This is a genomic window from Nonomuraea aurantiaca (assembly GCF_020215705.1).
GTDB lineage: Bacteria > Actinomycetota > Actinomycetes > Streptosporangiales > Streptosporangiaceae > Nonomuraea > Nonomuraea aurantiaca.
Map to the genome: position 1 here is coordinate 115,344 of NZ_JAIWNB010000012.1, position 200,681 is coordinate 316,024.

Below are 200,681 nucleotides of genomic sequence, written 5' to 3' on the forward strand. Positions count from 1 at the left end.
ACATCGCCGCGGTCGCGGCCGCGGTCCTGCGTGAGTCCGGGCACTCCGGGCGTACGTATGAGCTGACCGGGCCCGCGCTGGTCACCCCGCGCGAGCGGGCGGCGGCGCTGGGGGCGGCGCTCGGTGAGCCGGTGCGGTTCGTGGAGCAGACCCGCGAGGAGGCACGTACGCAGATGCTCCAGGTGATGCCCGAGCCCGTCGTCGAGGGCACGCTCGCCATCCTGGGCGAGCCGACCGCGGCCGAGCAGACCGTCAGCCCCGACGTCCAGCGCGTGCTCGGCCGCGCGCCGCGCACCTTCGCCGACTGGGCCGCGCGCAACCTCCCCGCCTTCCGATGAGCACCGATTCCCACCTTCCGGACCTTCCGGCGGGCACCACTCGCCGCCTTCCGGAGGGCGCTCCGGCGGGCGTGGCGGGTTTCCTCGCCGAGCCGCACGTCGCCACCCTGACCACCCTGCGTCCCGACGGCTCGCCGCATGTGGTCGCGGTGCGCTTCACCTGGGACGACGTAGCGGGGCTGGCCCGCGTCCTGACCGTCGGCAGCACCCGGAAGGCCAGAAACCTCGCCCGGCAGGGCGGCCGTGCGGCGCTCTGCCAGGCGGTGGGGTTCCGGTGGGTGACGCTCGAGGGCGTCGCCACTGTGCACGACGTACCCGATCGGGTGTCCGAGGGCGTCAGGCGCTATGCCGAGCGCTACGGATCGCCGCCACCCCATCCGCCCGGCCGCGTCGTCATCGAGATCGCGGTCGATCGCATCACTCAGCTCAACCTTGGCTAAGGACTGGATCATGGCATTTCTCGACATTCTCGACTCGACCCTGCACTACCGGGAGTCCGGCGCTGGGGCGCCGATCGTCTTCCTGCACGGCAACCCGACCTCGTCCCACCTGTGGCGAGAGGTCATGCCGGCCGTGGGACCCGGCCGGCTCCTGGCCCCCGACCTGATCGGCATGGGCGAGTCGGGCAAACCTGATATCGACTACACCTTCGCCGATCACGCCCGCTATCTGGACGCCTGGTTCGACGCCCTGGACCTCCAGGACGTGGTCCTGGTCGGGCATGACTGGGGTGGCGCCCTGGCCTTCGACTGGGCCACCCGGCACCCAGGTCGGGTGCGCGGCATCGCGTTCACCGAAACCATCGTCAAGCCGATGACCTGGGAGGAGTTCCCCGAGGGCGGCCGCGAGCTGTTCCGGGCGATCAAGACCGAGGGCGTCGGCGAGGCGATGATCCTGGACGACAACGCCTTCCTCGAGCAGGGGCTGCCGGGCACCGTCGCCACACCGATCTCCCAGGGCGACCTTGACGTCTACGGCAAGCCGTACCCGACGCGCGAGAGCAGGCGGCCGCTCTTGCAGTGGCCGCGCGCGATGCCGCTGGGCGGCGAGCCCGCCGACGTCGTGGCCAGGGTCGAGGCGTACGACCGGTGGCTGGCGGCCAGCACGGACGTGCCCAAGCTGCTGCTCACGTTCGCACCCGGGCCGGGAGCGATGATGCACGTGGACATGATCGCGTGGTGCGCGGCCAACATGGCCGCTCTGGAGATCGAACACTCCGAGGAGGTCGCCGGACACCACACGCCGGAGGACCACCCCGTCCTGATCGCCACGGCCATCTCGGCCTGGGCGGACCGGCACGGCCTCCGCTAACGGTGGCGGACGACAACCCGACGCCCCCACCACGCCCCGCCCGACCGAGCCGGAGTGTGTTTCCCTCATGGGCGAGCTTCTCGTGTCGAGATTCATCAGACGAAGGTGGGTGACTAGGGTGCGAGGGCTGGGCGGTGTGCAATCTCGGCTCATGACGGACATTGACCGGATCGATCACTCGGTCCTGTACACCACGGACATGGACACCACCGCCGCCACCTACGAGGCATTGGGCTTCACCCTGAGCCCGCTGTCGATGCACATGGGTTCCCATCGTCCCGGCGGCGAGCGCGAGCCCATGGGCGCCGGTAACCGGTGCGCCCTGTTCGGCGGCAATTACCTGGAACTGCTCGGCCTGTTCGGCGACGGACGCGTCGATCCCTGGCACATTCGCTCGCTGATCGCTCGGTACGAGGGCCTGCACGGCAACTCGTTCGGCTGCGCCGACGCGGCCGTGACCGAGGAGCGGCTGCGCGCGGCCGGGCTGTCCTCCTCGGGCGTCCTGCCCCTGCAGCGCGAGGTGGAGACCCCGGACGGCACCGCGACGGCACGGTTCCAGGCGATCCACCTGGAGAGGGCGCTCACGCCCGAGGGGCTGGTCCACGCCGCCTGCCATCTGACGCCCGAACTCATCCACCAGCCCCGCTACCTGCGCCACGCCAATGGAGCCACCCATCTGGAGAGCGTCCTGCTGGTGGTGGACGACAGTGACCTGGCCGCCACCGTGCAACGGTATGCCCGCATCCTGGATGTGACGCCGGTCGCCGAGGGGCCGCGCCAGGTACTGCGGCTCGCGCTTGGGCAGATGGAGATCATCCCGGTCTCCGGCTTCGCCGAGGTGCTGCCCGGCGAGGACGTTCCGGCCCTGCCGTACATGGCCGGACAGACGGTGGCGGTCGCCGATCTCGCCGCCGCCCGCACACTGGTGGAGGGCAACGGCTTCGCCACGCGGGACCTGCCGGGCGGCGGGTTCTTCGTCGGCGCGGCCCAAGCACGCGGCGCCGCGCTCGCTTTCCGTGAGGTGCGGCCATGAGCCTCACCACCTTGTTCGCCTTCCGTGAGGTGCGGCCATGAGCCTCACCGGCGCGTTCGCCGGCATCCGGTACGGCAGGGCCGATCGGCTGTCGGCGCCGCGGGCCGTACCGGACCTTGATGGCGGGCCTGGAGCGCCGCTGCCGGGGCGGGCCGCGCCGCAGCCGGCCTCCCGCCTGGCGCACGTCATGGGTCCCGACAGCGGGCTCGAGCAGGACGAGGACTGTCTGTCGTTGAACGTCTGGGCTCCGGGCGGCAGCGGGCTTCCCGTCCTGGTGTGGCTGCATGGCGGCGGGTTCACCAGCGGCTCGGGCGGCGAGGCGTGGTACGACGGTGCGCTGCTGGCCCGGCGCGGCGAGATGGTGGTGATCACGGTCACCTATCGGCTGGGCGCTCTGGGCTACCTGTACCGGCCCGGCGGTCAGGCCAACCTCGGGCTGCTCGACCAGATGCTGGCGCTGCGGTGGGTGCGGCAGAACGTCACCCGCTTCGGCGGAGATCCGGATCGCGTGACGTTGGCCGGCCAGTCAGCCGGTGCGATGTCGGCGCTGGCCATGCTGCGCCATCCGGGCTGCGGCGAGCTGTTCCAGCGGGTCATCCTGCAGAGCCTGCCCGCGGGTGTACGCCCCTACGACCTCGAACAGGCCACGTCCATCGCCGATCTCTTCCTCGAACTGCTGGGCGCCGACGTCATGACGGCGCCGACCGCGTCGATCCTGGCCGCCCAGGGCGAGGTCGCCCGGCGCACCGCCAGGCCGGGCGCGGTCACTCCGCCCTTCCAACTGGTCGAGGACCCGGCGCTGACCGACGCTCCCCGGGACATCCCTACATTGATCGGAACCACCCGGGATGAGGCCAGGGCGTTCTTCCCCAGCGCGGCGGAAGAGGCGACCGACCGGCTGTTCCGCCACGGCAGCCTGGAACTGGCGGCGGCCATGACCACCGCCTACGCCTACCAGTTCGACTGGTCTCCCGCCGGTAGCGCGCTCGGGGCCTGCCACTGCGTCGAGTTGCCGTTCGTGTTCGGCGGCCTGCGGGCGTGGCGAGACGCGCCGATGCTGGCCGGGGCCGACCCAGCCGATCTGGGGCGCCTGGTCGAGCAGGTCCAGCGGCCCTGGATCACCTTCATCCACGGCGAGTCACCCGGCTGGCGTCGCTACGACCAGGGCTCGTTCGTGCATCACTTCGCATAGTCGCACCGACCCGTTTGCTGCTGCGGATGATCGGCGCGCTCTCCAACTCGCGGATGCCCGGCAGGGGACCGATCCCGGTCTCCAGGTACTCGTAGAGGGCGGGCACGTCCCGGCAGGCGGCGAACACCAGCAGGTTCGTCGTGCCGGTGGTGGCCGCCACGAAGGCGGCCTCGGGATGCCCGGCCACCGCGTCGGCTGTCCGCCGTAGCGCGGATGGCTCGACGGTCAGCCACAGCATCGCGATCGTGTCGTATCCCAGGAGCAATGGGTCGATGTCCACGTCGAAGAAGACCGCCCCGGCCCGGCGCAGGTACTCCAGCCTGCGCCGGGCCGTCATCTCCGAGGCTCCGATCGCCTTGGCCAGCTCGGCATATCCCGCCCGTCCGTCCTGGGCGAGCACCGCCAGCAGCTGTTCGTCCTCCTCGCTCGACACTACGGCTTCCTCGCACAGGTCGCCCGGCCCGGGGGCCAGCGCCGCGATCTGGCCGGAGGTGAGCGCGTCGGCCCGCCCGTGCCACCCGGTCGGACCGCCGGCGAACACCCGCAACACGCAATGGGCACTGACCCCGGTGACCTGTGGCGTCCGTGGGAGCTGTCCGAGGAGCAGAGCGTCCCGTCGCTGCCGATCCCGCGCCTGGACGACACAGACGATCTGCGTGCCGCCCGAGGTCAGGCTCACCCAGGAGGTGTCGTCCCTGCGCGCCAGCGCATCGGCGATCGCCGTGGCAGCCTCCGGTAGAGCCTGGATCCGCAACACCCACTCCACCCAGCCCAGCCGCTGCGCCACCGGCTGCCCCACCACCCGCAACGCACCGGCCGAACGGAGCCGCCGATACCGCCGGGCCACCGTCTGATCCGACACCTCCAGCACGGCCGCGATCTGCCTGAACGCCGCACGTCCATTGACGTGCAGCGCGTGGACGATCGCTCGATCCAGCTCATCCAGCAAGGGCAACGCCTGGTTCACAGCACGGCGTATTGGTCGTACGCGGCATAAAGCTCAGTCCATTCGTCGTCGATGAGCCGGTGGCCCGGGCGGCATGACCTTACGCGATCCGGGCTGGTCTTGGCCGAGGGCGATCAGGCCGGCTGCGCCCTGGCCCGGAGGGTGAAGTCTGCGCGACACCTCACATTGCGCGGGGCTGCTTCGTCCTACCGGTGAACCGAACGCGAAGGAGCTTACCGACCATGGAACCCGTCAAGGTCGCGATCATTTACTTCAGCGCCACCGGCACCGTGCATGCTACGGGCCGCTGAACACCTTCGCCCGGGGAAGATCGATCTGCGGAAGATCCGCAAGCACTGGGGCGCCATCCTGCGCGTGGTCGCCTCGATCTACACCGGCGAGGTCCGCGCCTACGACGTGGTCACCATGCTGCAGCGCGACGGCCACCCCACAGCGCTGGGGGAGGCCATCGCCGCCTATGGCCGGCATCTTCAAGTCCTTGCAGTGCGCCACGAGGCGCTGTTCTGTTCGGACGGAGGTGAAAGACCACCGGCGCTTTGCCGTCGTAGCGGCGAGGCGAAAGTTGGAGGCAGCCTGATCCGGGGGTCGCCGGGGAGGGTGGGAGCAGCCTCGACAAAGTCGGGTCGGTCCAGGACTGCCGGATGGGCCGGGCCCGGTGAACGAGAGGGGAAGGTATACGCGAGGAACCGGTGTCGTTACGCCTCTTCAATTTGAACCAGCTCCAATCTGGCAGATATGGGCTGGGTGGCGGTGCGCATCCGCTCGGAAGGGCGGAGAACTTCTGGCCGGATATTGCATGTCTGGGCTGGGAGGCCACGGTGAAGGACTACGGCGTAGCCGTGGCGAGGCCGCAGGGGCAGAGCCGGGTGCCTAACCCCACAACCGAACAGCAGTGAACGTGGGAACCGTCCGCGTACGTTCCTCATCCGCCCCTCAGCCAGAGGTGCCGGGTGCGGATAGGCGCGGACGCCTGCCGAAGGCGCGGATGGGACGGAGCCGTCGTAGTACTCGGAGCCGGGGAGAGCCCGGTACAGGGGGAAGGACGGCAGCGTGCCAGTTGAGGAGAAGAGTGCAATGTCCGAAGACGCGCCGGTGAATTCCGGCGCCGTGAGATGGCCGGATCCCGATTCGGCGTATCTTGCGGTACGGAGGATGCAGATCAAGTTACATCGCTGGGCGGGAGAGGACTTCTCCCGCCGCTTCGGCGACCTGTTCAACCTCGTCTACGACCCGGCCTTTCTGGTGCATGCGTGGGAACGTGTCGCATCAAATGCCGGGGCAAGGACGCCGGGGATCGACAGGGTCACGGTGGCCTATATCGAGACCCGGATCGGGGTGGAAGAGTTCCTGGACGGCATTCGCAACGCGCTGAAGTGTGGCGGGTTCGAGCCGGTCGAGGTGCGGCAGGTGATGATTCCCAAGTCGAGCGGCAAACTCCGCAAGCTGGGGATCCCCACGGTCGCCGACCGGGTGGTCCAGGCCAGCCTCAAGGCGGTGCTCGAACCCATCTACGAAGCGGACTTTCTGCCGTCGTCGTATGGGTTTCGTCCCAACCGGCGAGCACACGACGCCATTTCCGAGATCCATTTCCTCGCGTCCAGCCCTCGGAACTATCAGTGGGTACTGGAGGCGGACATCACGGCGTGTTTCGACGAGATCGATCACACGGCGCTGATGAGCCGAGTGCGGGGCCGGATCAAAGACAAGCGGGTGTGTGCCCTGGTGAGGGCGTTCCTCAAGTCCGGGGTCATGACGGCCCTTGGCGAAGCGGACGAGACTGTGGCGGGAACACCCCAGGGCGGGATTCTCTCCCCGCTGCTGGCCAACATCGCCCTGTCAGCGCTGGACGAACATTTCGACCGGCAATGGCGGGAGATGATGAGCACCGACAAGCGGCGGCGTACGCGCAAAAGAAAAGGTCTGGGCAATTGGCGGATCGTCCGCTACGCGGATGATTTCGTTCTGATGGTGTCAGGCGATCGACACTGCGCCGAGGCACTGCGCGAGGAGGTGGCAGGTGTGCTGGCCCCGCTGGGGTTGCGCCTGTCTCCGGAGAAAACCCGTGTCGTTCACGTGGACGATGGCTTCGACTTCCTCGGATTCACCATCCGCAGACAGCGGAAAAGAGGAACGGAGAAGTACTTCGTCTACACCAAACCGTCCAAGAAGGCGATTCAGTCGATCAAGGACAAGGTGAAGACAAAGCTGAACAGGTCAACCCTGCATCTGGACCTGGACAAGCTGTTGATCAGCTTGAACAGGATGATGCAGGGCTGGGCGAACTACTTCAGATATGGGGTGTCGAAACAGGTGTTCCATGCGGTGGACGACCACGCGTGGCATCGCATCGCCAAGTGGATCCACCACAAGCACTCCCGGCTCAGTTGGAGCGAACTGCGTCGCCGGTTCTGCCGACCGGGTACCTGGATAATCGCCCATCACGGTGTCGAGTTCACCGGCGCATCCAGCGTCAAGGTGACCCGCTACCGCTATCGCGGGAGCACCATCCCGACCCCATGGACTTCGAGGCCGGCAGCCACCGCGAGCGGTGGCTGACCAGCGGGAAAGGCACGTGGAGCGCCCGATGCCGAGAGATTGGCACGTCGGGTGCGGCGGGCGGGCCGGGGAAACGGATCAGTCGCGAGGCTGGCACCGCGCCCCGGTCCGACCCGACCATCCTGGCCTTCATCGACACCGACGAGACCTACCGGCGCGACATCAAGCACATTCGCAACCTGCAGCAAGGCCGCCACGACCTGGCCCGCAAGATCTGCCACGGCCGCAAGGGCGAGCTGTACCACCGCTACGAACGGGGTCTTGAAACCAGCTCGGCGTCCTCGCGCTTGTTCTGAATTGCGCGGTTCTGTGGACGACTGTCTACCTTGACGCCGCCGTCCGCCAGCTCAAGGCCCAGGGGTGCCCAGTCCGAGACGAGGACATGGCCCGACTCAGCCCGTTCGTGCGCAAGCACCTCGGCGTGCACGGCGCCTATAACTTCCTCCTGCCGGGTCTGGCCCCCGGCGCCATCCGCGATCTGCGCGACCCCGACGCACCCAACGACGACGAAGAATGAGACCCCCGTGACAGACAACGCGGCCGGCTTCTGGTACTGCGGCGATCTCGCGCAGGGATTGACCTTCGGCGCGGAGGGCGAGGATCGCGCGGCGTTTGTCGGCGTCGACGACGCGGGGGCGGTCCGTGCTGGTCAGGTACGGTGCGCGGTCGAAGAGCACGAGGGCCAGCCCTTGGGGCCTCATTTCTGCATCTCGTAGGTCAGCTTGACGATCTTCGAAAAGGTCTTCACGCCCGCGAGTCTCAGCTTGGCATCCTGCCCCTCCCGGAAAAATTGCTTCCCACTCCCGGCCATAAAGGGGTAAATCGTGAGGTCGATGACATCGATCAGCTGCTCTCGCAGAAGAGCCTCCCCGAACTGGCCGTGGCCGAGAAGCAGCAGGTTTCCCCCGTCTTGCCGTTTGAGGCGGGCCACCTCGGCAACGGCATCGCCCCGAACGATGATCGAGTTGTTCCAATCAGCCCTCTCCAGCGTCGAGCTGAACACGTACTTCGGGATCGTCGTGAGTCGGTCGGCCCACATCGGCTTGTGGTCTGTGCGACCGTCATACAGTTCCGCGAACGCTTCGTAGACGCGGCGCCCGAACAGGATCGCGTCGCAGGCCGACAGCAGACCCAGACCGTCCCGCAGATAGGCCTCATCCTGGTACTCAGCCACTCCCATGCCCACCGGGTCTTCAACGACACCGTCCGCCGAGGTCAGAACGTACTCGATCACTTTCCGCATAGCGCTAACCCTCCTGATTCGGTTACCGCTACCTACGAATGAGAGCCCTCGGACTCATCGCTACTGCTCGAAGAGCGCGAACAGCTTTGGATCCCGGTAGACGAGTAGGTGGGACAGCAGGCCGTCCGCTCCCCCCGTGAGCACATGGAGCGTGTTGGGCTGCACACCGTCGTCGGTGACGTGATAGAGCAGCAGCCCTGGTTGATGATTGGCCGAGATGAGACACGTCTGCCAGCGGGCGCCACGCCGGCGGAAGAGGTCTTCCATGAATGCTCGGTACGGAACCCGGCCGCGCAGCCACTGTCGAACTGGCGGCATCTCGAAGACGACATCCGCTGTTACCAACTGCTCCAGTGCCTCTGCGTCCCCCGCTTCCAAGGCCCGGGCGTACTGCTCGACCAGTGCGGCTTCGATGCCTCGTTGCTCAGGGCGGCCATCAGTTCGCGTCTGTGAGAGACGAGCTCGAGCGCGCTGGAGTGCAGAGTTGATCGCAGGTACCGAGGTGCCGAGTGCGGCGGCAGCGTCGGCCGAGGAGAAACCCAACACCTCACGCAGAATGAAGACCGCACGCTGTTGTGCTGGCAGCGCTTGTAGGAGAGCCGTCAACGCCAACCGGACTTCGCTGCCCCGCACCACCGCATCGCCGGTGCCATCCTCGCCCAACCAGCTTGACGGGGCCGGCTGCAGCCACGGGGTGTCGAACCGAGGGACCAGAGGGGCGCCCATCTCGAATCCGGGATCGCTGAGATCGCGCGGCAGCGTACGGCGGCTCGCGTTCCGAAGTCGATCCACGCAGACATTCCGAGCGATCCGAAATACCCATCCGCTCACGCTCCCTACTTCGGCGTCAAAGTCCCCCCGCGCTCGCCATACCCGCTCAAGCACATCTTGGACGGCGTCTTCAGCATCGAACGGAGAGCCCAACATCTGATAGCAGAACGCCCACAACTCGCGGTAACGCTCGCCGAGGAAGCCATCCAGGACCTCCGTCCATCCCCTGTCCACAGGGCTAGTATTCACTCACCGCAACAAGGCCGACGACCACACTCGGACACTCAGGACTCAGCGACTGAGCCACGAGCCCCAGCTCCGTAGGCGTCAACAAGGTTCTGACCCGCGACAAGGCCCTCCGCTCCCGAACGTGTCCCCGCCAAGCAGTCGATCAAGGGTGTCGGGATTAGAAGGTTTGACGACACCCACGTGAAGGCTGCCGAGAGGGCCAGAAGAACCCGGACAACAGGGAATGAACCACCCCGCACGGGGTGAGCCGAGTCGCCGTGCGCACCGCACTGGCCGACCCGGTGCCCGCCCCAAGGACCCGCTCCCTCAGTCCTGATCGAAAGATGGGCCACCCCCATCCGGACGGTGGACGGCGGTAACTCCGCCCGAGCCCGGCTCGCTATCGCCGTTGGCCGTTCGGTTGCTGGTCAAGGGCCGGCGCTTGTTCGGCATCGTGGCCTCCTGCCTCCAGAGTCCGCCATGGCGTCCTTTCGCTCAAGAGACCGGTGACCTGCCGGTTCAACCAGTAGACGTAGGCGCGTCGCGGCCGCGGTTCAGCTGGCCATGAGCTTGCGGTTGGCCGCGCGGGCGGCGGCCAGGTCCTCCTCGCGCATCGTCGGCGCCGGGCGGCCCACCCTGCAACAGTGGTTGGACGGCGCCAAGCCGGTCCCGGACCCGGACGACCTGGTCGACGCGATCGCCGAGGTGCTGCCCGCCCACGGGCCGCTGGCCGATATGAACGATAGTGAACGCCCCACCTGCGCAGCGGCCAGGTGGCGATGATGCCTATCCCCGCCCGGGAGGGAAGGTTGACATGCATGGACTCACCTCAGGAACGCCTATTCCGGTTAGTGCCTGCGACCTTGGCGAGGATCGCCGCGTGGTGCGCATGCCTGATCGTCATCGGCATCGTGGCCCACTATGTGTTCGACTTCGTGGCGACGATGCGCATCGTGGCCCTGCCGGTAGCGGTCGCCCTGCTGCTGACCGCGCTGCTGTTCCCGCTCACCCGGCAACTGCGCGCCTCGGGCCTGCGGGCGATCTACGCCACCTGGGTCACCATGCTCGTCGCCCTCGCCGTGCTGAGCGGGACCGGCTGGATCATCGGCGTCCGAGCCAACGAGGAGTTCCCCGGCCTGATGACACAGGTCAGGCAGACGGCCAAAACCCTGGAGGACTGGCTCTACACCGGCCCCCTGCATGTGAAGCCCATCCAGCTCAGCGGCTGGGTGGACGAGATCGCCAAGCTGGTCACCGAGCGCCAGCAGCAGATCACCTCGACAGTTCTCGCGGGCACCGTGGTGCTGGTCGAAGTGCTCGCCTCGATCGTGCTCCTGCTGTTCGTGACATTCTTCCTGCTCAAGGACGGTGACCGGATCTGGTCCTGGCTCATCAAGGGATTCGGCCGGATGGCGCCGCGGGTCGACCGGGCCGGACGGACCGCCTGGACCACGCTGTCCCACTACGTGCACGGCACGGTGGCCGTGGCCGCGGTGCACGGCGTGCTCATGGGTCTGGTCCTGGCCATCATGGGAGTGCCGCTCTGGGTGGCACTCGCCGTACTCATCTTCCTGGCCAGCTTCATCCCGATCGTCGGCATCCTCTTCGCCGGCGCAGTGGCGACCCTGGTCACCCTCGGCGCGAAAGGCCCCGTCTACGCGCTGATCTTCATCGGCATCCTGATCGTCGAACAGCAACTGGAAAACCACGTGCTCCAGCCGCTGATCGTCGGCCGGATACTGCACTTCCACCCGCTGGCGATCATCCTCGTGCTGGCCGTCGGCGGCATCCTGGCCGGGATCGCGGGCGCGGTCGTGGCCGTGCCGATCACCGCCATCCTCTACCGGGCCGTGCCCGAACTGTTCAAGGACGACCCCATCCCCCTCCCGGCAGCACCGGCTCCACGACCACCACCGCAGGCCACACCCCGTGGACAGGATCCTACGCAGAAAGACTGACGGCCTCGGCGGCACGCTCGCGGCAGGCGCAGGCGCAGGCGCCGGCGCCCAGGCTGTGGCGGACTCATGCGGAACGAGGCCGGTGCCGTAGCGGTTGGGGGAGTGCGGGTCGCCGGGCCGGTCGGTGAAGGCGTGTTGGCGGCGGTGGACGGCCATCCAGTCGATCGGGTTGCCCTGAAAACTCATTGACCCGGCCACGGCCAGCACGACGCGCAGCCAGGGGCGGGCGGTGAAGGAGCGGTGGATCAGCAGCCGGTGGAAGCCGACCGTCACCCCCAGCCCGGTCACCACGTAGAAGACGGTGGCCAGCAGCAGGTCGGTGAGGCTGACACCGGTTCCCCACGCCAGCCAGAGGCCGGCGGCCAGCGCGATGAACGGCGCGACCACGATGGTGGCGGTCAGTGCCACCTGGGCGAGGCCCGCCCGCTCGCGCATGGCAGGCTGGGGGAACGGCGCGCTGCCGTCATAGCCCGCCTCGGTGAGGTCGTGGGTGATCGGCATGCCGGTCACGCCACGATCGGGAAGCGTCGGTCCAGGCCGGTGATGTGCAGCAGCCGGGCCACGCGCGGCGGAACACCGGTCAGCGCCAGCGTGATGCCCCGTGCCCGGGCACGGCCTTGCACGCCGATCAGCACACCCAACCCGCCGACCCCGCAGAAGGTGACCCGGGACAGGTCCAGCACGAGCGGATCGGTGCTGTAGTTGAGAGTTTTGAGCAGCCGCTGACGCAGCTGAGCGGTGCTGAAGATGTCGATGTCCCCCGACAGGTGCACGAGGGTCGGCGCCGAAGCTGTCGGCGCCGTGGCGGTCGCCCCGCCGAGCAGGGCCGTGTCGATAGCGGTCATGGAAGGTCTCCTATTTGGAGAAGGCGAAGATGGATGAGAGGCCTGTCGGCCGGAGATCGGCCCGCCGCCAAAGCGGGCGGTGCCTGGACCGCTCAATCCGGCCGACAGGTGTACGGGGTTACCTCACGCCGATGTCGGCGTTCGGTCGCCTGCGCCGGTCGCTTCCTGCGCGACGACCGATCCGCCCTCGTTCTCCCAGCGGGCCGGGCTGTCGGCGGTCCCCGCTCGGAACGCGGGATCGGGTGGCAGGCTCGCCAGGGTGAGGATGTCGTCGAGCGCCATGCCGGCGGTGTCTTGGGCGGTGAGCTTGAACGTGGCCTCGGCGGCGCCGGCGGCGGTGCCCGAAGGGATGATCAGCAGGACGATCGGTTCGCCGGCGGCGAAGATGAGAGTGATCACGCGCGGGTCGGTGTGGCGGAACCAGCCGATGCGGACCTGGCGCCCACGCGCCGGGATGCGGCGTGGGATGTTCTGCCACGCATCGCCATGGAGGCCGATGCGGAGCGTGACTCGATCAAGCAGCCGGTCGACGGCGGCGATCAGAGCGGGCAGCTCGGCAGCCGCGTCGCGGGAGGAGGGCCACCAGGCCCCGTCCACCATCGCTCGCCGATTCGGTACCGGGCGCAGACTGAGGCGTAGCGTGGAATTGACCTGAGGGACTGTGGAGGAGGCGGCGCTGAGCGGCGCGGGGTGAGAGAGAAGTGTCGGCGTCATGATCTGCCTGACCCGTCCGAGCCCTGCGAAGAGGGCCGGTGGTGGTTCGCCGGGGGCGACGCAGACCTGAATGCCAACGCTCGGAAGGTCCTCGGTATCTCCATCATACTTCATTACTTCCGGAATTCGGCAATTCCGGAAGTAGACTGAGCGGGTGACTTCCGGAAACACGCCCTCAGAGATCATGCAACCGGTCGGATCAGCTTCCGGAAACACAAGCCGGTCGCGGGCCGTGCCGCTCCCCGCCTCCCACGCCCCCGTCCTGGCCGACTACACCGCCGCGCTCGCGCACGCCCCGCTGGCCGACTCCACCAAGACCAAGTACGTCTCGCGACTGCGCGGCTACCTGGCCTGGCTGGCCGACCCAGCCGACGCCGGCGCCCTGGACGGCGACCCGCTCACCGACCCCATCGCCGCCACCGGCGCCGTGCGCGACTTCCGCCGGCATCTGAAGAACGGCCGCCGGGCCCCCAACACCATCGACACCTACCTGTCGGCCATCGACGACTTCTATGCCCGCCGCGGCCTCGGCAAGCCCCAGGCGCGCCGCGAACGCGACGCGCGCCGCACCGCCCCCCGCGCCCTGGACGCCCGGCGCACCCGCCGCTACGTCCGCCACGTCCAACTCACCGCATCCTCGCGCGACAAGGCCATCGCCCTGCTGCCCTACTACGCCGGCCTGCGCATCTCCGAGGTCGTCGGCCTCGACCTGGCCGACGTCCGCCTCTCAGCCCGCAAGGGCGAACTACGCATCCGCGGAAAAGGCCGCGACGACGGCAAGATCCGTCTGCTGCCCGTCCATGCAGACCTACGCCAGGCCCTGACCGACTGGCTGGAGGCCCGCGCCGGTTGGAAGGGGGCCAGCACTCAGGCCGCGGTGTTCCTCAACCACCGCGGCGGCCGCCTGAGCGACCGCGCCACCCGCGACATCATCACCGGCCTCGGCGACGCCGTTGGCCTTAATGACGACCCCACCGAACCCTTCAGCCCGCACGTCCTGCGCCACACTTTCGCCACGCAGCTCATCCGCGACGGCAAAGACCCCATCCTGGTCGCCGAACTCCTCGGTCACGGCTCACTGGACACCACCCGCCGCTACGCCCTGCCCACCGAAGCCGACAAGGCAGCCGCTCTGGACGCCCTCATCACCGACCATTGACCACCAGCTTCCTACTGGTAGAGACCGTTGATCGGGTGATCTGTATTCGCCTGTGCGGGGAGATCCGTAGTCACTTTGTGTGGTCGCCAGCGGCGTAACGGCTCCAAGGGCTTCCGGCAGCTGCGGCGTGGCGCGTGGTGGCCTGAGGGGTGTAGCCGAGCATCTCGGCAACGACCGGGGCTGGGGCTTGGAGCACGAGTTGGCGCAGGGCAGCTTCCCGGGCGGCGCGCAGGTCTGTCGGGTGCTTTCTCTTCGGCTGTGGATCTCGTTTCCCTCTCGCGGCTGGGCGGCTCTTGCCGGAGGAGGACTCGCCGATTGACGAGTCCTGCTGATGGCCGGGCGTGCGGTGGCCTGTGGTCGGTAGGGTGCCTGCACTGGTGAGCGTGGAGGGGCAGAAGGTTCACCAGATCTCATCAGTGGAAGGTGCCCGATGCCCGGGCATTCAGGATGACCCGCGACGCGTTGTTCGAGACCTCGTGCAGGCCGTCGCGCCGTATGACGAGCGAGAGGCGTCCGATCAGCAGTGGATGCTGGACTGGATCGATGCCGGTCATCCGCTGTTCCGCACGGCCAAGCCGGCCACTCCGCACCGGCATCTAGCGGTTCATGCCGCGCTCTTGGACGAGGCGGAGCGAACCCTGATGCTCGTAGATCACGCGACGGCGAAGGCTTGGCTAACGCAACGATTTGTCGCCAATGACTGTCCCCCCTTGTTCCCCAACCCGTAGTGGCGGGCCTCGGCGAGGGGGGAACACCCCGATGTCGACGCGGATGCAGCCGGGTCCAGCCAGGGAGACCTCGCGGCGACGGATGGCGCGCCGCACTCGATCAGGGCAGGTCGGTCAGTGTGGATAGCACCTCGGAGGCGAAGAGTTGCGCCGGGTCGAACGGCATGCCGGTGAAGTGACCGGCGACCTCCAGGCTGATCACCCCGTGCACCCGGGTCCAAAAGGTCAACGACCGGTGCAACGTCTCGTCGGGATCGTGCGAGAAGGCATCCTGCACGGGGGCGAAGATGCGGCGGGCCAGGTCGGTTGCCTCGGCCGGCGCGGTGTATCCGGGCACTGGTGTCCCGTACAGCAGGAGGTAGCGGTGCCGGTTGTCACGGGCCCATTCGCGGATCACCGTCCCGATGGCGGTCAGCCGGTCGCGCGGGGTGCCACCGGTGACGGTCGTGGCCTCGACACGGTGCGCCAGGTCGCGGTAGGCGGACAGGATCAGCTCGGTCAGCAGGTCGTCGCGGCTGGCGAAGTACCGATACAGCGCTGGCGCGGTGATCCCCATCTGCTTGGCGATTGCCTTGAGCGACAGGCCAGATGCGCCGGCCTCGGCCAGCTGCTTCCAAGCGTGTTCCTGCACTTCAGCCCGGATCTGCTGCCGGTAGCGCTCGCGCGGTCCGGCCAGCGGGTTTACCAGCTGCTGCCTGGCCGTACGGGTCTCGTTCACCATCTGCCCCTCTCCGTCACATTGACGGCAGCTTAGCTTAGTTATATGGTGTAACTATCGTTACTGAGTATCACTTCATCCGGGAGTCACCATGAACAGCTTCCCCGCCGTCGCCCTCACCTCTTTTCTGATCGGTGGCTCCGTTCTTGCCGGCAGCGCTGCGCCCGCCCTGGTCACCGGCACGATCGCCGCCCCTCACCAGTCCGACAGGCACGACGATGCCGGCCGCGCACAGCAGAACAAGCAGCTGATCCACGCCTGGGTTCAGCTCTGGAACGGCGACTACACGCTGGCCAAGCGCATCATCTCCCCCGACGTCCGGGTCCGGGCCGCGCTGCTCGACGGCGGTGACGGCAGCACCGTGAAGGGCCCGGCCGGCATGGTCGACCTGATCGGCCAGATCCGGGCGGCCTTCCCCGACCTGCGCTTCACCGTCGAGGTCGGTCCGATCATCGACGATGACCATGCGGTCGTGCGGTGGGTCGCCAACGGCACCTACGGCGGAGGCTTCCCTGGCGCGACAGCGGCGATCGGCACCAAGGTCCGCTTCACGGGCACCGACACGCTGCGTGTCAGGCGCGGCCTGATCACCGACTACTGGCTCAACGCCGACACCCTGCTGCTCATCACCCAGCTCAAGGTCACACCCGCCTAACTGATCGTTTCGAAATGAGGTTCGGAGGCGGCGCAGGCAGATGAGGCTGCCTACCAGGTCGAGCAGGCCCTGATGGAGATCGGCGCCCAACGGCTACGCGGCCGCGTCGTACGGATTGATGACCAGCGGCGGGTGCTGGTCGAATGGCGCGCCCCGTACGCGGACTGTTCGGCACCCCCAGCCGCTTCGGCAACCCGGCGAGCCAGCTCAGGCAGTTCATCGACACCACCGGCCCGCTGTGGTTTCAGGGCAAGCTCGTGGACAAGGTGTATTCGGCTTTCACCGCCTCCAACACCGCCCACAGCGGACAGGAATCCACCCTCCTGGCACCGGGGAACACCTTCTACCACTGGGGCGGCATCATCGTGCCCCCCGGCTACACCGACCCCATCCAGTTCCAGTCGGGCAATCCCTACGGCACCTCCCACGTGGCCGGCGATGGCCCGCCCAGTGAGGTGATCCTGCAGGCGGCCCGCCATCAGGCCCGCCGCGTCGTCGACACCGCGGCCTCGCTCAAGGCCGGCCGCGCCGCCTGATCCGGCGCGGGATTTGTGAACGGAGGATGCGATGACTTCGAATGATTCCGAGGTCAGGGCGCTCTTGGAGAGTCGAGCCGATGTCTGCCGGACAAAGGACATTGACCGGCTCATGTCACGTTACTCTTCCGACATTGTTTATGACGATGTCGTCCCGCCTCTTCCGTTCGCGGAATCCGATCAGGTCCGCGGCAGCTTTGTGCGGTGGTTCGACGAATACGACGGCCCATCGGCTGGGAAACGCACCACCGCGCCATTGCGACGAGTGGAGAGGTCGCGTTCGCGCACATGCTTCACCTGGACAGCGGAACACGCAAGAACGGACTCCAGAGCGCGATATGGGGACGATCGACAGTTCGCCACCGACGGTCAATCGACAAATGACGTGTCAGCCTGCCGTCCAGGGCCGGAGCTTCTCAGGGTTCCGTACTCCCCAGATGTGCTTGATCCGGTCACCCGAGACCTCGGACGCCATCACCGCCACGGTGACGTCGGCCAGCTGAAGCACCAGACCGGGCTGGCCGTTGACCGTACGCTCCAGGATCGTCAAACCGGGTGCCATGCCGGCGACATCGACGCAGTAGCGGGCGATCCGCTCGCGGCCTTCGATCGGGTGGAGCCCGGCGCTGACGAGGCCGCCGCCGTCAGCGATCGCCGTGGCGTCGGGGTCGAGCAGGCCGATGAGGGCGTCGACGTCCTTGGCCTCCCATGCCTGCTTGAAGTCCCTGACGATGCCGGCCTGCCGCGCCGCCAAAGCCGGAGTCGCGGGCGCCTGGGAGGCACCAAGACGACGGCGGGCCGAGGAGGCCAGCTGGCGACAGGCCGCCGGGCTACGGCCGACGATCTCGGCCACCTCGGCGAAGGAGTAGCGGAAGACGCGCGTGCCGAGCCGAGCAGGTCCAGGCAGATGCGGCTGGCGACCGTCGTCAGCCATCCGCTGGGGGACTCGATGGCTTCCTGCTGCCGCGGGGTCATGGCGTACCAGCGGGTGTAGGTCTCCTGTACGACATCCTCCGCGTCGGCCAGGGAGCCCAGGAGGCGTTAGGCGAGATTGATCAGCTTGCGCCGCTCGCTCATGATCGCGCTCAGGCCCGGATCGAGCCGGCCGCCTCCTGGCTCGGATGGGGTGGTCATGCTGTCGCCGACTTTCCGTTTGTCCCGTGTGCTCTCCCCAGTACGACGAGACAACACCGCGGAATGTGAGGCGGCACGCTAACCGGCGATCTCGACGTTGTGCCGCCGGTCGCGCAGGCGCTGGACGGCCCCGGCCGGCGCCCGCGCGTCCACCACGATGACGTCGAACTTCTCCAGCGGCGCCACCCGGTGCAGCGCCACCCGGTCGAGCTTGGTGTGGTCCACCGCGAGGACGCAGCGCGTGCCCGCGGCCACCATGGCCCGCTTCACCAGGACGATCTCCTGCTCCTGGTGGAAGGCGTGCCGGTCGGAGATCGCCGAGGTGGAGACGATCACCATGTCGGGGTTCATGGCCTGGACGGAGTCGACGCATCCGACGCCCAGGAACGAGTCGTGCGTCGGATGGTATTCGCCGCCCAGCGCCATGAGCCGGATGCCGGGCACGGGGGCGAGCAGCTTGATGGCCTCGAGGAAGTTCGTCACCACGGTCAGGGGGGCCACCTCATGGAGATGGCGGGCGATGGCCAGCGCGGTCGTGGAGTCGTCGATCATGACCGAGCTGCCCGGCTCGATCAGCCCCACCACGTGGCGGGCGATCGCCTCCTTCTCCTCGGTCTGGGCCGTCAGCCGGTAGGCGATGTTGCTCTCGAAGACGCTGGACGCCTGCGCGCTCGCGCCGCCGCGGTATTTACGCACCATCCCCTGGAACTCGAGCTCGTCGAGATCGCGGTGGACGGTCATCACGCTCACACGGAACACCTCCGCGAGCTCGCTCACCGAGGCGGAGCCGTGCCGCATGAGATGCTCCGCCATCGCCTGGCGCCTGACGACTCCCCTGTCCGAGTGCTGACGTGATTTCACCCGCGCCCTCCCGGCCTCGATGACAGAACGATGACAGCGCGATGGCAGCTGTGATGACAGCGCATCGTAGCGTGGCGCGCACCCTTGACACCCCTGCGGAACGGCTCGTAGTCTCCTCGCACCTTCACAACTTCACACGTTTTCACGTTAGATGTAACTCATTAAAACGTTCGCATCCCTCGGGAGCCCCCCAATCCCGTAGACCGAGGAGACAGTGCAATGACCGAACTACGCGACGCCAGGCTGAGCCGCGTTCAGTTCTTCCGCATGATGGGCGGTCTCGCGGTCGCCGCCGCGGCGACCGCGTGTTCGACCAAGCCACAACCCACCGGCTCCACCGGTCAGGGGCAGGCGTCCGCCGTCGAACTGCGGTTCGTCGGCGTGGCCGACCAGAAGGCCCCGATGGACGAGCTGGTGGCGGCCTACAAGCAGGCCAAGCCGGGCGTCACGCTGGCCACTTCGTTCGCGCCGACCGACCAGGTGCAGACCTCGCTGCGTACCCAGCTCGGCGCGGGCAACGCGCCCGACGTGCACGTGGTCTACCCGGGCAGCGGCAGCGCGATGTCGATGGACCAGATCGCCGGGGCCGGGCTGCTGGCCGACCTGTCCGACCAGTCGTGGACGCAGACGATCCCGACCGGTTTCAAGCCCGCCTTCCAGAAGGACGGCAAGACCTACATCTACTCGGCCGGTTCCTCGGTCATCGGCGCGATCTACAACAAGAAGGTGTTCCAGGAGGCGGGCGTGGACGCGCCGCCGACCACCTGGACGGAGTTCCTGGCGGTCTGCGACAAGCTGAAGAAGGCCGGCAAGACGCCGATCGCCCTGGGCGCGCAGACGCCGTGGGTCACCCAGCTCATCACGTACGCCCTCGTCCCCTCGACCGTGTACGCCAAGGACCCCACCTTCGACGACAAGCAGGCGGCGGGGCAGACCAGCTTCGCCAAGTCCGGCTGGCGCGACGCGATGGAGATGTACCTGGAGCTGCAGAAGCGCGGCTTCTTCAACGACAAGCCGAACGGCACCACCTTCGAGCAGCAGATCTCGATGGTGGCCACCGGCAAGGCGGGCATGGCCATCCAGGTGTCCGCGGTGCTGCCGGACTTCCGCAAGTCGGCGGGCAACCCCGACGACCTGTCGATGTTCCCGGTCCCCGGCGCGGACGTGGCGGACCAGGTGTGGATCCCGGCCGGCGTGGTGGTCGGCCTCGGCGCCGCCGCCAAGGGCAAGAACCTGGCCGAGGCCAAGGCGTTCATCGACTTCCTCGGCAAGCAGGAGAACATCAACCGCTGGGCCAAGGCGATCGCGGCCATCCCGCTCACCCAGGACGCCTCCTCCACCATCGACCCCGCCGTGCAGTCGTTCCTGCCGTTCACCAAGGACCGGGCCGTGCCGTTCATGGACCAGCGCTGGCCCAACGCCGAGGTGCAGCCGGTCCACTTCGCCGTGATCCAGGACCTGCTCGCCGGCAAGATCAAGATTGACGACGCGCTGCGGAAGATGGACGAGGCCTACGCCAAATGACCATGACAGCGACGCCCGTCGGACGATCCACCGCCGCGGCCGGCAAGCCGCGGCGGCGGTTCGCCGCGCTCTCGCCCTCGTGGCTGTTCGCGGCGCCCGCCCTGGTGGTGTACGCCGTCGTCGTGCTCTATCCCAGCCTGGCGGGCATGCTGTACGCCTTCACCGACTGGAGCGGGATCGGCGCGGACAAGTCGTTCGTCGGGCTGGCGAACTTCCAGACGCTCCTGCACGACGAGCAGGCCATGGACTCCATCGGCAACACGCTGCTGCTGACCGTGGCGATCGTCGTCGTGCAGAACGCCGTGGGGCTGCTGCTCGCGCTCGGCGTGCACGCCAAGCTGAAGAGCCGGGCGCTGCTGCGGGTGATCTTCTTCGCGCCGGTCGTGGTCAGCCCGGTCATGGTGGCCTTCCTGTGGAAGTACATCTACAACCCCGACCCGTCCGCGGGGCTCAACGGGCTGCTCGGGGTTCAGATCGACTGGCTGGGCGACCCGTCGCTCGCGCTGTGGTCGATCGCGGCCACGGTCGTGTGGCAGTACGCCGGCTACTCGATGGTCATCTTCCTGGCCGGGCTGGAGGGCGTGCCGAAGGAGCTGCACGAGGCGGCGATGATCGACGGCGCGAGCACCCTGCAACGCTTCCGATACGTCACCTGGCCGCTGCTCGCCCCGGCCCTGACGATCAATCTGATGCTCTCCACGATCGGCGGTCTCAAGCTGTTCGACCAGGTCTTCGCGGCGACCAACGGCGGCCCCGGCTACGCCACCGAGACGCTGTCGACCGTGCTGTACAAGCAGGCGTTCGTGTTCGGCAAGTTCGGCTACAGCACCGCGATCGCCCTGGTGCTCGCGCTGTTCGTGGCCGCGGTGTCGCTCGTGCAGGTCTACTACCTGCGCGGCCGGGAGGTGGCCCAGTGAGGCGGACGTTCCTGCTGGAGCTCGTCATGATCGTGGTGGCGGTGGCGTTCCTCTTCCCGGTGTACGCGCTGATCACCCTGTCGCTCAAGGACCCGGCGCAGATCTCGCAGACGCCGCTGGCGCTGCCCGCCCCGCCCACGACGGACAACTTCACCAAGGCCTGGTCGGCGGCCGCGCTCGGCCCGTCCCTGATGAACAGCACCGTGATCACCGCGGTCAGCCTGGTCGCGCTGATCGCCCTCGGCTCCTTCGCCGCCTACTACCTGGCCAGGGCCAAGAGCCATCTGGGCTACGGCCTGTACGTGCTGTTCCTCCTGGGCATCGTGCTGCCCTTCCAGCTCGGGATGATCCCGCTCTACCAGCTGGTGACCGACCTGGGGCTGATCGGCACGCACGCCGGGATGATCCTGTTCTATACAGGGATCCAGTTGCCGTTCACGGTGTTCCTCTACACCGGGTTCATCCGCGCGCTGCCCCGCGAGTACGCCAGCGCCGCCCAGATCGACGGCGCCTCGCATCTGACCGCCTTCACCAGGGTCGTCTTCCCGCTGCTGCGGCCGATCACCGGCACGGTGCTGATCCTCAACGCCGTGTTCATCTGGAACGACTTCTTCACCCCCCTGCTCTACCTGGGCGGCTCGGGGTTCGAGACGGTGCCGGTGAGCGTCTTCGCCTTCGTCGGCCAGTACGTCTCCGACCACGGTCTCGTCTTCGCCGGGCTGGTGCTCGGGGCGCTGCCGATCGTGGTGATCTTCCTCCTCCTGCAGCGCTACGTGATCAAGGGCTTCTCCAGCGGGCTGAAGGGCTGAGGTTCACCCGGAGACCACCTGGCCGCCCTGCACGACGTGGCGGATGTGCTTGGGCTCGGCGAGCACCCCGAGGTCCCGCAGGGGGTCGCCGTCGAGCACGAGCAGGTCCGCCCGCGCGCCCACCGCGAGCGTGCCGATCTCACCGGCCAGCCCGACCAGGTCGGCCGCGTTGACCGTGGCGGCCCGCAGCACGTCGATCGGCTGCTGCACCTCGCCACGCAGCCGGAACTCGTGGTTCTGGTGCCGGTGCATGCCGCCCAGCAGGTCGCTGCCGTAGGCCAGCCGCACGCCCGCGCGGGCGGCGCGCTCCAGCGCCCGGAGCCCGGCGCCGAGCACCTCGTCGACCTTGCGCCAGCTCGACTCCGGCAGGCCGAAGGCCATGCCCTCCTCCTTGAGCGCCCAGTACGTCACGAGCGTGGGCACCAGGTAGGCGTCGTGCCGCAGGAACAGCTCCACACTGCGGTCGTCGAGCAGGTTGCCGTGCTCGATCGAGCGCACCCCCGCCTCCAGGGCGCGGTTGACCGCGCGGGCCGTGTAGGCGTGCGCGGCGACGTAGCGGTTGGCGGCCTCGGCCTCCTCGACGATCGCGCGCAGCTCGTCCATGGAGTACTGGGTCGAGTCGATGCGGTCGGTGGGCGAGGCGACACCGCCGGAGGCCATGACCTTGATGTGGTGGGCGCCCTTGCGCAGCTCGTCGCGCGCGGCGGCGCGCACGGCGTCCACGCCGTCGGCGACCCGGCCGAGCCCGGCGCAGCAGGACTGGTCGGCGCCCCCGTTCTGGCCCCGGCCGCGCTGGTCGCCGTGGCCACCGGTCTGGCTCAGCCCCTTGCCGCAGAACAGCAGCCGCGGCCCGCGGATCAGGCCCTCCTCCTGGGCGTCGCACAGCCCGTAATCGGCCCCGGAGGCGTCGCGGACCGTGGTGAAGCCGCGGTCGAGCATCTGCCCCATCAGGCGGGCGCTGTGCGCGGTGACGTAGGAGGGCGACATGGCGGGCAGGCTGCCCAGGTCGGCGGTCGCGGCGGTGACGTGCACGTGCGCGTCGATCAGCCCGGGCACGACCACACCGCCGGCCACGTCGATCACCCGCGTGCCCGCGGTGCCGACCAGTCCCGGGCCCGCCTCGACGATGCGGCCCTCCTCCAGGCGCAGGTCACCTTCGGCGTAGTCGCCGGTGACCACGTCGAGCACGAGGGCGTTACGCAGCAGCAGACTCACTTGATACCTCTCAGGTTCTCTCGGCGGTTCCGTGTACGGCGGCGCGCAGGGCGGGCACCGCGAGCGGCGCCAGGGACACGGCGACGGCGACCGACTCCTCGTCGTAGCTGCCCTCGGCGTCCAGGATGTTCAGCACCCCGAGCACCTCGTCCCCGTCCATCACGGGCACGTTGACGATGGCCCCGCAGCCCAGGCTCTCGATCAGCTCATGGTCGGCGAACACCTCGCGCACGGCGGCCCGGTCCGGCCCGAAGTACGGCTCCCCCGCCTCGATGCAGCGGGCCAGCCAGCCCCGCGCCACCTCCACAGTCTTCTCCCCGCCGACGGGATAGCGCTCGGGGTGGCTGCTGTGGACGCGTCGCAGCGCCTGCCGGTCGGGAATCCAGGCCAGGACGGTGAACAGCCGCACCCCCAGCGATTCCCGGACCTTGTCCTCCACGTCTTTCAGGTCGGTCATTTCGTCATCTCCCCCGCGGTGTCGGCGGGATCGCCCCGCTCGGTCAGGTCTTCCAGTGACCGTCCGGCCGTCGCCAGGCCGAAGACGATCACGCAGATCACCCCGGCCACCAGCACGGCCGTGGTGAGGCCGAACACGCCGGCGAAGCCCAGGCTCGCGGCCGACAGTCCGATGATCGTGGGCGCGAGAATGCTGCCGACGCGGCCGAACGCGCTGGACAGGCCGGTGCCGGTGGCCCGGATCCAGGTCGGGAACACCTCGGGCGTGTAGGAGTAGACGCCCGCGTACGTTCCGTTGAGGAAGAAGGACAGCACCGCGCCCGCGATCGTGATGGCGACCGGCGAGTCCATCTGGGACAGCCAGAACGCGCTGATCGCCGAGCCCGCGAGGTAGAGCGCGATGGTGTTCTTGCGGTCCAGCCGCTCCGACAGCCAGGCGGCGGAGAAGTAGCCGGGGATCTGCGCCAGATAGATGATGATCGAGAACTCGAAGCTCTTCGTCACCGTGATGCCGCGCCCCACGAGCAGGGTCGGGATCCAGGAGAAGAACCCGTAGTAGGAGAACGTGATCACGAACCAGATCAGCCAGATGACGGCGGTCCGCTTGGCCATGGCCGGGCTCCACAGGAACCGCAGCGCGCTGATCAGGTTCACCTTCGGCGTGACCGTCGCGACCTGGGCGGTGGCGGCGGGCACGGGCGGAAGAGCCTGCCCGGTGGCCCGCTCGACGCGGCGTTCGAGGTCGACGACCACCGCCTCGGCCTCCGCGTGGCGGCCCTGCTGGAGCAGGAAGCGCGGCGATTCGGGCAGTGAGCGGCGCCACCACAGCAGCATCACGATCGGCACCGCGGTGATCAGCTGCGCGACGCGCCAGCCGTCGTCCATCGTGGGGACCACGAAGCGGCCGATCAGCGCGGCCATGACGAAGCCGAAGGAGAAGAACCCGGCCAGCGCGCCGATGAACCAGCCGCGCCGCTTGGCCGGGACGAACTCGGACAGGAACGGCGCGATGATCGCGCTCTCGGCGCCGGCTCCCGCCCCGGCGAGGATCCTGGAGCCCAGGAACGCCTCGTAGTTCGGGGCGAACGCGGCGACCACCGAGAAGACCGCGTAGAACGCCAGCGCGTACATCATGACCTTCTTGCGGCCGATGCGGTCGCCGAGCAGGCCCGCGATGGCCGCCCCGAACAGGAACCCGAACGGGCTCGCGGAGCCGATCAGCCCGAGCTGGCCGTCGTCGAGGCCCCATTCCGCGCGGGCGCTGGGCAGCAGGAAGGCGACCACGGCGGAGTCCATGCCGTCGAAGGTGTAGCCGAGTCCGCCTATGAGCAGAAGGAGATAGTGCGGACGGCTCAGGGGGAGCCGGTCCAGACGGGCCAACAAGGTCATGCCAACGCACCTTCCCAAGGTCACAGCCCTGCAGAACGATTGCCTGGCAACGTATAGTGCAAATCCCACAAGTTGCAATATTCTTTGCACATTCTCCCTGTTGCGAACGCGTAGCATGGCTGCTCGGCCACGGGAGAGGATCAGGTGACAGAGCGCGTCACGGACAGCTTTCAGGACTGGCTGCGCGACCGGGTGCCCGAGCGCGGGCTGCGTCCCAAGGCGGCCGCGCTGCTGGAGGTGCTCCTCTCGCAGCCGCGCCGGGCCTCGTTCGGCGCGGCCGCCGAGCTGGCCCAGCTCGCGGGCGTGAACGTGGCGACCGTGACGCGCACCGCGCAGGCGCTCGGCTTCGCCGGCTGGCCCGCGCTCCAGCAGGAGTTGCGCGCCCGCTACCTGTCCTCGCTAAGTGCGCCCCAGGTGGCGGCCGAGCACAGCGGCGCCGGCTCGCCCAGCTCCCGCTCACTCCGGCGTGACCTGGACAGCCTCGCGCTGCTCAACAGGCGCCTGGACGAGGGCGTGCTGCGCACGATCGCCGAGGCCGTCGCCGCCGCGGGCCGCACGGTGATCGTCGCGGACGGCAGCTACGCGGCGGTCGGCATGGCGCTCGCGCACAACGCCCGGCTGGCCGGCTACCCCGTCGCGGCCGTGACGAGCGGGGACGCCGAGCTGGCCAACTGCGTCGCGGCGATCGGCCCGGGTGACGTGCTGATCGCCATCAGCTTCTGGCGGCTGTACGAGAGCACCGTGCTGGCCGCCAACGAGGCGCGCGCCCGTGGCGTCCGCGTCTTCGCCTTGACCGACGCGGCCAGCCCCGCCCTGGCGAACGCCGCCGAGGAGGTGGTGATGGTCCCGGCCGAGGGGGTGGCCTTCTTCCCGTCGCTGACCGCCGGCATGGCCGTGGCGCAGGCGCTGGTCACGCAGCTGGCCAGCGTGGACCCGGCCCGGACGAGCGCCTCCATCGAGACGGCCGAGGGCATGTGGTCGAAGTTCGGCCTCCTGCACCGGCGCCCCACACCACCCGCCCCTGCCGACCAGCACAGCGACCAACCCGACTGACCGGCTATGCCGCCACGGACTTGCGCGGCAGCAGGAGGAAGGCGCCGAGGTAGAGAACCCCGGCCACGATGAGCAACCCCTTGTAGCCGATCACCAGCGCCAGATACTCCAGGCAGCCGCCCACCATGGCCCCCAGGAGGTTCGCGCCGAAGGACGTCGTGGCGTCCGCCGAGTCCGAGAAGCGCTTGGCGAAGACCACGTTCGCCGCGAAGATCGGCAGGAACGCCACCGTCACCGCCGCGACCGCCCGCAGGGGCAGCGGCAGCGACAGCAGCCACGTGTTGGGCACCAGCCAGGCCAGCAGCAGCCCGCCGAACAGCACCCCGTACATGACCGGCAGTGGCGGGGTGCGGAAGCGGCGGGTGATCTCGACGGCGGCGAGCACCGCGACGAGCACCCCGGCGAACACGATCGCGTTGACCACCCACGTCGTGCCGAACAGCAGCGCGAAGCCCGTCACGCTCTTGGTCTCCAGCAGCAGGAACGCCACCCCGAGCAGGAACAGGTCGGCGTACGGGCGCATCCGCCGGTAGGGCCCGGCGACGACGCGGACGGCGATCAGGCTGACCGCGAGGATCAGGCCGAGCGTGATGAGGTAGAGCGACGGGATGTCGCCGTCCTTCAGGTAGAGGAACGGCCGGTCGTCACCGGTGGGCGGCGGGGTGCCGGCGGCGGCGCCCGGCCACTCCCCCGCGCACCGCTGCGCCGACGCCGTCGCGCCGGCCGTGATCACGGCCTGCTGGCCGGCCGTGCTGACCACGTCGACGCACGGCTTGTGGCCGAACGCGCTCTGCACGGTCGAGGCGAGCCGGTCGACGAGCCAGCTCTCGCGGTAGTAGTTGTACATCGAGAAGGTCCCGGTGGGCTTGAGGTGCGCGCGGGCGGCGCGCATGGCCTCCTCGGTGAACAGGTAGCTCTCCAGCCGCAGCGAGCTGGCCCCCGACACGAGCGTGAGCGAGTCGGGCAGGGCGAACAGGATCAGGTCGTACTTGTCGCCGGTCCGTTCCAGGAAGGCGCGGCCGTCGGTGACGTGGGTGGTCACCCGGGGATCGTCGTAGGGCTTGTCAGGATGCAGGGAACCGCCGAGTTCGCGGAGTTTGGGGTCGATCTCGACGGCGTCGACGTGGGCGGCGCCCTTGGACAGGGCGATCGCCACGTCCGTGCCGCTGCCCGCGCCGACGATGAGCACGCTCTTGGGCGGGGTGCTCGCCCGCTCGTACGGCAGGCCGTACTGGCGCTCCCACTGCAGCCGGGCGGCGGCGGGCACCGCCTGCTGGTGCGGGATGCCGTTCACGGAGATGTCGGTGACGGGCACGCCGAGCTGCTGGAACTGCTTGTAGGTGACCTTGTAGTACGGCGACCAGAACGCCCCGGCGGTCAGCGTCTCGGCCAGCAGCAGCCCCACGACCGCCAGCGACGGCACGGTGACCAGCGCGAGGTAGATCACCCGCGGCCGGGGCACCAGCAGCACCCCGTAGGCGGCGGCCGCGAACAGCCCCCAGAACACCGGCGGCGCGCTCAGGAACGACAGCGCGGTGAAGATCGCGATTCCCGACAGGCTGCCGATCAGGTCGTAGCGGTAGGCCTCCAGGCGGGGCAGCTCGGGGAAGCAGCGCCCGACCAGCTCGGCCGGGCCCATCAGCACGAGCGCCGCCGCGCAGAAGATCACCGGCAGGATCAGCCACGCGGGCGGTCCGGTGGTCTGCAGGCTGGTCCAGTAGAGGACGCCCTCGGTGTTGCGGTCGACGGTGACGGGATAGGTCAGCACGACGAAGACCAGGCCGAACAGGATGACCGGCGAATAGTACGGCTGCCGCCGCGCCCGCCCCACGCGCAGGAACCCGAGGCCGATGCCGAGGAACGAGCCGAGAAGCACGAAATTAGTGAAATAGCTGAGATGCACGATGTTCGATCCGGTCCACCGGATCAGCGCCAGCTCCAGGAAGAGCATGAACCCACTGGCGAGAATGAGCCTCGGCCGCACCGCCAGCCAGTGGTCGCCGTCCTCGCCCGCTGCCGTCTTTTGTGCCTGGAGCGTCATGCCGCCTCACGCTAGTGAACGGACCGGGAACAAGGAAGCCTGACAGCGGGAATGAATATCGTCCCCTTAGTGGCTTTTACGGCATTTCAGCAGGTCAAAGCCCCTGAGATGCGCTGGACACGCCCGAACAGATGAAGGAATCTTGGAAGGTTCATTTCCCTCCGAACATTCCGGTGGTGCCTCATGCGCGTTCTGATCCAGCTGCGCCCCTCCCCCGATCTGGTCGCGGCAGTCGCCGATCCCGGCCAGACCGCCACCACGGCCGACGTCGCGGACGGCCTGCCCGGAGTCGAGCTCGACCACGCCTTCACGCCCGTGCCCCTCCCCCGGCCCGTCCCGCCGCCCGGCGGCGACCCGCTGTCACTCAACCAGCCGCTGGACTTCTCCCTGGCCGCCGAGGACGCCTCGGTGCTGGTCCGCGGCACGATCTCCGACGACGAGCTCCTGACCCGCGTGACCCTCCTGCCCACCCTCCGGCCCGACGTCGTGGGCGTCTACGCCGATCCGGTCGTCGAGTCCTCGCTGACCTGCGGCGGCGACGCGCCGTTCGGCGACTGGCACGACGTCGAACGGCTGCTCAACGTCCCCGGACTGCACGCCGAGGGGCTGGACGGCTCCGGGGTGACCCTGGCCGTGCTCGACACCGGCATCAACGCCGCCCACGTCGCCAGGCAGCTCGGCCGGGGCGTCACGCTCGACGCCCAGCGCAGCTGGAACCCCACGGGCGTCGAGGGCCGGGCGGGCGAGTTCGAGGTCGCCCATGGCACGATGTGCGCCTTCGACACGCTCATCGGCGCGCCGCAGGCGTCGCTGATCGACATCCCGGTGCTGCGCTCCACCCGTCCGGGCGGCTCGGCGCTCGACGGGCTGCTGTCGGACGCCGTGGCCGCGTTCGCGCACCTGCGCATGGTGCTCGAAATGCAGCCCGAGGCGTCGAGGGCGCTGGTGATCAGCAACTCGTGGGGGTCGTTCTCCCCCGAGTGGGATTTCCCCGTCGGCCATCCGGGCAACTACTCGGACAACGCGGCGCATCCGTTCAACCTGATGATCTCCAGTCTCGACAGCGCGGGTGCCGACGTGCTGTTCGCGGCCGGCAACTGCGGGCGCGAGTGCCGCGACGGCCGCTGCGCCTACCCGAACCGGCCGATCACCGGCGCGAACTCGCATCCCAGGGCCCTGTCGATCGGCGGCGTCGACGTGAGCGGCACCCGGGTCGGCTACTCCTCGCAGGGGCCCGGGCGACTGACCGCCCGCAAGCCCGACATCTGCGCCTACACCCATTTCTCCGGGTCCAAGGCGTTCGGCGATGCCGAGCCCGACTCAGGCACCTCGGCCGCGACTCCGGTCGCCGCCGGGCTGGTCGCGGCGATCCGTACGCTCTGGCCCACCTCGCGGCTGCGGCCCGCGCAGTTGCGCGCCCTGCTCCGCCGCACGGGCGAGGACCGCAGCGAGGTCGGCTTCGACTACGACTACGGCTACGGGATCGTCGACACCGCCGGGATCATCGCCGCACTCCAGCGCCGGGCCAGAAGCATGTCCTGACGGGGTGCCGTGGGGGCGGTGACCGCCTCAGGCGTTCTCCTGGTTGAACACCCGCGTCCCGATCGCGACGCTGACCAGGGCGAAGACCACGGTCACCGCCACCCCGACGCCGACCGTGCCGGTGGCGTAGTGTCCGGCGAACAGCTCACGCAGCGCCTCCAGGACATACCGGAACGGGCTGATGTGCGAGAGCGCGTCCAGCCAGCCGGGCGCCATCGACATGGGCAGGAACGCGCCCGACAGCAGGACCAGCGGCAGGACCGCGGTGCTCATCACCGGCGCGAAGAGCTGGTCGTCGAGCGTGAGCGCGACCGCGTACGACAGCGCGGCCAGGCTGAGCCCGAGCACGACCACCAGCACGAGCCCGGCCACCACCCCCGCGGCCGGGGCGCGCAGGCCGAAGGCGTAGCCGACCGCGACCAGCAGCACGGCCTGGATGATGAGCGTCACCGCGTTGTTGAGCACCCGGCCGAGCAGCAGGGCCAGGCGGCTGGCCGGGGTGACGCGCATCCGCTCCAGCACGCCCGAGCGTTTCTCGAAGACCACCCCGAACCCGGCCATACCGGTGCTCATCAGGCCGAGCTGGATGATCAGGCCCGGCACCAGCGTCTCCCAGGTGCCGATCGTGGCGAAGATGGGCCCGAACAGCACGAGGAAGACCAGTGGCTGGATGACGCCGAAGACGATGCCGATCTTCTGCCGCAGCGTGGCGCGCAGGTTGTGACGGAACAGCAGATAGGTCTCGCGCAGCATCAGACGCCCGCCTCCTCGCGCAGGGACCTGCCGGTGATGTCCAGGAACACGTCGTCGAGCGTGCGGCCGCCGGTCTTGAGCTCGGCCGGCGCGCCCTCGGCCACGATGCGGCCGTGGTCGATGATCAGCAGCCGGTCGCACAGGGCGTCGGCCTCGTCGAGGTAGTGCGTGGTCAGGAAGACCGTCACGCCCTGCTCGGCGCGCAGCGCCCGGATGTGGTCCCACAGGTTGGCCCGGCTCTGCGGGTCGAGGCCGGTCGTCGGCTCGTCCAGGAAGAGCAGCACGGGCCGGTGCAGCAGGGCGAACGCGATGTCGAAGCGGCGCCGCTGACCGCCGGACAGGGCGCCTCCTGGCCTGGACTCCAGGCCGGTCAGGTCGAGCCGGGCCAGCACCTCGCGCACCCGGGTCCCGGCCGCCTCGCGGGGCAGACCGTACAGCATGGCCTGGAGTTCGAGCTCCTCCCCGAGCGGGGCGGCCGGGTTGATTCCTCCGCCCTGTGAGACGTAGCCGATGCGGCGGCGCACCTCGCGGGCGTCGCCCAGCAGGTCGTGGCCCGCCACCGTGGCGGTGCCCGACGTGGGCTGGAGCAGCGTGGTCAGCATGCGCATGGTCGTGGTCTTGCCGGCGCCGTTGGGGCCGAGGAAGCCGACGATCTCGCCTGGCTCCACCGATATGTCCACACCCTTGACGGCTTCGACGCCGCCTTTGAAGGTCTTGCGCAGACCTACGGTCTTGATCATTTTCATCGCCTCCAAAAATAGAGTAGCCACAATTTTGGTGCGGCTGCAATATTGGTACCATGGAGGCATGGACGAGGGGCTGCGCGAGCGGAAGAAGCGGGAGACCAGGCAGCGCATCGCCGACGTGGCGATGGGGCTGTTCATGATCCACGGGTTCGACAACGTCACGGTCGCGCAGGTGGCGCGGGCCGCCGACGTGTCGGTCAACACGGTGTTCAACTACTTCGGCACCAAAGAGGACCTGTTCGCCGACCGGCAGGACGAGGTGGTGGACCTGTCGAGCAAGGTGGTGCGCGAGCGGCGGCCCGGCGAGAGCATCGTGGCCGCCTTCCGGCGCGACTTCTTCGACGCGCTCGACACCCGCGAGTGGCGGTACGGGATGGGCGAGGGCGCCGAGGTGTTCGGCCGGATGGTCGAGGAGAGCGCGGCGCTGATCGCCAAAATGCGCGAGGTGGAGCACATCTCGGCCACCAACCTGGCGGCCGTCATCGCCGAGGAGACCGGCGCCGGGCCCGACGACCTCACTCCGCAGCTCGTGGCGGACCAGATCCTGGGCACGACGCGACTGCTGACACGGCACGCGCTACGGCGCAAGATGGCGGGCGAGCAGTGGCCGGAGATCTGGGCGGACGTGCGCACGCAGGCGGCGAGGGCCTTCGACCTGCTGGAGACGGGGATCGGCGGCTATGGCCGCCGATCGCTAGTCGTCGAGCCCGCCGAGGATGGCGGCGCCGCCGAAGACCACCAGCATGATCGCGTAGAGGCCGATCACCGCTAGCATCAGGCAGGTGCTGACGATGCCGCAGATGCGGCCGGCCGACACCATGCCCCTGTTCTCATAGATGTAGCCGCTCTGGTCGATCTCCCGGAGCGCCTTGGTGCCCATCGACCAGGCGAAGGGGCCGATGAACGTACAGACGACCAGGCTCAGGATGCCCAGGACCAGGATCGTCGTGCCGTTGGGGTGCGTCTGCGGCGGTGGACCGTAGTAGGACGGGCCATAGTTGGGATAGGACATCTGCGCTCGCCCCCGTTGTCGTTTAGGCGGTTTGTTATACCACAGGCGCTCCGCCGTCCGCAGTTGACCAAACGCTTGCTAGACTCGCCGCATGCTCCGGGTTCTGAGGCTCTTCCTCCATCGGCTGGCGGCGGCCAAATGGTTCATGAAGGCCGGTCCCAAGTTCATGCCGCAGCTCGACCGGACCGTGCACCGGCTGACCCGGGGACGGCTGCTCAGCAACAATCCGGTCATCCCGACGCTGATCCTGGTCACCACGGGCGCCAAGTCCGGCCAGCCGCGCAGCACGCCGCTCGCCTGCCTGCCCGAGCCCGACGGCACCCTCCTCGTGGTGGGCAGCAACTTCGGCCAGGACCACCACCCGGCGTGGAGCGGCAACCTGATCAAGACGCCCAGGGCCACGGCCAGCTTCCGGGGGAAGGACTTCCCCGTCACCGCCACGCTGCTGACCGGCGCCGAGCGCGAGGCGGCGTGGCCGTGGCTGATCGAGCGGTGGCCGCTGTTCGACCGCTACACGGAGGTGTCCGGGAGGGAGCTGCGGGTCTTCCGCCTGACACCGACTCGGTGATCTCCTGCGTCATCATGGTGGGGCAACTTTTCCCTCTTTAGGAGCCCCTTCCCGTGCGTGAACGCACCCGAGCCTTCGTCGAGCACCAGCGTTTCCAGCGGTTCATCGTCGGCGTCATCCTGCTCAACGCGGCCACCCTCGGCCTCGAGACCGTGCCCGCCGTGGTCGAGAGCTACGGTCACCTGCTGACCGTGGTCGATCATGCGGCGCTCTACATCTTCGTTGCCGAACTGCTCGCGAAGATCTATGTCGAACGCTCACGCTTCCCGCGCGATCCGTGGAACATCTTCGACACCGTGATCGTGGCGATCGCCCTGGCCCCCTTCACGAGCGGCCTGTCGGTGCTGCGGTCCCTGCGCATCCTGCGGGCGCTGCGCCTGCTGTCGGTGGTGCCCAGCCTGCGCCGGGTCGTCTCGGCCCTGCTGCGCGCGATGCCCGGCATGAGCTCGATCGTGCTGCTGCTCTCCCTGGTCCTGTACGTGGCCGCCGTCATGGCCACCAAGTTGTACGGCGACACGGCGCCGCACCGCTTCGGCAGCCTGCCCACCTCGCTGTTCACCCTGTACCAGACGATGACGGGCGACGACTGGGGCAACATCGCCAGGGAGGTGATGAACACCCACCCCACCGCCTGGATCTTCTTCACGATCTTCATCCTGGTCTGCACGTTCGTCGTGCTCAACCTGTTCATGGCGGTCGTGGTGAGCGCCATGGAGGAGGAGTCGGCCGCCGAGCGCGCGGAGCAGGACGACGGCAACGCGGCTTCGCTGCAGATGATCCTGGCCGAGCTGACGGCGCTGCGCAAAGAGGTCACCGAACTGCGCGAAGAGCGGAAGGAGCTCGACTACGAGGTGGCCGCTCGACCAGGCGGAGGCGGGGGCGGGGGCGGCGGCCGCTCGGCTAGGCGGGGACGGCGGTAGGCGCGGCGGGCCGGTAGACCACCCGCCAGAGGGCGACCACCAGCAGCAGCGCCACCACGCTCCACGCCGGCACCAGCCCCGCGATCCCGCCGACCAGCAGCGGCACCACGATCGAGGGGACGGCCCAGCCCCAGATCCACCGGCGCCCGGCGCGGCTGGCCAGACCGAGCACGGCGGAGGCGGCGAAGTAGACGGCCAGGCCCCCGCACAGCACCCACGAGATGCCGCCGTGCAGGTGCTCGGCGGGCGCGGACGCCACCACGCCGAGCCCCGCCGCGGTCGCGGTGATGCCCGCCGTCATGGCGTAGTGCGCGGGCAGCGCGACGTACGGCTTGAGTCCCCGCTCGTGGATCTCGGGCACGGCGCTCAGGCCGTACTGGAGGGTGAGCCACCACAGCGACACGATCAGCCCGAACCCGGCCACGGCGGCCAGGCCGAGCGGCCAGTCCCAGCTGAGCCCGGAAGAGGCGATCACGACCTGCATGACCGCCTCGCCCAGCACGATGATGACGAACAGCCCGAGCCGCTCGCCCAGGTGCGCGGGGTCGAGCACGGCGACCTTCGGCGCCTCCAGGTAGCGCGCCTCCAAGATCCTCCCGCCCCTGGCCGCCCGGCGCAGCTCGCGCGCCCTGAGCCGCTCGGCCTGCGCCGTGACCTCCTTGACCAGCCGCTCCGGCCGGCGGCTCTGCAGGATGGAGAAGGTGAGGTCCAGCGCGATGCCGAGCCCCCACAGGTAGTAGCGCCACTCGCCCTCCACCCCGAGCGAGGCGAACCACGGTGTGAGGCCCGCGCCGAGCTGGGCCGCGGGCCAGGCGGTCATCACCGTGCTGGCCGCCTGGATCGACCGGGAGGCGCTGACCCGGCAGGTGATGTAGGCGGCGATGAACCACTTGTCGTGCGTGCCGACGCCGGGGATGGCGTGGGCGACGTCAGGGGCCGCCGCCGCCATGACGGCGATGCCGAACATCCCGATCAGCATGCTGCGCAGGTGCGTCTTCTCGGCGCGGACGTTGGAGTAGAGCGTCAGGGACGTCCAGATACTCCAGATCGCGTAGTAGAGGATGGCGAACAGCGCCACATCGCCCCACGTCGGGTGCTGCAGGCGGTGCGCCAGCTGGGCGACCGCCACCACCACGACGAGGTCGAAGAACAACTCCAGCCAGCTGGCATGCCGCTCACCCACGCCACTCGCGACTACGGCATCACTCGCGGCTTCCGCGTCACTCGCGGTTCCTGCATCACTCACGGCTACCGAGAATAGAACTCCACGACCAGCTGCTCGTCCACCGGGACGCTGATCTGCTCGCGCTCGGGCCTGCTGACCAGCGTGAACCGCAGCTCGGAATGATCGACGGACAGGTAGGCCGCGATCCGCTCGTCGGCGTGCACGCCCTCGGCGGCGGCCACGAACGGCTGCATCCGGCGCGAGCGCTCCCGCACGCTGATGACCTGGCCGGGCTTGACCAGATAGCTGGGGATGTCCACCTTGCGGCCGTCGACGGCGATGTGGCCGTGGTTGACGTACTGCCTGGCCGCGTAGATCGACGGGGCCAGGCCGGCCCGCAGCACCAGCGAGGCCAGGCGGGTCTCCAGCAGCGTGACCAGCTCGGCGCCCGACGCGCTCGGCTTGCGCACGGCGAGGTCCCAGTAGCGGCGCAGCTGCCGCTCCGACACGTCGTAGTACCAGCGCAACTTCTGCTTCTCCAGCAGCCGCAGCCCGTAGTCGCCGGAGTTGCGGCGGTTGGTCTTGCGGCCGTGCTCGCCCGGCGGGTAGGGGCGCTGCTCGAAGTAGCGGACGGCCTTCTTGGTCAGCGGGACGCCCGCGCGACGTGACAGTCGCACCTTCGGACCGGTGTAGCGCACGTTCACCTCATGTGGTTAGGTAATCCTTACTTAGGTAAGGCTAACCTATAGCTCAGTGAGATCTCAAGGAGGCGCCATGCTCACGATCCCCGAGCGGATCCGCACTCTTGCCGCGTCGGCGAGCGTCGCCCGGCTGTCCGTCGACGGCGCCCCCACGCCCGCCCGCGGCGGGGTCGACGAGCGGGGCCGCCCGGTGCTGCTGGTGCGGCCCGGCGAGGCGCTGCACGGCCTGCGCGACGACGCCGTCGTGGCGGTGAACCTGACCGCCATGCGCCTGCTCGGCCAGGTGACGCACCCCCGCGGGCTGATCGAGGTGCAGGGCTGGGCGCAGGCGGTGCCCGAGAGTGAGGCACGCGCGGCCGCCGTCGCGGTCGCGGCGCACACGGCCGACGAGGCCCTGTTCGAGGCGCTGGAGAGGTACGGCCGGCCGAACGCGCCCCGGCTGCTGCGGCTCGACGTCGGCCAGGTGGTGTACCTGACCGGGCAGGACTCCGGGGTGCTGGACGCCGACGACTACCTCGACGCGGCCCCCGACCCGCTGGCCACCACCGCCGAGCGCGCGCTGGCCCACATCAACGAGTCGCACCGGGCTCAGCTCGCGGGCGGGGTGGCCAAGCAGCTGGGCGGGGACGCCGGGGACGTGTGGCTGTGGGAGCTGGACCGCTACGGGGCGACCGTCCGGGCGGACGAGCAGCTCGTACGCTTCGCGTGGCCGGCCCCCGCGCACACCGCGCTCTGCCTGGAGACCGCGCTGCGCGGCCTGCTGTGCGCGTGCTGACCCTAGGCGCGCCGACCGCGCCGCGCGGCCTGCTGTGCGCGTGCTGACCGTCCTAGGCGTGCCGACCGCCCTGCCGTGAGCGTGCTGACCGTCCAGGGGACCCGCGTCGCGGAACTTGATCACGATTCGCCGGGAGTCACCCGGGACGGGGGGCCGAGTTACTATCATCGACGCCTGTGGACCACACGGAGCGGCGCAGGCGGATTCTGATGGTCGCCGGATTGATGGCCGGTTGTCTGATGCTGGCCACCGCGGCGATCCTCGTCGGCGGCGCCTTCACCGGGACACAGCTCACCATGGCAAGCCTGCCCGAGCGTGGCCACGACCCGGGCCCGGCGCGGCGCGAGCCGGGAATGATCGAATCGAAGCTCGCCCGCTATCGCGTCCCGGTCACGCGTCCGGTCCAGTCCACGCCGCCCCCCGCGGAACCCACGCCCACCCGCCGTGCCAAGAGGACCGCCCCGGCCACCCCTGACGCCACCCGGGCGACCGGCACCCCGCGCCCCCAGGCGAGCCCCACCCGGAGCGCGTCACCGACTCCGTGGCCCGGCCGCACGATCATCGCCACGCCGCAGCCCGCGCTGCCCGAGGCCGCCATGGGCCGCACGCAACCGCTGAGAAGCACCCCCTCGGACCGGAGCACGCCACCGCGCAAGACGAAGAAGCCCTGGCCGAGCCGGCATCCCCACCGGTGAGGGCCTGGCCGCCGCCGACCGTCAGGACGTGACCTTGAGGCGGGTGATCATGCTCTCATCGACCGCGTCCGGCGAGAGCACGTGGTCGAGGACCATGACCGCGCACCCGCTGATGCCCGCTCCGGCGCCCAGCCTGCTGGGCTCGATGCGGAGCCGGCGGGTGGCCAGCGCGGTGGAGCGGCGGTAGACGACCTCGCGGATGCTCGACACCAGCGGCCCGAACGCCTCGGCCACGTCGCCGCCGAGCACCACGACCGACGGGTTGAGGATGTTGACGGCCACGGCCAGGACCTCGCCGATCTGGCGGCCGGCCTCGCGGACGATCGCCATCGTCTCGGCGTCCCCGGCGCGCACCAGCGTGGTCACGTCGGCGATGGTCTTGACGTCCTTGCCCGCGGCCCGCAGGTCGCGCAGCAGCGCGGTGCCGCTGGCGACCGAGTCGACGCAGTCGATGTTGCCGCAGCGGCAGAGCACGCCGCCGCCGTCGCGCACGGGGATGTGGCCGATCTCGCCCGCCGCGCCGAGCGCGCCGCGAAGGATCTTGCCGCCCGCGATCACACCCGCGCCGATCCGGGTGGACACCTTGACGAACATGAGGTCGTCCAGGTCGGGATAGGCGCCCCGGTGCTCGCCGATGGCCAGCAGGTTCACGTCGTTGTCGATGAGTACGGGCACCGGGAAGCGCTCGCGGATCACCGGCGGGATCACCACGCCCGTCCACGAGGCCATCACCCGGGCGCTCTCGGTGCGGCCCTGCGCGAACTCGACCGTGGCGGGCATGCCCATGCCCACGCCCCGCAGCATCGAGCGCGGCCGGTCGCCGAGTAGTTCGTCCCAGGTGTCCATGACGAGCGGCAGCACCACGTCGGGTCCCTGCTCGACGTCGATGGCGAAGTCGCGCCCCTCGAGCTCGCGGCCCGCCAGGTCGCAGACCGCCACCCGCGTACGGCTGGCGCCGAGGGCGGCCACCAGCACCACGCCGCCGACGGCGTTGAACTCCAGGCGGACCGGCGGCCGGCCGCCGGTGGACGGCGCGTCGGCCCGCTCCACGACCAGACCGCGCTCGAGCAGCTCGCCGACCCGCAGTTGCACCGCGGGGCGGGACAGGCCGGTCACCCGGCCCAGATCCGCTCGCGTCACGGCCTCACCGGTGCGGATGAGGCGGAGCACCTCGCCACTCGTGGCGAGCGTCGCGGCGGTACGTCGAGGCATCCGCCAAGTGAATCACAGGAGGTTAGGTAATGAAAAGTCTCGACTTTTTTATCTCAAATAGCAAAACTCTGCTTGTGTAGATACGCAACTCTGGCTAGTGTCCGTTCTGTCCCTGCTTGGTAGATCATCGGAGTTCCCAGCCGTGTCCCCCTCTCCCACCCCCGCCACCGCGTACGCCGCCGACCTCGTGGTCTTCGGCGGCACCGGCGACCTGTCCATGCGCAAGCTGCTCCCGGCGCTCTACCACAGCGACGTGGAGGGCCGGCTCTCGCCCGAGACCCGGATCATCGCCATGTCCCGGGGCGGGCTGACCGACGAGGACTTCCGCGGCAAGGTGGACGCCGAGGTACGGGACCGGGTCCCGGCCGACCTCGGCGCGTGGCAGCGCTTCCTCGGCCGCCTGCACCACGTGTCCGTCGACGTGGGCGGCACGAACCGCTCCGGCTGGAGCGCGCTGGCCACCCTGCTGGGCGGGCACGAGCAGCGCGACCGGGTGTTCTACCTGGCCAGCCCGCCGATGACGTTCGGGCCGTTCTGCCGCGAGCTGGACCAGGCGGGCCTGGTGACGCTGCGCTCGCGGGTGGTGCTGGAGAAGCCGCTCGGCCGTGACCTGGCCAGCGCCCAGCGGATCAACGAGGAGGTCGGCGCCATCTTCGACGAGGCGCAGATCTTCCGCATCGACCACTACCTGGGCAAGGAGACCGTGCAGAACCTGCTCGTGCTCCGCTTCGCCAACGCCTTCCTGGAGCCGATCTGGAACTCCCTCTGGATCGACCACGTGCAGATCACCGCCGCCGAGACCGTGGGCACGCCCGGCCGGCGCGGCTACTACGACCAGGCCGGCGCGCTGCGCGACATGGTGCAGAACCACCTGCTCCAGCTGCTCTGCATGACCGCCATGGAGCCGCCGGCCCGCAACGACCGCGAGGCGATCCGCGACGAGAAGGTGAAGGTGCTCCAGGCGCTGCGGCCCATCACCGGCACCGAGGTCGACCGCTTCACCGTGCGCGGCCAGTACACCGAGGCCGACGGAATGCCCGGTTACCTGGACGAGCCCGCCTCCACCCCGCCCACCGAGGCGTCGCGGCGGGTGGAGACGTTCACCGCGATCCGCGCCGAGGTCAAGAACTGGCGGTGGGCCGGGGTGCCGTTCTACCTGCGTACCGGCAAGCGCCTGCCGCGCCGGGCCTCGGAGATCGTGGTGCAGTTCAAGGACGTGCCGCACTCCATCTACCCCGGCGGCTCGCCGAACCGCCTCGTCCTGCGGCTGCAGCCGGAAGAGGGCATCGAGCTGCACATCATGGCCAAGGAGCCGGGAGCGGGCGAGGTGGCGCTCAAGCCGGTGCCGCTGAGCCTCAGCTTCGGCAAGACGTTCACCGCGCGCGTCCCCGAGGCGTACGAGCGGCTGCTCATGGACGTGCTGGCGGGCAACCCGACGCTGTTCATGCGCCGTGACGAGGTGGCCGCGGCCTGGCAGTGGATCGACCCGATCCTGGCCGCCTGGGAGTCGTCCGCCGAACTGCCCGAGCCCTACCCCGCCGGGTCCACCGGACCGGCGGGCGCCCACGAGCTGCTCGCCCGCAGCGGTCGCGAGTGGCACGAGGAGGACCAAGCGTGAGCAAGCCGACCTGGGGTCGAGGACCCGCTGAAGGAGGGTCGATGCACCCCGTCGTCCAGGAAATCACCGACCGGATCATCGAACGCAGCCGAGCCAGCCGTACCGTCTACCTGGACCGGATCCGGCGCGAAGGTGCGGCCGCCCGCGCCAAGGGCCCGGCCCGCGCGCAGCTCGGCTGCGCGAACCTGGCACACGGCTTCGCCGCCGCGCCCGCCGCCGACAAGCCGCTCCTGATGGGTACGGCCAAGCCCGGCGTGGCCATCGTGACCAGCTACAACGACATGCTCTCCGCCCACCAGCCGTACGAGACGTACCCGGCCGAGCTCAAGGCGGCGGTGCGCGCGGCCGGTGGCGTGGCGCAGGTGGCGGGCGGCGTGCCCGCGATGTGCGACGGCATCACCCAGGGCCGCGCCGGTATGGAGCTGTCGCTCTACAGCCGTGACGTGATCGCCATGGCGGCCGCGATCGCGCTGTCGCACGACATGTTCGACTCCTCGCTGCTGCTGGGCGTCTGCGACAAGATCGTGCCGGGCCTGCTCATCGGGGCGCTGCACTTCGGGCACCTGCCCGCAATCTTCGTGCCGGCCGGCCCGATGACCTCCGGGCTGCCGAACAAGGTCAAGGCCCGCGCCCGGCAGCTGTTCGCCGAGGGCAAGGTGGGCCGGGACGAGCTGCTCGACGCCGAGGCCAAGTCGTACCACTCCCCCGGCACCTGCACCTTCTACGGCACCGCCAACTCCAACCAGGCGCTGATGGAGGTCATGGGCCTGCACCTGCCGGGCTCGACGTTCGTCAACCCGCACACCGAGCTGCGGCACGCGCTGACCGAGGCGGCCGGGCGCCGGGCAGTGGAGATCACCGCGCACGGCCCCGAGTACACCCCGGTCGGCGAGCTGGTCGACGAGAAGTCGATCGTCAACGCCTGCGTGGCGCTGCTGGCCACCGGCGGCTCCACCAACCACACCCTGCACCTGGTCGCCATGGCCGCCGCCGCCGGAATCGTCCTGACCTGGGACGACCTGGCCTGCCTGTCGGCCGCCGTGCCCTCGCTGACCAAGATCTACCCGAACGGCCAGGCGGACGTGAACCACTTCCGCGACGCCGGCGGCATGCAGGTGCTCATCGGCGACCTGCTGGACGAGGGCCTGCTGCACGCCGACGTGCTGACCGTGGCGGGGCGCGGGCTGGACCACTACCGGTCGGCTCCGACGCTGTCCGACGGGAAGCTGACCTGGTCCCCGGTGACCGGCGGCAGCGCCGACCTCGACGTGCTGCGGCCGGTGGCCGCGCCGTTCTCCGCCGACGGCGGCATCCACATGGTCGAGGGCAACCTGGGCCGGGCCGTCAGCAAGGTGTCGGCGGTCAAGGCCGAGCACCTGGTGATCGAGGCGCCGGCCAAGGTGTTCGACGACCAGCTCGAGCTGCTGCGCGCCTTCGAGGCGGGTGAGCTGGACGGGCAGGACTTCGTCGCGGTCATCCGCTACCAGGGGCCGAGCGCGAACGGCATGCCCGAGCTGCACAAGCTCACGCCGCCGCTGGCCGTACTGCTCGATCGGGGGCAGCGGGTGGCGATCGTGACCGACGGCCGCATGTCGGGCGCCTCCGGCAAGGTGCCCGCGGCCATCCACCTGTCGCCCGAGGCGGCCGACGGCGGGCCGATCGCGCTGGTCCGCGAGGGCGACGTGATCAGGCTCGACTCGGCGGCGGGGACGCTGGAGGTGCTGGTCCCGGCCGAGGAGCTGGCCCGGCGGACGCCCGGCGGCCGGCCGCTGAGCGACGCGCAGTGGGTGGGGACCGGGCGCGAGCTGTTCGCCACGTTCCGCCGCATGGCGGGGCACGCGGAGCAGGGGGCGGGGATCTTCGGGATCAGCGGCGCCGAGTCGCCGGACCACGGCCCCGGGCTGGGCTTCCCCGCCGAGGCGGGCGCCTCGCACCTGGAGTCGGGCGCCCCTCGCGGGCGGCACGCGAGCATCGCCAGATGAACCACGTGTTCTTCGCCGGCCATCGGCTTGCCGGCGAGCCGTCGTGAGCGCGTTCGACCTGCCGTGGCTGGTCGCCGACATCGGCGGCACCAATGCCCGGTTCGGGCTGGTCACCTCACCGGGAGCGCGGCCGTCGCGCGTCGCGGTCCTGGCGGGGGCCGGCCACGCCACTCTCCCGGAAGCCGTAGCCGCCTACCTCGCGCAGCACGCGGGCGGAGTGCGGCCGGGGGCGGCGTGCCTGGCCGTGGCCGGACCCGTCGAGGGCGACCGCTACGCGCTGACGAACTCGGCCTGGAGCGGCTCGGCGAGCGACCTCGGCCTGCCGTACACGATGATGCTGAACGACTTCGAGGCGCTGGCCGTCTCGCTGCCCCGTCTGGAGTCCGCCGACCTGGCGTCCCTGGGCGGCCCGGAACCCGCCCACGGCGTCAAGGCCGTGCTCGGGCCTGGCACCGGGCTGGGCGTCGCCGGGCTGGTGCCCACCGACGGCGGCTGGACGCCGGTCTCCGGCGAGGGCGGGCACGTCACGGTGCCGGTGCGCGACGACCGGGAGCGGGAGATCGTCCGGGTGCTCCGCGCCGGGGGCCTGGACCACGTGGTGGCCGAGCACGTGCTGTCGGGCCCCGGCCTGGTGGTGCTGCACCGGGCGCTGGCCGAGGTCAACGGCGTCGACGCGCCCCGCCTGCCGGCCGCGGACATCGTGGCGCGGCTGGACGACTCGCTGTGCGCGGAGACGGTCGAGGTGTTCTGCGGGATGCTGGGGAGTTTCGCCGGGAACGTGGCGCTGACGCTCGGGGCCCGGGGTGGCGTCTATCTCGGCGGCGGTGTGCTGCCCCGTATCGTGGAGCGCGTGCGTGCCAGCGACTTCCGAGCCAGGTTCGCCGACAACCCGGATATGTCCGGCTACCTGTCGGCCATCTCGACCACGCTCATCGTCGCCCCGCAACCGGCCCTGACGGGCGCCGCCGCCTGGCTGGCGCAGCGCGCCGCAGGAGAGCGGCTGCCCTCGGGCGGCCGAGTAAATGAGCTGTACCCATTGAGGAGAGAACTTTCATGAGCCTGCTCGATCTCGCCCCCGTCATCCCCGTCGTGGTGATCGACGACGTGGAGACGGCTGTGCCGCTGACGCGGGCGCTCGTCGCGGGCGGCCTGCCGGTCATCGAGGTGACCCTGCGTACGGCGGGCGCGCTGGAGGCCATCGCCAGGATCGCCGCCGAGGTGCCGGAGGCCACGGTCGGCGCGGGAACGATCCGGACTTCTGCCGATATTGCGGCGTCTTTGGCGGCGGGGGCGAAGTTCCTGGTCTCACCCGGGACGACGCTGACCCTGGCCGACGCGCTGGACGCGAGCGGGCTGCCGTACCTGCCGGGCGCGGCGACCGCCTCCGAGGCGATGGCGCTGGCCGAGCGGGGCCTGAAGGAGCTGAAGTTCTTCCCCGCCGAGCCCGCGGGCGGCGTGGCGTACCTGAAGGCGCTGTCGGCGCCGCTGCCGGACGTGCGGTTCTGCCCCACGGGCGGCATCAGGCCGGCCACCGCGCCCGACTACCTCGCGCTGCCGAACGTCGGCTGCGTCGGCGGCACCTGGCTGACCCCGGCCGACGCCCTGGCCGCGGGCGACTGGGGCCGCGTGGAGAAGCTGGCCTCCGAGGCCGCCGCGCTCGGCTGAGGCACCCCGCCCCCAACGCGATCTATACGGCACCTATACAGCCGCTGCGCAGCCTGAGCCTGACTGGCTTATCGCGTCGCAGCGGAGGTGGACGGTGTCCGAGAAGCTTTGGGGGCCACCGCTCCCCGTCGCCCTGCCGCTGACGCCCGGTGCCTACTCGGAGAGCATAGTGATCATTCCCGGCTACACCTACGACCCCTTCAGCCGCCGCATGTGATTTCCGGAAGGGAATCCGCGACTCCATCGCCCTGAACTTCTTCCTCGCCGTGCCCGCCTTCGGCTGACAAACGGGCTTGACACCGGCGGGAGCCGTCATAAAGGCTTCCGTCGATGTTGGCGTTGCATGGGTTGACGGGAAAAGAACCATCGTGCACATTTAAGCGACTTTGATCTTCTTTGTGCACTTTAGTCTTGTCCGGGAGCGCGATGAAGTTCGCCGTTCTGGGGCCGCTTGACATTTCGGCCGATGCCCAGTCCCTACCTCTCGGCGCCGGAAAGCAGCGTGCCCTGCTCGCCGAACTCCTCTGCCGCCCGGGACGCCCCGTCTCCCCCGCCACCCTCATCCAGGCGCTCTGGGGCCAGAGCCCGCCCCGCACCGCGCCGGACAACCTCCGGCTCTACGTGCACCAGCTCCGCAGGACGCTGGGCCACGACCGGATCACCCGTACCGCCGCGGGCTACGTGCTGACCCTCCATCCGGGCGAGCTCGACGCGGACAGGTTCGAGGAGCTGGCCGAGCAGGGCAGGAGCGCCCTGTCCGCCGGAGAGCACGAACGGGCCGCCGAGCTGCTCAAGCAGGCGCTGGACCTGTGGCGTGGTCCCGCGTACGCGGAGCTGAACCTGACCGTCGGGCTCAGCGACCACGCGCACCGCCTGGAGGAGGAGCGGCTGATCGCGCTGGAGAACCGGATCGAGGCGGACCTGGCCCGCGGGATGCACGCCGCGCTCGTCGCCGAGCTGACCGGGCTGGTCGGCGAGCACCCCCTGCGGGAACGGTCACGCCGGCAGCTCATGCTCGCCCTGGCCAGGTCGGGCCGCCAGGCCGAGGCGCTGGCCACCTACCGCGACGCCCGCCGGGTCTTCGCCACCGAGCTCGGCCTCGATCCGGGCGCCGAGCTCCGGCGCCTGCACCAGGCCATCCTCACGGGCACCCTGCCGGTCGAGGCCGCCACCGCTCCGTCGGACGACCCCTCCCCCCGTTCCCCCGCCCAGTTACCGGCCGACATCTCTGACTTCACCGGCCGGATCGAGCAGCTCGCCGACCTGACGGACCTCCTCGGCAACGGCCCGCCTCCGGGGCCAGGGCCCGTGCGCGTGTACGTCATCGCGGGGATGGGCGGGGTCGGCAAGACGACGCTGGCCGTCCACGCGGCCCATCTGATCGCCCAGCACTACCCCGACGGGCAGCTGCACACCAACCTGCACGGCGCCGAGTCCTCCCCCGCCGATCCCGCCCAGGTGCTCGCGGCCTTCCTCACCGCGCTCGGCGTGCCGCGCCCCACCCTCCCGGACACCCTCGAGGAACGGGCCGCGGTCTTCAGGAGCCGGCTGGCGGAGCGCCGGATGCTCATCGTGCTCGACAACGCCGCCTCGGAGCAGCAGGTTCGCCCGCTGTTCCCCGGTACGTCCGGCTGCGCCGTCATCATCACCAGCAGGACCCGGCTGACCGGGCTGTCCGGCGCGGCAGTGGTCGAGCTCTCGGTGCTCCACCCCGAGCAGGGCGTGCAGCTGCTCTCCAGGATCGTCGGGGCCGACCGGGTGGCCGCCGAGCCGGAGGCGGCGGCCGAGCTCGTCCGGCTGTCGGACGGCATACCCCTGGCCGTCCGGGTGGCGGGCGCCCGCCTCGTGGCCCGGCCGCACTGGCCGCTCACCCGCCTGGCCGGGCAGCTCACCGACGAGCGGCGGCGGCTGGACCAGTTCGCCACCGGCGACCTGGCCGTCCGGGCCAGCCTGGCGCTCAGCTATGTGGGGCTGGATCCCGACGCGCGCCGGGCGTTCCGGCTGCTCGGCTCGCTGGACGTGCCCGACTTCGCGGGCTGGGTGGCCGGGGCGCTGCTCGACATTCCCGTGGCGGCCGGCGAGGAGCTGGTCGAGACGCTGGTGGACACCCAGCTCGTGCTGTTCAGCGGGATGGATCCGGCCGGCCAGCCCCGCTACCGCTTCCACGACCTCGTCCGCCTGTACGCCCGCGAGCGCGGTGAGCTCGAGGACGAGCCGGAGGCCGTGGCCGCGGCACTGAGCAGGGCCTTCGGCGCCTGGCTCGCGCTGGCCGAACGCGCCACCGAGCGCGTGCCGGGCACCTCCTCGGCCATCATCCACGGCACCGCCCCACGCTGGAACTCCCCCGACGGCGCCCCCTGGGACGGTCCGGCCGTACAGGATCCGATGGCCTGGTTCGACACCGAGCGGACGGCGCTGATAGCGGCGATCCGCCAGGCGTGCTCGCTGGGCCTGGCCGAGGTCGCCTGGGACACCGCCTGCTGCGTGGAGCGCTACTTCGACGTGTGCGGGCAGTTCGACGACTGGCGCGGGCTGCACGAGCGCGTCCTGGAGGTCTGCCTCGCGACGGGCAACCGGCTCGGGGAGGCGGTCATCCGGCGCGGGCTCATGCACGCCACCACGTGGATGGAGACCGGCGGCGAGGCCATGGCCGCGCAGTACGAGGGGGCCGAGCGGCTGATCACCCTGTTCTCCGAACTGGGCGAGGAACGCGGGCTGTCCGACGCGTACGTGCTGCGGGCCTGGGGCGAGGCGGCCAGGGGCGACATGGCGGAGGGCCTGCGGTCCGGGCAGATCGCCTTGAGCCTGGCCGAGAGCAGCGGCCACCAGGGCGGGCAGGCCAGGGCGCTGGTGTGCATGGCGGTGGCGTACGGGACGCGCGACATCAAGATGGCCATCGTGCACCTGCTGCGCGGCCTGGAACTGGCCGAGAAGCTCGGCAATCCGCGCTTCGAAGCCACGACGCTGCAGTTCCTGGGCCTGGCGCACGCCCATGCGCAGGAGTTCGACGCCGGGCTGGAGTACCTGGTCAGAGCCCTGGCCATCTACCGCCAGATCCGCGATCCGCTGCTGGAGGCGATGGGCCTGGTCGCTCTGGCCAGGCTGTACGCCGGGCACCACGACCCGAGGGCGCGGCCCGCCGCCGAGGCGGCCGAGATGCTGAGCCGCTCGCACCGCCTGGCCCACCACCAGGCCGACGCGCTCTGGGTGCTCGGCGGAGTGAGCCTGGCGGAGGGCAGGATCGACGAGGCGGTCGCCCATCTGGAGGAATCGGTCAGGCTCTGGCGTACTCGGGGGTGGCAGGAGTTCCTGGCGGGCGCGCTGGCCGACCTCGCGGACGCCTACACCGCCGCCGGCGACCTCACGGCGGCCGCCGCCGCCCGCAGTGAGGCGACCGCGCTCACCGGACCTACCTGAGCCGGATGAATACCATGGCGGCCGGCGGGAAGATCCTTGACACCTCTTGGGGAGTCTCATGACCCGTTCCGTCCTTGTGTGGGCCCTGATCCTCGTCGTCGCGGGAGCCGTCGCCGTGGCGCTCTGCGTCGTCACCGCGCCCGTGGTCTCCGCCGAGGCCCCGCGTGACTTCTTCGACTCGCCCTTCCTGCTGCCCGCGTTCCTCGTCCTGGCGGTCCTGGCCGGTCTGGCCGGGTGGTTCGCCCCGCAGGTGGGCCTCCTGTGGGGCCTGCTCGCCGCCGCTCCGTTCTACGTCTACTTCGCCTCGCGCGTCGTCGGTGAACTGCGGGGAGGCGGCCAGGGGCTCTGGCCGGTCGGCCTGCTGTTCCTGGTCGGCCTCACGCTCATCCCCCTGCTCGCGGCCCTGGCGACCTCGCTGGTCGCCAGGGCGCGCGGGTGACTCACCCCTTGTAGTTGAAGATCTGGCGGAGGGTGTGCTGGACCGTCACCAGGTCCTGCTGGTCCGCCATCACCTGGTCGATGGACTTGTACGCCTCGGGGTGCTCGTCGACCAGCGCGGCGGCCCGGTCCGCGTTCCAGGTCCGGCCGCTCATCGCCGCGGTCAGGGAGGCCGCGGACAGCTCCCGCTTCGCCTTCGTCCGGGACATGCGGCGGCCCGCGCCATGCGAGCAGGAGTTGTACGACTCGGGGATCCCCCGGCCGCGCACGATGTACGAGCGGGTGCCCATCGAACCGGGGATCACGCCTTCGTCGCCGGTGCCGGCCTTGATGGCCCCCTTACGGGTGATCCACAGGGACTTGCCGTAGTGGGTCTCCTGCTGGGTGAAGTTGTGGTGGCAGTTGATCGTGCGAACCCGCTCGCCCTGGCCTGCGACCCGGAACAGGGCGTTGACCAGGACCTTGTCCATCCGGGCACGGGAGGCCATGGCGTAGTGCTGGGCCCACAGCATGTCCTCGATGTACGCGGTGAACTCCGGCGTGCTCTGGACGAGGTAGGCCAGATCCGGGTCCTCCAGCCCGATCTCCTGCTTCTTCATCAGCTTCTTCGCGCCCGTGATGTGCATCTGGGCGAGCTGGTTGCCGATGCCGCGCGAACCCGAGTGCAGCACCGTCCAGACCCGGTCTCGCTCGTCCAGGCAGACCTCGACGAAGTGGTTGCCGGAGCCGAGGGTGCCGAACTGGTCGGACACCTTCTTGGTCTGCTTCGGGTTGAGATCGGTGTGCGGCAGGCCGAGGTCGCTGAGTGCACGGTCCATCGCCGGGTCGTCATGGCCCTTCCCGACGCCGGCCGGGATGCGGCGCTCCACCATCGGCATGAGGGCGGCCAGGGTGTCGGGCAGGTCGGCGGCCGTCAGCGTCGTCTCGGTGGCGACCATGCCGCAGCCGATGTCCACGCCGACGGCGGCCGGGATGATCGCGTTCTCGGTGGGAATGACCGAGCCGACCGTGGCGCCGATGCCGAGATGAGCGTCGGGCATGAGAGCGACGTGTCCGGAGACGAATGGCAGGCGGGCAGCGCGAGCGGCCTGCATGATCGCGCCTTCGTCGATCTCGCTGGCCCACGACAACAGGTTCGGTGCGGGCTGATTCGGCATGGGATAGATCTCCTCGCTGGTTCGTGATCAGTTTGGCGAGACCAGGAGGTATTTCCCACCCATTTTATCGACTTCCGGCTTTGTGGAGTGGCGACCCAGCGCCTGCTTCGGCCACGGTGTTCGCTCGGGGGGAGGCAAAACGCGCTGCTCTACCTCCTCACCGAGGGGTGACCGCTGCCGGCCGCCGCGACCGGGCGGCCACGACCGGTACGGACTGGGCGGCGAGCCCCAAACCCGTCCAAACTCAGTGGCCACCGGGTGACCCGTTCCTCCGTTAGAGTCTTGGGGAACGGGCATGCCGGGCGGAGGATCGGTCGGTTGAGGCAACGGGACAACGAAGGCGAGAGGACAGCGACGTTGGGGCAGCAGGGGCGCTCCGCAGGCACTCCGCTGACGCCGGAAGACCCGCCGGCGATCGGCCCCTATGAGCTGATCAGCCGCCTCGGCTCGGGCGGCATGGGCACCGTCTACCTGGCCAAGGCCGCCGACGGCGTACAGGTCGCGCTCAAGGCGATCCGCCGCGACTACACCACGGATCCGGTCTACCGGGCGCGCTTCCACGAAGAGGTGTCCAACGCCCGCAAGGTCGCCTCGTTCTGCACGGCCCGCGTCCTCGACCACGGCGAGCACGACGGGGTCCTCTACCTCGTCACCGAGTACATCGAGGGCATCTCCCTCGAGAACCACCTGATCGAGCACGGCCCGCTGACGCCGTCCGTGCTGCACTCGGCGGCCGTGGGCGTGGCGGCGGCGCTGACCGCGATCCACGCCGTCGGCCTGGTGCACCGCGACCTCAAGCCCGCCAACGTGATGCTGACGCTGGGCGGCCCGCGGGTGATCGACTTCGGGCTGGCCCGCTCGTCCCACGTCTCCACCCGCCACACCAACGCGGGCATGGTGATGGGCACGCCCGGCTGGATCGCTCCCGAGCAGGTCTTCGAGGGCCGCACCAGCCCGGCGGGCGACGTGTTCGCCTGGGGCTCGCTGATCGCCTACGCCGGGCTCGGCGGCCACCCGTTCGGCGAGGGCGACGCCTACGTCATGGCCGCTCGCGCCCGCACCGCCCCGCCGGACCTGCGCGGGCTGCCCGCGCCGCTCGACCGGCTGGTGGCCGCGGCCATCCACCCCGATCCCGCGCGCCGACCGGCGGCCAAGCAGCTCCTGCTCGAACTCGTGGGCGCGGCCGACGAGCCGGCCGCCCAGCTCGCCGCGACCCGCCACCTCAGCAGCTCGTGGAACCCGTCGGAGTTTCCGCCGCTGGCCGAGTTCCCGAACAATTCGCAGGTACGCCAGGCGCCGCCGGGCTGGTCCCCGCCGCCGCAGGCCCACCAGCCGCAGCCCCACCAGCCGTCGGCCCAGCAGCCTCAAGCGCACCAGCAGACCGGTGTGGGGCCGCTGCCGGGACGCGGGCCCGCGCCGCACCCGCCTGCCCAGGCACCGCCCCCGCCGCGCCAGGCACCTCCTCGCCAGGCGCCACCCCGCCAGGCATCGCCCCGTCAAGGATCGCCCCGCCAAGCATCGCCGCCTGGTCCGGCGAGCCAGGTGCCGCCGTCCCACCAGACGGGACAAATGCCACCGTCTCTCCAGACCGGACAGGTGCCGCTTTCCGCCCATCAGACAGGGCAGGTGCCGCTGCCGCCTGGGCCGAGGGGCCCGGCGGGGTTCCCGGTCAAGCGGAAGAGGAGCGTGTTCACCGGGTGCGTGACCGCTGTCGTGGTGGCCATCGTGCTGTTCGTGCTGCTGCTGGCCGTACTGGTGTGGGCGCTCAGGTCCCCCGACCCGGTCGGCGCGGACAGCCCGGTGCAGGACGGGAAGCTGAAGTTCGCGGTAACAGGCACCAAGTGCCCCAAACCGGCCAAGGCCGCGAAGCAGCGCACCTGCCAGGTGAGCGTCAAGGTCAACAACGTCGGCCAGGAGGCCAGGGTCCTCTACCCCGGCCAGCAGAAACTCCTGGACGAGGACGACGCGTTACACGGGGGCACCAAGCTGCTCGACAAGGCGGGCGCGGAGGTCACGCCGGTCCGCATCGGGCCGGGCCAGTCCTTCAGCGGCGCGCTGCTGTTCGAGCTGCCGAAGGAGGCCCAGCCCGCGGGGCTGGAGCTGCATGACTCCGGCCTGAGCACCGGGGTGCGGGTCAGGCTCGATTAGTCCGGTAGGCGACGGGAGGGTGGTCAGGCCCGGCTGGTGCCGTACGAGGCGGGATCGGAGATGTCGGCCTTCGACCGATCGGGCAGCGCGTACGTCGCGACCAAGCCGATCACCGCGCCGATGATCATGAACACGGAGATGGCCTGCCAGCCGTAGTCGTGCAGCAGCCAGGTGGCGATCAACGGTGCCGGTCCGCCCGCGATGACGGAGGCCAGCTGATATCCCAGCCCGGCGCCCCCGTACCGCAGACTGGTCGGGAAGCTCTCCGCGATGAGCGCGGCCTGCGGACCGTACTCCATGGAGTGCTGGAGCTGCGTGACCATCATCGTGACCAGGATGACGACGGCGATGCCGGTGTTGAGCAGCGCGTAGTAGGGGAAGGCGACCACCGCCAGCAGCGCGGCCCCGATGAGGTAGAGCCTGCGGCGGCCTATCCGATCGCTGAGATGCCCGAAGTACGGGATCGCGAAGAGCTCGACGGCCGCCGCGGCGCTGACGGCGGCGAACGCGAACGTTCGCGACATCCCGATGCTCGGGGACGTGATGTAGGTGATCACGAATGTCGTGTAGAGGTAGAACGGCATCTGCTCGGGGACGCGCAGGAGCGCGCTGAGCAGGACCTCCTTCGGGTGCTTCTTGAGGACCTCGACCACCGGCAGCTTGGCCACCTGCCTGGTCTCGAGGAGCTTGGCGAACAGCGGCGTCTCCATGACCCGCAACCGCACCCAGAGACCGATGGCGACCAGCACCAGGCTCGCCAGGAACGGGATCCGCCAACCCCAGTCCTTGAACGAGTCGCCGGCCGCGAGAGCCACCAGCGACATCGCGCCGGTGCCGAGTATGAGGCCGATGGGCACGCCGACCTGCGGCCAGCTGGCCATCAGGCCGCGCCTGCGCTGGTCGCCCCACTCCATGGACAGCAGCACCGAGCCGCTCCACTCACCGCCGACCGCGATCCCCTGAAGGATGCGCAGGACAACGAGCAGGATCGGCGCGATCACGCCGATCGAGGCGGTGCCGGGCAGCACACCGATGAGCGCGCTGGAGACGCCCATCATGATCAGGGTGACGATGAGCGTGGCCTTACGCCCGATGCGGTCGCCCCAGTGCCCGAAGATCGCCGCGCCGACCGGCCGGGCGGCGAACCCGACCGCGTAGGTGGCGAAGGACGCCAGCACGCCCGCGTACGGGGTGGACTTGGGGAAGAAGACGTCGGCGAACACGGTCGCTGCGGCCGTGCCATAGAGAAAGAAGTCATACCACTCGATGGCCGTACCGACGACACTCGCCGTCGCCGCGCGCCTCACCTGGGATTGATACTCCGCGGCTGGTAACCCGTGATCGTGCGTCACCTGCGCCTCCTCAGCCCGGACCGGGACTCCCAGTGTGATCAGGCTCACACGTCACCCGGTTTGCGCCATGCGTACCCGGCTGGCGGGGGGCGAACACTGGATTTGTCAGATCGTTAGCGACAAATGGTGCCTTTCTGGTGTCGGACGACCTTCCCATCGGGAGATCGTGCCCTGGGATTGCGAACACCTCAGAGCGTGATCCAGCTTCGCTCCGGGAGGCGTGCCCGTTCATCAGGTCCACGATCATCAAGGCCCTGGGTCCAGGGTCTTCGTGAGCCTGGTCAGCGCTTCGGTGATCTGCTCAGGGGTGAGGCCGAGCACCGAACGCTGGTAGCCGTACACCTCGGGAGCCAAAGGCGCGAGCAGGACGTCGACCAGCGCGTCCGGGCCTGGCACCCCCGCGGCGACCACGAGCACGCGCACGTGGGCGCGCCAGAAGCCGTACGCGCCGGTCTCGAAGCGCGAGCGGCCCACTTCCGAGCCGAGCACGAGGTGCCGGTGGCCCTCCAGCAGCCCCACCATGGCCGCGTAGAAGGCGGCCAGCCGCTCGGCGGCCGGCGCGCCCGGACCCAGGGGCGGCTCGCCGCGCAGCAGCCGCTCCTGCAGCTCCCGCTCATGTTCGTCGAGCAGCGCGACAGCGATCGAGGCCCGGTCCGGGTAGCGGCGGTAGAGCGTGCCGCGGCCCACCCCGGCCTTCTTCGCGATGTCGTCCATCGTCACGTCCTGCGGCGCCTTCTCGGCGAAGAGCAGGGCGGCCGCCTCCAGGATCCTGGCCCGGTTGCGCGCGGCGTCGGCTCTCTCCATGCCGGACATTGTATCTGGACATGGCGTCCGGTTATAGTGAACCGGACAGCGTGTCCACATAGCTGAGGAGAGAACATGCTGCTGCATCTGGACGCCAGCGCCCGCCGGGCTTCGTTCTCGCGGGGTCTGTCGAGTGTGTACGCCAAGACCTGGCGAGCAGCCCATCCCCAGGCCCGGTACGTCTACCGCGACCTGGCCGCGCAACCCGTACCGCACATCGGCGAGGCATGGACCGAACTGTGCGACTACATCCTGGAGCAGGAGATCACCGACATCTCGCGCTACCGGGAGGCGGCCCGCACCCCCACCCAGCACCAGGCGTGGGACGTCCTGGAGCCGCTGCTCGACGAGGTGGTCGCCGCCGAGGTGATCCTCATCGGCACGCCGATGTACAACTACTCGATCCCCTCGGCGCTGAAAGCCTGGCTCGACCAGATCACCTTTCCCAAGATGTCGCTCGAAGGCCGCTCGTTCGTGGTGACCAGCGCGCGCGGCGGCGCGTACGGCCCCGGAACGCCCCGCGAGCCGTACGACCACCAGGAGCGCTACTTGCGCGACTTCTTCAAGGGCCACTTCCAGGTCGAGGACGTGACGTTCATTCACGCGGAACTGGTCAACGCCCGCCTCGACCCGGCGCTGGCGCACCTGCGCGACCGGCACGAGGAATCACTGGCCGCGGCGCTCAAGGAGGCGGCCCGATGAACTGGCTGATCCTGGCCCTGGCCGGGCTCGTCGAGGTCGCGTGGTCGCAGAGCATCAAGCCGACGCACAACTTCACCCGTCCGCTGCCGACGGCGGTGTGTCTGGTGCTGATGGCCGCCGCCGTCTGGCTGCTGTCACGGGCCATGAACACGCTGCCGGTCGGCACCGCGTACGCCGTCTTCACCGGCATCGGCGCCGTCGGCGCGATCGGCTTGGGCATCGTGCTCAACGACGACCCCGTCTCGGTGGGCAGGATGGCGGCGCTCGGCCTGATCGTCGGCGGGATCGTGCTGGCCCGAGTCACCACCTGAACCACGAACGCCAGGCCGTCATGCGGCTCAGCCCGCCATACGAGACGACCGTCCGATACGCGCTGATGCCCCACCGCAGGACGCCTGCTCCCACGAAGGGATCAGCTCGTTTGCCGAGAGGCGACGGCTCCGGTCATCTCGATGGTGATGGCCCAGCGTTCGTGGCCTCTCCACGCTCCATTGATGAACCGGTACGGCTGGTGCCGTCCCGGCTTGGGTGCATGGCCCGCCGGACGCTGTCCGCCGCTGGTGGGCGGTGGGGCGGGCACCGTGCGCCGGTCGGGCACACGGCTGGAAGTCATCGGGTTGTTTCGTGCGGTGGCTGAGCTGCGGGTGGGCCGTTTCGGGGTGGGGCGCCTCTTGGCTCTGTCGCGTGCTGCCGGTCGGGGGTGCAGGTCTGCTCGGGTGCGGCGGGCGCGGCGGGGCGCACGGGTTGGCCTGCGCGTTCGGCGGGCGCGGGCGAGGTTGCCTTCCACGATGGCGTGGATGGTGCGCACCCCGGTGGAACGGTGGGTGCGGGTGGCGTTCTGGCCGAGCAGGCCGCGGGAGACGATCCGCTCGGCCGCTGCCCAGTCCCGATCACAGGACAGGCCGCAGGCCGGGCAGTACGCCCACCTCCAGCCCCGCTCGCCGAGTCGGTCCGGGGCCGGGCAATGCTTGAGCACCGACGTGCCATCCCCGCACCGGGGGCAGTACCGGGAGGTCCCACGCGCCGCGACGGTGACCACCGCGATGGCGTACTTGGCCGCCAGATGCCGGATCGCCTCGACGATCCGACCGCGTACCTGCCCCGACAGCCGCGCATTCGCCCTGCCTCGGCGCCCGCGCACAGCGAATATGAAGAACGGTTCATACCCTCAGGGGATCCCCGAGTTCCACGCCCAAGCCGCGATCCCGACCCGATTGGCCGCTCCCACCTTGCGCTGGATATTGGCCACATGCGTCTTCGCCGTGCCGGCGCTGATGAACAGCTCGGCGGCGATCTCACCATTCGTACGCCCATGGGCGACCAGGCGCGCGATCTCCGTCTCTCGCTCCGTGAGCGGCTCCCCCGGCGGCTCCGGCCGGGCGGCACGGAGGTGGCGCAACAGCCGTACGGTGACCTGCGGGCTGATGAGCGTGTCCCCGGCCATGGCGGCACGGATGGCCTCGACGAGCAGCGTCGGTCCCGACCGCTTCAGCAGAAACCCGCAAGCGCCGTTGCGTAGTGCCGTGTGCACATAGTCATCGAGGTCGAACGTGGTCACCACGATCACCCGCGTCTCCGGCGCGAGCACCCTGGTGACCTCAAGCCCGTCGAGCTTGGGCATGCGGATGTCGGCCAGTACGACGTCGGGCTTGAGATGCCGGGCGAGCTCCACGGCCGCCCGGCCGTCGGCCGCCTCTCCCACGACCGTCATGTCGGGCTGCGAGTCGAGAATGAGCCGGAAGCCGATCCGTACGTCATCCTGATCGTCCGCGACGAGAACCCGAGTCGTCACGTCACCGCCCCCACCAACCGAGTGCGATCACACCACTCACCCATCGCACGCATGTCTCCCCACCTTCCAGCAGCACGTCACCCCCAGCTTTCCATCCCGCGTCAGGCGTCATCCTCGTCCCTGGGACGGGTCAGACGGGTCAGACGGGGATGGTCGCCGTGACGCGCCAGCCCGCCCCGTGCGGACCCGCTGAAAGGGAGCCGCCGACCGTCCCGAGCACCTCGGCGAGTCCCGCCAGGCCGAAGCCGCCCTTGCGGCCGAGCCCGGCGAAGCGACCCCCACCCGAACGACCCCCACCCGAACGACCGCCGCTCGAACGATCCCCGCCTGGACGATCACCGCGATCGCCCTGCGCCGAATCGCCGACCCCACGATCACCGACCTCCGCCTGGCTGCCGCTGCCGCCATCATCGTGCACCCGGACGTGGATCATGTCGCCGTCTCTCGTCACCGCGATGTCGACAGTGGTCGCCCGCGGCGCGTGCCTGCGTACGTTGGTCAGCGCCTCCGTCACCACCCGGTAGACGGTTGCCGACGCCTCGCGGGAGATCTGTTCCGCCTCGACGGCGAGATTCACGCGGACGGTCGACGAGAACCCGTCGGCCAGCTCCCGCAGCCCGTCGATGCCGGGTGCCGGGCCTCTGGCAGGCTCGTTGAGCATGTGGACCGTACGATCGAGCGAGGTCAAAGCCCGCTGGCCGCCCTCCTCGATGCGCCGCAGGGCGTCCTCGATCCGCGGCGGCAGCTCTGGTGCGAGCCGGGCGGCCTGGGCCTGTACGAGCATGCCGCTGACATCGTGCGCCACGAAATCGTGCAGGTCACGCGCCAGAGCGAGCCGCTGATCCCGTACGGCCTGCGCCACCGCCCGACGCCGGTTGCCGTCGAGTGAGCGCAGGTAGAGCCCGGCCGCGGCGACCCCGACCGCCCCCAGCGACCAGCCCGCGCAACCGGCCAGTATCAGCGAGGGCGGGCCGGGCCAGACCATTCTCAGCAGGATGGTCGAAACCGCCAGACCGGGGACGAGGGCTGCGAGAGGCGCCCTGCGGGCCGCGAGCATCGTCAGGGCGAGCAGCGCCGGCACCTCGATCAGCAGCCAGAACGTGGTGTCGCCGCGGGTTCCGGTCAGCGGATGGTAGGCGGTGATCGCCAGGGAGACCGCTCCCCCGCCCACGGCCGAGTACGCGGGAGGGACGCGCGGTCTCAACGCCACCACCAGCGCGCACAGCTGGACCACCGCACCGATGAGATTCACGATCTCGACCCTAGAACGCCTCGGCCAGTGGCATGGCCTTCCCCTCGGGTCCGTCACGCCACTCGCGAAAATCCGTGCGACGAGCCCCACAGTTGCCAGGAAGCGCGTCGAAATCGGCGGGCGCGGACCAGTCGCCCCGTCGCGCGCTCCACGCCGAGCATGTGGCACCTGGTCAGAGTCAGCGTCAGAGTCGGCGTCACGTAGTCGAGGAGCGCGTACGGACAGCAGGAGCTACCTCACGGCCTGATGCTTTCGGGGAAACCGGTCCAGCGCAGGCCGGTCGGAAGGTGACTCATGTCGTTGAACATCACGATCGTGGGCGGCAGGCCGTCGCGGTACTCGATGACCGTCAGTGCGGTGTTGGCGCTGTTCAGGCCGAGCCATCGGGCCGGCGGCGCGTCCAGCGCGTGCCGCACCAGCCACGCGATCGGATAGGCGTGCGTCACCAGGACCTCGTGCGTGTCACGCCGAGTCCCTTGTGCGGTCGTCTCGGGGACCTTCGCGAACCGGGCGACCAGGGCCTCGGCGAGCTTCTGGCCCGAGGCCGCCTCGGCTTCGTCGTAGCCGTCGAAGAAGCCGGCCCAGGACGGGGGCGTTTCGGCCGTGCTGGGAACGTAGGGCACGTGGTCGATGAGTTCGGCGGCCTCGGCCACGGGCACGTTCGGTAGATGGCGGGCGAGTTCGTGCGCGCTCGCTGCGGCGCGTGGTAGCGGAGAGTGCCACACGGCGTCGATCGGTACGCCGGCGAGCCGTTCGCCCAGCAGGCCCGCCTGCTGGTGTCCGATGCCGGTGAGCCGCCCGAACGCGTCGGCGGCGCCGTGGCGTGCCAGGTAGAGGTGTCGCGTTGTCATGAGTCGTCGGGGGCACGGGGTCCGTGCGGGGCCGCTCCCCATCTCCTTCGATCTCGATCCGTGGGTGTGGGTTCGGTGGCGGGATGCTTGGGCGGGGTCGGCTCTTGGCCTGACAGGGACCGGCCAGGGACGGAAGTGATCAGTTATGTGCCTGCCGCCGTGACGGTGCCGGTGGTGCCGTCGAGAGTGATGACGGTGTCGTCGTGGAGCGCGCTCGTCGCGTTCCGGATGCCGAGAACGGCGGGGATGGCGTGCTCGCGAGCGACGATCGCGGCGTGGGAGAGCACGCCGCCGGTCTCGGTGATGACACCGGCGGCGATGCGCAGCAGCGGTGTCCAAGCGGGGTCGGTGTAGGGGCAGACGAGGATGTCGCCTGGGCGCACGCGCGCGAAGTCGCCGGGACCGCGGACGATTCTCGCGGTGCCGGTTACGGTCCCGTGGCTGCCTGGTGTTCCGGTGAGCGTGGCGGTTACGGTCCCGGGGGTTCCCGTGAGCGTGTCGGCTGGGGTGTCCGAGGCGCTGGACGGCGAGGTCGGCGATGGGGGTGCGGCGGTGACCGGCCGTGCTTGCAGAACCCAGATGCGGCCCTCGACGATCGCCCACTCGATGTCCTGTGGTCCACCGCGTACGGCGGCGATCTCTTCGCCCAGCTTGGCGAGTTGCATGGCGGTCGCGTCGTCGATCGTCGGTTGGTCCCGGCCATGGGCCGGCACGTCGCTGATGACGAGCCGCGCGCCGTGCCGGTCGAGGCGGGTCCGTTTGTCCGCGACGGTACGTGTGACCGAACCGTCCCCGGCGACGCGGTAGGCGTCAGGGGTGACCGTACCTCCGACGACGCTGGGTCCGAGTCCCCAGGACGCCTCGATCTGGGTCGCGTCGTTCGGGTCCGCGGGCGTGAACATGACCCCGGACACCTCGGCATCCACATGACGTTGGACGAGGACGGCCATCGCAAGTTCCTCGGACGGCTGGTCGTCGCGCCGGTAGTCGATGGCACGGGGAGAGAACAACGAGGCCCAGCAGGCACGTACGGCATCGGCGACCTCGCCGACTCCGCGCACGGCGAGGAAGCTCTCGTGCTGACCGGCCGCCGACGCCTGACCGGTGTCCTCGTTCGCCGCCGATGATCTGACCGCCACGGGCGTATCGCCGAGCTCGTCGAGCGCGCGGCGCAACGCATCGACCACGGTGGGGTGAACCGGACCGGACTCGATCACCTGCCGCGCCGCGTCCAGGTCGCCGGCGACCCGGACGAGGTCCAGGTCGCGGACAGCGGCGAGGTACGCGGTGTACGAGACGACGAAGCCGTCAGGGACCGGCAGGCCCGCGCGGAGCAGCGCGCCGAGTGCGCCGGCCTTGCCGCCGCAGGTATCGGCGACAGCCTCCATGAGGGGTACGATCATCCACCCAGTCCTTCAACAAAAGATTGACAACGTTTTGTTGATTGTGCAGGATAAGCGCATGCCACGCAAGCAGGACATCGCTCACAGCATGCAGACCGATCACGTCCAGGCCCACCGCGAGCAGGACGCACGCGAGCGTCTTATGGGCATGGGCGCGGATCAGCTCGACGCCCGTCCGTGGCGACCTCCACCCACCCCGCCGTCGGCGGTCGACCTCGTGCAGTTCGCCGTCTGGCGCAACGCCGACCTGGACCCGGAGGGCATCCTGAGCGCGCTCGCCCTCCTGCCCGCCGCACGCGCCGAGGTCGAGGGACTCGAAACCGGCCTGCTGTTCACGGCCCGGAGCGCGGGACTGACCTGGGCCCAGATGGCACAGGCGATGGGGTTCAACTCCCCGCAGGCGTGCCAGCAGCATTACACCCGCCTGGCAGGACGATCGGACGCCGGCTCATGACGCGCGACTCCGCGGCCGACCTCCTGGTCCTGCACGCCGTACGCATCACCGGGTTCGCGGACACTCCGGTGATCGCTCAGCGGTACGGGCTCGACGCGGCCGAGACGAAAGAGGCGCTGCTCGACGCCGAGGCATGGGGGTGGGTCGAGCACACCTCCTTCGCCGGGACCGGAGGTTGGTCGTTGACCGAAACGGGCCGAGCCGAGAACGAGCGCCGGCTCGCGGCCGAGCTCGCCGGCGTCGGCGGCGCCGATGAGGTCCGTGACATCTACCGAGAGTTCCTCCCGCTGAACGCCCTCCTGCTACAAGCCTGCACGGACTGGCAGCTCCGGCCCAACGTGGGCGATCGGCTCGCCGTCAACGACCATTCCGATGCCGCCTGGGACGCCAGAATCCTCTACGATCTCGGCGGCATCGAGCGTGCGCTCCTGCCACTCATGGACCGGCTGGGGGGTGTCCTCACCCGGTTCCGCGGATACGACACCCGATTCGCCGCAGCCCTGGCGCGCGCCCGAGCGGGTGAGGGCGGCTGGGTCGACCGCACCGACGTCGACTCCTGCCATCGTGTCTGGTTCGAGCTCCACGAAGACCTCATCGCCACGCTCGGCCTCGACCGCCACACCGAACCCTGAAGCGCCCCGGGTGGAGGGCCGGGTCGACCAGCCGGGCCCAGCCGCGAAGGACGCGGTGCGAGACGTCGGGGTACGGATCGCCGACGCGCTGGCCGCCGCGCACGCCCAGGGTGTGCTGCATCGCGACGTCAAGCCCGCCAATCTGCTGCTCAACCGCTACGGGCATGTGGCGCTGTCCGACTTCGGCCTGGCCACGATGCCTGACTCGGGGCCCGACGCGTCGGTGACGCGGGAGTCGCTGACGCCTGCCTATGCGCCTCCGGAGGCGTTCGACCTGGCCGAGCCGAGTGCCGCCGGTGACGTGTCCCGCGTCCGCCGTACCCGGGGCGAAGGCGGCGTGCGTCAAGGAGACCGAGTGCTGGGGCGGCCTGGTCGTCTCCGCGGGCGACACGACGGCGCGGCGGCTCGGCTGCGAGGAGACCCATTCCTGGGAGACATACGCGATCGCGCCGCTTCCGGCCGACTCTCTCACCTACGACCAGCGCGACCTGGCGAGACACCCTACTGTGAAGAAGGTCTGCGCCAAGGCCGTCCTGCTGGCCACGAGGCACGGCTCGGCCAAGAACATTGCCGGAAACAAGTGGATATCAGATGTCATGCCGCCGTCGTCGGCACAGTTCGATAAGGGCGTGCGGGTCTACCGCTGCGTCGGTGCCCTGGCGGGCGCGGAGAGGGCCGGGTCCGTCTTCCGGCCTTTCCCTTAGCGATCAGCGCAGCACACCGGTACGGCGCCATGAGCCGTGCGCTGAAGGGAGGCAGGGTGGGTCCGCGACTGACAGCCGTGGTCTTGGTGGTGCTGACCTTGGCCGGATGTACCGCCCCGGCAGGGCTCGAGCGTGGCGCGGACGACCGCACCACGTCCGGGGCCGGCGCGAGTGACCGTGCCGGTCACGAATCCGCCGGGCCGGGTGAGACCCCGGCAGCGCGGACGAGCGGCACCCCCGCCGCGTCCCGTCCCCGGGGACGCTGGCGGGTGGTCTACCGGCAGAAGGGGCTGGACTACGGTGCCGACTTCCTCGACATCGCGGCCACGGGCGCGGCCGACGCGTGGGCGGTCGGTGAGCGGGCGTTCGGCACCGACGGCCATGAGGCGTTGCTGGTCCACTGGGATGGCGAGCGCTGGCGACGGCTGACGAAAGAGCTGCCGAAGCAGGCCCGATACGTCACGCTCACCAAGGTGGCCGCGTCAGATCCCGGCAACGTGTGGGTGATCGCCGAGGACAAGGAGGGCGGTGAGTCCGGGCTGCTGCGCTTCGACGGGCGGCGCTGGTCGTTCATCCCCGATCCGGTGGTCACGTCCGAGGGAGATTCCGCGAGTCCGTCAGAGGTGGTCGCGCTGGGCGGGGGGCAGGCGTGGGTGTTCGGTGACGGGTGGGCCCGGCACTTCGACGGGCAGCGCTGGACCAGCCAGGCGATCCCCATCACGACGTACGCCGCCGTCGCCGTGTCGCCGCACGACATCTGGGCGGCCGGCGAGGTGGACCCGCTGCCGGACGACGGCTACGTGCAGTCGGAGCCGGCCGTCGCGCACTTCGACGGCCGGGCCTGGCGGCGCGTACCCCTGCCCACGCCATCAGAGCCCGCGCCGGCGCCGCCCGGCTCAGTCGACTCGCGAGTCTCGGCGGTGCTGGCCGTGGCCGCCGACGACGTGTGGGCGGTGGGCGGTTACGAGACGCCGGACGGCGCGTTCCGCCCTCTGTCCTACCGGTGGAACGGCACTGCCTGGCGGGCGGTCGCCATCGAGGGCGGGCAGTTGACCGGGATCGCCCGCGACAGTGGTGGCGTGGTGTGGGTCGCCTGCCGGCGGTCCGTCTCCGAGGACGCGAAAGACGCCTACCGGCTGCTGGCCGACGCGGGGGGGCGATGGTCGCGGGTCACGCCTCCCGCCCCGGTGACCACGATGACCGCGCTCCCCGGCGGGAAGCCGCTGTGGGCGATCGGCCAGAACACGATCATGGAGTTCCGCTAGGGTTCGGCTCCTTCGCCCGGCTCAGCGGGTTGGGGTCGGTGATCGCCGATCGCGCGGCTCAGCAGGGTGGGCTCGGTGATCGGGGACTCGTGGGTGCCGAGGACGGTGCAGGCGTGGGCTCCGGCGGTGGCGCCGAGGCGTACGCACTGCTCCAGGGGTAGCCCGCGCAGAGTGCCGTACAGGAAGCCGGAGACGAACGCGTCGCCCGCGCCGTTGCTGTCGGCGACCGGGCCGGGCAGGGGCGCGGCCGGGAAGGCGCGCAGCGGCGCGTCGCGGGTGAGGACCAGGCAGCCGTCGGCGCCGCGCGTGCAGACGACCGTGTGGGCGCGGCCGCGTTCGATGATGCCGGCCATCGTGGCGGCCGGGTCGGCGAGCGCGGCGGCCGAGAGGAAGACGAGGTCGGAGCGGTAGGCGAAGTCCTGGTGGTAGTCGTCGACGCCGTTCCAGTCGTGCAGGTCCGTCGAGACGGGCATGTCCAGGTCCGGGTACACGTGTCGGCAGAAGTCGGTGATCGAGACATGCGCGTGCCGCGCGCGGACGCCCTTGTAGAGGTGGCTCGGGAGCCGCTCCCCGGGCGTGGCCCTGGGGTCGAACAGCGAGGTGCGGCGGCCGTCCGGGCCGACCAGCAGGACGCTGCGCCGGGTGCCCGCCGGCGCCGGCGCCCAGGCGAAGTCGAGGCCGCGCAACGCGTGACGGATCAGCGCGCCCTGCGGGTCGTCGCCGATCAGGTCGGCGAACGTGACGTCGAGTCCGAGCGCCGCGCAGCCGAGCGCGACACCGGCACCGGTGTTGCCGATCCGGTCGATGACGGGCGGGACGGAGTAGGTGTCCTCGTACGGGAGGGGCAGCGCGGGCACGTACACGGTGGTGTCGACCCCGGAGCCGCCGAGGACCAGAACGTCACGCGTCATCGGCTCTTGGGCGAGCAGGGCAGGCCTACCCCGGTCATCGATTCACCAGCGGGCCGGAGCCCGTGGAGCCGCGGACGACCAGTTCGGGCTGGAAGACCAGCTCGACGTGCTTGGCGGGCGCCCCGTTGACCTCTTCGAGCAGGGTCTGCACCGCGGCCGTGGCCATCGCGCCGATCGGCTTGCGTACCGTCGTCAGCGGCGGATCCGTGAACGCGATCAGCGGCGAGTCGTCGAAGCCGACCACCGACACATCGCCGGGCACGGCCAGCCCCTTCTCGCGGCAGGCGCGGATCGCCCCCAGCGCCATCAGGTCGCTCGCGCACACGATGCCGGTGCAGCCGCGTGACAGGAGCTGCATGGCCGCCGCCTGCCCGCCCTCGACCGAGAACAGCGAGTGCGCGATCAGCTCGTCGACGGCGCTCGTGCCGAGGAGCTGGGCCATGGCCTGCCGGTAGCCCTCGATCTTCCTGATCACCGGGACGAACCTGCGCGGCCCCAGCGCCAGCCCGATCCGCTCGTGCCCGAGGTCCACGAGGTGCTGTACGGCCAGGCGCGCGGCGAGCCGGTCGTCGGGCGAGATGAACGGCGCGTCGATGTGCTCGCTGTAGCCGTCGACCAGCACGATCGGCAGCCCGCGGTCGGTGAGCCTGGTGTAACGGTCCATCCGCGCGGTGGTGTCGGCGTGCAGCCCCGACACGAACACGATGCCGCTCACCCCACGGTCGACCAGCAGTTCGGTGAACTCGTCCTCGGGCGCGCCGCCCGGCAGCTGCGTGCAGAGCACAGGCGTGTAGCCGTGCTGAGTCAGCGCCTTCTCGATGGACTGGGCGAACGCCGGGAAGATCGGATTGTCCAGCTCGGGGGTGACCAGGCCGACGAGCCCGTTGCTGCGCTGCCGCAGCCGGGGCGGGCGTTCGTAGCCCATGAGGTCGAGCGCGGTCATCACGGCCTGGCGGGTCGCGACGGAGACGCCGGGCTTGCCGTTGAGCACCCGGCTGACCGTGGCCTCGCTCACCCCGGCCTGGGCGGCGATGTCGGCGAGGCGCGCGTGACCGGTCATGCGCGCCACTGTACTTTCCTTCGGGCCGCCGGAGGTGACGTGCGCGGGACGCCGGAGGCGGCGAAACCGCGCCTGTACACGGAGTACGTCACGGCCTCGCGCCACCCCCTGATCATGCTCCGCAGCCCCTAAGACGGTCCCGACCATGAAAGCTCTTGCCGCAATTTCCCGCAAGCCCTTTCAAGTCACGATTTTTCCGGATGTTTCAGCCATCGGATGCCCAAAACCCCTAGCCGAAACGCGATTGGGCAGAGATCTTTTATGTCAAGGGTGGACATGTAGCGTTAAGGCGCGATGTACTACCCCTTCAATCAGCCCCGTCACAGGTGACACGTGCGCAAGGTGTTGGGCCCATGAGCTCGGTCGTTCTCGACAAAGTGACCAAGGTGTACCCGGGTAGCTACCTGGCGGTAGACCGACTGAGCCTGAAGGCCGAAAATGGCGAGTTCCTCGTTCTGCTCGGTCCCTCCGGCTGCGGCAAGTCCACGCTGCTCCGGATGATCGCGGGCCTCGAGGAGATCACCGAGGGGGACCTCTGGCTGGACGGCCAGCTGGCCAACCACCTGGCGCCGCGCGACCGCGACGTCGCCATGGTCTTCCAGAACGGCGCCCTCTACCCGCACAGGACCGTACGCGGCAACATCGCCTTCCCCCTGGAGATCGCCAAGTCGGACCCGGCGCAGGTACGCGAGCGCGTCACCGAGCTGTCCAAGGCGCTGCACATCGACGACACGCTGGAGCGCCGCCCGGGCACCTTATCCGGCGGCCAGCGCCAGCGCGTCGCGATGGGACGGGCGATCGTCCGCCAGCCGAAGCTGTTCCTCATGGACGAGCCGCTGTCCAACCTCGACGCCGGCATGCGCACCGAACTGCGCATGGAGATCTCCGCCCTGGTCAGATCGCTGAACGTCACCACCATCTACGTGACGCACGACCAGGTCGAGGCGCTCACGCTGGCCGACCGGATCGCCATCCTCAACCGCGGCGTCCTGCAGGACGTCGGCACTCCCGCGCAGATCTACAACGACCCGGCGACGGCGTTCGTGGCGGCGTTCCTCAACTCCCAGCAGCTGAACCTCCTGGCCGCCACCGTGCGTACCCCGCAGAACCAGTACGTCATGCTCGACTTCGGCCCGCACCGGCTGACGCTCCCGTGGAGCGATCCCCGTGCCTACGCCATCTCCCAGCACACCGGCGGCCAGGTGCTGGTCGGCCTGCGCCCCGACGGCCTGGCGCCCGTGCCCGAGTCGTACGAGGGGCCGTCGTTCTTCGGCCGGGTGCGGGCGCTGGAGTACCACGGCCACGAGTGGCTCGCTTACATCGAGTGCGGCGTCCCGGCCGTACCGGTGCCCGAGCCGCCGGACCGGCGCGCCCAGGTCAACGGTCGCAAGGACCGCTCCGCCGGACTCGGCGGGCTGGTCCGCCGGATGTTCTCCCAGCCCGAGGAGCGGGAGGAACAGGAGCAGGTCGGGCAGAACGTCGGCAGCGGCATCCACCGCCGCTCCGACATCATCGTCCGCCTGGGCGGGCGCCCGGTCTGGCGCGCCGGCGATCCCGCCAAGGTGGCCATCGACCAGGCCCGCCTGATGATCTTCACCCCGGACGGCGCCCGCATCGACCCACCCCGCCGCTGACCGGGGTCCGTCCGCGCGCGAGTCCGTACACACTGCTACACCCCGTGCCCCGGTGCGGCGCCCTCCCTTACTACGACCCCATCCTGTGGTCCCATGCAGCACCGCGCGGCACTCTCCCGTACTACGACGCCAGGAGCGAGTCTCGACGATGTCCTCATGGACGAGAAGTGGGAGACGATGACCGCGATCTGGTTCACGCAGGGGACGGTCTCGCTCTTCACCATCTAGGGCCGCATCAAGCCACGTTCGCCCTGTTGATGATTCGGCGTAGTCGGGGGTTGCCAGTGCTGCGGTTCGTTGCGGTTACGCCAGGCGATGTAACGGCGGATCATGCTGCCCGCTGCTACGGCACTAGCCAGTAAGGTTGCCGAACAATGTCCACATTTTCTCCACGTCGGCGACGGACAGGGATCACCATCGCCGTAGCCCTGGCTGCCGTCCTCGGCCTGAGCGCTGCCGTCTACCTCTCGGTGCGCACCGAAGGCTCGCCCCAGCAGACGGTGACCGCGTTCCTGACGGCCTGGCAACGCGGGGACCTGCACGCCATGAAAGCCCAGGTGCTGGAGCCGCCTCGCGACTTCGACGGCATCTATGACGCCTTCGCCAGGGGCTCCCAGGCCAAGAAGATCACCATCCGGGAGACCCGCGTCCGTCCCGAGTCCAACCGGAATTTCGGGCAGGCCGCCACCTATGACGCCATGTTCTCCGTCACTCTCGACGGGCCGGTCCCCTACTCCTACGACGGGCACCTCGAGGTCATCGATTTCGACCGCGCGTGGAAAATCCACTGGACCCCGACGGCGATCCACCCCGACCTGCAGGAGGTCGGCTCCAGCGAGATACGGCAGGTCCGCGTCGTCCCCCAACACGATGGTTCCTCCCGCCTGGTCCTGCTAGAAACGCGAGCCGAGGGAGAGCAGGCAGGATCCCTCTTCGCCGACGAAGGCCTCAAACTGGTCGCGACTCTGGCCGACTCGGCCCAACCCGGGGTCACCGGCTAGCGGCGTCGGCGCTCTCTCGCAGATCGGCCGGCGGGCACGGGGGAAGGACATCCGCGCCTGGATCACCTCCTGGAACGAGGACCCCAAGCCCTTTGTCCAGGAAATCCTCGATGCCCTCGCCTCATAGTGTCGGCGAATCACCGACCCACGACGCTGGAAGACCACTGAAATCAGGTGATTCGGCTCCGCTGCTTGCGCGGTGGGAATCGGTGGCGCGCTTGGGTCTGGGGCAGGCGGTAGGAGTCGGTGCCGGTCTCTATGGGGTTGCCGCCACGGCCACTCCAAGCAGCCGGCCTGGCGAAGCGTGTTTGGGAAGGCGGTCCGAGCGTAGTTCAGGGGGCGGGCGTCAGCCCGCCTGGGAGAGCGTCCGGAGCGAAGCGGAGGGCCGTTGTGAGCGGGCGAGCATCGAGCGCCGACCACCGAAACGGGTGACGGGCGGGGACGAAAGAACCTCCGGAGTGTGGCGGAGGGCCGTTGTGGGCGGGCGGTGAAGACGGTCAGTGGTGGCCCAGCTCGGCGGACAGGCGGTCGGTGGTCTGCAGGAGGGCGGCGGCGCAGGCGTCGGCTTCGGCCATGAAGCGGTCGGCCGGGCCGCACACGCTGATGACCGCCGCCGGCCGGCCGTGGTGGTCGAGGATGGGGGCCGCCACGGAGGCCGCGCCGCTCTGCCGTTCGGCGATCGACATCGCGTAGCCGCGGCGGCGGATGAGGGTCAGGTCGGTGCGCAGGCGGCCGGGGTCTGTGACGGTGGCGGGCGTCATGGTTTCCAGGGATCGGCTGAGATAGCGGGTGATCTCCTCCTCTGAGAGGAACGCCAGGAACGCCTTGGACGACCCGCCCGCGTGCAGCGGATACGGCACGCCCAGCGAGACCGACATGATCACCTCCCGCTCGGGGGTCGCCTGGTCGATGTAGACGCGGGTGTCGCCGGTCCTGATCGACAGGGTCGCGGTCTCGCCGGTCAGCCTCGACAGGGCGGGCAGTTCGGGCGTGGCCAGCCGCCGTACGTCGATACGGTCGAGGTAGGCCAGGCCGAGCCGCATCGCCGTCAGCCCCAGCGAGTAGCGCCTGCTCTCCTCGTCGAGCACGACCAGCCCCCGGCTCCTGAACGAGGCCAGCACCCGGTGCACCGCCGCCTTCGACATGCCCAGGCTCTCGGCGAGCTCGGTGACGCCGAGGGTGTCCGTGCCCGCCTCGGCGAACCGGACGAGGATGTCGGCGGCCCGTTCGACGGTGGCGGCGGTCTGGCTGGGCATGGTGGGCCTTCCCCGGTGAACCATGTGTACTGTCGGGAACAGCATTCCTACTATTGGAACACAAGGAGCCACCGGATATGTCGTCGTTGTGGAAGGCCCTGGAGGGCTCGCGCGTGCTGGACCTGGCGCAGCCGATGCGCAAGGGCATGCCGCAGTCCCCCAACCACCCGCCGTTCCGAATGGCGCTGGAACGCCGCCACGGCGACATGGTCAGGCCCGACGGTGGCTCGGCCGCCAACGAGATCATCGTCACGGGCGGCCACGTCGGCACGCACGTCGACGCGCTCGCGCACGTCTCCCAGGAGGGTCTCCTGTACGGTGGGCGGCCGGCGGGCGAAGTGATGTCGCACGAGGGGTTCAGCGCCATGGGCATCGACGGGTTCGAGCCGTTCGTGGGCCGGTGCGTGCTGCTCGACGTGGCCGCCGTGCACGGGGTGGCCACGCTGCCCGCCGGCTACGAGGTCACCGCCGACGATCTGGAGCGGGCCGCTGGAGACCTGGAGATCCGCGCGGGCGACGCCGTACTGGTCGGGACCGGCTGGTCGCGGCTGTGGGAGTCGGGGGACGACTTCGTCGGTCAGCGGAACGGCGTTCCGGGTCCGGGCGTCGGGGCCGCCCGCTGGCTGGCCGCGCGGCGGCCGCGTGTGGTGGGCGGCGAGACCATCGCCTTCGAGCACATCGCGGCGGGGCGCGGGCATGCCACGCTCCCCGTGCACCGGATCATGCTGGTGGAGTCGGGCATCAACATCGTGGAGACGATGCGGCTGGCCGAGCTGCTCGACTCGGGGGTCCGCGAGTTCCTGCTGGTGCTGAACCCGCTGCCGATCGTCGGCGCCACGGGAGCCCCGGTCCGCCCGCTCGCCGTCATCGCCTGATCAGGGAGCGGAAATGACCACACCTGATCGGGGAGCGGAAGTGACCACTCATGTTCAGCGGCTCGCGGCTTTCGCCGTGGATTGCCGTGATCGCGGTGTCCCGGCCGAGGTGCGTGACGACGTGACGGGCCGGGTGCTCGACGTACTCGGCAACTGTCTGGCCGCCTACGCGGAGCCGGCGGGTGACGCGGCCCCGGCCGTGCTGCGGGCCGTACGACGCTGGCAGGGGGCCGGGGAGTCCACCGCGATCGGGAGCGGCGACCGGCTGCCCGCGCCCTCGGCGGCGCTGGTCAACGGCACGCTGGCGCACGCGCTCGACTATGACGACACGCATCTGCCGTCCGTACTGCATCCGAGCGCTCCCGTGGTGCCCGCCGCGCTGGCCGCCGCGGAGGCCACCGGCGCGTCCGGCGAGCGGCTGATCGCGGCCGTCGCGGCGGGCGTGGAGGTGTGCAACCGGCTTGGCATGGCCTCCTACCTGCCGGAGGCCGGCAACTCGCTGTTCTTCGAAAAGGGCCAGCACGCCACGTCGATCTGCGGCACGCTCGGCGCGGCGGTCGCGGCCGGGCTGCTGTACGACCTGGACGCCGCCGGCATCGCGCACGCCGTCGGGGTGGCGGCCAGCATGGGCGCCGGTGTGCTGGAGGCCAACCGCACGGGCGGCACGATCAAGCGGGTGCACTGCGGCTGGGCGGCCCACTCGGGCGTGACGGCGGCCGTGCTCGCACTGGAGGGGCTGACGGGGCCGCCCACGGTGCTGGAGGGCCGGTTCGGCTTCTTCCAGGCGTGGCTGGACGGCCGGTTCGACGCCGAGGCGCTGCTGTCGGGGTTGGGCGAGCGGTGGGAGCTCCTGCGTACGGTCTACAAGCCGTATCCGACGAACCACTTCACCCATCCGGCCATCGACTGCGCCCTCGCCCTGCGTGCCGGCGGCCTGTCCCCTGAGGACATCGAGGAGGTCGAGCTGGGGGTCGCGGCTCCGGTGCTGCGTACCATCGCCGAGCCCCGGGCCGACAAGGTCCGGCCGGAATCGCCGTACCACGCCAAGTTCTCGGGACCGTACACGGTCGCGGCGGCGCTGCACGGCGGCGGCGGGCTGGGGCTGTCACTGGACGACTTCGCCGCCCTCGATCCCGACCGGCTGGCGCTGGCCGAGCGGGTGCGCTGCGTGGCGGACGAGCGGGCGACGGGAATCTTCCCGCACGCGTTCGCGGCCGTGCTGCGGGTACGGCGCCGCGACGGCTCGGTGCTGGAGCACCGGGTCGACTCGTCCCGTGGCGGCCCGGAACATCCGCTGACGGCGGAGGAGCTCGCGGTGAAGTTCCGCACGAACGCGGGGCGGGCGCTGGGCCCCGACCGCGTGGCGGCCCTGGTCACGGCCGGGCACAACCTGCCCGGGGCCCCCACCGTGACACCGCTCCTCCAGCTGACGGTCGCCTGAACACTCGGGTGCCGCGGACGAGTGAGCTGCCCCACACCGAGAGCAGCGGCGACGATCAGCCCCGCAGCCGGGATCCCAGGTGCTCGGCGGCGCGGCGGGCGACCAGCCCTCCCATGCTGTGCGCGACGAGCACGAACCCGCCCGGGACGACGGCCTGGGTCATCGCGACCAGGTCGGCGGCCATGTCATCGACGCTGAGCTGCCGGGTGGTGCGGCCGTCAAGCGCGCACGCGCTCCCCCTTTGGGGATGGCCTGCCGTAGGCGGGACATCGCAGATCGCGGAGTGCGGAGCTGACCTCAGGTGGGGCGGCGCTGTTGTTCGATGTACGCCTTGATGATCGATAGTGGCGCTCCGCCGCAGGAGGAGGCGGCGAGGTAGCTGGGTGACCAGAAGGGGCCGTGCATGATGGAGGGGTTGATCCGGTCGGTGAATTCCTTGCGGAGGAAGTGCGAGGAGACGCCCTTCAGCGAGTTGACGAGTTTGCTGATCGCGACCTTGGGCGGGTAGTGGATGAGCAGATGGACGTGGTCGTGTTCGCCGTTGAACTCGCGTAGTTCGGCCTCGAAGCTGTCGCACACCTCGATCATGATGTCCTCGCAGCGTCGCAGCATCTCCTCGTTGAACACGTTTCTGCGACATTTGGTGACAAAGACCAGATGGACGTGCATCGCAGAAACCACGTGTCTGCCTCGCCGGTATTCCACTTCCTGACTCATAGACCAGATGATAATATGTTCGAGTCAGTGAGACTGTGAGCGTCCCCATGGACGAGGGGGTGTTGCGCATGTTGGCGGGCCGGAAGTGCCGCCTGGAGTTCGACTTCGGGCAGCGGATCTTCGCCGAGCGGCTGGGCGGGATCTGCCGCAGCGTGTGGAACACCGGCCTCGAACAACGCCGTGAATACCGGCGGCGAGGTGCGTATCTCAACTATGAGGAGCAGTGCGCGCAGCTCGCGGAGGCGAAGAAGGACCCGTATTGCGGCTGGCTCGCCGACGCCCCTGCCCAGGTCATCCAGCAGACGCTGAAGGACCTGGACTCTCCTGCACCTCCTGCGGGCATACCGAGCACGCCGACATCGTCGGGGCGAAGAACACGCTGGCCAGATATCGGGCGGCAGGGCTTGCCGTCCCAGGGCGTGGAGACCCATCCGGGTCGGCGAAGCGTCAAGCACCCCGTTCCACAGCACGCGCCACGCAAGCGGCACGAGCTGCCGCATAAGCGGCACGGGAATCTCCGTCCTTTAGCTTTAGGGCGGAGAGCAGGTCAACGCGAGGTGGTCCACCGCGGTCCGTCAGGGGTGTCCTCGACGAGCACACCGCCGCTGAGCATCGCCGCCCGCAGCGCGTCGGCGACCTCGTAGCAGCCCTGCCTGCGCAGGTCGTTGCGGAACGCCAGGAGGGCCTCGACGAGGGCACGCAGATCGGCGGTGGTGGCCACCTCGGCGAGCCGGGCGATCAGCAGCCGCATGAGCTCTCTGGCCTCGTCGACGCCGCCCGCGTCCTCCTCGGTGTCGGCCGCCCACTTGACCAGCTCGGCCTCCAGGTCGAGGACCGCGCCGGCCGCGGCGACCAGGTCGGGCGCCGCCGCCGCGAGCTGGAAGCGCCGCTCGCAGGAACGGATGGTCTCCTCCAGCGTGACCTGGGCCGGCGCCGGTACGGCGGCGGGGCGGGGCGACGGCGCGGCGGTGACCCGGCCGCCTTCGGCCAGGCGGCGGACCTCCCCCAGACCGGTGTGGGTGCCCGCGGGCAGGACCTCCTGCGAGCCGGGCCGTCGTACGGTCAGCCCGCCGCGGCCCGCCACCTCGACCGTCTCGGCGTCGAGGTCGATGACGACCGCGGTGTGCTCGTCGATGCCGAGGACGGCCGTGCCCGGCGGCAGCTCCCGCTCCATCCGGGACAGCCGCCGCTCGCCCAGGTAGCAGAAGCGGGTGTCGTGGGTGCCGCCCTCGGCGTTGTCGAAGTGCGGGATCAGGACCACCCGCAGGCCGAGCGCCGCCAGCAGGTCGAGGCCCTCGCGCCAGTGCGGCTCGGCGCCCACCTTGTAGATCTCGTAGACCGGCACGGTCGCGAGCCCGGCCGTGCAGGCGGCGGCCGAGGCCAGCACGGTCACACCCTGGCGGGCCCGGACACGAGCCCGCAGGTCGCCCGCCGTGGGCGCGGCCGTCCACTGATCGAGGGCGTAGGTCGGGCTGCCGGGCCCGGAGAACACCCAGTCGGCGCCGGCCGCTCCGGTCGCCACCTCGACCTCCAGGCCGACACTCCGGGCGAAGTAGCGGCGGGCACGGGCGGAGATGTCGGCCGCGTTCTCCTGGAAGGCGTACGGGGTGTCGAGCAGCACGGCCCGCGCGCCCGGCCGCAGCCGCCGCGCGGCGGAGCGGTGGACCTCCACCATGGTCGGGCTCGTCTCGCCCGACCCCATGAGCACCAGCAACCCGGGCATGGCTGTCCGCCTCTCTCTTCCCGCCTCCCCGGCTGCAGCCTTCTGCGAAGAGATCGCTTCTGCATATTGCTTGCAGTATGTTGTCGGGGGTGACGGGAAGACACGTCGTCTCGGTCGAGACGCTCATGCTACGGGCGACCACTGACAGTGAGTGGGCGTACCGGCACGCCACCGCCGTGCCCGGCCCCGGAGAGACCCCCGACCAGGCCGCGCGGCGGGTCAGCGGGATCCCGGCCGACGCGCCGTCCACTGTCGTGCACTCCACGAGCTGGCGCTGCCGCCCCGAGGGCGAGATCGTGCTCACGTACGCCGTCTGCCCGGACCCGGAGCCCTGGCTGCCCGCGATCGAGCTGCCCGTGCTGGAGATCGCCGCGGGCGACGCGCCCGCGGCGCCCGCACCCGGCCGCGTCGAGGTGGCGAACGTGGTGGCCCACGCCATCCGGCACCTGGCGTTCCTGACGGCCGAGGATCCGGTTGTACGGCGGGCGCTGGCCCACCATCCGGAGATCGTCACGGCCCTGGACCAGCCCCGACGGTACGTCACGGCTTTCTGACGGGGATGTCCTTCCATGGGACCCCGGTCACGACGGACCGTCTCCGTCCTCTCCGCCGGAGGGGGCATCCCACCCAAAGCACCCCAGCCACCACAGAAAGTCGGTCGTGTGGCGAACCCCGGAAATCCTGGTCACCGGCCTAGGCAGCGCGACGGGACAGACGACGGCCTAACGACTGCATCGGCTTCTCGACGAAGCGGTAAGCCAGGGCGCTGGCCAGCAGGACCAGCACCATGGCCAGGGTGGCCATGCCGAGCTGCAACGCCGGCGGCGACCGCCGCAGATCCCCGCTCACCTCCACGAAGAACTTCAGCAGCGGATGATGCACCAGATAGAGCGAGTAGCTGATCAACCCCAGCCAGGTCAGCACCCGCGGCACCCGCCGGCCCCGCAGCGCCATCCCGCCCGCGAAGGTGGCCGCCGCCAGCGCGATCGTGATGATCCACACATCCGGCTCGACCCACCACCATCCCGCCTCGATCGCCCAGACCGGGGCCAGCGCGACCAGTCCGGCGGTGGCCGCCACCGGCCACAGCCCGCCCGTGCCGCGCTCCCAGCGATGGATCGCGGTCCCGGCGAACATGACGCCCAGCACGGCCACCCCCATCCACGGCACCCGGCTGCCGAACACCAGCAGCGCCACCGCCATCAGGCCCAGCGCGCACGCCGCAGCCGTACGGAACCTGCCCGAGATCACGCACGCCAGCCCGGCGAAGAACGCGGCCCCGGAGGCGTACGCGACCCAGCCGCCCTTCAGCAGCGCCCCGCCGACCAGCAGCCCGACGATCACCGAGCCGGCCGCGAACAGCACTGCGAACAGCCCGCTCCGCTCGTGCAGCCGGGTCACGAACAGCGCGGTGACCAGCAGGTAGAACACCATCTCGTACGAGAGCGTCCACATGGTGTCGGCCACGCCCCCGACGCCCACCACGTCGAGCAGCATCGTCGCGTGCGCCGCCACAGCCGTGCCGTCGCGGGGCACGGCCTCGCGTACCGGCACCCACCAGGCCGCCGCCAGCACCAGAGCGGCCACGGCAAGGTAGAGCGGGTAGAGGCGGAAGGCGCGGCTGACCCAGAACGTCCGCACATCGCCGTGCCGCTCCAGCGACGTCGGGATGATGTAGCCACTGACCAGGAAGAACACCAGGATGCCGTAGACGCCGAGGCTGAACCAATAGGGCCGGAGCGCCGGCAGGAACCAGGGCAGCAGGTGTTCGGCGACCACTGCGAGCGCCCCGATGCCGCGCAGGGCGTCGAGCCAGGCGAGGCGCGCGGGGGCGGGGGTCGTGGTGGGCGGGATCGTGGCGGGGGCGATCGACACTCGCCCCAACCTACCCTGACCCGAACCGGTAATGCCCCGTCGTCAGCGATGGCTGGTCAGCGGGGCGTGATGGTCGGCGCCCGCGGGGCCGTGCGGGTCGGTGTGCACCGTGGCGGCGCGCAGCCGGGGCAGGTCGTGGATGAGGCGGTGTTCGGCGGCCACCGCCACGGCGTGCGCGTCCACCAGCGAGAGTTCGTGGCCCACCAGGATCTCCACCTCGGCGTGCAGCGCGTGGCCGATCCAGCGCAGCCGTACGGAACCGACGCGTTCGACTCCCTCGACCTCGCCCAGGATGGCTTCGGCCTCGTCGACGATGGCCGGGTCGACGGCGTCCATGAGCCGGTGGTAGATCTCGCGGGCGGCGTCGCGCAGCACGAAGCAGATGGCGACGGTGATGAGCAGGCCGACGATCGGGTCGGCGAGGGGGAAGCCCAGCGCGGCGCCGCCCGCGCCGATGAGCACGGCGAGCGAGGTGAAGCCGTCGGTCCTGGCGTGCAGCCCGTCGGCGACCAGCGCGGCGGAGCCGATCTCCCTGCCGACCCCGATCCGATAGCGGGCCACCCACTCGTTGCCGAGGAACCCGACCACGGCCGCCGCGGCCACCCACCCGACGGCCCGCATGTCCTGGGGGTGGAACAGCCGCGTGACCGCCTCGTACCCAGCCAGGACGGCGGAGGCGGCGATGATCAGCACGATGGCGATGCCGGCCAGGTCCTCGGCCCTGCCGTACCCGTAGGTGAAGCGGCGGGTGGCGGCCCGGCGGCCGAGCGAGAAGGCGATCGCGAGCGGTACGGCCGTGAGCGCGTCGGCGACGTTGTGCAGCGTGTCGCCGAGCAGCGCGACGGAGCCGGACATGACGACGATCACGGCCTGGACGGCGGCGGTGACCAGCAGCACACCGAACGAGACGGCCAGCACGCGCAGCCCGCGGCTGCTGCCTTCCAGGGCGGCGTCGGTCTTGTCGGCGCTGTCGTGACTGTGCGGCGCGAGGGCATGCCCGGCCTTCGCCAGCAGCCCTCTGATCCCACCGCGCCCGAGCTCGCCCTCATGCCCATGACCGTGCCCGTGTCCGTGTCCGTGTCCGTGTCCGTGTCCGTGTCCGTGCACAGGTTCGCCTGAAGAAGCTGAAGAGCCTGAATCGTGCTGACCGGTCATAGCACCTCATTTGCCCAACAAGTCGCGTGCTCTACCACCCCCGTCGAGCCATCACCAGCCGACATGGTTCTTGCCGGAGACCAGCGAGCGGGCGATCACCAGCCGCTGCACGTCGTTGGTCCCCTCGCCGATGGCCATCAGCGGCGCGTCCCGGTAGAGCCGCTCAACGACGAACTCCTGCGAATAGCCATATCCGCCATGAATGCGCATCGACTCCAGCGACGCCTTGAGCGCCACCTCGGAGGCGAAGTATTTGGCCATCCCCGCCTCCATGTCGACCCGCTTCCCGCTGTCGGCCTGGGACGCCGCCCAGTAGGTCAGCAGCCGGGCCGCCTGGATCTCGGTCGCCATGTCGGCCAGCTTGAGCTGCACGGCCTGGAAGTCGGCGATGGGCTGGCCGAAGGCGTTGCGCTCGCGGGCGTAGCCGAGCGCGGCGTCGTAGGCGGCCTGGGCGACGCCGACCGCACGGGCGGCGATGTTGATCCGCCCGATCTCCAGCCCGCCGAGCACCTGCTGCATGCCGCGCCCCTCGACCCCGCCGAGCAGCGCGTCCACGGGCACGCGCACACCGTCGAGCACGACCTCGCACGTCTCGGTCCCCTTGTAGCCGAGCTTGGGCAGATCCCGGCTGACCCCGAACCCCTCGGCCGCCGGATCGACGAGCAGCACCGACATCCCCTTGTGCGCGGGCTCGGTGACGGACGTCTTCACCAGCACGGGCAACGGGTCGGCATGGCGGGCGTTGGTGATCCACGTCTTGGTGCCGGTCACGACATAGTGATCGCCGTCACGTACCGCCCTGGTCTGAATGCCCTGCAGATCCGTCCCGGCGCCGGGCTCGGTGAGCGCGATCCCGGTACGGCGGGCTCCGGTGGCCAGATCCGGGAGATGGCGCGACTTCTGCTCCTCGGTGCCGTGCCGAGCGATCATCCAGCAGGCCAGCGAGTGAGATCCGATGGTGCCGGCGACCCCCATCCACCCCCGGGCGATCTCCTCGAAGACCAGGGCGAACGACACCATGTCCGCTCCGAGCCCGCCGTACTCCTCGGGCACGCTGAGGCCGAAGAGCCCCATCGCCTTCATCTTGTCGACGATCTCCGTGGGGTACCGCCCGGAGTGCTCCCACTCGATGGCGACGGGCATGATCTCTTTGTCGACGAAGGCCCGCAGGGTCTCCCGGAAGGCCCTCTGCTCGTCGCTCAGCTCGAAATCCACCGGTTCCTCCTCAGCGTCACCACGGCCGGGGCCAACGATACGCGCGTCGGAGGATCATCCCCTCGGACAGACCGTCACCGGTAGACGGTCGGCTCCTTCCGCTTGCCGGGGAACACCATGATCAGCAGCTCGACCGCGCCGTCCGGAGGGTAGGGGACCTGGTAGACGCGCTCACGGCCGCGCAAGTGAACCCGGACCCGGTAGGACCCGGGGCCATCGGCCGTCAGCTTGGGCGAGGTGTTCCCCCAGCCGTCGCCAAGGGTCAGCGAGCCGCTCGGGCTCTCATAGGCGACCTCGACCACCTCCTTCCACCCCTTGGTCTCCAGCGGCGGCGGCCGGGTGTAGGACTCGGTGGTCACGCAGGCGTACCCGGACTCGTCGGCCGCCCAGACGCTCAGCGCGCCCCGTTCGCTTCCGACCAGGTCCTTGACCAGGTCGGGAGCGGCGCCTTCGTATTCGCCCTCCCATCCGTTGATGGTCCAGAACTCGGTCCACATGGTGGCGCGGTGTTGCCGGACCGGGTCGATCTTCGGGCGGTGCGCGGGGTGCGCGGCGCAGGCCTTCTCCTTCTTGGCGACGTACGCGTCCTCTTCCTCCTGTTGCCGCCGGCCGGCCAGCTCCTGGGCCCGCGCCACCGCAGGGCACAACGGTCCCAGCGCGCCGGCCAGCGCCACGTGGGGTGCCTCGCGCACGGCAGGGGCGTTGATCTCGCCGCCGTGCTGTTCGGCCAGGCGGCACAGGCTGCGGCCCTGAGTGAGGACCACCCGATCGGGAACTTCGTCCCAGCCCTCGATGCCGTCGTTGATGAAGGGGGCGTAACCGCGGACCTGGCACAGGAAGTCCTTTTCCGCCTTGGTCAGGTCGTGGACGGTGCCGTCCCCGAAACCGGCGCAGTCGAGCTCGCCCTCGCTGCTCATTTTGCCGGGAGGGGCCGCCTGGTCCACGGCCAGGAGGGTCGTCATCAGCGTCAGGATCGCGACCGCCGTACGGGAGAAGCGGCCTCTCCGGACGAAGCGGCGGCGGGCTGGACGCACCGCGAGCAGAACCAGGATCGGCGGCGCCAGGAAGTAGAGGTTCATGCCCGCGTTCCAGCTCAGCATCTCGGACGGACCCCACGCCTCCAGGCATTGCGGGCCCAGCGCCCCGTCGAGCGTGAACAGCAGGAGCTCCGGGAGGCGGAAGAAGAGCAAGGTCACGGCGCCTGAGCGGGCGATGATCCGGCCGAGCCGGTGACGCCCGGTCCGCACACCCAGGTACCAGCAGGCGAAGGCCACGACGATCATCGGCGCGCCGCCGAACCAGAAGAGGGGGAGGTCCCTGACCACGCGTTCCGGATATTCGATCAGTTCGTTGATCTGGTTACCCAGACACGAACCCACCCACATCCACGAGTAGCTCCGGTCGCCGTCATCTCCGGCCAGAAGCGATCGGATCCAGAAGAAGACGTCGGGAATCAGCGTGACCGCTAACGCCGTACTCCACAGAATCCATGATCGTCGAGGCACAGCACCGACATTAGGGCATCACGAGGGAAAGTCAGTTGGGAGTGGGCAGCACCGAGGACAGTTTGGAGACCACGGCCACGATGCGCGCGGCGCGTTCGAGTTCGGCGCGGTGGAAGTGCGGTCCCGCCGCGCGGGCGACGACCACGTGCAGCCCGTGGGTGGTGACCGGCAGCAGCATCAGCCGCAGGTCGTCGGCCGCCCGCGTGGCGGCTCTGAGCGGCGGCTCCAGCAGCTCGAACACCTCCGGCGCGCCCAGACTGGCATGGCGTACGACGTCACCCGCCAGCGCCATCGACCACTCGGCGCCGCAGAGCCCCGGCAGCGCGTCCACCAGCGTCGCGATCCCCCTCGACGGCTCCGACGCGACGTGCATGAGCAGGTCGTAGTCGGGCGCCGAGCCCGGTAGGTCCTTGGTCGGCCAGACCCCCTCGACGCGTACGCCCGGTACGGCCGAGAGCCGGTCGCGCACCTCGTCCGGCGTCACCTTCCCCGGCCAGGACACCGTGAAGTCGTCCACCGCCCGGCCCGTCTCCCGTTCCAGCACGGTGACCTGCAAGATGTCGGCACCCAACGCACCGAGTGACCGCGCGACCTGGCCCAGCCCCCCGGGCCGGTCCGGCAACGACACCCTCAGTCTGAGCAGCATGACCCGCCCCCTTTCCAGAGGCTCTCACAGTGCCCGTGGAAGGTTTCCAGCATGTTCCACGGATATGTCACGCATGCTGCACTTATATCCAATGATGAACCGCTAATCCAGATTTCGGGATAAAGGTTCGCCCAGCGCCACCTGCGGCTTTCCGCAGGTGGCGCCCATGAACGCGGAGATCAGGCGAAGACGTCCTGCTGGTAACGACCCTGCTCTTCGAGGGCGGCCAGCCACGCCTCTCCGTCCGTCCCGGTCCTGTCCCGGTGGATGGCGAGCAGGGCCCGCCGTACGGCGGGCGCCATGCGCAGCCCGTCACCGCAGACGTACACGTGCGCCCCGGCCGCCAGCAGCTCCCACACCGCCTCGCCCCGGGCGGCGATCGCGTCCTGCACGAACCGGTACGGATGCCCGGCCACCGCCGAGTAGGCCACGGTGACGTGCACCCCGTCAGCCGACGCCCAGCGCTCCACCTCGTCCCGGTAGAGCCAGTCGTGCTCAGGATGGCGGCACCCGGCGAACACCTCGGCCCGCCCGGTGGCCCCGCCCAGCGCCCGCTCCTCCAGGAACCCGCGCAGCGGCGCGAACCCGGTGCCGGGACCGACGAGCACCACCGGCGTGGCGGGGTCCTCGGGCAGCCGGAAGGGCGGCGCGGGCACCCGGATGTAGCCGTAGAAGCTCTCCCCGGGAGCCAGCCCGGCCAGGTAGGCCGAGCACATCCCGCGGTATTCGCCGCTGCCCGACCAGGCGGGCCCCTCCACCAGTCCGACGGTGATCCTGACCAGGCCGGGGTCGGCCAGCGGCGAGGAGGAGACGGAGTAGTAGCGCGGCCGGATCGGCCCGGCCATCTCCAGGAAGACCGGCAGCGGCAGCTCGATCGCCGGGAAGCGGTCGAGCAGCGCCAGCGGGGAGAGCCGCTTGGCCAGGATCTCGTCGGCGTAGTCGGCGGTCAGCGCGTCGAGCTGGCCGCGCGTCCACGGGCACGAGGTGTGCGCGGCCAGGGCCGCCAGGTCCGACCTGGTGGCCACCTCCTGCAACTCGGCGAACTCGGTCAGCAGCAGCCCGGCCGTCACCGGCCTGTCCACGGGCAGGTGCGTGGCCCCGCCGGTGCGCAGGCGTACGACCTGCTCGCGCGGGACGCGCAGACAGCGCAGCGCCCACTCGACCAGCTCCGGGTCGTTCTTGGCGAAGGCGGCCACGTGGTCGCCCGCCGAGTAGGTCACGCCCTCGGGCAGCCGCGCCACGATCGAGCGCACGCCGGGCCGCGGCGCCTCCAGCGAGAAGTCCCACAGCCCGGCCGGGTCGCCGGTCAGTTCCTCGTTGGAGACCACGGTCAGCGGGAACGCCCGCGCGGACACCACCGCGGGCCGCACCTCCGCCTCGCTGAGCACCTCCATCTGGTAGCGGGGGCCCGCGTCGGCGGCCGACGCGCTGTACTCCTCCGCCGTCGCCGCCCACAGCTTGGTGGTCCACGCCGACACGTCGCCGTCGAAGTCGCCGTCGGCGTCGGCCTCGCCCCGCTCGATCAGGGGTACGGCACCGGCCGCCGTCAGCTTGGCGAAGGCGCGGCGGGGGAAGTCCTGGTAGGTGGGCCACTGGGTGTTGCCGCAGCCCAGCAGCGCCAGCCGTACTCCCGACAGGTCGGGCAGCTCCTCCAGCGCGTCGAAGCGCTGGGCGTTGTCGGGCGCCTTGCCGTTGTAGGAGGAGGCGACCACCAGGAGCAGGCCCTCGCGCGGCGGGTCGAGCTCGTCGAGGGTGGTCAGCGTGGTGGCGAACCCGGCCCGCCCGGCGCGCTCGGCCAGCCGTTCGGCGATGTCGGCGCAGGTGCCCAGGTTGGAGCCGTAGGCGACGGTGAGCGCGACGCCGGTGACGGCGATGTCCTGCTGCTCCTCCACCTCGACCGGCCGGCCGAGCACGGTGACGCGCTCGTGGGGACGGCGCTCGCGCACCCGGACGGTGAACCCGTCGGGCTTCAGGGTGAGCGTCTGCTTGATCTTCATCTTGTAGACGGCGGGGTCGGAGACGGCGAAGCGCCGCAGGATCATCGCCAGCGCCAGCCTGGCCTCGGTGAGCGCGAACTGGCGGCCGATGCAGGCCCGCTCGCCGTTGCCGAACGGCTTGTAGGCGGCCGGGCGATGGTCACGCTTGTTCTCGGGCAGCCAGCGGTCGATGTCGAACTCGTCGGGCCGGTCCCACGCCTTCGGGTTGCGGTGCAGCGACGGCAGCAGGATGATGACCGGCGTCCCCGCCGCCAGCTCGTACTCACCGCCGAGCGTGGTGTCCGCGATGGCGTTCACGGAGAAGGCCGGGATCGGGGACCAGACCCGCAGCGTCTCCTCCAGGATCCGGGAGATCACGTCCAGCTTCATGACCGTCTCGTAGGCCGGCGGCTCGTCGCCCGGCAGCAGCCGGTCGACCTCGTCGTAGGCCCTGGCCAGGGTGTGGGGGTCGCGCAGCAGGTTGTACAGCGCGAAGGAGAGCAGGCCGCTGGTGGTCTCGTGTCCGGCGATCAGGAAGGTGAGGACCTGGTCGCGGATGTTCGCGTCGGAGAGCCGGGCGCCGGTCTTCGGGTCGGACGCCTCCAGCATCAGGCCGAGCAGGTCCTTGGCGGCGGCGCCGTCCTCCGCGCGGCGCCGCCTGATCACGTCGTCGACCAGCTCGCGCATCAGCTCGATGTCGGCCCGATAGGCGACCTCCTGCTTGCGCCTGAGCTTGGTGACGAACGGAAGCTGCTGGTTGCGCAGCATCGCCTCGGTCAGCGCGCCGCCCATCGCCGTCAGGAACGGGTGCAGCTCAGGCGAGTCGAAGGAGTCGAACCGGTAGCCGAACCCGGTCAGCGAGATCGTGTCGAGGGTGAGCCTGGTCATGTCGTCGGCCACCGGCAGATCCTGCCCCGGGCGCCCCGCCCAGGACTCCACGAGCCGGTCGGCGACCTCCAGCATCTGCGGATAGTAGGCCTTCATCGACCGCTGGCTGAAGGCCGGCATGAGGATGCGGTGCGCGTGACCCCAGACGGGCTCGTCCGGCCTGGCGGTGAACAGCCCGTCGCCGGCGAAGTCGCGGACGATCGACAACGGCGGGTTGATCTCCTTGCGGAACCGCGTCTCGTCGCACGCCTCGGCCACCAGGTCCGGATCGTGGATCACCACGATGTGCCGGCCGAGCAGGTCGAGCTGGTAGATGCCCTCCGGGTGCGCCCGCGCGACCTCCTCGAAGTAGGTCATGGGCGAGTGCGCGGGCATCTGGAACGCGTTTCCCACGATCGGCAGCCCCCTGGGGGCGGGGATCTCTCTCATGAGCACTCCTGGTCCTGGTAGCCATACACCGTATGGCTCACGCTACCATACGGTGTATGGCAGTGAGCGCGCGCAGGGGAACCCCGCTGACCCTGGAGGAGATCTACACCACGGCATTGCGGATGGTGGACGAGGTGGGCGTGGAAGGGCTGTCGATGCGCAAGCTGGCCGCCGAGCTCGACGTCAATCCGATGTCGCTCTATCACCACGTGGACAACAAGATGGCGCTGCTCACGCAGATCTGCGACACCAACGTCCAGCGCCTCGACCTCCCGCCGGACGAGGCGCTGCCCTGGCAGGAGCGGCTGCGCATCCTCGCGCACGCCTACCGCCGGCTCACCCTCGACCATCCGGCGATGTGGCGTTACGTGTACGCCCACCCGGAGATCACCGCCGACCGGGAGGGCGGCCTGTGGGGCGTGCTGTTCCCGATCCTGGAGGCGGCAGGCGTGCCGCAGGAGGAGCTGCGGCGGACGGCGGACGTGCTGTACGGGTTCGTGGCGGGCCTGGTGTTCGCCGAGACGGCCGGGCACATCGGCCAGGGTCAGGACAGCGAGGAGGCCGACCGCACCTTCGAGGCGGCGGTCGACCTCATCGTCCGCGGCCTGGGCGGCTGACCAACCGCTGGAGGGGCCATACCACCGTGATAGGGGTCGTTTGCCATCTATGCCAATCCCTAGCAACCGCTAGCTTGACAGGCACCCCCACAAAGGAGTGCACATGCGGAGTAAGCGCTGGCCTCTCTTAGGCGCCACCATCGTGGCAGCCTGCCTGGCCACCACCCCCCTCACCCCCGCCGCGGCGGCCTCCCCGACTCCCGTCCCCTCGGGGTCGACCCCGCCGTCCGTGATCGACTCCCTCGAGCGCGACCTCGGCCTGTCCGAGCAGCAGGTCATCACCCGGCTGGCCAACGAGCAGCGCGCGGCGGCCACGGAGGCCGCTCTGACGTCCTCGCTCGGCGCCTCCTACGGCGGATCCTGGCTGAACGCCGACGCCTCCAAGCTCATGGTCGCGACGACGGACCCGGCCACCACCGGCGCCATCGAGGCGAAGGGCGCGCAACCCGTGCTCGTCTCTCGGACGCTGGCCCAGCTCACCGCGGTCAAGGACCAGATCGACCGGGCGTCGGACCAGGCCAAGGCCGGCGCGTCCCTGTGGTACATCGACGTGACCACCAACAGCGTCGTCATCGTCGCCGGGCAGCAGGCTGCCGGTGACGCGCTCGCCGCGGCCGCCGGCGTCGACCGGAACGCGATCCGCGTGACCGTCTCCGGCGAGCAGCCGCAGACCTTCATCAACATCATCGGCGGCGCCCCGTACTACATCGGCGGCGCCCGGTGCAGCATCGGCTTCGCCGTCACCAAGGGCAGCACCCCCGGCTTCGTCTCCGCCGGGCACTGCCGGGTAGCCAACAACACCACCAACCCGACGGGCACCTTCCAGGGCGCCTCATTCCCGGGCAACGACTACTCCTGGGTCGCGGCTCCCGGTAACACCGCTACGCCGTACGTACGCGGCGCGGGCGGCGCGAACGTCACCGTCCGCGGCTCCACCGCGGCCGGCGTCGGCTCCTCCATCTGCCGCTCCGGTTCGACCACCGGCTGGCACTGCGGGACCGTCCAGCAGCTCAACGCCACCGTGAGGTACGCGGAGGGCACCGTCACCGGCCTCACCCGCACCAACGTGTGCGCCGAGCCCGGCGACTCCGGCGGCCCGTTCATCTCCGGCAGCCAGGCCCAGGGCGTCACCTCCGGCGGCTCCGGTAACTGCAGCAGCGGCGGGACGACCTACTTCCAGCCGGTCAACGAGATCCTCAGCGCGTACGGGCTGACACTCCGTACCGGCTGAGAGCAGCCCTTCTCACCCACCCTCGCGTGCCCGGTGCCCTCGGCGCCGGGCACGCTTCACGTGCGCCCGGCACACGGCCGGTACGTGACATTCCCGCAGCAGACGCAGGGGGTCGCGGCGCTGGCCGGGGCGACCGTCCCGATGCTGGATCCGGCGGTGTCCGGCCGGATCACCAACGGGTTCCTGGTCACCACCTCGCCGATGCCCGCCCGGCTGTCCCGATTCCTCATCACCGCCGGGCTCAACCTGCGGCCCGACGGCGGCGGGCGGCTGCTGCTGCACTCCCTGCACCTGGACGACCGGGCGGACGACCCCGCGGCCGGCGTGCCGGGCGCGGTCCTGGACGAGATCATGGGGCTGCTGCCGAACGTGCTGCGCGCCACCGAGGGCGCCACGGTGGAGCGCGCGGTCGTGGGCCGCCGGGCGATGCCCTGCGACGGGCTGACCGTGGCCGGGTTCGCGGACGCGGGGCGGCGGGTGTACACGGTGGCCACGCACAGCGGGATCACGCTGGCGCCGCTGCTGATGGAGGAGGTGGCGGGCGAGCTGTTCGGGGAGGAGTCGGCGCTGCTGGCGCCATTCCGGCCGGGCCGCTTCACGGACGGCACGGCCGGCCCAGCCCCGACCCCCGCCCGACGGCCCGGCCAGCAGTAGCCGGGTTACCAGCGGTGGTGGACCTGGGGGCGGATCAGCTCGTCGTAGACGGCGGTGACCGCCGCCCGGGTCTCCTCCGTGAGCGCGGGCAGCCCGGCCGCGGCGGCGTTGGCGCGGGCCTGCCGCGCGTCGCGGGCCCCGGGGATGACCACGCTGACGCCGGGCTGGTCGATGATCCACCGCAGCGCGAACTGGGCGGTCGTCATCCCCTCCGGCACCAGCGGCTTGAGCCTGGCCACGGCCCGCAGCCCGGTGTCGTAGTCGACACCCGAGAACGTCTCACCGACGTCGAACGCCTCTCCGTGCCGGTTGAAGGCGCGGTGGTCGTCGTCGGAGAAGCGGGTGTGCTCGTCGTACCGGCCTGACAGCAGGCCGCTGGCCAGCGGGACCCGGGCGATGATCCCGACCCCGGCCTCGGCCGCCGCCGGCAGCACCTCCTCCAGCGGCTTCAGCCGGAAGGCGTTGAGGATGATCTGCACGGTGGCGACGTTCGGCCGGGCGATCGCGGTCAGCGCCTCCGCACAGGTCTCGACGCTCACTCCGTAGGCGGCGATCCTGCCCTCCTCGACCATGGTGTCGAGCGCGTCGTAGACCGCCTGGTCCGAATAGACGGGAGTCGGCGGGCAGTGGAGCTGCACCAGGTCGAGGGTGTCCACGCCGAGATTCTTCCTGGACCGGTCGTTCCAGGCTCGGAAGTTGTCGAGGGCGTAGGCCGACACTTCCTGCGGCACCCGGCGCCCCATCTTGGTGGCCACCGTCAGGCCGGGGCGTTCCTTGATCAACTGGCCGACGATGCGCTCGCTGCGCCCGTCGCCGTACACGTCGGCGGTGTCGATGAACGTCACCCCGGCGTCGACGGCGCCGTACAGCGTGGCCAGCGCGTCATCCTCCCCGACCGCGCCCCAGTCGGCGCCCAGTTGCCACGCCCCGAGGCCGACCACTCCGACCTGCCTACCCGTCCTGCCCAGCTCACGCTTCTCCACATTCCCGATCGTAAGGGCACACACCCTCACAATAGACAAGACGCAACGGTGCGTCTAATCTAGCGGTCATGACAAACACGCTGCACTCTCCGCTGGTCCGTACCGTGCTCGACCGGCTGTTCGCCGCCGCGGCGCTCGACGACGACGCGCCGCACGGGCCGCTCCCCGGCGGCTCTTTGGAGGCCGCCACCGCGCAGGAGCGCGCCGACTCCCTGGCTGCCCTGTACCTGCCGATCTCCGCTCGCGGCGGCGACCTCCTCTACACCCTGGTCCGGGCCGCTCGCCCGGAGACCGTCGTTGAGTTCGGCACCTCGTACGGGATCTCCACGCTCTACCTGGCCGCCGCGGTCGCCGACAACGGCACGGGCCGGGTGTACGGCACCGAGATGAGCGCGACCAAGGTCGCCGCCGCCCGCGCGAACCTGGCCGAGGCCGGTCTAGGCGGCGTGGTGACGATCCTGCCCGGCAACGCCCTGGACACCCTCGCCGAGGTCCCAGGACCGATCGGCCTGGTGCTGGTGGACGGGTGGAAGGAGCTGAGCCTGCCGGTGCTGCGTCTGCTGGAGCCCCGGTTGGCGCCGGGCGCACTGGTGGTGGCCGACGACGTCAGCTTCCCCTCCATGGCCGACTATCTGGACTACGTACGCGATCCGGCGAACGGATACGTCAGCGTCGCATTCCCGGTGGAGGACGGCATGGAGATCAGCTGCCACACCGGCGGCGCCACGACGTACAGCTGAACGGCTCGTCCGGCACCGATAGGCGCACGCGCAGGTCGGGGTGCCGTCGGGTGAGCGCGTTGCGCGGCGCTTGGGCCTCCTGTGCTAGCGGGGGTGGATGGTCACCGGGCCGAAGACGGCCGTGCCCTCGCCGGACGATCCGGGCGGGGCGGCGGCGAACAGGCCGAGCTCCGCCGAGATCCAGCGCCCCTGCTCCGCCTGGAACCCCTCGAAGGCGGTGACCCATCCGTCACCCGCGTCCGTACTCGCATCAGCGCCGTCACCAGCCCAGTGGCGGAACCGCAGCGAGCAGACCCCCGCGTCGTCGGAGTCGATCCGCAGCCCGACGGTCGCGGTCTCGTCGGGCAGCCGTGCGCTGAACCGCGTCACCTCGCCCTCATCACCGTCCTCATATGTCCGGATCTCGACGCCGACCCCGTCACGGTCGCGCGCCAATCCCACGTACGCGTAACTAGCGCCGAGCACGACCGCTCCGGCCCTGGTCCCCGGCTCATCCGCCGCCAGCCGGAGTGTGGTGGTGAACCGCGCGGCGACACCGGGCATCTGCTGGCCGAGCACCTGTGGCAGGTTCCGCAGGTTGCCCTCGTCGTTGGGCACCGCGCGCAGTCTCGCGTGACCGTCGCCGTCCAGACGCAGCAGGCCGGGAGCCGGATTCGCCTGCCAGTGCCACTGCGGCCCGAGCTCCCCCGCCTGGAAGTCGTCGTCCCGCCCCGGCTCCATCTGCCCGGCATCGACGGAGTGAGGGCCCAGCGCCGAAGCCCGTGCCGATGCCGGGTGCACGCCCGCCGCCGAATCGCGTGCCGATGCCGCGTGAAGGCCCGCCGCCGAGGCCCGCGCCGGGGCCGGGTGTTCCAGGACGGGACGTCCGTCCACCCCCATCACCGGCCACCCGTCGTCCCCCCAGCGCATCGGCTGCAGGTGGACCACCCGGCCGAACACCCCACGGTCCTGGAAGTGCAGGAACCAGTCCTCACCCTCCGGCGTGGTGACCCAGGCCCCCTGGTGCGGCCCGTTGACCGGCGTGTCACCCTGCTCCAGGACGACGCGGTCCTCGTACGGACCTGCCGGCGACCGTGACCGGAACACCGACTGCCAGCCGGTCGCGACACCTCCGGCCGGGGCGAAGATCCAGTACCAGCCGTCGCGCTTGTAGAACTTGGGACCCTCCAGCGTCGAGTAGCCGGGCAGGGCGTCCCCGTCGATGACGGTAACGGGCGTGCCGATGATCTCGCGGGCGTCGGGCGTCATCTCCACCAGCGACAGCCGGTTGCTGATGCCGCTGCGGCTCTTCGCCCACCCGAACACCAGCCAGACGCGCCCGTCGTCGTCCCAAAGCGGGCAGGGGTCGATCACCCCGGGCCCCGGGAGCAGGAGGTGGGGCTCCGACCACGGCCCCGCCGGATCCGCCGCCGTCAGCACATGAACCCCGTGGTCGGGGTCGGGGTAGAAGATCCAGAACAGGCCGTCGTGATGCCTGATGGAGGGCGCCCACGCCCCGCCGCCGTGCCGGGGCACCGTGAAGTGCTCCGCCGGTGGCACGGCGGGCAGCGCGCGGCCGATCAGCTCCCAGCGCAGCAGATCGGGCGAGCGCAGGACGGGCAGCCCGGGCGCGCGGTTGAAGCTCGACGCGACCAGGTAGTAGGTCTCACCGACGCGGATGACGTCCGGATCGGGCCAGTCGGCGTTGAGTACAGGGTTGCGGTACGTGAGCCGCCCGGCCGGTTCGTCTGCCATCTGTCCAAGCTCCCACGGCTGGCTGGGAAAACGTTTCCCCATTATTCTGGCACGCCCGCCGTCGCCGCTCCGGTCCAGATCCGATTCAACGGTTCGGCCCCTCGGCCCGTCTATGCCGTGACGGACCAAGGAAAGGCACAGGCCATTGGAAGACATTTCGCGCTTCGAGGACTTCGTCGCGGAACGGGCCGATGCCCTGCTGCGCTACGGATACCTGCTCAGCGGCAACCCGCACGACGCGGCCGACCTCACCCAGGAGGCGCTGATCCGGCTGCACCGCGCCTGGCCACGGGTGCGCCAGAAGCAGGCCCCTGAGAGCTACACCAGGATGATCATGGCCAGGCTGCACATCAGCGTGTGGCGGCTGCGCAGGCGTGAGCGGCTCGACTGGGCGCTGCCCGAGACCGCCCAGCTCGACGTGCTGCCCTCCGGCATCGAGCAGGACCTGTGGCAGGCGCTCGCCGGCCTGCCGCGCAAGCAGCGGGCCGTACTGGTCCTGCGTTACTACGAGGACCTCGCCGACGAGGAGATCGCCGGCGTGCTCGGCATCTCCCGGGGGACCGTACGCAGCCACGCGTCGCTCGGCCTGGCCAAGCTCCGTTCCACCGTGCCCCATCCCTCAGCGATCGACGGGAGCATCGCATGACCGACCAGTTGGAATCCCGTCTGCGTTCGACCCTCGGCCACGCCGCCGAGCATGCGCCGAAGGCGCCTTCCGGGCTGCCTACCGAGGTCGTCTCGCGGTCGCGGCGGCGCAGGACGCGCAGCCAGGCCCTCGTCGCGGCATTGGCCGTCACCGCCGTGGCCCTGCCGGTCACGCTGACGGCCACCGGCGGACAGGAGGGTGACGTCGTCGCCACCGGCACCATCGACCCAGGCCACCGCATCCCGAGTGCCATGGACGGCAAGACCCCGCTGGGCGAGCGTCTGGGGATCGACAACCCGTCCGAGGAACGGCCCCTGACCCTCTGGTACGCCAAGGGGAAGACGGGCATGTTCCTCTGCCATTCCTACGAGAGCAGGACCGGCGTCACAACGGAAGGGTGCGGCAAGCCGCTCGACGACCGGAAGGCCACCGATCAGGGTTCGACCAACTCGTTCCCTTATCCGTCCACGGGCGTGGTGATGCACTTCGGCACCGCGCGGCCCGAGGTCGCCCGCGTCACCGCCCTGTTCAAGGGTGGCGACCGGGCGACCGGGACGATCCACCGGCCGAAGGGCGCCCCCCAGGGCATCTGGACCGTGTCCGTGCCCACGAGCGAGACGGTGACGGCGTTCGAGTTCGCGGATGCCAAGGGCCGGACCGTGGCACGGGTCAGGAGCAAGCCCGAAGTCTTCCCCGAGGAGAAGGCCCAGCCGGTCGGCCCCGAAGTGCGGATGACCGGCGGTCTCTCCGTAGGTCTCTACAAGGTGCCGGGCGAGACGCTGCTCTGGAAGCTGGACGGACAGACCGTTGTCATGCATCTCGTCGAGCCCGACCACCTGATGACCGACATGGACGGCAAGAAGTACCCCGTGGAGATGACTGAGCACGACAAGCGCTGGTTGGGCATCGCGAGCGCGCAGACCGCCCGGGTCACCCTGCTCTTCGGCGACGGGCAGTCCGTGTCGGCCGCCACCCGGCCGGACCCGTGGAACCTCGGCATCCGCTTGTTCGGCGGAAGGCACGATCGTGCCCGCAGCATCATCTACGAACGCTTCCAGATCATCGGCTACGACGACGCGGGCGTGGAGATCTGGCGGCAGACCCAAGAAAAGCACTGAACAGGGTTTCAGCGCTGAAAGGCGCCGGCGTTCGGGGCGGTGGGCAGGCCCGCGATGTCCGTTCCGCCCGACGCCCGGCCGAACCACGCGGCACCGAGCCGGACGCCCCGGCCCAGCGCCGGCGAGCCGGGCCGCAGGTGGAGGTCCGTACGGGAGACGAAGCGGGGGTCCGCCTTCACCGACCTGGGTCCCAGCTTGAACGCGTACGTCCGCCCCTTGTACACGCCGCCCGCGTCGTCGGCGCCCTTCCCGTCCTCGTACCCGGCCTCGCCGCCGACCGAGATCGCGTTGTTGCGCAGCTTGAGTATCGACGGCGAGCACCCGCCGTGGCAGGACCAGCCGATCGTCTCGCGCGCGGGCAGGTAGACCGAGTTGTGCACCGCGATGGTCCCCGTCACCGGGCCGACGATGTGCTGGGCGCCACGGGTGATCAGGAACGATCCATGCTTGCGCGAGGAGGTGACCACGTTGAAGGCGAACACGTTCCCGGCGGCCGTCTTGCCCTTGCGGGCGCCGAGCTCGGTGAACGTCTCGTTGTCGCGGGCGGTGTTGTGCGTGATGAGGTTGCGGTCGCCGTCGAAGATCTCGACCGCCGCCCCGTCGAAGCCGTAGTCGTTGCTCGGCGCGTAGCTGCCGGTGATGGTGTTGCCCGTCACCGTGTTGTCGTCGCCGTTCAGCAGCACGCCGAACGCCCCGGAGTCGTTGTCGGGCTCGGAGTCGTTCACGCTCATCCGGGCGTTGGACGTCAGCGTGCTGTCCCTGATGATGTTGCGGGAGCCGCCGGGAGGGACCAGCACGCCGGCGATGTTGCGGTCGGCCCGTACGCCGACGAGCTCGTTGCCGTCGCCGCTCAGCTCGAATCCCGCCCATTGGCAGCCGGAGGCGCGCAGGCCGCTGATGCGCCAGTGGTTGCCGGTCACGACGACGCAGTTGCCGTCCATGCCGGAGATCTTCGCCATGGGCCCGGTCCCGTACGGCTGGATGACGATGGGTTTGGCCGCCGTGCCCTTGGCGGACAGAGTGAGCGTCCCGGTCCACTTGCTGCCGCGCTTGACGCTGACCGCGTCGCCGGGTTTCAGGTCGGCGGCGCCGATCTTCTCGAGTGACTTCCACGGTTTGGTGGCGCTGGTCCCAGCAGCCGAGTCGTCGCCCGTCCGCGAATCGACGTAGTAGGTGGTGCCCGCGCGGGCGAGAGCCGAAGCCGGCAGGGCGGGCGCGAGCGAGGCGATGACGGCCACGGAGAGCAACCTCATGCGAACACACCACTATCTAGTTTAAATCTGAACGATGGGGGGGTCGCCCACGCTAGCGCGTCATCGGGTGAGGCGCCAGACACGCAACGAAGGACCATCACCCGGCAGCACATCGGTGTCAGAAGCGTTATAAACCCCTGCCGCCCGGGTGGGAAGGGGAAGAGGCCGGCCCGGCGCCCTGCGCGCGCACACCAGCAGCGACTCGTCGGCGGCCTCCCGGAGGAAGACCAGGCAGTCGGCGTCGGCGTGCAGCCACCGCAGCCCGCCGTGGCGCAGCGCGGGCTCGGCCCGGCGCAGGCCGAGCAGCTCCTGGTAGGCGGCCAGCGTCCCGAGATCCTGGTCGGCGGGCCGGTTCCAGGGCATGGGGGTACGCGCGTGCTCGCCGTTCACCCCGGTCAGCCCGAACTCGCTGCCCGCGAACACCATCGGCGTGCCCGGCAGCGTGGCCTGCAGCCCGAGCGCGACGAGGTGGCGCTCGGCCGAGCCGGTCACGGTGCGGATGCGCGGCGAGTCGTGCGAGTCGAGCAGTTGCCAGGAGTGCGTCTGCGAGCGCCACGACAGGTGGGAGGCGAAGGCGCGGAACGTCGCGTACGTCTGGAGTCCGTCACGCGACGGCACCCCGCCGGGCACCCCGAGGAAGTTCGCCAGTTCCAGGTCGGGCGAGCGCAGCCAGGCCCACACCGGCCGGGTGAAGCCGCCGTAGTTCATCGTGCCGTGCCAGCCGTCGCGGTCCAGGTCGGGCGAGGCGTCATGGCAGTGCTCGGCGATGAGCGCCGCGCCGGGCCCGATCTCGCGCCGCAGCAGGGCGGCGATCTCGTGGTTGTGGTCGTCGCGGCCGTGCCTGCCGGTCATGTTCGCGACGTCGACGCGCCAGCCGTCGAGCGGGCCGAGCCACTTCTTCAGTATGGCCGGAATCCGGGCCCGCACCAGGTCGCCGCCCCAGTTGAGCTTGGGCAGCGACCTGACCCCGTACCAGGACTCGTAGTCGCCGGTGGCGGGGTCGAAGTAGAACATCTCCCGCTCGGGCGCGCCCACATCGGACATCGCGGCGGTGAACCAGGGGTGCGTCCGGCCGCAGTGGTTGGTGGTGATGTCGCCGATCAGCCGCATGCCGCGCGCGTGCAGCGCGTCGGCGAGCCGGTGCAGCGCCTCGTCGCCGCCGAGCAGCGGGTCGACGCGGTCGAAGTCGGCGGCGTCGTAGCGGTGGTTGGAGCGGGCCGGGAAGATCGGCGTCAGGTAGACGGTGTCCGCGCCGAGCGCCTGGACGTGGTCAAGACGCTCCACGATGCCGTCGAGGTCGCCACCGTAGAACTGCTGGGACGTGCCGGGGCCCGAGGGGATGACCGGGTCGCGGTCCCAGTCACGTGGCAGTGCCCAGTCCGGTAGCTCCCGCATCGGCCTGGACCTGGCGAAGCGGTCCGGGAAGATCTGGTAGACGATCGCGTCGGCCAGCCACGGGGGCGGCGTCTCGTGGCAGACCAGCCGGAAGTCGGTGGCGTCGGTGACGTCGTGCGTGACGAGCCCGGCGGCGGTCAGCCACGCCTGGCCGCCCGTGGTGTGCAGGAGGAAGCGGTAGGGGGTGACCGGGTTGGCGGCGACAAGATCCGCGCGCCACCAGACGTCCGTCTCGCCATAGCCACCAACAAAGCCAACGGTGTCGGGAGAGGCGGCGGTGAAGCGGGGTTCGCCGTCCCGGACCGTACGGACGTGCACACCGGTGATCCCGGCGGACAGCGGCGCCCGCAGCCGGACCGTCACCGTCGAGCCGGGCGCCGGCGCCTGGGTGGAGACGTACAGAGCGGAGCCGTCGTGATGCGGCTCGCCGAGGAAGCGCAATGAGACCTATCCCTTGACGGCCCCGGCCGTGAGCCCGGAGACGATGTACTTCTGCAACCACAGGAACACACCGACCGTGGGGACGGCGGTGAGCAGCGTGGCCGCGGCGAACATGCCGAAGTTGGCGTTGCGCTGGTCCCCCGCGATCATCCCGTACATGCCCACGGCCAGCGTCTTGCTCTCGGGGTCGCGCAGGAAGACGTTGGCCATGATGAACTCGCTCATCGTGCCGATGAAGGCCAGCAGCGCGGTGACCGCGAGGATCGGCGTGACCAGCGGCATGATGACCCGCCAGAAGATCTGCGCGTGCGTGGCGCCGTCGACCGTGGCCGCCTCGTCCAGTTCCGTGGGGACGGTGTCGAGGAAGCCCTTCATCAGCCACGTGTTCACGCCCAGCGCGCCGCCCAGGTAGAGCAGCATGAGCCCCCACACGGTGTTGAACCCGAACGCGGGATAGAGCTCGGTCACCTTGGTGAAGATCATGAAGATCGTCACGATGGCGAGGAACTGCGGGAACATCTGGATGAGCAGCAGCGCCAGCAGCCCGACCCGGCGCCCCCGGAAGCGCATCCGGCTGAAGGCGTAGGCGGCGAACATCGACAGCAGCAGGCTGACGAACGACGACGTCAGCGCGACGAACACCGAGTTGATGAACCACCTGGCGAACGGATACCGGTCGGAGGTGAACAGGTCGGCGAAGTTCCCGAGGCTCGCTCCGGTCGGCAGCAGGTCGGTGGAGGCCAGCGTGCCCAGCGGGTTGATCGCGGCGGAGACCACGAACAGGATCGGGAAGAGCGCGAACGCGCACACCACCAGCACGAACACGTGCCGCAGCGCGAGTCTCATGCGTAGACCTCCTCCTGTCTGCGGGTCCGGCGGAAGGCCACCGCGGAGATGATCGCCACGATCGCGAAGATGAACACCGAGATCGAGGCAGCGAAGCCGAACTGGGCGCCATAGGTGCCGAACGCCAGCCGGAAGGTGTAGGTGATCAGCAGGTCGGTGGCCCCCACCTGCGGGCTCTCCGCCGGGAACGGGCCGCCCTCGCTGGTGAGCGCGATCGCGTTGAAGTTGTTGAAGTTGTAGGCGAACGACGAGATCAGCAGTGGCGTCAGCGCCACCAGCAGCAGCGGCAGCGTCACCTTGCGGAAGCCCTGCCAGGGCGTCGCCCCGTCGATGGAGGCCGCCTCGGTCAGCTCGCGCGGGATGGCCTGCAGCGCACCCGTGGTCACCAGGAACATGTACGGAAAGCCCAGCCAGAGGTTGACCAGGATGACCGCGAACCGGGCGGTGGACGGCTGCCCCATCCAGTCGACGTCCAGCCCGAAGAGCTGGTTGATCAACCCGAAGTCGCGGTTGAACATGTCCCGCCAGACCAGCAGCATCGCGAAGGAGGGCATCGCGTACGGCAGGATCAGCGCGATCCGGTAGAAGCGGGTGCCGCGCATGCGCGGGTGGTGCAGCGCCAGCGCCACGGCCATGCCGAGCGCGAACGTGGCCCCCACGGAGGCCAGCGCGAACACCACGTTCCACCCGAAGACACCGATGAAGTAGCCGGAGATCGTGGGGTTCGTCAGGACGCGGCTGAAGTTCGCGAAGCCGACGCTCACCTGCCAGCCCTGCGCGAGGTGCGCGCCCGTGGCGTTGACGAAGTAGCCCTGTCCCTCGTCGGCCTTCCACCGGTCGCCCTCGCCCTGGACGCAGTCGCAGCGCGCGTCGTAGACCAGCGCCGAGCGTCCCTCGACCGCGCGGCTCAGTCCGTTCGCCTTGATCAGGCCGCCGCGGGTCGGTACGGCCAGCGCCGCGATCTGCTGCGCCCTGGCCGCCGCCTGCGGTGCCGTCAGTACGGTGAAGCCGGGCGCCCGCAGCACCTTGCCCGTCACGCCCACCTGGGCGCCGGGCACCGGCGCGAGCCCGGCCGGGTCGCCCGCCTGGACCTGCTTGGTCTTGGGGTCCACGAGGAGGAAGACCAGCCGGTCGCCCTTCAGCGCCGTGGTCAGGCTGTACTCGGGCGAGCCGGGCGCCTGCCGTACGGAGCCGGTCTCGATCGCCGTGATGGCGGCCTGCTTGTCGCCGCGGTGGCCGTCGCCGAAGTTCGTGAACGCGGTGCTCACCGTGTAGAGGACCGGGAACACCTGGAAGGCGATCAGGAAGACGGTGCCGGGGATCAGGTACTTGGCCGGGATGAAGCGGCGGGTCAGGTAGAGGTAGGCGATGGCCGCGGTGGCCAGGCCGAGGACCACCAGGGCGGGCCACGACCCGGCGGCGACCAGGGGCGGCGCCGCGTACACCAGGAGCGCCGCCGCCACCGCGAGCACCACGACCCTGCTGACCAGGAACGCCGTGGTGATCTCGCGGCGGGGCCGCGGGGGAGCATGGGATCCCGCGGCCGCACGCACGTCCAGGGACATGACGTCAGTTCTTGAGGGAGCTGTCGATGGCCTTCTGCGCGGCCTCGGCGGCCTTGGCCGCGTCGCCGCCCTTGACGACCGCCGCCTCGGCGATGCCGAACGGCTCCCAGACGGCCTGCATCTCGGGGATGGCCGGCATCGGCAGGCCGTTCTTGCCCGCGTCCATGAACTTGCCCGCGTCGGGGTCGGTCGCGCCGACCTCCTGCAGGGCCTCGGTCAGCGCCGGGGGCCGGGGGTCGGCCGCGTACAGGGCCTTGGCCACGTCCTTGTTGGTCACGTAGTTGGCGACGAACTCCTGCGCCAGGGTCTTGCTCTTGCCCTTGGAGGCCACGAAGAACGACTGGACGCCGACGAACGGGGTGGCGGGCTTGCCGTCCTTGAACGACGGGACGGGCGTGATGTCGTAGCTGATGCCGCCCTTCTTCACGTCGCCCATGGCCCACGGGCCGGAGATCAGGAACGCGCACTTGCCGCCCGCGAAGCTGGCGACGTAGTTCTCGTTGGTGATGGACGTCTTGAGCGCGCCGTCACCCTTCTCCCCCAGCTCCTTCAGCTTGCCGAACGCCTTGACCGAGTCGGGCGAGCCGAGCAGCACCTTCTTCGGGTCCGGGTCGCCGGAGGCGGTGGTGCCGAACAGCGAGCCGCCGCCCGCCGCGAAGATCGGGTAGACGTGGAAGGCGTCGCCCTTCTGCGCCACGGGCAGGCAGAGGACCTCCTTGACCTTGCCCGCCGCCTTGAGCTCCTTGCCCTTCTTGACCATGTCCTCGAGCGTCGCGGGGGCCTCGGGCGCGAGCTTGGTGTTGCGGATCAGCGCGATGTTCTCCACCGCGTACGGGGCGGCCATCACCTGCCCGTCGAAGGTGACCGCCTTGATGGCGATCTCCGGGAACGCCGCCTTCTGCGCGTCGGTGAGGTTGACCGGGTCGATGGCGCCGTTCTGCACCAGGTTGCCGATCCAGTCGTGCGCGCCGACCATGATGTCCGGGCCGCTGCCCTGCTGGGAGGCGGTGAGGAAGGTCTGCTGGTTGTCCTTGCTGATCTCCTTCACCTCGACGGTCACGCCGTTCTCTGTGCCGAACTGCTCGGCGAAGGGCTTGAGCGCCTTGACCCGGTTGGGGTCGGCCCAGATCACCAGCTTGCCGCTGCCCTTGTCGGCGGGGGCCGAGGAGGAGGCGGCGGCGGAACCGCTGGGGGCGGCAGAGGGGGTGCCGGGCTGAGAACCACCGCAGGCCGTGGCGGCTAACGCCAGGGACGTGAGAGCGGCCACACCCAGGGCTCGCTTGCGCATGGGACCTCCTGAGGTCACGGAGGGAGCAATTGACCGCTTTCGCGGCTTATGTTTCCGGGACGTTAGCGACTGTTTGCAAATTTTGGAAGAACTTGCGAAAGAGCGTTACCCGATCCAGACCCGCTGGATACTCCCTTGACCTCGTCAACCGAACCGCGGGGAGAAGTGGGGCCCCATCTGCAACTTTCCGCAACTTACACTTGACCCCGCTGAACCATGCAGGCCATCCTGCACCAGACATCACGGACAATCCCCGGAAGGACCCCCATGCTCGGCAACGACGACTGGTGGCGGGACGCCGTCGTGTACCAGGTCTACCCACGCAGCTTCGCCGACGCGAACGGCGACGGCATGGGAGACCTGCCGGGCGTGCGCGAACGTTTGGACTACCTCGCCGAGCTGGGCGTGGACGCCATCTGGCTGAGCCCCTTCTACACCTCGCCGATGGCCGACGGCGGTTACGACGTGGCCGACTACCGTGACGTGGACCCGATGTTCGGCACGCTGGCCGACCTCGACGGGCTGATCGCCGACGCGCACGAGCTGGGCATCAGGGTGATCGTCGACCTGGTGCCGAACCACTCCTCCGACCGGCACCCGTGGTTCCAGGCGGGGCTGCGCGACCGCTACATCTTCCGGGACCAGCCCAACGACTGGGAGTCCATCTTCGGCGGCCCCGCCTGGACCCAGGTGGCCGACGGGCAGTGGTACCTGCACCTGTTCGCACCCGAGCAGCCCGACCTCAACTGGGACAACCCGGAGGTGCGGGCCGAGTTCCGCGACATCCTGCGGTTCTGGCTGGAGCGCGGGGTGGACGGCTTCCGCGTGGACGTGGCGCACGGCATGGTCAAGGCCGCCGGGCTGCCCGACGTGGGGCCGAAGGAGGGCCGTCAGGCCGAGATGCTCGGCGACGAGCGCGTGCCGTACTTCGACCAGGACGGCGTGCACGAGATCTACCGCGAGTGGCGGCCGATCCTCGACTCCTACCCCGGCGGGCGGATGGCCGTCGCCGAGGCGTGGGTGTCCTCGCCCGAGCGGCTGGCCCGCTACGTCGGCCCCGACGAGCTGCACCAGGCGTTCAACTTCGACTTCCTGCTGGCCGACTTCCACGCCAAGTCCTTCCGCGCGGTCATCGAGAAGGCGCTGGCCGAGGCGGAGCTGGTGGGCGCGCCGACCACCTGGGTGCTGTCCAACCACGACAAGCCCCGGCACGTCACCCGCCACGGCGGTCTGGCCAGGGCCAAGGCGGCCACGCTGCTGATGCTGGCCCTGCCCGGCTCGGCCTACCTCTACAACGGCGAGGAGCTCGGCCTGCCCGAGGTGCTCGACCTGCCCGACGAGCTGCGGCAGGACCCGGCGTTCCTGCGCAGCGGCGAGAGCCGCGACGGCTGCCGGGTGCCGATCCCGTGGACCACCTCCCCCGGCCTTGGCTGGCGGGACCCGTGGCTGCCGATCCCCGCCTCGTGGGCGGCGCTGTCGGTCGAGGCCCAGCACGACGACCCCGGCTCCACGCTGAACCTCTACCGGGCCGCGCTGCGCCTGCGCAAGACCCACCCGGCACTCGGCGGCGGCACGCTGACCTGGCTCGACTCGGCCAAGGACGTGCTGGCCATCGAGCGCTCGCCCGGCCTGGTCGTCGTACTGAACACCAGTGACCAGCCGGTGGAGGTGACCGGCGAGGTGCTGCTGTCGAGCGGCCCGCTCACCGCGGACGGCACCCTGCCGCCCGACACCACGGTGTGGCTCCAGCGCTGACGCCGGGCTGCCGGAGAATGGGACAAACTTTTCCCTTGTCCGGCATATAGGGGTAAATGCCGTTAGTAGCCTCGATTTGATGTCACGCCTATGGGCGAGTTCTCTCCGCGGCCGCGTCACGCTGGTGGCGGCCGCCGTGGCCACGGCTGTGCTGATCCCCGTGGGGACCGGCACGATCGTCGTGGCCAAGTCCGTGGTCGAGGCGAACGTGTGGCGGCAGACCAGGGACACCGCCGAGCAGGTGGCGGCCGAGTGGCGGGTGGGCGACCTCCCGCTGGGGGCGGCGATGCCGCTGACCGACCCCTCCGTCGACCTGATCCAGGTCGTCGCCCCGACCGGTCAGGTGTTGGCGACGAGCGACGCGGCCCGCAACCTGCCGGCGCTCAGCGACGTCTGGCCCACCGCGGACAACCGGGTCATCAGCACCACGAACTGCCTCCCGAGGCAGTGCGTCCACCTGACGGCCGTCCGCGCGTCGCCGTCCCCGGCCTCGAACGTCGTGTACGCCGGCCGCACCACCCCTGGCCTCCTGGACACGAGGATCCTGGAGGCCATCGTGCTCACCCAGGTCCTCGTGCTCATCGCGCTGGCCACCTGGACGACCTGGCTGGTCATGGGCCGGGCGCTGCGGCCGGTGGGGGCGATGCGGGTCGAGCTGGACGCGGTCAACGCCAGCGACCTGAGCAGCCGGGTGACCCAGCCGCCGGGCAAGGACGAGGTCGCCCAGCTCGCCAGGTCCGTCAACGGCACGCTGGCCCGCCTGGAGCGCTCGGCGTACCAGCAGCGCCGGTTCGCCTCCGACGCCTCACACGAGCTGCGTACCCCCATCGCCGGGCTGCGCGCGCAGCTGGAGAGCGCCCAGCTCTACCCCGAGGACACCGACTTCATCACGTTGGTGGACAGCGCGCTGCGCGACACCGACCGGCTCGAAGCGATCATCACCGATCTGCTGCTGCTGGCCAGGATCGGCTCCCGCGTGGACGTGGTGAAGGAGCGGGTGGATCTCGCCGTCCTGGTCCGCGACGAGCTGGCGGCCCGCGACGACCGGCTGCCCGTCAAGCTGATGGTGGACGAGGGCGTCGTGGTGGAGGGCGTACGGCTGCAGCTGACCCGGGTGCTGACGAACCTGCTGGACAACGCCCAGCGGCATGCCGAGAGCATCGTCAAGGTGGTGGTCACCAGGGACGAGGGCATGGCCGTACTGGCCGTGGAGAACGACGGCGTGGAGATCGCGCGGGCCGACCGCGAGTCCATCTTCGAGCGCTTCACCCGCCTGGACGCGGCCCGCAGCCGCGACGCCGGCGGCACCGGCCTGGGCCTGGCCATCGCGCGCGACATCGCGGTGGCGCATCGCGGCGAGATCCACGTCGACGAGTGTTCCGGCGGCGCCCGCTTCGTCCTGAGGCTGCCTGCCGTGTGACACGGCCCGCCTCCTGTCAGTCACCTTGTGACATGAAACGGTGGATTTCCTGGCCGTTTGTCCGAGATCATGGGCCCATGACGGAACAAGCGCCGCAAGGTGTGGACCCGCACATCCCCAACGCGGCGCGGATGTACGACTACTTCCTTGGTGGCAAGGACAACTTCAAGGCCGACCGGGATCTCGCCGAACTGGTGATGAGCGTGCTCCCCGAGGTCAGAGAGGGCACGAGGCAGAACCGCAAGTTCATCGGGCGAGTGGTCGAATACCTGTGCCGTCAGGGCATCACCCAGTTCCTCGACCTCGGCTCCGGCCTCCCGGCGGCGGAGAACGTGCATGAGGTCGCCCACCGGTTCGCGCCGGACGCGCGCGTCGTCTACGTCGACAACGACCCCGTGGTCGCCGCGCACGGCCGCGCCCTGCTAGCCGACCCGAAGAAGGTCGCCATGGTGCTGGGCGACGGCCGTGAGCCGGAGAAGCTGCTCGGGGATCCCGAGGTGCTGTCCGTGCTGGACTTCGAGAAGCCGGTCGCGGTGCTCATGATGTTCTTCCTGCACCTGGTGCCCGACGAGGACCGGCCGCAGGAGTTCGTGGCCACCTACCGGGACGCGCTCGCACCGGGCAGCTACCTGGCCATCTCCCATATCGGCAACGACGTCGTGCCGGAGCGGGTGGCCAAGATCAGTGAGTTCTACCAGAAGGCCAACACGCCGTTCTGCCCGCGCCCAGGCACGGAGATCGCCCGGTTCTTCGGTGACTTCGAGCTGGTCCCGCCGGGGCTGGCCAGTGGCCTCGGGCCGGAGGTCGGCTGGCCGTTCACCGACCCCCAGGAGATGATCTTCCTCGACGAGGAGACGGCGCGGATGGGCTACGCGGGCATCGGCCGCAAGCTCTGACCCGACCCAGAGCCTGCGGCGTCGCCCGCTCGTCCGGCCACGGCTCAGACCGGTGACATCTCCCGTCGCTCGTCGTCCGCCGCGGGCGGCTCGGGCTGCTCGTCCTCGTCCAGCAGCGTCGACTCGTCGAACGGCGCGTTGCCGGCGAGCACCTCGGCGGCTCGTTCCCGGTCGAAGTCCCCTGTCCAGGTGGCGACGAGGATGGTGCCGACCGCGTTGCCGGCGAAGTTCGTCAGGGCACGGGCCTCGGACATGAACCGGTCGATGCCGACGATGAGGCCGACGCCGTCGACCAGCGCCGGTCGGTGCGACTGGAGAGCACCGGCCAGCGTGGCCAGACCCGCTCCGGTCACGCCCGCCGCGCCCTTGGAGGCGATCATCATGAACAGCAGCAGCGCGATCTGCTCGCCGAACGCCAGCGGCGCCCCGGTGGCCGAGGCGACGAACAGCGTGGCCATGGTCAGGTAGATCGCGGTGCCGTCGAGGTTGAAGGAGTAACCGGTCGGCACCGTGATGCCGGCCACCGTACGGCTCACCCCGAGGTGCTCCATCTTGGCGATCAGCCGCGGCAGCGCGGCCTCGGACGACGACGTGGACAGGATCAGCAGGAACTCGCGCCCCAGGTAGCGGAAGAGCGGCCACATGCCGACCTTGGCCACCATCCACAGCAGCGGGCCGAGCACGAGGCCGACGAACAGCAGGCAGGTGATGTAGAAGGCGACCATGATGATGCCCAGGGCCTTGAGCGCGTCCAGGCCGGTGGCTCCGACGACCGCGGCGATGGCGCCGAACGCGCCGATCGGCGCCGCCCACATGATCATGGCGAGGATGCGGAACACCAGCCGCTGGATGTGCTCGACGGCCGTCAGGATCGGCGCGGCCTTGGGTCCCATGGCCAGCAGCGCGAACCCGACGAGGAGCGCGACCAGCAACGTCTGCAGCGTCTGCCCCTCGGTGAACGCCGACACCAGCGTGGTGGGGATGATGCCGAGCAGGAAGTCGGTCGATCCGGCGGCGGCGCCCTTGGCCGCCTCGGCCTCCGCGGCCTGCTTGGCCGCGTCGGTGAGGTGCAGCCCCGAGCCCGGGTCGATGAAGTTGCCGACCACGAGCCCGATGATCAGAGCTACGGTGGACATGATGGTGAAGTAACCGATGGTGAGGCCGCCGACCTTGCCGACCTTGGCCGCCTTGCTGACCGAGCCGACGCCGAGCACGATCGTGCAGAAGATGATCGGGCCGATCATCATCTTGACGAGGTTGACGAACGCGGTGCCGAGCGGCTTGAGCTCCTTGCCGACGTCCGGCCAGACGAATCCGACCAGGATCCCTAGCAGCACCGCCACGATGACGGCCATGTAGAGAAGGTGGGTGCGATCACGACGCATGGGACGGTCTCCGGTCGTATGGACGAGACTGCTAACCATGCGAATATGCGCTCTGTGGTGACGCAGGTCACCATTGCGTAAGTTTCGTACACTGAAGAGATTCCCATGAGCCGATGGACCCTGGCCGGCCAGATGCTGGCCCTGCAACTGTTCGTTGTCGTCGTCACCCTGGTGAGCGCCGCCACGCTCGTCTCCGTGCTGGCCGGCAACCTCGTCACGGCCGAGGCGACGGCCCAGGCCAGGGCGGCGGCCACCGCGGTGGCCGCCTCGCCCGACGTGCTGGCCGCACTCGACGCCCCGTCGCCGAGCAGCCGCCTGCAGCCGTTCGCCGAGCAGGTACGCGCCCAGACGGGCGTCGACTTCGTCACCATCATGAAGCCCGACGGCACCCGCTACACCCACCCCAACCCGGGGGAGATCGGCAAGCGGTTCCTCGGTCACATCGAGCCGGCCCTGCGCGGGCAGACGTTCACGGAGACCTACACCGGCACACTCGGCCCGTCCGTGCGGGCGGTCGCCCCGGTCCGTGCGAGCGCGACCGGCCCGGTGCGGGCGCTGGTCAGCGCGGGCATCAAGGTCGAGAGAGTGAGCGCCAGACTGCGCGGCCTGCTCTTCTGGACCGGCCTCATCGCGCTGGTCGTGCTCGCCCTCGGCGCCGCCGGCACCTGGCTGGTGACGGCCCGGCTGCGCAGGCAGACACACGGGCTCGGCCCGGCCGAGCTGGGCCGCATCCACGAGCACCACGACGCGGTGCTGCACGCCGTACGCGAGGGGCTGCTGCTGGTCGGCAAGGACGGCACCCTGACGCTCTGCAACGACGCCGCGCGGCAGCTGCTCGGCCTGCCCGCCGACGCCGAAGGGCGGCACCTGGACGAGCTGGGCCTGTCGAACGTGCTGGACGCCGGGCAGGAGGAGCGGGTGCACCTGGTCGGCGACCGGGTGCTGGCCGTCAACGGCGCGGCCAGCAGGCTGGGCACCGTGGTGACCGTGCGGGACCACACCGAGCTGCAGGCGCTGGCCGGGCAGCTGGACGCCGAGCGCGGGTTCGCCGAGTCGCTCAGGTCGGCCGCCCACGAGTCGGCCAACAAGCTGCACACGGTCATCACGCTGGTGGAGCTGGGCCGTACCGAACAGGCCGTGGCGTTCGGCACCGCGGAGCTGCGGGCGGCCCAGCACCTGACGGACCGGGTGATGGGCGCGGTGCGCGAGCCGGTCCTGGCCGCGCTGCTGCTGGGCAAGAGCGCGGAGGCGGCCGAGCGCGGCGGCGAGCTGGTGATCAGCGAGGACAGCGAGCTGGACGACCTCGGCCTCGACGCCGGGGAGCTGGTCACGATCGTCGGCAACCTCATCGACAACGCGATCGACGCGGCGACGCGGGTCGAGGTGCTGCTGCGGGCCGGGCCGGACGGCTTCCTCATCAGGGTGGCCGACGACGGGCCCGGCCTGATCGCGCCCGACGCGTTCCGGAAGGGCTGGACCACCAAGGGCGACGGGCACGGGCTGGGCCTCGCGCTGGTCGGGCAGGCGGTGCGGCGGCTGGGCGGCTCGATCGAGGTGGCCGGCTCGGTGTTCACCGTGCGGCTGCCCGTGCCCGAGCCCGTACCGGAGTCGGTCCGATGATCTCGGTACTGGTGGTCGAGGACGAGGAGATCACCGCCGAGGCCAACCGCATCTATGTGGCGCGGGTGCCGGGCTTCGAGGTGGCGGGCGTGGTGCGGTCGGGCGGGGAGGCGCTGCGGTTCCTGCGGCGCACGCCGGTCGATCTCATCCTGCTCGACCTGTACCTGCCCGACATGCCCGGCCTTGAGGTCTGCCGGGCCGTACGGGCGGGCGGGCTGCTGTGCGACGTGATCGCGGTCACCTCCGCGCGCGATCTGGCCATGGTGCGCTCGGCGGTGTCCCTGGGCATTTCCCAATACCTGCTCAAACCGTTCACCTTCTCGACACTTCACGAGAAGCTGACGCGGTATGCCCGGTTCAAGGAGGAGGCCGGCGAGATCGTCGGGCAGGGCGACGTGGACCGGGTGCTCGGCACCCTGCGCGGCCGCTCCGAGCTGCCGAAAGGCATGGCCCGCGACACCCTCGACGTGGTCGTCGCCGAGCTGCGCGGGCGTCCCGCGGGGATGTCGGCGCAGGCCGTCGGGACGGCGGCCGGGGTCTCCCGGGTGACGGCCCGCAGATACCTGGAACACCTGGTGGAGCTGGGGATCGCGATCCGGATGCCACAGTACGGAGGAGTGGGCCGTCCAGAGTTGCTCTACCGGATCCCCCCGGAAAGTTAATTAAGGGGATGCTGCCAGTTCAATCCGTGCCTCTAGCTTCGGGATGCAATCCGTAAGCACTGAGGAGTCACGTTGCGAGTCCTGGCCGTTGTTCCCGCCCGCGGCGGTTCTGCGGGTGTTCCCCTGAAGAACCTCGCGCCGGTCGGTGGTATCCCCCTGGTCACCCGAGCCGTCCGCGCCGCGCTGCGCAGCGAGCTGATCGACCGGGTGGTGGTCAGCACCGACCACGCGGGAATCGCCGAGGCCGCCAAGGAGGCGGGCGCGCTCGTCGTGGACCGTCCGGAGGAGCTGAGCGGCTCGACCGCCTCCAGCGAGTCGGCGGTCCTGCACGCGCTCGACACGCTCGGCGAGGACCCGGAGGTGGTCGTGCTCGTGCAGTGCACCAGCGCGTTCATCGACTCTGACGACCTGTCGGCGGCCGTGCGCAAGGTGCTCGACGGCGAGGCCGACGCGGTCGTGTCGGGCCTGCCGACGCACGAGTTCCTCTGGACCCCGGCCGGCGCCGGGATCAACCACGACCCCGCGTTCAGGCCGCGCAGGCAGGACCGTGAGCCGCAGTTCCGCGAGAACGGCGCGTTCTACGTCATGCGCACCTCCGGGCTGCGCGAGCACGGCCACCGCTTCTTCGGCACCATCGCCGTGCAGCCGGTGCCCGTGCGGCACGCGATCGAGATCGACGACCCCGAGGACCTGGAGCTGGCCCGCGCGCTGGCCCCGTTCGTGGACGTGCCCGAGCCGATCGACGTCGACGCGGTCATCACCGACTTCGACGGCGTGCACACCGACGACCGCGCCTACGTCGACTCCGACGGCCGCGAGATGGTGCTGGTCAGCCGCTCCGACGGGATGGGCATCGCGCTGCTGCGCCGGGCCGGGGTGAAGGTGCTGGTCATGTCGACCGAGCACAACCCGGTCGTGGCCGCCCGCGCCCGCAAGCTGGGCGTGCCCGTGCTGCAGGGCCTGGCCGAGAAGCGGGTCGTACTGCGCGACTGGCTGACGATCGAGGGTCTCGACCCGGCCCGCGTCGCCTACGTGGGCAACGACGTCAACGACCTGGGCCCGATGGCCGAGGTGGGCTGGCCGATCGCGGTGCCGGACGCGCACCCGCGGGTCCGGGCGGCCGCCAGGGTCGTGCTGTCCAAGCCGGGCGGCGAGGGCGCCGTACGCGAGCTGTGCGACCGGGTCGTGGCGGCCCGGCCGGCGGAGCCCACGCCCGAGGTCAGGGAGCGTCCCAGGTTCGGCCCGGTGGCGGTCGGCGAGGTGCTGGTCGGCGACGGCGAGCCCGTCTACGTCATCGGCGAGATCGGCATCAACCACAACGGCGACCTCGACCTCGCCCGCCGGCTCATCGACGTGGCGGCCGACGCGGGCTGCCAGGCGGTGAAGTTCCAGAAGCGCACCCCGGCCATCTGCGTGCCCGAGGCGCAGAAGGGGCAGATCAGGCAGACGCCCTGGGGCGAGATGACCTACCTGGAGTACAAGGAGCGGACCGAGTTCGGTTACGACGAGTACCGCCAGATCGCCAAGTACTGCGACGAGCGCGGCCTGCACTGGTTCGCCTCGCCGTGGGACGTACCCTCCATCGACTTCCTGGAGGAGATGGACGTCGTGGCGCACAAGATCGCCTCGGCCAGCGTCGCCGACCACGAGCTGCTCCGCGCCCTCGCGGCGACGGGCAAGCCGCTGATGCTGTCGACCGGCATGTCCACGCTCTCCGAGATCGACCAGGCCGTCGAGATCCTCGGCACCGACAAGCTGATCATGATGCACGCCACCTCCACCTACCCCCTCCCGCCGGAGGAGGCGAACCTGCGCACGATCACCACCCTCAAGGAGCGCTACGGCGTGCCGGTCGGCTACTCCGGGCACGAGCGCGGCCTGCAGATCTCGCTGGCCGCGGTGACGCTCGGCGCGGTCTGCGTGGAGCGGCACATCACGCTCGACCGGACCATGTGGGGCTCCGACCACGCCGCGTCGCTGGAGCCGTCGGGTCTGGAGCACCTGGTGCGTGACATCCGGATCATCGAGCAGGCGATGGGCGACGGCGTCAAGCGCGTCTTCCCCGGTGAGGAGGCCCCCAAGGCCCGCCTGCGCCGCGTCACCGTCTGACGAGCGCGACCTTGACCACTCTGTCCGTCATCGTGCCCGTGCGTGACGGCGAGCGTTTCATCGCCGACGCGCTCTCCTCACTGTGCCGCAACGCCCGGCGCGACTTCGAGTTCATCGTCGTGGACGACGGTTCCGTGGACGCCACGGGCGCCATCGCCGAGGACTTCCGCGCCGACCTGCCCGGCCTGTCCATCCTGCGCAATCCGGCGCCGGTTGGGCTCGCCGACGCGCGCAACACCGGGCTGTCGGCCGCGTCGGGCCGGTACGTCACGTTCATGGACGGCGACGACTGGCTCGCCCCCGGCTACCTGGCCCGGCTCGTCGAGGCCATCGACGGGCTCGGCTGCGACTTCGTCCGCGCCGACCACGTACAGGTCGAGGGACGTAAGCGGGTCGTGCACCGCGCTCCGCTGGCGCGGCGGGGCGTGGTGCTCCACCCTCGGGACGCGATCCTGCCCGCGAACGTGCGGACCATGGTCGACTACCCCTACGCCTGGGCCGGGATCTACCGGCGCTCGCTGCACGACCTGCTGCACTTCCCCGGCTCGCTGCACACCGCCGAGGACCGGCCGTGGATCTGGCGGCTGCACCGGGAGGCGGCCACGTTCGCGGTGGTCTCCCTGGCCGGGGTGTTCTACCGGCGGATGGTGTCGGGGTCGCTCACGCGGGTGGGCGACGAGCGGCAGCTGCACTTCTTCGACGCCTTCGAGCTGGTGTTCAAGGACCTCGAGGAGGAGTTCCTGCCCAAGGCCGTACGGAACTTCTGCGCGCTGCTCGCCCACCACCTGGAGATCGCCGACCGCTTCACCCCGCAGTTGCGCGCCCGGTTCGAGGAGCGCGGCGCGGAGATGGTGCGCACGCTGCCCACCGGCCTGGTGGCGGACGTGGTGTCGCGGATGTCCATGGAGCGCGAGGCCACCCTGCGGGCCCTGCTGCCCGACCTCCCCCCGAACCCCCACGTGCGGCCGCGCCGCGAACGGGAGGACTCATGACGACCGTCTTCTACGCCTCGACGCTGTTCGGGGCGATGTCGCTGGCGGCCGGGATCGACGACGGCCGCTTCGCCGAGGGACGCCGGGTCCTCATCGTGTCCAACAACGCGGCGATCCCCGAGGTGACCATCCCGCTCGACCGGACGCCGGGCTTCGCGGTGCTGCGCTCCCGTTTCGACGAGATCCACTCGTGGAACGACCTGATCGCGCCGCTGCACCCGTCGGACTGGAAGGCCCGCGTCATCGAGGTGCCGATGATGGAGCGACTGATCCGCGCCCATCTGAAGCTCGACGACGTGGCCGAGCTGGTGCTGGAGTCGATCGCGGTGCCGCCCGCCCGGACGATCGCCGGGCTGGTGCGCGACTGCCCGATCACCGTCTACTCCGACGGCCTGATGAGCTACGGCCCGACCCGTGACCCGCTGCCCGCCGAGATCTTCCGCCGCATCACCCGCCTGCTCCACCTGGACCTCGTGCCGGGACTGGAGCCGCTCCTCCTCAGCGAGTACGGAGTGCCGCCCTCGATCCTGCCGGACGAGGCGTTCCTGGCGGTGGTCCGGCAGGTAGCGACGACCGCGCCCGACATGCTGGCCGGGCAGGCGATGATCCTCGGGCAGTACCTGTCCGCGCTGGAGATCGTCACGCCGGAGGAGGAGGCGGCGCTGCACGAGTCGATGCTGCGCGGCCTGGTCTCCCGGGGCTACTCGACCGTCGTGTTCAAGCCGCACCCGGCGGCCGGGCGCAGGCACGCGCAGCTGCTCAGGGCCGCCGCCGAGCCGATGGACGTGCGGCTGCTGGTCGCCGGGGAGAGCGTCCCGGCCGAGGTGTGCTTCTCGGCGCTCCGGCCCGAGCTGGTCGTGGGCTGCTTCTCGACCGGCCTGATCACGGCCGGGCGCTACTTCGGGCTGCCGGTGGCCTCGTACGGCACGGATCTGGTGCTGGAGCGGCTGGCCCCGTACGAGAACAGCAACCGGGTGCCCGTCACGATCGTCGACGCGCTGCTGCCCCGCATGTCGGCGGACGGCACGATCGAGCCGGCGCCGCGCGGCTACCTGCGGGAGCTGGTCCAGGCCGTGGGTTACTGCATGCAGGCCGAGACCTACCCGGAGCTGCGGCCGGCGGACTTCGACTTCGACCCGCGCTACTTCAAGCGCAAGCGCCTGGAGACGCTCGGCCTGACGGCCAAGCCCACGGCGCTGACGCGGCTGCGCCGCAAGATCCGCTCAGCGATCTGAACGAGCGGCGCCCCCGGAGGCACCCTCCGGGGGCAACGGCTTTGTCCTCGTCAGGACAGCGCCCGCAGATACCGGCGCATCCGCCGCTTGGCCCGGTAGCCGACGCGCAGCATGGTGGGCGGCACGTCCAGGCGCATCCTGGCCCGGCGGCGGGCGGCGGCGTGCTCCGGCCCGTCGAGCAGCGATCTGGCCGGGACCCGCGGGCCGCCGGTCACCAGGCCGCCCAGCAGCCCGGCCCAGTTGTTGCGCTCCACCGGGTGGAAGTAGTTGGCCGCGCACCACGCGGCGTCGGCGGCGCGGAAGCCGCCGCCGGCCAGCTCGTCGAGCGTGCCCAGCAGCCCGCTGCCCTCGAACACCAGGTTGATCATCTCCGCGCTCACGCCGAAGTCGCTCAGCACCAGCAGCGGCACGTCCTGCGCGATGGCCTCCAGCGCCGCCGTCGAGCTGACGGTCACGAACCCGGCCGCCTGAGCCAGCTGATCATGCATCGAGCCCGCCTCGAACGCCACCCGCCCCGGCTCGCCGAGCTCGCGCCAGAGCCGCTGGTAGTGGAAGCGCTCGTTGTGCGTCTGCCGCTCGTCCTCCAGGGCGCGCAGCTTTACCACCACGTCCAGGTCCGGGCGGCGGGCGGCCAGCTCGGCCAGGGACAGCAGGATGCGTTCGCGATCCTCGCGCTCACGCGGCACCTTGGCCTGGGTGGCGAACACCACCCGGTTCCCGCCGCCGCGCACGGCCCGCGGGCGCAGGAACGGCAGCCGGGCCAGCCCGACCGCCCCTCCCCCGCCGAGCTGGGCGGCGATCCCGCCGAACTCGGCCACCTCCCGCTCGCTGTGCACCACGAACAGGTCGCACCCGCTGCGGAACAGCCACGCCTTCTCCGTCGCGGGCACCGAGATGCCCGGCAGCCCGGTCACGAGCACCGGCCGCGGGCGCAGCCCGGCGAACGCCTCGGCGACCAGCACGTCCACGACCGGCCCCGTACAGGCGACGATGATCGCGTCCGGCCGGGTCCGCTCCGCCAGCCGCCGCACCGCCCGCGCCGGCATCAGCGGCGGCGCGGGACGTCCGCCCACGGCGGCGGCGATCTGCTCGGGTGACGGCGCGATCGGCGTGCGCACCACCGCGAGGTCGCTCTCGCAGCCGGGTGACAGGTCGTCGAGCAGGCAGGCCGCCCACTTCAGGTAGGAGTCGGAGTCGGCCACGGCCAGCACTCTCAAGTGGTCACTCCAGTCAGCTACGGGCAGACGCCCGGTCGTTCCAGTCAGATATGGGGCGAAGCCGGTCTTGTCCAGTGGCTCCGCCATGGAAGCCGGTCTTAACCGGCCGTTCCAGTCACCCGCGCGGCAAGCCGGTCACCCGGCAGATGCGGGGTAAGCCGGTCATCCGGCGACTCCGGTCAGATGGGAACGCAGGTCGGGGGCCGCCCTGCTGGTCCACCAGTCGTCCGGCACGTCCACCGCCTCGACCGCGACGCCGCGCGGGCCGAGCAGCACGCGCAGCGAGGTGATCGCGGTGGACGGCAGGCTGAGCACCCGCTGGGCGGGGTCGAGGCCGCGCAGCGTCAGCTCGGCCGGCACGCCGGCGTCGTGCACGGTGATCTCGGGCCGCTCGCGGATGACCGCCACGTCAGCGGGGTCCTCGCGGCGGTGCGGGAAGTAGGCGAGCGGCTCCTCGGCGGCCCGCTCCATCAGCCAGCCCAGGTAGCGGTCCCGGTGGACCAGCCCGTTCCTGACCAGAGAGGTGCCGAGCACGACGGTCCGTTCGGCCGGTCCCGGCCCGCTCAGCGGCTGCTCGCGCAGCCAGCCGAAGTCGTGGCGGACCAGGTCGACGCCCGCCGCGCGGACGGCAACCGCCAGCTCGTCGGTCACCGGCAGCGCGGTGAAGACCGACACCCGGCTCACGCGCAGCCTGATCGCCGCCGCCAGCCCCAGGGCCGCGCGCAGCTTTCCCGGGTGGGCCCGCGCCCGCAACAGCGGCTTGTACGGCCCCGCGGCGAGCAGGGACAGCAGCCGGAGTGTGGCCAGCCCGTCGTCGACGATCACGATGCGACCCGGATGGGAGACGAGCCAGCGCAGCTGGACCCGGCCGGAGAAGGCGTCGCCGACGGCTTGCGGGGAGCGCGGCATGCGCTCGCGCGGCTCGGCCAGCTCCAGCCCCTCGGGCAGAGCCAGGCCGGACAGCTCCCTGCGGGTGGCCTTGAGCGCTCGCAGCCCGGCGCGCGGCACGACGACCGTGGCAGGCCCGAGCAGCCCAGCGCGGTGGGCCTCGATGGCGCACAGCATCTGAAGCGGAGACTCCACCCAGGCCGACGCCTGTTTGCCCACTCTGTTCTCCCCGCGGGGTGATAGCCCGTTCACGACCGCTTCAAGCTAGCCCGGCCGCCTTAAGCCGCCAGAAACGGGACATGAACAATGGAGAGCATGAATTCGCTACTACTCAACACCGACGGCGTACAGGTTCCGCAGCTCGGATTCGGCGTCTGGCAGGTGCCGAACGACGAGGCCGAACAGGTCGTGACGACCGCCCTGGAGGCCGGTTACCGCCACATCGACACGGCCAGCGCGTACGGGAACGAGGAGGGCGTCGGCCGGGCCGTACGCGCCTCGGGGATCCCGCGCGAGAAGCTGTTCATCACCACCAAGCTCTTCAACAACGACCACGAGCGGGCGGAGGAGGCGTTCGACGAGAGCCTGTCCCGGCTCGGGCTCGACTACGTGGACCTGTATCTGATCCACTGGCCGGTGCCGTCCCGGAACAAGTACCTTCAGGCATGGCGCGGCCTGGAGAAGATCTACCACCAGGGACGGGCCAAGGCGATCGGTGTGTCCAATTTCACCATCGAGACGCTCACCCGGGTCATCGACGAGGCCGACATCACTCCGTCCATCAACCAGATCGAGCTGCACCCGTACTTCCAGCAGCGCGCGCTACGGGAGTTCCACGAGGCCAACGGCATCCTCACCGAGGCGTGGAGCCCGCTGGGGCAGGGCAAGGGGCTGCTCGGCGACCCGGCGCTGGCCGTGCTGTCGGAGAAGCACGGCAAGACGCCCGCCCAGATCGTGCTGCGCTGGCACATCCAGCTGGGCAACGTGACGATCCCCAAGTCGGTCACGCCCGCGCGGATCAAGGAGAACTCCGAGGTGTTCGACTTCGTCCTCGACGCCGAGGACATGGCGGCCATCGGCGCCCTGACCAAGCAGGACGGCCGGATCGGGCCCGACCCGGAGACTTTCAGCTGGATGGGGTGAGTCCTAGGATCCTTCCCCATGAAGGATCTCGCATGGGGCATAGCGGCCACGGGTGTCATTGCTGGAAAAGTCGGCGCGGTCATCGCCGCTGAGCCGGGGATGCGGGTGGCCGCCGTCGGATCGCGCGACCTCGGCCGCGCGCGGGCGATGGCCTCGGCGCTGGGTGCCGAGTCGGCGCACGGCTCGTACGCGGAGCTGTGCGCCGACCCCGGCGTCGACGTGGTCTACGTGGCGACCCCGCACGCCCAGCACCTGGAGGTCGCCGAGGCGGCGATCGCGGCGGGCAAGGCGGTGCTGTGCGAGAAGCCGCTCGCCGCGTCCGTCGCCGACGCCGAGCGGATGGTCCGGCTCGCCCGCGAGGCCGGGGTGTTCCTGATGGAAGCCATGTGGACCCGGTTCAATCCACTCATTCAGCGGGTGGCCGCCGATCCCCGGTTCGGGGAGATCCGCTCGGTCCAGGCGTCGTTCGGCTTCAAGGCTCCGTACGACCCCGCGCACCGGCTGTGGGCGCCGGAGCTGGGCGGCGGGGCGCTGCTCGACCTGGGCATCTACCCGTTCGGGCTGGCGCAGCTGCTGCTCGGGATGCCCTCACGGCTGCACGTCACGGGCTCGCTGGCGCCCTCGGGGGTGGACGCGGAGGCGGGCGGGGTGCTGGTCTATCCGGGCGGCAGGCGGGCTCTGGTGGAGTGCTCGCTGCTGGGCTCGTACGCGAACGACGCCCGCGTGGTGGGCACCGGCATGCGCGCGCACATCAAGGCCCCGTTCTGGGCTCCGGAGCAGGTCGTGCTGAGCGGGCCGTCGATGGAGACGGAGGAGCTCGTGCTCGATCCGGCGGACAACGGATACGCCGGCGAGCTGCGCGAGGTACGGGACGCCATCGCCGAGGGCAGGACCGAATCCGCGATCATGCCACTTGACGAAAGCCTTGCCATGATGGGGCTTCTGGCCGACGCGAGGGAGCAGCTCTCTTAGCTGGCGAGTCATCCATTTGTAAGCCTCTTGCCACTTGCATTACCTTTGTGGTCATATGAGGCATACGTCCGGTTTGTCCGTTCGTTGCCAGACCATCGCACAACGCATCACAGGAACGTCCTGTGACCGCTGAATCCGCCTCGCGCGGAACCGGGGACCCACCGTCCTTTTGGGGTGTATCGGCACGTCACGTGCCGTAGGGCAGCTTCCACGCCCGAACCCGTCAGCTAACCCGGTAAGCGGCATGGAAGCAAGGAGTACCCCCTCGATGGCCAAGTCCCATCTTTTTCGTGCCACCAAGTCGACCGTCGCTCACGCCGTCCTCGGCGTGAGCGTCGTGGCCGCCGCTCTCGCCGGCCAGTCCGCCGCCCACGCGGACACCCGCACCGCCCAGGCTCCGGCGCACGCGGCCCCCGCCGCCGCGAAGAGCCACCCGGAGAGCGAGATCAAGGCCAGGGCCACGGTCTCGCGGGTCCTGGCCCTGGCCAAGGCCCAGGTCGGCACCTCCGAGAACGCCTACGGAGGCGGCACCAAGTTCCAGAAGTGGTACATGAACTCCCCTCGCGCACTGGAGACCCTCAAGCGCGACGGCGGCACCCGGGCGGACTACCTGAACGCCGCCTGGTGCTCGATGTTCGTCTCGTGGGTCGGCGAGCAGTCCGGCGCCCGCAGCATGATCGGCTGGGACGCCTACACAGTCGAGCACGCGAAGTGGTTCGCCGGCAACCACCGCTGGGGCACGACCCCGAAGCCGGGTGCCGTGGTGTTCTTCTCGTGGGGCGGCAGCAAGAGCCTGGACGACATCGAGCACGTCGGATTCGTCGTCAAGGACAACCACGACGGGACGATCTCCACGATCGAGGGCAACACCGGCAACGGCAGCGTCCAGCAGCGCGTCCGGCCGACGTCGCAGGTGGTCGGCTACGGCTACCCGAACTACGGCGCCTGACGACTTCCTGATCGAGGGCTCTCCTGCCGACGAGCGCGCGTCCTTCTGGGCGCGCGCTCGTCGGCGCCTTCCCTTTCGCGCGCCTTCCCTTTGGTGCGCCTCGTTTGGCGTGCGCCTCGGTTGGCGTGCGGCTTCCCTTTCGTGCGGCTTGGTCGGCGTGCGGCTTGCCTGACGTTTGCCTGGCGTGCGGCTTGCCTGGCGTGGCGGTCAGGCGCCACTTCCCCTCACGCCGCCGTGAGCGGCTCCTCGGACACGACTCTCCCGTACCGGCTGACCAAAAGACCATCACGTTGGGCCGAACAGCGCATGGCCGCCTTATCTGCCCATCCGACCGCAACCCCCAAGTTTGGGGATGTCACGGACCTCCCATCACCCCAGACACTGACGGTGGCCGGACAGCGAGCCGGTTCTCGATACTGGAGGAGGGGATATGTCAGCGACGACGCAGCAGGACAACTGGCGCTTCTGTAACAAGTGCTACACCCTTTGGTGGAATGGCCGCCCCGACAACGGGCACTGCCCCGCAGGCGGCGCCCACGAGGGACATGGCAGTTGGAACTTCTACCTCCCGGCGAACCCGGCCGAGCACATCTGACGCGAGACCGGGCCCCCGGCCGATCTCCCCGCGACGCCACGGCGTCGCGGGGAGATCGGCGTTGGATCCCAGGGGCCGGCGAAGGCAGCCATACCAGAGGGACCAGACAGGGGCGTCCACGATCTGCGCCGAGTACTCCTAGAAGTCGCTGTCCTGCCGCAGATCGAGACAGAAGGCGTAGCGCTCGGCGGCGGCGACGCGGCGGGCGTGATTGGTGGGCGTGATTGGCGGGCGTGTTGGCGGGCGCCTCAGCAGCCGTCGGTCACGTAGCAGCCCTTCACCTTCCACTTGCCGCTGTAGTAGGCGCCGCTGGTGGCCTTGCTCGTGCTGCCCACGGAGACCAGACTGCCCGGGATGTAGGAGCAGGACGAGGTGGAGCAGAAGTAGCCGTAGACGCGGAAATAGGTCTCAAGCCCGCTGGTGCACCTGACGCTCACGGAGTGGTCGGTACTCGCGGTCTTGGAGCAGCCGCTCACCGCGGCCGCCGGGGAGGCGGTGCCGCCGATGAGGGCGGTGGCCCCGATCACGATGCCGGCAACGCTGGAAATGATCTTTTTCGTCATGGGCGTTCATGACCGCCCGACTGTGCCCCTCTTTTCAAGTGATCCCCTCAGCAATCCGGAAATTTCCCCATCCGGATGCCGACCATCGCCGCAGGACCGGGATGACCCGGTCCGAACGCCGTGCCGGAAGACGGCCACCAGCGGACCGGGGCGGCGTCCGCCAGCAGGCCTCTGAGGTGGCCGCACCGGACCGGGTCGGGGCCGTCAGTGAGTCAGGCCCGTCATGACGAGCGACAGTAGGCGCTGGGCCATCTGCGGCCGGTTCGGCGACTGTTCCCCCGCCCACGCCACCCCGGCGGCGAGTGCCAGCAGTTCCTCCGTCGTGACGTCCGCCCGGACGGCGCCCTGTGCCTGGGCGCGTTCCAGCAGGCGGGAGCCCGCCGCCCGCATCGCGGCGCACGAGGCGTGCAGCTCCGATCCCTCGTCCCGCAACGCCGCCATGACCGACTCCGGCAGCCCGCGGTAGGTCGCCGACCCGGCCGCCACCGCCGTGAGCCAGGCGAGCAGCGCGTCGCGCGGCGACGGCTCGGCGAGCAAACCGGAGGCCCGACGGGCCAGCCCGTCGAAGCGGTCGCGCATGAGCGCCTGGAGCAGCGCCTCGCGCGTCGGGAAGTGCCGGTAGAGAGTGCCGATCCCCACGCCCGCGCGCCGGGCGACGTCGCGCAGCGACGCCTCCGTGCCGTGCTCGGCGAAGGCCGCGCGGGCTGCGGTCAGGAGCTGTCGCGGCGCCGGTGACCGCCACGACGACGTCTCCTGGTGAAGAATTTCAGCTCACGTGTCGATTCGGGGTCTGACCGCTCGACGCGTTCGTGAGAGTGAAGGAGGCGGATCGTGAAGTTCATGATCGTAGGGAAGGCGAACGAGGCGACCGAGGCCGGGGAACTGCCCAGCCAGGAGCTCGTCGACGCGATGGGCGCCTACAACGAGAGCCTGACCAGGGCAGGGGTGCTGCTGGCCGCCGAAGGGCTGTACCCCAGCTCCCACGGTGCGCAGATCGCCTACACCAAGGACGGCAAGGCGACGGTGCTAGACGGGCCGTTCACCGAGGCCAAGGAGCTCATCGCCGGGTTCTGGCTGATCCAGGTCAAGTCCCGGGAAGAGGCCATCGAATGGGCGCTGCGGGTGCCGGTTCCTGGTGGGCATGAGGGGGTCGGGCTGGATGTCTGGCAGGTGTTCGACGCCTCCGATCTGCCGGACGAGTCGATGACTCCCGAGGCGGCCGAACGCGAGGCGGCCTTGCGCGAGCGCCTGACGGGTTGCGCCGAACAATAGAAGCCGCTTCCCGCCCGCGAGCCCAACTCTCCATTTGCGGGCCCGGATCGCCCACCAGGCTCCAGTCCCGGCTTGCAGGGGGTGGGGCGGGCTGGTCTTATGGCCACGTGATGGCTTCCGACACGCAGCGGGCTATCGAGACGGTCTGGCGGATGGAGGCGGCGCGGCTCATCGCCGGCCTGACCGGGCTCGTGCGCGACCTCGGCCTGGCCGAGGAGCTGGCGCAGGACGCGCTGGTCGCGGCGCTGGAGCAGTGGCCGGAGTCGGGGGTGCCGGGCAATCCCGGTGCCTGGCTCATGACCGTCTCCAAGCGTCGCGCCATCGACCTGCTGCGCCGTCAGGACCGCTACGCGCGCAAGCTGGCCGAGATGGGCCGCGAGCTGTCGGATGAGCCGGGTGCCGACGAGGCGCTGCCCGGCATGGACGAGATCGAGGACGACCTGCTGCGGCTGGTGTTCACGGCGTGCCATCCGGTGCTGTCCACGGAGGCCCGGGTGGCGCTCACGCTGCGGGTGCTCGGCGGGCTGAGCACCGACGAGATCGCCAGGGCGTTCCTGGTCCCGGAGCCGACGGTGGCGCAGCGGATCGTACGGGCCAAGCGGACGCTGGCCGACAAGCAGGTGCCGTTCGAGGTACCGCAGGGCGAGGAGCTGGCCGGACGCCTGTCGTCGGTCCTGGAGGTCATCTATCTGATCTTCAACGAGGGCTACTCGGCCACGGCCGGTGACGACTGGATGCGGCCGGGACTCTGCGAGGACGCGCTGCGGCTCGGTCGGGTGCTGGCCGGGCTGATGCCCAAGGAGCCCGAAGTGCACGGCCTGGTCGCGTTGATGGAGATCCAGGCGTCGCGCGCGGCGGCCCGGGTGGGCCCGTCCGGCGAGCCGATCCTGCTGCTGGAGCAGAACCGGGGCCGCTGGGACCGCCTGCTCATCCGCCGTGGCCTGGACGCGCTCCAGCGGGCCGAGGATCTCGGCGGCGACCTGGGCCCGTACGTGCTGCAGGCCGCCATCGCCGCCTGCCACGCCAGGGCGCTCACCGCCGAGGAGACCGACTGGCAGGCGATCGCCACCCTCTACGAGGCGCTGGCGCGGATGTCGCGCTCCCCCGTCGTCGAGCTCAACCGGGCGGTCGCGCTCGCCATGGCGTACGGTCCCGCGGTCGGGCTCGAACTGGTGGACCAGCTGGTCGACGAACCGGCGCTGAAGGGTTATCACCTGCTGCCGAGCGTACGCGGGGATCTGCTGGTCAAGCTGGGGCGACAGGGTGAGGCGCGCGCCGAGTTCGAACGGGCGGCGGCCATGACCCGCAACGCTCGCGAGCGCACCCTGCTGCGAGAGCGCGCCGCCGCCTGCTGACCGCCGCCGCCCTGATGGCCGGCTCCTGCTGACGGCTGACGGCTGACGGCTGACGGCTGAGGCTGCCGGCTGAGGCTGCCGGCTGACGGCTGACGGCGCACCATCGGGACGCCGCGACAAACCCGGCACACCGAACGAACGCCGCAACAGATGCCGCGGCAGACCCCGACACGCCCACCCGGACGCCGCGACGGACGCCATGACAGACATGGCGGACCCGCTCGCGCCCGTGACCACGGGCGTGACCACGAGAAAAGCCCGCAGTGGGTGGGTGACATGCCCAGATAGCAAACACAAACGAGTCCCTTGTGATGGGAGCGCTCCCAAACAGCCCTTTGCGCCGTTAGTCACCAAAAATCCCCTTTCGGAATGAGAAATCGCACCATTGGTAACGGTTGCGTTTCAGCGCATTGACGGGCACAGGCCATAAGTGCACCCTTTGTGGGAGCGCTCCCAAGGATTTCCCACCGCGGCCCGGAGCGTGTGCCGCGGTGCACCTCCCCCACCCATTCACCCGAGAAGGGGTCCACCATGTTGAACCGCAAGCGTCGCGGCGGTCTCGCCGCGGCTTCCGCCCTGGCGGCGGCGGCCCTGACCGCCGCATCCTGCGGCTCCGGCGGCACTCCGGCGGCCAGCAACGCACCCGCGTCCTCGGCGGCCGCCGAACCGGTCACGATCCGGGTGCAGACTTTCGGCGGCGGCTCGAACTTCGGCTACAAGAACGCCATCACGAAGTGGAACGCCGAGCACAAGGACATCCAGATCAAGGAAGAGCACCTGACCGACCAGTTCGAGCAGCAGTACTGGCCGCAGATGATCCAGTGGTTGCAGGCGGGCAACGGCGCGGGCGACGTGGTCGGCATCGACGAAGGCGGCATGGGCCTGGCCAAGGCGCACCCGGAGTGGTGGGCGGATCTGAAGGAATACGGCCTGGACTCCCGCAAGGCGGACTTCCCCGCCTGGAAGTGGGAGAACGGCCTCACCACCGACGGCAAGCTGTTCGGCCTGGGCACCGACATCGGCGGCATGAGCATCTGCTACCGCTCGGACCTGTTCAAGAAGGCCGGCCTGCCCAGCGAGCGGGACAAGGTCAGCGCCCTGTGGCCCGATTGGGACACCTTCATGAAGGTCGGCCAGCAGTTCCAGGCGAAGGTGAAGGACACCAAGTTCGCCGACGGCACGAACACCCTTTACCAGGTGGTCCTGTACCAGGAGGCGGCCAAGAACGGCAACGTCACCTATTTCGACAAGGACAACAACCTCATCGTCGACAAGAACCCGGCGGTGAAGGCGGGCTTCGACTTCGCCACGAAGATGAGCCAGCAGGGCCTGACCGCCAAGCTGCGTAACTTCACCGACGAGTGGGCGGCGGGCACCCAGAAGGGCGCGTTCGCCACGGTCGGCTGCCCGTCGTGGATGCTCGGCGTGGTCAGCGGTAACGCCGGCGACGGCGGCAAGGGCAAGTGGGACGTGGCCTCGGTGCCCGGCGGCGGCGGCAACTGGGGCGGCTCCTGGCTGTCCGTGCCGAAGCAGAGCAAGCACCCGAAGGAAGCCGCGGCGGTGGCGGACTACCTGACCCAAGCGCAGACCGAGGCGAGCATCTTCACCGACTTCGGCAACATGCCGAGCAACACGAAGGCGCAGCAGGACGCGGCCGTGCAGAGCGCGAAGAACGAGTTCTTCAACAACGCCCCCATCGGCGAGATCTTCGCCAAGTCGGCGTCGAGCCTGCAGCCGGTCTTCCTCGGCGTCAAGCACGCCCAGGTCAAGAACGCCATCGAGTCGGTGATCCAGGGCATGGACGACGGCTCGGTGCCCTACGGCAAGGCCTGGCAGCAGTTGGTCGACGACGCGGTGAAGGCCGCGGGCTGATCTTCCCCGCCCGGCCCGCCATGAGCGGGCCGGGCTACTGCCGCCGAAAGGTCTCTCATGAGTATCGACACCCTTCCGCGGGCGGTGCGGCGCAGCCGGCACCTTCCGCCCGGCCGCCGCTGGCGTTCCAGACTGGACGTCAAGGTGATGCCGTACACCCTGGTGTCCCCGTACTTCATCCTGTTCGCCGCCTTCGGGCTCTTCCCGCTGGCGTTCACCCTCTACTACTCGCTCTACGACTACGACCTGGCCGGGACCACGAAGTGGACCGGGCTGGGCAACTACGCCAAGCTGCTGGCCGACGAGGACTTCTGGAACGCCGTCACCAACACGGTCGGCATGTTCCTGCTGGCCACCATCCCGCAGCTGCTGCTGGCGCTGTTCCTGGCCAACGCGCTGAACAAGCGGTTCCGGCTGCGCCTGGCGATCCGGATGAGCGTGCTGCTGCCGCTGGTGACCTCGGTGGTCGCGGTGGCGGTCGTGTTCACCCAGCTCTTCGCCCGTGACTGGGGCCTGGTCAACTGGATCCTCAGCTGGTTCGGCATGGACGCCATCAACTGGCGGGCCGAGCGGGTCCCGTCGTGGCTGGCCATCGCCACCATGGTCGACTGGCGCTGGACCGGCTACAACGCGATCATCTTCCTGGCCGGCATGCAGACGATCCCGCGCGACCTGTACGAGGCCGCGGCCATCGACGGGGCCTCGCGGCGGCGGCAGTTCTGGCAGATCACCCTGCCGATGCTCCGCCCGACCATGATCTTCGTGGTGCTCAACTCCACGATCGGCGGGCTCACGCTGTTCTCCGAGCCGACGACGTTCTACAACGGCAACGTCGACGGCGGGTCGCAGGGCCAGTTCCAGACGGTCGCGATGTTCGTCGTCAAGCAGGGCTTCCGCGAGTTCGACTACGGGTACGCCGCCGCGGCGGCCTGGCTGCTGTTCCTGCTCATCCTCATCGGCGCGTTGATCAACTTCCTGTTCGTCCGCAGGATCGGGGGCACCAAATGACCAACTGGTCGCCGACCCTCATCACCCGGGTCATGCTGGCGCTGGCCATCGTGCTGTCCGCCTTCCCGCTGTACTGGATGCTGGTCATCGCCTCGCGGACCAACGCCGACGCGGTCGCGGTGCCGCCGCCGTTCCTGCCCGGCGGGAACCTCGGCCAGAACATCGTCGCGGTGCTCAACAACGAGGACGCCCACTTCCTGCTCGGCCTGACCAACTCGTTCATCGTGGCGAGCGTCGTCACGGTCTCGGTGGTCATCATCTCGACGCTGGCCGGCTTCTCCTTCGCCAACCTGTCGTTCAAGGGCAGGAACGTGCTGCTCCTGGCCGTCCTGCTGACGATGGCGGTGCCGCTGCAGCAGATGGGCGTGGTGCCGCTCTACCGGCTGATGGTGAGCCTGGAGTGGACGGGCACCCTCAAGGCGGTCATCCTGCCGTACCTGCTCAACGGGTTCGGCGTGTTCCTGATGACCCAGTACACCCGCCAGGCGGTGCCGATGGAGCTGGTCGAGGCGGCCAGGGTCGACGGCGCGGCCACCCTGCGGATCTGGTGGAACGTCGTGCTGCCGGCCGTGCGGCCGGGCATGGCGGTGCTCGGGATCAATACGTTCATGCTGATGTGGAATGACTTCATGTGGCCGCTGATCGTCCTCACTCCGGACAATCCGACCGTGCAGATCGCGATCACCTCGCTGAACGCCAGGTTCTCCACCAACTACACATTGATCTTCGCGGGAACGGCGCTGTCCATCATTCCGCTCATCGCGGTATTCGTCGCATTCGGCCGCCAGATCGTCGGCGGACTCATGGAAGGTGCGGTCAAGGCGTGACGACACAAGAGGAACAGACGCGTACCGGCCTGCGCTTCCCCACGGGATTCGCGTTCGGCGCGGCCACCTCGGCGTACCAGATCGAAGGCGCGGTCGCCGAGGACGGGCGGGGCGTCTCCATCTGGGACACCTTCACCAAGACCCCGGGCCGCGTGCTCAACGGGGACCACGCGGACGTGGCCATCGACCACTACCACCGATACCGGGAAGACGCCCAGATCATGGCGGAGCTGGGCCTGACCGCCTACCGCTTCTCCGTCTCCTGGCCCCGGATCCAGCCCGACGGGTCCGGCAAGGTCAACCAGAAGGGCCTCGACTTCTACAAGCGGCTCACCGACGAGCTGCGGCAGCACGGCATCGACCCCTGGCTGACCCTCTACCACTGGGACCTGCCCCAGGCGCTGGAGGACAGGGGCGGCTGGCCCAACCGCGACACGGCCTACTGCTTCGCCGACTACGCGGCGACCGTGCACGAGGCGCTGAAGGACTACGTACACACCTTCAGCACCGTCAACGAGCCATGGTGCACCGCGTTCCTCGGCTACGCCTCGGGCGAGCACGCCCCGGGCCGTCGCGAGCCGGAGAACGCGATCAGGGGCGCGCACCATCTCAACCTCGCGCACGGCCTTTCCGTACAGGCGATGGGCGCGAGGAGGGTCGGCGGCTGCGTGAACCTCTACGCGATCACCCCGGCCACCGACAGCGAGGCGGACCAGGACGCGGCGCGGCGCATCGACGGGCTGCAGAACCGGTTCTTCCTCGACGCGCTAATGACCGGCCGCTACCCGCAGGACGTCCTCGACGACCTCGGGATGGACCTGGACTTCATCAGGAACGGTGACCTGGCGACCATCAAGGCGCCGATCGACGTGCTGCTCGTCAACTACTACAGCCGCTTCACGGTTTCGGGAGCACCAGGCGGCAGGGCCTCGGCGGCGGCGGCGCCCACGGACTCCGCCTCGCCCTGGGTGGGCAGCGAGCACGTGTCGTTCGTCAACGGCGGCCGGCCGGTCACCTCGATGGGCTGGGAGATCGACCGGAGCGGCCTGGTGGAGGTGCTGACCAGGGTGGCGCGGGACTACCCGGCCATCCCGCTGGTCGTCTCCGAGAACGGCGCGGCCTTCGAGGACGTCCTGGAGCACGGCCGGGTGCACGACTCCGAGCGGGTGGCCTACTTCGAGGACCACCTGCGCGCCTGCCGCGACGCGATCGACGCCGGGGTGCCGCTGGAGGGCTATTTCGCCTGGTCGCTGATGGACAACTTCGAGTGGGCATGGGGCTACGGCAAGCGTTTCGGCCTCGTGCACGTGGACTTCGAGAGCCAGCGGCGCGTGCTCAAGGACAGCGCGATCTGGTACTCGGAGATCATCCGGCAGAATAGGCGTCATGAACCGACCGACTCTTGAGGCAGTCGCTGCTCTGGCCGGAGTAGGCCGTGGCACGGTTTCGAGAGTCATCAACGGCTCACCCAACGTGAGCGAGAAGGCCCGCGACGCTGTGCAACGGGCCATCCAGGAGCTGGGCTACGTCCCCAACCGGGCGGCGCGGGCGCTGGTCACCCGGCGCACCGACACGGTGGCGCTGGTGGTGTCCGAGTCCGAGCTGCGCGTCTTCGACGAGCCCTACTTCGCCGGGACCATCAGGGGCATCGGCTCGGCGCTGGCCGAGACGGGCCTCCAGCTGATCCTGGCCATGGCCCAGTCGCAGGAGGAGCACGAGCGCCTGGAGCACTACCTGACGGGGCAGCACGTCGACGGCGTGCTGCTCCTGTCGCTGCACGGCGCCGACCCGCTGCCCGGCCGGCTGGAGGCGATGGGCGTGCCGACCGTGCTGGGCGGCCGCCCGGTCGGCCTCACCCCCTACAGCTACGTCGACATGGACAACCGGGCCGGGGCCCGGCAGGCGGTCAAGCACCTGCTGGGTCTCGGCCGGCGGCGCATCGCCACGATCGCCGGGCCGCAGGACATGGGCGTGGGCGTCGACCGGCTGGCCGGCTTCCACGACGCGCTGCTCACCTCGGGTGCCCGGGAGCTGGTGGCCTACGGCGGCGACTTCTCCGAGGAGAGCGGCGCGGCGGCGATGCGCGAGCTGCTGGCCGCCGAGCCGGAGCTCGACGCCGTGTTCGCCGCCTCGGACCCGCTGGCGGTGGGGGCGATGCGGGTGCTCAAGACGGAGGGCCGGGCCATCCCGGATGACGTGGCGGTGGTGGGGTTCGACGACTCCAAGGTCGCCTTGCACGCCGACCCGCCGCTGACCACCGTGCACCAGCCGGCCGAGGAGATGGGCCGCCAGATGGCGCGGCTGCTGGTCGCGCGGATCAACGGCGAGGTGCTCCGCCAGCCCGTGGTCATCCTCGACACCCATCTGGTGCGCCGGGCGTCGGCCTGACCAGGGGATATCCTTTGCCCGGCCCCCTGCTTGACCCCCGAGAGAGGATCCTTCCGTGCCCCAGCTCGCCGCCGCCGGATACACCGCGCAGATCAGCCCGCGCGGCGCCGCGCTCAGGACGCTCCGCCACGGCGCGCGCGACCTGATCACGAGCTGGCCCGCCGAGGGCCCGGTCCCCTATTTCGCGGGCACGATCCTCGCTCCCTGGCCGAACCGGGTGGGCGGCGCCCGCTATCCGTTCGGCGGGCGGACGCACGAGCTGGCGGTGAGCGAGCCCGAGCGCGGCCACGCCCTGCACGGGCTGGTGTCCAGCGTCGACTGGCAGGTCGTGGAGCTGCTGGCCGCCGAGGACCACCACGCCTTCGTACGCCTGGCGCACACGATCACCCCCACGGCCGGTTACCCGTTCACGTTGACGCTGCGGGTGCTCCACCGGCTCGACGAGCACGGACTGACCACCACGGTCACCGCCCGCAACGACGGCGCCGACGCCGCCCCCTACGGCTGCGGCCCCCATCCCTGGCTGCTCGGCGACGACCTGGAGCTGCCCGCCGCCAAGGTGCTGGTCACCGACGAGGACCTGCTGCCCCGGTCCCTGGACGACGTGTCCGGCTCCCCGTACGACTTCCGCGAGGCCAGGCCGCTCGACGGCGACGTGATCGACCACGCGTTCACCGGGCTGGCGGCCGGAGAGGCCCGGGTCGGGGGCGTACGCATGACGTGGGACCCGGCGGTGCTGCCGTGGGTGCAGGTGTGCACCAGCGGGCAACTCGGCTACGAGGGCGTGGCGGTGGAGCCCATGACCTGCCCGCCCGACGCGTTCAACTCCGGCACCGACGTGGTGGTGCTCGAACCGGGCGGCGAGCACGTGGCCAGCTGGACGATCAGCGCCGCTTGACGGATCCGGCCGAACTGGACGATCAGCGCGGCCCGGCCCCACAATCAGGTCTCGTGGACAGCAGGACGAAACGGCGTCTATCGCCCGCCGAGCTCGACGCCCTCGCCCGGCGCGCGCTCGGCGCGGGCGTGACCGAATCCACCGAACTCACCGACGGCTACGCCAACGCGGTCTGGCGGCTCCTCCTGGACGACGGCCGCGACGTGGTACTCAAGCTGGCTCCGCCCCCCGAGCTGGACCAGCTCAGCTACGAGCGCAACCTGCTGCGGATGGAGGCGGCGGCCTGCGAGCTGGCCGTCGCCGCGGGCGTGCCGGTGGCGACGCTGCTGGCCGCCGGGTTCGACGATCCGGTGCTCGGCGGCGACTACCTGCTGTTCGGGACGCTCGACGGCGTGTCGTGGAACGACGTGAAACCGGACGGCGGCGACGCGCTCCGGCGCGAGCTGGGCCGCCACCTGGCCAGGTTCAACACGGTGACGGGCGAGGTGTTCGGCTACCCGCACGCGGGCATCACCGGCCGCACCTGGCGCGAGGCGTACCTGGCCATGGTGGACGCGCTGCTGGCCGACACCGAGCGCTACCCGACGCCGCTCCCCCGGCCCGCCGCGGAGATCGGCGCGGTGCTCGCGGCCGCCGCGCCGGTGCTGGACGAGGTGACCACGCCGCACCTCGTCCACTTCGACGTCTGGGCCGGCAACGTCTTCCTGGACCTGTCAGGGACGCCCAGGATCCAGGCCATCATCGACCACGAGCGGGCGTTCTGGGGCGACCCGCTGGCCGAGTTCGTCACGCCGACCATCTTCGGCGAGCTGCGCGACGACGACCCGCTGCTGGCCGGGTACCGCGAGGTGACCCCGCTGGAGCTCACCCCCGCCGCGCGGACCCGGCTCGACCTCTATCGCGCCTACCTCTATCTGATCCTGCTGGTGGAGAACGGGCCGCGGCAGTATCCCGAGTCGGAGTACGCGCGGGCCCGCGACCTGTCCACCACCTCACTCACGGAGGTCCTGGACCGCCTCGTAGGAGGTGCCCCCGGCGCCCGCGCCTAGCTTGCCGCACTGCCCCGCGCCCAGGCCGGTGACCTTGTTGGGCACGCCCAGGTCAACCGGCGCGGGCGTGTTGCCCGTACAGGCGAGCGCGCCCTTGACCGTGGTGCCCGACAGGATCGGCGCCGTGTTCGAGGTCAGCAGGGCCGCGCCGCGGATGTCGGCGCCCACGACGGCCAGCGCCCCGGCGCGGTCGACCGTCAGCGCGCCGTCCACCCGCGCGCCGAGGACCTGCACCGAGGCGGCCCGCGAGGCGATGAGCGCGCCGGACAGGCGGCCGCCGGTGACGACCACCGAGGCGCCCGCCCGCACGGTCACCGGGCCGCTCACCTGCGCGTGGTCCAGGCAGGTGACGCCGTCGGTGACGGTCAGCGGGCCGCGCTGGGCGCCGGTGAGGGTCCTGGTGCAGGCGGGCGGCGGAGCGATCGTGGTGACCGTGAAGCTGCCTGCTTTGCCGTAGTTGCCCGAGCCGTCGATGGAGCGGTACTCGATCGTGTGCCGCCCTCTGGGGAGCTTGCCGTACACGAGGGAGTCGATGGTCGTGCCGTCCTCGGTGAACGTCCACGGCAGGTCGGAGGAGGTCGGCCAGCCGAAGTAGTTGAACCAGCCGTCGCCATCGACCCTCGACTCCGAGACCACGTAACCGCCCTGGTCGTCGGTGCCGGTCAGCTTCATCGAGAACGGCCCGTTGTAGACGTAGGTGTCGCCGGACCTGACGAGCGGCCGCGACAGCTCGTAGCCCGTCTTCGGCGAGGTGGCGTCGACCGTCCAGGTCAGCGTCCGGTCGCCGACCATCGCGGTGAGCGTGTGCGTGCCGTCCGCCGGCTTCAGCGCGCCGAGGTCCAGGTCGCTGTCGTCCTCGCCGACCCGCTTGCCGTCGAGCGCCCACACGACCGCGGGAATGCTCGCCGCCGGGTGCGTGGTCTCCACGTACACGACGCCGGTACGGCCCAGCGGCCGGTCCACCGAGGTGGCGGAGACGACGCCGGGGGTGACGCCGTCGGGCGGGGTGGTCAGCGACGTGTCGACGGTCCAGGAACGGGAGGCCGACATCGCGCCGCGGATCGCCGGGTCCCTGACGAAGCTCGTCGGGTCGGTGACCGTCGCCTTGACCGTGTGCGTGCCGGGGGTGAGGCCGAGCGCGCGTAAGTCGAGGGCCGTGCCCTGCTCGGCGGGCCGGTCCGTGCCGTCGACGTTCCAGGTGACGGTGAGCGCGTGGCCGTTCGGGCGCATCGGCTCCACCCAGAGCACCCGGTCGGCGCCGACGGGCGCGTCCGACGGGGTGGCGTCCTGGATCACCGTCGTCTTGCCGGTGATCCGCTGCGCCATCACCTCCCGGCTCACCTGGTCGTAGTAGTAGCCGAGCGTCTTCATCATCGAGTGCCGGCTCGGCCGCCAGACGCCCGTGGTGGCGTACATGCCGCCCTCGTAGCGGCCGATCGGGCCGCCGGACTCGCTGGGCTCGCCCAGCCAGCGCCACCACTTCTTCTTCTGTTCGAGCATCTGCTGCTCGGTCAGCAGCGTGTGGTGGGCGGAGGCGGGCTCGGGCCCGGTGTACGCGCCGCCGGGGACGCCGCGCTGGTAGTAGTCGTACTCGTCCTGCAGGCCGCCCAGGGAGTGGCCCAGCTCGTGCGGGCTGATCAGGGCGGACATGGAGTTGCTGCCGGAGGCGGTCGCGTAGGAACCGCCCGCGCCGCCGTACGTCCCGCTGTTGGCCAGCGCGAGGATCTGCCGGTTGGCCGAGGTCGTGCCGGTGACCAGGTTCGCGTAGCGGGTGGCGGCGGTGTTGTCCATGGTGATCAGCCGCTGGACGCTGCCGGGGTTGCACTGGCCCCAGAAGCCCATGCTGAGCGGGGTGGTCTTCTTCGGCGAGGTCAGGGCGGGGTCGCAGCTGACACCCGACTCGCCGGAGACGATGTCCACCCGGTAGACGTTGATGTAGGCGCGGTAGGACTTGTACGGCTCGATGGACCACATCACGTTGAGGTGCCGGTCGACGTCCGCCTGGAACTTCGCCTGCTCGGACTCGGTGTAGCCGTCGCCCATGATGACCAGGTTGAACCGTTTGGCGGGCGTACCGGTGACCTGGACCGGGACGACGGTGGCAGCGCCGGGCGCGGCGGCCGCGTCGGCGTTGGCTGGGGGGATGTATAAGACGGCGGCGGCCAGGACCAGGGCCGCGGATCTACGCATGATCCGCATTATCGGCCTGTTGCGTGCCGGCGTCTCATTCCGAAGCCGATAAATCTGGTGTCGGGTCAGGCTAGGGGGAGTTCGGCGAACAGGACCGGCTGGGTCGTGGGCTGCTCGGAGCCGCCCGCCGGTTCGATCGTGAGCCCGATGCGCTGGTCCCCCTTGGCCGCCCCGGCCAGCATGGGCGTGGTGACGCCGTCGGGGCGCCGGTCCAGGAGTCCCGCTGAGCGGATGCCGTCCGGGCCCATCAGCCACAGCTCGTACACCCTCGACCGGGGCAGTTCGGGCAGGCCCGACGAGGTGAACACCATCCGGCCCCGCGCGCGTGACACCACGACAGTTCCGCTGCCGCCCGCGGTGACCGGCAGCCGTACGGTCCGGACGTCGGGCGCCGCCAGGACCGCCGCGACCTCGCCGTCCCTGACCTGGAGGTCGCCCAGGTCGCGGCGGGCGTCGAAGACCACGACGCCGAGCGCGACGGCCGCCGCCGTGGACACGGCCGCCAGTCCGGCCACCACCCGCCCTCGCCTGCTCCGACGCCGCAGGGGCACGACGTCACTCCCGGTCACCACCTGACCGGCTGAGGACGACTTCGGCACCCAGACCGTCGCGTCACCCGAGTACGGCCCCGCCGCCCAGACGGTCACGTCCCCCGGCGAGCCCGCGGGAGCCTGTGGCGTGCGGGCGACGGCCGTGAGGACGCGGGCGCGCAGGGCGGCGGGGGGTGGCTCGGCGACCGCGAGGGCGAGCAGGACAGCCGTCTCGCGCAGGCGCCGCACCTCCGTCCGGCACGACGGGCATTCCTCCATGTGCATGGCGAACAGCACCCCGTCGCGGTCCGGCAACGCGTGCACGGCGTAGGCGCCGGAAAGGCTGTGGAGCTCATCGCTCATGTCGCACTCCACGTCGGTCGGGGGTCACGTCATTACTTCAGTAGTACTTCGGCGTTTCGGGCGTGTCGGATGGCACGCGGCAAGTGCATTTCTCCATGGACAGAGTTAAACTCAATACGTGATGAATTCCTGTGTGATCGCGGGCGGCGGCCCGGCTGGCGCGATGCTCGCCCTGCTGCTGGCCAGAGCGGGTGTCGAGGTGACCCTGCTGGAGAAGCACGCCGACTTCCTCCGCGACTTCCGCGGCGACACGATCCACCCCTCGACGCTTCAGGTGCTGGACGAGCTCGGCCTGGCCACGGAGTTCCTGAAGATCCCGCACCGCAAGACGTACGGATTCACCCTCCTGACCGACGACGGGCCGATCCAGATGGCCAACCTTCGGGGGCTACCGGGCAAGTACGACTACATCGCGTTCGTCCCGCAATGGGACTTCCTGAAGCTCGTCACGTCGGCCGCCGAGAAGTACCCGACATTCCGGCTGCTCATGAACGCCGAGGCGTACGGGCTGATCCGCGAGGACGGCGCGGCCCGCGGGCTGCGCTACCGGGACAAGTCGGGCGAGCACGAGATCAGGGCGGAGCTGACCGTGGCCGCGGACGGCCGCGGCTCGACGCTCCGCGCGGCCGCCGGGCTGGTGCCGCAGGAGTTCGGCGCGCCGATGGACGTCCTGTGGTTCCGGCTGCCGCGCCTCGAGAGCGACCCTGACCAGACGTTCCTGCGGATCTCCACCGGCCACGCGATGGTGGGCATCAACAGGGAGACCTACTGGCAGCTGGCCTACCTCATCCCCAAGGGCGGCTACGACCGGCTGGCCGGTCAGGGCATCGACTCGCTCCGTGAGCCGGTGGCGCGGCTGCTGCCGTACCTGGAGGGGCGCGTCGGGCAGATCGCGAGCTTCGACGACGTCAGCATGCTCACGGTGGTGCTCAACCGGCTCCGCCGCTGGTACCGGCCCGGTTTCCTGGCCATCGGCGACGCGGCGCACGCGATGTCGCCGGTGTTCGGCGTCGGCATCAACCTGGCGGTGCAGGACGCGGTCGCCACGGCCAACCTGATCGCCGAGCCGCTGAGGACGGGCCGGCCCATCCCGGAGGCCACGTTGCGCCGGCTGGAACGCCGCCGCATGCTGCCCACCAGGATCACCCAGGCCGCGCAGCGCGTGGCTCAGGACCGGCTGCTCGGCCCGACGATCGACAGCCAGGTGGGGCCGCCGCGCATCCCGGCGAACCTGCCGCAGAATCCCCTGTTCAGCGGGGTGATACGGCGATTCCTCGGGTTGGGCGTGCGCCCGGAACACGTGCGGACACCCGAACTGTGACCTGTCCCGTTCCCCGGGCCGCGGGACCGCGTTCTCACAACGTGGACATCGCGGTCGGTGACGCCGAGCCGGTAGCATACCCTCGTATGTCGTGAGCGCACTGAGCAATCCCGAGGAACTCGATTCCTGGCGAGCCCTGCCGGCGGCCCAGCAGCCTGACTGGCCCGACCGCAGCGAGCTCGAGAAGGTCGTCGCCGAGCTCGGCGGCCTGCCCCCACTCGTCTTCGCCGGCGAGTGCGACCAGCTCAAGGAGCAGCTGGCCGCCGTCGCCCGAGGCGAGGCGTTCGTGCTGCAGGGCGGCGACTGCGCCGAGACGTTCGCCGGGGCGACCGCGGACAACGTGCGCAACAAGCTCAAGACGCTGCTGCAGATGGCCATCGTGCTGACGTACGCCGCCAAGGTGCCGGTGGTCAAGATCGGCCGCGTGGCCGGGCAGTTCGCCAAGCCGCGTTCCAAGGGCACCGAGACGCGTGACGGCCTGGAGCTGCCCGCCTACCGGGGCGACATGGTCAACGGCTTCGCCTTCACCCCCGAGTCCCGCACGCCCGACCCGTGGCGGCTGCTGAAGGCCTACCACTCCTCGGCCGTGACGCTCAACCTGGCCCGCGCCTTCACCAAGGGCGGTTACGCCGACCTGCGCCAGGTGCACGCCTGGAACCAGGACTTCGTGGGCGAGTCCCCCGCCGGCCGCCGCTACGAGCAGCTGGCCAGGGAGATCGACCAGGCGCTCGCGTTCATGCGCGCCTGCGGGGCCGACCCGGAGGAGTTCCACACGGTCGAGTTCTACTCCTCGCACGAGGCGCTGATCCTCGACTACGACCGGGCGCTCACGCGCATCGACTCGCGGACCGGCCGCCCGTACGACGTGTCGGCGCACATGGTCTGGATCGGCGAGCGCACCCGCCAGCTCGACGGCGCGCACGTCGACTTCTTCTCCCGCATCCGCAACCCCATCGGCGTCAAGCTCGGCCCGACCACCACGGCCTCCGAGGCACTGGCGCTGGTCGAGAAGCTCAATCCCGACAACGAGCCGGGCCGGCTCACGTTCATCACCCGGATGGGCGCCTCCAAGATCCGCGAGCACCTGCCCGCGCTGGTCAAGGAGGTCACCGCGGCGGGCGCGCAGGTCGCCTGGATCTGCGACCCGATGCACGGCAACACGTGGGAGGCGCCGAGCGGCCACAAGACGCGCCGGCTCGACGACGTGCTCGACGAGGTGACGGGCTTCTTCGAGGTGCACCGCTCGCTCGGCACGCACCCCGGCGGCATCCACATCGAGTTCACGGGCGACGACGTGACGGAGTGCGTGGGCGGCGGCCACGAGATCGTCGAGGACGACCTCTCGCGCCGCTACGAGACGGCCTGCGACCCGCGTCTCAACCGCGGCCAGTCGCTCGACCTCGCCTTCCGGGTGGCGGAGCTCTACCGCTCCAGCTGAGTACGACAGGCGGCAGCCCCGGTTGGGCCGGGGCTGCCAGAGGATTCTTCGGTCACGCCCGTCCGCGATCTCCTATGATCGGCCTGACAAAGGTGAGAATTCCTCAACTATTGGGAGAAATCGTGGACAGCGCCCTGGACGGCGTGGACCCGAGCGTGCCCAACATCGCCCGGATGTACGACTACTTCCTGGACGGCAAGGACAACTTCGCCTCCGACCGGGAAGCGGCCGAGCAGATCTTGAAGCTGTTCCCCGACACGAGGGACTCCGCCAGGGCCAACCGCGACTTCCTCCGCCGGGCCGTACGCCATCTGGTCGACTCCGGCGTGGACCAGATCGTGGACCTCGGCGCCGGGCTGCCCACCCAGGGCAACACGCACGAGATCGCGCCCGAGGCACGGGTCGTCTACGTCGACTACGACCCCGTGGTGTGCGCGCACGGGCGGGCCCTGCTGTCCAGGGGCACGAACGTGGAGTTCGTCCAGGCCGACATCAGGGACATCGACCCGCTGCTGGAGACCCTGGCCGAGACGATCGACTTCGGCCGCCCGGTGGCGTTCATGATGCTGGCCGTGCTGCACTTCCTGCCGGACGAGGCCGCGTACGGCATCGTCGGCAGGCTGCGCGACGCGGGGCCCGCGGGCAGCCGGCTGGTCATCAGCCACGCCGTGGACGCCGCGCCCGACTCCACCCCGCAGGCGCTGGCGATCTACAGGCAGGCGACGGCCGCGCTCAACCTCCGGACGCCCGAGGAGATCGCCGCCTTCTTCGAGGGCTACGAACTGGCCGAGCCCGGCCTGGTCTTCCCCCAGGACTGGCGCCCCGACCCCGGCGATTCCCCGCTGGGCCCGAAGGCCGTCACCAACGTCGGCTACGCCGGGGTCGGCCGCAAGGCATAGGCGCCGGCCTGTGGAACGAGAAAAGCCCCGCTGAATGGCGGGGCTTCGTGGTGCGGCGGTCAGTTCTGGTCGGCCTTCTTGAGCTCCTCGTTGAGCTCGGTCCTGATCGCGTCCATGTCGAGCGCGCGAACCTGGCTGATCAGGTCTTCGAGCGCGGGCGCCGGGATCGCGCCGGGCTGCGCGTAGACCACGATCCCGTCGCGGATCGCCATGAGCGTCGGGATCGAGCTGATGTCGAAGCCCTGAGCGAGGGCCTGCTCGGCATCGGTGTCGATCTTGCCGAAGGTGATGTCCTCATGCTTGTCGGACGCCTTCTCGAAGATCGGCCCGAACATCTTGCACGGGCCACACCACTCGGCCCAGAAGTCGAGCAGGACGATCCCCTTGTCGGCGATGTCGTTGAAGTTCGTCTCGGTTACCTCGATGGTCGCCACAAGTGGCTCCTCGTATCGTCGCGTGAAGTCTGTATGTCAATCCCAGGATGCAAACCTGTCAACCACGTACCCGCCACCAGCATTCCATGCTCACGTCGTTGGGCCTCACATAACGGGCACTGGGATTTCCGCGGGTGTGGGCGTGCCGGCGTCAGAGGAGGCCCGCGCCGTCCAGTTGGGTGTGGAAGGCCTTCTTGCCCGGGTGGGCGGCGCGGAGGCGGGCGAGGTATGAGGCGAACTCGGTCTGGTCTCCGGTGCGCTCGAACAGGGTCCGTAGCGTGAAGAGATACTGGATCGCCTCCTGGTAGCCGGGTCTGCTGGCTCGGCTGACGCAGGATTCGGCCAGTTCCCGGTAGATCGGGATGGCGTCCTCGGGGTGGGTCTGGGCGCGGGCGTTGACCACGCGCATGCGCAGGTCAGCGGCGAGTCCGTACGTCTGGAGGACCTCCCAGGCGCCCGCCACGTCCCCGTCGATCAGCAGCACCTCGGCCAGCGTGTGGGCCATGGCGGGCGACGAGCGCAGGTGCGTGACGGCCTTGGCCTTCCACGGGGCCGCGTCCGCGCCGGCCTGGCGGGTCAGGCTCTGATAGGTGTGCGTGGACGGTGAGAGGGTGAAGAGCTGCCAGCGGGTCTCGAGCGCCTGCTCGGTCCGTCCGGCGTGCTGATGGCAGTCAAGGGCGAGGGTGAGGAGCTGCTGATCGCGGCCGTAGCGGGCCATCCCCTGGTCGATCCAGGCCAGGGCTTCGTCGCGGCGCTCCTCGCCGATCAGGAGACGAGCGATCTTCGCGATGTCACCGCTGCCGGCGGCCCGCTGGGCGAGCAGGGCGATCACGGCGTCGGTGCCGCCCTCGGCGCGGGCGAGCGACTCGCGCAGCGTGCGCAGCTTGTAGTCGCGGATCCGGCCGGCGAAGGTCTCGTCCAGCAGCTCGTGGCAGCGGCGCAGGCCCAGGTCACCCAGAACGGGGGCGTAGCCGGGCAGCGAGCTCTCGAAGGTGCACCAGTTGCTGATCAGCACCTTGCCCATCAGCCACTCCGCCAGCTTCGCCGGGTCGGGCGAGCCGGCCAGGCAGGCGTCCCGATGCATGCCCTGGACGCGTTCGAGATCGTCGACGAGCCGGCCACCATAGACCTCCCCGGTGTCCAGCACCTCCTCGATGAGGTCGATCGCGCGGACGATCAGCTCGCGAGCGGTGTCCGGTGACGGCTCGATCAGGTCGTCGATCTCGTCGAGGATCTCCTCCAGGTCCTCGAGATCGGGATACCACTCGCCCTCGTGCCAGGCGTCGCACACATCCGCGGCCTCGGCCAGCAGGTCCGCCATGACCGATTCCAGGTCGGCGAGCAGGTCGGTCGACTCCTCGCCGATGATGGTCTCCGCGAGCTCGGTCCGCAGCCGGTCGGCGAGCGCGGGGTCCGTCGCGGCCAGGGTGGCGAGGCGGCGGGCCAGCCAGTCGGAGTCCTGGGTACGCAGCAGCGCGTACAGGTCGGGTGCCGGCCGCACATCGCCCATCCGGACCCAGGTCACCGCCGCGGCGGCCGCGTGGGCGCACAACTCGGGCTCCAGGCACTCGCAGACCGCGCGCATCCCGCTCGCGGTGAAGGTGACCGTCACCGAACGCCCGCTCACCAGCGCGGCGACCGATGGACCCTTCTCGGTCAGCCCCGCGACCATGCCGCCGGCGACCAGCGCCAGAGCCTCGGCGAACACCGGCTCGCTGACCTGGCTCCGTACGGCTTCCTCGTCAACCTGGATGAGCGCCATGATCTCGATTATCCCGCAATGATCAACTGTGCTCGCCCCGGGTCGGGGAAGCACCCGATGTCCACGTCGCAGGCGGCCCGTACGGGAAACAGACCGCCCGTACGGAACACGGGCGGCCCGCACGGAATGCGGGCCGCCCGTGACGAGAGGATCAGCGGCCCGGCAGGGTGAGGCCGATGATGAGCGGGTCGTGGTCGCTGGCCCGGAAGGCGTCCGGCTTGTACAGGGACGCCGGGTTGTACTCGGTGTTGTAATCGAGAATGCGTGGTTCGTCCGAGTTGATGTGCCAGATCGTCGCGCTGGTGACCCGCTTGAGCAGCTGCCGCCCGACCAGCGCGTGGTCGAGCTCTCCGGCCAGGCCGTCGAACAGGTAGCTGTAGCGCTGCGGCGCCGGCACGAACCTCTTGGTCAGGCTGGTCAGCCCGCCCGCCTCCAGCGTGTGGATCGGGTCCTCCTCGCCGTAGGCGTTGAGGTCGCCGAGCACCACCGGGTTCGGCAGGTCCTTCACCAGGCCGAGCAGCGCCTGCGCCTGCTTGACGCGGGTGGCGTTCCAGCAGCTCTGCCCGTCGCCCTGGTCGGCGTCGGGGCCGTCGGCCGGGCAGGTGCCCTTGGACTTGAGGTGGTTGACGACCATCGTGAACGGCTGGCCGCCCGCCTTCCTGCGGAACGTCTGGATCAGCGGCGGCCGGCTGAACACCGCGTCCTGCGACGCCTGGGGAGCGCCGACGGGCGTCAGCTTGGCCGGCTTGTAGATCACCGCGACCTGGATGGCGTCCGTGCCGGGGTAGGGGTGCTGGAGCGCCGCGTACGTACCCGCGCCGACCTCGGCGTTGACGGCGTCCACGAGGGTCTGGAGCGCCGTCTGACCGTTGTTCTCGACCTCCATGAGGCCGACGGCGTCGGCGTTGAGCCCCTTCAGCGCCGCCACCAGCTTGGCCAGCTGCCGCTGCTGCTCCACGGCGTTGGTGGCGCCGCGCGAGCCGAGCGTGGTGAACCAGTTCAGCGTGTTGAACGAGGCCACCTTGACGTTGCCGATGACCGGGAAGGGCCGGGGCGTCCGGGGGTTGGTGTTGTGGTAGCTGATCGGCTTGGTTGGCTGCAGGCGGTAGGTGCCGAACCCGTAGCCGAGCACGCCGGTGATGCCCGCGGCCAGATCGCCGGTCCGCACGATGGGCGGCAGGGTGGCCGGGTTCTCCCTGCCGGAGCCGTCGTCGATGAGCAGCGAGCGCCGCTTGTTCAGCGCCGCGTCCACGCCGGGCCGGTCCGTCGGCTGGAACAGCCGCCCGCCGGAGGAGACGGTGACCTCGCCGTAGCGGCCCAGGTTGTAGTGCTCGCTGACGGTCAGCGGCTGCGGGAAGGTGAGCAGCATGTTCTCGACGGACTCGCGCCCGTCATCCGGCAGCTTGTACGGCTGAGCCGCCACCGAGCCGGTGCCGCAGACGTCCACCGCGGTGACCGGTGACAGCTCCGTCCAGCCGTTGTACTCCGTCACCTTGCCCGTCACGAGCACCCGGTCGCCCGCCGCGACATCCTTGAAGGTGTCGCGCGCGTAGGCGAACAGCCCTTCGGAGGTCTTCGGGTCGGCGTCCGGCTTCGGGTCCTGCAGGAAGAACCCGCTCAGCTGGTCGCCGCGCTGGAAGTCGCCGGTGACGATGCCTTCGACGGTGACGCTCTGCCCGGCCAGGGGGCTGGCGTCACCGCTGCCCTGCACCTCCGAGATGCGCCGGCTCGGCGGCGTGTCGCACGCGGTGGCCGGTGCCGCGGCGAGCGCCGGCGTGCCGGGGAGGGCGGCCGCCACGGCGAACGCGACGAGAAAAGTTCTGGATAAAACACGCATGACCAGCACTTTAGAGGGAATTGCGGTCACAGATTTCCACTAAAAAGTGGCTAGAACATTAAATCATCGAACCTTGACACTGCCCCCGTGCGGGTATGAGGACTGCATGGACTGGGTCACCTGCGCCTATTCGGCAGCCTGCTCGGGAATCGCCCACCAGCCGTACGACCGTTGCCTGGCACATCTGCAACCGGACGAAGTAGCCGAGAGACTCGACGAGATGGCTCCCGGCCGCCTGCTCGACCTGCGCGGCACACCGATCAGCGGCGCGCTGCTCGGCAGGATCATCGAGGTGACGGGCGGCCGGCCCGGCCGGGCCCGGCTGGACCGGGTCACGTTCACCGGCGACGTACGGCTGTCCGGCGTGACCTTCGCCGGCGACGTGTCGCTCGACGGCGCCCGGTTCGAGCGGCTGGCCTCGTTCTTCGGCGCCCGGTTCGAGGGCAACGTCTCGCTGGCCGGAGCCGGCTTCGCCCGCGAGCTTTCCTTCCACGGCGTCCGCGTGCGCGGCCACCTGTCGCTGGACCGGGCGGTGATGTCGCGGGACGCGCTGTTCAGCCAGGCCGTGTTCGGCCACGGGATGTCGTGCGAGCGGGCCAGGTTCGACGGCTACGCCACCTTCGACGGCGCCGTGCTGGGCGACGGCGCGAGCTTCCGCGGCGCCAGGTTCGGCCGCACGCTGTCCTTCCGCAAGGTCAGCGGCCCCGCCGGGTTCGACACCGCGCACTTCGCGGCCGACGCCTACCTCTCGGTCAGCGGGCGGCTCTCCGCCTCCCGGGCCCGCGCCGACGGCACGCTCGACGTGGCCGTCGCCTCCGGCCGCGCGAACCTGCGGCGGATGGAGGTCACCGGCGCGACGACGATCCGGCTCGTCGACTCCCATGCCGACCTGGAGGGGTCGGTGCTGCGCGGGCCCGCGATCGTGACCGGGCGCGGCCGGTCCGCGCTGACCTCGCTGCGGCACGTCGACGCGGCCGACCTGGCGCTGTTCGGCCTCGACCTGTCGGGCTGCCGGTTCGCCGGGCTGGCCCGCCCGGCCGCGGTCCGGGTCAAGAACTGCACGTTCGCGCTGACCCCGCGCGGGGTGCGGGTGAGCCTGCACTGGCCGATGCTGCGCTGGTTCTCCCGGCGCAGCGCGCTGGCCGACGAGCACACGATGCGCGGCTGGGCTCCCCCCGCCACCGCTCCGGACAAGAGCCCGGCCCACCGGCCGGCCGCGTACGGCGCTCCGACGGCGCAGGACCCGCCCACCGGACCCGACCGGCTGGCCGCCCTCTACTCCGGGTTGCGCTCCCAGGTCGACGACGTGGGCACGTCGGCCGACTTCGCGTTCGCGGCGATGGAGATGCGCCGCCAGGCGGGCCGCCGGTGGTGGCTGTCCCTTTCGTGGCTGCTGTGGGGGTACGGCATGCGGATGGGCCGGGCCGCGGGCTGGCTCGCTCTGCTGATGGCGATCACCGTGGGCGCGCTGTTCTGGACCTCGACCTCACACGCCGAACGCGACGCCGAACAACCCGCCCCCGCCGTCCACCCATAGACGCCGTCCGCTCACAAGCCGTCCGTCACAACTCGTCGAGGACCTTGCCGATGGCGGCGAAGTGCATGGAGCGCCAGCCGCCGCCCATGATCTTGCGGGACATCTGCTGCATGGCGTCGTCGGGATCGAAGCCCTCGTGGTCGAGGAAGAGCCGGGTGCCCGTGCCCTCGGGCTCCAGCCGCCAGGTGACGGTCCAGTCGGCGTTCTTGCGATCGCTCCAGCTGATCTTCAGCAGCTTCTCCGGCTCCAGCTCCAGCACCTCGCAGTAGACGATGCCCTCGAAGCCGGTCTGCTTCACCGGCGTGGTGGTGAAGGTGAACTGGTGCCCCACCTCCGGGCTGAAGTCGTTGGGCATCAGCCAGCGGGCCACCAGTTCGGGCTCGGTCAGCGCCCGCCACACCTTCGCGGGCGGGTGCGTGAGGAACTGGTCCAGCCGGATCGAGCGCAGGTCGTCAGACATCTCCGTCTTCCCTTTCATGATGTTCCATTTCATCGAGCAGGTCGCTCAGGCCGGAGAGCTTCTCTCTCCAGAAGCGTTCGTACGGCGTGAGCCACTCACGGATCTCCATGAGCGGCGCCGCCTCCAGCCGATAGAGCCGTTCTCTCCCCCGGCGCGTCTCGGCCACCAGCCCGGCATCCCGGAGCACCTTGAGATGCTCCGAGACGCTGGGACGGCTCATGTCGAACCGCTCGGCCAGCCGCCCGGCCGGTTGGCTGCCCTCATCGAGCAGCAGCCGCAGCAGCTCCCGCCGGGCCGGGCTGGCCAGCGCGGTGAACACGTGGTCGGCGGTCATGCCTGACCGGCCACGAACCCGTTGCCGTCGGGATCCTGGAACAGCAGCTGACGGCCCCACGGCTCGTCCGTCGGGCCTTGGCAGGCCGTACCGTGCTCGCGCAGGCGTGCGGCCAGCGCGTCGAGGTCGTCGGCGGCGACCACCAGGCCGCCCAGGGGGGCCATGTCGGGGAACCAGGAGGCGAGCAGCAGCGTGGTCTCGGCCCCCTTCGGCGCAACCGTGAGCCAGCGGCCCATCGGGAACGGGTTGTCGGTGCGGGTCTCGAAACCCAGGACGCCGCCATAGAAGGCGAGCGCCCGCTCCTGGTCGGACACGGGCACGGTCACGGTCGTGATGCTGGAGATTGGCATGTGGGCCACTATATGTAGGAATTTCCCTACATATCAAGCCATCGGGGAGATCCCTGATTACGTACCGGGACCCGCCTTCGTAAGATGGGAGGCATGCGGATCGACGACTACGTGGCCGAGCTGGGCAGGTCTCTGACCGGGCCGCCGGGGCCCAAGCGCGACCTGGTCGTCGAGGCGCGTGACAGCCTGGCCGACGCCGCCGACGCGCTGGAGGCCGAGGGTCTGGCCCGGACCGAGGCCGAGCAGTTGGCGGTGCGGCAGTTCGGCGCGATCCCCGAGATCGTGTCCGGCTACCAGCGGGAGCTGACCGTCGCGGCCGGCCGGATGCTGGGCACGCTACTGCTCATCAGCGTGCCGATGACCGCGCTGATGTGGTCGGTGCTCTGGCGCTTCTACCCCATGGACCCCGTCGCCTGGACCGCCAGGCCCGCCTGGTTCTCGCCCGTCTCGCGAGCGCTCGACATCCTGCAGCTGGGCACGGGCGTGTTCGGCGGGCTGTCGCTGTTCGCGCTGAGCCGGGGCGGCCGGTGGCACCTCAGGCCGCATCTGGTGACCAAAACGCTGGGGATCGTCGTCTGGGCGATGCTGCCGGTGGTCGGCGGGCTGAGCCTGCTGCTCACCTATGGAGCCGATCTGCCGCAGGGCGTCGACTTCTTCCTACCCACCGTACTCGCCAACTTCGTGACGTCGGCCTGCTGGGGCCTGCAGCTCTACGGCGCGACGCGCTGCCTGCGCCTCACCCGGGCCGTCTGCGCCTCACCCGGACTGCCTGATCCCCGGCCGTAGCACTCCGCCGATCACACTGGCGAACTCCGCCCAGGCCGACCGCTCCCCTTCCAGCTGCTTCCTGCCGGCATCGGTCAGGCGGTAGGTGCGTCGCTTGCGGCCTCCGACCGTGGCCCACTCGCTGGCCAGGTAGCCGATCCGCTCCAGCCTGCGCAGCGCCGGATAGACGGTGCCGGTCGGTACGTTGAGCGCGCCCCCGCTGCGTGCCTGCAGGGCCTCGATGATGGCGTAGCCGTGCAGCGGCTCACCCTCCAGCACGGAGAGTAGCAGGGCGTCCATGTGGCCGCGCAGCGCGTCGGGGTTCATGGCTCCGATCCTAGATAACCCTTCGTTGAGTAGCCAGTCTACATGTAGGCCGTCTATATGTAGACTGCCTATAGGTAGACAGGCACAACGAAGGGGGTTGGGCGCATGGACGCGCTGGAACTGGCCCGGTTGCAGTTCGCGATGACAGGGAACCTGCACTTCCTGTTCGTCGTGCTCACGCTGGGGCTCGCACCGCTGGTGGCGATCATGCACACGCGCTGGGCGCTGGCGGGCAAGCCGCTGCACGAGCGGCTGACCAGGTTCTGGGGCCAGGTCTATGTCATCAACTACGCCTTGGGCATCGTCACCGGGCTCGTGATGGAGTTCCAGTTCGGGCTCTCGTGGAGCGGGCTGACGCACTACGCGGGCGACGTCTTCGGCGCTCCGCTGGCCATGGAGACGCTGGTGGCGTTCTTCCTGGAGTCGACCTTCCTCGGCCTGTGGATCTTCGGCTGGGGACGGCTGCCCCGATGGGCGCACCTGGCCTGCATCTGGCTCGTGACGCTCACGGCGTACGGCAGCGCCTTCTTCATCATGGCGGCCAACTCCTTCCTGCAGAACCCCGCCGGAGCCGTCGTCAGAGGCGATCGGATGGAGCTGGTCGACATCGGCGCGCTGTTCACCAACAAGGCGCTGATCTTCTCCTTCCCGCACGTGATCGGGGCCGGGCTGTTCACCGGGGCGATGGTGCTGGTCGGGGCGAGCGCCTACCAGCTGCGCCGCCGTACGTCCGAGGTGGAGTTCTTCACCAAGTCGCTGCGCACGGGCGTGACCACGGCCGCGATCGGCATCTTCCTGACCGTCGGCTTCGGCTACGCCCAGTTCGCCGGCATCCAGGAAGGCAAGTTCGAGGGCGACACGGGGGCGGTGCCGCTCGGGATCATGATCGAGATCGGGCAGTTGCTCGCGCTCGTCGTGCTGTTCGCGATGCTGCCGCTGATCCGCGTGCTGCCGCGCTGGCGGTGGACGCATCCGCTGCTCATGCTGATGACGCCGCTGCCGTTCGTCCTGGCCATCATGGGCTGGCTGGCCAGAGAGGTCGGGCGGCAGCCGTGGATGATCTGGCAGAAGCTCACCGTCGCCGACGCCATGACGCCCGGCCTCACCCCGCCGATGATCACCGGCTCACTGATCGCCTTCGTGGGCGTGCTGGTGCTGCTGGCGATCGTCGACTACGTCCTCATCGCCAGGGTGGTCAGGCGCGGGCCGCGCGAGCTCGATCTCGGCGCCGTCCGCGAACCCGCCCTGACCTACTAGGAGTCGTGACATGGAACTGATCTGGTTCGCCTGCTTCACGCTGCTGCTGGCCGGATACTTCGCGCTGGAGGGCTTCGACCTGGGGGTCGGGCTCCTGCTGCCGATCCTCGGCAAGTCGGGCGACAGCAGGGATCGCATGGTGGCGGCCATGGCCCCGTTCGTGCTGGCGAACGAGGTGTGGCTGGTGGCGGTCGCCGGCACGCTGTTCGGCGTCTATCCGGCGCTTGAGGGCGAGGTGCTGTTCGGGCTGTATCCGGTGGTGGTGGCCATGCTGCTGTCCTGGATCCTGCGGGACGCCGGGCTGTGGTTCCGCCGCCGGATCGGGGGCGCGGCCTGGCGGGGCTTCTGGGACCTGATGATCGCGCTCGGCTCGCTGGGGCTCTCGTTCGGCTGGGGGGTGGCCCTGTACGCGGCGGCCACCGGGTTCACCTCCTCCTTGCTGAACCCGGTGGGGTTGATGCTGGGCGTGGTGGTGACGCTGCTGCTGGCCTTCCACGGGTGGACGTTCCTGGCCTGGCGCTCCCCCGGCCTGGCCGGTGTCACCCGCTCGGGGCGCGCGCTGGCCCTGTCCGGCGTGGTGGCCGCGGTCCCCGCCGTCGGGGTGCTCCTGGGCAGCATGCCGTACCTGCTGGACCACACCGCGCCGGCCGAGACGCTGAATGTGCTGAGTGTCATGACGCTGCCGTTCGCGCCCATCGTCCTCATCGCGCAAGGATGGGTGTGGCGCACTTTCCGTCCAGGCAAGGACGCCGTCCGGATCCCGTCGTTCTTTTGAGGGCTCGTGCACAAAGATCTCCTGCGGCTCATGCGGGCCGAGCAGTCGGTGCGGCGCCACCTGGCCGTCACCTTCGCGGCGGCGATGGCGGCCGGGCTGCTCGTGCTCGCGCAGGCGGAGCTGCTGGCGGGGGTCCTGTCCGGTCGGTTCACGACCGTGGCGCTGGCGGGCCTGGCCGCCGTGGTGGGCCTCCGCGCGCTGCTGGGATGGACGCAGGGCATCTTCGCCGGGCGTACGGCGACGGGCGTCAAGTCCGCGCTCCGGCACCGGCTGCTGGCCAGGCTGCAGGAGCTGGGTCCGGCCAGGCTCGCCGGTCACCGCTCGGGTGAGCTGGTCACGCTCACGGGACGCGGCCTCGACCGGCTCGACGCCTACCTGACCGGCTACCTGCCCTCGATCGCCGTCGCGGCGGTGGTGCCGCTGGCGGTGCTCGTCCGGCTGTTCGCCGCCGACCTGGCGAGTGCGGCGATCGTACTGGTCACATTGCCGCTGATCCCGCTCTTCGGGGCGCTCGTGGGGATGACCACCAAGGCCGTCACGGAGCAGCAGTTCCGCGCGCTGTCGCGGCTCGGCGGGCACTTCCTCGACGTCGTACGCGGCCTGCCCACGCTGCGTGCCTTCGGCCGGGCCCGCTACCAGGCGACGGTCATCCAGCAGGTGGCCGACGCGCACCGCGCCACCACCATGCGTACGTTGCGGGTGGCGTTCCTGTCGTCGCTGGTGCTGGAGCTGTGCGCGTCGCTGTCGCTGGCCCTGGTGGCGGTGCCGATCGGGCTGCGGCTGCTGGGCGGGTCGCTGGACCTGTCGACGGCGCTGCTGGTGCTGCTGCTGGCTCCGGAGGCGTACCTGCCGCTGCGGGCCATGGGCACCCGCTTCCACGCCTCTATGGAGGGGGTGGCGGCTGCGGACGCGGCCTTCGCCGTACTGGACGCCGAGCCCGCGACCGTGCTGGACGCCGGGCCTGCGGCCGTCGGCGCGGTCACGTCTCGGAAGCGACCGCCGGAGAGCGTCGAGGCCCCGGAGATCCGCCTGGAGGACGTCACCGTCCGCTACCCCGGCCGCGACGACCCGGCGCTCGAACACGTCTCGCTCACCATCGAGCCCGGCGAACGCGTGGCCCTGGTCGGCGAGAGCGGCGGCGGCAAGAGCACCCTCCTGCATCTCATCCTGGGCTTCGTCCAGCCGTCCGAAGGCAGGGTCCTCGTCGACGGCACCGACCTGCGCGACCTCGACCTGGACGCCTGGCGCGACAGGCTGGCCTTCGTCCCGCAGCGCCCGCACCTGTTCGCCACCTCGGTCGCCGGCAACATCCGTCTCGGCGCCCCGTCCGCCTCCCTGGAGCAGGTACGGCGGGCCGCCGCGGCCGCCTACGCCGACGACTTCATCCAGGCGCTCCCCGACGGCTACGACACGGCGGTGGGCGAACGGGGCGCGAACCTGTCCGCCGGGCAGCGGCAGCGCGTGGCCCTGGCGCGGGCCTTCTGCCGCCCGGACACCTCGGTCCTGCTGCTGGACGAGCCCACGGCCCGGCTCGACGGCCGCAGCGAGGCGGCCGTGGTGACGGCCACCGCCGACCTGGCCCGGGACCGCACCGCGATCATCGTGGCGCACCGACCGGCCATGATCGACCTCGCCGACCGGGTCGTCCGCATCCACGAGGGCCGGGTGATCGCCGACCGCTCCCGCCTCGGTACGGGCACGGCCCATACCGACCTCGATACGAGCACGACCCGCACCGACCTCGATACGAACACGGCCATGAGAGGCGAGCGATGAACCGGCGCATGGGCCTGCGGCTCACCTGGGCGGTGCTGGCCGGAGCGGCGGCCGACCTGGCCGGGCTGGGCCTGATCGCGGCGGCGGCGTGGCTGATCGCGCGGGCCGCCGAGCAGCCGGAGCTGGCCGCGTTGAGCGTGGCCATCGTGGCCACCAGGGCGTTCGCCACCAGCAAGGGCGTCTTCCGCTACGCCGAGCGGCTCACCGGCCACGATGTCGCGCTGCGCGCCCAGGCCGGCACCCGCGAACGCCTCTACCAGGCCCTCATCCCCCCGCGACAGCCCCGGCACGGCGGCGCCGACCTGCTCAGCCGGATGGTGGACGACACCGAGGCCGTCCAGGACCTCCTGGTGCGCTGCCTGCTCCCCGCCACCGCCGCCGCGCTCGCAGGTCTGGCCGCCGTGGTCATCGGCCTCACCTTGCTCCCCGTCGCGGCCCTGGCCCTGCTGGCGGGGCTGGTCGTGGCGGGTGTCCTGCTGCCCGCCGCCACGGCCGCCGCCGCGCGCCGCTGGTCGGCCAGGATCGCCCCCGCCAGAGCCGCCCTCGCCGAGCGGGTCGCCGACCTGGTCCACGGCTCCGCCGACCTGGCCGCGTACGGCGCCGGTGACCGCGCCCTCGCCCAGGCCCGCGCCGCCGACGAGGCCCTGGCCGGGCTGGAGCGCCGCCAAGCCCGCGTCCACGCCGCCGCCCTGGCGGTCGGCACGCTGGTGCAGGGCTTGACGGTGGCGGCGGTCGTACTGCTCGCCCAGGCCGCGGGGACCGACCGGGTGGCCATGGCGGTGCTCGCCCTGACCGCGCTGGTCTCCTTCGAGCCGGTGCTGCCGCTGGCGGCGGCGGGCGAACGCCTGGCGGGCGTCCTGGCCGCGCTCAGACGCCTGCGCGAGGTGAGCGCCACCCCACCCGCCGTCACCGAGCCGGACACCGCGTCCACTCCCCAGCCATCCAGTCCGGCACAGTCCACTCCCCCGCAGTCGACTCCCGCACCATCCGCTTCCCCGCAGTCGGCTCCCGCACCGTCCGCTCAGCCGCCATCCCCTCTCCCGCAGCCGCCGCTGACGGTCGAGATCGACGACCTGGTCGTACGGCACGCGCCGGAGCAGCGGGCGGCCGTCGACGGGGTCTCATTGAGCCTGATCCCCGGCAAGCGGGTGGCCCTGGTGGGGCCGAGCGGGGCCGGGAAGAGCACCCTGCTGGCCGCGCTGATGCGCCTGGTCGAGCCCGAGTCCGGCGCCATCCGGCTCAACGGCGTGGACATCCGGCGGCTGGCCTCGGACGACGTACGGGCCATGATGACGGGCCTCACCCAGGACCCCTACATCTTCCAGACCACCCTGCGCGCCAACCTGCGGCTCGCCGCTCCCGAGGCCGATGACGAGGCGCTGCGGAAGGCTGTACGAGATGCCCGTCTGGAGGAGTGGGTCGAGCGGGCCGGGTGGGAGGCCGAGCTGGGAGAGGACGGCCGGACCGTGTCCGGCGGGCAGTTGCAGCGGCTGGCCCTGGCCAGGGCGCTGCTGTACGACCCGCCGGTGCTGCTGCTCGACGAGCCGGCCGAGGCGCTCGACGAGGAGACCGCCGACGCGCTCATGGCCGACCTGCTCGACGTGACACACGACCGCACCACCCTGCTGGTCACCCACCGGCTCAGGGGCTTGGAACAGGTGGACGAGATCGTCGTGCTGGAGGACGGGCGGGTGGTTCAGCGCGGCCACCACGACGATCTCGTCACCACGCCGGGCTACTATCGCGACCTTTGGGAGTCGGAAGTCCTGACCAGACGATGATCGCCGGGTGTCAGCGCACCTCGACCTCGACGATGCGGGTGTAGTCGTTGGCGCCGTTCGAGGCCAGCGCGACGATGCGGACGGCGTCCGCCGTGACCGGCGCGAAGTCCGAACGGGCGTTGCCGGCGGTGTTGCCGCGCACCTGGGCGACCGTCTGCCACTGACCCGCCACCTGGACCTGGACGTCCCAGTCGCGCAGCCCGAAGGTCGAGGCCGGGTACCGTTCGGTGCTCAGCGTGTACAGGTCCACGCGGGAGACCTGCTTGGCGCCGCCCAGCGCGATGGCCACGGTGTCCGGCCAGGCTCTGGCGGTGGCGTCGTTCCAGCCGTTGCCGCCGGCCCAGCCGTTGGAGCCGTTGTCGCCGTCGGCGATGCTGCAGGGCGGGTAGTTGGCGTTGACGTGCTGGGAGGAGGCGGTGACCTGCCGCCGCAGCGCGAGGTTGCCGCCGTTGTCGAGCTTGTCCGGGGTCACCACCTCGACGGGTACGGCCAGCGTGCGGTCCCCGGCGCGCAGGCGCAGGCCGTACTGGCCCTCTGGGGTGGCCGGCGGGACGGCGACCAGCAGTTTCGCGCCGAGTTCGTAGCCGGGAGGCAGGTAGCTGGACAGGAGCGAGCGGGAGGCGCTGAGCGGCGGGTCGATCTCCACGTGCATGTCGGAGTACGCGGCCTTCTTGGCGTCGCTGCGCATGCCGATCTCGATCTTGGCCGGGCAGGCGGGGTCCACGCCGAGCGGCGCGACGAGCTTGTCGGCGCCCGCGATGGGGGTCAGCTTGCCGGTGCCCTTGGACTTGCCCGGTCTGACGTCGATCGAGGTGACGGAGGCGGGCTGCTGTTCGGGCGGCTGGGCGGCGGGTGAGGGATCTTGTTGCGGAACGGCCGCGTGCGCGCCCGGCCCGGTCAGGACCGTGACGGCGGCGACGGCCAGCGCGGCGGTGAGGTGTCGCATGTTCGTTTCCTTCCGGGGTCAGAGCGCTTGCAGGCCGGGGGCGCCGTCGAGGGTCACGAGGCTGGCCCTGGTGGAGACGGGCGCGCCTGGCTTGTCGACGTACGGGACGACCTTGAAGTCGGCCCGCCACTGGCTCCGGGTGACCTCGCAGGAGACGTAACCGCGCTGGTAGCTGGAGAACCTGAGGTGCGGGTTGACCGGGTCGCTGCCCCCGGCCGGCAGCCCGGTGGTGGCGTTGCCGTTGCCGCCGCTGCTGACCGAGGTGCCGATGAACTCCACGCCGACCGTGCGCGAGGCGGGGTCGTCGAAGTTCGCCTTGAGCTCGCCGGCCATGTTGTAGTGGATGTCACCGGTCAGCACCACGGGGTTGCTGACCTCGCGGTCGATCATGCCGTTGATGACGCGGTCCTTGGCGGCCTTGTAGCCGTCCCAGAGGTCCATGCTGAGCTTCTGGGCGGGTCCGGGGTCGAAGTCGAGCTGGATCATGGCGATCTGCTGGGCCAGCACGTTCCACTTGGCGCGGGACCTGTCCAGGCCGTCGAGCAGCCACTTCTCCTGCTCGGCGCCGAGCATCTGCCGGGCCGGGTCGAGCCGGTCGGCGCAGTCGATCTGCTGGCCGTCGCCGCAGGCCTGGTCGTCGCGGTACTGCCGGGTGTCCAGCACGTTGAACTCGGCGAGGTCGCCGAAGGTGAACCGGCGGTAGATCCGGGCGTCGGGGCCCTGCACGGCGGGCACCCTGATGGGCATGTTCTCCCAGTAGGCCCGGAAGGCGTTGGCGCGGATCACCAGGTAGTCCTGCTCGGTCACCTCGCCGCCGGGACCGTACTTGCCCGCCCAGTTGTCCAGCACCTCGTGGTCGTCCCAGGTGACGATCCACGGCGCGCGGTGGTGGGCGGCCTGGAGGTCGGGGTCGCTCTTGTAGAGGCCGTACTGGATGCGGAAGCGGTCGAGGGTGTCGCACTGCACCCGGTACTGCTCGGGCACCGGGGTGTTGCGCAGGCCGCCGGTGGGCACGATGCCGAACTCGTAGATGTAGTCGCCGAGGTGGAAGACCACATCGGGCTCCTCCTCCGCGAGGTGGCGGTAGGCGCTGTAGTAGCCGTCCTGCCACAGGGCGCACGAGGCGAAGGCCAGCTTCAGGGCATCGGGCCTGCTTCTGGCCGCCGGGGCGGTCTTGGTCCGGCCGACCGGGCTGATCTGGCCGCCGGTGCGGAAGCGGTAGAAGTACTCGCGGCCGGGCCGCAGCCCCGTGGCGTCCACGTGGACCGAGTGACCGTACTCGGGCGTGGCCCACGCGGAGCCGTGCCCGGCCCGGCGGGTGAACGCCTCGTCTTCCGCGATCTCCCAGTCGACCTTGATCCTGCCGTACGGCATGCCGCCAAGCGGCTCCAGCGGGCTCACGGCCAGGCGCGTCCAGAGGATCACCCGGTCGGGCAGTGGATCTCCGGAGGCGACACCTAACTGGAAGGGGTAGTCGGCCCTGGCGGTGGCCTGGGCCGTCCAGGGGTCGGCGAGGTTGGTGGTGAAGGCCAGGGCAAGGGCGGAGCCGCCGATCCCGAGGAAGGATCGGCGTGAGGGACGATGCATGGGCTTCCTAAGAGCTGGGGGGTCGAAAGCCCTCACTTTCTAGCAAGCAGCCAGGCTCCTAACAAGACTTAAGTTAAAACTCACAGGCGATTGCGTTAAATCTCTCGCGAAGTAGCCCCCTGCCTCCGAAAATCCCTCACTATTCATTCAATGTATAGTCCTGGCCATGTCGACCGGACATGTGATGCTCGGGCTGCTCATGGAGCGCCCGAAGCATGGATACGAACTCAAACGCGAGCACGACCGGCGCCTGCCCGGCGCCAAGCCGCTCGCCTACGGCCAGGTGTACGCGACACTGCAGCGCCTGCAGCGCGACGGGTTCGCCGAAGTCGCGGAGACGGTGCAGGACGGCGGCCCGGAACGCACGGTGTACGCCATCACCGGCGAAGGGCACGCCGAGCTCACCCGGTGGCTGGACGGGGTGGAGGCGCCCGCGCCGCATCTGTCCAGCGCGCTACTGTCGCGCGTGGTGGTGGCGTCCGTGGCCAACGGCGCCGCCGACGGCTACCTGGCCCGGCAGCGGGCCGCGCATCTGGCGCGGATGCGCGAGCTCACCGCGGAGCGCTCGGCGGGCTCCCCCGCCCAGGCGCTGGCCGCCGACTACGCGCTCCAGCACCTCGACGCCGACCTGCGCTGGATCGAGACGGCCATGCGACGACTGGCCGATCTGAAGGAGGACTCCCATGCTTGAAGCACGCGCGCTGCGCCAGACATTCGCCCGGACCGTCGCCTTAGACGGGGTGCCCCTGGAGATCGGCGCGGGCGAGATCGTGGCGATCACCGGACCGAGCGGCTCCGGCAAATCCACCCTGCTGCACTGCCTGGCCGGGATCATCCGCCCGGAGTCGGGCGAGGTCCTGTTCGCCGGCAAGCGGATCGACACGCTCGGCGAGAGCGAGCGTACGACCTGCGCAGGCGGAGCTTCGGCGTCGTCTTCCAGTTCGGCCAGTTGGTGCCCGAGCTGACCGCGACGGAGAACGTGGCGCTGCCGCTGCTGTTCGACAGGCACGGCCGCCAGGAGTCGCTGAACACCGCCCGCTCCTGGCTGGAACGCCTGAACGCGGCCGACTGCGGCGACCAGCGGCCCGGCACGCTGTCCGGCGGCCAGGCACAGCGCGTCGCCATGGCCCGCGCGCTGGTCACCGGCCCCCGCGTGGTCTTCGCCGACGAGCCGACCGGCGCGCTCGACTCGCTGGCCGGCGAACAGCTGATGGACGAGCTCACCCATACGGCCCGCGCGGACGGCATCACCCTGGTGATCGTCACGCACGACAACCGGGTGGCCGCCTACGCCGACCGGGAGCTCGTCTCGCGCGACGGCGAACTCGCGGCGGAGGTGGCCGCGTGATCGCCGTCCGGCGCGCCATCGCCGTCCTACACATGCTCACGGCGGAGGTGAGCGCGTGATCGCCGTGATGCGCATGCTCGCCAGTGGTACCAACCGCCGCCGGGCTGTTCGTAGTCGCAAAAGGTGACGAATGCCACCACATCTCCTTGAGTGCGGTCATGCGGACTGCCCTATCTTTGTACTGACTGGTCAGTTTAAAGAGGGGTGGTTGCGGTGATCATTGCGGAAGGGCTGGCGATCGAGGGGGTGTACCCGGAGGTCTCGTTGAAGGCCAGGGCGGGCACGCTCACGGTGGTCGCGGGTTCGGCGGGAAGTGGGCGCACGAGCCTGCTGCTGACGCTGGCCGGGCGGATGAAGCCCACGAAAGGCGCCCTGAACGTCGCAGGGCACGCCAGGCGACGCGCCATCCGCAAAGCCGTGGCGTTGGCGCTGATCGACGGCGTGACGGATCTGGACCGGTCGCTGACGGTCGGGGAACACCTGCGGGAGCGGCGGCGTCGGCCGTACCAGGAGATTCTTGAGCGGGTCGGGCTGGCGGGCCAGGAGCGAGTGCTGGTGCGGGAGCTGGACCGGGAGCAACACGTGCGGCTGGGTGCCGCACTGGCGCTGCTGGACGAACCCAAGGTGATCGTCGCTGACAACGTGGACGCGGGTCTGCCGGTCGAGCGGCAGCAGGCGCTGTGGAACCTGCTGCGCGAGCTGGACCACGCGGTGGTGGCCTCATGCGTGACGCCTCCCGCCCGCTTCGACCAGTTGGTGGAGCTGTCGTGAAGGGCATGTTGCGGTCGCGGCTGACGAGGGCGGCGCTGGCGGCAGTGGTGGTGCTGCCGCTCCTGTACGCAGGCCTGTATCTGTGGTCGTTCTGGGACCCGCAGGGCAATCTGGACCGCGTACCGGTCGCCTTGGTCGTCGAGGACCAACCTGCCCAAGCCGCCGGCAAGACCCTGCACGCGGGCCGCGACCTGGCCGGCGAGCTGCTGAAGCGCGACGTGCTCGGCTGGCACGAGTCCACCGCGAAGCAGGCGGCCGACGGGGTGGCGGACGGCACGTTCTATCTGTCGCTGACCGTGCCCGCCGATTTCAGCGCCAAGCTGGCCTCACCCGGCGACGACGACGCCGTACCGAGCCCGGCGCGGCTCGGCCTGCGCGTGGACACGGGCCGCAGCTACATCATGGGCAGCATCTCGGACGCGGTGTTCAACGAGGTACGGGCGGCGGCCGAGCGTACGGCGATCCACGACTACTTCGACAACGTCTTCGTCTCGATCGGCGACATCCACGACAAGACCGCGGAGGCCGCCAAGGGCGCGGACAAGCTGCACGACGGCGTCGTGCGGCTCGGTGACGGCGTCTCGCAACTCAGCAGCGGCCTGGGCACGGCCGAGAGCGGCGCCCGGCAGCTCTCGGCCGGCCTGAACACCGCCAACTCCGCCACGGGCCGACTGAGTGATGGCTCGGCCCAGGTCACGCAGGGCCTCACGCAGGCGCAGCAGGGGATCGGGCACCTGCGCGACGGCCTGCACAAACTCCATACGGAAGGAACTTCTCCCCTCAGTTCCGGAGCGAGGCAGGCATACCAGCAGGTTCACGCTCAGACTCGCACGGTCAACCAGCTCGCCGACGCGTACGTCCCCGTGCTGGACGAATGGGGCCCCAAGATCTCCCAAGCCGCCGAGGCGGTCGCCGCCGCCGCCGACAAGGTCGCCGACAGCGGGTCGGCGACCGGCGCGACGCAGGCGAGCGCGGCGGCCGACAGCGTTCGCGAGGCGAACGCCCAGGCGGGAAGCGCGGCCGACAGCGCCAGGGAGGCGAGCTCGCAGGCTCAGGCCGCGCTCGACCGCCTTGGCGCGGACGCCGACCCCGAGGTGCGCGGCCTATTGCGGAACGCGGCAGCCGCCGCCCGCCGGGCCGCCACTCATGCGGGCCAAGCCCAGGACGCCGCCCGGACCGGCGACAGCGGCGGTGTCGGCAGCGGTGCGGGAACCGGGACCGACGGCGTCGCGGACCTGCAAAACCAGGCGCGGGAGCTGGCGAAGCAGGCTCGCAAGATCGCGGCTGCGGCGCCCCGACTCGGCTCCAGGCTGGACCAGGCCAGAAACCAGCTCAATGCCCTGGACACCGGCCTGGGCAAGCTGGCCGACGGTGCCGCGAAGGTGAACTCGAGTCTGGGCACGGCCGCGACCGGCGCGGACCGGCTCTATCAGGGCGCGACCCAGCTGGCCGACGGTTCCCACCAGGTCACGAACGGCATCGGCCGCCTGGGCGGCGGGCTGGTCAGGCTGAGCGACGGCGCGAGCGCGCTGAGCACCGGTGTGGACCGGCTCCACGACGGAGCAGGCCAGGCGGACAAGGGCGCGACCAAGCTCGCCGAGGGATCGAAGAAGCTGTCAGGCGGGCTAGGCGACGGCACCGCCCGGATTCCCGACTACGACAAGGGGCAGCGCGACGACCGCGCGGACGTGATGAGCGACCCGGTCCGGCTGGCCAAGACCGTTGACAACGAGGTGCCCAACTACGGCACCGGCTTCGCGCCATTCTTCCTGCCGCTGGCGCTCTGGGTCGGTGCGATGATCGCGTTCATGGTCCTGAAGCCGCTGAACCAGCGGCGGCTGGCGGGTACGACGGGCGCGGTGCGAATCGCGCTGGCGGGCTGGCTGCCGGGGGCGGCGCTCGGGGTGGCGCAGGTGGGCGTCCTGGTGGCGGTCCTGCGGTTCGGGCTCGGGCTGGAGGCCGCGCACTGGGCCGGGCTCATCGGCCTGCTGCTGCTCGCGACCGCCGCGTTCATGGCGGTCGTGCAGGCGGTGAACGCGCTGCTCGGCCCGCCCGGGCGGGTGGCCGCGCTGGCGCTGCTGATGCTGCAGCTCACCTCGGCGGCCGGGACGTATCCCATCGAGACGTCGCCTGGATTCTTCCAGACGATCTCGCCGTGGCTGCCGATGAGCTGGGTGGTGTCGGCGCTGCGCAGGTTGATCAGCGGTGGCGATCCCACCGTGGTGTGGCAGGCTTACGGCGTGCTGTCAGTTTTCCTCGTCCTTGGGCTCGCGCTCACCGCGCTCGCCGTGGAGCGCGGCCGCATCTGGTCCGTCCAACGCCTGCACCCGCAGCTGGCGCTGTGACCGAACGAAACGAGCGCACCGCCAGGCGCGGGAACCGGCAGGACACCCGGCAGAAGGTGTTCAGGGCGGCTGTGGAGCTGATCGCCGAGCATGGGTACGCGGCCACCACGGTCGACGCCATCGCCGAGCGGGCCGGGGTGGCCAAGGGCACCGTTTTCTACAACTTCGGCAGCAAGGAGGGGCTGTTCGAGGCGCTACTGGAGCACTCGATCAACATGCTCGCCGAGGCACTGTCCGACGCCGACACCGGGAAGAGCGCGCTGGACGCGCTCGACTCGGTGGTGCTCGGCCAGCTCAGGTTCTTCGAGGAGCACGGGGCCTTCGCCCGGGTGCTGCTGGCCGAGATGTGGCGAACGGTGTGGCAGGAGGCAGTGGCGCTGCTGCGCCAGAGCGCGCTCGGCGTTTACGCGAGCGTGCTGCGCAGGGCCGCCGCGAACGGCGAGATCCGGGCGGACCTGGACGTGGAGACGGCGGCGACGGCTGTGTTCGGCATGGTCCTGACGGTCGCCATCGAGCGCCGCGCGCTGTATCCGGACCGGCCCTTGGAGCGGACTCACGCGACGCTGGTCGAACTCCTGCATGGCCGCATCAACTAAGCTTTACCGCCTCCGCGAGCTGACGGCCTGGCCGGCCGTCAGCTCGCTCCCCGTACCGGAAACGCCTCAGCCGGCGTGTGGCCGCAGCAGCTCATCGATCTGCTCCACCTGCGCCTGGGCCAGGGGCCCGTGCCGCAGCGCGCCGGCGTTCTGCTCGGCCTGGTCGGCCGTCCTGACGCCGGGGATCGGCACCGTGCGCCCGCTGCGGGCCAGCAGCCAGCCGAGGGCGCCTTGGGCGAGGGTCCGCCCGTCCGAGGTCAGGATGTCGCGGATCGCGTCCAGCATGGCGAGGAACTCCGGGGCGGGCCGGCCGTCCTTGAAGAAGGTCATCCACTGCGGAGAATCGCCGCGTACGTCGTCCATCGGCAGCCGCGAGTCCCGGCCGTACTTGCCGGTGAGCAGCCCCATCGCCAGCGGCCCCCGGTTGACGGAGGCGAGCTCGTGGGTGTCGCACACCGCCAGCATCGCCGGGGTGTCGTGCAGGACGTTGAGGTCATGCTGCACGGCGGCGCAGTGCGGCCCCTTCGCGAACGCGGCCGCCCGTTCGGGGTCGTTGGTGCTCCAGCCGTAGGCCCGGATCAGGCCCTCCTCGACGAGCTCCTCCAGTGTGGCGATCATCTCGTCCACCCGCTCCGGCGGCGCGTCCCCGACGTGCAGCTGGTAGAGGTCGATGTGATCGGTTCCCAGCCGCTCCAGCGACGCCCGGCAGGCTCGCCGGATGTATCCGGGCGAGGTGTCCTCGCCGGTGAGCGTCCGCGTCGCCGCGTCGAAGGTGAGGCCGAACTTGGTCGCGATCACGACCTCGTCCCACCGGCCGGACAGCGCTCTCCCGAGCACCCGCTCGCTGCGTCCGGTGCCGTAGACGTCGGCCGTGTCGAAGAAAGTGACCCCCAGGTCGAGCGCCCGGCGCACGGCCGCCACTGACTCCTCGTCGTCCACCTGACCCCATCCGGCCGGCTTGCCACGGGCCGTGAAGGGTCCGCCGATCGCCCATGCCCCGAACCCGATCGCACTCACCCGCAGGCCGCTACGTCCCAAGATCCGGAATGAATCATTCATCTCGTACTCTTCCTGACTTCACGGAAATGGCAACAGAGACGACGCTGCCAGCTGGAGTGGACTCCAGGTCAAGTACGTCGATCATCGTCTCCTTCGAGCCGGTGCTTCCGCCGGCGGGGGAAGCGCGCGAACCGGCGCTAGACGCCGGCCTGTGCCAGGACGTTCGCGAGTCCGGACGCGTCCAGCTGGGTCGAGACGTACCAGGCGCTGCCCGCGCCTACCTGGTGCCGGGTGACCGCCGGGCCGCCGCCGACGTAGGTCACGGCCGCCGTGGCGCCGGTCAACTGGACGGTCTCGCTCCAGAAGGTGCCGACCGTCCCGTCGGACAGTGCGACGGGGCCGGTCAGGGGACGGAACTCCTCGACGCGGACGCCGAGCAAGTCGCGCAGCGCGCCGGGATAGCCGCCCAGCCGGACGCGGGTGTCGGGGTCGGCGACGCCGCTGAAGTACGACACGATCAAGGTGCCCCCGCCCTCGACATACGCGGTGAGGTTGGCGACGGCCTCGTCAGAGATCAGGTACAGAGACGGCATCAGCACCGCCCGATAGCGCGAAATATCGTGAGAAGGGTGGACGAAGTCCGTGGCGAGGCCCTGCTGCCACAGCACCCGGTGCGTCTGCTCCACGGACGCGCGGAAGTCCAGCCCGGTCACGGGCAGGGCCGGGTTCCGCAGGGCCCAGGCGGCCTCGTCGTCCCAGAGAATGGCCACCTCGGCCTCGGCGCGCTCCGCGGGCGGAAGGGCGCTGAGCGTCCGGCCCAGGTCGGCGATCTCGCGGAAGACCCGGCTGTCGGCGCCCGCGTGCGGGACCATGCCCTGGTGCCACTGCTCCGCCCCGCCCTGGGAGGCGCGCCACTGGAAATGCAGCACTCCCGTGGCCCCGCGGGCCACGTATTCCAGGCTGCGCCGCGTGTGCTCTCCCGGTTCCAGCGGGAGCGTCCCATCAGGGACGTACATGGCCGCGACGCCCTGCTCCATCAGCAGCCACGGCTTCCCGCGGGCCCAGGAGCGGGCCAGGTCGGAGGCGAAGGCGACCTGGGCGAGCCCGCCGTCGCCGGGCTCGTCGGTGTAGTGATCGATGCCCACGAGATCGACCTCGGCCGACCATTTCCAGTGGTCCAGCGGCGTCCACCCCGCCATGACGTAATTGGTGGTCACCGGCTGCCGCCCATGGACGCGCAGGATGTCACGCTGCTCGCGGTAGTGGGCGAGCAGCGCGTCGGAGCAGAAGCGGCGGTAGTCCAGCAGGTGGGCGGGGTTCGACCGGTACTGGGTGGTCCGCGGTGGCATGATCTGCTCCCACGCCGAGTAGTGCTGGCTCCAGAACGCCGTGGTCCACGCGTCGTTGAGCGCGTCGAGGGACTTGTGCCGGTCACGCAGCCAGGCACGGAAGGCCGTCGCGCAGTGATCGCAGTGGCAGGTCGTGCCGTACTCGTTGTGCACGTGCCACATGGCTGTCGCCGGATGGGCGCCGTACCGCTCGGCGAGCGCCGTCGCGATGCGGCGCGAGGCCACCCGGTACGCGGGCGCGTTGACGCAGTACGTGTCACGACTGCCATGTGTGAGCCGGGTGCCGTCGGCCCGCACCGGCATCGCGTCGGGATGGGACAAGCCGAACCAGGGCGGCGGGGAGGCCGTCGGGGTCGCCAGGTTGACCTGGATGTCGTTGTCATGCAGCAGGTCCATGACGCGATCGAGCCAGCCGAAGTCGTAGACGCCCTCCGACGGCTCAAGCCGGGCCCAGGAGAAGACCCCCACGGTGGCGAGGTTGACCTTCGCCTCCCGCATCAGCCGGACGTCCTCCAGCCAGACATCCTCTGGCCACTGTTCGGGGTTGTAGTCTCCGCCGAAATACATGCTCTCTCCAACTGGGGGTGTCACGGCCGCTGATCAGTCGCTGCCGGTTACGAAACTCTGGATGGCCACGACCGCGCCGCCACGGGCCCATTCGCGAAAGTCGTCCACTTCGATCAGCACGTCGACCGAGTTCACCCGGCCGCGCCGGTTCGCGCTGAGCGCCCGGTCGAGACCGTCCTTGGCGACGCGGGCCAGTTCCACGCCCTCACCGGCCACGATCACCGTCTTGACCATGGAGAACGTCGCGACGTGGGCGATGAGCCTGCCGAGCGCGTCCGCGGCTTCGGCGACGACGCCGAGGCACACCTTGTCCCCTTCCGTGGCCAGGCGCATCACCTCCTCGTACGTCACCGGCCGCCGCAGCCCCTGCCCGGCGGCGGTCACGATGGAGTCGCTGGCCAGGTAGGCGGAGGCGCAGCCGCGGTGGCCGTCCCCGCACATCGGCCCGCCCGCGTTCAGCACCAGGTGGGCGAACATGCCGAGGTCCGACTCGGCCGCCGTCACCAGATGATCGTGTACGACCAAGGCGTAGCCGACTCCCGCCCCGATCGAGACGAGCGCGAAGTCGCGCAGCCCGCGGGCCGCCCCGAACCAGTGATGCTGGTGGCCCAGCGCCGCCACGTCGTTCTTGACCACGCACGGGATGCCCAGAGCCTGCTCCAGCAGTGACTTGAGCGGCACCTGCCGCCAGCCGAGATACGACGAGTCGACCAGCCGCTCACCGCCGAGCTGGACCGCCGAACGGGCGTCGCCGCCGAGCGTGACACCGGCCCCGACAGGCGTCCGCTCGCCGCCGGACAGCTCATCGAGCAGCCCCCTGATCTGGCGGCACACGGCCTGGGGGCGGTGGTCGGAGATCGGCTCGTCGCGGGCCGCGACGATCTGGGCGCGCAGGTCGGTGACGACCGCGTGGACGCGGTCCGCGGTCAGCTTGACGCCGAGGAAACAGTGCTCGCCCGCGGCCACGTCCAGGGGGCGGGTCGGGCGGCCGTTGACCGGGTCGTGGACCACGTCGCCTTCGACGAGGAGCCCGGCGTCGACCATGGGCTTGGTCAGCCGCGTCAGGCTGCCGGTGGACAGGCGCAGGGTTCTGGCCAGCGCGGTCCTGGACTGCGGACCGTGGATGATGAGCTCCTTGACGATGGAGCGCGCCGCGTCGGGCAAGACGTCCCACATGGCGCACCATCCTTGGGGCTCCACCCACATCAGCGCCAGCCTTTCGCACTTGATTTCGCGACAAAGCTAGCATGTCCAGCATGTCACGACGCGTTCACATAACACGCATGAAATCTGTGCACAAGTAGTGACAAGACTCTCACCTTCTCCCTAGGTTGGCTCTGTTACAAAGCCAGTCCGCTTTGTAGGAAGAAGGCACGAATGCGTATCACGAGGCTCGCCGGCTCGATCGCGGTGCTCAGCACGGCTGCCGTCCTCACGGCCTGCTCGTCGGGCACGTCCGGGAGCACCACGTCCGGGAGCACCAGCACGCCGGCAGCGGCCAGTGGGCCGGTCACGCTGGAGTTCTGGTGCTGGGGCACCACTCAGAAGCCCAAGATCGAAGCGTTCAACAAGTCACACCCGGACATCCAGGTCAAGCACACCGACGTGGGAGGCGGCTCGGACACCGCCGCCAAACTGCTCACGGCGACCCGGGCGGGCAACGGCCCCGACGCCGCCTGCATCGAATACGACACCCTGCCTTCCATGATCGTGGCCGGTGCGCTGGCCGACATCTCCGCCCACACCGGCGATGTCAAGACCGCCTTCAGCCCGGAAGTGTGGAACCTGACCAGCTTCGACGGCGCCGTGTACGGAGTGCCGCAGGACGTCGGCCCGATGGTCCTGGTCTACAACAAGAAGCGCTTCCAGGAGCTGAAGATCGAGCCGCCGGCCACGTGGCAGGACTTCGCGAAGGTCGCGGCGGACGTACGCAAGAAGGACCCGGAGACCTACCTCGCGACCTTCGCACCCGCGGAGTTCGGCAACTTCGCCGGGCTGGCCCAGCAGGCCGGCGCGTCCTGGTGGAAGGTCCAGGACCAGACGTGGACCGTGGGAATCGCCGACCAGGCCTCCCTCGCGGTGGCCGACTTCTGGCAGGGGCTCATCGACAAGGACCTCGTCAAGGCCGAGCCGCTGCTCACCCCGGAGTGGAACAACAAGCTGAACCAGGGCAAGATCCTCACCTGGCCGAGCGCGCTGTGGGCGCCAGGCGTGCTGTACGGCATCGCGGAGAAGCAGGCGGGCGACTGGGCCATCGCGCCGCTCCCTCAGTGGAAGGAGGGCGACGACCGGGTGGCCTTCCAGGGCGGGTCCGCGCTGGCCGTCACGAAGACCTCCAAGCACGCCGAGGCCGCGGCCACGTTCGCCAAGTGGATGAACACCGACAAGGCGGCGAACGCCGTCCAGATCGAGCTGGGCGAGTACCCGGCGTCGCTGGCCGGGCAGCAGGCCGCGAGTACCAGCGCGCCGCCCAAGCTGACGGCGAACCAGAAGGACTACTGGGACATCGCCACGAAGGCGGCCCAGCGCACGATTCCGCACATCAGCTGGGGCCCGAACGTCAGCACCGCCAGCAGCGCCTTCCAGGACGCCGTCGCCACCGCGGTCCGTGATCACACCCCGCTGCGGGACGCGCTGACGAAGACGCACGACCTCGTGGTGGCGGACATGAAGACCACCGGCTTCAAGGTCGCCGGCCCATGACCGCCCTGCCCAGGGCGGAGCGCAGGTCAGGGGCTCCTTATCTCTTCGTGGCGCCCGCCGTGCTGCTCTTCGTCGCCTTCCTGGCGGTCCCCATCGGCTACGCGATCTACCTGAGCGCGCGCGGCCTGAGACTGACCGGCAAGGGCATCTTCGGCACGCGCGAAGAGGTCTTCGTCGGGCTCGACAATTACGTCAAGACGCTCACCGACCCCGGCTTCTTCGCCGGCTTCGGCCGGCTCGCGATCTACGGCCTGATCAGCGTGCCGCTCACGCTCGGGCTGGCGCTGCTGTTCGCGCTGCTCCTCGACCACGCCGGGTCGCGGGCCAAGAGGTTCTCCCGCACAGCGATCTTCATCCCGTACGCCGTACCCGGCGTGACGGCTTCGCTGCTGTGGGGCTTCATGTACCTGCCCTCGACCAGCCCGTTCAGCTACCTGACCCGGGAGCTGGGGCTGGGCGAGATCGCGTTTCTCGGGGCGGGCGGCATCTACCCCTCGCTGGCCAACATCGCGGTATGGGGCGGCGTCGGCTTCAACATGATCATCATCTTCACGTCCCTGCGCGGCATCCCGTCGGAGCTGTACGACGCGGCGCGCATCGACGGCGCCTCCGAATGGCAGATCGCCTGGCGGGTCAAGATCCCGCTGGTGGCGCCGGCCCTTGTGCTCACCGGGTTGTTCGCGCTGATCGGAACGCTGCAGGTGTACGGCGAGCCGACCACCGTGAAACCGATGACGCCGGAGATCTCCGGGGACTGGGTGCCCTTGATGCACATCTACCGCGACGCCTTCGTCCGCGACGACCTGGCGCTGGCCTCGGCCGCCTCCGTCCTGCTGGCGGTGGGCACACTCGTGGTCTCGGTCGTGCTCCTGAAGGTCACCCAGAAGCGCGCGTTCGGAGGGATGCAATGAGTGCCGCCAACAGCGTGCTCACGCACCGGCGCGCCCAGATCCTGCCCACCATCGTCCTGCTCCTCGGCTCGATCTACTGCCTGGTGCCGGTCGCCTGGGTGCTCGTGGCCTCGACCAAGTCGAGGGGCGAGCTGTTCTCGACGTTCACCTTCGCGCCGGGGACGGGCCTGCTGGACAACCTGCGCGACCTGTTCACCTACGGGAACGGCCTCTACCTGCGGTGGACCGCCAACAGCGCCCTGTACGCGATCGCCGGCGCCGCGGCCTCGACCCTGATCTCGGCGCTGGCCGGGTATGCCATGGCCAAGTACGAGTTCCGCGGCCGGAGCCTGCTGTTCTACGCCATCCTGGCCGGCGTCCTCGTGCCCGGCATGACGCTGGCCATCCCGCAATATCTGATCATGTCCGAGCTCGACCTGGTGGGCGGCTACTGGTCGGTCCTGCTGCCGAGCCTCATCTCCCCGTTCGGCATCTACCTGGCCAGGGTCTACGCGATGGCCTCCGTCCCGGACTCGACGATGGAGGCGGCCAGGATCGACGGAGCGAGCGAATATCGCATCTTCGGCTCGATCGGGCTGCCCATGATGGTGCCCGGCATGGTGACGATCTTCCTGCTGCAGTTCGTCGGGATCTGGAACAACTTCCTGCTGCCCTACATCATGCTGTCGGACGAGTCCAAATTCCCGATCACCGTGGGCCTGTTCACCGTGCTCAGCAAGGGTTCGGGACAGCCCACCCTGTACGGCATCGCCATCGTGGGCGCCGCCGTGTCGGTGATCCCGCTCATCATCCTTATGCTGACCCTGCAGCGCTTCTGGCGGCTGGACCTGCTCAGCGGAGGACTGAAAGGATGAAACCGCCGTCCATGGAGATTCTGCACTTCAGAGCCGCTGGCGTGTCCGTGGTGATCGAGTGTCCGCCCGATGCCCTGCCCGCGATCCTGCACTGGGGTCCGGACCTGGGCCCGCTCGAGGACGAGGCACTGGCCCACCTGGCGGCCGATCTGCGTCCGCGGCTCGACGTCAGCGTCGACGTGCCCGTACGGGTCCCGCTGGTGCCCGAGGCGCGTACCGGCTGGATGGGCCTGCCCGGCCTGTCCGGGCATCATCTGGGACAGAACTGGTCCCCCGCCTTCACCAGCGTCGCCTACCAGCGGACCGGGCAGACCCTCACCGCCACCGCCAGGGACGAGCACGCCCGCCTCGGCCTCACGATCATCATCGAGCTCGGCGACTCAGGCCTCCTGCGGGCCCGGGCGGACCTGCGCAACGAGTCCGAGTCCCCCTACACCCTGGACGCGCTCAACCTCGCCTTTCCCGTGCCCGGCACCCCGACGGACCTGTTCGACCAGGCCGGGCGGTGGGCCAAGGAACGCATCCCGCAGCGCCGCCCCCTCACCACCGGCATCCACCTGCGCGAGAACCGCCGCGGCAGGACCGGCCCCGACGCCGCCACCGTCCTGTTCGCGGGCACCGCCGACCTCGGCTTCCGGCGCGGCGAGGCCTGGGGCCTGCACGTCGGCTTCAGCGGCAACCACCGCCACTACGCCGAGCGCACCTCCAGCGGCCGGACCATGCTGGGCGGCGGCGAGCTGCTGCTGCCCGGCGAGATCATCCTGGCGCCAGGTGAGAGCTATCAGAGCCCTTGGCTCTACGCCACCTACGGGCGTGGCCTGGACGCCGCAGCCCACCGCTTCCACGAGCACCTGCGCGCCAGGCCAGCGCACCCGTCCGGGCTCCGGCCCGTGATGCTCAACACGTGGGAGGCCGTCTATTTCGACCACGACCTGGACCGCCTACTGGAGCTGGCCGGCCGGGCCGCCAGGATCGGGGTCGAGCGGTTCGTCCTGGACGACGGCTGGTTCCACGGCCGCCGCGACGACCGGGCCGGGCTCGGCGACTGGACCGTGGACGCCGCCGTCTGGCCGGACGGGCTGACGCCGCTGGTCAAGCGGGTCAGAGAGCTCGGCATGCAGTTCGGGCTCTGGTTCGAGCCAGAGATGATCAATCCGGACTCCGACCTGGCCCGTGCCCACCCCGGCTGGATCATGCAGACCGGCGACCGCCTGCCGCCGCTCGCCCGCGATCAGCAGGTGCTGGACCTGACCAACCCCGAGGCATACGCCTACGTCAGGTCGCGGCTGCTCGCCCTGATCCGCGAGTACGACCTCGACTTCATCAAGTGGGACCACAACCGCGACCTCGTGGACGCGGGCTCCACGGCGAGAGGCGGCCGGGCCGCCGTCCACGCCCAGACGCACGCCGTCTACCGGCTGCTCGATGAGATCAGGGCCGAGCACCCGCGCCTGGAGATCGAGTCCTGCTCGGGCGGTGGCGGCCGGGTGGACCTCGGCATCCTGGAGCGTACCGACCGCGTCTGGGCCAGCGACTGCATCGACCCCGCGGAGCGCCAGCAGATCATGCGCTGGACCGGGCAACTGCTGCCGCCCGAGCTGATCGGCAGCCACATCGGCGCAGGCCGCTCCCACACCACCGGCCGCCGCCACGATCTCGCCTTCCGTGCCGCCACCGCGTTCTTCGGCCACTACGGGATCGAATGGGACCTCACCACGCTCACCGACGGCGAGCTGGACGACCTGGCCTCGTGGGTCGCCCTGCACAAACGGCACCGCCACCTGCTGCACACGGGCGTGGTGGTCCGCGTGGACGACGCTCCCGAGAGCGTGCAGGCCCATGGCGTCGTCGCCGCCGACGCCTCCGAGGCCGTCTATGAGATCGCCATGCTGGACCGCCCGTCCACCTGGCCGCCGGGCCGGCTCCGGCTGCCCGGACTGGACCCGGCGACCGTCTACTCGGTCCGCCCGCTCATGCCCGTGACCTCGCACGGGACCGCCCCGGCCTGGACGACCGGCGACTTCGCCCTGCCCGGCTCCGCGCTGGCCGGCTCGGGCATCGCCGTGCCGCCGCTGTTCCCCGACGAATCCGTGCTGGTCCACGTCGTCGCCAGGAGCCGCTGAGAAGGTCGCGGACAATCCCGAGCCGTCACCGGGCAGCCCCCTGCGCCTTCGGCCGGGTGGCTACTGCGACTTCACCACCGGCACGCCCTCGCTCGCCTGCACCAGGACGAACCCCTGGCCCTGGAAGGCGAGCTGCATCGCCTCGCCGCTCCCCCGGCCGATGAGGGCGCCGACCTTGATCGTCCGGTTCACGCCGACGTGCAACCCGGTGCTCCAGCAGACGGCCGACTGCCCGTCGGCGTACGTCGGCATGGCCGCGGCGTCCAGCAGCACCGGCGTGCCGTGCGTGGTGACCGCCACCCACCCGGTGCCGGTGAGCGTGGTGTTGAACAGCCCGCCCGCCGCGATGCCCGCGCCCTGCACCCGCTGGATGTCCCAGGTGAGCTGCGGTTGGAAGGCCAGCAGGTTGCGCCCGTTGACGGTGAGCCCCTCGTTCTCCAGGTAGAACAGGTGGATGTCGTCGGCGTTGTCCGCGAGGTAGAGCAGGCCCTGGCCGCGTACGCGCATCAGCGACGCGCCCTCACCCGTCATGGCCTTCTTGAACAGCTTGCCGATGCCGCCCGCGCCCTCGTAGTCGAAGTCCATCTGGCCCTGGAAGGCCACCATCGAGCCCTGCTTGGCCAGCACCTCGTGCGGGAGCTGGACCCGGAGCATCTTGCCGTTCGCCAGGGCGAAGCCGGCGGGAACCTGGCGCGGATCGAGGTTGTCGAAGACGGAGCTGCGCATGATCGACCTTTCGGTGAGGAGGTCCCGCCAGCGTAGTGACTCCGGGGTCAGGCCAGCCGGCGCCACCGCCCACGGCCAGGCTCAGGATCAGCGGGTGCGGGTGGCGCGCAGCGCGAGCTCGGCATAGCCCCGGAGGTCGCCGTGGTTGAACGCGATCTCCTCGTGCGCGGCGTCCTCGCGGCCGATCCAGCTCCGCAGTTCCTCCGCGACCCGGCCGTCCGCCTCCGGGCCCCGCAGCCTGGCCTGGGCGATGGCCGCGCCCCAGCGCACCACGTCGCAGGGATCGTCGAGGGCGGCGTCCAGCGCCGTCGCCGTCTCGGATGCCAGGTCAGCGGCCGTCTCGGGGGCCGTCTCCTGCGCTGGCGTCACGCTGGACGGGCCGAGCAGGCCGATCGCGACCAGGGCGGTGGCGGCCACCGCCGGGTGCTCGTCGGCCGCCGCCCTGAGCAGCGGCGGCAGGCCAGCGGCCCGCTCCTCGGGGTACCAGGCCAGGGCGTAGGCCGCGGCGGCGCGCAGCGGGGCGTCCGCGTCGGCGAGCAGGTCGCGGAACAGCGGCAGCCCGGCGCCGACCGCGTCATACGCCATCAGCGCGAAGTACGCGAACAGCCGCTCCTCCTCGGCGGGCTCAAGCGTCTGGAGGTACTGGAACAGGGCGACATCCTCGCCCCAATCGTCCTCGTCTTCGTCCTCTTCGTCGTCCTCGTCTTCTTCGTCCTCGTCGTCCGTGAACTGCTTGCCGGCGGCCAGCAGCAGGTCCCCGCCCGCGGCCACGGCGCGATGGTCGTCGAGGGGATAGCCGGACGGCAGGAGCTGCTCTCCATAGCCGATGGCCAGCTGCGTCAGCAGGTGCAGCACGGCCGGGCGGTCCGGCGTCTCGGGGTCGGCGAGCAGCTCCAGCAGGAACGGCACCGCGTGGGCGCTCGCCTCGTAGCGGGTTCCCTGGTGGAAGATGTTCCCGTACAGGCTGTGCAGTGCCTTGTCCCGGATGCCGGGATCGGGAGAGCGCAGGGCCCGGATCTGGTCCGGCACGTCCTTCGCGCGGCCGTAGGCGTGCGTCAGGTCGGCCCAGTCGATCGTGTCGAGACTCGCCAGCATGCGGACATGCTGGCATATGGCCCATGCCGGTGTCCGGAAGTCCGTGACACCGCATCCGCTGGGGGCAGGTGCCCAGTACGTACCGAGGACGTACAGGGAGGCATCATGCGGAGCAAGCAGTGGACCGTGCAGATCTACATCAGCGAGGACGACACCGATGAGCGCACGCTGGCCCGTGCGGTCCTGTCCGCCGAGGACAGCGGGTGGCACGAGAGCGTCGGCGTGGCCAGGCGCAACCCCGAGGACCGTGCTGTGCCGGAGATCGGCGACGAGCTGGCCGCGGGGCGGGCACTGATGGACCTGGCCGACAAGCTCCTCGGCGACGCCGCCGAGGACGTGGCCCGGCTCGGCGGACCGGTCGAGGCCCGGTGACCACGCGTACGAAGGCGCCCGGCGGAAAGCCCTGCGGGTAGCCCGCCGGGCGCTTTCACGAACAGCCCTCCGACCGGAATTCCGCCCTTCACGGTCAGCCCTCCGAAGGCAGGAGCAGCCGGAACTCGGTCCGGCCCGGACGGCTCCGTACGTCCACCGAGCCCCCGTGCGCGGCCACCACGGCGCGGACGATCGCCAGCCCGAGTCCCGCCCCTCCGGTGGCGCGTGACCGGCCCTGGTCGGCGCGGGAGAACCGCTCGAAGATCTCTTCCTCCAGCCCGGCCGGCACGCCGGGACCGTCGTCCTCGACGGTGACCTCCACCGCGCCCGGCCGCCTCCGTACGGCCACGACGACCGTGGTGCCGTCAGGGGTGTGGACGCGGGCGTTGCTCAGCAGGCTCGCGATCACCTGGTGCAGCCGGAGCGCGTCGCCGGTCACCGTGACCGGGTCCTCCGGCAGCTCCAGCCGCCAGCGGTGGCCGGGACCGGCGGCCCGCGCGTCGCCCGTGGCCTCGATGGCCAGGCGTGACAGGTCGACCTCCTCCCGGGCCAGCGGCCGGCCCGCGTCGAGCCGGGCCAGCAGGAGCAGCTCGTCGACCAGCTCGCTCATCCGCCCCGACTCGGCGTCGATCCTGCCGAGCGCGTGCCGTACGCCGTCCGCCATCGGCTCGTCGCCGCGCAGGGCGAGCTCGGCGTGCCCGCGGATCGACGCCAGCGGGGTGCGCAGCTCGTGGCTGGCGTCGGCGGCGAAGGCGCGCAGCCGCTGCTCGACGGCGTGCCGGCGGCCCAGGGCCGCCTCCACGTGGCCCAGCATGCGGTTGAACGCGGCGCCGACCTGCCCCGTCTCGGTGCGCGGGTCGGTGTCGGGTACGCGTTCGGCCAGGGTCACCTCGCCGCTGGCCAGGGGCAGCTCGGCGACCCTGCGGGCGGTCGTGGCGATGCGTTGCAGGGGGCGCAGCGCCAGCCGTACCCACAGGGCCCCCGCGACACCCGTGACGGCGAGCGCGCCGGCGAACATCACCAGCTCGAACAGCCACAGACGGTTCAGCGTCTCCTCGACACCGTGCAGGGACAGCCCGGTGATCATGACGTCGCCGTCCCGGCCCGCGGCGGCGACGAGCCGGTAGTCGTCCAGGCTGGACAGGTCCACGGTCTGCGGCGGACCCCCGACCGGCAGCGCCGCCAGGATCGCCTCGTCGTCAGGGCTGAGGCCGGGGTGGGTGCCGTCCCGCTCCGACACCACCGCCGCGTGGGTGACGCGCCCGCCGACGAGCCGCGCGCCGAACGTACCCCGCGCCTGCCCCCGCGTGTCCTCGCCGTGCTCCAGGCTCGCGGCGAACCGGGGGCCGTCGGCGGCGATCTGCTCGTCGACGCGGGTGAGCAGGAACCGCTCCATCGCCACCGACGTGGCGACGCCGACGGCCGCGCACGAGAGCGCGAGGAGGACGAGCAGCCCGGCGATCAGCCGGGCCCTGAGCGTGCGAGGGGCTAGGTTCACGGCTTGAGCACGTACCCGACGCCGCGCACGGTGTGGATCAGCGGCCGGCGGCCCGCGTCGATCTTCTTGCGCAGGTAGCTGATGTACAGCTCCACGACGTGCGCCTGGCCGCCGAAGTCGTAGGACCAGACGTGGTCGAGGATCTGCGCCTTGCTGAGCACCCGGCGCGGGTTGCACATGAGCAGCCGCAGCAGCTCGAACTCGGTGGGCGTCAGCTCGACCGGCGTACCGGCCCTGCTCACCTCCCTGGCCTCCTCGTCCATGGACAGGTCGGCCACGACGAGCCGGTCCTCGGTGCCGGGCCGCGCCATGCCCGCCCGGCGCAGCAGCCCGCGCAGCCGCGCGAGCACCTCGTCCAGGCTGAACGGCTTGGTCACGTAGTCGTCGCCGCCCGCCGTGATGCCCGCGACCCGGTCCTCGACCGCGTCGCGCGCGGTCAGGAACAGCACGCACAGCTCGGGCCGCAGCGCCCGGAGCCGGTGCATGAGCTCCAGGCCGTTCAGGTCGGGCAGCATGACGTCCAGGATCGCGGCGTCCGGCGCGAACTCCTCGGCCGCGCGGATCGCGGCGGCCCCGCTCGCCGCGGCGCGTACCTGCCAGCCTTCCTGGCACAGCGTCTTCTCCAGCACCTCGAGGAGGTCCGGCTCGTCGTCCACGACGAGCACGCGGATCGGTGTGCCGTCCGGGCGCAGCAGGCTGTTCATGTTTCCTCCTATTCGTCACAAAATACGAGGTTCTTCTGAGAATCCTCTGAAGGGCTCCGTTCATAGGGAAAACAGAGGTTCGCCGGGCACGGTCTACTCCCATGACCACTCTTCACGCACCGGCTCGGGCCGCTTTTAGAGCGCCGCCGCGCCGCCGCCTCCGGCCCGAGCCCGTGCTGGCGGCCGTGGCGGCCGGCGCGGCCGCGGTCGTCGTCCTGTGGTGGCGCGGCACGCCGTCCGTGGCGGGCCTGGACGGCTGGCTCACCGAGAGCGGCCGCGTCATGGGCCTGCTGTCCGGGTACGGCATGGCCGTCCTGCTCGGGCTGATGGCCCGCGTCCCGGCCCTGGAGCGCGGCGTGAGCAGCGACCGGCTGGCCCGCTGGCACGCCATGGGCGGCCGGTACGTCATCGGGCTGGTCACCGCGCACGTCCTGACGATCATCTGGGGGTACGCGGTCGCCGACCAGGCCGGGGTGGTGGACGAGGCGGTCACGATGGCGCTGAGCTTCCCTGACGTGCTGAAGGCGACCGTGGCCTTCCTCCTGCTGCTCGGGGTGGCCCTGGTGTCGGCCCGCGCCGCCCGCCGCAGGCTGCGCTACGAGACCTGGTACTACCTGCACTTCTACACCTACCTGGCGGCCTGGCTGGCGTTCGGGCACCAACTGGCGACCGGCGCCCAGTTCACCGGCGACCGGGTGGCCCAGGTCGCCTGGTACACCCTCTACATCGGGGTGGCCGCCCTGCTGGTCTGGTACCGCTTCCTCGGCCCGGTCCGGGTGTGGGCGCGCCACCGGCTGCGGGTGGCCCACGTCAGCGCCGACGCGCCGGGCGTGGTCTCGATCCATCTCACCGGCCGGAGCCTGGCGCGGCTCGGCGCCGAGCCGGGCCAGTTCTTCCGGTGGCGCTTCCTGACCCGCGACCTGTGGTGGTCGGCCAACCCGTACTCGCTGTCCGCCGCGCCGGACGGGGACGGGCTGCGCATCACGGTCAAGGCGCTGGGCGACCACAGCGCGGCGCTCGCCCGGCTCCGGCCGGGCACCCGGGTCATCGCCGAGGGGCCGTACGGCGGCTTCACCGCGCGTCTCGGCCGCGCTCGCAAATCGGTGCTGATCGCGGGCGGGGTGGGCATCACCCCGCTGCGCACGCTGTTCGAGACGCTGCCCGGACGGCTGACGCTGCTCTACCGCGCGCGTACGCCGGAGGAGCTGCTGTTCCGGGAGGAGCTGGAGGAGATCGCCAGAGTACGCGGGGACGCCCGGCTCTACTGCTCGGTCGGGCCGAGATCCCCGGACCTGTTCGACGGGCTCGACCGCCTGCTGCCCGACCTGCGCGAGCACGACGCCTACGTGTGCGGGCCGCCCGAGATGACGCGGGCGGCGATCGAGGCGCTGCGGTCGGCGGGCGTGCCCGCCCACCGGATCCATCACGAGTCTTTCGAGTTCTAGGGGTTCCCTCCATGAAGAGAGCACTGCTCGCGGTGGTCACCACCGTCATCGGCCTGGTGCTGCTGCTGTCGTTCAAACCGCACGACGTCACCGGGGCCACCACCCAGCCGCCCGCCGCCATCGCCCAGACCCAGACGTCCGCGACGCCGGCACCCACCTCTGCTGAGGGGTCCACAAGTGCCCGGACGGTCGACGGCGACGCGGTCGACACGCGCTGGGGCCCCGTACAGGTGCGGATCAGCGTCAGCGGCGGCAAGATCTCCGACGTCCAGGTGCTCCAGGCGCCGAACGAGAACCGGCGCGACGTCGAGATCAACGACAGGGCGCTGCCCGTCCTCCAGGAGGAGGCCCTGTCCGCCCAGAGCGCCGAGATCGACTCCGTCTCGGGCGCCACGTACACCAGCGACGGCTACACCCGCTCCCTGCAGAGCGCCATCGACCGGGCCGGGCTTTGACCCGCCACGTCGAGCACGTGATGGGGACCGTCTTCTCCTTCGACGTACGCGACGCCGACGCCGACGACGCAGTGGCGCGGGCGGTCGCATGGCTGCACCACGTGGACGCGGTCTTCTCCACCTACCGGCCGGACAGCGCGATCAGCCGCCTCGGCCGGGGCGAGATCGAGCTGCCCGACTGCCCGCCCGAGGTTTCCCACGTGCTCGCGATGTGCGCCCAGGCAGAACACGACACGAACGGATATTTCACCATGTATCCCGGTGGCCGCCTGGACCCGTCCGGCCTGGTGAAAGGATGGGCGATCGAGGAGGCGTCCCGGATCCTGTCCGAGGCGGGCGCGCGCCGCCACTGCGTCAACGGCGGCGGCGACATCCAGCTCGGCCCCGACCCCTCGCCGTGGCGGATCGGCATCGCGCACCCCGCCCGGCCCGGCGCCCTCTGCACCGTGGTCACCGGCCATGACCTGGCCATAGCCACCTCGGGCAGCGCCGAGCGGGGCCCGCACATCCTCGATCCCCACACCGGGCGCGCCGCCGACGCGCTGCTCTCCATCACCCTCGTCGGCCCCCGCCTGACCGCCGTCGACGCCTTCGCGACGGCGGCGTTCGCGATGGGCGACGCCGCCCGCGACTGGGTGGCGGAGATCGACGACCTCGAGGCGTTCGCGGTGACCGCGAGCGGCGACACCTGGCGGACCAAGGGCTTCTGACCCTCTCAACACGATCCCTCGCCTCGGCGGGTTGTGTTGGCGGCGCAAGCTGGTTTAAAGTACAAACCAGTTTGAGGCCAAGAGGAGTTGTCATGGTAGACGACGGCGAGCGGGCCCCCAGCCCCGAGGAGACTCTGCGCCTCATCGAGGAGCAGCGGGCCGCCACGGTGCGGAGATTCAGGGGCGATCCCCTGTTCCTGTACGTCCCCTGGGGCGTCGCGTGGTTGCTCGGCTTCACCTGCTTCTTCCTGCATTACGGGCTCGACGGCAAACCGTACGCGCCGATCTCGCAGACGCAGGCGCTGGCCGTTCTGATGATCTCCATGGTGATCGCGGGCTCCCTGGCCGCGTACGAGATCACCAGGATGAACATGGGCGTCCGGGGCGAGAGCCCGGCCAGGGGCGCGATGTACGGCTACACGTGGTTCGCCGGGATGATAGTGATGTCGATCATCGCCATCCGGGTCAGCCCGATGCTGCCGGAGGCGGAGGCCGGCCTGCTCTGGTCGGGCGTCTCCATGCTGGTGGTCGGCGTCATGTACATGGCCGGCGGCGCGATCTTCCTGTACTGGCCGATGTTCTTCGCCGGCGTCGGCGTGATCGCCGTCAACGGCTTGGGCGTCCTGCTCGGTCCCGGGTGGCACGCGCTGCTGACGGCGGTGCTGCTCGGTGTCGGGCAGATCGTCGTGGGCCTGTGGTGGCGACGGAGGCAGTGCCGGTGACGGCAGGCGGCGCCGTTCCGGAGCTCGATCCGGTGATCCACGCGCAGGCCAGGCTACGCGTCGTGGCGGCGCTCAACACGATGGGCGGGGGCGACGAGATCGCCTTCCCGGCGCTCAAGGATCTGCTCGGCATGACGGCCGGCAACCTCTCGGTCCACCTGACCAAGCTCGAGGAAGCCGGCTACGTCCAGATCACGAAGACGCACAAAGGCCGTACCCCGGTCACCTATGTCTCGCTCACCAAGCGCGGCCGGGTCGCCTTCGACGACTACACCAAGGCGATCCGCGCTCTACTCGACTCCGCAGGAGGCACTTCATGACCATCCTCGCCAGAACGGTGGAGGTCACCCGGCGCTACGGCGACGTGCTGGCCCTCGACCGCGTCTCGCTCGACATCAGGGCGGGCGAGCTGGTCGGCCTGCTCGGCCCCAACGGCGCGGGCAAGTCGACACTGATCAACCTGTTCGTGGGCCTGCGCAAGCAGACGTCCGGCACGGTCGAGCTGCTCGGCGGCTCCCCTCAGGATCCGGTGGTACGCCGAGGCATCGGGGTCACGCCGCAGGAGACGGGCCTGCCCGAATCGCTGCGGGTCGGCGAGATCGTCGACTTCGTCTCCGCCCATTACCCGAAAAAGGCGGATAAAGGGGAGTTACTCGGCCGATTCGGCCTCGACGACCTGGTCAAGCGGCAGATCGGGGGCCTGTCCGGCGGCCAGAAGCGGCGGCTGGGTGTGGCGCTGGCCTTCGCCGGCAACCCGCGGATGGTCTTCCTCGACGAGCCGACCACCGGCCTCGACGTGGAGGCCAGGCGCGCGCTCTGGGACGGCATCAAGGACTTCCACGAGGGCGGCGGCACGGTCCTGCTCACCAGCCACTACCTGGAGGAGATCGAGGCCCTGGCCCAGCGGGTCGTGGTCGTCGGCCACGGCCGGGTGCTCGCCGACGACACCGTGCGGGCCGTACGCGACATGGTTGGGGTGCGGCGCGTCTCGCTGGCCGCCGAGAACCTGCCCGAACTGCCCGGCGTGCTCGCCAGCGAGCGTGCGGACGGCCGGATCAACCTGGTGACCACCGACCCCGACCGGCTGGTCGTCGAGCTGGTGCGGAGCGGCACGCCGTTCTCCGGTCTGGAGATCAGGCCGACCTCGCTCGAGGAAGCCTTCCTCGCCATCACCGCCAAGGAGACCGAGCATGTCTAGCCTGATCCTGGCCCACACCCGCTATCTGATGCTGGAGCAGATCCGGGTGCCGATCGGCCTGGTCGCCAGCTCGTTCTTCCCGGCCGCGTCGATGCTGGCGTTCGTGGTGCCGTTCACGGGGGACGATCCGGTGGCCTCGACGCGGGCGACGGGGTCGATGATGATGATCGGCGCCATGTCGGCCGCGCTCATGGGGCTCAGCATCACGGTCGCGCAGGACCGCGAGCTACCGTGGAACCCCTACGTACGTACGCTGCCCGCCGGGCCGTTCCCCCGCTTCGCCGGGCGGATCCTCACGACGATGGCCACGATGCTGGTGTCGACGATCCCGGTGGTGGTGATCGCGGCCCTGTTCACCACGGCGACCATCACGGTGCCGAAGCTGCTGATCGGGCTGCTCGCGCTGCTCGGCGGGGCGGTGCCGTTCATGCTGATCGGCCTGTTCCTGGGCTTCGTGCTGGCCTCGAAGGCGGCCATCGGCGTGTCGCAGGTCGTGTTCTTCCCGATCGCGATCCTGGGCGGGCTGTTCCTGCCGCCGCAGATCATGCCGGACTTCGTGCAGAAGGTGTCGCCGTTCGTGCCGAGCCGTGGCGCCGGCGAGCTGATCTGGGCCGTGACGACGGGAACCTCGCCGAACATGGTCGCGGTGATCATGCTCGGTGTGTGGACCGTGATCGCGGCCCTGGCCGCGGGCTGGGCCTACCGCCGCGACGAGGGACGGCGCTTCTCCTGAGGTGAGATCTCCTCGAACGGGGGGTGTGCCGCCGAGTCCGCAGCGATCTCGACGGCACACCCGTCCGTGAGGGGGTCCGGTTATTTCTTCTCTTCGAGGGTGACGGAGACGTTACTCGACTTTCCGTCCCTCATATAAGTGATCTGAACCTGTTGGCCTACTTTGAAACCTCTGACCTGGCCAACAACTGTATCTCCGCCCTCCACCGGCGTGTTGCCGATCTTGGTGATGAGGTCGCCCTGCTTCAGCCCGGCCTTGTCGGCAGGGCTTCCGGAGGTGACCTGGCGGATCAGCGCGCCGGGCACGTCGCCGGTGGCGTCGGTGACGCTCACGCCCAGGAAGGCGTGAGTGACCTTGCCACCGCTGATGAGCTGGTCGGACACCTGCTTGGCGGTGTTGACGGGGATGGCGAAGCCGACGCCGATGTTGCCGCTGCTGCCGCCGTTGGTGGCGATGGCGCTGTTGATGCCGATCACCTGACCCGCCGCGTTGACCAGCGCGCCGCCGGAGTTGCCCGGGTTGATGGCCGCGTCGGTCTGGATGGCGTCGCCGAGCGTCGTCGCCCCGCTCTCCTGGCCCGGCTGCTGCTGCCGCTGCTGGCCCCAGCCGGGCGGGAGCTGCTGCTGCTGGTCCTGCTCGCCGCCGACGGTGACCGTGCGGTTGAGCGCGCTGACGATGCCCGCCGTGACGGACCCGTCGAGGCCGAGCGGGCTGCCGATGGCCAGTACGGCGTCGCCGACCTGGAGCTGGTCGCTGTCGCCGAGCGAGGCCTTGGTCAGGCCCGAGACGCCGTCGGCCCTGATGACCGCGAGGTCGGTGGACGGGTCGGTGCCCACGACCGACGCCTTGGCCGTCTTGCCGTCGTTGAACTTGACGGTCATCTGCCCGCCCTGCCCGGCACCGACGACCACGTGGTTGTTGGTGAGGATGAGACCGTCGTCGGACAGCACCACGCCCGACCCCTCGCCGGTCTGCCCCTGGATCATCACGACCGACGGCTGCACCTTCTGCGCGACCTGGGCCACGGTGAGCTGGTTGGAGGCCTGCTTGAAGACCGGGCTCGGCGCGGAGACGACCGTGGTGTCGTGGAACGCCGTGGCGGCGACGGCCCCCACTGCGCCACCCCCCACGGCCATGGCCGCCAGGGCGAGCCCGGCGATCGTCTTCCGCCCGACGGAGAAGCCCTGCCTGGGCGGCTTGGGTGGCGGAGGCTGGTTCATGATCACGGTGTCTCGCCGGGGAAAGCCCCCGGCGGAGGGCGGCTGGGTGCCGAACTGGCTCCAGCCGCCGGCGCCCTGCTCGTGAGGCTCGTTCGCGTTCATCGTCATCTCCTCAAGTACCGATGACTCAAGAGTGCCAAGGAGCGCGTAAGTGCAGGTTAAGCCGGTGATCAGAACTGTATGAGAGGGTTGACGGCAGCCTTATCACAGCTGGTCACGGCCTGTATCCGGCGCGAGATCCCGGCTGAAATTTTGTCGGCGGCAACCACAGGTCAAGGACGGTTTCCGCGGCTCGACGTCACAGGCGGCCGGGCGCCGTCGAGCGCGGGCGGCCGCCTCCGCGTCATGACCGGGCAGGCACGGTTCGACGGAACCTATCAGGTCGCGCGAGTACCAGGTCGGGAAGTTCGGCGAGGATCGGGTCAGGGCCCAGGGTGCGGATGGGGATGTGCTGCGCGGTGGCGGCCAGGGCGTGCAGGTGCGGCGGGGTGAGCGGCCGGACCGCCCAGCACACCAGTTGCGCCACGCGTTCTTCGGCGCTGGGGGTGCGCGCGGGCTGCTCGTCGGTGGCGGGGGGCGGGGGATCCACGGCCAGGAGCGCGACCGGCGCCATCCGGGGATCTTCGCCGAGCGGACGCACCCGCGCCCACGCCTGACCGTCGCGCATGCCGAGCCGGACGTACGGTTGCGGGCACAGCTGCCAGCCGCTGCGGCGCAGCCGGGAGGACTTCTTGGCCATCGGCGACAGCCAGTGGTCGGGGATGAGCACGGCCGGGTGGTCGGGGTGCCACAGCACCCCGCAGTCGACGTCGGCCTCGTCCTCGGCGGCGCCGGCGTGGTCCGCGTACCCGGCCAGCATGGACCGCAGGCAGGCGATGGTGTCGGCCGCCGTCCTGTGCCGGGCGATCATCGCGCCGCCCCGATACACCAGATACAGGTTCCTGGGCCGTTCGACGGTGAGGGTGGCCGGCGCGTACGCGGCGTCGGCGGCGTGCGCCGACAGCCAGCCGTCGAGTTCGCCGGTGACCGCACCCCGGGTGGCGATCCCCACGACGCCGTCGCCGGCGCGGACCGGCCGCACCGAGGTGCCCTCGCCGGAGGTGACGTTCACCGAGCAGGAACTGGGCGTCTCCATCACCACCCGGCCGGGTTCGCCGCCGAGCATCGACACGATCGCGGCGCTCACCTGGTGGTAGCCCTCCAGGATCCGCAGGGGTGTGCCTGGATGGAGCAGCACGCCACTGGGCGTGCCGAGGGGGGCGGCCGCTCGGGCCAGCTCGGCCAGCTGATCGAGTCCGGTGCCGGGAACGGTTCCGAACAGCCGAGTTTCGCCGTCGCCGGACATCACCACACCGCCGTCCCGCAAGGGCGCGTTGGCGGCCAGGTCGGTCAGGAGCTGGTCGCAGTAGGCGCAGTCACGGCCCACCCCGACCGCCAGGGTCGGCGTGTCGGCGCGCGGGAACAGGACGGCCCGCTGGAGCAGGTCGCGCCGTAGGGACCGGCCGCGCTCCTCGTACTCCTCGCTCGCGGGGTCGCCGACCAGGGTCGCGGCCCGGTCGTCCAGCGTGATGAGGCCCGTACTCGCCCACACCCGCAAGCACGTCACGCCCGCCTGCCCGGGCGGTTCGTCCAGCCCGGTCGCGATGATCTCCTGCAGCCAGCGGGCCGCCGGCGCGTTGAGATACGCCCCGATCGCGGTATCGGTACGTGCCAGCACCGCCCCGCCGTTCGCCAGGCCGGCCAGCACCGCCTGCCGCCCCCAGCCGATCTTCATCGACAGTGGTACCCGCACACGGCGAGATCGGGGGCGAGCGAGCAGCAGCGCAGCCCCGCGCAGCATGGACCGACCGGCCCGGCAATGCCCGAGCACAGGCCGCCCGGGGGTATGCATCCTTGGCTGGCGGTGTAGACCTGGGTGAAGAATTCTGGAGATTCCATGCGATCTGCTCCTTCGTGTACTGGCGGCCACTGCTTTGTGCAATGCCACAACCAGCGTCAATCACGGTAAGCATTCAGTCAATTTCATAAAGTGATGAATGTCGGGCGTATCGGCCAACCCGCTACACACTTCTCCCCGAAAAGGTGAGGACCCGGGAAGCTCCCGCCGCTGAGCCCGCTGCCGCATCTCGCCCATAGAGTGCAGGGATGGGGATCAACCGTCGGCTCCGCATCCTCGTCGTCGGTGATGCGACCTGGCGGTGGTCGGTACATCACCAACATGCCGAATGCCGCGAGATCCTGTCCCTTCACCGCGAGGGCACCGGTGTGACCCTGCGCATCGTCTTTCGCGCGGACCCCGGCCGCTATGTCGCCGAGGGGCACTGGTACGCGGGCTCGATCACCAATGGCCGCGGAGATCTGCTCAACCTCCACGAACCAGGGGTCGTCCGGCAACTCCTCGACGAGACAGCGGTGCGCGACGCCCTGCCCGCAGCCCCTGGTGAGACGAAGATGGACGGCTGGCCGCTCTTCGACGCGCTCGTCAGCCGGGATGACTCCTAGCAGCTGCCTCCTAACTGTCACAAGTGCGTGTGGCTTCGAGATCGGACCGGTGCGCGAGGGCCCACAGGCCCAGGGCGCGCACCGGCTCCAGGAAGGAGCGGCCCAAGTCGGTGAGCGCGTAGTCGACACGCGGCGGCACGCTCGGATGGAGCGTGCGGCTGATCAGCCCGTCCTCTTCGAGGGCACGCAGCGTACGGGTGAGCATGCGCCGGCTGAGGCCCTCCACGGACCGGTCCAGCTCGTTGAAGCCGTACGCGCGCTGCGCCAGGACCGACAGGATCACGACGCTCCACTTGTCGCCCACCCGGCGCAAGACGCTGGTCGCGGGGCAGTTCTCGTGATCGGCCACCGTGACAGGGACGGTGATGGCGGCAGTGGACATGGATGTGCCTTCTTTCGGATCTTGCTCCTGCTGGTCAAGGATCAGCGTACGTACCTCGACGTTCAAGGAGGGTTTTGCATGATTGTGGTCAGCGGAGCGTCCGGGCAACTCGGACGGCTCACTGTCGAGCACCTGCTCCAACGGGTGGACGCCGCCCGTGTGGTGGCGTTGTCCCGTACCCCTGATGCCGTCGCCCACCTCGGCGTGGTCACCCGCTTCGCCGATTTCGACGATCCGGCGAGTCTGCCCGGCGCGTTCGAGGGGGCGGAGCGGCTGCTGATGGTCAGTATGGGCTCCCTCAGCGGAGCGCCTCGCGGACATGTCAACGCCATCGAGGCGGCGGCCAAGGCGGGTGTGGGTCACCTGATCTACACGTCGTTCGCCAGGGCAGGCGAGCCGGGCCAGCCTCAGGCGCTCATCCAGAACCACAAGGAGACCGAGCGGTTGCTGGCCGAGTCGGAGCTGACGTTCACGGCGCTGCGGTTCAACCAGTGGCCGGAGATGTGGAACCTCGTCGGCGTGCCCGCCACCGCCGTCGCCACGGGCGTGCTACCCAGCAATTCGGGTGACGGCCGGGTGGGGCACATCACCCGGGATGACAGCGCCGCCGTGGCCGCCGCCGTGCTGGCCGAGGGCGGCTGCGAGGGGCAGTTCCTGGAAGTCACGGGCCCGGAGGCGGTCACGGACACGGATGTGGCCGACGCGCTCGCCCAGGTCACCGGCCGTCCGGTCCGCTGCGAGCAGGTCTCGGACGCCGCCCTGGCCGCGATGTTGTCCGAACGCGGGCTCCCCGAGATGTACGTCCAGGGCTGGACGGGCTTGGGCACGTACAAGCGCGAAGGCTGGTTCGACGTGACCACACACGCGGTCGAACGCCTCACCGGCCGCGCCCCCACGTCGATCGCCGACTACTTCGCAGCCCACCCAGAGGCACTGCACATCTCCTCATCCCGCTGATCCCGGCCGGCCCTCGGCCGCCGGGTGCCGAACCGGCCGGGACGTGCGCCTGCGAGTGGGGCGGATGAACCTTTCATCCAGCCCGGCTCGGCGGAGTGCGAGCCGGGCCGATGAGAGCCGCCGGGCGAGCCTCCCCCATACAGCGGACAAGACGGAGCCTTGACAGACGGTCGGCCCGTCGTATGTGCTTCGCCGTACACCGGCGGCTCCCCTCCTCAGCCGATGTCCGTACCTTGTCGAATCGATTCGTATTGATCGTGGCGACCGGTTCCGAGCGGCCCTCGCGCCCTGTTCCCTGAGCGGGGCGGCCCGGTCTTCGGCATCCGTCGGCGCGGTCTTCCAAGCCCGGCTGTCTCCGCGCCGCCCTCCCCAAGGAGTACGCCCATGCAACCTCCATCCCTTCCCTTATCGGGCCGTGCGCCGCGTGGGCGGCGCCATCGGGCGGCCGTCGTCGCGTCTGTCGTGGCGGTGCTCACGGCACTCCTGGCCACCGTCCTGACATGGTCGATGCCGGCCTCGGCGGCGACCACACCGCTGGTGGGCGCGGGGTCGGGCCGGTGCCTGGATGTCAGCGGCGTCTCGCAGGCGAACAGCGCGCAGGTACAGATCTGGGACTGCAACGGCCAGAACAACCAGCAGTGGACCTCCACCGCCGCCGGTGAGCTGCGCGTGTACGGCACCAAGTGCCTGGACGTCTACGGCGCGGGCACCGCCAACGGCACCAACGTCATCATCTGGGACTGCAACGGCCAGTCCAACCAGCAGTGGCGCCTCAACACCGACGGCACCATCACCGCAGTCGGGGCGAACAAATGCCTCGACGTCAGCGGTTCGGGCACCGCCAACGGCACCAAGGCCCAGATCTGGACCTGCCAGGGCACCGCCAACCAGATGTGGAGCGCCGGAGCCGGGCCCACGCCGACCCCGCCGCAGCCCGGCGCGCGCCCGTGCGACATCTACGCCTCGGGCAGCACGCCGTGCGTGGCCGCGCACAGCACGACCCGGGCGCTCTATGGTTCGTACAGCGGCAACCTGTACCAGGTCAGGCGCTCCTCCGACAGCGCGACCCGCGACATCGGCGTCCTGACCGCGGGCGGCGTCGCCGACGCCGCGGCCCAGGACTCCTTCTGCGCCGGCGCCACGTGTGTCATCACGGTCGTGTACGACCAGTCCGGGCGGGGCAACCACCTGTGGTACCAGGGCTCCAGCGTGGTCCCCGGCTCCCCTCAGAGCAGGCCCGCGATCGCGACCACCGAGTCACTCACCGTCGGCGGCGGCAAGGCCTACTCCCTCTACATCAACCCCGGCAACAGCTACTGGCGGGACGGCCACCTGACCGGCGTTCCCACGGGCAGCGCGCCGGAGGGCATGTACATGGTGACCAGCGGAACCCACGTCAACGGCGGCTGCTGCTTCGACTACGGCAACAGCGAGACCACCAGGAAGGCCGACGCCGCCGGCGCGATGGACGCCATCAACTTCAGCACCCAATGCTGGTTCGGCGGCTGTCAGGGAAGCGGCCCGTGGGTCCAGGCCGACCTCGAATGGGGGCTCTATCCCGGCGGCAGCCAGTCGTGGAACCCCAACCAGCGGGCCTTCCCCCACAAGTTCGTCACCGCCACGCTGAAGAACAACGGCACGACCCGGTTCGCCATCAAGGGCAGCAACGCCCAGTCCGGCAGCCTCTACACCCTTTACGATGGCTCGCTCCCCAACGGCTACAGTCCGATGAAGAAGCAGGGGGCCATCATCCTGGGCAGCGGCGGCGACTGCTGCAAGCCCGGTGGCGGCGCCAACCTCAGCGCGGGCACCTTCTACGAGGGAGCCGTGGTCGCCGGCTACCCCACCGACGCCGTGGAGAACGCCGTCCAGGCCGACGTCATCGCCGCCGGCTACCGCTGACACCGGTCGCTGAAAGAATACGACTTATTATCATCCATTTCTCCTCATCTGAGGCACATAAGTAGACCTCAGGTGAGGAGAAATGTCGGGCAAACGACCAGTTCACGCGGTCAAATGAAGGAAATCATGCGACGCGTCACGTACAGGACCAGAAAATAAGCACACTTAACGCTTGACAGTCCTGGCTGACGAGATCGTAATGAGGATTCAAAAGCCGCCGGGATACGCCTCCGGAGGCCTCCTCCATGGCCTCTCGTGGTGCCGTCGACGAGTTGATCTTGCCGAACACCGAAGGAAGCTGCGTAACGTGAGACAACCATCCTTATTCACCGCCATCGCCGTGGCGGCGCTCATCGTCCTGGGAGCGGCGGGTACGGCGTTCGGCGGAGCCATGTCGGCCACACACAGCACCGTCGCGGCTGCGGCGACCCCGGGCTGCGGCAAGCCTCCGGCCCTGGCGAGCGGTACGCATTCACTTGTGAGCAGCGGTCAGAACCGCAGCTACATCCTGCGCGTTCCCAGCAACTACGACAACAACCACCCCTACCGGTTGATCTTCGGGTTCCACTGGGTGGGCGGCACCGCCAATGATGTCGACTCGGGCGGAACCGATGGCTACAACTGGTCGTACTACGGACTCCGGCGCCTGGCGGACAACGCGAACAACAGCACCATCTTCGTCGCGCCCCAGGGCATCAACAACGGCTGGGCCAACTCCGGCGGCCAGGACGTCACCTTCACCGACGACATGATCAGGCAGATCGAAGCAGGCCTGTGCGTCGACACGACGCAGATCTTCTCTTCGGGATTCAGTTATGGCGGGGCGATGACGTACGCACTCGCCTGTGCCCGGCCGGCGGTCTTCCGCGCGGTCGCGGTCTATTCCGGCGCGAACCTCAGCGGGTGCGGCGGCGGCACCCAGCCCGTCGCCTATATCGGGTTCCACGGCATCAGGGACAACGTGCTGCCCATCTCATCCGGACGGTCGCTGCGTGACACGTTCGTCAGGAACAACGGCTGCAGCCCGCAGAACCCTCCCGAGCCGGCGTCCGGCAGCCTGACGCACATCGTCACCGCCTACTCGGGTTGCCGGGCCGGGTATCCGGTGGTCTGGGCCGCGTTCGACGGAGGTCACGATCCCGGTCCGATCGACGGGTGCACCTGTAGCGGCTGGCGGACCTGGACGTCCGGGGAAGCGTGGAAATTCTTCACCCAGTTCGGGAGCGACCCCTCCCCCACGCCGACGCCGACGCCCACGCCCACGCCTTCGCCCACGAGCGCGATCAAGGGTGTGGGGTCGGGGAGATGTCTTGACGTCTCCGGCGTCTCCCAGGCGAACGGTGCGCAGGTGCAGATCTGGGACTGCAACGGCCAGTCCAACCAGCAGTGGACGCCGACCAGCGCCGGTGAGCTGCGGGTGTACGGCGGCAAGTGCCTGGACGTCAACGGCGCCGGCACCGCCGACGGCACAGCCGTGATCATCTGGGACTGCAACGGCCAGAACAACCAGCAGTGGCGCCTCAACACCGACGGCACCATCACCGCGGCCGGGGCGAACAAATGCCTCGACGTCAGCGGTTCGGGCACCGCCAACGGCACCAAGGCCCAGATCTGGACCTGCCACGGCGGCACCAACCAGAAGTGGACCCGCGTCTGAACCCACCCGGCGGCCCTCGCCGGGGCGACCGACCCGCCCGGCGAGGGTCCCGGCCGCGCGAGTGCCTTGCCGGAAGAGTTCAGTGCCATCGTCCCCAGCACCCAGCTGCGGTGAAGGTCAACCGGCGACCGGACGGCCGCCCATGTCGACGTTGGGCGCGGCCTGGGCGACCAGGTCCGGGATCACGCCGCCGAGGTCCGCGGCATCCCAGAGATCTTGCCTGGTCACCTCCGGGCCGAGCCGCCACGCCTCGGCGACACCGATCCGCCCGCCGCCGACGTCGAACACCCGCCCGGTGACGGCGTCGCTCTCCGTACTGGCCAGCCAGGCCACCAGCGGCGAGACCTGCTCCGGCCCGAGCGCGGCAGCGTGGCAGCGTGGCCGGCCGGCATGAGAGCTTCGGTGAGCCGGGTGAGCGCGGCGGGCGCGACGGCGTTCGCGGTCACACCGTAGCGGCCGAGTTCCGTGGCCGCGATGAGGGTGAACGCGGCGATGCCGGCCTTGGCCGCGCCATAGTTGGACTGGCCGAAGTTGCCGTAGATGCCCGAGGCCGAGGTGGTGTTGATGAGCCGGGCGCGTAGCGGCTGCCCGCTCTCCTTGGCCCGCGCGCGCCAATACTCGGCGGCGAACCGGGTCGGCCCGGCGGTGCCACGCAGGTGGACCCGGATCACCGCGTCCCAGTTCTCCTCCGTCATGGACGCGATGGTCTGGTCGCGCAGGATGCCGGCGTTGTTCACCAGGACGTCCAGGCCGCCGAACTCGCCGATCGCCTGGTCGATGAGCCGCTTGGCGCCCTGCCAGTCGGCGACGTCGTCGGTGTTCGCGACGGCCTTGCCGCCCGCCGCCACGATCTCCTCCACCACCAGCCGCGCCGCGCCGGCGTCGGACCCGGTGCCGTCCGGGGCCCCGCCGAGGTCGTTGACCACCACGTGGGCCCCCTGCCGCGCCAGTTCCAGCGCGTGCGTACGGCCGAGACCGCGCCCCGCGCCGGTCACGATCGCCACCCGGCCTGCACAGATACCGCTCATATGGCTTCGCCCTCCTGTTGTCGCGTTGTTGAGTGGTTCAGGGCCTGCGGTTGGACAGCACCAGGCTCCCCGAGGCCGCGAAGAACATCCCCACGCCCTGCACGAACCCGATCTCGACGTCCGGCACCTGGGCGTCGGCCTCGCCTCTGAGCTGGCGGACGGACTCCTGGATGGCGAACATCCCGTACATCCCGGTGTGGGGGTAGCTGAGCCCGCCGCCGTTGGTGTTCATGGGCAGGGAGCCGCCCGGCCGGGTGTGGCCGTCGGCGATGAAGGCGCCCGACTCGCCGCGGCCGACGAAGCCGAGGTCTTCGAGCATGTACAGCGGTACGTGGGCGAAGGCGTCGTAGCACATCAGATGGTCGACGTCCCCGTGGCTCACCCCGGCCGTGGCGAACGCCTCCGCGCTGGAGCGCCGGAAGGCCAGGCTGGAGCCTGGGTCCTCCATCTGGGAGACCAGCGCGCCTTCGGCCGACTCGCCCGAGCCGAGCAGGTACACCGGGCGCCCGGGCAGATCGGCCGCGCGCTCGGCGCTGGTCAGCACCAGGGCGCCGCCGCCGTCGGTGACCACGCAGCACATGTCCTTGGTGAACGGGTAGGCGATCACCGGCCCGGCCAGCACCTCGTCCACGGTCATGATGTCGCGGCGCATGGCGCGCGGGTTCTTGGCCGCCCACTCCCGCTGGGCCACCACCACGTGGGCCAGGTGCTCCCGGCCCATGCCGCGCTCGTGCAGGAACCGCAGGGCGGGCAGGGTGAACGTGGCGTACGGCAGCACCGCCCCGTACGGCACATCACGCCCCGCTGCACCCGTACAGGAACACGATGGCGGCGATGCTCGGCACGCCGCACAGCGAGCCCGCCGTCACCGCCGAGAACCCCAGGCCCACCTGGAAGTAGGACGGCAGCCAGGTGAGGACCACGATCGCGATCATCGCCGCGGCGCTGTTGGCGAGCACGAAACCGGCGAAGGTGCCGGTCAGCAGAATGGCGCGGATGGGCGCACGCGGTCCTGGCGCCGCCGGGGCCTCGGGCCGCGCGGCCGCCTTGGCGGTGACCGCCTGACTGTAGGGCCCCTCCCGGCCGACGAGCAGCCAGCCCGCGGCCCAGACCAGGCCGAGAAGGTCGCTGCATCATCGGAACTCGACGCGGTAGAGCGGCGGATCACCGAGTTGTACACCAAGGCCGCCGACCACCTCGGCAATGAGCAGGCTCCCGTGCGCCTTGCCGGGCTGTATGCGCTCGAACGTCTCGGCCAGACCCACCCCGATCACCGGCAGACCGTCGTCGACGTCATCTGCGCCTACCTACGCATGCCTTTCGCCGGCCCAGCGATCTCCCAGGTCCCGACAAGACCGCCCGCTGCCGGGACAGCCTCGGAAGCCGGCCCGCAGCCTGGTGAACATCATCCCCGTCAGGAACTTCAAGTCCGCCTGACCGCTCAGCGCATCCTCACCGAGCACTTGCACGATCTGCGCGAAGGCCAGCGCACGACCCCTGCCAATCCGTCCTTTTGGGCTGGGATGCAGGTAGACCTGACCGGTGCCGTGCTGGTCGACTTCGATTTCGGCGGCTGCCATTCCGGGCGTGCGATCTTCGACGAGGTGCGCTTCGCTGGCGGAGCCAACTTTGCCTATGCCGAATTCGACACCGATGCCTTCTTCAAAAAGGCTCGGTTCGAGGGCGAGAGCGGTCACTTCTACGGGGCGCGGTTCGGCCGCCGCGCGGTCTTCGTCGACGCCGACTTCGACGGCACGGAGACCTCTTTCGCCTCCGCCAGCTTCTGCGGCATGACCTTCTTCGAAGGAGCCAAGCTCGAAGGCGGTGTTCGATTCGATGACGCCCGGGCCCTGCTGAACTTCGATACGCGCTGGGGTAGCGAACGGAACTGGCCACCCGGCTGGATCCTGGACGGCGCGCATCGGCACGGTGAGGACTGGGCGATGATCGTCCGAGAGGATCCCCAGAGTCACCGGTGTCGCGGCGGGGTGTTCTCCCATGACGGCCTCCGCGTTATCGCAGATGTTCACTCACTATCTGCGATAACAGGAGCGTGATTCATCGTTTGATCAGCAAAGCGGATTCAGGTCGTCTGCCTGTCGCGCCTCATTGATCACTACTCTGCTCGGGATCTTATTCCGTGCTGTTCGCCGCCTGTAGGGCATCCAGGTTTCGCCGGGTGGCCCGGGTGCTTGGATGATCTGGGCCGAGCACCTCCAGCTTGGCCGCCAGGACCGCACGGAACTCCCGCTCGGCCTGGCCATACCGGCCCTGCGCGACCAGCACGGTGGCGATCTCGTGGCGGGTGGCCAAGGTGTCGGGGTGGCGCTCGCCGAGCACCTCTAGCTTGGCCGCCAGGACCGCACGGTAGTCCTGCTCGGCCTGGCCATACCGGCCCTGCGCGGCCAGCGCGTAGGCGATCGCGTGGCGGGTGGTCAGGGTGTCGGGGTGGTGCTCGCCGAGCACCTCCACCGTCACCGCCAGGACCGCACGGAACTCCTGCTCGGCCTGGCCATGCCGACCCTGCGCGACCAGCATCCGCGCGATCGCGTGGCGGGTGGCCAGGGTGTCGGGGTGGCGCTCGCCGAGCACCTCCATCTCCATCGCCAGGAGCGCACGGAACTCCTGCTCGGCCTGGCCATGCCGACCCTGCGCGGCCAGCACGTTGGCGATCGCGTGGCGGGTGGCCAGGGTGTCGGGGTGGCGCTCGCCGAGCACCTCCAGCCGCACCGCCAGGACCGCACGGAACTCCTGCTCGGCCTGGCCATGCCGACCCTGCGCGACCAGCATCCGCGCGGCGAAGTATGCCGCCGTGGCGGCCTGGGATCTGGCCGCGCTGTCGGCCGAGGGCTGAGCCTGAATCGCGGCACGGAGAAAAAGCGCGTGTGGGATGAGCGCCTGCCACAGCGGCCACGTCGGTGGATCTTCAGGAAGGCCCGTTTCCTCGGACAAGGCCGCCGCCTCAGCAAGCGCGGCGGCCAACCGCGTCATGGCGGCATCCACGAGCCGGCCGGGTTCCAGACGGCCGGCGCCGGCATCACGAACGAGGGGATGCACCAGCGCGGCCGGGACCGCATCGGTGGTACGCAGATCGATCAGGGCGTAGTCGGCCAGCGCACGCAACGTCTCCCAGATCGCCGTCCCGGTGATGCCGGCAAACGCAGGGGAGTCGGCCAGCACCTCCGGGCGCAGCAGCAGCTCGTAAGGCACCGGCGCGTCGGCGAAGCAGGCCAGCAACGTCAGCAACGGTTGTGCGTAGGGGACGCCGGTGCGTGCGAGCTGGTCCAGCGACAACCGCCAGGTCTGCGCCACGAGCGTCAGCGCCCGCTGCTGCGACAGCCCTCCGGCCTGCTGCGGGTGGTCGTGCAGAAGCTGCAGGTACTGGGTGAAGGTCGCCGGGGCATCGGGGTCGGCGAAGGCGGCCGGAACCGTGGAGGTGTGGCCCAGATAGGCGCCGACCAAGCGCAACGCCAGCGGCAGCCCGTGCAGCCGGGCCGCCAGCACGGCCGCCTCCTGCTCGTTCCCGGCCTGTACGCCGGCGTGGTCGAGCAGGACCTGGCCGGCGGCCAGGTCCGGCAGGGACCGGACCTGGCGCAGCCGGCACCACGAGCCCCATCGCGAGGCGCGCCCTTCCCGGCTGGTCACCAGGACCCGCCCGGCCGAGCGCCGGTCAGCCGGCGGACGCACCCAGCCGGTGCCCCGCCGCAGATCACCCGGCCCGTCCAACAGGGAAAGGTCGTCGGCGTTGTCAATGACCAGCAACCAGCGGTCCGGTTGCCGCTCCAACCGATCCCAGAGCAGGTCTGCGGCGTCGCCCTGGCCAAGCTCCTCGGCGCTCACCCCCAGCCGGCGGGCCAGCGCGCGCATGCCCGCCACCAACTGCGTGATACTGGCGGCCGAAATCCACCACACCGGCTCACCCCGCTGCGCCGCCGCGTGCGCGGCCTCCACCGCGGTCCTGGTCTTGCCGCACCCGCCCAGCCCGTGCAGCACCAGCACGCCGTGAAAACCCTCCAGCACCGCCACCAGGTCCTCGCGGCCACGCAACGGCAGGCCCGGATCCCGGCCGCCCAGCGGCGGCGCGATGGACACCGCCTCATCCGGCGGATTGCCATCGGCGGCGAAGCTGACGTGCTGGACGCCGCCGTACTGCACCGCCTGACGGGCATGATCGTGCCCCGCGACGCTCTGCCGCCCCGGCAGGGGCAGATCAGGACCGCTCATCGCTCTGCTCGCCGAGCCGGTTCTCCTCCCCACCGCCGAAGGAGACGTTCTGGACGCCGTGCCCCTGCACCGCCTGCTGGGCGTGGTCGAATCCGAGCACCTGTTGGCGCACCTGCCCCGAGGACCCGGGCGCCCGCGCGCCGAGCGCCGTCACCAGCGCCCGCAGATCGGCCTCCACGGCCGGATCGTCTTCCAGCAGATCGCTCAGCCGCAACCGCCACGCCGCCTCCTGATCGGCTCGAGCCCGCTCCAAGGCCGCATCACTCTTGCCGGCCAGTTCCCGCCGCGAACGCTCCAGCCGCTGCTCGACGACATCCTGCTGCTCCGGCTCGCCCCGGCCCAGCAGCCGGGCGAACCCCTGCTTGGCCGCCGTCCACGCATCGGTGCTCATCGCCGACACCAGCGCGGTACCCCCCGCCGCCGCCAGCGCCGCTAACGCCTCACTCAACATCCCAGCCCCCTCATCCTGCTTCCATCCTGGCTCCCGTGTCCGGCTATCGCCACGAACACGTTCCGCATTACTCCGATAACCGACCGATCATGACCCAAGGTTCCCGATCACAAGGTCGCACGCCCCCGGTGCATACGAGGCGACTCCAGCAGTCCATCCGTAAACGACCGTTTCCGGGACCCATGCACCATTGTTTATGCAGCTCAGCGCCATATTGACTGTGGGCTGCGCCATGGAGCGGAAAGCGAATGGGCGACGCGTTCAATGCGGCATGGCGTCAACTAGCCGTACGCTTGCCCCAAGCCATCTCAGGCGACCTTGGCATTCCCCGGGAGTTCCGGCCGGACGCCCGGAAAGCCGACCAACCGGGAGCCGTCCTCAGCCAGAGGATCTCGTCATTGGCCGGAAGGGAGATGAGGAGGCCCAGTGTCCCAAGGGCACGCCGCCCCCCGGGAGCATCCGAGGGCGCCGAGTGTGTCTTTGAGCTGCTCGGCGGTTCTGGCGCCCAGGATCGGGTGTACGGCTTGCGAGCGTGCGCGGGTCCAGGCGATCGCCACCTGCGCGGAGGAGGCGCCGAGGTCATCTGCGGCCTCCTGCACTGCTTGGGCGACGGTGCGGTCTCGGGCTCCGAGAGAGCGTGGGTTGATCCGTGTGCCCTGGCGCGGTCCCGTCGAGGAGGTGAATGTGCCGGACAGGACGCCGTGGGCGAGCGGCCCCCAGGCGGCGACCGTAAGTCCGAACGTCTGGGCCATGGGCAGCAGTTCGCGTTCGATGTCGCGATTGAGCAGGCTGTATGGGGCTTGGATGGCCGCCAACGGGGTCCAGCCGCGCCACTCGGCCAGCGTGTTGGCGTGGGCGATGACCCAGGCCGGCGCGTCGGACATGCCGACGTAGAGGATCTTTCCAGCGCGTACGGCGTCATCCAGCGCCCGCATGGTCTCCTCGACCGGGGTGTGCCTGTCCCACAGGTGGACCCAGTACAGGTCGAGGTAGTCGGTGCCCAGTCGCCGCAGGCCGGCCTCCAGCGACAGGGTGAGGTTCTTGCGGTGGCTGCCGGCGGCGTTGGGGTCGCCGCCGTCGCGCGAGACGGCGTACTTGCTGGCGACCACGAACCGGTCGCGACGACCCGCCAACAGTTCGCCCAGGATGGTCTCGCTCCGGCCACCGGAGTAGAAGTTCGCGGTGTCGATGACGTTGCCGCCCGCTTCGCCGTACAGCTCGAGAATGCGGCGGGCCTCCTGCGGCGAGGCGCCGATCTGCTCCTCGCCGAACGTCATCGCGCCGAGGAAGACCTCGGAGACCCGCAGCCCGGTACGGCCCAGCAACCGGTAGCGCATGCTCACGCCGCCACTGCTGGACCAGCTGCCTCGCGGAGCTTCTTCAGGGCGCCCGACCAGGCGATGACCTCATCCAGCAGCTCGTTCAGGGTCGGCTCCTGGTGCGGTCCGGGAGCGATGATGCCGGGCTCGGCCGGGTCGGTGATCTCGAAGTCGGTGAAGGCCGACAGCGCGACCTGGGTGCGCACGTTGGCCACCTGAAGCTCGGTCATGACCTGCCGCAGGTGCTCCACGGCGCGCACGCCGCCGTGCACACCGTGGCTGACGAAGCCGGCGGCCTTGTTGTTCCACTCGGCGTACAGGAAGTCGATGGCGTTCTTCAGCGCGGCCGGAGCCGAGTGGTTGTACTCGGGGGTGACGATGACGAAGCCGTCGAAGGAGGCGATGGTCTGGGCCCACCGGTTGGTGTGGGGGTGGTGGTAGTCACCGAACAGGGCGGGCAGGGGCTCGTCCAGGACCGACAGGCCGTATTCGGCCAGGTCGACGACCTCGAAGGCGGCCTCTCCTGCGGTGACGGCGGGGTGGTGGGCGGCGATCTCGGCGACCCAGCGGGCCGCGACTGCGGTACGGCGGCGCGGGCGGGTACTGCCGATGACGATGGCGATCCTGATCATGTGTGTCTCTCCTCCATGCGTGCCGCTGGGTGCGGCATGAGGTAAAGTACAACGTGCATAGCAAAAAGTAAAACGATGACTGTAAACATGCTGGAGATGCTGGAATGACCAGGGAAAACACCACCAAGCCGCGCCCGCGCGGGGGACTGGTAGGCAAGCGGCAGGCGATTCTGGATGGCGCCCTGGCGGTGTTCGCCCGCGACGGCTACACCCGCGCCAGCATCGACGCGATCTCCGCCGAGGCGGGCGTGTCCACCCGGACGATCTACAACCACTTCACCGACAAGTCCGGGTTGTTCCTGGCCGTGATCCAGGAGAGCGCCACCCGGGCGGCCGACGTCCAGATCGCCGTCATCGACCGCCACCTGCGCAAGGTCACCGACCTCGAGGCCGACCTCGTCGAGTTCGGGTTGGACTGGGTGACGCCGAGGCCCGACAGCGCCGCACACTTCTCCCTGGTCGGCCAGATCAACGCCGAAGCTGGCCACATCCCTCAGGAAGCGATCGACGCCTGGCAGGAGACCGGGCCGCGACGCGTCCGCCGCGAGCTGGCCGGCCATCTGCGACAGCTGGCCGAGCGGGGGCTGCTGCGCATCGACGACCCCGACCGCGCGGCCCTGCACCTGCTGCTGCTGATCTCAGCCGGACTGCCGGCCCACCACGCCGCGCTCTCCGCCGATGAGCTCACCGCGACGGTCACCGCGGGCATCCACACCTTCCTGTACGGTCACCTTCGCCGAGACGGGTAGATGGCCGGCGAAGCCGGCCTGTGCCGATCCAATCGGGCCCGCCCAGGTCGAGGTGCCGACGGTCTGCGGTGCATCCGTTCGAAGTTGTGGCGGCGCTCGATCGAATCCGGCCAGGTCGACGGACTGACACCGCCAAGCCGTGATCTACGCCTGATCGCCCGTCTGGACTGGACCGGTGTTTTCGCCGAGAGGCAGGCGCTTGGCCACGTCGAGCCGTACCTCGCCGTAGGGCTGGACATGCTGCCAGAACAGAGGAGTCAGCCCACGCCGGTCGGCAGGCTTGAGCAGCTTCGCCATGGCGGGATCGGCGAGGACGTCTTGCAGCATCAGGGTGTTGATGCAGACGAGCGCCGCCTGGAGGATCCGCAGGCATAAGACGGTCATCTCCAACTCCTCGCGCCGGTTGGTGGCGATGTCGCCGCCCTTGCCGTAGAAGATCACCGAGTTTGCTCCGTTGGAGGACTCCACGACGTTGAGCCCTTCCTGGATCTCTCGCTGCAGCTCGCGCAGCCGCAGGTAGCGGGCGACGAAGATGGCCTTCTGCGCGCGGCCGACCTCCAGCATGGCTTGGTAGGTCGGGTGGGAGGCGGAGTCGGTGAACCGGCGCAGGATCGCCTCCGTCGCCGCGGTGCCCTGCTTGATGGCCGTCGCGTATTTGATCATCTGGTCGTAGTTCTGTTCGATCAGGTCCCAGCTGATCGGCCGGGTCATCGCCGGGGTCAGCCGCGCGTACAGATCGCCCTCTCCGCTCTCCACCCGGTACAGCTTGACCTTGTTGATCTGCTTGATGCGCGGCAGCAGGTCGAAGCCCAGGAGCCTGGTCACACCGAACCCGATTTCCGTTTGGCCGTGGGAGTCGACGTAGTTGCCCTCGACCTTCATCGTGGTGCCGTGCCGTGCCGCGCCCTCGATCATCGCGTGCACCTCCGAGGCCGACGCGCGCAGGGTCTGGGAGTGCACCACCATGGATCCGCGCTCGATATGCCAGTAGATGAGGATGCCGCGGCCTCGTTACCTTGGAGCTGGCAAGAATTCAAGAGGCGTAAGACACCGGTTCCTCGCGTATACCTTCCCGTCTCGCTCAACGGGCCCGGCCCATCCGGTAGTGCTGGACCGACCCGACTTTGTCGAGGCTGCTCCCACCCTCCCCGGTGATCCCCGGATCAGGCTGCCTCCAGCTTCACCCCACCGCTACGACGGCAGAACCACGGTGGCCTTTCACCTCCGTTCGGACAAACAGCGCTTTCCATGGCGCACTGACAGCGTTCTTACCGGCACCCCCACACCGTGGAAGACCTGCTGGGCCGGCCCGCGTTCACCTTCGCCGACTGGGCACGCGACAACAGCCACACATTCTTCACAGCACGTACTGGGGGTGCGTGAGCGCCGCGTCCCGGCCGCTCGGCGCGTCAACGGTAGTGCCCGATCGCCACACTGGTGGGATTTGCGCCGAGGGGGATGGTGCCGGTGATGGAGTTGGTCGCCGTGTCGATCACCACCACACTCTTGGACGACAGGTCTGTGACATAAGCACGGCCGCCGTCCGGCGTGATCGCCACGTCCAAGGGCTCCTCGACAGTGATGGTGGCGGTGACGGTGTTGGTCGCGGTGTCGATCACCTGTACGGTGCCCGGTCCCGGCTCCGGCGTCCCGCCCTCCTCCCCACCCCCGCCTGGATCATGGGTGTTGGTGACGTATACCCGGCTGCTGTCCGGCGTGATCGCCACACCGCCGGGCCAGTCGTCGCCGGGGATTTCGGCGATTGTGGAATTGGTGGCCGCGTCCAAGGCCAGCACGTATTTGGCGTCGGGAACCGAGATGTACACCCGGCTGCCGTCCGGGGTGATCGCCACGTCCAACAGCTGGTCGAGGAACATGCCCCGGCGGTCAATGGGGGTGTTGGTCGCCGTGTCGAACACGTCTATGCCGCTGCCGGTGATGTAGGCGCGGCCACCGTCCGGACTGATCGCCACGTGCTGCGGCCATTGCACACCAGAGATGGTGGCGATGACGGTGTTGGAGCCCGTGTCGATCACGGACACGGTATTCGACTGCGCATTGGTGACATAGGCGCGGCTGCCGTCCGGGTTGATCGCCACCCCACTGGGCGAGTCACCGACGGGGATGGTGGCCCGTACGTTGTTGATCACCGACACGGTGTTCGAGCCCGTATTGACGATATAGCCGTGACGGCCGTCCGGGGTGATCGCCACGTCGCTTGGAGAGTTGCCGACGGGGATGGTGGCGATGACGGTGTTCGTCTTCGTGTCGATCACCGCCACGAAGCCGGACTTGAGAGTGACGTACGCGAACTCCACCAGCGGCGCGGCGGCAGCAGCCGGGCCGGGTACGGCCGATGGCAACAGCAGCACGACAATGGCCGACCCGACCGCGAGACGCCGCATACCGGACGGCCGCACGCCGCACCGCCGCTCGCGGCGGCGCGAGCAGCACATCCTGATCAACTCCGTGAACATCGCAACCCCTCGGCCGGATAGGTCCCCCTCTATCCCGTCCAGGCATGGCGACGGCTGACCGGCACACCATCTTGGCCCTCCAGAACGAAACCTTGACCCGCCAACGGGCCGCTGTTTCGTCCCGGACAGAACGGATCGTGGCCTGGATATGCCGATCTGCGTCTGTCTGCGGCGCGGGTCGCAGGCTGCGGTGATTTCGGCGGTGCCGCCGTCGACGGCGTACTCGTGGGAGACGACGGCGACGTGCCACTGCTTGACGGTGTGCGCGTCGGGGCGCTTCAGAAAGCGCGCGTCGCGGTATCCGGCGATGCGGCGGCCGCCCCGGAGGAGGGGCGCGCCGTGCTCGCTGTCGGGGAGGATGTCGTAGCGGTCGCCTGTCCACTCGACGCTGGCGGGGCAGGTGGTCACTCGTCTTCCTCCCAGGTCAGTCCGTACCGCACGTTCGTGTGGGGTTGTCCGGGGTGTTCTGCTGGCAGGAAGCAGTCGATTTCGCCGGGGTACGGGGAGCCTGGGATGGTCCAGACCTTCGCAGGCGGGGCCGCCTTGGCGGGCGGCTTCTTCCTGGTGACCGTCACGGCCTCAGGGTGTCAAGGGCGTGCCGGTGCCAGGTCGACCAGGCGTGACCATCGGCATCACGCATCGCCTCCACGGTGTCCCGCGCGGCTGGATCCAACTACTCACGCGCTCGGTCGGGCAGGGTCAGCACCTCCGGGCCGCGCCGGGCCGCCAGGTAGGACCGGGCCAGATGCACCAGGTTCGCCGTGGGGGTGATCTCCCGCACACCGACGGGCGCGGTGATCCGTTTGCTGGGCGCGATCATCTCGGCGTCGCATGCGCCGGCATCGCATCCCAGCCACGCCATGTGATCCCTTGCCACCCGCGTTCTCCGTCCTGCGCATCGTCGCATCCTGCCAGGTAGAGCAATTTGAGAGGGAATTGAGCCGATGGGACGCCAGGACCGTACAGGGGGGGCATGACACACCATGACGAGCGTGCAGAGCACGCGCCCCCGCCAGGGGCGAGCCACAACATCAGGAACGGCGTCGAGGCTCCCTTCATCCAGTTCGGCGAGGATCTTCGTACGGACTCGGTCGACGCCGACCCCGCGAAGGAGAGCGAGGAGACTGTCGCCTCGCCCACCGCACCAATCGTCCGCAACACGGTCACGGGCCATGTTCGCCCACTGCGTGCCGAGCTGGGCGAGCTGGTCGTTGACCTCTTGGCGGTCCCAGGCCGCGCCGTTCCAGCGGCCGGCGCCGAGAATGTTGCGCGCCTGGCGGTACTTCCAGCCCTTCTTGTGCCGCAGAACGCGCAGCAGCTCGGCGAACCCCTCGGGGCCGCCGCTGTCTTCCGGCGGGCAGGCGCGCCCGCCAGCGCTGCAGCGCGGGTAGAGCGCCTTCGCGCCGGGCTGGTGGATCTTCTCCACCACCAGGTCGTGGTCCCAGCAGTCGCCGAAGTCGTAACGGTAGGCCAGCCACTGACCCGGCTCGGGCAGCAGGCCGGCCAGGGTCACGTCGTACTCGCTGGTGTGGTTGTCGCCGTACTCGACCCAGTCCTTGGCGAACAGGTGCAGGTGATAGTTCTGCCAGCCCATCGCGGCCTGGATCACGTTGTGCAGGTCGAACAGGCTGGCGGCCGACGGCACCTGGATAGGGGACGGCTGGACGCGCGAGCTATCGCAGGCGGATCGCCTCGGCCGCGGCGGCAGACCAGGTAGACCGGAACCCCGCCGGCGTCCAGCCCTCCACCAGGCGGTCGTCGGTCACCATGATCTGCCACTGGCCCAGGGCGACCATGCCCACCACCAGCCACGGCAGCCACGGCAGCCACGGCCACGACGTCTCATCCTTGTCGTCGGCCGTCAGCGGGTGGCGGACCTGTACCGGCGACGCGTCCGGGAACGGGTTCGCCTGCCGGGCCGGTGCCTCCGCCAAGGTCTCCACGCCCAGCTCCAGGTCCGACTTGGCCAGCGTCGCCTCGATCGTGCCCGCGGCCAGCTCATCGGCCAGCGCCAGGATGACCGTGTTGCTTGCCGCGAACGCCTCCACCGCCGCCACGTACTGGTCGACCTTCGCGGCCGTGGCCGTGTTCAGGTCCTTGGCCTGCCGGCGGTCGCCGGTCTCGGCCCACAGCCACAGGTCATCGGGCTGCTCCCCGAACACCTGCCGCTGCGCGCGGGGTTTCGATGGGGATCCCGTCGATCGCTTTGCGGTTGGCGGTGGTGGTCAGGAGCCTGTGACGAACCAATCTTTGCTCATCTGTCTCTCCGTTCTGGGATGTTTACCAGGCGATGGGGCCGAGGCGATCGATGAAGATCCCGGTTGGCCCGTCAGCGGCGAGCGTCGCGAGCTCGATGATCGGATCACTGCCCTCGGTGACCGTCAGCTCGCCCGTGTGGATGTTCATGTCGGTGGCGGTGAACCTGCCGTTGGCGACCTCGCCGGGGGTCACGGCGTTGAACTTGATGGCCGGCAGCGCCTGGGCGTATCGGACGGTGATCATGTTCAGTGCCGCCTTCGACGAGGTGTAGGCGAGTTCGTACATCGTCGAGACGGCTTGCCCGGGGTCAGTCACGACGACGATAGATCCCCCGGCGCCGGTGACCATCACCACCCGCGGGTTATCGGCCGCCTGCAACAGCGGCAGGAACGCGTGCGTGACCCGGACCGGCCCGTACACATTGGTGTCGTAGACGGCGTGGATGTCCTTGGCCGTCGCGTCCGCCGGGTTGACACCGCCGCCCGGCGTGCCGGCGTTGTTGATCAGCACGTCCATTCGGTCGGTGTGCTCCCGGACTAGCCGCACAGCCCCGGCCACCGACTCCTCCGAGGTCACGTCCAAGGGGACCATGATGACGTGTGCGCCGTCGGCGGCCAGCTTCTGCGCGGCGGCGCTTCCCCTGCCCTCGTCGCGTGAGCCGAGGAAGACCCTCCAACCCAGCTCTCCGAGCCTACGCGCCGTCTCGTAGCCCAGGCCTTTGTTCGCTCCAGTGATCAATACTGAGTTCATGTTCTCTCCTGACGTCGTTGTACTTGCGACCATGTGACGGTGCCGACCCGATTCCTGTGACACTGCCGAGGTGTGATGGAGGACACCAGCGGCGGGTTGTCACAAACCGGCGGGATCGGCGTCTTGTGTGCGGGGTTCGACCCGCGCGAACCGACCAGCGATCCGGTCCATGGCCGCCTCGAACGCCTCCCGCCGACGGGCAGGGTCTACGCTGTGACCTGCGGCCACCACATGATCGTTTGTCTTGCACATCGATGATCAACGGTGGCCGCACCCGTCTCCACAGCGCGTCAGGGTCGCGCAGCGTCCGCCTGCCGTCCTGTGTCAGGAGGACATGTGCAACGTGGCGAAGTCTGGTGGGTCGAGTTCGACGAGCGGCGGCCGGTCGAATTCGGCACCTTGCCTCCAGCGCGGATGCGCTGGAGGCAAGGTCTGACCTACCCGCCAGCTACGGGTACGGACGGATGCGTAGTCCACCCGGGGAGGGCTTACTCCTACAGGATGGATAGGGCTCGGGATGGGCACAGGGTGACGGCGTGGTGCGCCTGTGCGGCGCTCTGGTCGTCGGGGTGGTCGGTCAGCAGGGCCACGATGCCGTCGTCGTCTTGGTCGAAGACGGCCGGTTCGGTCAGGACGCACTGCCCGGAGCCGACGCAGAGACGGGTGTCCGCTTTGATCCGCATCATGTCCTGCTCACCAGGTGACCGGGAGTTCGTGGGCGCCGTAGATGACGGCGTCGGACTTGAACGGCAGGTCATCGACCGGTACGGCGAGCCGCAGGGCAGGGATGCGGCGGAACAGCGTGTCGAAGACGATCTGCAGTTCCATCCGGGCCAGGTTCTGGCCGAGGCACTGGTGCGGGCCGAAGCCGAAGGCGAGGTGGTGGCGGGCCCCGCGCTCGACGTCCAGGTCGGTCGGGTCCTTGAACGCCGCCGGGTCCCAGTTGGCCGACAGGGCCGAGACGATGACGCCCTCGCCGGCCTTGATGCTCACCCCGCCGATCTCCACGTCTTCGGTGGCCAGCCGGGAGGTGACCCCGTCGGCGATGGTGAAGTAGCGCAGCAGTTCCTCCACGGCCATGGGCGTCCTGTCCGGGTCGGCCTTGATCAGGGCCAGTTGCTCCGGGTGGGTGAGGAGCCCGACCACGCCGAGCGAGATCATGTTCGCGGTGGTCTCGTGGCCTGCGGTCAGCAGAAGGAAGGCCAGGCTCACCAAGCCCGCGTGGTCGAGGGTGCCCTCCTGGCGCTGCCGGGCGATTTGCCGGCCGAACAGGTCGTCGCTGGGTTCGGACTCCTTGCGGGTGATCAGGTCGTCGATGTAGGCGCGCAGTTCGGCGAAGGCTCGCCGGCGGTCCTCCAGCGAAGTCCGGCGCACCATCATGGTGGTGCGGCTTTGGAAGAAGTCGTGGTCGGTGTAGGGGACGCCGAGCAGTTCGCAGATCACCAGGGAGGGCACCGGCAGCGACAGCGCCTGCACCAGGTCGACCGGTCGCTGGTCGGCGGCGAGCAGGTCGTCGATGAAGCGGTCGACGATGGCCTGGATGCGCGGGCGCAGCGCGGCGAGGCGCTTGACGGTGAACTCGCCGATCACCGGGCGTCGGGCCGCGGAGTGTTCCGCGCCGTCCATGCCGAGCATCAACGGCGGCTGGCTGCGGAGCTGCTGCAGGGTCGCCGCGTCGAGGGTGAAGAGCGGGAAGCCGTCCTTGCGCTTGTCGGAGGAGAAGCGGCCGTCGACGAGGACGGTACGGGCCTCCTCATGCCCGGACACCCACCACGCCTCGCCGCCGCTGGCCAGGCGGACCTTGTTGATCGGCGCCTGCTCGCGCAGTTGCTCGTAGGCGGCGGGCGGGGCGAACGGGCAGCCCCGCTCGACCGGCAGTTCCAGACCGGCGAGTTCGCCGGTAACGCCCTTTGTCATGAATGACCTCCCAGTGGGGGAATTTGTTCTGCTTGTGGCGGCCTCGGAGCGTGATCGACATCGCCGGTTCCGCGTAGGACGAGAGTCGCCTGTTGCGCCACCGTCAGGTCCATATCGCTCCGAGGCTGTGGGCCGGCTCGTCACCGGTGTTCATCGCAGGGTGAGCGGGGTCTCGGATGCGATGCGGGTCAGCTTCTGCGGGTTGCGGACGTAGTAGAGGCCGGTGATGCGGGCGTCCTCGACCCGGGCTGCTATGACGCCGTCGATGTCGCCGTCCACGCGCAGCAGGAGTGCCGGGTTACCGTTGACCACGGTGGGTTTGCCGGCGAGCGCGATCTGGGCCTTGCCGAGGCCGCTGACGATCATGCGGGCCACCTTGTCGGCGCCGATGATCGGCCGCGGCGCGGCCTGCTTGACGCCGCCACCGTCGCTGATCAGGACGACCTCCGGGGCGAGCACGTCGAGCAGGCCCTGCAGGTCCCTGGTTTCGACCGCGCGCTGAAACGACTCCAGTACCGCCCGGGTCTGGCTCGCGGAGACCACCTCGCGAGGGCGGCGGGCGTCGACGTGCCGCCGGGCGCGGTGCGCGATCTGGCGCACGGTCGCCGGGGTCTTGCCGACCGCGGCCGCGATCTCGTCGTAGCCGACGTCGAAGACCTCGCGCAGCACGAAGACGGCGCGCTCGGTCGGCGACAGCGTCTCCAGGACGAGCATCAGCGCCATCGACACACTCTCGGCGAGCTCGACGTCCTCGGCCACGTCCGGCGCGGTGAGCAGCGGCTCGGGCAGCCAGGGGCCGACGTAGGCCTCCTTGCGGCGCCTCATGGTGCGCAGCCGGTCGAGCGAGCGCCGGGTGGCGATCTGCACCAGGTAGGCGCGCTGGTCGAGCACCTGCGCCAGGTCGACCTTCATCCACCGCAGCCAGGTCTCCTGCAGGACGTCCTCGGCGTCGGCGGCCGAGCCGAGCATCTCGTAGGCGACGGTGAACAGCAGGTTGCGGTGGGCGAGGAAGGCCTCGGTCGCCTCGGAAACGCAGGCCATCCGGCCGCCACCAGCCATCGGCTCGACTGTGCCCGTCGTTGCATCCCTGCGCTCGTTCATACCTGGCTCCTCCCAGACCCGCAAATCCTGCTCCATGCACTAGGCGCCGGCGCCCACCGCTGTGTGACACCCGTGATCGGTGACACACGTCACATGACCGCTCTGTCACAGGGATCGGGTCGCCGGCGCCTCATGGTCGTCAGGACGCCGCGCGAACGATTCGCGCGGCACACAACTCCCCGCGAGTTGATCGCCTTGGCCGGTTGCGTGGTGACCGCCGCGCGACCGCCACCGGAGAAAGAACGGAAAGACATCATGAGCAAGGTCTGGTTCGTCACCGGTTCGTCGCGCGGCCTCGGCCGTAACTTCGTCGAGGCCGCCCTGTCGCGCGGCGACCGGGTGGCCGCGGCCGCCCGGAAAGCCGCGAGCCTTGATGAGCTGGTCGCCGCCTACGGCGAGGCGGTGCTTCCGCTGGAGCTGGACGTGACCGACAAGGCCGCCGTCTTCGAGAGTGTGAAGCGGGCCAGGGAGCACTTCGGCCGTCTCGACGTCATCGTGAACAACGCCGGCTATGCCCAGGTCGGCGCGGTCGAGGAGCTGGCCGAGCAGCAGTTGCGCGACCAGCTGGAGACCAACCTGTTCGGCGCGTTGTGGGTGATCCAGGCCGCGCTGCCCTACCTGCGCGAGCAGGGCGCGGGGCACATCATTCAGCTGTCCTCGGCGGCCGGGCTCATGGCGATGCCGCTCAGCGGCGCCTACAGCGCCTCCAAGTGGGCCCTGGAAGCTCTGAACGAATCCCTCGCCCAAGAGGTCGCCGACTTCGGCGTCAAGGTGACTGTGATCGAGCCCGGCGGCTTCGCCACGCGGTCCGGCAAGAACCCCGATCCCCTCCACAACGGCCACCTGGCCGAGCCCAACCCGGTCTACGACGGCCTTCGCCAGCGCATTGCCGCGTTCGCGGGCAAGCAGCCCGCCGGCGACCCGGCCGCCGCGGCTCAGGCGCTCCTCAAGATCGTCGACTTGGACGAGCCGCCCCTGCGGGTGCTCTTCGGGCAGGGCTTCTACCCGATGCTCCAGCAGGTCTACGCCGACCGCGTCAAGACCTGGGCCGACTGGCAAGACCTTTCGGCGCAGGCTCACGGCAACCTCGATCAAGAAAATCGGTGACCCAGGGCCGAGTCAACTCACCGGGAGCAAGCGAACCGACAGGAGCAACACATGAAGCACCGCATCGTCGTCCTCGGCGCCGGCTATGCCGGGGCCTACGTGGCCGGGAACCTGGCCCGCCGGCTGTCTCCGGCGGACACCGAGATCACCGTGGTCAACGCTGAGCCGGACTTCGTCGAGCGGCTGCGGCTGCACCAGCTCGCGGCAGGCCAGGACCTCGAGGCTCAAAGGCTCGCCGACGTCTTCGCGGGCACGGGGATACGGCTGCGCCTGGCCCGTGTCACCGCCGTCGACCCCGAGCGCCAGGTCGTCGCCGTCACGGACGCCGACGGCGGCGAACTCGGCTACGACACGCTTGTCTGCGCGCTCGGCAGCCACGTCGCCGACTGCGGCGTCCCCGGCGTGGCCGAGCACGCCTTCCACGTCACCGCCCGGCCCGCGGCGCTGCGCCTGCGCGAACGCCTGGACAGCCTGGACAGGCGGGGCGAGGGCGGGCGTGTGCTGGTCGTCGGCGACGGGTTGACCGGCATTGAGACCGCCACCGAGTTCGCCGAATCCCGGCCCGGCCTGTCGGTGGCGCTCATCGCCCGCGGCGAGCTGGGCGCCCGGCTGTCCGCCGGAGCCCGCAGCCATCTGCGCCAGGCCTGTGACCGGCTGGGCATTACCGTGCTGGAGCACACCAGCGTCGAAGCCGTCGAAGCGACGCGGGTGCTGTGCGCCGACGGCACCGCCTTGGCGTCCGACGCGACCGTGTGGACGGCTGGGTTCGCGGTCACCCCGATCACCGCCGCCAGCGGGCTGGAGGTCACCGAGAACGGTCAGATCGTCGTCGATGGCACCATGCGGTCGGTCTCGCACCCGAACGTCTACGCCGCCGGCGATAGCGCCTACGCCATCGGCGACAACGGCCGGCCGCTGCCGATGTCCTGCGCTTCGGCCGGCTCCACCGGCCGGCAGGCCACGGACGCGATCGTGGGACGTCTGACCGGCCGCAAGATTGCGAAGAGCAGGCTGGATTACCCGGGCAACCACATCAGCCTCGGACGGCGGGACGGGATCCTGCTGTCGGCGTACGGGTGAACGTGCGCCAGCGTGTACGGATGAGAATGCACCGTTCTTGATGCGGTGACACTCCGTTACTGCGAGGCTACTGTTCTCTGTTCGGAGTCGGTGGAGGGCGGCTGACGGTG

General features: G+C 70.2%; 194 protein-coding genes, 4 pseudogenes and 1 riboswitch (1 of these 199 only partly in view). Of the genes and pseudogenes, 109 read left to right on the forward strand and 89 right to left on the reverse strand.

Annotated elements, in window-relative coordinates; all coding sequences use genetic code 11:
• From LDL49_RS27455 to LDL49_RS27475, 5 genes are all read left to right on the forward strand, one after another.
• On the forward strand, positions 1–338 hold the 3' portion of the coding sequence (locus LDL49_RS27455) for an SDR family oxidoreductase (RefSeq protein ID WP_225294829.1). Its footprint begins 472 nt before the window's first position; 338 of the gene's 810 nt are visible here — the last part of the coding sequence; the start codon falls outside the window, past its left edge; it ends in the stop codon at positions 336–338.
• Positions 335–778: a pyridoxamine 5'-phosphate oxidase family protein gene (locus LDL49_RS27460; RefSeq protein WP_225294831.1), complete on the forward strand. Its 444-nt coding sequence runs from the start codon at positions 335–337 to the stop codon at positions 776–778. Before LDL49_RS27455 ends, LDL49_RS27460 begins: the two co-directional genes overlap by 4 nt.
• A gap of 10 nt (positions 779–788) precedes the next feature.
• Entirely contained in the window at positions 789–1,649 is an 861-nt protein-coding gene (locus tag LDL49_RS27465; protein ID WP_225294833.1) for a haloalkane dehalogenase, read from the forward strand.
• A 151-nt stretch (positions 1,650–1,800) separates the two neighbouring features.
• Positions 1,801–2,682: a VOC family protein gene (locus LDL49_RS27470; RefSeq protein WP_225294835.1), complete on the forward strand. Its 882-nt coding sequence runs from the start codon at positions 1,801–1,803 to the stop codon at positions 2,680–2,682.
• A gap of 37 nt (positions 2,683–2,719) precedes the next feature.
• On the forward strand, positions 2,720–3,874 hold the full coding sequence (locus LDL49_RS27475; protein ID WP_225294836.1) for a carboxylesterase family protein: 1,155 nt from the start codon (positions 2,720–2,722) through the stop codon (positions 3,872–3,874).
• Here the strand turns inward: LDL49_RS27475 and LDL49_RS57170 are convergent.
• Positions 3,807–4,823: an Lrp/AsnC family transcriptional regulator gene (locus LDL49_RS57170; protein WP_263655578.1), complete on the reverse strand. Its 1,017-nt coding sequence runs from the start codon at positions 4,821–4,823 to the stop codon at positions 3,807–3,809. The two genes, LDL49_RS27475 and LDL49_RS57170, sit on opposite strands and share 68 nt — an antisense overlap.
• Positions 4,824–5,114: 291 nt before the next feature.
• On the opposite strand from LDL49_RS57170, the gene LDL49_RS59300 reads away from it, so the two are divergent.
• From LDL49_RS59300 to LDL49_RS27505, 5 genes and pseudogenes are all read left to right on the forward strand, one after another.
• Complete coding sequence (locus tag LDL49_RS59300) at positions 5,115–5,555, forward strand: Tn3 family transposase (RefSeq protein ID WP_372470443.1); 441 nt, start codon at positions 5,115–5,117, stop codon at positions 5,553–5,555.
• A gap of 360 nt (positions 5,556–5,915) precedes the next feature.
• Positions 5,916–7,397, forward strand: coding sequence for a group II intron reverse transcriptase/maturase (gene ltrA / locus LDL49_RS27495; RefSeq protein WP_225294838.1), 1,482 nt, complete (start codon positions 5,916–5,918; stop codon positions 7,395–7,397).
• Positions 7,358–7,773: pseudogene (locus LDL49_RS57175) on the forward strand (Tn3 family transposase); the annotation flags it as partial. The gene ltrA and the pseudogene LDL49_RS57175, both read left to right, overlap by 40 nt.
• 6 nt (positions 7,774–7,779) lie before the next feature.
• Positions 7,780–7,914: a hypothetical protein gene (locus LDL49_RS57180; protein ID WP_263655580.1), complete on the forward strand. Its 135-nt coding sequence runs from the start codon at positions 7,780–7,782 to the stop codon at positions 7,912–7,914.
• Between the two features lie 7 nt (positions 7,915–7,921).
• On the forward strand, positions 7,922–8,113 hold the full coding sequence (locus LDL49_RS27505; RefSeq protein WP_225294841.1) for a hypothetical protein: 192 nt from the start codon (positions 7,922–7,924) through the stop codon (positions 8,111–8,113).
• Here the strand turns inward: LDL49_RS27505 and LDL49_RS27510 are convergent.
• Both LDL49_RS27510 and LDL49_RS27515 read right to left on the reverse strand, forming a co-directional pair.
• Positions 8,095–8,640: a dihydrofolate reductase family protein gene (locus tag LDL49_RS27510; protein ID WP_225294842.1), complete on the reverse strand. Its 546-nt coding sequence runs from the start codon at positions 8,638–8,640 to the stop codon at positions 8,095–8,097. The two genes, LDL49_RS27505 and LDL49_RS27510, sit on opposite strands and share 19 nt — an antisense overlap.
• Before the next feature lie 60 nt (positions 8,641–8,700).
• On the reverse strand, positions 8,701–9,645 hold the full coding sequence (locus LDL49_RS27515; RefSeq protein ID WP_225294844.1) for an RNA polymerase subunit sigma-70: 945 nt from the start codon (positions 9,643–9,645) through the stop codon (positions 8,701–8,703).
• A 558-nt stretch (positions 9,646–10,203) separates the two neighbouring features.
• Here LDL49_RS27515 and LDL49_RS27520 point away from each other — a divergent pair.
• Positions 10,204–10,422, forward strand: coding sequence for a hypothetical protein (locus tag LDL49_RS27520; RefSeq protein WP_225294846.1), 219 nt, complete (start codon positions 10,204–10,206; stop codon positions 10,420–10,422).
• Positions 10,423–10,502: 80 nt separating this feature from the next.
• Positions 10,503–11,597, forward strand: a complete 1,095-nt coding sequence (locus tag LDL49_RS27525; RefSeq protein ID WP_225294848.1) for an AI-2E family transporter — start codon at positions 10,503–10,505, stop codon at positions 11,595–11,597.
• 506 nt (positions 11,598–12,103) lie between these two features.
• Here LDL49_RS27525 and LDL49_RS27530 read toward each other — a convergent pair.
• Positions 12,104–12,442 carry an STAS domain-containing protein gene (locus LDL49_RS27530; RefSeq protein ID WP_225294849.1) on the reverse strand — a complete coding sequence of 113 codons (339 nt, stop codon included), beginning with the start codon at positions 12,440–12,442 and terminating at the stop codon, positions 12,104–12,106.
• Positions 12,443–12,565: 123 nt separating this feature from the next.
• Positions 12,566–13,342: a DUF5994 family protein gene (locus LDL49_RS27535; protein WP_225294850.1), complete on the reverse strand. Its 777-nt coding sequence runs from the start codon at positions 13,340–13,342 to the stop codon at positions 12,566–12,568.
• A 46-nt stretch (positions 13,343–13,388) separates the two neighbouring features.
• Between LDL49_RS27535 and LDL49_RS27540 the strand changes: the two genes are divergently transcribed.
• Positions 13,389–14,315, forward strand: coding sequence for a tyrosine-type recombinase/integrase (locus LDL49_RS27540; protein ID WP_225294851.1), 927 nt, complete (start codon positions 13,389–13,391; stop codon positions 14,313–14,315).
• A 413-nt stretch (positions 14,316–14,728) separates the two neighbouring features.
• On the opposite strand, the gene LDL49_RS27545 is transcribed toward LDL49_RS27540, so the two are convergent.
• Positions 14,729–14,869 carry a hypothetical protein gene (locus LDL49_RS27545; protein ID WP_225294852.1) on the reverse strand — a complete coding sequence of 47 codons (141 nt, stop codon included), beginning with the start codon at positions 14,867–14,869 and terminating at the stop codon, positions 14,729–14,731.
• 274 nt (positions 14,870–15,143) lie between these two features.
• Entirely contained in the window at positions 15,144–15,764 is a 621-nt protein-coding gene (locus LDL49_RS27550) for a TetR/AcrR family transcriptional regulator (RefSeq protein ID WP_225294853.1), read from the reverse strand.
• A gap of 88 nt (positions 15,765–15,852) precedes the next feature.
• Between LDL49_RS27550 and LDL49_RS27555 the strand changes: the two genes are divergently transcribed.
• The gene (locus LDL49_RS27555) at positions 15,853–16,416 is read left to right on the forward strand and encodes an ester cyclase (protein ID WP_225294854.1); all 564 of its coding nucleotides are present in this window, start codon (positions 15,853–15,855) and stop codon (positions 16,414–16,416) included.
• A gap of 143 nt (positions 16,417–16,559) precedes the next feature.
• Entirely contained in the window at positions 16,560–16,952 is a 393-nt protein-coding gene (locus LDL49_RS27560) for an NADPH-dependent FMN reductase family protein (RefSeq protein ID WP_308016195.1), read from the forward strand.
• A 388-nt stretch (positions 16,953–17,340) separates the two neighbouring features.
• Here LDL49_RS27560 and LDL49_RS27565 read toward each other — a convergent pair whose 3' ends face one another.
• The 3 genes and pseudogenes from LDL49_RS27565 to LDL49_RS27575 all read right to left on the reverse strand — a co-directional run bounded on the left by LDL49_RS27565 (position 17,341) and on the right by LDL49_RS27575 (position 18,899).
• Complete coding sequence (locus LDL49_RS27565; RefSeq protein ID WP_225294855.1) at positions 17,341–17,886, reverse strand: sigma-70 family RNA polymerase sigma factor family protein; 546 nt, start codon at positions 17,884–17,886, stop codon at positions 17,341–17,343.
• A gap of 5 nt (positions 17,887–17,891) precedes the next feature.
• Positions 17,892–17,987: pseudogene (locus tag LDL49_RS58500) on the reverse strand (RNA polymerase subunit sigma-24); the annotation flags it as partial.
• Between the two features lie 177 nt (positions 17,988–18,164).
• Positions 18,165–18,899: a DeoR/GlpR family DNA-binding transcription regulator gene (locus LDL49_RS27575; RefSeq protein WP_225294856.1), complete on the reverse strand. Its 735-nt coding sequence runs from the start codon at positions 18,897–18,899 to the stop codon at positions 18,165–18,167.
• Between the two features lie 267 nt (positions 18,900–19,166).
• Here LDL49_RS27575 and LDL49_RS27580 point away from each other — a divergent pair, with 267 nt between their 5' ends.
• Genes LDL49_RS27580 through LDL49_RS27590 form a run of 3 tightly spaced genes read left to right on the forward strand, consistent with a single transcriptional unit; the run spans position 19,167 to position 22,197 of the window.
• A complete protein-coding gene (locus tag LDL49_RS27580; protein WP_225294857.1) occupies positions 19,167–20,471 on the forward strand; it encodes an extracellular solute-binding protein in 1,305 nt (434 codons plus the stop codon).
• A gap of 2 nt (positions 20,472–20,473) precedes the next feature.
• Positions 20,474–21,388, forward strand: coding sequence for a carbohydrate ABC transporter permease (locus tag LDL49_RS27585; protein WP_225294858.1), 915 nt, complete (start codon positions 20,474–20,476; stop codon positions 21,386–21,388).
• Positions 21,385–22,197, forward strand: a complete 813-nt coding sequence (locus LDL49_RS27590; RefSeq protein ID WP_225294860.1) for a carbohydrate ABC transporter permease — start codon at positions 21,385–21,387, stop codon at positions 22,195–22,197. The genes LDL49_RS27585 and LDL49_RS27590 overlap by 4 nt, the downstream gene beginning before the upstream one ends.
• A 3-nt stretch (positions 22,198–22,200) precedes the next feature.
• Here the strand turns inward: LDL49_RS27590 and LDL49_RS27595 are convergent, their stop codons facing one another.
• From LDL49_RS27595 to LDL49_RS27605, 3 genes are read right to left on the reverse strand one after another with little or no spacing between them, the layout of a single operon-like run.
• Positions 22,201–23,412: a metal-dependent hydrolase family protein gene (locus LDL49_RS27595; protein ID WP_225294862.1), complete on the reverse strand. Its 1,212-nt coding sequence runs from the start codon at positions 23,410–23,412 to the stop codon at positions 22,201–22,203.
• A gap of 10 nt (positions 23,413–23,422) precedes the next feature.
• Positions 23,423–23,869, reverse strand: a complete 447-nt coding sequence (locus LDL49_RS27600) for a GAF domain-containing protein (protein ID WP_225294864.1) — start codon at positions 23,867–23,869, stop codon at positions 23,423–23,425.
• Positions 23,866–25,257: an MFS transporter gene (locus LDL49_RS27605; protein WP_225294866.1), complete on the reverse strand. Its 1,392-nt coding sequence runs from the start codon at positions 25,255–25,257 to the stop codon at positions 23,866–23,868. The genes LDL49_RS27600 and LDL49_RS27605 overlap by 4 nt, the downstream gene beginning before the upstream one ends.
• 144 nt (positions 25,258–25,401) lie before the next feature.
• Between LDL49_RS27605 and LDL49_RS27610 the strand changes: the two genes are divergently transcribed.
• The gene (locus LDL49_RS27610) at positions 25,402–26,310 is read left to right on the forward strand and encodes a MurR/RpiR family transcriptional regulator (protein ID WP_225294868.1); all 909 of its coding nucleotides are present in this window, start codon (positions 25,402–25,404) and stop codon (positions 26,308–26,310) included.
• Positions 26,311–26,314: 4 nt separating this feature from the next.
• Here LDL49_RS27610 and LDL49_RS27615 read toward each other — a convergent pair whose 3' ends face one another.
• On the reverse strand, positions 26,315–28,351 hold the full coding sequence (locus tag LDL49_RS27615) for a spermine/spermidine synthase domain-containing protein (RefSeq protein WP_225294870.1): 2,037 nt from the start codon (positions 28,349–28,351) through the stop codon (positions 26,315–26,317).
• 183 nt (positions 28,352–28,534) lie between these two features.
• Here LDL49_RS27615 and LDL49_RS27620 point away from each other — a divergent pair, with 183 nt between their 5' ends.
• On the forward strand, positions 28,535–29,893 hold the full coding sequence (locus tag LDL49_RS27620; RefSeq protein ID WP_225294872.1) for a S8 family peptidase: 1,359 nt from the start codon (positions 28,535–28,537) through the stop codon (positions 29,891–29,893).
• A gap of 27 nt (positions 29,894–29,920) precedes the next feature.
• Here LDL49_RS27620 and LDL49_RS27625 read toward each other — a convergent pair whose 3' ends face one another.
• Positions 29,921–30,646, reverse strand: a complete 726-nt coding sequence (locus LDL49_RS27625; protein WP_225294875.1) for an ABC transporter permease — start codon at positions 30,644–30,646, stop codon at positions 29,921–29,923.
• Positions 30,646–31,386, reverse strand: coding sequence for an ABC transporter ATP-binding protein (locus tag LDL49_RS27630; RefSeq protein ID WP_225294877.1), 741 nt, complete (start codon positions 31,384–31,386; stop codon positions 30,646–30,648). Before LDL49_RS27630 ends, LDL49_RS27625 begins: the two co-directional genes overlap by 1 nt.
• Before the next feature lie 67 nt (positions 31,387–31,453).
• Here LDL49_RS27630 and LDL49_RS27635 point away from each other — a divergent pair, with 67 nt between their 5' ends.
• Entirely contained in the window at positions 31,454–32,164 is a 711-nt protein-coding gene (locus LDL49_RS27635) for a TetR/AcrR family transcriptional regulator (protein WP_225294879.1), read from the forward strand.
• Here LDL49_RS27635 and LDL49_RS27640 read toward each other — a convergent pair.
• Positions 32,087–32,404 carry a DUF4190 domain-containing protein gene (locus LDL49_RS27640; RefSeq protein WP_225294881.1) on the reverse strand — a complete coding sequence of 106 codons (318 nt, stop codon included), beginning with the start codon at positions 32,402–32,404 and terminating at the stop codon, positions 32,087–32,089. The genes LDL49_RS27635 and LDL49_RS27640 overlap by 78 nt on opposite strands.
• 91 nt (positions 32,405–32,495) lie before the next feature.
• On the opposite strand from LDL49_RS27640, the gene LDL49_RS27645 reads away from it, so the two are divergent.
• On the forward strand, positions 32,496–32,972 hold the full coding sequence (locus LDL49_RS27645) for a nitroreductase family deazaflavin-dependent oxidoreductase (RefSeq protein WP_225294883.1): 477 nt from the start codon (positions 32,496–32,498) through the stop codon (positions 32,970–32,972).
• Between the two features lie 53 nt (positions 32,973–33,025).
• Entirely contained in the window at positions 33,026–33,892 is an 867-nt protein-coding gene (locus LDL49_RS27650) for an ion transporter (protein WP_225294886.1), read from the forward strand.
• Here LDL49_RS27650 and LDL49_RS27655 read toward each other — a convergent pair.
• On the reverse strand, positions 33,873–35,138 hold the full coding sequence (locus LDL49_RS27655; RefSeq protein ID WP_225294888.1) for a low temperature requirement protein A: 1,266 nt from the start codon (positions 35,136–35,138) through the stop codon (positions 33,873–33,875). The two genes, LDL49_RS27650 and LDL49_RS27655, sit on opposite strands and share 20 nt — an antisense overlap.
• A 2-nt stretch (positions 35,139–35,140) precedes the next feature.
• Complete coding sequence (gene rpsD, locus LDL49_RS27660) at positions 35,141–35,755, reverse strand: 30S ribosomal protein S4 (protein WP_225295168.1); 615 nt, start codon at positions 35,753–35,755, stop codon at positions 35,141–35,143.
• Positions 35,756–35,831: 76 nt separating this feature from the next.
• Here rpsD and LDL49_RS27665 point away from each other — a divergent pair, with 76 nt between their 5' ends.
• On the forward strand, positions 35,832–36,533 hold the full coding sequence (locus LDL49_RS27665; RefSeq protein WP_225294889.1) for a DUF2470 domain-containing protein: 702 nt from the start codon (positions 35,832–35,834) through the stop codon (positions 36,531–36,533).
• A gap of 176 nt (positions 36,534–36,709) precedes the next feature.
• The gene (locus LDL49_RS27670; protein ID WP_225294891.1) at positions 36,710–37,228 is read left to right on the forward strand and encodes a hypothetical protein; all 519 of its coding nucleotides are present in this window, start codon (positions 36,710–36,712) and stop codon (positions 37,226–37,228) included.
• A 21-nt stretch (positions 37,229–37,249) separates the two neighbouring features.
• On the opposite strand, the gene LDL49_RS27675 is transcribed toward LDL49_RS27670, so the two are convergent.
• A complete protein-coding gene (locus LDL49_RS27675; RefSeq protein WP_225294893.1) occupies positions 37,250–38,440 on the reverse strand; it encodes an ROK family transcriptional regulator in 1,191 nt (396 codons plus the stop codon).
• Between the two features lie 142 nt (positions 38,441–38,582).
• Here LDL49_RS27675 and zwf point away from each other — a divergent pair, with 142 nt between their 5' ends.
• The 7 genes from zwf (at position 38,583) to LDL49_RS27705 (ending at position 47,561) form a co-directional block, all read left to right on the forward strand.
• Positions 38,583–40,058 carry a glucose-6-phosphate dehydrogenase gene (gene zwf / locus LDL49_RS27680; protein ID WP_225294895.1) on the forward strand — a complete coding sequence of 492 codons (1,476 nt, stop codon included), beginning with the start codon at positions 38,583–38,585 and terminating at the stop codon, positions 40,056–40,058.
• 41 nt (positions 40,059–40,099) lie between these two features.
• Positions 40,100–42,040, forward strand: coding sequence for a phosphogluconate dehydratase (edd, locus tag LDL49_RS27685; protein WP_225294897.1), 1,941 nt, complete (start codon positions 40,100–40,102; stop codon positions 42,038–42,040).
• A gap of 43 nt (positions 42,041–42,083) precedes the next feature.
• Positions 42,084–43,097, forward strand: a complete 1,014-nt coding sequence (gene glk / locus LDL49_RS27690) for a glucokinase (protein WP_225294899.1) — start codon at positions 42,084–42,086, stop codon at positions 43,095–43,097.
• Positions 43,094–43,705, forward strand: coding sequence for a bifunctional 4-hydroxy-2-oxoglutarate aldolase/2-dehydro-3-deoxy-phosphogluconate aldolase (gene eda, locus LDL49_RS27695; RefSeq protein WP_225294901.1), 612 nt, complete (start codon positions 43,094–43,096; stop codon positions 43,703–43,705). The genes glk and eda overlap by 4 nt, the downstream gene beginning before the upstream one ends.
• 94 nt (positions 43,706–43,799) lie before the next feature.
• Positions 43,800–43,922 (forward strand): hypothetical protein, encoded by a 123-nt coding sequence (locus tag LDL49_RS57185; RefSeq protein ID WP_263655581.1) that lies wholly within the window; start codon positions 43,800–43,802, stop codon positions 43,920–43,922.
• 209 nt (positions 43,923–44,131) lie between these two features.
• The gene (locus LDL49_RS27700; protein ID WP_225294903.1) at positions 44,132–47,122 is read left to right on the forward strand and encodes an AfsR/SARP family transcriptional regulator; all 2,991 of its coding nucleotides are present in this window, start codon (positions 44,132–44,134) and stop codon (positions 47,120–47,122) included.
• A gap of 58 nt (positions 47,123–47,180) precedes the next feature.
• On the forward strand, positions 47,181–47,561 hold the full coding sequence (locus LDL49_RS27705; RefSeq protein ID WP_225294905.1) for a hypothetical protein: 381 nt from the start codon (positions 47,181–47,183) through the stop codon (positions 47,559–47,561).
• A gap of 1 nt (position 47,562) precedes the next feature.
• Here the strand turns inward: LDL49_RS27705 and LDL49_RS27710 are convergent, their stop codons facing one another.
• A complete protein-coding gene (locus tag LDL49_RS27710) occupies positions 47,563–48,717 on the reverse strand; it encodes an RtcB family protein (protein WP_225294907.1) in 1,155 nt (384 codons plus the stop codon).
• Between the two features lie 357 nt (positions 48,718–49,074).
• On the opposite strand from LDL49_RS27710, the gene LDL49_RS27715 reads away from it, so the two are divergent.
• A complete protein-coding gene (locus tag LDL49_RS27715) occupies positions 49,075–50,865 on the forward strand; it encodes a serine/threonine-protein kinase (RefSeq protein ID WP_225294909.1) in 1,791 nt (596 codons plus the stop codon).
• Between the two features lie 23 nt (positions 50,866–50,888).
• Here the strand turns inward: LDL49_RS27715 and LDL49_RS27720 are convergent, their stop codons facing one another.
• Both LDL49_RS27720 and LDL49_RS27725 read right to left on the reverse strand, forming a co-directional pair.
• Entirely contained in the window at positions 50,889–52,172 is a 1,284-nt protein-coding gene (locus tag LDL49_RS27720; protein WP_225294911.1) for an MFS transporter, read from the reverse strand.
• 291 nt (positions 52,173–52,463) lie between these two features.
• Positions 52,464–53,021, reverse strand: a complete 558-nt coding sequence (locus LDL49_RS27725) for a TetR/AcrR family transcriptional regulator (RefSeq protein WP_225294913.1) — start codon at positions 53,019–53,021, stop codon at positions 52,464–52,466.
• Positions 53,022–53,096: 75 nt separating this feature from the next.
• Between LDL49_RS27725 and LDL49_RS27730 the strand changes: the two genes are divergently transcribed.
• Together LDL49_RS27730 and LDL49_RS27735 are read left to right on the forward strand one after the other, a co-directional pair.
• The gene (locus LDL49_RS27730) at positions 53,097–53,723 is read left to right on the forward strand and encodes an FMN-dependent NADH-azoreductase (RefSeq protein WP_225294915.1); all 627 of its coding nucleotides are present in this window, start codon (positions 53,097–53,099) and stop codon (positions 53,721–53,723) included.
• On the forward strand, positions 53,720–54,034 hold the full coding sequence (locus LDL49_RS27735; RefSeq protein WP_225294917.1) for a DMT family transporter: 315 nt from the start codon (positions 53,720–53,722) through the stop codon (positions 54,032–54,034). The genes LDL49_RS27730 and LDL49_RS27735 overlap by 4 nt, the downstream gene beginning before the upstream one ends.
• A gap of 101 nt (positions 54,035–54,135) precedes the next feature.
• On the opposite strand, the gene LDL49_RS27740 is transcribed toward LDL49_RS27735, so the two are convergent.
• The 5 genes from LDL49_RS27740 to LDL49_RS27760 form a co-directional block, all read right to left on the reverse strand.
• The gene (locus tag LDL49_RS27740) at positions 54,136–54,864 is read right to left on the reverse strand and encodes a zinc ribbon domain-containing protein (RefSeq protein WP_225294919.1); all 729 of its coding nucleotides are present in this window, start codon (positions 54,862–54,864) and stop codon (positions 54,136–54,138) included.
• 27 nt (positions 54,865–54,891) lie between these two features.
• Positions 54,892–55,515, reverse strand: coding sequence for a response regulator (locus LDL49_RS27745; RefSeq protein ID WP_225294921.1), 624 nt, complete (start codon positions 55,513–55,515; stop codon positions 54,892–54,894).
• Between the two features lie 139 nt (positions 55,516–55,654).
• The gene (locus tag LDL49_RS27750) at positions 55,655–56,767 is read right to left on the reverse strand and encodes a sensor histidine kinase (protein ID WP_225294923.1); all 1,113 of its coding nucleotides are present in this window, start codon (positions 56,765–56,767) and stop codon (positions 55,655–55,657) included.
• Between the two features lie 236 nt (positions 56,768–57,003).
• Complete coding sequence (locus LDL49_RS27755) at positions 57,004–57,618, reverse strand: histidine phosphatase family protein (protein WP_225294925.1); 615 nt, start codon at positions 57,616–57,618, stop codon at positions 57,004–57,006.
• Positions 57,619–57,761: 143 nt separating this feature from the next.
• Positions 57,762–59,021, reverse strand: a complete 1,260-nt coding sequence (locus LDL49_RS27760) for a PEP/pyruvate-binding domain-containing protein (RefSeq protein ID WP_225294927.1) — start codon at positions 59,019–59,021, stop codon at positions 57,762–57,764.
• Positions 59,022–59,079: 58 nt separating this feature from the next.
• Between LDL49_RS27760 and LDL49_RS27765 the strand changes: the two genes are divergently transcribed.
• The 5 genes and pseudogenes from LDL49_RS27765 (at position 59,080) to LDL49_RS27785 (ending at position 62,076) form a co-directional block, all read left to right on the forward strand.
• Entirely contained in the window at positions 59,080–59,475 is a 396-nt protein-coding gene (locus LDL49_RS27765) for a DNA-binding protein (protein WP_225294929.1), read from the forward strand.
• The gene (locus LDL49_RS27770) at positions 59,472–60,107 is read left to right on the forward strand and encodes a transcriptional regulator (RefSeq protein WP_225294931.1); all 636 of its coding nucleotides are present in this window, start codon (positions 59,472–59,474) and stop codon (positions 60,105–60,107) included. Before LDL49_RS27765 ends, LDL49_RS27770 begins: the two co-directional genes overlap by 4 nt.
• Positions 60,108–60,117: 10 nt before the next feature.
• A pseudogene (locus LDL49_RS58505) lies at positions 60,118–60,369 on the forward strand (protein kinase domain-containing protein); the annotation flags it as partial.
• Between the two features lie 34 nt (positions 60,370–60,403).
• On the forward strand, positions 60,404–60,811 hold the full coding sequence (locus LDL49_RS58510) for a hypothetical protein (RefSeq protein ID WP_225295191.1): 408 nt from the start codon (positions 60,404–60,406) through the stop codon (positions 60,809–60,811).
• Positions 60,812–60,867: 56 nt separating this feature from the next.
• Positions 60,868–62,076, forward strand: a complete 1,209-nt coding sequence (locus LDL49_RS27785; protein ID WP_225294933.1) for a beta propeller repeat protein — start codon at positions 60,868–60,870, stop codon at positions 62,074–62,076.
• Here the strand turns inward: LDL49_RS27785 and LDL49_RS27790 are convergent.
• Together LDL49_RS27790 and LDL49_RS27795 are read right to left on the reverse strand one after the other, a co-directional pair.
• The gene (locus tag LDL49_RS27790) at positions 62,073–62,987 is read right to left on the reverse strand and encodes a PfkB family carbohydrate kinase (protein ID WP_225294935.1); all 915 of its coding nucleotides are present in this window, start codon (positions 62,985–62,987) and stop codon (positions 62,073–62,075) included. The genes LDL49_RS27785 and LDL49_RS27790 overlap by 4 nt on opposite strands.
• A 34-nt stretch (positions 62,988–63,021) precedes the next feature.
• Positions 63,022–64,047, reverse strand: coding sequence for a LacI family DNA-binding transcriptional regulator (locus LDL49_RS27795; RefSeq protein ID WP_225294937.1), 1,026 nt, complete (start codon positions 64,045–64,047; stop codon positions 63,022–63,024).
• A 353-nt stretch (positions 64,048–64,400) separates the two neighbouring features.
• Here LDL49_RS27795 and LDL49_RS27800 point away from each other — a divergent pair, with 353 nt between their 5' ends.
• The 3 genes from LDL49_RS27800 (at position 64,401) to LDL49_RS27805 (ending at position 66,682) form a co-directional block, all read left to right on the forward strand.
• Positions 64,401–65,681, forward strand: coding sequence for an ABC transporter ATP-binding protein (locus LDL49_RS27800; RefSeq protein ID WP_225294939.1), 1,281 nt, complete (start codon positions 64,401–64,403; stop codon positions 65,679–65,681).
• A 93-nt stretch (positions 65,682–65,774) separates the two neighbouring features.
• Positions 65,775–65,909, forward strand: a complete 135-nt coding sequence (locus tag LDL49_RS57195; protein WP_263655582.1) for a hypothetical protein — start codon at positions 65,775–65,777, stop codon at positions 65,907–65,909.
• 146 nt (positions 65,910–66,055) lie between these two features.
• Positions 66,056–66,682 carry an NTF2-like N-terminal transpeptidase domain-containing protein gene (locus LDL49_RS27805; protein WP_225294942.1) on the forward strand — a complete coding sequence of 209 codons (627 nt, stop codon included), beginning with the start codon at positions 66,056–66,058 and terminating at the stop codon, positions 66,680–66,682.
• A 497-nt stretch (positions 66,683–67,179) separates the two neighbouring features.
• Here the strand turns inward: LDL49_RS27805 and LDL49_RS27810 are convergent, their stop codons facing one another.
• Positions 67,180–67,938: an IclR family transcriptional regulator gene (locus LDL49_RS27810; RefSeq protein ID WP_225294943.1), complete on the reverse strand. Its 759-nt coding sequence runs from the start codon at positions 67,936–67,938 to the stop codon at positions 67,180–67,182.
• A gap of 77 nt (positions 67,939–68,015) precedes the next feature.
• Between LDL49_RS27810 and LDL49_RS27815 the strand changes: the two genes are divergently transcribed.
• Complete coding sequence (locus tag LDL49_RS27815; RefSeq protein ID WP_225294945.1) at positions 68,016–68,813, forward strand: cyclase family protein; 798 nt, start codon at positions 68,016–68,018, stop codon at positions 68,811–68,813.
• A gap of 40 nt (positions 68,814–68,853) precedes the next feature.
• Positions 68,854–70,254: an MmgE/PrpD family protein gene (locus tag LDL49_RS27820; protein WP_225294947.1), complete on the forward strand. Its 1,401-nt coding sequence runs from the start codon at positions 68,854–68,856 to the stop codon at positions 70,252–70,254.
• Between the two features lie 55 nt (positions 70,255–70,309).
• Here LDL49_RS27820 and LDL49_RS27825 read toward each other — a convergent pair whose 3' ends face one another.
• Together LDL49_RS27825 and tnpA are read right to left on the reverse strand one after the other, a co-directional pair.
• Positions 70,310–70,438, reverse strand: a complete 129-nt coding sequence (locus tag LDL49_RS27825; RefSeq protein ID WP_225294949.1) for an alpha/beta fold hydrolase — start codon at positions 70,436–70,438, stop codon at positions 70,310–70,312.
• 113 nt (positions 70,439–70,551) lie between these two features.
• On the reverse strand, positions 70,552–70,971 hold the full coding sequence (gene tnpA, locus LDL49_RS27830; RefSeq protein WP_225294951.1) for an IS200/IS605 family transposase: 420 nt from the start codon (positions 70,969–70,971) through the stop codon (positions 70,552–70,554).
• Positions 70,972–71,039: 68 nt separating this feature from the next.
• On the opposite strand from tnpA, the gene LDL49_RS27835 reads away from it, so the two are divergent.
• Positions 71,040–71,615: a helix-turn-helix domain-containing protein gene (locus LDL49_RS27835; RefSeq protein ID WP_225295170.1), complete on the forward strand. Its 576-nt coding sequence runs from the start codon at positions 71,040–71,042 to the stop codon at positions 71,613–71,615.
• Here LDL49_RS27835 and LDL49_RS27840 read toward each other — a convergent pair.
• Entirely contained in the window at positions 71,519–72,694 is a 1,176-nt protein-coding gene (locus tag LDL49_RS27840) for a hypothetical protein (RefSeq protein WP_225294953.1), read from the reverse strand. The genes LDL49_RS27835 and LDL49_RS27840 overlap by 97 nt on opposite strands.
• Positions 72,695–72,783: 89 nt before the next feature.
• On the opposite strand from LDL49_RS27840, the gene LDL49_RS27845 reads away from it, so the two are divergent.
• A complete protein-coding gene (locus tag LDL49_RS27845) occupies positions 72,784–73,248 on the forward strand; it encodes a hypothetical protein (RefSeq protein WP_225294955.1) in 465 nt (154 codons plus the stop codon).
• A 139-nt stretch (positions 73,249–73,387) separates the two neighbouring features.
• Here the strand turns inward: LDL49_RS27845 and LDL49_RS27850 are convergent, their stop codons facing one another.
• The 6 genes from LDL49_RS27850 to LDL49_RS27875 all read right to left on the reverse strand — a co-directional run bounded on the left by LDL49_RS27850 (position 73,388) and on the right by LDL49_RS27875 (position 82,383).
• A complete protein-coding gene (locus LDL49_RS27850; protein WP_225294957.1) occupies positions 73,388–74,569 on the reverse strand; it encodes an acyltransferase family protein in 1,182 nt (393 codons plus the stop codon).
• Between the two features lie 42 nt (positions 74,570–74,611).
• Complete coding sequence (locus LDL49_RS27855; protein ID WP_225294960.1) at positions 74,612–75,676, reverse strand: cation diffusion facilitator family transporter; 1,065 nt, start codon at positions 75,674–75,676, stop codon at positions 74,612–74,614.
• Between the two features lie 99 nt (positions 75,677–75,775).
• Positions 75,776–76,939, reverse strand: coding sequence for an acyl-CoA dehydrogenase family protein (locus LDL49_RS27860; RefSeq protein WP_225294962.1), 1,164 nt, complete (start codon positions 76,937–76,939; stop codon positions 75,776–75,778).
• Between the two features lie 74 nt (positions 76,940–77,013).
• Positions 77,014–78,444 carry a hypothetical protein gene (locus LDL49_RS27865; protein WP_225294964.1) on the reverse strand — a complete coding sequence of 477 codons (1,431 nt, stop codon included), beginning with the start codon at positions 78,442–78,444 and terminating at the stop codon, positions 77,014–77,016.
• A 31-nt stretch (positions 78,445–78,475) separates the two neighbouring features.
• Complete coding sequence (locus LDL49_RS27870; RefSeq protein ID WP_225294966.1) at positions 78,476–79,090, reverse strand: ACT domain-containing protein; 615 nt, start codon at positions 79,088–79,090, stop codon at positions 78,476–78,478.
• A 179-nt stretch (positions 79,091–79,269) separates the two neighbouring features.
• Positions 79,270–82,383 (reverse strand): bifunctional cytochrome P450/NADPH--P450 reductase, encoded by a 3,114-nt coding sequence (locus LDL49_RS27875; protein ID WP_225294968.1) that lies wholly within the window; start codon positions 82,381–82,383, stop codon positions 79,270–79,272.
• 56 nt (positions 82,384–82,439) lie between these two features.
• Here LDL49_RS27875 and LDL49_RS27880 point away from each other — a divergent pair, with 56 nt between their 5' ends.
• From LDL49_RS27880 to LDL49_RS27890, 3 genes are all read left to right on the forward strand, one after another.
• Positions 82,440–83,000 (forward strand): TetR/AcrR family transcriptional regulator, encoded by a 561-nt coding sequence (locus LDL49_RS27880; RefSeq protein ID WP_225294970.1) that lies wholly within the window; start codon positions 82,440–82,442, stop codon positions 82,998–83,000.
• A gap of 103 nt (positions 83,001–83,103) precedes the next feature.
• On the forward strand, positions 83,104–84,231 hold the full coding sequence (locus LDL49_RS27885; protein WP_225294972.1) for a S1 family peptidase: 1,128 nt from the start codon (positions 83,104–83,106) through the stop codon (positions 84,229–84,231).
• 84 nt (positions 84,232–84,315) lie between these two features.
• Positions 84,316–84,885, forward strand: a complete 570-nt coding sequence (locus LDL49_RS27890) for an FAD-binding oxidoreductase/lyase (protein ID WP_225294974.1) — start codon at positions 84,316–84,318, stop codon at positions 84,883–84,885.
• 5 nt (positions 84,886–84,890) lie between these two features.
• Here the strand turns inward: LDL49_RS27890 and LDL49_RS27895 are convergent, their stop codons facing one another.
• The gene (locus LDL49_RS27895; RefSeq protein ID WP_225294976.1) at positions 84,891–85,868 is read right to left on the reverse strand and encodes an aldo/keto reductase; all 978 of its coding nucleotides are present in this window, start codon (positions 85,866–85,868) and stop codon (positions 84,891–84,893) included.
• A gap of 68 nt (positions 85,869–85,936) precedes the next feature.
• Between LDL49_RS27895 and LDL49_RS27900 the strand changes: the two genes are divergently transcribed.
• Positions 85,937–86,608 carry an O-methyltransferase gene (locus tag LDL49_RS27900; protein ID WP_225294978.1) on the forward strand — a complete coding sequence of 224 codons (672 nt, stop codon included), beginning with the start codon at positions 85,937–85,939 and terminating at the stop codon, positions 86,606–86,608.
• Positions 86,609–86,692: 84 nt separating this feature from the next.
• On the opposite strand, the gene LDL49_RS27905 is transcribed toward LDL49_RS27900, so the two are convergent.
• Positions 86,693–88,342, reverse strand: coding sequence for a glycoside hydrolase family 43 protein (locus LDL49_RS27905; protein ID WP_225294980.1), 1,650 nt, complete (start codon positions 88,340–88,342; stop codon positions 86,693–86,695).
• A gap of 145 nt (positions 88,343–88,487) precedes the next feature.
• Between LDL49_RS27905 and LDL49_RS27910 the strand changes: the two genes are divergently transcribed.
• Together LDL49_RS27910 and LDL49_RS27915 are read left to right on the forward strand one after the other, a co-directional pair.
• Positions 88,488–88,988, forward strand: coding sequence for a SigE family RNA polymerase sigma factor (locus LDL49_RS27910; RefSeq protein WP_225294982.1), 501 nt, complete (start codon positions 88,488–88,490; stop codon positions 88,986–88,988).
• The gene (locus LDL49_RS27915; RefSeq protein ID WP_225294984.1) at positions 88,985–90,106 is read left to right on the forward strand and encodes a hypothetical protein; all 1,122 of its coding nucleotides are present in this window, start codon (positions 88,985–88,987) and stop codon (positions 90,104–90,106) included. Before LDL49_RS27910 ends, LDL49_RS27915 begins: the two co-directional genes overlap by 4 nt.
• Before the next feature lie 8 nt (positions 90,107–90,114).
• Here the strand turns inward: LDL49_RS27915 and LDL49_RS27920 are convergent, their stop codons facing one another.
• The 5 genes from LDL49_RS27920 to LDL49_RS27940 are packed head-to-tail and all read right to left on the reverse strand — an operon-like array spanning position 90,115 to position 96,894.
• Positions 90,115–91,359 carry a right-handed parallel beta-helix repeat-containing protein gene (locus tag LDL49_RS27920; protein WP_225294986.1) on the reverse strand — a complete coding sequence of 415 codons (1,245 nt, stop codon included), beginning with the start codon at positions 91,357–91,359 and terminating at the stop codon, positions 90,115–90,117.
• A gap of 60 nt (positions 91,360–91,419) precedes the next feature.
• Positions 91,420–93,195 carry a glycoside hydrolase family 13 protein gene (locus tag LDL49_RS27925; RefSeq protein ID WP_225294988.1) on the reverse strand — a complete coding sequence of 592 codons (1,776 nt, stop codon included), beginning with the start codon at positions 93,193–93,195 and terminating at the stop codon, positions 91,420–91,422.
• Positions 93,196–93,201: 6 nt separating this feature from the next.
• Positions 93,202–94,041 (reverse strand): sugar ABC transporter permease, encoded by an 840-nt coding sequence (locus tag LDL49_RS27930; protein ID WP_225294989.1) that lies wholly within the window; start codon positions 94,039–94,041, stop codon positions 93,202–93,204.
• Positions 94,038–95,606, reverse strand: a complete 1,569-nt coding sequence (locus LDL49_RS27935) for an ABC transporter permease subunit (RefSeq protein WP_225294991.1) — start codon at positions 95,604–95,606, stop codon at positions 94,038–94,040. The genes LDL49_RS27930 and LDL49_RS27935 overlap by 4 nt, the downstream gene beginning before the upstream one ends.
• A 4-nt stretch (positions 95,607–95,610) precedes the next feature.
• Positions 95,611–96,894, reverse strand: coding sequence for a sugar ABC transporter substrate-binding protein (locus tag LDL49_RS27940; protein ID WP_225294993.1), 1,284 nt, complete (start codon positions 96,892–96,894; stop codon positions 95,611–95,613).
• Between the two features lie 267 nt (positions 96,895–97,161).
• Here LDL49_RS27940 and LDL49_RS27945 point away from each other — a divergent pair, with 267 nt between their 5' ends.
• From LDL49_RS27945 to LDL49_RS27955, 3 genes are all read left to right on the forward strand, one after another.
• Positions 97,162–98,649, forward strand: a complete 1,488-nt coding sequence (locus LDL49_RS27945) for a glycoside hydrolase family 13 protein (RefSeq protein ID WP_225294995.1) — start codon at positions 97,162–97,164, stop codon at positions 98,647–98,649.
• 79 nt (positions 98,650–98,728) lie between these two features.
• On the forward strand, positions 98,729–100,069 hold the full coding sequence (locus LDL49_RS27950) for a sensor histidine kinase (protein WP_225294997.1): 1,341 nt from the start codon (positions 98,729–98,731) through the stop codon (positions 100,067–100,069).
• Between the two features lie 77 nt (positions 100,070–100,146).
• Positions 100,147–100,965 carry an SAM-dependent methyltransferase gene (locus LDL49_RS27955; RefSeq protein WP_225294999.1) on the forward strand — a complete coding sequence of 273 codons (819 nt, stop codon included), beginning with the start codon at positions 100,147–100,149 and terminating at the stop codon, positions 100,963–100,965.
• Between the two features lie 44 nt (positions 100,966–101,009).
• Here LDL49_RS27955 and LDL49_RS27960 read toward each other — a convergent pair whose 3' ends face one another.
• A complete protein-coding gene (locus LDL49_RS27960; protein WP_225295001.1) occupies positions 101,010–102,350 on the reverse strand; it encodes a cation:dicarboxylate symporter family transporter in 1,341 nt (446 codons plus the stop codon).
• A gap of 105 nt (positions 102,351–102,455) precedes the next feature.
• On the opposite strand from LDL49_RS27960, the gene LDL49_RS27965 reads away from it, so the two are divergent.
• From LDL49_RS27965 to LDL49_RS27985, 5 genes are all read left to right on the forward strand, one after another.
• Entirely contained in the window at positions 102,456–103,970 is a 1,515-nt protein-coding gene (locus LDL49_RS27965; RefSeq protein WP_225295003.1) for an ATP-binding protein, read from the forward strand.
• Positions 103,967–104,632 carry a response regulator gene (locus LDL49_RS27970; RefSeq protein ID WP_225295005.1) on the forward strand — a complete coding sequence of 222 codons (666 nt, stop codon included), beginning with the start codon at positions 103,967–103,969 and terminating at the stop codon, positions 104,630–104,632. The genes LDL49_RS27965 and LDL49_RS27970 overlap by 4 nt, the downstream gene beginning before the upstream one ends.
• Positions 104,633–104,704: 72 nt before the next feature.
• Positions 104,705–106,741, forward strand: a complete 2,037-nt coding sequence (locus LDL49_RS27975; protein WP_225295006.1) for an N-acetylneuraminate synthase family protein — start codon at positions 104,705–104,707, stop codon at positions 106,739–106,741.
• Positions 106,742–106,752: 11 nt separating this feature from the next.
• Entirely contained in the window at positions 106,753–107,733 is a 981-nt protein-coding gene (locus LDL49_RS27980; protein ID WP_225295009.1) for a glycosyltransferase family 2 protein, read from the forward strand.
• Positions 107,730–108,968 carry a polysialyltransferase family glycosyltransferase gene (locus tag LDL49_RS27985; RefSeq protein ID WP_225295010.1) on the forward strand — a complete coding sequence of 413 codons (1,239 nt, stop codon included), beginning with the start codon at positions 107,730–107,732 and terminating at the stop codon, positions 108,966–108,968. Before LDL49_RS27980 ends, LDL49_RS27985 begins: the two co-directional genes overlap by 4 nt.
• Before the next feature lie 50 nt (positions 108,969–109,018).
• Here LDL49_RS27985 and LDL49_RS27990 read toward each other — a convergent pair whose 3' ends face one another.
• A complete protein-coding gene (locus LDL49_RS27990; RefSeq protein ID WP_225295172.1) occupies positions 109,019–110,179 on the reverse strand; it encodes a DUF6716 putative glycosyltransferase in 1,161 nt (386 codons plus the stop codon).
• Between the two features lie 168 nt (positions 110,180–110,347).
• Positions 110,348–111,292: a hypothetical protein gene (locus LDL49_RS27995; RefSeq protein WP_225295012.1), complete on the reverse strand. Its 945-nt coding sequence runs from the start codon at positions 111,290–111,292 to the stop codon at positions 110,348–110,350.
• 96 nt (positions 111,293–111,388) lie between these two features.
• Here LDL49_RS27995 and LDL49_RS28000 point away from each other — a divergent pair, with 96 nt between their 5' ends.
• The 4 genes from LDL49_RS28000 (at position 111,389) to LDL49_RS28015 (ending at position 114,732) form a co-directional block, all read left to right on the forward strand.
• Positions 111,389–112,216, forward strand: coding sequence for an aldo/keto reductase (locus LDL49_RS28000; RefSeq protein WP_225295014.1), 828 nt, complete (start codon positions 111,389–111,391; stop codon positions 112,214–112,216).
• 18 nt (positions 112,217–112,234) lie between these two features.
• The gene (locus LDL49_RS28005; RefSeq protein ID WP_225295016.1) at positions 112,235–113,188 is read left to right on the forward strand and encodes a Gfo/Idh/MocA family protein; all 954 of its coding nucleotides are present in this window, start codon (positions 112,235–112,237) and stop codon (positions 113,186–113,188) included.
• Between the two features lie 117 nt (positions 113,189–113,305).
• Positions 113,306–113,445, forward strand: a riboswitch (cyclic di-AMP (ydaO/yuaA leader).
• 11 nt (positions 113,446–113,456) lie between these two features.
• Positions 113,457–114,137 (forward strand): CHAP domain-containing protein, encoded by a 681-nt coding sequence (locus LDL49_RS28010; RefSeq protein WP_225295018.1) that lies wholly within the window; start codon positions 113,457–113,459, stop codon positions 114,135–114,137.
• Between the two features lie 430 nt (positions 114,138–114,567).
• A complete protein-coding gene (locus LDL49_RS28015; RefSeq protein WP_225295020.1) occupies positions 114,568–114,732 on the forward strand; it encodes a hypothetical protein in 165 nt (54 codons plus the stop codon).
• A 248-nt stretch (positions 114,733–114,980) separates the two neighbouring features.
• Here LDL49_RS28015 and LDL49_RS28020 read toward each other — a convergent pair whose 3' ends face one another.
• On the reverse strand, positions 114,981–115,295 hold the full coding sequence (locus tag LDL49_RS28020) for a hypothetical protein (protein ID WP_225295023.1): 315 nt from the start codon (positions 115,293–115,295) through the stop codon (positions 114,981–114,983).
• Positions 115,296–115,499: 204 nt separating this feature from the next.
• A complete protein-coding gene (locus LDL49_RS28025) occupies positions 115,500–116,060 on the reverse strand; it encodes a TetR/AcrR family transcriptional regulator (protein ID WP_225295175.1) in 561 nt (186 codons plus the stop codon).
• A gap of 75 nt (positions 116,061–116,135) precedes the next feature.
• On the opposite strand from LDL49_RS28025, the gene LDL49_RS28030 reads away from it, so the two are divergent.
• From LDL49_RS28030 to LDL49_RS58515, 9 genes are all read left to right on the forward strand, one after another.
• Positions 116,136–116,567, forward strand: a complete 432-nt coding sequence (locus tag LDL49_RS28030) for a YciI family protein (RefSeq protein ID WP_225295177.1) — start codon at positions 116,136–116,138, stop codon at positions 116,565–116,567.
• 110 nt (positions 116,568–116,677) lie between these two features.
• Positions 116,678–117,922, forward strand: a complete 1,245-nt coding sequence (locus LDL49_RS28035) for an RNA polymerase sigma factor (protein WP_225295025.1) — start codon at positions 116,678–116,680, stop codon at positions 117,920–117,922.
• A gap of 531 nt (positions 117,923–118,453) precedes the next feature.
• A complete protein-coding gene (locus LDL49_RS28040) occupies positions 118,454–119,794 on the forward strand; it encodes an ABC transporter substrate-binding protein (RefSeq protein ID WP_225295027.1) in 1,341 nt (446 codons plus the stop codon).
• A 57-nt stretch (positions 119,795–119,851) separates the two neighbouring features.
• Complete coding sequence (locus tag LDL49_RS28045) at positions 119,852–120,802, forward strand: carbohydrate ABC transporter permease (protein ID WP_225295028.1); 951 nt, start codon at positions 119,852–119,854, stop codon at positions 120,800–120,802.
• Positions 120,799–121,629 (forward strand): carbohydrate ABC transporter permease, encoded by an 831-nt coding sequence (locus LDL49_RS28050; protein ID WP_225295030.1) that lies wholly within the window; start codon positions 120,799–120,801, stop codon positions 121,627–121,629. Before LDL49_RS28045 ends, LDL49_RS28050 begins: the two co-directional genes overlap by 4 nt.
• Entirely contained in the window at positions 121,626–123,035 is a 1,410-nt protein-coding gene (locus LDL49_RS28055) for a GH1 family beta-glucosidase (protein WP_225295032.1), read from the forward strand. The genes LDL49_RS28050 and LDL49_RS28055 overlap by 4 nt, the downstream gene beginning before the upstream one ends.
• A complete protein-coding gene (locus tag LDL49_RS28060; RefSeq protein WP_225295034.1) occupies positions 123,016–124,017 on the forward strand; it encodes a LacI family DNA-binding transcriptional regulator in 1,002 nt (333 codons plus the stop codon). The genes LDL49_RS28055 and LDL49_RS28060 overlap by 20 nt, the downstream gene beginning before the upstream one ends.
• Positions 124,018–124,072: 55 nt before the next feature.
• Positions 124,073–124,915: an aldose 1-epimerase family protein gene (locus tag LDL49_RS28065; protein WP_225295036.1), complete on the forward strand. Its 843-nt coding sequence runs from the start codon at positions 124,073–124,075 to the stop codon at positions 124,913–124,915.
• Between the two features lie 53 nt (positions 124,916–124,968).
• Positions 124,969–125,964, forward strand: a complete 996-nt coding sequence (locus LDL49_RS58515; RefSeq protein ID WP_225295039.1) for a phosphotransferase family protein — start codon at positions 124,969–124,971, stop codon at positions 125,962–125,964.
• On the opposite strand, the gene LDL49_RS28075 is transcribed toward LDL49_RS58515, so the two are convergent.
• Both LDL49_RS28075 and LDL49_RS28080 read right to left on the reverse strand, forming a co-directional pair.
• Positions 125,908–128,154 carry a M64 family metallopeptidase gene (locus tag LDL49_RS28075; protein WP_225295041.1) on the reverse strand — a complete coding sequence of 749 codons (2,247 nt, stop codon included), beginning with the start codon at positions 128,152–128,154 and terminating at the stop codon, positions 125,908–125,910. The genes LDL49_RS58515 and LDL49_RS28075 overlap by 57 nt on opposite strands.
• Positions 128,155–128,219: 65 nt before the next feature.
• Entirely contained in the window at positions 128,220–129,047 is an 828-nt protein-coding gene (locus tag LDL49_RS28080; protein WP_225295043.1) for an anti-sigma factor, read from the reverse strand.
• 121 nt (positions 129,048–129,168) lie between these two features.
• Between LDL49_RS28080 and LDL49_RS28085 the strand changes: the two genes are divergently transcribed.
• The 3 genes from LDL49_RS28085 (at position 129,169) to LDL49_RS28095 (ending at position 132,705) form a co-directional block, all read left to right on the forward strand.
• Positions 129,169–130,368: an FAD-dependent oxidoreductase gene (locus tag LDL49_RS28085; protein WP_225295179.1), complete on the forward strand. Its 1,200-nt coding sequence runs from the start codon at positions 129,169–129,171 to the stop codon at positions 130,366–130,368.
• A gap of 91 nt (positions 130,369–130,459) precedes the next feature.
• Entirely contained in the window at positions 130,460–131,806 is a 1,347-nt protein-coding gene (locus LDL49_RS28090) for a class II 3-deoxy-7-phosphoheptulonate synthase (RefSeq protein WP_225295045.1), read from the forward strand.
• A 122-nt stretch (positions 131,807–131,928) separates the two neighbouring features.
• A complete protein-coding gene (locus tag LDL49_RS28095; RefSeq protein ID WP_225295047.1) occupies positions 131,929–132,705 on the forward strand; it encodes an SAM-dependent methyltransferase in 777 nt (258 codons plus the stop codon).
• Positions 132,706–132,764: 59 nt separating this feature from the next.
• On the opposite strand, the gene trxA is transcribed toward LDL49_RS28095, so the two are convergent.
• From trxA to LDL49_RS28110, 3 genes are all read right to left on the reverse strand, one after another.
• Positions 132,765–133,139 carry a thioredoxin gene (trxA, locus tag LDL49_RS28100; RefSeq protein ID WP_225295049.1) on the reverse strand — a complete coding sequence of 125 codons (375 nt, stop codon included), beginning with the start codon at positions 133,137–133,139 and terminating at the stop codon, positions 132,765–132,767.
• A gap of 151 nt (positions 133,140–133,290) precedes the next feature.
• Positions 133,291–134,901 carry a DUF6880 family protein gene (locus tag LDL49_RS28105; protein WP_225295050.1) on the reverse strand — a complete coding sequence of 537 codons (1,611 nt, stop codon included), beginning with the start codon at positions 134,899–134,901 and terminating at the stop codon, positions 133,291–133,293.
• A gap of 151 nt (positions 134,902–135,052) precedes the next feature.
• Entirely contained in the window at positions 135,053–136,738 is a 1,686-nt protein-coding gene (locus LDL49_RS28110; RefSeq protein ID WP_225295052.1) for an ExeM/NucH family extracellular endonuclease, read from the reverse strand.
• Between the two features lie 106 nt (positions 136,739–136,844).
• On the opposite strand from LDL49_RS28110, the gene LDL49_RS28115 reads away from it, so the two are divergent.
• A complete protein-coding gene (locus LDL49_RS28115; protein ID WP_225295054.1) occupies positions 136,845–138,275 on the forward strand; it encodes a pentapeptide repeat-containing protein in 1,431 nt (476 codons plus the stop codon).
• Between the two features lie 25 nt (positions 138,276–138,300).
• Here LDL49_RS28115 and LDL49_RS28120 read toward each other — a convergent pair whose 3' ends face one another.
• Genes LDL49_RS28120 through LDL49_RS28130 form a run of 3 tightly spaced genes read right to left on the reverse strand, consistent with a single transcriptional unit; the run spans position 138,301 to position 139,419 of the window.
• Positions 138,301–138,735: an SRPBCC family protein gene (locus LDL49_RS28120; RefSeq protein ID WP_225295056.1), complete on the reverse strand. Its 435-nt coding sequence runs from the start codon at positions 138,733–138,735 to the stop codon at positions 138,301–138,303.
• Positions 138,728–139,069, reverse strand: coding sequence for an ArsR/SmtB family transcription factor (locus tag LDL49_RS28125; RefSeq protein WP_225295058.1), 342 nt, complete (start codon positions 139,067–139,069; stop codon positions 138,728–138,730). The genes LDL49_RS28120 and LDL49_RS28125 overlap by 8 nt, the downstream gene beginning before the upstream one ends.
• Positions 139,066–139,419, reverse strand: a complete 354-nt coding sequence (locus LDL49_RS28130; RefSeq protein ID WP_225295060.1) for a VOC family protein — start codon at positions 139,417–139,419, stop codon at positions 139,066–139,068. The genes LDL49_RS28125 and LDL49_RS28130 overlap by 4 nt, the downstream gene beginning before the upstream one ends.
• Before the next feature lie 93 nt (positions 139,420–139,512).
• Between LDL49_RS28130 and LDL49_RS28135 the strand changes: the two genes are divergently transcribed.
• Positions 139,513–140,205, forward strand: a complete 693-nt coding sequence (locus LDL49_RS28135) for a permease prefix domain 1-containing protein (protein WP_225295063.1) — start codon at positions 139,513–139,515, stop codon at positions 140,203–140,205.
• Here LDL49_RS28135 and LDL49_RS28140 read toward each other — a convergent pair.
• Positions 140,176–140,511: a PadR family transcriptional regulator gene (locus tag LDL49_RS28140; RefSeq protein ID WP_225295065.1), complete on the reverse strand. Its 336-nt coding sequence runs from the start codon at positions 140,509–140,511 to the stop codon at positions 140,176–140,178. The genes LDL49_RS28135 and LDL49_RS28140 overlap by 30 nt on opposite strands.
• Positions 140,512–140,616: 105 nt before the next feature.
• On the opposite strand from LDL49_RS28140, the gene LDL49_RS28145 reads away from it, so the two are divergent.
• Genes LDL49_RS28145 through cydC form a run of 4 tightly spaced genes read left to right on the forward strand, consistent with a single transcriptional unit; the run spans position 140,617 to position 146,100 of the window.
• Positions 140,617–141,768 (forward strand): cytochrome ubiquinol oxidase subunit I, encoded by a 1,152-nt coding sequence (locus LDL49_RS28145; RefSeq protein ID WP_225295067.1) that lies wholly within the window; start codon positions 140,617–140,619, stop codon positions 141,766–141,768.
• Positions 141,769–141,778: 10 nt separating this feature from the next.
• A complete protein-coding gene (locus LDL49_RS28150; protein WP_225295068.1) occupies positions 141,779–142,543 on the forward strand; it encodes a cytochrome d ubiquinol oxidase subunit II in 765 nt (254 codons plus the stop codon).
• A gap of 6 nt (positions 142,544–142,549) precedes the next feature.
• On the forward strand, positions 142,550–144,319 hold the full coding sequence (cydD, locus tag LDL49_RS28155; protein WP_225295070.1) for a thiol reductant ABC exporter subunit CydD: 1,770 nt from the start codon (positions 142,550–142,552) through the stop codon (positions 144,317–144,319).
• Entirely contained in the window at positions 144,316–146,100 is a 1,785-nt protein-coding gene (cydC, locus tag LDL49_RS28160) for a thiol reductant ABC exporter subunit CydC (RefSeq protein ID WP_225295072.1), read from the forward strand. Before cydD ends, cydC begins: the two co-directional genes overlap by 4 nt.
• A 10-nt stretch (positions 146,101–146,110) precedes the next feature.
• On the opposite strand, the gene LDL49_RS28165 is transcribed toward cydC, so the two are convergent.
• Together LDL49_RS28165 and LDL49_RS28170 are read right to left on the reverse strand one after the other, a co-directional pair.
• On the reverse strand, positions 146,111–147,046 hold the full coding sequence (locus LDL49_RS28165) for a discoidin domain-containing protein (protein WP_225295075.1): 936 nt from the start codon (positions 147,044–147,046) through the stop codon (positions 146,111–146,113).
• A gap of 18 nt (positions 147,047–147,064) precedes the next feature.
• Positions 147,065–148,633: an alkaline phosphatase D family protein gene (locus LDL49_RS28170; RefSeq protein ID WP_225295076.1), complete on the reverse strand. Its 1,569-nt coding sequence runs from the start codon at positions 148,631–148,633 to the stop codon at positions 147,065–147,067.
• 166 nt (positions 148,634–148,799) lie between these two features.
• Between LDL49_RS28170 and LDL49_RS28175 the strand changes: the two genes are divergently transcribed.
• The 6 genes from LDL49_RS28175 (at position 148,800) to LDL49_RS28195 (ending at position 153,693) form a co-directional block, all read left to right on the forward strand.
• Positions 148,800–149,324, forward strand: coding sequence for a PadR family transcriptional regulator (locus LDL49_RS28175; protein WP_225295078.1), 525 nt, complete (start codon positions 148,800–148,802; stop codon positions 149,322–149,324).
• On the forward strand, positions 149,317–149,598 hold the full coding sequence (locus LDL49_RS59775) for an ATP-binding cassette domain-containing protein (protein WP_443689888.1): 282 nt from the start codon (positions 149,317–149,319) through the stop codon (positions 149,596–149,598). The genes LDL49_RS28175 and LDL49_RS59775 overlap by 8 nt, the downstream gene beginning before the upstream one ends.
• Positions 149,586–149,981: an ABC transporter ATP-binding protein gene (locus tag LDL49_RS59780; RefSeq protein WP_443689889.1), complete on the forward strand. Its 396-nt coding sequence runs from the start codon at positions 149,586–149,588 to the stop codon at positions 149,979–149,981. The genes LDL49_RS59775 and LDL49_RS59780 overlap by 13 nt, the downstream gene beginning before the upstream one ends.
• Positions 149,982–150,194: 213 nt before the next feature.
• Positions 150,195–150,752 (forward strand): ATP-binding cassette domain-containing protein, encoded by a 558-nt coding sequence (locus LDL49_RS28185; RefSeq protein WP_225295080.1) that lies wholly within the window; start codon positions 150,195–150,197, stop codon positions 150,750–150,752.
• A 5-nt stretch (positions 150,753–150,757) separates the two neighbouring features.
• Positions 150,758–153,097, forward strand: a complete 2,340-nt coding sequence (locus LDL49_RS28190; RefSeq protein ID WP_225295181.1) for a YhgE/Pip family protein — start codon at positions 150,758–150,760, stop codon at positions 153,095–153,097.
• The gene (locus LDL49_RS28195) at positions 153,094–153,693 is read left to right on the forward strand and encodes a TetR/AcrR family transcriptional regulator (RefSeq protein ID WP_225295081.1); all 600 of its coding nucleotides are present in this window, start codon (positions 153,094–153,096) and stop codon (positions 153,691–153,693) included. Before LDL49_RS28190 ends, LDL49_RS28195 begins: the two co-directional genes overlap by 4 nt.
• 66 nt (positions 153,694–153,759) lie before the next feature.
• Here LDL49_RS28195 and LDL49_RS28200 read toward each other — a convergent pair whose 3' ends face one another.
• From LDL49_RS28200 to LDL49_RS28210, 3 genes are all read right to left on the reverse strand, one after another.
• Positions 153,760–154,752 (reverse strand): aldo/keto reductase, encoded by a 993-nt coding sequence (locus LDL49_RS28200; RefSeq protein ID WP_225295083.1) that lies wholly within the window; start codon positions 154,750–154,752, stop codon positions 153,760–153,762.
• A 137-nt stretch (positions 154,753–154,889) separates the two neighbouring features.
• Positions 154,890–156,608 (reverse strand): beta-galactosidase, encoded by a 1,719-nt coding sequence (locus LDL49_RS28205; RefSeq protein ID WP_225295085.1) that lies wholly within the window; start codon positions 156,606–156,608, stop codon positions 154,890–154,892.
• A gap of 33 nt (positions 156,609–156,641) precedes the next feature.
• Positions 156,642–157,784 (reverse strand): ROK family transcriptional regulator, encoded by a 1,143-nt coding sequence (locus tag LDL49_RS28210; protein WP_225295087.1) that lies wholly within the window; start codon positions 157,782–157,784, stop codon positions 156,642–156,644.
• Between the two features lie 201 nt (positions 157,785–157,985).
• Here LDL49_RS28210 and LDL49_RS28215 point away from each other — a divergent pair, with 201 nt between their 5' ends.
• From LDL49_RS28215 to LDL49_RS28230, 4 genes are read left to right on the forward strand one after another with little or no spacing between them, the layout of a single operon-like run.
• Positions 157,986–159,311, forward strand: coding sequence for an ABC transporter substrate-binding protein (locus LDL49_RS28215; protein WP_225295089.1), 1,326 nt, complete (start codon positions 157,986–157,988; stop codon positions 159,309–159,311).
• Entirely contained in the window at positions 159,308–160,222 is a 915-nt protein-coding gene (locus LDL49_RS28220; protein ID WP_225295091.1) for a carbohydrate ABC transporter permease, read from the forward strand. The genes LDL49_RS28215 and LDL49_RS28220 overlap by 4 nt, the downstream gene beginning before the upstream one ends.
• Positions 160,219–161,076 (forward strand): carbohydrate ABC transporter permease, encoded by an 858-nt coding sequence (locus LDL49_RS28225; protein ID WP_225295093.1) that lies wholly within the window; start codon positions 160,219–160,221, stop codon positions 161,074–161,076. Before LDL49_RS28220 ends, LDL49_RS28225 begins: the two co-directional genes overlap by 4 nt.
• Positions 161,077–161,087: 11 nt before the next feature.
• Positions 161,088–163,199 (forward strand): alpha-galactosidase, encoded by a 2,112-nt coding sequence (locus tag LDL49_RS28230; protein ID WP_225295095.1) that lies wholly within the window; start codon positions 161,088–161,090, stop codon positions 163,197–163,199.
• Between the two features lie 60 nt (positions 163,200–163,259).
• On the opposite strand, the gene LDL49_RS28235 is transcribed toward LDL49_RS28230, so the two are convergent.
• Together LDL49_RS28235 and LDL49_RS28240 are read right to left on the reverse strand one after the other, a co-directional pair.
• A complete protein-coding gene (locus LDL49_RS28235) occupies positions 163,260–163,925 on the reverse strand; it encodes an AIM24 family protein (protein ID WP_225295097.1) in 666 nt (221 codons plus the stop codon).
• 87 nt (positions 163,926–164,012) lie between these two features.
• Positions 164,013–165,020, reverse strand: coding sequence for a HEAT repeat domain-containing protein (locus LDL49_RS28240; protein WP_225295099.1), 1,008 nt, complete (start codon positions 165,018–165,020; stop codon positions 164,013–164,015).
• A 105-nt stretch (positions 165,021–165,125) separates the two neighbouring features.
• On the opposite strand from LDL49_RS28240, the gene LDL49_RS28245 reads away from it, so the two are divergent.
• Complete coding sequence (locus LDL49_RS28245) at positions 165,126–165,392, forward strand: DUF1876 domain-containing protein (protein ID WP_225295101.1); 267 nt, start codon at positions 165,126–165,128, stop codon at positions 165,390–165,392.
• 94 nt (positions 165,393–165,486) lie between these two features.
• On the opposite strand, the gene LDL49_RS28250 is transcribed toward LDL49_RS28245, so the two are convergent.
• The gene (locus LDL49_RS28250) at positions 165,487–166,890 is read right to left on the reverse strand and encodes a sensor histidine kinase (protein WP_225295102.1); all 1,404 of its coding nucleotides are present in this window, start codon (positions 166,888–166,890) and stop codon (positions 165,487–165,489) included.
• Positions 166,887–167,594, reverse strand: a complete 708-nt coding sequence (locus LDL49_RS28255; protein ID WP_308016196.1) for a response regulator transcription factor — start codon at positions 167,592–167,594, stop codon at positions 166,887–166,889. Before LDL49_RS28255 ends, LDL49_RS28250 begins: the two co-directional genes overlap by 4 nt.
• Before the next feature lie 101 nt (positions 167,595–167,695).
• On the opposite strand from LDL49_RS28255, the gene LDL49_RS28260 reads away from it, so the two are divergent.
• The 7 genes from LDL49_RS28260 to LDL49_RS28290 all read left to right on the forward strand — a co-directional run bounded on the left by LDL49_RS28260 (position 167,696) and on the right by LDL49_RS28290 (position 172,857).
• The gene (locus LDL49_RS28260) at positions 167,696–169,039 is read left to right on the forward strand and encodes a ferredoxin reductase family protein (protein WP_225295104.1); all 1,344 of its coding nucleotides are present in this window, start codon (positions 167,696–167,698) and stop codon (positions 169,037–169,039) included.
• Between the two features lie 11 nt (positions 169,040–169,050).
• Positions 169,051–169,494 (forward strand): FMN-binding protein, encoded by a 444-nt coding sequence (locus LDL49_RS28265; protein WP_225295105.1) that lies wholly within the window; start codon positions 169,051–169,053, stop codon positions 169,492–169,494.
• Positions 169,491–170,204, forward strand: coding sequence for an FAD:protein FMN transferase (locus tag LDL49_RS28270; protein WP_225295107.1), 714 nt, complete (start codon positions 169,491–169,493; stop codon positions 170,202–170,204). Before LDL49_RS28265 ends, LDL49_RS28270 begins: the two co-directional genes overlap by 4 nt.
• 92 nt (positions 170,205–170,296) lie before the next feature.
• Positions 170,297–170,926: a hypothetical protein gene (locus LDL49_RS28275; protein WP_225295109.1), complete on the forward strand. Its 630-nt coding sequence runs from the start codon at positions 170,297–170,299 to the stop codon at positions 170,924–170,926.
• The gene (locus LDL49_RS28280; RefSeq protein ID WP_225295111.1) at positions 170,923–171,246 is read left to right on the forward strand and encodes a winged helix-turn-helix domain-containing protein; all 324 of its coding nucleotides are present in this window, start codon (positions 170,923–170,925) and stop codon (positions 171,244–171,246) included. The genes LDL49_RS28275 and LDL49_RS28280 overlap by 4 nt, the downstream gene beginning before the upstream one ends.
• The gene (locus tag LDL49_RS28285; protein ID WP_225295113.1) at positions 171,243–172,124 is read left to right on the forward strand and encodes an ABC transporter ATP-binding protein; all 882 of its coding nucleotides are present in this window, start codon (positions 171,243–171,245) and stop codon (positions 172,122–172,124) included. The genes LDL49_RS28280 and LDL49_RS28285 overlap by 4 nt, the downstream gene beginning before the upstream one ends.
• Positions 172,117–172,857 (forward strand): ABC transporter permease, encoded by a 741-nt coding sequence (locus tag LDL49_RS28290; protein ID WP_225295115.1) that lies wholly within the window; start codon positions 172,117–172,119, stop codon positions 172,855–172,857. Before LDL49_RS28285 ends, LDL49_RS28290 begins: the two co-directional genes overlap by 8 nt.
• Positions 172,858–172,937: 80 nt before the next feature.
• Here LDL49_RS28290 and LDL49_RS28295 read toward each other — a convergent pair whose 3' ends face one another.
• Both LDL49_RS28295 and LDL49_RS28300 read right to left on the reverse strand, forming a co-directional pair.
• Entirely contained in the window at positions 172,938–174,179 is a 1,242-nt protein-coding gene (locus tag LDL49_RS28295) for a S1C family serine protease (RefSeq protein WP_225295117.1), read from the reverse strand.
• 241 nt (positions 174,180–174,420) lie between these two features.
• Complete coding sequence (locus LDL49_RS28300) at positions 174,421–175,869, reverse strand: hypothetical protein (RefSeq protein ID WP_225295119.1); 1,449 nt, start codon at positions 175,867–175,869, stop codon at positions 174,421–174,423.
• 353 nt (positions 175,870–176,222) lie between these two features.
• Between LDL49_RS28300 and LDL49_RS28305 the strand changes: the two genes are divergently transcribed.
• A complete protein-coding gene (locus LDL49_RS28305) occupies positions 176,223–176,579 on the forward strand; it encodes a hypothetical protein (protein WP_225295121.1) in 357 nt (118 codons plus the stop codon).
• Positions 176,580–176,589: 10 nt separating this feature from the next.
• Here LDL49_RS28305 and LDL49_RS28310 read toward each other — a convergent pair whose 3' ends face one another.
• Positions 176,590–176,961, reverse strand: a complete 372-nt coding sequence (locus LDL49_RS28310) for a winged helix-turn-helix transcriptional regulator (RefSeq protein WP_225295123.1) — start codon at positions 176,959–176,961, stop codon at positions 176,590–176,592.
• 78 nt (positions 176,962–177,039) lie between these two features.
• On the opposite strand from LDL49_RS28310, the gene LDL49_RS28315 reads away from it, so the two are divergent.
• The 3 genes from LDL49_RS28315 (at position 177,040) to LDL49_RS28325 (ending at position 181,477) form a co-directional block, all read left to right on the forward strand.
• The gene (locus tag LDL49_RS28315; RefSeq protein ID WP_225295125.1) at positions 177,040–177,918 is read left to right on the forward strand and encodes an NAD(P)H-binding protein; all 879 of its coding nucleotides are present in this window, start codon (positions 177,040–177,042) and stop codon (positions 177,916–177,918) included.
• A 384-nt stretch (positions 177,919–178,302) separates the two neighbouring features.
• Positions 178,303–179,820 carry an arabinofuranosidase catalytic domain-containing protein gene (locus tag LDL49_RS28320; protein WP_225295127.1) on the forward strand — a complete coding sequence of 506 codons (1,518 nt, stop codon included), beginning with the start codon at positions 178,303–178,305 and terminating at the stop codon, positions 179,818–179,820.
• 307 nt (positions 179,821–180,127) lie between these two features.
• A complete protein-coding gene (locus tag LDL49_RS28325) occupies positions 180,128–181,477 on the forward strand; it encodes a lectin (protein WP_225295129.1) in 1,350 nt (449 codons plus the stop codon).
• Between the two features lie 224 nt (positions 181,478–181,701).
• Here LDL49_RS28325 and LDL49_RS28330 read toward each other — a convergent pair whose 3' ends face one another.
• From LDL49_RS28330 to LDL49_RS28340, 3 genes are read right to left on the reverse strand one after another with little or no spacing between them, the layout of a single operon-like run.
• Complete coding sequence (locus tag LDL49_RS28330; protein WP_225295131.1) at positions 181,702–182,505, reverse strand: SDR family NAD(P)-dependent oxidoreductase; 804 nt, start codon at positions 182,503–182,505, stop codon at positions 181,702–181,704.
• A 37-nt stretch (positions 182,506–182,542) separates the two neighbouring features.
• Positions 182,543–183,298 (reverse strand): thiolase C-terminal domain-containing protein, encoded by a 756-nt coding sequence (locus tag LDL49_RS28335; protein ID WP_225295132.1) that lies wholly within the window; start codon positions 183,296–183,298, stop codon positions 182,543–182,545.
• 1 nt (position 183,299) lies between these two features.
• Positions 183,300–183,464 (reverse strand): hypothetical protein, encoded by a 165-nt coding sequence (locus LDL49_RS28340; RefSeq protein WP_225295134.1) that lies wholly within the window; start codon positions 183,462–183,464, stop codon positions 183,300–183,302.
• Positions 183,465–183,677: 213 nt separating this feature from the next.
• Between LDL49_RS28340 and LDL49_RS28345 the strand changes: the two genes are divergently transcribed.
• Positions 183,678–184,562 (forward strand): pentapeptide repeat-containing protein, encoded by an 885-nt coding sequence (locus LDL49_RS28345; RefSeq protein WP_225295136.1) that lies wholly within the window; start codon positions 183,678–183,680, stop codon positions 184,560–184,562.
• Between the two features lie 76 nt (positions 184,563–184,638).
• Here the strand turns inward: LDL49_RS28345 and LDL49_RS28350 are convergent, their stop codons facing one another.
• From LDL49_RS28350 to LDL49_RS28365, 4 genes are all read right to left on the reverse strand, one after another.
• A complete protein-coding gene (locus LDL49_RS28350) occupies positions 184,639–186,729 on the reverse strand; it encodes a tetratricopeptide repeat protein (RefSeq protein ID WP_225295138.1) in 2,091 nt (696 codons plus the stop codon).
• Complete coding sequence (locus LDL49_RS28355; protein ID WP_225295140.1) at positions 186,716–187,180, reverse strand: hypothetical protein; 465 nt, start codon at positions 187,178–187,180, stop codon at positions 186,716–186,718. The genes LDL49_RS28350 and LDL49_RS28355 overlap by 14 nt, the downstream gene beginning before the upstream one ends.
• 395 nt (positions 187,181–187,575) lie before the next feature.
• Positions 187,576–188,517, reverse strand: a complete 942-nt coding sequence (locus tag LDL49_RS28360) for an aldo/keto reductase (protein WP_225295185.1) — start codon at positions 188,515–188,517, stop codon at positions 187,576–187,578.
• A 2-nt stretch (positions 188,518–188,519) separates the two neighbouring features.
• Positions 188,520–189,131 (reverse strand): NADPH-dependent FMN reductase, encoded by a 612-nt coding sequence (locus LDL49_RS28365; protein WP_225295142.1) that lies wholly within the window; start codon positions 189,129–189,131, stop codon positions 188,520–188,522.
• Between the two features lie 104 nt (positions 189,132–189,235).
• Between LDL49_RS28365 and LDL49_RS28370 the strand changes: the two genes are divergently transcribed.
• Positions 189,236–189,880, forward strand: coding sequence for a TetR/AcrR family transcriptional regulator (locus tag LDL49_RS28370; RefSeq protein WP_225295144.1), 645 nt, complete (start codon positions 189,236–189,238; stop codon positions 189,878–189,880).
• A gap of 144 nt (positions 189,881–190,024) precedes the next feature.
• On the opposite strand, the pseudogene LDL49_RS28375 reads toward LDL49_RS28370, so the two are convergent.
• From LDL49_RS28375 to LDL49_RS28415, 9 genes and pseudogenes are all read right to left on the reverse strand, one after another.
• Positions 190,025–190,888 (reverse strand): annotated as a pseudogene (locus tag LDL49_RS28375) (Tn3 family transposase); the annotation flags it as partial.
• Positions 190,889–191,289: 401 nt separating this feature from the next.
• On the reverse strand, positions 191,290–192,357 hold the full coding sequence (locus tag LDL49_RS28380) for a beta-propeller fold lactonase family protein (RefSeq protein WP_225295146.1): 1,068 nt from the start codon (positions 192,355–192,357) through the stop codon (positions 191,290–191,292).
• Positions 192,358–192,761: 404 nt separating this feature from the next.
• A complete protein-coding gene (locus LDL49_RS28385) occupies positions 192,762–192,932 on the reverse strand; it encodes a hypothetical protein (protein WP_225295147.1) in 171 nt (56 codons plus the stop codon).
• Between the two features lie 98 nt (positions 192,933–193,030).
• Complete coding sequence (locus LDL49_RS28390) at positions 193,031–194,002, reverse strand: plasmid pRiA4b ORF-3 family protein (RefSeq protein ID WP_225295149.1); 972 nt, start codon at positions 194,000–194,002, stop codon at positions 193,031–193,033.
• A 28-nt stretch (positions 194,003–194,030) separates the two neighbouring features.
• Positions 194,031–194,519, reverse strand: a complete 489-nt coding sequence (locus LDL49_RS28395) for a hypothetical protein (RefSeq protein WP_225295151.1) — start codon at positions 194,517–194,519, stop codon at positions 194,031–194,033.
• Between the two features lie 118 nt (positions 194,520–194,637).
• Positions 194,638–195,366 carry an SDR family NAD(P)-dependent oxidoreductase gene (locus LDL49_RS28400; protein ID WP_225295154.1) on the reverse strand — a complete coding sequence of 243 codons (729 nt, stop codon included), beginning with the start codon at positions 195,364–195,366 and terminating at the stop codon, positions 194,638–194,640.
• A gap of 494 nt (positions 195,367–195,860) precedes the next feature.
• The gene (locus tag LDL49_RS28405) at positions 195,861–196,052 is read right to left on the reverse strand and encodes a ferredoxin (RefSeq protein WP_308016197.1); all 192 of its coding nucleotides are present in this window, start codon (positions 196,050–196,052) and stop codon (positions 195,861–195,863) included.
• Positions 196,053–196,059: 7 nt separating this feature from the next.
• Positions 196,060–197,283 carry a cytochrome P450 gene (locus LDL49_RS28410; RefSeq protein ID WP_225295156.1) on the reverse strand — a complete coding sequence of 408 codons (1,224 nt, stop codon included), beginning with the start codon at positions 197,281–197,283 and terminating at the stop codon, positions 196,060–196,062.
• A gap of 150 nt (positions 197,284–197,433) precedes the next feature.
• Entirely contained in the window at positions 197,434–198,342 is a 909-nt protein-coding gene (locus LDL49_RS28415) for an RNA polymerase sigma-70 factor (protein ID WP_372470449.1), read from the reverse strand.
• 297 nt (positions 198,343–198,639) lie between these two features.
• Between LDL49_RS28415 and LDL49_RS28420 the strand changes: the two genes are divergently transcribed.
• Both LDL49_RS28420 and LDL49_RS28425 read left to right on the forward strand, forming a co-directional pair.
• Entirely contained in the window at positions 198,640–199,491 is an 852-nt protein-coding gene (locus LDL49_RS28420; protein ID WP_225295158.1) for an SDR family NAD(P)-dependent oxidoreductase, read from the forward strand.
• Between the two features lie 51 nt (positions 199,492–199,542).
• Entirely contained in the window at positions 199,543–200,571 is a 1,029-nt protein-coding gene (locus LDL49_RS28425) for an NAD(P)/FAD-dependent oxidoreductase (RefSeq protein WP_225295160.1), read from the forward strand.
• The last annotated feature ends 110 nt before the right edge of the window (positions 200,572–200,681 follow it).

What these genes read in the sequence shown, in the direction of transcription:
- LDL49_RS28245 (WP_225295101.1), top strand. Translation starts at nt 165,126, where the DNA reads ATGCGGAGCAAGCAGTGGACCGTGCAGATCTACATCAGCGAGGACGAC.
- LDL49_RS27470 (WP_225294835.1), top strand. Translation starts at nt 1,801, where the DNA reads ATGACGGACATTGACCGGATCGATCACTCGGTCCTGTACACCACGGAC.
- LDL49_RS28240 (WP_225295099.1), bottom strand. Translation starts at nt 165,020, where the DNA reads ATGCTGGCGAGTCTCGACACGATCGACTGGGCCGACCTGACGCACGCC.
- LDL49_RS28255 (WP_308016196.1), bottom strand. Translation starts at nt 167,594, where the DNA reads ATGAACAGCCTGCTGCGCCCGGACGGCACACCGATCCGCGTGCTCGTC.
- eda (WP_225294901.1), top strand. Translation starts at nt 43,094, where the DNA reads ATGAGCCTGCTCGATCTCGCCCCCGTCATCCCCGTCGTGGTGATCGAC.
- LDL49_RS27810 (WP_225294943.1), bottom strand. Translation starts at nt 67,938, where the DNA reads ATGCCCAGCCAGACCGCCGCCACCGTCGAACGGGCCGCCGACATCCTC.
- LDL49_RS27530 (WP_225294849.1), bottom strand. Translation starts at nt 12,442, where the DNA reads ATGACCGCTATCGACACGGCCCTGCTCGGCGGGGCGACCGCCACGGCG.
- LDL49_RS28115 (WP_225295054.1), top strand. Translation starts at nt 136,845, where the DNA reads ATGGACTGGGTCACCTGCGCCTATTCGGCAGCCTGCTCGGGAATCGCC.
- LDL49_RS27905 (WP_225294980.1), bottom strand. Translation starts at nt 88,342, where the DNA reads ATGGCAGACGAACCGGCCGGGCGGCTCACGTACCGCAACCCTGTACTC.
- LDL49_RS28030 (WP_225295177.1), top strand. Translation starts at nt 116,136, where the DNA reads ATGATCGTAGGGAAGGCGAACGAGGCGACCGAGGCCGGGGAACTGCCC.
- LDL49_RS28425 (WP_225295160.1), top strand. Translation starts at nt 199,543, where the DNA reads ATGAAGCACCGCATCGTCGTCCTCGGCGCCGGCTATGCCGGGGCCTAC.
- LDL49_RS59300 (WP_372470443.1), top strand. Translation starts at nt 5,115, where the DNA reads ATGCTACGGGCCGCTGAACACCTTCGCCCGGGGAAGATCGATCTGCGG.
- LDL49_RS28050 (WP_225295030.1), top strand. Translation starts at nt 120,799, where the DNA reads ATGACCAACTGGTCGCCGACCCTCATCACCCGGGTCATGCTGGCGCTG.
- cydC (WP_225295072.1), top strand. Translation starts at nt 144,316, where the DNA reads ATGAACCGGCGCATGGGCCTGCGGCTCACCTGGGCGGTGCTGGCCGGA.
- LDL49_RS27620 (WP_225294872.1), top strand. Translation starts at nt 28,535, where the DNA reads ATGCGCGTTCTGATCCAGCTGCGCCCCTCCCCCGATCTGGTCGCGGCA.
- LDL49_RS28040 (WP_225295027.1), top strand. Translation starts at nt 118,454, where the DNA reads ATGTTGAACCGCAAGCGTCGCGGCGGTCTCGCCGCGGCTTCCGCCCTG.
- LDL49_RS28265 (WP_225295105.1), top strand. Translation starts at nt 169,051, where the DNA reads ATGAAGAGAGCACTGCTCGCGGTGGTCACCACCGTCATCGGCCTGGTG.
- LDL49_RS28220 (WP_225295091.1), top strand. Translation starts at nt 159,308, where the DNA reads ATGACCGCCCTGCCCAGGGCGGAGCGCAGGTCAGGGGCTCCTTATCTC.
- LDL49_RS27550 (WP_225294853.1), bottom strand. Translation starts at nt 15,764, where the DNA reads ATGGTGAACGAGACCCGTACGGCCAGGCAGCAGCTGGTAAACCCGCTG.
- LDL49_RS28410 (WP_225295156.1), bottom strand. Translation starts at nt 197,283, where the DNA reads ATGACAAAGGGCGTTACCGGCGAACTCGCCGGTCTGGAACTGCCGGTC.
- LDL49_RS27955 (WP_225294999.1), top strand. Translation starts at nt 100,147, where the DNA reads ATGACGGAACAAGCGCCGCAAGGTGTGGACCCGCACATCCCCAACGCG.
- LDL49_RS28075 (WP_225295041.1), bottom strand. Translation starts at nt 128,154, where the DNA reads ATGCGTAGATCCGCGGCCCTGGTCCTGGCCGCCGCCGTCTTATACATC.
- LDL49_RS28305 (WP_225295121.1), top strand. Translation starts at nt 176,223, where the DNA reads ATGGGGATCAACCGTCGGCTCCGCATCCTCGTCGTCGGTGATGCGACC.
- LDL49_RS27805 (WP_225294942.1), top strand. Translation starts at nt 66,056, where the DNA reads ATGTCCACATTTTCTCCACGTCGGCGACGGACAGGGATCACCATCGCC.
- LDL49_RS27520 (WP_225294846.1), top strand. Translation starts at nt 10,204, where the DNA reads ATGAGCTTGCGGTTGGCCGCGCGGGCGGCGGCCAGGTCCTCCTCGCGC.
- LDL49_RS27725 (WP_225294913.1), bottom strand. Translation starts at nt 53,021, where the DNA reads ATGGAGAGAGCCGACGCCGCGCGCAACCGGGCCAGGATCCTGGAGGCG.
- LDL49_RS28315 (WP_225295125.1), top strand. Translation starts at nt 177,040, where the DNA reads ATGATTGTGGTCAGCGGAGCGTCCGGGCAACTCGGACGGCTCACTGTC.
- LDL49_RS28275 (WP_225295109.1), top strand. Translation starts at nt 170,297, where the DNA reads ATGGTAGACGACGGCGAGCGGGCCCCCAGCCCCGAGGAGACTCTGCGC.
- LDL49_RS57195 (WP_263655582.1), top strand. Translation starts at nt 65,775, where the DNA reads ATGCAGCACCGCGCGGCACTCTCCCGTACTACGACGCCAGGAGCGAGT.
- LDL49_RS27705 (WP_225294905.1), top strand. Translation starts at nt 47,181, where the DNA reads ATGACCCGTTCCGTCCTTGTGTGGGCCCTGATCCTCGTCGTCGCGGGA.
- LDL49_RS27965 (WP_225295003.1), top strand. Translation starts at nt 102,456, where the DNA reads ATGAGCCGATGGACCCTGGCCGGCCAGATGCTGGCCCTGCAACTGTTC.
- LDL49_RS28190 (WP_225295181.1), top strand. Translation starts at nt 150,758, where the DNA reads ATGTTGCGGTCGCGGCTGACGAGGGCGGCGCTGGCGGCAGTGGTGGTG.
- LDL49_RS27970 (WP_225295005.1), top strand. Translation starts at nt 103,967, where the DNA reads ATGATCTCGGTACTGGTGGTCGAGGACGAGGAGATCACCGCCGAGGCC.
- LDL49_RS28145 (WP_225295067.1), top strand. Translation starts at nt 140,617, where the DNA reads ATGGACGCGCTGGAACTGGCCCGGTTGCAGTTCGCGATGACAGGGAAC.
- LDL49_RS28200 (WP_225295083.1), bottom strand. Translation starts at nt 154,752, where the DNA reads ATGAATGATTCATTCCGGATCTTGGGACGTAGCGGCCTGCGGGTGAGT.
- LDL49_RS27790 (WP_225294935.1), bottom strand. Translation starts at nt 62,987, where the DNA reads ATGACGCGTGACGTTCTGGTCCTCGGCGGCTCCGGGGTCGACACCACC.
- LDL49_RS59775 (WP_443689888.1), top strand. Translation starts at nt 149,317, where the DNA reads ATGCTTGAAGCACGCGCGCTGCGCCAGACATTCGCCCGGACCGTCGCC.
- LDL49_RS27765 (WP_225294929.1), top strand. Translation starts at nt 59,080, where the DNA reads ATGCCACGCAAGCAGGACATCGCTCACAGCATGCAGACCGATCACGTC.
- LDL49_RS27675 (WP_225294893.1), bottom strand. Translation starts at nt 38,440, where the DNA reads ATGCCTCGACGTACCGCCGCGACGCTCGCCACGAGTGGCGAGGTGCTC.
- LDL49_RS27835 (WP_225295170.1), top strand. Translation starts at nt 71,040, where the DNA reads ATGTTGGCGGGCCGGAAGTGCCGCCTGGAGTTCGACTTCGGGCAGCGG.
- LDL49_RS28170 (WP_225295076.1), bottom strand. Translation starts at nt 148,633, where the DNA reads ATGCATCGTCCCTCACGCCGATCCTTCCTCGGGATCGGCGGCTCCGCC.
- LDL49_RS27940 (WP_225294993.1), bottom strand. Translation starts at nt 96,894, where the DNA reads ATGCGCAAGCGAGCCCTGGGTGTGGCCGCTCTCACGTCCCTGGCGTTA.
- LDL49_RS27565 (WP_225294855.1), bottom strand. Translation starts at nt 17,886, where the DNA reads ATGGCTGACGACGGTCGCCAGCCGCATCTGCCTGGACCTGCTCGGCTC.
- LDL49_RS28355 (WP_225295140.1), bottom strand. Translation starts at nt 187,180, where the DNA reads ATGTTGAGTGAGGCGTTAGCGGCGCTGGCGGCGGCGGGGGGTACCGCG.
- LDL49_RS27545 (WP_225294852.1), bottom strand. Translation starts at nt 14,869, where the DNA reads ATGACCGGCATCGATCCAGTCCAGCATCCACTGCTGATCGGACGCCTC.
- LDL49_RS27700 (WP_225294903.1), top strand. Translation starts at nt 44,132, where the DNA reads ATGAAGTTCGCCGTTCTGGGGCCGCTTGACATTTCGGCCGATGCCCAG.
- LDL49_RS27815 (WP_225294945.1), top strand. Translation starts at nt 68,016, where the DNA reads ATGTCGTCGTTGTGGAAGGCCCTGGAGGGCTCGCGCGTGCTGGACCTG.
- LDL49_RS28060 (WP_225295034.1), top strand. Translation starts at nt 123,016, where the DNA reads ATGAACCGACCGACTCTTGAGGCAGTCGCTGCTCTGGCCGGAGTAGGC.
- LDL49_RS28320 (WP_225295127.1), top strand. Translation starts at nt 178,303, where the DNA reads ATGCAACCTCCATCCCTTCCCTTATCGGGCCGTGCGCCGCGTGGGCGG.
- LDL49_RS27460 (WP_225294831.1), top strand. Translation starts at nt 335, where the DNA reads ATGAGCACCGATTCCCACCTTCCGGACCTTCCGGCGGGCACCACTCGC.
- LDL49_RS28120 (WP_225295056.1), bottom strand. Translation starts at nt 138,735, where the DNA reads ATGTCTGACGACCTGCGCTCGATCCGGCTGGACCAGTTCCTCACGCAC.
- LDL49_RS27960 (WP_225295001.1), bottom strand. Translation starts at nt 102,350, where the DNA reads ATGCGTCGTGATCGCACCCACCTTCTCTACATGGCCGTCATCGTGGCG.
- LDL49_RS27800 (WP_225294939.1), top strand. Translation starts at nt 64,401, where the DNA reads ATGAGCTCGGTCGTTCTCGACAAAGTGACCAAGGTGTACCCGGGTAGC.
- LDL49_RS28350 (WP_225295138.1), bottom strand. Translation starts at nt 186,729, where the DNA reads ATGAGCGGTCCTGATCTGCCCCTGCCGGGGCGGCAGAGCGTCGCGGGG.
- LDL49_RS28205 (WP_225295085.1), bottom strand. Translation starts at nt 156,608, where the DNA reads ATGTATTTCGGCGGAGACTACAACCCCGAACAGTGGCCAGAGGATGTC.
- LDL49_RS28210 (WP_225295087.1), bottom strand. Translation starts at nt 157,784, where the DNA reads ATGTGGGACGTCTTGCCCGACGCGGCGCGCTCCATCGTCAAGGAGCTC.
- LDL49_RS27825 (WP_225294949.1), bottom strand. Translation starts at nt 70,438, where the DNA reads ATGGCCGCCGACCTGGTCGCGATGACCCAGGCCGTCGTCCCGGGCGGG.
- LDL49_RS28130 (WP_225295060.1), bottom strand. Translation starts at nt 139,419, where the DNA reads ATGCCAATCTCCAGCATCACGACCGTGACCGTGCCCGTGTCCGACCAG.
- LDL49_RS28310 (WP_225295123.1), bottom strand. Translation starts at nt 176,961, where the DNA reads ATGTCCACTGCCGCCATCACCGTCCCTGTCACGGTGGCCGATCACGAG.
- LDL49_RS27710 (WP_225294907.1), bottom strand. Translation starts at nt 48,717, where the DNA reads ATGCCGAATCAGCCCGCACCGAACCTGTTGTCGTGGGCCAGCGAGATC.
- LDL49_RS27560 (WP_308016195.1), top strand. Translation starts at nt 16,560, where the DNA reads ATGGCGCGCCCCGTACGCGGACTGTTCGGCACCCCCAGCCGCTTCGGC.
- tnpA (WP_225294951.1), bottom strand. Translation starts at nt 70,971, where the DNA reads ATGAGTCAGGAAGTGGAATACCGGCGAGGCAGACACGTGGTTTCTGCG.
- LDL49_RS28000 (WP_225295014.1), top strand. Translation starts at nt 111,389, where the DNA reads ATGAATTCGCTACTACTCAACACCGACGGCGTACAGGTTCCGCAGCTC.
- LDL49_RS27665 (WP_225294889.1), top strand. Translation starts at nt 35,832, where the DNA reads ATGCTCACGATCCCCGAGCGGATCCGCACTCTTGCCGCGTCGGCGAGC.
- LDL49_RS28020 (WP_225295023.1), bottom strand. Translation starts at nt 115,295, where the DNA reads ATGACGAAAAAGATCATTTCCAGCGTTGCCGGCATCGTGATCGGGGCC.
- LDL49_RS28175 (WP_225295078.1), top strand. Translation starts at nt 148,800, where the DNA reads ATGTCGACCGGACATGTGATGCTCGGGCTGCTCATGGAGCGCCCGAAG.
- LDL49_RS28285 (WP_225295113.1), top strand. Translation starts at nt 171,243, where the DNA reads ATGACCATCCTCGCCAGAACGGTGGAGGTCACCCGGCGCTACGGCGAC.
- LDL49_RS28330 (WP_225295131.1), bottom strand. Translation starts at nt 182,505, where the DNA reads ATGAGCGGTATCTGTGCAGGCCGGGTGGCGATCGTGACCGGCGCGGGG.
- LDL49_RS27625 (WP_225294875.1), bottom strand. Translation starts at nt 30,646, where the DNA reads ATGCTGCGCGAGACCTATCTGCTGTTCCGTCACAACCTGCGCGCCACG.
- LDL49_RS27915 (WP_225294984.1), top strand. Translation starts at nt 88,985, where the DNA reads ATGACCGACCAGTTGGAATCCCGTCTGCGTTCGACCCTCGGCCACGCC.
- LDL49_RS28150 (WP_225295068.1), top strand. Translation starts at nt 141,779, where the DNA reads ATGGAACTGATCTGGTTCGCCTGCTTCACGCTGCTGCTGGCCGGATAC.
- LDL49_RS28140 (WP_225295065.1), bottom strand. Translation starts at nt 140,511, where the DNA reads ATGAACCCCGACGCGCTGCGCGGCCACATGGACGCCCTGCTACTCTCC.
- LDL49_RS27630 (WP_225294877.1), bottom strand. Translation starts at nt 31,386, where the DNA reads ATGATCAAGACCGTAGGTCTGCGCAAGACCTTCAAAGGCGGCGTCGAA.
- LDL49_RS27880 (WP_225294970.1), top strand. Translation starts at nt 82,440, where the DNA reads ATGGCAGTGAGCGCGCGCAGGGGAACCCCGCTGACCCTGGAGGAGATC.
- LDL49_RS27950 (WP_225294997.1), top strand. Translation starts at nt 98,729, where the DNA reads ATGTCACGCCTATGGGCGAGTTCTCTCCGCGGCCGCGTCACGCTGGTG.
- LDL49_RS27555 (WP_225294854.1), top strand. Translation starts at nt 15,853, where the DNA reads ATGAACAGCTTCCCCGCCGTCGCCCTCACCTCTTTTCTGATCGGTGGC.
- LDL49_RS28125 (WP_225295058.1), bottom strand. Translation starts at nt 139,069, where the DNA reads ATGACCGCCGACCACGTGTTCACCGCGCTGGCCAGCCCGGCCCGGCGG.
- LDL49_RS28035 (WP_225295025.1), top strand. Translation starts at nt 116,678, where the DNA reads ATGGCTTCCGACACGCAGCGGGCTATCGAGACGGTCTGGCGGATGGAG.
- LDL49_RS27600 (WP_225294864.1), bottom strand. Translation starts at nt 23,869, where the DNA reads ATGACCGACCTGAAAGACGTGGAGGACAAGGTCCGGGAATCGCTGGGG.
- LDL49_RS27645 (WP_225294883.1), top strand. Translation starts at nt 32,496, where the DNA reads ATGCTCCGGGTTCTGAGGCTCTTCCTCCATCGGCTGGCGGCGGCCAAA.
- LDL49_RS27935 (WP_225294991.1), bottom strand. Translation starts at nt 95,606, where the DNA reads ATGTCCCTGGACGTGCGTGCGGCCGCGGGATCCCATGCTCCCCCGCGG.
- LDL49_RS27730 (WP_225294915.1), top strand. Translation starts at nt 53,097, where the DNA reads ATGCTGCTGCATCTGGACGCCAGCGCCCGCCGGGCTTCGTTCTCGCGG.
- LDL49_RS27615 (WP_225294870.1), bottom strand. Translation starts at nt 28,351, where the DNA reads ATGACGCTCCAGGCACAAAAGACGGCAGCGGGCGAGGACGGCGACCAC.
- LDL49_RS28420 (WP_225295158.1), top strand. Translation starts at nt 198,640, where the DNA reads ATGAGCAAGGTCTGGTTCGTCACCGGTTCGTCGCGCGGCCTCGGCCGT.
- LDL49_RS27475 (WP_225294836.1), top strand. Translation starts at nt 2,720, where the DNA reads ATGAGCCTCACCGGCGCGTTCGCCGGCATCCGGTACGGCAGGGCCGAT.
- LDL49_RS27755 (WP_225294925.1), bottom strand. Translation starts at nt 57,618, where the DNA reads ATGACAACGCGACACCTCTACCTGGCACGCCACGGCGCCGCCGACGCG.
- LDL49_RS28135 (WP_225295063.1), top strand. Translation starts at nt 139,513, where the DNA reads ATGCGGATCGACGACTACGTGGCCGAGCTGGGCAGGTCTCTGACCGGG.
- LDL49_RS28045 (WP_225295028.1), top strand. Translation starts at nt 119,852, where the DNA reads ATGAGTATCGACACCCTTCCGCGGGCGGTGCGGCGCAGCCGGCACCTT.
- LDL49_RS28405 (WP_308016197.1), bottom strand. Translation starts at nt 196,052, where the DNA reads ATGATGCGGATCAAAGCGGACACCCGTCTCTGCGTCGGCTCCGGGCAG.
- LDL49_RS27510 (WP_225294842.1), bottom strand. Translation starts at nt 8,640, where the DNA reads ATGCGGAAAGTGATCGAGTACGTTCTGACCTCGGCGGACGGTGTCGTT.
- LDL49_RS28235 (WP_225295097.1), bottom strand. Translation starts at nt 163,925, where the DNA reads ATGCGCAGCTCCGTCTTCGACAACCTCGATCCGCGCCAGGTTCCCGCC.
- LDL49_RS27900 (WP_225294978.1), top strand. Translation starts at nt 85,937, where the DNA reads ATGACAAACACGCTGCACTCTCCGCTGGTCCGTACCGTGCTCGACCGG.
- LDL49_RS57180 (WP_263655580.1), top strand. Translation starts at nt 7,780, where the DNA reads ATGGCCCGACTCAGCCCGTTCGTGCGCAAGCACCTCGGCGTGCACGGC.
- LDL49_RS27575 (WP_225294856.1), bottom strand. Translation starts at nt 18,899, where the DNA reads ATGGCGGAGCATCTCATGCGGCACGGCTCCGCCTCGGTGAGCGAGCTC.
- LDL49_RS27945 (WP_225294995.1), top strand. Translation starts at nt 97,162, where the DNA reads ATGCTCGGCAACGACGACTGGTGGCGGGACGCCGTCGTGTACCAGGTC.
- ltrA (WP_225294838.1), top strand. Translation starts at nt 5,916, where the DNA reads ATGTCCGAAGACGCGCCGGTGAATTCCGGCGCCGTGAGATGGCCGGAT.
- LDL49_RS28105 (WP_225295050.1), bottom strand. Translation starts at nt 134,901, where the DNA reads ATGGCGCTCATCCAGGTTGACGAGGAAGCCGTACGGAGCCAGGTCAGC.
- LDL49_RS27870 (WP_225294966.1), bottom strand. Translation starts at nt 79,090, where the DNA reads ATGCTGCTCAGACTGAGGGTGTCGTTGCCGGACCGGCCCGGGGGGCTG.
- LDL49_RS28400 (WP_225295154.1), bottom strand. Translation starts at nt 195,366, where the DNA reads ATGAACTCAGTATTGATCACTGGAGCGAACAAAGGCCTGGGCTACGAG.
- LDL49_RS27580 (WP_225294857.1), top strand. Translation starts at nt 19,167, where the DNA reads ATGACCGAACTACGCGACGCCAGGCTGAGCCGCGTTCAGTTCTTCCGC.
- LDL49_RS28215 (WP_225295089.1), top strand. Translation starts at nt 157,986, where the DNA reads ATGCGTATCACGAGGCTCGCCGGCTCGATCGCGGTGCTCAGCACGGCT.
- LDL49_RS27930 (WP_225294989.1), bottom strand. Translation starts at nt 94,041, where the DNA reads ATGAGACTCGCGCTGCGGCACGTGTTCGTGCTGGTGGTGTGCGCGTTC.
- LDL49_RS27535 (WP_225294850.1), bottom strand. Translation starts at nt 13,342, where the DNA reads ATGATCTCTGAGGGCGTGTTTCCGGAAGTCACCCGCTCAGTCTACTTC.
- LDL49_RS27770 (WP_225294931.1), top strand. Translation starts at nt 59,472, where the DNA reads ATGACGCGCGACTCCGCGGCCGACCTCCTGGTCCTGCACGCCGTACGC.
- LDL49_RS27605 (WP_225294866.1), bottom strand. Translation starts at nt 25,257, where the DNA reads ATGACCTTGTTGGCCCGTCTGGACCGGCTCCCCCTGAGCCGTCCGCAC.
- LDL49_RS28010 (WP_225295018.1), top strand. Translation starts at nt 113,457, where the DNA reads ATGGCCAAGTCCCATCTTTTTCGTGCCACCAAGTCGACCGTCGCTCAC.
- LDL49_RS28380 (WP_225295146.1), bottom strand. Translation starts at nt 192,357, where the DNA reads ATGTTCACGGAGTTGATCAGGATGTGCTGCTCGCGCCGCCGCGAGCGG.
- LDL49_RS28230 (WP_225295095.1), top strand. Translation starts at nt 161,088, where the DNA reads ATGGAGATTCTGCACTTCAGAGCCGCTGGCGTGTCCGTGGTGATCGAG.
- LDL49_RS28085 (WP_225295179.1), top strand. Translation starts at nt 129,169, where the DNA reads ATGAATTCCTGTGTGATCGCGGGCGGCGGCCCGGCTGGCGCGATGCTC.
- LDL49_RS27760 (WP_225294927.1), bottom strand. Translation starts at nt 59,021, where the DNA reads ATGATCGTACCCCTCATGGAGGCTGTCGCCGATACCTGCGGCGGCAAG.
- LDL49_RS28365 (WP_225295142.1), bottom strand. Translation starts at nt 189,131, where the DNA reads ATGATCAGGATCGCCATCGTCATCGGCAGTACCCGCCCGCGCCGCCGT.
- LDL49_RS27920 (WP_225294986.1), bottom strand. Translation starts at nt 91,359, where the DNA reads ATGAGGTTGCTCTCCGTGGCCGTCATCGCCTCGCTCGCGCCCGCCCTG.
- LDL49_RS28290 (WP_225295115.1), top strand. Translation starts at nt 172,117, where the DNA reads ATGTCTAGCCTGATCCTGGCCCACACCCGCTATCTGATGCTGGAGCAG.
- LDL49_RS27795 (WP_225294937.1), bottom strand. Translation starts at nt 64,047, where the DNA reads ATGACCGGTCACGCGCGCCTCGCCGACATCGCCGCCCAGGCCGGGGTG.
- LDL49_RS28415 (WP_372470449.1), bottom strand. Translation starts at nt 198,342, where the DNA reads ATGGCTGGTGGCGGCCGGATGGCCTGCGTTTCCGAGGCGACCGAGGCC.
- edd (WP_225294897.1), top strand. Translation starts at nt 40,100, where the DNA reads ATGCACCCCGTCGTCCAGGAAATCACCGACCGGATCATCGAACGCAGC.
- LDL49_RS28015 (WP_225295020.1), top strand. Translation starts at nt 114,568, where the DNA reads ATGTCAGCGACGACGCAGCAGGACAACTGGCGCTTCTGTAACAAGTGC.
- LDL49_RS27840 (WP_225294953.1), bottom strand. Translation starts at nt 72,694, where the DNA reads ATGCCCGGGTTGCTGGTGCTCATGGGGTCGGGCGAGACGAGCCCGACC.
- LDL49_RS27985 (WP_225295010.1), top strand. Translation starts at nt 107,730, where the DNA reads ATGACGACCGTCTTCTACGCCTCGACGCTGTTCGGGGCGATGTCGCTG.
- LDL49_RS28225 (WP_225295093.1), top strand. Translation starts at nt 160,219, where the DNA reads ATGAGTGCCGCCAACAGCGTGCTCACGCACCGGCGCGCCCAGATCCTG.
- LDL49_RS27875 (WP_225294968.1), bottom strand. Translation starts at nt 82,383, where the DNA reads ATGAGAGAGATCCCCGCCCCCAGGGGGCTGCCGATCGTGGGAAACGCG.
- LDL49_RS28005 (WP_225295016.1), top strand. Translation starts at nt 112,235, where the DNA reads ATGAAGGATCTCGCATGGGGCATAGCGGCCACGGGTGTCATTGCTGGA.
- LDL49_RS27585 (WP_225294858.1), top strand. Translation starts at nt 20,474, where the DNA reads ATGACAGCGACGCCCGTCGGACGATCCACCGCCGCGGCCGGCAAGCCG.
- LDL49_RS27735 (WP_225294917.1), top strand. Translation starts at nt 53,720, where the DNA reads ATGAACTGGCTGATCCTGGCCCTGGCCGGGCTCGTCGAGGTCGCGTGG.
- LDL49_RS28360 (WP_225295185.1), bottom strand. Translation starts at nt 188,517, where the DNA reads ATGCGCTACCGGTTGCTGGGCCGTACCGGGCTGCGGGTCTCCGAGGTC.
- LDL49_RS28370 (WP_225295144.1), top strand. Translation starts at nt 189,236, where the DNA reads ATGACCAGGGAAAACACCACCAAGCCGCGCCCGCGCGGGGGACTGGTA.
- LDL49_RS28165 (WP_225295075.1), bottom strand. Translation starts at nt 147,046, where the DNA reads ATGCGACACCTCACCGCCGCGCTGGCCGTCGCCGCCGTCACGGTCCTG.
- LDL49_RS28260 (WP_225295104.1), top strand. Translation starts at nt 167,696, where the DNA reads ATGACCACTCTTCACGCACCGGCTCGGGCCGCTTTTAGAGCGCCGCCG.
- LDL49_RS27635 (WP_225294879.1), top strand. Translation starts at nt 31,454, where the DNA reads ATGGACGAGGGGCTGCGCGAGCGGAAGAAGCGGGAGACCAGGCAGCGC.
- LDL49_RS27885 (WP_225294972.1), top strand. Translation starts at nt 83,104, where the DNA reads ATGCGGAGTAAGCGCTGGCCTCTCTTAGGCGCCACCATCGTGGCAGCC.
- LDL49_RS28080 (WP_225295043.1), bottom strand. Translation starts at nt 129,047, where the DNA reads ATGAGCGATGAGCTCCACAGCCTTTCCGGCGCCTACGCCGTGCACGCG.
- LDL49_RS28110 (WP_225295052.1), bottom strand. Translation starts at nt 136,738, where the DNA reads ATGCGTGTTTTATCCAGAACTTTTCTCGTCGCGTTCGCCGTGGCGGCC.
- LDL49_RS27640 (WP_225294881.1), bottom strand. Translation starts at nt 32,404, where the DNA reads ATGTCCTATCCCAACTATGGCCCGTCCTACTACGGTCCACCGCCGCAG.
- LDL49_RS27465 (WP_225294833.1), top strand. Translation starts at nt 789, where the DNA reads ATGGCATTTCTCGACATTCTCGACTCGACCCTGCACTACCGGGAGTCC.
- LDL49_RS28295 (WP_225295117.1), bottom strand. Translation starts at nt 174,179, where the DNA reads ATGAACGCGAACGAGCCTCACGAGCAGGGCGCCGGCGGCTGGAGCCAG.